This window comes from Arcicella aurantiaca (assembly GCF_003148625.1).
Classification (GTDB): domain Bacteria; phylum Bacteroidota; class Bacteroidia; order Cytophagales; family Spirosomataceae; genus Arcicella; species Arcicella aurantiaca.
Genome location: NZ_QGGO01000001.1, coordinates 1 through 230,686, shown reverse-complemented (window position 1 = coordinate 230,686; position 230,686 = coordinate 1). Strand labels below are relative to the sequence as shown.

188 protein-coding genes, 3 tRNA genes and 1 pseudogene are annotated in these 230,686 nt (G+C 34.9%); 85 read left to right on the top strand and 107 right to left on the bottom strand.

Annotated elements, in window-relative coordinates; translation table 11 throughout:
• Nucleotides 1–490 precede the first annotated feature (490 nt).
• The 5 genes from LV89_RS00955 to LV89_RS00935 all read left to right on the top strand — a co-directional run bounded on the left by LV89_RS00955 (nt 491) and on the right by LV89_RS00935 (nt 4,752).
• A complete protein-coding gene (locus tag LV89_RS00955) occupies nt 491–1,666 on the top strand; it encodes a DUF3667 domain-containing protein (RefSeq protein WP_109740979.1) in 1,176 nt (391 codons plus the stop codon).
• 18 nt (nt 1,667–1,684) lie between these two features.
• On the top strand, nt 1,685–1,867 hold the full coding sequence (locus LV89_RS00950) for a hypothetical protein (protein WP_109740978.1): 183 nt from the start codon (nt 1,685–1,687) through the stop codon (nt 1,865–1,867).
• Nucleotides 1,868–1,893: 26 nt separating this feature from the next.
• Nucleotides 1,894–2,559: a uracil-DNA glycosylase gene (gene ung, locus LV89_RS00945; RefSeq protein WP_109740977.1), complete on the top strand. Its 666-nt coding sequence runs from the start codon at nt 1,894–1,896 to the stop codon at nt 2,557–2,559.
• Nucleotides 2,560–2,574: 15 nt separating this feature from the next.
• Nucleotides 2,575–3,228 carry a GDSL-type esterase/lipase family protein gene (locus LV89_RS00940; RefSeq protein WP_109740976.1) on the top strand — a complete coding sequence of 218 codons (654 nt, stop codon included), beginning with the start codon at nt 2,575–2,577 and terminating at the stop codon, nt 3,226–3,228.
• A gap of 75 nt (nt 3,229–3,303) precedes the next feature.
• Nucleotides 3,304–4,752: a TlpA family protein disulfide reductase gene (locus LV89_RS00935; protein ID WP_109740975.1), complete on the top strand. Its 1,449-nt coding sequence runs from the start codon at nt 3,304–3,306 to the stop codon at nt 4,750–4,752.
• A 77-nt stretch (nt 4,753–4,829) separates the two neighbouring features.
• On the opposite strand, the gene LV89_RS25775 is transcribed toward LV89_RS00935, so the two are convergent.
• From LV89_RS25775 to LV89_RS00855, 17 genes are all read right to left on the bottom strand, one after another.
• Nucleotides 4,830–4,964, bottom strand: a complete 135-nt coding sequence (locus LV89_RS25775; protein ID WP_262509842.1) for a hypothetical protein — start codon at nt 4,962–4,964, stop codon at nt 4,830–4,832.
• A gap of 98 nt (nt 4,965–5,062) precedes the next feature.
• Complete coding sequence (locus tag LV89_RS00930) at nt 5,063–5,368, bottom strand: DUF4286 family protein (protein ID WP_109740974.1); 306 nt, start codon at nt 5,366–5,368, stop codon at nt 5,063–5,065.
• A 79-nt stretch (nt 5,369–5,447) separates the two neighbouring features.
• Nucleotides 5,448–7,601, bottom strand: coding sequence for a WG repeat-containing protein (locus LV89_RS00925; RefSeq protein ID WP_109740973.1), 2,154 nt, complete (start codon nt 7,599–7,601; stop codon nt 5,448–5,450).
• Nucleotides 7,602–7,844: 243 nt separating this feature from the next.
• On the bottom strand, nt 7,845–8,567 hold the full coding sequence (gldF, locus tag LV89_RS00920; protein WP_109740972.1) for a gliding motility-associated ABC transporter permease subunit GldF: 723 nt from the start codon (nt 8,565–8,567) through the stop codon (nt 7,845–7,847).
• 36 nt (nt 8,568–8,603) lie between these two features.
• Nucleotides 8,604–9,119, bottom strand: coding sequence for a DUF4199 domain-containing protein (locus tag LV89_RS00915; protein ID WP_109740971.1), 516 nt, complete (start codon nt 9,117–9,119; stop codon nt 8,604–8,606).
• Nucleotides 9,120–9,143: 24 nt separating this feature from the next.
• Complete coding sequence (locus LV89_RS00910; protein ID WP_109740970.1) at nt 9,144–9,683, bottom strand: DUF4199 domain-containing protein; 540 nt, start codon at nt 9,681–9,683, stop codon at nt 9,144–9,146.
• A gap of 30 nt (nt 9,684–9,713) precedes the next feature.
• Complete coding sequence (locus LV89_RS00905) at nt 9,714–10,982, bottom strand: dihydroorotase (RefSeq protein ID WP_109740969.1); 1,269 nt, start codon at nt 10,980–10,982, stop codon at nt 9,714–9,716.
• Between the two features lie 160 nt (nt 10,983–11,142).
• Complete coding sequence (gcvH, locus tag LV89_RS00900) at nt 11,143–11,523, bottom strand: glycine cleavage system protein GcvH (RefSeq protein ID WP_109740968.1); 381 nt, start codon at nt 11,521–11,523, stop codon at nt 11,143–11,145.
• A 301-nt stretch (nt 11,524–11,824) separates the two neighbouring features.
• Entirely contained in the window at nt 11,825–19,180 is a 7,356-nt protein-coding gene (sov, locus tag LV89_RS00895; protein ID WP_158279484.1) for a T9SS outer membrane translocon Sov/SprA, read from the bottom strand.
• A 192-nt stretch (nt 19,181–19,372) separates the two neighbouring features.
• Nucleotides 19,373–19,966, bottom strand: a complete 594-nt coding sequence (gene ruvA / locus LV89_RS00890) for a Holliday junction branch migration protein RuvA (protein WP_109740966.1) — start codon at nt 19,964–19,966, stop codon at nt 19,373–19,375.
• A gap of 118 nt (nt 19,967–20,084) precedes the next feature.
• Complete coding sequence (locus LV89_RS00885) at nt 20,085–21,641, bottom strand: acyl-CoA carboxylase subunit beta (protein ID WP_109740965.1); 1,557 nt, start codon at nt 21,639–21,641, stop codon at nt 20,085–20,087.
• Nucleotides 21,642–21,766: 125 nt separating this feature from the next.
• Nucleotides 21,767–23,155, bottom strand: coding sequence for an FAD-binding oxidoreductase (locus tag LV89_RS00880; RefSeq protein ID WP_109740964.1), 1,389 nt, complete (start codon nt 23,153–23,155; stop codon nt 21,767–21,769).
• Nucleotides 23,156–23,283: 128 nt separating this feature from the next.
• A complete protein-coding gene (locus tag LV89_RS00875) occupies nt 23,284–23,628 on the bottom strand; it encodes a hypothetical protein (RefSeq protein ID WP_109740963.1) in 345 nt (114 codons plus the stop codon).
• Nucleotides 23,618–23,821 carry a hypothetical protein gene (locus LV89_RS00870; protein ID WP_109740962.1) on the bottom strand — a complete coding sequence of 68 codons (204 nt, stop codon included), beginning with the start codon at nt 23,819–23,821 and terminating at the stop codon, nt 23,618–23,620. The genes LV89_RS00875 and LV89_RS00870 overlap by 11 nt, the downstream gene beginning before the upstream one ends.
• Nucleotides 23,822–23,861: 40 nt before the next feature.
• Nucleotides 23,862–24,647, bottom strand: coding sequence for a diadenylate cyclase CdaA (gene cdaA / locus LV89_RS00865; protein ID WP_229201453.1), 786 nt, complete (start codon nt 24,645–24,647; stop codon nt 23,862–23,864).
• A gap of 168 nt (nt 24,648–24,815) precedes the next feature.
• The gene (locus LV89_RS00860) at nt 24,816–25,487 is read right to left on the bottom strand and encodes a peptidoglycan DD-metalloendopeptidase family protein (RefSeq protein ID WP_109740960.1); all 672 of its coding nucleotides are present in this window, start codon (nt 25,485–25,487) and stop codon (nt 24,816–24,818) included.
• A gap of 152 nt (nt 25,488–25,639) precedes the next feature.
• Entirely contained in the window at nt 25,640–26,662 is a 1,023-nt protein-coding gene (locus LV89_RS00855) for an SPASM domain-containing protein (RefSeq protein WP_109740959.1), read from the bottom strand.
• A gap of 325 nt (nt 26,663–26,987) precedes the next feature.
• Between LV89_RS00855 and LV89_RS00850 the strand changes: the two genes are divergently transcribed.
• Nucleotides 26,988–28,367, top strand: a complete 1,380-nt coding sequence (locus LV89_RS00850; RefSeq protein ID WP_109740958.1) for a Gfo/Idh/MocA family protein — start codon at nt 26,988–26,990, stop codon at nt 28,365–28,367.
• Nucleotides 28,368–28,455: 88 nt separating this feature from the next.
• On the opposite strand, the gene LV89_RS00845 is transcribed toward LV89_RS00850, so the two are convergent.
• The 4 genes from LV89_RS00845 to bla all read right to left on the bottom strand — a co-directional run bounded on the left by LV89_RS00845 (nt 28,456) and on the right by bla (nt 33,852).
• Complete coding sequence (locus tag LV89_RS00845) at nt 28,456–29,715, bottom strand: YeiH family protein (protein WP_109740957.1); 1,260 nt, start codon at nt 29,713–29,715, stop codon at nt 28,456–28,458.
• Nucleotides 29,716–29,938: 223 nt separating this feature from the next.
• The gene (locus LV89_RS00840; protein WP_109740956.1) at nt 29,939–30,490 is read right to left on the bottom strand and encodes an RBBP9/YdeN family alpha/beta hydrolase; all 552 of its coding nucleotides are present in this window, start codon (nt 30,488–30,490) and stop codon (nt 29,939–29,941) included.
• Between the two features lie 264 nt (nt 30,491–30,754).
• On the bottom strand, nt 30,755–32,602 hold the full coding sequence (locus tag LV89_RS00835; RefSeq protein WP_229201452.1) for a DEAD/DEAH box helicase: 1,848 nt from the start codon (nt 32,600–32,602) through the stop codon (nt 30,755–30,757).
• A gap of 353 nt (nt 32,603–32,955) precedes the next feature.
• The gene (gene bla / locus LV89_RS00830; protein WP_109740954.1) at nt 32,956–33,852 is read right to left on the bottom strand and encodes a class A beta-lactamase, subclass A2; all 897 of its coding nucleotides are present in this window, start codon (nt 33,850–33,852) and stop codon (nt 32,956–32,958) included.
• 213 nt (nt 33,853–34,065) lie between these two features.
• On the opposite strand from bla, the gene LV89_RS00825 reads away from it, so the two are divergent.
• Together LV89_RS00825 and LV89_RS00820 are read left to right on the top strand one after the other, a co-directional pair.
• Nucleotides 34,066–35,286: a hypothetical protein gene (locus tag LV89_RS00825; protein ID WP_109740953.1), complete on the top strand. Its 1,221-nt coding sequence runs from the start codon at nt 34,066–34,068 to the stop codon at nt 35,284–35,286.
• A 193-nt stretch (nt 35,287–35,479) separates the two neighbouring features.
• Nucleotides 35,480–36,670: an MFS transporter gene (locus tag LV89_RS00820; RefSeq protein WP_109740952.1), complete on the top strand. Its 1,191-nt coding sequence runs from the start codon at nt 35,480–35,482 to the stop codon at nt 36,668–36,670.
• Here the strand turns inward: LV89_RS00820 and LV89_RS00815 are convergent.
• From LV89_RS00815 to rpoN, 3 genes are all read right to left on the bottom strand, one after another.
• Nucleotides 36,651–37,430, bottom strand: coding sequence for an enoyl-CoA hydratase/isomerase family protein (locus LV89_RS00815; RefSeq protein WP_109740951.1), 780 nt, complete (start codon nt 37,428–37,430; stop codon nt 36,651–36,653). The genes LV89_RS00820 and LV89_RS00815 overlap by 20 nt on opposite strands.
• Nucleotides 37,431–37,459: 29 nt before the next feature.
• Complete coding sequence (locus LV89_RS00810; protein ID WP_229201451.1) at nt 37,460–38,065, bottom strand: hypothetical protein; 606 nt, start codon at nt 38,063–38,065, stop codon at nt 37,460–37,462.
• A 290-nt stretch (nt 38,066–38,355) separates the two neighbouring features.
• A complete protein-coding gene (gene rpoN, locus LV89_RS00805; protein WP_109740950.1) occupies nt 38,356–39,819 on the bottom strand; it encodes an RNA polymerase factor sigma-54 in 1,464 nt (487 codons plus the stop codon).
• Nucleotides 39,820–40,213: 394 nt separating this feature from the next.
• Here rpoN and LV89_RS00800 point away from each other — a divergent pair, with 394 nt between their 5' ends.
• The 3 genes from LV89_RS00800 (at nt 40,214) to LV89_RS00790 (ending at nt 42,979) form a co-directional block, all read left to right on the top strand.
• Entirely contained in the window at nt 40,214–40,864 is a 651-nt protein-coding gene (locus LV89_RS00800) for a hypothetical protein (protein WP_109740949.1), read from the top strand.
• Nucleotides 40,865–40,920: 56 nt separating this feature from the next.
• Complete coding sequence (gene asnS / locus LV89_RS00795) at nt 40,921–42,351, top strand: asparagine--tRNA ligase (protein WP_109740948.1); 1,431 nt, start codon at nt 40,921–40,923, stop codon at nt 42,349–42,351.
• Between the two features lie 169 nt (nt 42,352–42,520).
• The gene (locus LV89_RS00790; RefSeq protein WP_109740947.1) at nt 42,521–42,979 is read left to right on the top strand and encodes a nuclear transport factor 2 family protein; all 459 of its coding nucleotides are present in this window, start codon (nt 42,521–42,523) and stop codon (nt 42,977–42,979) included.
• On the opposite strand, the gene LV89_RS00785 is transcribed toward LV89_RS00790, so the two are convergent.
• Complete coding sequence (locus LV89_RS00785; protein ID WP_109740946.1) at nt 42,980–44,791, bottom strand: DUF5689 domain-containing protein; 1,812 nt, start codon at nt 44,789–44,791, stop codon at nt 42,980–42,982. It abuts the gene before it with no gap.
• A gap of 38 nt (nt 44,792–44,829) precedes the next feature.
• Nucleotides 44,830–45,510 carry a transposase gene (locus LV89_RS00780; RefSeq protein WP_109740945.1) on the bottom strand — a complete coding sequence of 227 codons (681 nt, stop codon included), beginning with the start codon at nt 45,508–45,510 and terminating at the stop codon, nt 44,830–44,832.
• 315 nt (nt 45,511–45,825) lie between these two features.
• Between LV89_RS00780 and LV89_RS00775 the strand changes: the two genes are divergently transcribed.
• The 7 genes from LV89_RS00775 (at nt 45,826) to murA (ending at nt 51,758) form a co-directional block, all read left to right on the top strand.
• Nucleotides 45,826–46,437, top strand: a complete 612-nt coding sequence (locus LV89_RS00775; protein ID WP_109740944.1) for a hypothetical protein — start codon at nt 45,826–45,828, stop codon at nt 46,435–46,437.
• 48 nt (nt 46,438–46,485) lie between these two features.
• Nucleotides 46,486–46,782 (top strand): winged helix-turn-helix domain-containing protein, encoded by a 297-nt coding sequence (locus tag LV89_RS00770; protein ID WP_109740943.1) that lies wholly within the window; start codon nt 46,486–46,488, stop codon nt 46,780–46,782.
• A 101-nt stretch (nt 46,783–46,883) separates the two neighbouring features.
• Entirely contained in the window at nt 46,884–48,284 is a 1,401-nt protein-coding gene (gene creD / locus LV89_RS00765) for a cell envelope integrity protein CreD (protein ID WP_109740942.1), read from the top strand.
• Between the two features lie 65 nt (nt 48,285–48,349).
• Nucleotides 48,350–49,009: a DUF1361 domain-containing protein gene (locus tag LV89_RS00760; RefSeq protein ID WP_109740941.1), complete on the top strand. Its 660-nt coding sequence runs from the start codon at nt 48,350–48,352 to the stop codon at nt 49,007–49,009.
• Nucleotides 49,010–49,137: 128 nt separating this feature from the next.
• Entirely contained in the window at nt 49,138–49,515 is a 378-nt protein-coding gene (locus tag LV89_RS00755) for a diacylglycerol kinase family protein (protein WP_109741112.1), read from the top strand.
• Between the two features lie 86 nt (nt 49,516–49,601).
• Entirely contained in the window at nt 49,602–50,369 is a 768-nt protein-coding gene (locus LV89_RS00750) for a DUF4290 domain-containing protein (RefSeq protein WP_109740940.1), read from the top strand.
• Between the two features lie 81 nt (nt 50,370–50,450).
• The gene (gene murA, locus LV89_RS00745) at nt 50,451–51,758 is read left to right on the top strand and encodes a UDP-N-acetylglucosamine 1-carboxyvinyltransferase (protein WP_109740939.1); all 1,308 of its coding nucleotides are present in this window, start codon (nt 50,451–50,453) and stop codon (nt 51,756–51,758) included.
• A gap of 56 nt (nt 51,759–51,814) precedes the next feature.
• Here the strand turns inward: murA and LV89_RS00740 are convergent, their stop codons facing one another.
• Nucleotides 51,815–52,612, bottom strand: coding sequence for a tetratricopeptide repeat protein (locus tag LV89_RS00740; protein ID WP_109740938.1), 798 nt, complete (start codon nt 52,610–52,612; stop codon nt 51,815–51,817).
• Nucleotides 52,609–53,130, bottom strand: a complete 522-nt coding sequence (locus tag LV89_RS00735) for a hypothetical protein (protein WP_109740937.1) — start codon at nt 53,128–53,130, stop codon at nt 52,609–52,611. Before LV89_RS00735 ends, LV89_RS00740 begins: the two co-directional genes overlap by 4 nt.
• A 200-nt stretch (nt 53,131–53,330) precedes the next feature.
• Here LV89_RS00735 and LV89_RS00730 point away from each other — a divergent pair, with 200 nt between their 5' ends.
• Complete coding sequence (locus tag LV89_RS00730; protein ID WP_109740936.1) at nt 53,331–54,128, top strand: sterol desaturase family protein; 798 nt, start codon at nt 53,331–53,333, stop codon at nt 54,126–54,128.
• Nucleotides 54,129–54,186: 58 nt separating this feature from the next.
• Here the strand turns inward: LV89_RS00730 and lolA1 are convergent, their stop codons facing one another.
• Nucleotides 54,187–54,819, bottom strand: coding sequence for an outer membrane lipoprotein periplasmic chaperone LolA1 (gene lolA1 / locus LV89_RS00725; RefSeq protein ID WP_109740935.1), 633 nt, complete (start codon nt 54,817–54,819; stop codon nt 54,187–54,189).
• Between the two features lie 325 nt (nt 54,820–55,144).
• On the opposite strand from lolA1, the gene LV89_RS00720 reads away from it, so the two are divergent.
• From LV89_RS00720 to LV89_RS00705, 4 genes are all read left to right on the top strand, one after another.
• Nucleotides 55,145–57,592 carry a hypothetical protein gene (locus LV89_RS00720; protein WP_109740934.1) on the top strand — a complete coding sequence of 816 codons (2,448 nt, stop codon included), beginning with the start codon at nt 55,145–55,147 and terminating at the stop codon, nt 57,590–57,592.
• A 205-nt stretch (nt 57,593–57,797) separates the two neighbouring features.
• A complete protein-coding gene (locus LV89_RS00715; RefSeq protein ID WP_109740933.1) occupies nt 57,798–58,202 on the top strand; it encodes a GxxExxY protein in 405 nt (134 codons plus the stop codon).
• 359 nt (nt 58,203–58,561) lie between these two features.
• On the top strand, nt 58,562–59,110 hold the full coding sequence (locus LV89_RS00710) for a hypothetical protein (RefSeq protein ID WP_109740932.1): 549 nt from the start codon (nt 58,562–58,564) through the stop codon (nt 59,108–59,110).
• A 20-nt stretch (nt 59,111–59,130) separates the two neighbouring features.
• A complete protein-coding gene (locus LV89_RS00705; RefSeq protein ID WP_211321123.1) occupies nt 59,131–59,562 on the top strand; it encodes a hypothetical protein in 432 nt (143 codons plus the stop codon).
• Nucleotides 59,563–59,762: 200 nt separating this feature from the next.
• Here the strand turns inward: LV89_RS00705 and LV89_RS00700 are convergent, their stop codons facing one another.
• Nucleotides 59,763–60,548: a DUF3050 domain-containing protein gene (locus tag LV89_RS00700; protein WP_109740931.1), complete on the bottom strand. Its 786-nt coding sequence runs from the start codon at nt 60,546–60,548 to the stop codon at nt 59,763–59,765.
• 223 nt (nt 60,549–60,771) lie between these two features.
• On the opposite strand from LV89_RS00700, the gene LV89_RS00695 reads away from it, so the two are divergent.
• Nucleotides 60,772–62,052: a metal-dependent hydrolase family protein gene (locus tag LV89_RS00695; protein ID WP_109740930.1), complete on the top strand. Its 1,281-nt coding sequence runs from the start codon at nt 60,772–60,774 to the stop codon at nt 62,050–62,052.
• A gap of 251 nt (nt 62,053–62,303) precedes the next feature.
• Entirely contained in the window at nt 62,304–63,182 is an 879-nt protein-coding gene (locus tag LV89_RS00690; RefSeq protein ID WP_109741110.1) for a YicC/YloC family endoribonuclease, read from the top strand.
• Between the two features lie 71 nt (nt 63,183–63,253).
• Here the strand turns inward: LV89_RS00690 and LV89_RS00685 are convergent, their stop codons facing one another.
• The 4 genes from LV89_RS00685 to LV89_RS00670 form a co-directional block, all read right to left on the bottom strand.
• A complete protein-coding gene (locus LV89_RS00685; RefSeq protein ID WP_109740929.1) occupies nt 63,254–66,448 on the bottom strand; it encodes a T9SS type A sorting domain-containing protein in 3,195 nt (1,064 codons plus the stop codon).
• Nucleotides 66,449–66,539: 91 nt separating this feature from the next.
• Nucleotides 66,540–70,661 carry a DEAD/DEAH box helicase gene (locus LV89_RS00680; RefSeq protein WP_109740928.1) on the bottom strand — a complete coding sequence of 1,374 codons (4,122 nt, stop codon included), beginning with the start codon at nt 70,659–70,661 and terminating at the stop codon, nt 66,540–66,542.
• Nucleotides 70,662–70,823: 162 nt separating this feature from the next.
• Complete coding sequence (locus LV89_RS00675; protein WP_109740927.1) at nt 70,824–73,307, bottom strand: endonuclease MutS2; 2,484 nt, start codon at nt 73,305–73,307, stop codon at nt 70,824–70,826.
• Between the two features lie 108 nt (nt 73,308–73,415).
• Entirely contained in the window at nt 73,416–73,754 is a 339-nt protein-coding gene (locus tag LV89_RS00670) for a DUF952 domain-containing protein (RefSeq protein WP_109740926.1), read from the bottom strand.
• Nucleotides 73,755–73,774: 20 nt separating this feature from the next.
• Here LV89_RS00670 and LV89_RS00665 point away from each other — a divergent pair, with 20 nt between their 5' ends.
• Nucleotides 73,775–74,902 carry an NAD(P)/FAD-dependent oxidoreductase gene (locus LV89_RS00665; RefSeq protein ID WP_310588752.1) on the top strand — a complete coding sequence of 376 codons (1,128 nt, stop codon included), beginning with the start codon at nt 73,775–73,777 and terminating at the stop codon, nt 74,900–74,902.
• 63 nt (nt 74,903–74,965) lie between these two features.
• On the opposite strand, the gene LV89_RS00660 is transcribed toward LV89_RS00665, so the two are convergent.
• Nucleotides 74,966–75,424: an Lrp/AsnC family transcriptional regulator gene (locus LV89_RS00660; protein WP_109740925.1), complete on the bottom strand. Its 459-nt coding sequence runs from the start codon at nt 75,422–75,424 to the stop codon at nt 74,966–74,968.
• A 278-nt stretch (nt 75,425–75,702) separates the two neighbouring features.
• Between LV89_RS00660 and ald the strand changes: the two genes are divergently transcribed.
• Entirely contained in the window at nt 75,703–76,815 is a 1,113-nt protein-coding gene (gene ald, locus LV89_RS00655) for an alanine dehydrogenase (RefSeq protein WP_109740924.1), read from the top strand.
• Between the two features lie 137 nt (nt 76,816–76,952).
• Here the strand turns inward: ald and LV89_RS00650 are convergent, their stop codons facing one another.
• From LV89_RS00650 to LV89_RS00635, 4 genes are all read right to left on the bottom strand, one after another.
• Entirely contained in the window at nt 76,953–78,074 is a 1,122-nt protein-coding gene (locus LV89_RS00650) for a BamA/TamA family outer membrane protein (protein WP_109740923.1), read from the bottom strand.
• An 82-nt stretch (nt 78,075–78,156) separates the two neighbouring features.
• Entirely contained in the window at nt 78,157–79,485 is a 1,329-nt protein-coding gene (locus LV89_RS00645; protein ID WP_109740922.1) for a TolC family protein, read from the bottom strand.
• A 51-nt stretch (nt 79,486–79,536) separates the two neighbouring features.
• Nucleotides 79,537–81,120, bottom strand: coding sequence for a DHA2 family efflux MFS transporter permease subunit (locus tag LV89_RS00640; RefSeq protein WP_109740921.1), 1,584 nt, complete (start codon nt 81,118–81,120; stop codon nt 79,537–79,539).
• 46 nt (nt 81,121–81,166) lie between these two features.
• The gene (locus tag LV89_RS00635; RefSeq protein ID WP_109740920.1) at nt 81,167–82,204 is read right to left on the bottom strand and encodes an HlyD family secretion protein; all 1,038 of its coding nucleotides are present in this window, start codon (nt 82,202–82,204) and stop codon (nt 81,167–81,169) included.
• Nucleotides 82,205–82,400: 196 nt separating this feature from the next.
• On the opposite strand from LV89_RS00635, the gene LV89_RS00630 reads away from it, so the two are divergent.
• Entirely contained in the window at nt 82,401–82,934 is a 534-nt protein-coding gene (locus LV89_RS00630; protein ID WP_109740919.1) for a MarR family winged helix-turn-helix transcriptional regulator, read from the top strand.
• On the opposite strand, the gene coaD is transcribed toward LV89_RS00630, so the two are convergent.
• From coaD to ahcY, 4 genes are all read right to left on the bottom strand, one after another.
• Nucleotides 82,924–83,379, bottom strand: coding sequence for a pantetheine-phosphate adenylyltransferase (gene coaD, locus LV89_RS00625; protein WP_109740918.1), 456 nt, complete (start codon nt 83,377–83,379; stop codon nt 82,924–82,926). The genes LV89_RS00630 and coaD overlap by 11 nt on opposite strands.
• Entirely contained in the window at nt 83,376–84,173 is a 798-nt protein-coding gene (locus tag LV89_RS00620) for a DUF3822 family protein (RefSeq protein ID WP_158279483.1), read from the bottom strand. The genes coaD and LV89_RS00620 overlap by 4 nt, the downstream gene beginning before the upstream one ends.
• A gap of 93 nt (nt 84,174–84,266) precedes the next feature.
• Nucleotides 84,267–84,887 (bottom strand): hypothetical protein, encoded by a 621-nt coding sequence (locus LV89_RS00615; protein WP_109740916.1) that lies wholly within the window; start codon nt 84,885–84,887, stop codon nt 84,267–84,269.
• A gap of 107 nt (nt 84,888–84,994) precedes the next feature.
• A complete protein-coding gene (gene ahcY, locus LV89_RS00610) occupies nt 84,995–86,311 on the bottom strand; it encodes an adenosylhomocysteinase (protein ID WP_109740915.1) in 1,317 nt (438 codons plus the stop codon).
• Between the two features lie 345 nt (nt 86,312–86,656).
• Between ahcY and LV89_RS00605 the strand changes: the two genes are divergently transcribed.
• Nucleotides 86,657–87,052 (top strand): hypothetical protein, encoded by a 396-nt coding sequence (locus LV89_RS00605; RefSeq protein WP_109740914.1) that lies wholly within the window; start codon nt 86,657–86,659, stop codon nt 87,050–87,052.
• Between the two features lie 55 nt (nt 87,053–87,107).
• On the opposite strand, the gene LV89_RS00600 is transcribed toward LV89_RS00605, so the two are convergent.
• Nucleotides 87,108–88,094, bottom strand: a complete 987-nt coding sequence (locus LV89_RS00600) for a DUF8428 domain-containing protein (protein ID WP_109740913.1) — start codon at nt 88,092–88,094, stop codon at nt 87,108–87,110.
• A 334-nt stretch (nt 88,095–88,428) separates the two neighbouring features.
• Nucleotides 88,429–89,742, bottom strand: a complete 1,314-nt coding sequence (locus tag LV89_RS00595) for a UDP-N-acetylmuramoyl-tripeptide--D-alanyl-D-alanine ligase (RefSeq protein ID WP_310588751.1) — start codon at nt 89,740–89,742, stop codon at nt 88,429–88,431.
• A 171-nt stretch (nt 89,743–89,913) separates the two neighbouring features.
• On the opposite strand from LV89_RS00595, the gene LV89_RS00590 reads away from it, so the two are divergent.
• On the top strand, nt 89,914–92,139 hold the full coding sequence (locus LV89_RS00590) for an FG-GAP repeat domain-containing protein (RefSeq protein ID WP_109740911.1): 2,226 nt from the start codon (nt 89,914–89,916) through the stop codon (nt 92,137–92,139).
• Nucleotides 92,140–92,536: 397 nt separating this feature from the next.
• Complete coding sequence (locus tag LV89_RS00585; RefSeq protein WP_109741108.1) at nt 92,537–95,044, top strand: FtsK/SpoIIIE family DNA translocase; 2,508 nt, start codon at nt 92,537–92,539, stop codon at nt 95,042–95,044.
• 133 nt (nt 95,045–95,177) lie between these two features.
• Here the strand turns inward: LV89_RS00585 and LV89_RS00580 are convergent, their stop codons facing one another.
• Entirely contained in the window at nt 95,178–95,609 is a 432-nt protein-coding gene (locus LV89_RS00580) for an FKBP-type peptidyl-prolyl cis-trans isomerase (RefSeq protein ID WP_109740910.1), read from the bottom strand.
• A 133-nt stretch (nt 95,610–95,742) separates the two neighbouring features.
• Between LV89_RS00580 and LV89_RS00575 the strand changes: the two genes are divergently transcribed.
• The 3 genes from LV89_RS00575 to LV89_RS00565 are packed head-to-tail and all read left to right on the top strand — an operon-like array spanning nt 95,743 to nt 97,208.
• Nucleotides 95,743–95,985: a CBU_0592 family membrane protein gene (locus LV89_RS00575; protein ID WP_109740909.1), complete on the top strand. Its 243-nt coding sequence runs from the start codon at nt 95,743–95,745 to the stop codon at nt 95,983–95,985.
• Complete coding sequence (locus LV89_RS00570; protein WP_109740908.1) at nt 95,982–96,641, top strand: cyclase family protein; 660 nt, start codon at nt 95,982–95,984, stop codon at nt 96,639–96,641. Before LV89_RS00575 ends, LV89_RS00570 begins: the two co-directional genes overlap by 4 nt.
• Nucleotides 96,642–96,644: 3 nt before the next feature.
• On the top strand, nt 96,645–97,208 hold the full coding sequence (locus LV89_RS00565) for a DNA-3-methyladenine glycosylase (RefSeq protein WP_109740907.1): 564 nt from the start codon (nt 96,645–96,647) through the stop codon (nt 97,206–97,208).
• A 2-nt stretch (nt 97,209–97,210) separates the two neighbouring features.
• Here LV89_RS00565 and LV89_RS00560 read toward each other — a convergent pair whose 3' ends face one another.
• The 6 genes from LV89_RS00560 to LV89_RS00535 form a co-directional block, all read right to left on the bottom strand.
• Nucleotides 97,211–97,627: a hypothetical protein gene (locus LV89_RS00560; RefSeq protein WP_109740906.1), complete on the bottom strand. Its 417-nt coding sequence runs from the start codon at nt 97,625–97,627 to the stop codon at nt 97,211–97,213.
• Nucleotides 97,624–98,028 carry a hypothetical protein gene (locus tag LV89_RS00555; protein WP_109740905.1) on the bottom strand — a complete coding sequence of 135 codons (405 nt, stop codon included), beginning with the start codon at nt 98,026–98,028 and terminating at the stop codon, nt 97,624–97,626. Before LV89_RS00555 ends, LV89_RS00560 begins: the two co-directional genes overlap by 4 nt.
• 63 nt (nt 98,029–98,091) lie before the next feature.
• Complete coding sequence (locus LV89_RS00550; protein WP_109740904.1) at nt 98,092–98,985, bottom strand: DMT family transporter; 894 nt, start codon at nt 98,983–98,985, stop codon at nt 98,092–98,094.
• Nucleotides 98,986–99,155: 170 nt separating this feature from the next.
• Nucleotides 99,156–100,220 carry a ferrochelatase gene (gene hemH, locus LV89_RS00545; protein WP_109740903.1) on the bottom strand — a complete coding sequence of 355 codons (1,065 nt, stop codon included), beginning with the start codon at nt 100,218–100,220 and terminating at the stop codon, nt 99,156–99,158.
• A 176-nt stretch (nt 100,221–100,396) separates the two neighbouring features.
• Entirely contained in the window at nt 100,397–101,536 is a 1,140-nt protein-coding gene (locus LV89_RS00540) for a DUF4249 domain-containing protein (RefSeq protein ID WP_158279482.1), read from the bottom strand.
• Nucleotides 101,537–101,660: 124 nt separating this feature from the next.
• Nucleotides 101,661–104,063: a TonB-dependent receptor gene (locus LV89_RS00535; RefSeq protein WP_158279481.1), complete on the bottom strand. Its 2,403-nt coding sequence runs from the start codon at nt 104,061–104,063 to the stop codon at nt 101,661–101,663.
• A gap of 527 nt (nt 104,064–104,590) precedes the next feature.
• Here LV89_RS00535 and LV89_RS00530 point away from each other — a divergent pair.
• A complete protein-coding gene (locus LV89_RS00530; protein WP_109740900.1) occupies nt 104,591–105,463 on the top strand; it encodes an Rpn family recombination-promoting nuclease/putative transposase in 873 nt (290 codons plus the stop codon).
• A gap of 191 nt (nt 105,464–105,654) precedes the next feature.
• Here LV89_RS00530 and purL read toward each other — a convergent pair whose 3' ends face one another.
• Complete coding sequence (gene purL, locus LV89_RS00525; RefSeq protein ID WP_109740899.1) at nt 105,655–109,353, bottom strand: phosphoribosylformylglycinamidine synthase; 3,699 nt, start codon at nt 109,351–109,353, stop codon at nt 105,655–105,657.
• A 443-nt stretch (nt 109,354–109,796) separates the two neighbouring features.
• On the opposite strand from purL, the gene LV89_RS00520 reads away from it, so the two are divergent.
• Nucleotides 109,797–110,633 carry an endonuclease/exonuclease/phosphatase family protein gene (locus LV89_RS00520; RefSeq protein ID WP_109740898.1) on the top strand — a complete coding sequence of 279 codons (837 nt, stop codon included), beginning with the start codon at nt 109,797–109,799 and terminating at the stop codon, nt 110,631–110,633.
• A 139-nt stretch (nt 110,634–110,772) separates the two neighbouring features.
• Nucleotides 110,773–111,345 carry a YdeI/OmpD-associated family protein gene (locus LV89_RS00515; RefSeq protein WP_109740897.1) on the top strand — a complete coding sequence of 191 codons (573 nt, stop codon included), beginning with the start codon at nt 110,773–110,775 and terminating at the stop codon, nt 111,343–111,345.
• Between the two features lie 126 nt (nt 111,346–111,471).
• On the opposite strand, the gene LV89_RS00510 is transcribed toward LV89_RS00515, so the two are convergent.
• From LV89_RS00510 to LV89_RS00490, 5 genes are all read right to left on the bottom strand, one after another.
• Nucleotides 111,472–111,969 (bottom strand): DinB family protein, encoded by a 498-nt coding sequence (locus LV89_RS00510; protein WP_109740896.1) that lies wholly within the window; start codon nt 111,967–111,969, stop codon nt 111,472–111,474.
• Nucleotides 111,970–112,066: 97 nt separating this feature from the next.
• Entirely contained in the window at nt 112,067–112,756 is a 690-nt protein-coding gene (locus tag LV89_RS00505) for a helix-turn-helix transcriptional regulator (RefSeq protein WP_109740895.1), read from the bottom strand.
• A 375-nt stretch (nt 112,757–113,131) separates the two neighbouring features.
• Entirely contained in the window at nt 113,132–115,369 is a 2,238-nt protein-coding gene (katG, locus tag LV89_RS00500) for a catalase/peroxidase HPI (protein ID WP_109740894.1), read from the bottom strand.
• Between the two features lie 471 nt (nt 115,370–115,840).
• Entirely contained in the window at nt 115,841–116,470 is a 630-nt protein-coding gene (locus LV89_RS00495; protein ID WP_109740893.1) for a 3-keto-disaccharide hydrolase, read from the bottom strand.
• Between the two features lie 162 nt (nt 116,471–116,632).
• The gene (locus LV89_RS00490; RefSeq protein ID WP_109740892.1) at nt 116,633–118,603 is read right to left on the bottom strand and encodes a M1 family metallopeptidase; all 1,971 of its coding nucleotides are present in this window, start codon (nt 118,601–118,603) and stop codon (nt 116,633–116,635) included.
• 105 nt (nt 118,604–118,708) lie between these two features.
• Here LV89_RS00490 and LV89_RS00485 point away from each other — a divergent pair, with 105 nt between their 5' ends.
• On the top strand, nt 118,709–119,716 hold the full coding sequence (locus tag LV89_RS00485) for a hypothetical protein (protein ID WP_109740891.1): 1,008 nt from the start codon (nt 118,709–118,711) through the stop codon (nt 119,714–119,716).
• 99 nt (nt 119,717–119,815) lie between these two features.
• On the opposite strand, the gene LV89_RS00480 is transcribed toward LV89_RS00485, so the two are convergent.
• From LV89_RS00480 to pdxA, 4 genes are all read right to left on the bottom strand, one after another.
• Nucleotides 119,816–120,877 (bottom strand): metallophosphoesterase, encoded by a 1,062-nt coding sequence (locus tag LV89_RS00480; RefSeq protein ID WP_109740890.1) that lies wholly within the window; start codon nt 120,875–120,877, stop codon nt 119,816–119,818.
• Between the two features lie 16 nt (nt 120,878–120,893).
• Nucleotides 120,894–121,868: an NAD(P)-dependent oxidoreductase gene (locus LV89_RS00475; protein ID WP_109740889.1), complete on the bottom strand. Its 975-nt coding sequence runs from the start codon at nt 121,866–121,868 to the stop codon at nt 120,894–120,896.
• 134 nt (nt 121,869–122,002) lie between these two features.
• On the bottom strand, nt 122,003–122,884 hold the full coding sequence (locus tag LV89_RS00470; RefSeq protein ID WP_109741107.1) for a TIM barrel protein: 882 nt from the start codon (nt 122,882–122,884) through the stop codon (nt 122,003–122,005).
• Nucleotides 122,885–122,926: 42 nt separating this feature from the next.
• Nucleotides 122,927–123,952, bottom strand: coding sequence for a 4-hydroxythreonine-4-phosphate dehydrogenase PdxA (gene pdxA, locus LV89_RS00465; RefSeq protein WP_229201450.1), 1,026 nt, complete (start codon nt 123,950–123,952; stop codon nt 122,927–122,929).
• A 484-nt stretch (nt 123,953–124,436) separates the two neighbouring features.
• On the opposite strand from pdxA, the gene LV89_RS00460 reads away from it, so the two are divergent.
• The 7 genes and pseudogenes from LV89_RS00460 to LV89_RS00430 all read left to right on the top strand — a co-directional run bounded on the left by LV89_RS00460 (nt 124,437) and on the right by LV89_RS00430 (nt 130,943).
• Nucleotides 124,437–128,303: a pyruvate carboxylase gene (locus tag LV89_RS00460; protein ID WP_109740887.1), complete on the top strand. Its 3,867-nt coding sequence runs from the start codon at nt 124,437–124,439 to the stop codon at nt 128,301–128,303.
• Nucleotides 128,304–128,324: 21 nt separating this feature from the next.
• Nucleotides 128,325–128,771 carry a DUF6934 family protein gene (locus LV89_RS00455; RefSeq protein ID WP_109740886.1) on the top strand — a complete coding sequence of 149 codons (447 nt, stop codon included), beginning with the start codon at nt 128,325–128,327 and terminating at the stop codon, nt 128,769–128,771.
• Nucleotides 128,758–128,886, top strand: a complete 129-nt coding sequence (locus LV89_RS25770; RefSeq protein WP_262509841.1) for a hypothetical protein — start codon at nt 128,758–128,760, stop codon at nt 128,884–128,886. Before LV89_RS00455 ends, LV89_RS25770 begins: the two co-directional genes overlap by 14 nt.
• 29 nt (nt 128,887–128,915) lie before the next feature.
• A pseudogene (locus LV89_RS00450) lies at nt 128,916–129,140 on the top strand (gamma-glutamylcyclotransferase); the annotation flags it as partial.
• 124 nt (nt 129,141–129,264) lie between these two features.
• Nucleotides 129,265–129,828 (top strand): hypothetical protein, encoded by a 564-nt coding sequence (locus LV89_RS00445; RefSeq protein ID WP_109740884.1) that lies wholly within the window; start codon nt 129,265–129,267, stop codon nt 129,826–129,828.
• Nucleotides 129,829–130,311: 483 nt separating this feature from the next.
• Nucleotides 130,312–130,575, top strand: a complete 264-nt coding sequence (locus LV89_RS00435) for a type II toxin-antitoxin system HigB family toxin (RefSeq protein WP_109740882.1) — start codon at nt 130,312–130,314, stop codon at nt 130,573–130,575.
• Between the two features lie 5 nt (nt 130,576–130,580).
• Nucleotides 130,581–130,943, top strand: coding sequence for a helix-turn-helix domain-containing protein (locus tag LV89_RS00430; RefSeq protein WP_109740881.1), 363 nt, complete (start codon nt 130,581–130,583; stop codon nt 130,941–130,943).
• A 177-nt stretch (nt 130,944–131,120) separates the two neighbouring features.
• Here the strand turns inward: LV89_RS00430 and LV89_RS00425 are convergent, their stop codons facing one another.
• Together LV89_RS00425 and LV89_RS00420 are read right to left on the bottom strand one after the other, a co-directional pair.
• On the bottom strand, nt 131,121–131,561 hold the full coding sequence (locus LV89_RS00425) for an NUDIX domain-containing protein (protein ID WP_109740880.1): 441 nt from the start codon (nt 131,559–131,561) through the stop codon (nt 131,121–131,123).
• Between the two features lie 124 nt (nt 131,562–131,685).
• Complete coding sequence (locus tag LV89_RS00420) at nt 131,686–133,437, bottom strand: ABC transporter ATP-binding protein (protein WP_109741106.1); 1,752 nt, start codon at nt 133,435–133,437, stop codon at nt 131,686–131,688.
• A gap of 479 nt (nt 133,438–133,916) precedes the next feature.
• Here LV89_RS00420 and atpA point away from each other — a divergent pair, with 479 nt between their 5' ends.
• From atpA to LV89_RS00370, 10 genes are all read left to right on the top strand, one after another.
• Entirely contained in the window at nt 133,917–135,494 is a 1,578-nt protein-coding gene (gene atpA, locus LV89_RS00415; RefSeq protein WP_109740879.1) for a F0F1 ATP synthase subunit alpha, read from the top strand.
• A gap of 174 nt (nt 135,495–135,668) precedes the next feature.
• Nucleotides 135,669–136,553, top strand: coding sequence for an ATP synthase F1 subunit gamma (atpG, locus tag LV89_RS00410; protein ID WP_109740878.1), 885 nt, complete (start codon nt 135,669–135,671; stop codon nt 136,551–136,553).
• 147 nt (nt 136,554–136,700) lie between these two features.
• Nucleotides 136,701–137,003 carry a hypothetical protein gene (locus LV89_RS00405; protein ID WP_109740877.1) on the top strand — a complete coding sequence of 101 codons (303 nt, stop codon included), beginning with the start codon at nt 136,701–136,703 and terminating at the stop codon, nt 137,001–137,003.
• Nucleotides 137,004–137,066: 63 nt separating this feature from the next.
• A complete protein-coding gene (locus tag LV89_RS00400) occupies nt 137,067–138,308 on the top strand; it encodes a C1 family peptidase (RefSeq protein WP_109740876.1) in 1,242 nt (413 codons plus the stop codon).
• 189 nt (nt 138,309–138,497) lie between these two features.
• Nucleotides 138,498–139,334: a DUF2911 domain-containing protein gene (locus LV89_RS00395; RefSeq protein ID WP_109740875.1), complete on the top strand. Its 837-nt coding sequence runs from the start codon at nt 138,498–138,500 to the stop codon at nt 139,332–139,334.
• A gap of 692 nt (nt 139,335–140,026) precedes the next feature.
• Nucleotides 140,027–141,955, top strand: coding sequence for an AAA family ATPase (locus LV89_RS00390; RefSeq protein ID WP_109740874.1), 1,929 nt, complete (start codon nt 140,027–140,029; stop codon nt 141,953–141,955).
• 170 nt (nt 141,956–142,125) lie between these two features.
• Complete coding sequence (gene hflX / locus LV89_RS00385) at nt 142,126–143,376, top strand: GTPase HflX (protein WP_109740873.1); 1,251 nt, start codon at nt 142,126–142,128, stop codon at nt 143,374–143,376.
• 138 nt (nt 143,377–143,514) lie between these two features.
• A tRNA-Arg gene (locus LV89_RS00380) sits at nt 143,515–143,586 on the top strand.
• Nucleotides 143,587–143,695: 109 nt separating this feature from the next.
• Complete coding sequence (locus tag LV89_RS00375) at nt 143,696–144,697, top strand: glycosyltransferase family 2 protein (RefSeq protein ID WP_158279479.1); 1,002 nt, start codon at nt 143,696–143,698, stop codon at nt 144,695–144,697.
• 11 nt (nt 144,698–144,708) lie between these two features.
• Nucleotides 144,709–145,683, top strand: coding sequence for a hypothetical protein (locus tag LV89_RS00370; RefSeq protein ID WP_146199040.1), 975 nt, complete (start codon nt 144,709–144,711; stop codon nt 145,681–145,683).
• 68 nt (nt 145,684–145,751) lie between these two features.
• Here the strand turns inward: LV89_RS00370 and LV89_RS00365 are convergent, their stop codons facing one another.
• The 6 genes from LV89_RS00365 to LV89_RS00340 form a co-directional block, all read right to left on the bottom strand.
• A complete protein-coding gene (locus tag LV89_RS00365; protein WP_109740870.1) occupies nt 145,752–146,777 on the bottom strand; it encodes a quinone-dependent dihydroorotate dehydrogenase in 1,026 nt (341 codons plus the stop codon).
• Between the two features lie 149 nt (nt 146,778–146,926).
• Nucleotides 146,927–147,661 carry a LolA-like protein gene (locus LV89_RS00360; protein ID WP_109740869.1) on the bottom strand — a complete coding sequence of 245 codons (735 nt, stop codon included), beginning with the start codon at nt 147,659–147,661 and terminating at the stop codon, nt 146,927–146,929.
• A gap of 145 nt (nt 147,662–147,806) precedes the next feature.
• On the bottom strand, nt 147,807–148,394 hold the full coding sequence (locus LV89_RS00355) for a hypothetical protein (protein WP_109740868.1): 588 nt from the start codon (nt 148,392–148,394) through the stop codon (nt 147,807–147,809).
• Nucleotides 148,395–148,495: 101 nt separating this feature from the next.
• Nucleotides 148,496–149,725, bottom strand: a complete 1,230-nt coding sequence (locus tag LV89_RS00350; RefSeq protein ID WP_109740867.1) for a TCR/Tet family MFS transporter — start codon at nt 149,723–149,725, stop codon at nt 148,496–148,498.
• Nucleotides 149,726–149,792: 67 nt separating this feature from the next.
• On the bottom strand, nt 149,793–150,710 hold the full coding sequence (locus tag LV89_RS00345; RefSeq protein WP_109740866.1) for a sugar phosphate isomerase/epimerase family protein: 918 nt from the start codon (nt 150,708–150,710) through the stop codon (nt 149,793–149,795).
• Nucleotides 150,711–150,774: 64 nt separating this feature from the next.
• The gene (locus LV89_RS00340; protein ID WP_109740865.1) at nt 150,775–152,463 is read right to left on the bottom strand and encodes a M1 family metallopeptidase; all 1,689 of its coding nucleotides are present in this window, start codon (nt 152,461–152,463) and stop codon (nt 150,775–150,777) included.
• 280 nt (nt 152,464–152,743) lie between these two features.
• Here LV89_RS00340 and LV89_RS00335 point away from each other — a divergent pair, with 280 nt between their 5' ends.
• Together LV89_RS00335 and LV89_RS00330 are read left to right on the top strand one after the other, a co-directional pair.
• Entirely contained in the window at nt 152,744–154,096 is a 1,353-nt protein-coding gene (locus LV89_RS00335) for an MATE family efflux transporter (RefSeq protein WP_109740864.1), read from the top strand.
• Nucleotides 154,097–154,137: 41 nt separating this feature from the next.
• Nucleotides 154,138–154,692: a Uma2 family endonuclease gene (locus LV89_RS00330; protein ID WP_109740863.1), complete on the top strand. Its 555-nt coding sequence runs from the start codon at nt 154,138–154,140 to the stop codon at nt 154,690–154,692.
• A 5-nt stretch (nt 154,693–154,697) separates the two neighbouring features.
• Here LV89_RS00330 and LV89_RS00325 read toward each other — a convergent pair whose 3' ends face one another.
• Entirely contained in the window at nt 154,698–155,339 is a 642-nt protein-coding gene (locus tag LV89_RS00325; RefSeq protein WP_109740862.1) for an RluA family pseudouridine synthase, read from the bottom strand.
• Nucleotides 155,340–155,400: 61 nt separating this feature from the next.
• Nucleotides 155,401–158,235 carry a leucine--tRNA ligase gene (leuS, locus tag LV89_RS00320; RefSeq protein WP_109740861.1) on the bottom strand — a complete coding sequence of 945 codons (2,835 nt, stop codon included), beginning with the start codon at nt 158,233–158,235 and terminating at the stop codon, nt 155,401–155,403.
• Nucleotides 158,236–158,482: 247 nt separating this feature from the next.
• Here leuS and LV89_RS00315 point away from each other — a divergent pair, with 247 nt between their 5' ends.
• Nucleotides 158,483–161,557, top strand: a complete 3,075-nt coding sequence (locus tag LV89_RS00315) for a sensor histidine kinase (RefSeq protein WP_109740860.1) — start codon at nt 158,483–158,485, stop codon at nt 161,555–161,557.
• Between the two features lie 40 nt (nt 161,558–161,597).
• A complete protein-coding gene (locus tag LV89_RS00310; protein WP_109740859.1) occupies nt 161,598–162,350 on the top strand; it encodes a LytR/AlgR family response regulator transcription factor in 753 nt (250 codons plus the stop codon).
• 354 nt (nt 162,351–162,704) lie between these two features.
• Here LV89_RS00310 and LV89_RS00305 read toward each other — a convergent pair whose 3' ends face one another.
• The 5 genes from LV89_RS00305 to alaS form a co-directional block, all read right to left on the bottom strand.
• A complete protein-coding gene (locus LV89_RS00305; RefSeq protein WP_146199039.1) occupies nt 162,705–163,592 on the bottom strand; it encodes a PDDEXK family nuclease in 888 nt (295 codons plus the stop codon).
• Nucleotide 163,593: 1 nt separating this feature from the next.
• Nucleotides 163,594–164,595: an aminodeoxychorismate synthase component I gene (locus LV89_RS00300; RefSeq protein ID WP_109740857.1), complete on the bottom strand. Its 1,002-nt coding sequence runs from the start codon at nt 164,593–164,595 to the stop codon at nt 163,594–163,596.
• Nucleotides 164,596–164,669: 74 nt separating this feature from the next.
• On the bottom strand, nt 164,670–164,864 hold the full coding sequence (locus LV89_RS00295; protein WP_109740856.1) for a DUF2283 domain-containing protein: 195 nt from the start codon (nt 164,862–164,864) through the stop codon (nt 164,670–164,672).
• The gene (locus tag LV89_RS00290) at nt 164,861–165,115 is read right to left on the bottom strand and encodes a DUF4258 domain-containing protein (RefSeq protein ID WP_109740855.1); all 255 of its coding nucleotides are present in this window, start codon (nt 165,113–165,115) and stop codon (nt 164,861–164,863) included. Before LV89_RS00290 ends, LV89_RS00295 begins: the two co-directional genes overlap by 4 nt.
• Before the next feature lie 33 nt (nt 165,116–165,148).
• A complete protein-coding gene (alaS, locus tag LV89_RS00285) occupies nt 165,149–167,803 on the bottom strand; it encodes an alanine--tRNA ligase (protein ID WP_109740854.1) in 2,655 nt (884 codons plus the stop codon).
• A 286-nt stretch (nt 167,804–168,089) separates the two neighbouring features.
• Here alaS and LV89_RS00280 point away from each other — a divergent pair, with 286 nt between their 5' ends.
• Nucleotides 168,090–168,455, top strand: coding sequence for a MerR family transcriptional regulator (locus tag LV89_RS00280; RefSeq protein ID WP_109740853.1), 366 nt, complete (start codon nt 168,090–168,092; stop codon nt 168,453–168,455).
• 93 nt (nt 168,456–168,548) lie between these two features.
• Complete coding sequence (gene dprA / locus LV89_RS00275; protein WP_109740852.1) at nt 168,549–169,667, top strand: DNA-processing protein DprA; 1,119 nt, start codon at nt 168,549–168,551, stop codon at nt 169,665–169,667.
• Between the two features lie 163 nt (nt 169,668–169,830).
• On the opposite strand, the gene pyrE is transcribed toward dprA, so the two are convergent.
• Entirely contained in the window at nt 169,831–170,472 is a 642-nt protein-coding gene (gene pyrE, locus LV89_RS00270) for an orotate phosphoribosyltransferase (RefSeq protein ID WP_109740851.1), read from the bottom strand.
• Between the two features lie 128 nt (nt 170,473–170,600).
• Between pyrE and LV89_RS00265 the strand changes: the two genes are divergently transcribed.
• From LV89_RS00265 to miaA, 5 genes are all read left to right on the top strand, one after another.
• Complete coding sequence (locus tag LV89_RS00265; RefSeq protein WP_109741105.1) at nt 170,601–171,275, top strand: NUDIX hydrolase; 675 nt, start codon at nt 170,601–170,603, stop codon at nt 171,273–171,275.
• 185 nt (nt 171,276–171,460) lie between these two features.
• Nucleotides 171,461–172,645, top strand: a complete 1,185-nt coding sequence (locus tag LV89_RS00260) for a trans-sulfuration enzyme family protein (RefSeq protein ID WP_109740850.1) — start codon at nt 171,461–171,463, stop codon at nt 172,643–172,645.
• A gap of 236 nt (nt 172,646–172,881) precedes the next feature.
• A complete protein-coding gene (locus tag LV89_RS00255; protein WP_109740849.1) occupies nt 172,882–174,402 on the top strand; it encodes a PD-(D/E)XK nuclease domain-containing ATP-binding protein in 1,521 nt (506 codons plus the stop codon).
• Nucleotides 174,403–174,411: 9 nt separating this feature from the next.
• Nucleotides 174,412–175,503: a complex I subunit 1/NuoH family protein gene (locus tag LV89_RS00250; protein WP_109740848.1), complete on the top strand. Its 1,092-nt coding sequence runs from the start codon at nt 174,412–174,414 to the stop codon at nt 175,501–175,503.
• A complete protein-coding gene (gene miaA, locus LV89_RS00245) occupies nt 175,503–176,414 on the top strand; it encodes a tRNA (adenosine(37)-N6)-dimethylallyltransferase MiaA (protein WP_109740847.1) in 912 nt (303 codons plus the stop codon). Before LV89_RS00250 ends, miaA begins: the two co-directional genes overlap by 1 nt.
• 75 nt (nt 176,415–176,489) lie before the next feature.
• Here the strand turns inward: miaA and LV89_RS00240 are convergent, their stop codons facing one another.
• The 3 genes from LV89_RS00240 to LV89_RS00230 form a co-directional block, all read right to left on the bottom strand.
• Nucleotides 176,490–178,100 (bottom strand): flavin monoamine oxidase family protein, encoded by a 1,611-nt coding sequence (locus tag LV89_RS00240; RefSeq protein WP_109740846.1) that lies wholly within the window; start codon nt 178,098–178,100, stop codon nt 176,490–176,492.
• Between the two features lie 79 nt (nt 178,101–178,179).
• On the bottom strand, nt 178,180–180,138 hold the full coding sequence (locus LV89_RS00235; protein WP_109740845.1) for a thiamine pyrophosphate-binding protein: 1,959 nt from the start codon (nt 180,136–180,138) through the stop codon (nt 178,180–178,182).
• A 662-nt stretch (nt 180,139–180,800) separates the two neighbouring features.
• The gene (locus tag LV89_RS00230; protein WP_109740844.1) at nt 180,801–181,400 is read right to left on the bottom strand and encodes a beta/alpha barrel domain-containing protein; all 600 of its coding nucleotides are present in this window, start codon (nt 181,398–181,400) and stop codon (nt 180,801–180,803) included.
• A gap of 171 nt (nt 181,401–181,571) precedes the next feature.
• Here LV89_RS00230 and mnmA point away from each other — a divergent pair, with 171 nt between their 5' ends.
• The 5 genes from mnmA (at nt 181,572) to LV89_RS00205 (ending at nt 186,814) form a co-directional block, all read left to right on the top strand.
• Entirely contained in the window at nt 181,572–182,714 is a 1,143-nt protein-coding gene (gene mnmA, locus LV89_RS00225) for a tRNA 2-thiouridine(34) synthase MnmA (protein WP_109740843.1), read from the top strand.
• A gap of 33 nt (nt 182,715–182,747) precedes the next feature.
• The gene (locus LV89_RS00220; RefSeq protein WP_158279478.1) at nt 182,748–183,344 is read left to right on the top strand and encodes an aminotransferase class IV; all 597 of its coding nucleotides are present in this window, start codon (nt 182,748–182,750) and stop codon (nt 183,342–183,344) included.
• Between the two features lie 68 nt (nt 183,345–183,412).
• On the top strand, nt 183,413–184,723 hold the full coding sequence (locus tag LV89_RS00215) for an AAA family ATPase (protein ID WP_109740841.1): 1,311 nt from the start codon (nt 183,413–183,415) through the stop codon (nt 184,721–184,723).
• An 8-nt stretch (nt 184,724–184,731) separates the two neighbouring features.
• Nucleotides 184,732–185,367, top strand: a complete 636-nt coding sequence (locus LV89_RS00210) for a retron system putative HNH endonuclease (protein ID WP_109740840.1) — start codon at nt 184,732–184,734, stop codon at nt 185,365–185,367.
• 10 nt (nt 185,368–185,377) lie between these two features.
• Entirely contained in the window at nt 185,378–186,814 is a 1,437-nt protein-coding gene (locus LV89_RS00205; RefSeq protein ID WP_109740839.1) for an ATP-dependent DNA helicase, read from the top strand.
• Between the two features lie 86 nt (nt 186,815–186,900).
• Here the strand turns inward: LV89_RS00205 and LV89_RS00200 are convergent, their stop codons facing one another.
• Nucleotides 186,901–187,356: a hypothetical protein gene (locus tag LV89_RS00200; RefSeq protein ID WP_146199038.1), complete on the bottom strand. Its 456-nt coding sequence runs from the start codon at nt 187,354–187,356 to the stop codon at nt 186,901–186,903.
• A 134-nt stretch (nt 187,357–187,490) separates the two neighbouring features.
• Between LV89_RS00200 and LV89_RS00195 the strand changes: the two genes are divergently transcribed.
• Entirely contained in the window at nt 187,491–190,655 is a 3,165-nt protein-coding gene (locus tag LV89_RS00195) for a DUF4450 domain-containing protein (RefSeq protein ID WP_109740837.1), read from the top strand.
• 41 nt (nt 190,656–190,696) lie between these two features.
• Here the strand turns inward: LV89_RS00195 and LV89_RS00190 are convergent.
• The 11 genes from LV89_RS00190 to LV89_RS00140 form a co-directional block, all read right to left on the bottom strand.
• A tRNA-Arg gene (locus tag LV89_RS00190) sits at nt 190,697–190,770 on the bottom strand.
• 133 nt (nt 190,771–190,903) lie between these two features.
• Nucleotides 190,904–191,353: a hypothetical protein gene (locus LV89_RS00185; RefSeq protein WP_109740836.1), complete on the bottom strand. Its 450-nt coding sequence runs from the start codon at nt 191,351–191,353 to the stop codon at nt 190,904–190,906.
• Between the two features lie 513 nt (nt 191,354–191,866).
• A complete protein-coding gene (locus tag LV89_RS00180; protein ID WP_109740835.1) occupies nt 191,867–193,486 on the bottom strand; it encodes an ABC-F family ATP-binding cassette domain-containing protein in 1,620 nt (539 codons plus the stop codon).
• Nucleotides 193,487–193,650: 164 nt separating this feature from the next.
• Nucleotides 193,651–194,055: an HNH endonuclease gene (locus tag LV89_RS00175; protein ID WP_109740834.1), complete on the bottom strand. Its 405-nt coding sequence runs from the start codon at nt 194,053–194,055 to the stop codon at nt 193,651–193,653.
• Nucleotides 194,052–194,285, bottom strand: coding sequence for a hypothetical protein (locus tag LV89_RS00170; protein ID WP_109740833.1), 234 nt, complete (start codon nt 194,283–194,285; stop codon nt 194,052–194,054). Before LV89_RS00170 ends, LV89_RS00175 begins: the two co-directional genes overlap by 4 nt.
• Nucleotides 194,286–194,369: 84 nt before the next feature.
• Nucleotides 194,370–195,698: a C69 family dipeptidase gene (locus LV89_RS00165; RefSeq protein ID WP_109740832.1), complete on the bottom strand. Its 1,329-nt coding sequence runs from the start codon at nt 195,696–195,698 to the stop codon at nt 194,370–194,372.
• A 117-nt stretch (nt 195,699–195,815) separates the two neighbouring features.
• On the bottom strand, nt 195,816–196,790 hold the full coding sequence (locus LV89_RS00160) for an oxygenase MpaB family protein (RefSeq protein WP_109740831.1): 975 nt from the start codon (nt 196,788–196,790) through the stop codon (nt 195,816–195,818).
• Nucleotides 196,791–196,975: 185 nt separating this feature from the next.
• The gene (locus LV89_RS00155) at nt 196,976–197,548 is read right to left on the bottom strand and encodes an HIRAN domain-containing protein (RefSeq protein WP_109740830.1); all 573 of its coding nucleotides are present in this window, start codon (nt 197,546–197,548) and stop codon (nt 196,976–196,978) included.
• 58 nt (nt 197,549–197,606) lie between these two features.
• Nucleotides 197,607–198,641 carry a HipA domain-containing protein gene (locus LV89_RS00150; RefSeq protein WP_109740829.1) on the bottom strand — a complete coding sequence of 345 codons (1,035 nt, stop codon included), beginning with the start codon at nt 198,639–198,641 and terminating at the stop codon, nt 197,607–197,609.
• 32 nt (nt 198,642–198,673) lie between these two features.
• Nucleotides 198,674–202,261 (bottom strand): DUF559 domain-containing protein, encoded by a 3,588-nt coding sequence (locus LV89_RS00145; protein WP_109740828.1) that lies wholly within the window; start codon nt 202,259–202,261, stop codon nt 198,674–198,676.
• A 245-nt stretch (nt 202,262–202,506) separates the two neighbouring features.
• Nucleotides 202,507–203,262, bottom strand: coding sequence for a DeoR/GlpR family DNA-binding transcription regulator (locus LV89_RS00140; RefSeq protein WP_109740827.1), 756 nt, complete (start codon nt 203,260–203,262; stop codon nt 202,507–202,509).
• A 54-nt stretch (nt 203,263–203,316) separates the two neighbouring features.
• Here LV89_RS00140 and nudK point away from each other — a divergent pair, with 54 nt between their 5' ends.
• Entirely contained in the window at nt 203,317–203,892 is a 576-nt protein-coding gene (gene nudK / locus LV89_RS00135; RefSeq protein ID WP_109740826.1) for a GDP-mannose pyrophosphatase NudK, read from the top strand.
• 73 nt (nt 203,893–203,965) lie between these two features.
• On the opposite strand, the gene LV89_RS00130 is transcribed toward nudK, so the two are convergent.
• The 4 genes from LV89_RS00130 to lpxK form a co-directional block, all read right to left on the bottom strand.
• Complete coding sequence (locus LV89_RS00130; protein WP_229201449.1) at nt 203,966–204,583, bottom strand: MiaE family protein; 618 nt, start codon at nt 204,581–204,583, stop codon at nt 203,966–203,968.
• Nucleotides 204,580–204,786 carry a hypothetical protein gene (locus LV89_RS24840; RefSeq protein ID WP_146199037.1) on the bottom strand — a complete coding sequence of 69 codons (207 nt, stop codon included), beginning with the start codon at nt 204,784–204,786 and terminating at the stop codon, nt 204,580–204,582. Before LV89_RS24840 ends, LV89_RS00130 begins: the two co-directional genes overlap by 4 nt.
• A gap of 83 nt (nt 204,787–204,869) precedes the next feature.
• A complete protein-coding gene (locus LV89_RS00120) occupies nt 204,870–206,885 on the bottom strand; it encodes a putative porin (RefSeq protein ID WP_158279477.1) in 2,016 nt (671 codons plus the stop codon).
• Between the two features lie 138 nt (nt 206,886–207,023).
• Nucleotides 207,024–208,067 (bottom strand): tetraacyldisaccharide 4'-kinase, encoded by a 1,044-nt coding sequence (lpxK, locus tag LV89_RS00115; RefSeq protein ID WP_109740823.1) that lies wholly within the window; start codon nt 208,065–208,067, stop codon nt 207,024–207,026.
• Between the two features lie 276 nt (nt 208,068–208,343).
• Between lpxK and LV89_RS00110 the strand changes: the two genes are divergently transcribed.
• From LV89_RS00110 to LV89_RS00100, 3 genes are all read left to right on the top strand, one after another.
• On the top strand, nt 208,344–209,438 hold the full coding sequence (locus tag LV89_RS00110) for an o-succinylbenzoate synthase (protein WP_109740822.1): 1,095 nt from the start codon (nt 208,344–208,346) through the stop codon (nt 209,436–209,438).
• Nucleotides 209,439–209,641: 203 nt separating this feature from the next.
• Nucleotides 209,642–210,043: a hypothetical protein gene (locus LV89_RS00105; protein WP_109740821.1), complete on the top strand. Its 402-nt coding sequence runs from the start codon at nt 209,642–209,644 to the stop codon at nt 210,041–210,043.
• A 161-nt stretch (nt 210,044–210,204) separates the two neighbouring features.
• Nucleotides 210,205–210,993 (top strand): L,D-transpeptidase family protein, encoded by a 789-nt coding sequence (locus tag LV89_RS00100; RefSeq protein WP_109740820.1) that lies wholly within the window; start codon nt 210,205–210,207, stop codon nt 210,991–210,993.
• Between the two features lie 130 nt (nt 210,994–211,123).
• Here LV89_RS00100 and LV89_RS00095 read toward each other — a convergent pair whose 3' ends face one another.
• The 3 genes from LV89_RS00095 to LV89_RS00085 all read right to left on the bottom strand — a co-directional run bounded on the left by LV89_RS00095 (nt 211,124) and on the right by LV89_RS00085 (nt 215,022).
• Nucleotides 211,124–212,743: a phosphatase PAP2 family protein gene (locus LV89_RS00095; RefSeq protein WP_109740819.1), complete on the bottom strand. Its 1,620-nt coding sequence runs from the start codon at nt 212,741–212,743 to the stop codon at nt 211,124–211,126.
• Between the two features lie 125 nt (nt 212,744–212,868).
• On the bottom strand, nt 212,869–213,858 hold the full coding sequence (locus LV89_RS00090; protein WP_109740818.1) for a transporter family protein: 990 nt from the start codon (nt 213,856–213,858) through the stop codon (nt 212,869–212,871).
• A gap of 54 nt (nt 213,859–213,912) precedes the next feature.
• The gene (locus tag LV89_RS00085; RefSeq protein WP_109740817.1) at nt 213,913–215,022 is read right to left on the bottom strand and encodes a hypothetical protein; all 1,110 of its coding nucleotides are present in this window, start codon (nt 215,020–215,022) and stop codon (nt 213,913–213,915) included.
• Nucleotides 215,023–215,244: 222 nt separating this feature from the next.
• Between LV89_RS00085 and LV89_RS00080 the strand changes: the two genes are divergently transcribed.
• Nucleotides 215,245–215,697, top strand: coding sequence for a helix-turn-helix domain-containing protein (locus LV89_RS00080; protein ID WP_109740816.1), 453 nt, complete (start codon nt 215,245–215,247; stop codon nt 215,695–215,697).
• A 91-nt stretch (nt 215,698–215,788) separates the two neighbouring features.
• Here the strand turns inward: LV89_RS00080 and LV89_RS00075 are convergent, their stop codons facing one another.
• A complete protein-coding gene (locus LV89_RS00075; protein WP_109740815.1) occupies nt 215,789–216,193 on the bottom strand; it encodes a hypothetical protein in 405 nt (134 codons plus the stop codon).
• 77 nt (nt 216,194–216,270) lie between these two features.
• Between LV89_RS00075 and LV89_RS00070 the strand changes: the two genes are divergently transcribed.
• Entirely contained in the window at nt 216,271–217,257 is a 987-nt protein-coding gene (locus tag LV89_RS00070) for a sulfite exporter TauE/SafE family protein (protein WP_109740814.1), read from the top strand.
• A gap of 5 nt (nt 217,258–217,262) precedes the next feature.
• On the opposite strand, the gene LV89_RS00065 is transcribed toward LV89_RS00070, so the two are convergent.
• The 4 genes from LV89_RS00065 to msrB all read right to left on the bottom strand — a co-directional run bounded on the left by LV89_RS00065 (nt 217,263) and on the right by msrB (nt 222,361).
• Nucleotides 217,263–218,036 (bottom strand): DUF2490 domain-containing protein, encoded by a 774-nt coding sequence (locus LV89_RS00065; RefSeq protein WP_109740813.1) that lies wholly within the window; start codon nt 218,034–218,036, stop codon nt 217,263–217,265.
• 146 nt (nt 218,037–218,182) lie between these two features.
• Complete coding sequence (hemF, locus tag LV89_RS00060) at nt 218,183–219,076, bottom strand: oxygen-dependent coproporphyrinogen oxidase (protein WP_109740812.1); 894 nt, start codon at nt 219,074–219,076, stop codon at nt 218,183–218,185.
• Between the two features lie 12 nt (nt 219,077–219,088).
• Nucleotides 219,089–221,695 carry a penicillin-binding protein 1A gene (locus LV89_RS00055; RefSeq protein WP_229201448.1) on the bottom strand — a complete coding sequence of 869 codons (2,607 nt, stop codon included), beginning with the start codon at nt 221,693–221,695 and terminating at the stop codon, nt 219,089–219,091.
• Between the two features lie 192 nt (nt 221,696–221,887).
• Complete coding sequence (gene msrB / locus LV89_RS00050; protein WP_109740810.1) at nt 221,888–222,361, bottom strand: peptide-methionine (R)-S-oxide reductase MsrB; 474 nt, start codon at nt 222,359–222,361, stop codon at nt 221,888–221,890.
• Between the two features lie 239 nt (nt 222,362–222,600).
• On the opposite strand from msrB, the gene LV89_RS00045 reads away from it, so the two are divergent.
• Nucleotides 222,601–222,688, top strand: a tRNA-Ser gene (locus LV89_RS00045).
• Nucleotides 222,689–222,725: 37 nt separating this feature from the next.
• Here LV89_RS00045 and LV89_RS00040 read toward each other — a convergent pair.
• The gene (locus LV89_RS00040) at nt 222,726–223,568 is read right to left on the bottom strand and encodes a helix-turn-helix domain-containing protein (protein ID WP_146199036.1); all 843 of its coding nucleotides are present in this window, start codon (nt 223,566–223,568) and stop codon (nt 222,726–222,728) included.
• 142 nt (nt 223,569–223,710) lie between these two features.
• Between LV89_RS00040 and galK the strand changes: the two genes are divergently transcribed.
• From galK to LV89_RS00015, 5 genes are all read left to right on the top strand, one after another.
• Nucleotides 223,711–224,871: a galactokinase gene (galK, locus tag LV89_RS00035; protein WP_109740808.1), complete on the top strand. Its 1,161-nt coding sequence runs from the start codon at nt 223,711–223,713 to the stop codon at nt 224,869–224,871.
• Between the two features lie 41 nt (nt 224,872–224,912).
• Nucleotides 224,913–225,956 carry a UDP-glucose--hexose-1-phosphate uridylyltransferase gene (locus LV89_RS00030; RefSeq protein WP_109740807.1) on the top strand — a complete coding sequence of 348 codons (1,044 nt, stop codon included), beginning with the start codon at nt 224,913–224,915 and terminating at the stop codon, nt 225,954–225,956.
• Nucleotides 225,957–226,094: 138 nt separating this feature from the next.
• A complete protein-coding gene (locus tag LV89_RS00025; RefSeq protein ID WP_109740806.1) occupies nt 226,095–226,325 on the top strand; it encodes a 4a-hydroxytetrahydrobiopterin dehydratase in 231 nt (76 codons plus the stop codon).
• Between the two features lie 22 nt (nt 226,326–226,347).
• Nucleotides 226,348–227,022 (top strand): 16S rRNA (cytidine(1402)-2'-O)-methyltransferase, encoded by a 675-nt coding sequence (rsmI, locus tag LV89_RS00020; RefSeq protein ID WP_109740805.1) that lies wholly within the window; start codon nt 226,348–226,350, stop codon nt 227,020–227,022.
• Between the two features lie 208 nt (nt 227,023–227,230).
• Nucleotides 227,231–228,511, top strand: coding sequence for a lipoprotein N-acyltransferase Lnb domain-containing protein (locus LV89_RS00015; protein WP_109740804.1), 1,281 nt, complete (start codon nt 227,231–227,233; stop codon nt 228,509–228,511).
• A gap of 367 nt (nt 228,512–228,878) precedes the next feature.
• On the opposite strand, the gene fumC is transcribed toward LV89_RS00015, so the two are convergent.
• Nucleotides 228,879–230,276 carry a class II fumarate hydratase gene (gene fumC / locus LV89_RS00010; RefSeq protein WP_109740803.1) on the bottom strand — a complete coding sequence of 466 codons (1,398 nt, stop codon included), beginning with the start codon at nt 230,274–230,276 and terminating at the stop codon, nt 228,879–228,881.
• 169 nt (nt 230,277–230,445) lie between these two features.
• On the opposite strand from fumC, the gene LV89_RS00005 reads away from it, so the two are divergent.
• Nucleotides 230,446–230,686, top strand: a 241-nt coding sequence (locus LV89_RS00005; protein ID WP_374755123.1) for a hypothetical protein, incomplete at its 3' end; no start/stop codon positions are given.

The window sequence follows — 230,686 nt, the reverse complement described above, 5'->3', positions numbered from 1 at the left end:
TTCGCAAATGATGATACTATTTTACAGTTTTGTTTGTTTTTTAAAAAATTGGCACGCATATTGTAAAAGAATTATATATCAGAAAAACATACCGCCAAATGTAATGATGATGTGCCAACTTTAGCCACTTATATTATCCGCTAATTGTCTCATTTTAGAGTAAATTTTCTTAATCAGAATTACTCATCATTTCTCTCTCGGCAAGTATTTTTCAACTTTATTTTTCTGGTATTTCGCAAGATTATTAATAGTTTTTTCATAGATTTTTTTATGGGTTAGGGTTACCAAAAAAGTCGTTAGTACTGCTGACGACTTTTTTAAAACAAAAAATTCATCTATGAAAAAATTAAAGAGCATAAATTAAATTTTTTATGGGTTAGGGTTATTAGAAAAGTTGTTGGCAATGCCAACAACTTTTTTTGATTTAGGGAGTTTCTCATAAAACTGCTTAAATTTGTCTAAAACTCAATCTTAATACCGCTATTTAATAATGCGAAAAAGAAAAATACGCCGTAAAACCCATTTATGTCCAAATTGTGAAACCGTTCTTGAACGTGACGAAAATTATTGTCACGTATGCGGACAGGAAAATCACAATTTGAATGTACCCATGAAAGATTTAATCATGGAATTTATTGGTAGTATTACCTTTTTTGAAACAAAATTTATTGAGACAGCACAAGTCATTTTTACGCATCCAGGAAAATTGACTTTAGATTTTAATTCTGGCAAAAGGGTAAAATATATGCACCCTGTTAGAATGTACTTTTGGGTGAGTGCTATTTTCTTTTTTGTATTGGGTTTTGATTTTTCAAAAAAAGAGAATTTTACTACTAACAATATTTCAAAATCTGATTCACTTAACCGTCAAAAACAGATTGACAATGGAAACAATATTACCAAAACTATTGCCAAATCATTTAAAAAAAATATTTTTGGAGCAATAGAAAACGACAGTAATAAAGTTCATCAAAACACTTTAAAGGAAGATAAAAAAGGCTCATATCAAGATTATTTATCCCAAAAAAACAATAAAGATTATTATTATTTGGGAATGTTTGAACACTTGAAAATTGCTAAAGATTCTATTCCATTTTATTATCAGTTAAATGATGACCAATTGGATTCTGTTTTAATTACAAAAAATATATCCACTTTTATTTCCAATAAACTGACTATAAAAAATAGCATTGACAAGGAGTATCATTTTTATATTCAAGAAAAATATGGCGTTCCATTTGTAGTTGACAGAAAGGGAATTCTTTTTGGAAGTGTATTACCAACGATTATGTTTATTTTATTGCCTTTTGCAGCGTTCATTCTGTGGTTTTTTGAACGACACAGCAAGTGGCGATTTTATTTTCAACATCTTGTTTTTACACTAAACACCCATTCTGCTATTTTCTTACTTTGGGCAATTGTAAATTTTCTAACCAAGATTTATGATGAAATATTCTCGAAAAACACTATTGAAAACACCAATGTTTATCTTTTAGTAACTTCGCTTTTAGTGACATTTATTTATTTTTTAATTTCCATCAAAAAAGTCTATCAACAAAGTTGGGGCAAAACAATATTTAAGTGCTTTCTATTAGTATTCACTTACGGTTTTTCATTTATGCTCATTGTGATAATGGGTATCACTTCGGGGCTAATAAAAGTTTAAAATTTATCTAAACAAATCATGGTTTTTGAACAATATCTTGAACAAAAAAATATAGATTCTGAAAAGTTTTTATGGGAAAATCCCGAAAATTTCCAAGAACTAAAAATCATATTCAATCAAGTTAGTCCTGAAAGTTTTACGGCTCAGAAAAAATTCTTGATTAATAAACTTCGTCGTAAATATCAATTAAAGATTTATTAGGACAATATCGCCCTCTCCCATCCAAAATGAATGTAAAAATTGCAGAATCATGGAAGGCTCGTCTTGCTGATGAGTTTGAAAAACCGTATTTCACCAATTTGGTAGAATTTGTCAAAAACGAATATGCCACCAACACAATTTATCCTCCCGGAAAATTGATTTTCAATGCCTTCGATAAATGTTCATTTGATGATACGAAGGTTGTTATCTTGGGGCAAGACCCTTATCACGGAGTCAATCAAGCCAATGGATTATCGTTTTCGGTAAATGATGGCGTGACTTCTCCCCCATCTCTTAAAAATATATTTAAAGAAATCAGGGACGATTTGGGTATTCCAGTTCCCAACTCTGGAAATTTAGAGCGTTGGGCAAATCAAGGCGTTTTATTACTTAATTCTACATTGACAGTTCGAGCAAGTGAAGCAGGCTCACATCAAAAACAAGGTTGGGAAGCCTTCACAGATGCAGTCATAAAATGTATTTCTGAACAAAAACAAGACGTAGTTTTTCTTCTTTGGGGAAAATACGCTCAGGACAAAGGAGCAGTCATTGATGGAACAAAACACTTAATTTTAAAGGCAAAACATCCATCGCCGATGGCAGCAAACTATGGTGGCTGGTTTGGAACAAAGCATTTTTCTCAAACAAATGACTACTTAATCAACAAAGGTTTAAAGCCAATTGAGTGGTAAATCCAAAATCAATTCATGAAAAAAATCATTTTTACCTGTTTTTATTTATTGCTCAGCTATGTATCAATTGCACAAAATTTCATTGCTGAAATCAAAGCTTTTGAAAAAGAAGATTCTATTTCAATGCCAAAGCCTAATGAAATTCTTTTGGTGGGAAGTTCATCTTTTAGAATTTGGAAAGGCTTTAAAGAAGATTTAGCGGGTTTTCCTGTTACAAATCGAGGTTTTGGAGGTTCGCAAATGAGTGATGTAAATGGATATTTTGAAAGAATTGTCACCAAATATCAACCGAATCTTATCTTGGTTTATGAAGGCGACAACGACTTAAATGCTGGCAAAAGCCCTGAAACAGTTTTAGCTGATTATCAATCATTTGGCGATAAAATAAAAGCTCAATTACCTAATACAAAGGTAATTTTCATGTCTGTTCGTCCGAGTTTGGCTCGTTTAAAATTAAAAAACGAACAAGCTATTTTTAATAAATCACTCAAAAAATATTGTAAGCATAATAAGCGTTTTTATTACATGAATATTCAAAAGGAATTTTACCTACCTAATGGAGATTTAATGACTGATATTTTTCTTGAAGATAAATTGCATTTAAACCCAAAGGGCTATCAAATTTGGACAAATGCCATTCGCAAAGTTTTAAAGAAATATTATAAGTAACCCTCTCTTGTATTTGCATGATTTTTGAGTGAGTTGAGGCATAATTACAATCAATACAACCGACGACAAGATACGATGAAACGACTCATATTTGTATTATCATTTTTTTTCAGTTTCCAATCATTTTCTCAAAATGTAAGTATATCAGGAAGTGCCGAAAATGCACAAGGGGATACGCTAAAACTGGTTTATGACCCATTACTTTTGGGGATAAAACCGCAAACGCAAGAACATATTTTTACGTCAGGAAAGGATTTTAAATTTAGTATTGACATAGAAAGCAAAAGCGTTATTGAGCTTCGTTTTAAACAACAACAGATAATTTTGTTTTTGGGAAAAGGCGATAATATAAGCCTTAATTTTGATGCTAAAGATTTACATAAATCAATCACATTTAAAGGAAATAGAGAAGTTGAAAATACATTTTTAGAGAAATTTTATCAGAAATTCAAAACAGATTTTAGCTCTCAAATTATGTTTGCAAAAATTGCAGATAAACCCATTGACGTATTAGAAATGGGGCTTTTTGATGCAAAAAAAGCACAATCTGATTTTTACAAAACGTATCCAGAACAAGCTACTTTTTCAGAAGAATTTAAGAAATATCTTGAAAATCAAATCCGTTGGAATTATTGGTATTATATTTTGGCTTATCCAGTGGTTAGAGGTAATGCCAATACTGGGCAAACACAGGTTATCTCGCTTCCTTCGCCCGTTTTAGAAGGTTTAGACGATAAAAAGATTCAAGATGAAACGGCTCTTATTTCATCGGCTTATCGTAATTTCTTGATTTATTACGTAACGTATTATAATTCAAAAGAACATAGCTTCAATAAATATACCGATATGAACAAAGCGATGGAAGATAAACATCGTTTTGCACGAGAACATTTACCTGTTAAAGCTTATCAATTTTATTTAGCTTATCTTCTTGAAAATCAATGTTTAGCTTGTTTGCCTTCGACAGTTAGAAATACATTTGCTGCTTTAAATATTACACCCAATTCTGAACAATATACCAATTTGGTAAAAGAAAAATGTGGAGAATTAATGGCTAAAAAAGACGAAGAAGTTGCCAAGAAAAAAGATGATGGTAAAAAGTGGTTCAAGGCACTCACAACCTCGGGCGATACACTTTCTTTAGCAGATTTGAAGGGAAAAGTGGTTTATTTAGACTTTTGGGCTTCATGGTGTGGTCCTTGCCGTAAAGAGTTTCCTTTTTCGAAATTATTACACGATAAATTAACGGAAAAACAGAAAAAACAACTTGTATTTCTTTATATTTCAATTGACGAAGTTGAAGAAAACTGGCGAAAAGCCATGATTGACATGAAATTAGACAATGGCACTAATATTCATTCTGTGGGAGGATGGGACTCAAATGCAGCTAAATTTTTCCGTTTACAGTCAATTCCAAGATATATGTTGATGAATAAAAAGGGGGAAATCATTGACCCAAATGCCAAAAGACCAAGTGACCCTGAAGTTTTGAAAGATATTATAAAACTTTTGGAAGAGAAGTAAGCACAGTGAGGATTTAAGAACGGCTCGATTGCTATATGTTTAATTATCAATCATTTATGAATATTCAAAGTAGTATTTTATTTTGTCTCATTACTTAATTCTATTTTGGTATTCTTTAAAAAGCCGTAGGCTTGCCCCATGTTGTAGCCCCGAAATTCATTTCGGGGTGAAAATGCCAAAACCAACCATTGCGTTCCGTAGGAACGGTTCATATAAACTTTTCCCCGAAATAAATTTCGGGGCTACAAAATTTCCCGAGCCTACGGCTCTTTTAGAGCAAGTTTTAAAGTGTTAAAACCTTTTTACTTTCTTAATCAAGTTCTTCTAAAAGGCTCACAAAATGAACGTAACTTCCACGATATTTCTTGTCAACTTCGTCGTGCAAATCGTCTAAATAATCATTTTCAAAAACTTCAAATCCTTCGATACTATCAAATTTATATTGTACTGAAAACGTTGAACCTCCATTTTCAATTTCCGTTAAAAGTCGCATAATTTTACTACTCTTTGGAAATCCTGTTTGCATAACCTTTGGAATATGGATACTTTTCATCCAAGTTAAAAATTCTTCTTCTAATTTTTTATCTATATTGTATGTGATATTATGTATAAGCATTGTTTGAAAGTTAAAAAATAAAAAAATCCACTACTTACAAAGGTAGTGGATTTCGTTGAAACCTATTTTATGTTATGGCTTACTGATTAGCCATTTTTCTTATTTCATCAAATTTTGTACAGTTCGTAACGCAATCTCCATTACTATTTAATACAAATTTATTTCCTGAAGAATCCAACAATTCAAACTGTTTTGTTGCAGGGAGAATGTTTACTTCTGAGAAATAACAAGGAGCAATTTTGGCATTAAAACGGTTGATAACGCCCAATTTGCCTTGACCTCTTGAAACAATTGATAATCCATTATTAAATGGACGAACTTCGTCATAGTCAAATGCTACTTGTACTTTTCCTTTTTTATCGATAAATCCGTATTTATTATTCTCATATTTAACGCCATAAAGTCCTTCAGTTGTTACCATGATGTCTTTATAAGTTGGCTTTGCAATTACCTTTCCAGTGGTGTCAATCAAGCCCCATTTTCCATCTTTCATAACAGGGAAAAGTAAATTGGCATCATATCTTTTGATAGACAAATAACTTTGAGTTGTAATTCTTCTTAAACTATTACGTTCCACTAAGTTATATTCAACAGCCATATCATCCCCATTTTTAAGCGGATTCATTGTTTTAATAGCAATAAAACTTGCATTAAAAAGGGTATCAGTCGTTGCGTATTTTATCCCAATTGGGGCAGCTTCGTTAGTTTTACCAATAACCAAATTACCATTTTTGTCATACACTACATCAACACGGCAATTACCTGCGGGCAAGCTACAATTTTTAACATTTTCTTTCGCTACTACTAATCCAAATTTATTAAAGTTTGCCACTTCATCAAAAGCAATTGGAATAATTTCAGAGCCATCATACTTGATATATCCACATTTAGTAGCACCGTTCAAATTCGTTTTACAAGCCGAAACTAATCCATATTGATTAAAATTACCTAAGTTACTATAAACAGGTTCAATAACAACTTTTAAATCTAAATTGATGAATCCAACGTATTTGCCATCTTTAATTTGAGCTAATCCATATTTATTAAATTCAGTGATAGCTGAATACGTTTTACTGGTTCTCAAATCTTTGAAGTCGATTAATCTAATTCCTGCTTCGTCACGAGCAATTCCTAAAGCACTATTAGAAGAAATAGTTGGGTCAATTGAGATATTTACAATGGTTTCAAATGAAGGTTTAATTTTGATATTACCTTCTGTATCCATTAAACCCATCTTTTTATTCTGTTCAATAATCATCCATTTTCCTTGTTCGGTTGTAGCGTTTATATCGTCGTAGATAGCATCTATTTTGGTAGAACCATCAATTTTAATTAACCCGAAGTTCTTCCCAACTTTTACTCTGAACAACTCATTATTGAAAGGCACGATTTCATCAAAATAATCAGAAAGTGGCTTTTTACTTACGTCATAAGAATTATCAATCAAAGCATATTTACCATTCTTAAATTTGGCAATATTTACGCCCATTCTTAAAGCTTTGGCTTCAACAATATTTTCAAGGCTTTCACTTTCGTTTCCGTAAACGTCAACAAAATACCAGTCAAACTTCTTCACTAAAGCTTTTCCATCGTTAAATGGTTCAGCTTTTTCATATTGGCATGGAATTGTTTCATCACCACAGTAGTTCAAGAATCCAAAAACTTGGTCTTTTTTGATACGTGCAAAACCTTGATGATAATTTTCAACCAAACCATATCTCGAATTTCCTTTGAATGATTCGAGCGGAAAGCCAATAATATCTTCGCCATCCAAATCTTTCATTTTAATAAATCTGCCGTCATTTTTATTGCTAAAACATTGTGCAGATATAACGCTTGAATGTCGTTTTTTTATCTCACTCTTTTGGTCAATTTGAAAAATATCACGAATATTATCCGTTTCAATTGAACGGACATCTCCTTTATATTTTTTATCTAAACGTGCCAAATATGTAGCAAAAATTTCACTATTTAAGTTTCGGTCGGCACCATTGCCTGCATCTGCTAATAGGGTATTTTTACTACCACGGTCAAGACCTTCAAGGTCTTTTTTTAAATTTACAATGGCATATTGACGTGCTGCACCTGCTGATTCAACTTGCTCAGTTGCGTGCATATCGCCAATAAAAACACCCGATGAATCTCTCTTTGCAGAAGCTAAAAATGTACCTTGTTGAGCGGTTAGGCAATGAGACGTAATAATTGTGATGAGAAGACAGTATATTTTTTTCATTTGAGTTAGTGAATAATTTCTAAAATTACGGGTCAGGTTTCGGTTAAAAAACAATCACTAAATTAACTTTTTTATTAGTTAATGTCAAATGTTAACCAAGTTTTAACCCAATTTTCATACTATATAAGTTCAAAACAACAAGAATACGTTTCAAATATTTGATAATCAATTATTTATAAATAATCTAATCCAAAATTGTTTATAAATATATTTTAAAGGCAGTTTATGTTAAAAGAGAAAATACTACTTCAAGGTAGAAATTCTAAATTTCGTTCCCCACAAGGTTAGGAAAATCACTGAGAAAAAATAGATAAGGTTACGAGAATCAATTAAGCCTTTTCCTAAAGCGTTGTATTGATAATCAAGCCCAAATTGGTTGAATAAATATCCAAAACTACCCATAAAAGGAAGCTGTGCAAATTGTCCAATTCCATAGTATAAAACTAAACAAACAACAAAAGACAAGACAAAAGCTGTTACTTGATTGTCGGTTAAAGAAGACATTAAAACGCCTATTGCTGCAAAAACACATCCCAAGAGGAACAATCCCAAATACGAGCTAAAAACAGCAGCAGAGTCAATATTACCAACGGGATTTCCCAATTGATAGACTGAATAATAATAAAGTAAAGTAGGTAATAATGACAGAAAAATCAGGAAGCAACTTGTAAAATACTTTCCTAAAACAATTTCCCATTTAGAAAGAGGTTTCGTAAAAAGCAACTCAATTGTTCCTGATTTTACTTCTTCAGAAAAAGCCCTCATGGTAATTGCTGGTATTAAAAACAGAAAAATAAAAGGAGAAATTTGGAAGAATAAACTCATATCGGCATAGCCAAAGTCGAGGATATTATCTTTAAAAAACCACGTAAAAAGCCCCGTAGCAGTTAAAAACACACCTATAACGATATAGCCAATAAGAGAATTGAGAAATGAATTGAGTTCCTTTTTAAAAATTTGTAACATTTTGGTTAAGTATCTATTTGAAGTCAAAGACTATGTTTATTCAAAAACTGATTTATCTTTTTTAAGTATAGCAGCAATAATAAGTGACAATATAAAACCAATAAATAACAGTCCGATGACGCCAAAAACAAAAAGCACACCCGGACTCATAAACATTTTTGAATATTCCATTGCTTGTTCAATTTGGTCGTCGGGCATTCCTTGTTTTTCCATATTCTCCACCGCTTTCTTCATCATTTGCTCCGTAATAGTTGGGTCAATGAATTTCATGTAAGCAAATGAATAAAAACCACTAATGATACCAACTATTGCACATTTTAGTGTTCCTAAACCAAGCCCTTGCCCATAAGACATATAACCATGGTTTTCTTTTTTAAAGTCATTCATGGCTAAATAAATACCAACTGCTATTATAACATAAACGACATAACCTAAGGCTTGATTGCCTATTTGTCCAGAAACCATAATAGCTGTACTGTACAAAATGCTTATAACACCAATAATAACGCCCCATTTTAAGGCTGTACGAGTTGTAGTAGTTTGATTTTCCATAGTTTATAGTATTTAATAATGAATTTAATTTACGTAGCCTCTTCTAAAATAAAGCGAAATCATGATTGAAATAAGTACGCCCAAAGGAAACTTTCCTTTCAGCCCTATTATTTCATCGACGGCAATATTTTTAGGAGATAAAATTTTAAAAGCATCAATCAATTCTTTAAAAGAAGTTTCTCCCATTTCTTTAATATATCCTTCTTTCACAGTTGCAATTTGAAGCGTTTGAATACTTTCTGAAATATAGGCAGAAAGAATAGAACTTCCACTACCACTCAACCAAAAATACAGGCTCATTGCACTTACCAAAGCTCCCATTAAATTAGTAAGATTGGCTACCACAAGTCCTTCCCAAAAATGAAGTGTATGGTCAGGATTAAATTTACGATAACTTTTTACCGATAAAATCATGCAAACCATGCTTAAAAGTAAGGTAGGAGCTTTTTTCCCATCTAAAGGAACAGCTCCATTGGTGTACAAAACATAACAGTATATCATGGTTAGCAAACCTGCCATAAAACCATAAACAACTACATTTTTCAATAATGACTTATTAAACATATTTTTTGTGATTAGGAATCAACCGCAACTTTAGGCAATCACTCTGATTACTTTTCCTTTTAATGTTTTCCCGATAAATGGAGAATTTCTTGATTTTGAAACGATATTTTTTTCGGTACAAACCCAAGTTTGGTTTGGTGAAAATATGGTTAAATTAGCTTTCTCACCTTCTTTAATATTTGGATTTTTTAGTCTCAAAATATTTCGTGGATTATCGGTAATTTTTTCAATAATTTCTTCTAATGACAGAACTTTATTGAAGGTATTGATAGATGAGAATACGGTTTCTAAGCCAATTACACCAAATTCAGCCATATCAAACTCTAACTTTTTAGATTCTTCATCCTGTGGATTATGGTCAGAAACAATTACGTCGATTGTCCCGTCAGCCAAACCTTCCCAAAGAGCCTCAAGGTCTTCTTGCGTTCTGAAAGGCGGATTTACTTTGAGATTGGTATCAAAATCAACTAAATCATTTTCAGTAAAACAAAGTTGATGAGCCGCCACATCACATGAAATAGGCAAGCCCATTTCTTTCCCCATTCTGATAAAATTGATTGTTTGGGCTGAAGATATGCAAGAAAAATGTAGGACACTATTTTCTCCTAATCCTTGACTAAAAGGGGTTTGCATGACATATTCTAAAATTTTCAAGTCACGCATCACCATGATTTCCTCCGCCATTTGAGGCATTCCTTTCATGCCTAAAAACGTACTTACAGTTCCATCGTGCATTTGTCCAAAATGCGTTAAATGGGTATCTTCTGGATGGTTAATCAATAAACCTCCAAATTGTGTTAGATACTGCAAGCTTTTTAAGAAAATATCAGGGTTTTGAATCGGGTGTTCTCCATCAGTAAAGGCTACTGCACCTGCTTGATGAAGGTCAATCATTTCTGTAAAATCTTTTCCTTCACATTTTAGGGTAACTGCTGCCATTGGATGAAACTTCACTTTCTCGCCAGAACGCTTTAAGTAATTGACACTTTCACGAGTTTGTACAACTGGCTGAGTGTTAGGCAATAGAGCTATTTCAGAGAAACCACCTGCTAAAGCGGTTTGCTCCATCGACTCTAACGATTCTTTGTATTCATGCCCTGGTTCTTTGGCGTGTACACGCATATCAAACCAACCAACAGAAACACAAATATCTTCTCCTTCGATAACATCATCTACTTCAATATCAACAAAATCTGCGATTTGGCTAATATTGCCATTTTCAATAAAAATATCTTTAGTCTGACCGTTAAATTCAGAAGATTTACAAATAATTTTAGCGGAACGAATAAGGGTTTTCATCTTTCGTAGGTATGAATGATGAGGTATAAATGATGAGGTTTTAATACAATAAATACGCTCATAACAATACACTCAGTTCATAATCTTATTTTCTATTATTACTACGTTTATCAAAAAAAAGCCCTGACTGTCAGGGCTTTATAAAAATATCTAAATAATATTAATGTCCAGTATGGGCTTTATAAGTATCAACATCCATTAAAGACTCAACGTCTGCAATGTTAGCAACTTTTACTTTCACCATCCAACCTTCACCAAAAGGGTCTGAATTTACTAATTCAGGTTGGTCAGCCAAAACAGCATTTACTTCTAAAATTTCACCCGCAATTGGTAAAAACAAATCAGAAACTGTTTTTACGGCTTCAACCGAACCAAAAATTTCGTCTTGGGCTAAAGTCTGTCCTACTGTTTCGATTTCTACGTAAACGATGTCACCTAATTCGCTTTGAGCAAAATCTGTGATACCCACCGTAGCGATATCTCCTTCTAATTTAACCCATTCATGTTCTTTTGTGTAACGAAGCTCTGCTGGAAAATTCATTGTCTTTATTATAATTTAATGTTTCAGTATATGAAGCGAAAAGCGATTTTTGAAAAGTTGGTAAGTCAAGAGTAAAAACATTCAACTTTCCATCAACAAGTCTCAAATCGTTTCAGCATAATAATCTGTTGCTGATTTCGGGTGCAATTTAAGACAATTTTTTCAAAAGATATTAGCTTTCGGCGTTCAGACTTCTGCTTTTTGTGATTTTCTTAATTTCCGTCCTAAATTTTCCTTGCCAAAAACAAAAAAAGTCGCTCTTTTTAAGGAACGACTCTTCTTAATTTTATGAAAAGAAATCTTATTCAGACAAACTAAATCTTACTTGAATACCCGCTTGGTCTGTCGAACGATAATATAAATTTGATACAAACGGATTATTAAAGTTTTTGTCGTAATAAGCCGTTACGCTCAATTTTTTATTCACATTATAACTTGCTTGAGGGCGGAATTGAAATTGGGTAAACCCTTGCGTTACCACGGGAACATCATCTAATTTACGTTGAATCGTTCTGGTATCACGAATGGTTAATCTTGCTTCAAATTTCAAATCATTTTGTAATCTTACTCGTTTCCCCCCTACTTTAAATGGTACTAACATATTAGCTTTTGTGAAGCCCATTCCAACCATTAAATCTTTATTACTCAATTCATTTACGTAATTACTTGCCAAGTTTAATCCAATATTTCTATCTTGACTATAACTAATTTGTAATGAAATTTTACTTTTTGTTGTGGCATTAATACCAATCAGTGGTGAGAATTTCTCTTGGAAAGTAATCACACTCATAGCATAAACAGGAGATAAATATTCATCACCTTCTTGATTTATGTAAGTTTTATCATCCAAACGAACAATTTGCCCTTTACTCAAATAAGCAGTATTGTACATCATATTATCTAAAGTCAGAAGCGAAACATCTCTATAACCTAAATTCGAGATAAAATTCCCAACGCTATATGTTGAAGAATACGAATGCTGAATTGAAATATTAGAGAATCTTCTTTTAAACCAATCAATATTTGTCAAGCCATTGTAATCTACACGCCAATTTGGAAGTGGAATATTTACAAATGGAGAGAAACTAACTTTATCGGGAGATATTCCACTATATGCCGCAAAGAATGCAGGAATTAAAACATCTTGCGAGTTTTTATTATAAACTCCTTCTAAACCTTCGGCTGCGTTTTTGGCATTTAATCTTGCCAAAATAATTTCTCGATAACTTCTGAAACGATTAAAAATCACAGAATTATCATCTGGTGAATTACTGTCAAATGCTGTCAAAAACGATAAAAATGACATACTATAATTACCAGAACGTACAGGATTATAATTTTTGAACCCTGTTCCTAAACTATCCATTCGGTAGTTTTCTTGGTAATTATCGGTTCTGCTCCATTTCCCTTCCAATTGAATTTTAAAATCTCTAAAAGGTTCAATCGCAGTACGATACGTTAAATTCTGAGTACGCATTTGAATAAATGGAACATTTTGCGTTCTACTTTGGGTCAACCAACCATTTTCTGAAGCTCTAAAACGAATATTTGGGTCTTGACTACCTGTGATAAATGCAAAACCTGGAGCAGAATTTACATTATTCATTCCTAAAATACCCGGTGCTGGCAAAAAACCGGGAAGTGAGGTTGATTCATCAATAGTATAGTTAACTTGAATACCTCTAATTGCCATTAATAAACGAGTTACACTGCGTAAGAAATCGGGTTGTGGTTTGATAATATCTTCATCATCCCCCGGATTTCGTGCAATATTCTTTCTTGAAACACGTGGCTGATTTGCTAAACGCAAGGCTCTTACACGGTTGTAAAGTGCTACCAAATCTATCTTTCCGTTTATTCCTCTGCTTCTGGTATTTTTAATGACATTCCCAAACAAATAACCGTCATCATCTTTAATTTCGTAAGAATTGGCGAAGAAAGTATAACCAAAACGATGGCTATAATCTGCTGTCATCCAATCCGTTAATGGAGATTTATTTAATGGCAAACGCCAAACACCATTTACTTGTTGGTCAAAACCTTTGGTACGTCCAAAACGGCGTAAATTACGCATCACCGAATCTTGTTTTACAGTCGTATTTAACTCTCCATAAGGCTCATCAATAATAGCATTGACATTGGCAGTATAACCTACAACCACACTTTTAGTAAGATTCCAATTCAGATTATAGGCACGATTAAACAACCAATATTTTTCAAAAAGTGGCGGTACCCCTTCGGTCGTTAATTTGGGTGTACCAACTCCTAAATTCTGAGTTGTTGAAGCATTCCGAAGTTGCGTTTTCACAAAACTTCTATCCATATCTGCTCTGAAAGTTACAGAATTAGGTAACAAAGTAAGGTTAAATTCTTTCACCCAACGCATCAAAGGATGGTTTGACTTTATCTTCTTAAATGGCTCAAGTGGTTGCGGATTTCCCGTAAAAGAATACGTTAAACCACCTTTATACTGAGTCTGGCGATATTCGTCAATTAGCGTATTACGTCTGGTCAATTCAGAAAAAGCATACGTTAAAGTCAAATTCTCAACATCCCAAGGGTGAGATTTCGTATTTTGACCAGTTTTTACTTTTCTAACATTCGTTAAGTTAATGCCTTTTCTTTCAGTATTATCTTGTACACTTTGTTTGTAGGCTTCACGCTCATTTGGGTCTTTGATATTTTCCAAAGAACTTTCTAAAGGAATATCAGGGTCAAGTGGATTGAACTGTGGAGCAATATTCTTTTTGTCATAAGTAACATAAAGCGGTATTTTAATTCCCCATTTTTCAGGTAATAATTTATCTACATTGACATTGGCAGCCACTCCATATTCCAACGTGGTTTCTCTGGCACGGTCAGAAATCTTAGACTGAACACCACCAAAACCATAATTTTTGAATGAACCGTTGACAGTTACACTGGCAAAATCAGCTAATTTTAAACCTAATTTCCCAATGGCTGCTTGTCCAGAAGTTTGGTCAAAACCAGAAGCTCTTAATTCGTTTACCCAAATACAAAATGTTCTATCTTGACCATCTGAAGAAACGGGGTTTCTTACCCCAATCATCGTTGTCAAAACGGTACTTAAATCTGGACGACCAACAACAGTAATGGTGTATGTTCTTCCATTATAAGTTATTGTTCTACTAAAACCTTCCGTAATTTTAGAATTAGCACTGTCTCTTGATAATTTGACACTCTTTAACAATGCAAAAGAAATATCTATTTCATTAGCAGTTTTCCATACACTTTCAGGCGTTTGTGTAGCACCATATTCGGTTCTTTCTAAGCCCTGCGTTTCTATTTCGTAATAGTTATCCGTTAAGTCAGACCCAAAACGCACAAATGCTTTTACTTGTTTGTCAATACCTGCTGGACCATTCAAACTGATAAACATTTTCAAATTTTTATAATTGATAAAATCTGAAAGTGTATTTTTAAAGGCAGCTCTTGAATCTCCATCACGTAGATTTTCAACGCAAAGACTCATTGATTGTTCATTGAGTTGTGCATTGTTAATGGTTGTAATATCTCTGTCACGCTCAAAACCCGGAGGCACAACATAAGCAACTGATTGAAGGTCTTTTGAACCACCTTGAACGATTCCATTTTCTTCAATATTTACAGCCGTAACTCTAAATTTAGCATCGTAAGGTTCTGGCACATCTTGTAAACCACGTGGTGTAAGGTCGCCTGTAAACTTACGATACTGAAAACCTGCTAATTGAAATGCAGCAAAACGACAAACTACTGGAGCTTCCCAACCTGTTAAATAAGTACGGATAAAACGCATACTCTTCAAACCGTTGATACCACCCACAGCACGAGTTGGAGATTTTAAAGGAATTCTAAATAAAAACCATTCAACGCCATTCTCTACAATTTTATCAACAATATAGTTTTGTCCTATCTCTAATTTCCCCGGTTTAACATCAATTTCATATTCGTAGTAGGCTTCATTATCATTAATGGTATTATCTTGGTTCAAATCCTCACGGTCTGGTTGCTGATTACTTGCCTCGGTAAAACCAGAATTAGTATTGGCAGTTGAAGAATTTGTTGAGGGAGAGTTATTCTCTAAACCCATGTAATTCTTATAACGTTGTACAATACTTGAAGTATTATTATATCTTTCGTTCAAGTAATGCGTAAAGTCATCACCTGCGGGGTCATTTTTAAAATTAGCTAAAGCATCAGCATTTACGACTGTCCCAACTTTATCAAGATATTCTTTAAAAATACTTCCTTCGTTAAAAATCTCGTTATTCTCCGATGAATTATTAGGCATACCGTCTAAACCCACATCTTGTGCCGTTCTATTTTCGGTATTTCCTGTTGTGAAAGCATTGGTTACAAATTGTTGTGTTGGGGCAATTCCCCAAATCGTTTTCTCCACATTCTGTCCAGAACCCGCTTCTATCTTACGTCCTGCTGGAATACCATTTTCAAAATTTGAAAATCCATCAGGTACAAAATCTTCCGATACATCTCCAAGGTTAAAAATCAGTTTTCCACCAGTTAAACTTCTTCTTTGACTATTAATTCTGTCTTGCTCAATGTTTCCAGTGGCACGTACTACCCCTGCTTCACCTGTAAGCAATGGGTTCATCATCCAGAACTCTAAAGTTTCAATATTAGCGTTATCAAAATCGGTATCTGAAGTGATAGCACGGGTAATTGCTCCAAAATTTAGCGTTGGATTCTTTAACGTTCCATCTGTATTTAAGTTAGTATTAAAGTTATAAATCCCTCTTTCGTTAGGGAAATACGCAAGGTCTAACACACCAATAGGAATACCTGTAATATTGTTAGGTTGTGCTTTATTTGGGAACAAACTCGTTACAGAAACGGCACGTTCATAGGCATAACGAGCAGATTCTTCATAATTGACACCCGAAACATTGAGGTCAGTTCCGCCTTGTCCGTATAAACTAAAATCGGCAACATAAGTAGATATTTTAGCTCTTCTAAAGTGTTTTTCAAAACTATTTGGGCTACCCTGTGGGAAACTCTGCGGAGTGGCTCCGGGTTTCCAAGCAGTTGCCTGATTGTTTAAGCTAAAAATATTTCTTGCCGCTTCAAAATCATCAATAAAAGCATTTCCTTGAACATCATTATTGACCGCAGGAATTAATTGAGCATATTCTCCTTGAAAATCAAATGCTGAAGTTTCCTTTGTAGAAATCAAAGGAAGGGCATCTATCATTCTGGTTAAGAAATTAGATTTTTGTTGAATGGCTGCATCAAAACCAAAAATGGTGTTATTCACAGGTTCATTGCCCATTTGTACACGACGCAAATACCCCGGAGGGCTTTCGCTCATGTGCTGAATTGTACCACCTAAATGTACATTTTGTCCGACGGTATAGTCAACATGAGCTCCTAAAAGTGTACGAATTTGGTTATTGAATAAATCAGGTTTTTCATAACAAACTTTTATTTCACGACTTGAATTTGAAATACCTGCATTTAGAATACGAACTCTACCCGACTGAGGTTCAACGATATAGTCTGTTCCAGCAGCAAGTGGAACACCACCAGCAGTTACTTGAACCGACTTTGCATCTACTCCAAAAGGTAAAGAGACATCTCCACCAACTCCCGACTGAAAACTTCCTTTCAAAAAGAATTTATCTTTCCCTGTCAACTGTACTGCATCGGCTTTGGTTTGCGAATATAATTTGTCAAAAACATATTTATCAACCAATGTAATTTCGTCAGCATTAAACAGAGCTTTTAGCGACTTTCCAAAAGGTTCAAGCACAGGGAAAATAATATTTCCATTTTTACTATCAACCGTAACGCCTTCCACAAAGTCAAAATTTCCATCAACTTGTGGGTCGTTATTTTGGTTTAATTTATCAAGCCCCATTACACGTAATAAAGGCGTATCTTTCAATTTTAAATTATTATCCTTGTCAACAATCTTTTCTCCTTCTTGCAAATTTGGATTATCAACACCCGTTTGGTCATCTTTATAAATTACTCTAAATTGAAAACCTTGACGAGTTAATTGTTGAGAATTAAGAGAATAAACGTTTTTCATCATCAAATTCCACATCGGATGGTCGAGATTATTCCGAATAGTTGATGATTTTAACATTTTCAAAAACAACACTTGGTTATCTGCTAAACCTTGATAATCTTCGGTCAATTCTCCAACTTGATGCCGTTGCCCATTCAAGGTATATTCATAAGCAACTGCTAAAACTTCATCATTACGCAATGGCGTAATCAACGAAATATACCCTAACTCTGGATGAAAACGGAATTCTCTTTCTGTCAATTTTTTAGCTCCACGCAAAAGGTCATAATCTGTTCCTTTGCGTAATCCAAAATTACTTTCTAATCTAAATGAAGTTTCATTTACTTTACGAAGCGTTACTGAATCTGCACGAAGCTTTTGGAATAAATTATTGTTTAAGTTATCAACTGGGCTTGTAGCATTTTTGCCTCCCGATACTGTTACTTGCGTTCTATTGAATGGATTTCCTTCTCCTAAATCTGAAAAACCAACTAAATTTCTTAACGATTCGGTAGTTTGAGTACGGTTTGTCACATAAACTTCTAAACGTGTAATGGTTACACCCGAAGTTATCATGGGTAAGTTTCTCAAAGAACGCTCATAATTATCTCTAAAATATTGAGATAAGAAAAAGTGTTTATTTTCATCATAATTACTTCCTTTTATCTCAAAGCCCTTTCCTTGCGAACCTCCACGTAAGGTAATACAATCTTGTTTTGAACGTTGTTGAGCTATTACCGCAGTTACGTCTAAATTCCCAAAACGCATAAGCGTTTTTACCCCAAACAAGTTTTGAACTCCCGGAATTAATTGGCTATTGAGTTGCCAAGAGGTATTTCCAACTTCTACATTTTGTAAAATATCTTCTTCATTAGTTCTCCAATTTAACTTTAACTGATTCTGAAAATTAAAACTTGCTTTGGTGTCAAAATTGGTATTAAGATTTAATTTATCTCCAATTTTTCCTTGAAAGTTAATTTGTGCTTGTTCGTTAAAATTCAGGTTTCCGATGTATCGTTGAGCAACTGGCAGAGCAGGATTATCAATAAATTGCCCTATATAACCAATGTCTAAGAGGATATTTCCATTGGGTTTAAAATCAATTTGCGTTCCTCCAAAAATACGGTCGATGGCAGGTGGAAGTTCAATTTTTGGCAATAAACCCCGTCCTTTTGTATCGTCTTTACCATCTTGTGAAGCTGCATATTTTCGCCAATAATCACGCATAAAACGATTCTCTTGAAGATTGTTATAATCTTGAATCGACATTCGTTCGGCGGGACGAAAATTATCATTGCCTGTCAAATCTTTCGCTTTTTCATAAACCGATATTTTCCCTACTGAGTCTAATTTGAACTCAGTGTTAATATTTTTCGGGTCTTTAAGAATGAAAGGAGACGATGGCGTTTTTTCTGTAAAGCGATTGGAATAGCGGTCTTTCAGTTTGAGTCTTGGACGGCGACCCGTTTTTTTGATGGTATCAGCTTTTAGCGAGCGGAAAAGTCGTTCAGTATTTAATTGTATATTGTACCTAATGACGGCATCACGCAAAGGTGACACCCAAGCAAGCGATGCAAAAACTGAAAAAACGAGAAATCCAGAAAGTATGTAAAACTTTTTATGTTGCACAGTTATAGCTTAGTATTTATTCAAACATTTTACAAATCAAGCAAAGTGGTAAGGAATTGATGTGTTTAATGTTTTAGATTGCTTAATGGTCTAAGAAAGAGGTCAGAAACCTGACAAAGTAATTAAGTTTCAAACGTCTAAAACCCTGCCAATATTATAAAACCCTTAGAATTTTGTTCTGAAAAATACAAATTAGCGTAAAGCCAATTTAATCAATTGCTCTACTGTAATATCGTCGCCCTCTTTTTTGAGGATAGCTTCAATACTTTTTTCAGCAACATTTTTCGGAATACCAAGCGTAACTAAGGCTGCTAAAGCTTCGTTTTTGACTTTTGACGACGATAAACCAAATATTGTCGGAGCAGAAGTTCCTAACATATTTTCTTTACGAAGTTTGTCTTTTAGTTCAATAATGGCTCTTTGGGCAGTTTTTGCTCCAATTCCTTTGATACTTTGAATGGTTTTGACGTCTTCATTCATCAAAGCATGACGAATTTCGCCAGAGGATAAAGACGAAAGCATCACCAAAGCGGTGCTTGGGCCTATGCCAGAAACGCTGATTAAATCTAAGAAAAGTGTTTTTTCGTCAGGCTCTTTAAATCCAAAAAGGGTATGTGCATCTTCACGAATACTAAGAAAGGTATAAAGTCGGCAACGTTCTGTGCCGTCTTGCAAAGCAGAATAAGTTTGTAAAGAGATTTTCATTTCGTAACCTACGCCGTTTACGTCAATGATGACATAAGCAGGGTCTTTGTAGGTTAATTTTCCGTCAATGTAGGCAATCATTATTTCTTTTTGTTGAGTGATTTGTGATTGAGTGATTACATGATTTATGAATGAACAAGTAAAAAATTACATCGCACAATTCACACAATCACAAATCACTAACTTACAAAAATAATGATTATAATGGAATATTACCGTGTTTTTTTCGTGGCAAATTAGCAACCTTCGTCTCCAACATCTTAAATGCTCTCATTAATTTCTGACGAGTTTCAGAAGGTTTTATCACTTCGTCGATATATCCACGATGAGCCGCACGATATGGATTGGCAAATTTATCAGTGTATTCATCTACTTTTTCTTGTAGTTTTTCTTCTGGATTTTCAGCTTCAGCAATTTCACGTTTGAAGATAATTTCAGCCGCTCCTTTCGCTCCCATTACCGCAATTTCAGCCGAAGTCCAAGCGTAATTCATATCAGCACCGATATGTTTCGAGTTCATTACGTCATACGCTCCACCGTAGGCTTTACGAGTAATTACGGTAATTCTTGGAACGGTTGCTTCACAGAAAGCATATAATAATTTTGCTCCGTGCGTAATGATTCCGCCCCATTCTTGATTTGTTCCTGGCATAAAACCTGGTACATCTTCCAATACCAATAATGGCACATTGAAGCAGTCGCAGAAACGAACAAAACGTGCCGCTTTTTGGCTTGCGTGAATATCTAAAACACCCGCCATTACCGCAGGCTGATTAGCGACAATACCGATACTTCTACCGCCTAAACGAGCAAAACCAACCACGATATTTTCCGCATAATTTTTATGCACTTCAAAGAAAGAATCTGCATCTGTAATGATGTCAATTACTTCTTTCATGTCATAAGGTTGATTTGGATTTTCGGGAATAATTGAATCCAAACTTGCTCTTATTTCATCACTTGGTTCATAAGGAAGGAATGGTGGTTGGTCTTCGCAATTTTGAGGAATGTATGATAATAATTTCTTGATGTCGTTGATACAAGTAACTTCATTGGCACATGAAAAATGCGTTACTCCCGACTTTGTAGAATGCGTAGAAGCACCGCCTAATTCTTCAGACGTAACAACTTCATGCGTTACGGTTTTTACGACATTTGGTCCTGTCACGAACATATACGAAGTATTTTCAACCATCATGATAAAGTCCGTAATGGCAGGCGAATACACCGCACCACCCGCACAAGGTCCCATGATAGCCGAAATTTGAGGAATTACTCCAGAAGCCAACGTATTTTTATAGAAAATATCCGCATAACCTGCCAACGACATTACACCTTCTTGGATTCTTGCACCGCCAGAGTCATTTAAGCCAATTAATGGAGCTCCATTTTTCATGGCTAAGTCCATGATTTTACAGATTTTCTCAGCATGAGTTTCAGATAATGCACCACCAAAAACCGTAAAATCTTGAGCAAATACATATACGATACGTCCGTTTACTGTTCCGTAACCTGTCACAACGCCATCACCCAAATAGTATTCTTTATCAAGACCAAAATCTTTACAACGGTGCATTACAAATTTTCCAATCTCTTCAAAACTTCCTTCATCCAACAATAGCGTAACACGCTCACGTGCAGTCAATTTACCTTTTTTGTGTTGAGCCTCAATTCTTTTCTCACCTCCGCCCAACAAAGCCTCAGCATTTTTCTTATCTAAAATATCAAATTTGTCTTGATTGGTCTTTACGTTCATGGTTTTGTTTTATTGATATTGCGAATTTTATTCTATAACAAATCAAAGATATAATTGAACGATTAGAAAACGTGCAAAAATGATATAGATAATAAAGAATCGTCTGCTAAATAATTATGAGTGGTCTAAACCACCTTATTAGGATTCAAAATTCCTTTGGGGTCTAAGGTATTTTTAAGCATTCGCATTAAAGCCATTTCCTCCTCACTCCGACTCAAATGTAGCCATGCTTTTTTCTCTAAACCAATTCCATGTTCGGCTGTAATTGAACCACCTATGGGTTGTAGAGGCATAAAAACAATTTCTTCTACTTTATGGCGTGTTATTTCATCGTCATCTCCACAACTCACAAAAAGATGTAAATTCCCATCTCCCATGTGTCCGAAGGCATAAAATGCTACATCATTCCATTCATTTTTGAGATTCGTTTTAATAGTTTCAATATAGTTTTCCATTTCGGTAATGGGTAAACTAACATCAAATAAAAACACTGGTTTATGTACAGAAAAAACAAACTCAACTTTCTCTCGAATACCCCAAAACCAATCTAATTCTTGTTGAGACTGAGCTAAAACTGCATCATCAATTAAGCCATTTTCTAAACTTTGTTCAAGTAAATTTTGAAACAAAGTAGTATCTGTTTCTGGCGATTGCCCTAAAGTTTCAATTAACACATAATAAGCATAATTTTGAGGCAGTGGAGGTGAAAAAGTAGAGGGCGACGAAGTCATTAATTGATAATAATCTTGCCAAATAATTTCATAAGAAGAAAGCGTATTCGCTAAGTTTTTCTTGGCTTGATGTAAGAAATCAATAGCATTTTCAAAACTATTGAGACCAACTAACGCTGTATTTCTACTTTTAGGAGCATCTTCTAATTTCAAAATTGCTTTCGTCACAATTCCTAATGTACCTTCTGAACCGATAAAAAGATGCTTGAGGTCGTAGCCTGCATTATTTTTCATCATTTTATTCATGGATGAAATAATTGTTCCATCTGCCAAAACAACTTCTAAACCCAACACTAACTGACGCATTACTCCATATCGCAAGGCTTGTAAACCACCTGCATTACTCGAAATATTTCCGCCAATCATGCAACTGCCTTTTGCCCCTAAATCTAAAGGAAATAAAAGTCCTGCATCAGCAACCGCTTTTTGTAAATCTTGTAAAATAACTCCTGCTTGCACCGTCACAGTTTTATTCCGAAGGTCTATTTCTTCAATCACATTCATTCGTTCTAAAGTAATGGCAATGTCGTCAATACTGGTTTTCACTCCTCCTACCACGTTTGTCAAGCCACCATGAGGCACAACCGTCTGATTATTGGCAAAACATATTTTCATGATTTCAGAAACCTCAGTCGGACTTTTAGGTCTTGCTAATGCTTTACATTGGAGATTTTCTCCAGCTCGCCACACACTCGCAGGACGAACGAAGGCTTCTTCATGTGTAAGAATAGAATCTTTACCAAGAGTATCAATGAGTGTTTGTACGATATTGGAATTTATCATAGTGGTTGGAATTTGTGGTAAGTATTTTACAAAGCTAAAAGGTTTACGCAATAAAAAACGCCGGTAAGCTTATTTCCTACCGACGTTTTAGAATTATAAATTATCTTATTTTGAACAAAATGACGCTACTAATCTTTAAAACCTAATGACTTGAGAAGTTTAACCAATAGCTGTTTCTTAATATTTCCTTCTTCTGATTTATCATAAATCTTGATAACATAAACTTTTATGACATCTTCTTCTTTAGTAACAAGATAATTGATAACTCTAAATCCGCCACTTTTACCTTTCGATTTACTTTCACTGGCAACTCTAACTTTATAAAGTCCCGCACCAAGTGAAACTCCTTGAAAAGGATTTTCAATAAGAGATTCTTCAAACTCAAAAAGCTCATATCCAAGTCTTGGAAATTTCTTGAGAAATTTTTTAACATCTTTTTCAAACTCTTCGGTATAAATTACCTTAGTTTCCATTTAGAATTTCTTTAAGAGTTTTGCCTTTTTTTTCCCCTGCTTCAATTGCTTTAACTTCTTTCAAACCTCTTTCAAGGCTATTCATAAAAATATTTGTTTTCTCATTTTCTTCTGCCAAAAGATGAACAAACTCTTTTTTCGATTTAGTCGGCAATGTCTTAAAAACCTCAAATAGTGCTGATGCTGTTGTCATATTTTCTTGTATTTAATTGAGACAAATATATTGTATTAATTTACACCTTCAACAAATAATCCGTCAATTTTGCCTCCAAATCATTTACAGACATATTTCTAAAAATACCTCCGTGATTGATGAATGAAATTTCGCCCTTTTCTTCCGAAACTACAATAATGGCGGCATCTGTTTGTTCGCTCATGCCAAATGCGGCACGGTGACGAAAACCTAATGCGGGTGAAATTGTACCACTTTCAGAGACTGGTAACATACAACGTGCTGCCGCCAAACGACCATCTTTGATAATAATTGCTCCGTCGTGAAGTGGTGTATTTTTATGAAAGATATTCAAAATCAAACGTTTAGAAATCTCTGCATCAATGATGTCTCCTGATTCGATAAATTTCTTCAAATCGTCTTCTCTTTCAATCACAATTAAAGCTCCTGTGTGTGAGGTTGCCATAACCTTTGTCGCTTCTAAAATTGATTGAATGGAAGTTATACTTTCTTTGGCAACTTTGGGAGTATAGAATTTCTTGAGAATAGTGTTTTCACGAATAGATGTTGAACGCCCTAACATCATCAAAAAACGTCTAATTTCTTGCTGAAATATAATTAATAATGCCAAAACTCCGACGTTCATAAATTGCCCTAAAATGGCTGATAATAATTCCATTCCTAAGGCTTTTGCCACTAAATAAACTGCATAAATAAATATGTAGCCAAAAAATACTTTGTTAGCTATACTTCCTTGAATGAGTTTATAAACTTGGTAGAGTAGAAATGCTACCAGTAAAATATCTAAAATGTCAATCCAATCAATTGTTAAAAATCCTATTTGCATAATTATCAGTTATCAGTTATCAGTTATCAGTTATCAGTTATCAGTTATCAGTTATCAGTTATCAGTTATCAGTTAAAAATAGGGTCATTCTGAAATTTAAGTTCCAAGAAATTAACTATTATTCATTCTCTTTTCTGTACTCTCGCCTCTATTATCTAATTTTTTACTCTATCCTCTAATCATTAGTAAAAGATTGGCATCTAAACATATTTCAGCAAATTCATTTTGTTTAGAAGGTTCGCACACTCCTGCGAAATCTCCTTTTTTGCTTAACATATCTGTCATTACTTGAAAATGAAGATGCGGAGGCCAATTTCCATTGATGGGGAAATTACCAAATTCCGCTATTTTTTCACCTGCTTCAATGGTTTTTCCTTCGTAAAGTCCTTCTAAACACTCTAAATTCAAATGCCCGTAAAGCGTATAAAAAGTTTCTCCTTCCAAAATATGTTCCAAAATAATGGTTGGTCCATAATCGCCAAAGTTGTCATTATTTGCAAAACTATGTACTTTCCCTTTCAGCGGTGCATATATTGGCGTACCTGCTTCTGCCCAAATATCTACGCCCAAATGAATAGAACGAGGTTCTTCAGTTTGCTGGAAATGTTCACTTCTACGATAAATATAACGATTTTCGAGGTAACCACCAATTGCACAAACGGCATTGACTTCCTTTATTTTACGAAAAACATATTCGTTGAATATTTCAGTATTAGTTAAATCAATTTCGTGAAGGTCTGTATTATTTTCAGTCAAATCTATATGATAGACGTTTTCCTCTGTCAAATCAAAAGGAACTACGGGATGAAATTGATGTCTTTTTAGTATTTCGGTTTTCATAATTGTAGTTCGGACAGCCCTGTCCGTAGTGAGAAAATATTTTAAAGTTTACTATAATTGTAGTTCGGACAGCCCTGTCCGTAGTGAGAAAATATTTTAAAGTTTACCCTAAAATGTTTTTTACATTTATACGGACAAGGCTGTCCGAGTTACTAAGCCCAAACTTGTGTTCCCTCTGTACAGTTTTTACACATTTCAATTTCTGAGCGAGAACGAATGAGCGTTTTTCTAAAATTTTGGTAGTTTTTCCCAAACCACAAATCAGTGAAAGTCTGGATTTTCATATCTCCCATTCGGTAATGAGCATCTTTGTCGAAACAACAAGGAACAACCAAGCCGTCCCAAGTAATTACGCACGAATGCCACATTTTCCAACAATGATTGATAAACTTATTCTTGATTTTATACGTTCCGTCCGACTGCTTTTTATAACGTGTATATTTTTCAATCGTAGGAATTAAATCTGAGCCTTGCTCATAATCATAAATTTGAGCCGTTTTCAAACCAACTTCATCCACTCCTAAATCTTTGGCTAATTGTTGAACTTCTGCAATTTGATGTTCATTGGGTTTTACCACTAAAAACTGAAAAACAACGTGTGGCGTACTTGATTTTAATGCTTTTTTCCACTTCAAAATATTACGAGTTCCTTCAATTACCTTTTCTAATTTTCCGCCAATTCGGTATTGTTCATAAGTTTCTTGGGTTGTACCATCAATTGAAATAATTAATCTATCCAAACCAGATTCTACGGTTTTTTTGGCATAAGTGTCAGTCAAATAATGAGCATTGGTAGAAGTTGCAGTATAAATATTTTTCTTTGAAGCATAACCTACTAAATCCAAAAACTGTGGGTGTAAATACGGTTCGCCTTGAAAATAAAAAATCAAATACAGTAACGTATCAGAAAGTTCGTCGATAGTTCTTTTAAATAAATCACCTTCCAACATTCCCGTTGGTCGGGTAAAAGAACGTAAACCACTCGGGCATTCGGGACAACGTAAATTACAAGAAGTTGTGGGTTCAAAAGAAATACTAAACGGTAAACCCCACTGAGAAGAACTACCCCAAATTTTAGAAACATAAAAACTGGACACAACTTTCAAACCGTTCCAAATGCGTTTTATGGTCAGTTTGGAAGCAAAATTAAGTCCGTCAGTAAAGTTTTTATTCATCTATTTTTCTGTAAAAAATTTAATTGCAAGATACCCTTAAAGGCTCGAAAAGGCAAATCATAGATTTTAAGATTTTGTAATTCCTCAACCTGAATTCCTATAATAACCTAACATTCAATATATTAAACAACATTGCGATTTTCAAATCTTCCCTTTTTTGTAACAAACGTTAATCATAATAAATTTCCTTTTAATAAGGATAAAGCATTATACTTTTTTCAAGATAAAATAATAAATTTCATAAACGAGACAAAAAACATATTTTAAAACAACAGTGCAATTATTCATTTTTCACGATGCTAAAACGTTACTCAAAACACAAACTATGAAAAATAATAGAAGAGACTTCATCAAAAAAATTAGTAGCACCTCCGCTTTATTAGTCGGAGGAATGGCATTAACTGATGCTTATGGAAAAACAATTACATTAAAATCTGATGTAAAAATTACCACCAACGACAAGATAAGAATTGCCCTAATCGGCTCTGGAATTATTGGTCATTCAGATACCGACACAGCCCTAAAAGTGCCTGGTATTGAACTTGTGGCGGTTTGTGATTTGTATTCGGGACGCTTAGAAAGAGCCAAAGAAAAATGGGGTGCAGCTATTTTTACCACACGTGATTATCGTGAAATTTTGAATCGTAAAGATATTGATGCGGTATTGGTTTGCACCTCCGACCATTGGCACGACCGCATTTCTATTGATGCCATGAATGCTGGCAAACACGTTTATTGTGAAAAACCAATGGTACATCACATCGACGAAGGGCAAGCTGTTATTGACACTCAAAAGAAAACGGGGAAAGTTTTTCAAGTGGGTTCACAGGTAGCAAGTTCGGTTTTAACGGCTGAAGCCAAGAAAATCTATCAATCAGGAATTATTGGAGACTTGGCTTATGTAGAAGCTACCAACGACCGCAGTACCGCCAATGGAGCATGGCAATATACCATTCCAACGGATGCCAACACCCAAACGGTTGATTGGGATAAATACGTAGGAGACGCTCCTAAAATGCCTTTTGATGCTAAAAGATTCTTCCGTTGGAGAAATTATAAAGATTACGGAACGGGCGTTGCGGGTGATTTATTTGTGCATTTATTGACCAATTTACATACCATTACAGGCTCAATTGGTCCCAATAAAATATTTGCTTTGGGCGAATTAAATTATTGGAAAGATGGGCGTGATGCCTATGATTTGGTTACTTCTTTAATGCAATATCCAGAAAGAAAAGAACATCCAGCATTTCAGTTTTTTACACGTGTCAACTTAGCAGATGGTGGAAGTAGTGGTTCACCAGCCAAAATAGTTGGAACGGAAGGCGTTATTGAAATTGGTTGGGGAACATTAAAAGTTAAAAGCTTTAAACGCCCAAAAGCACCTGAATTTGGAGGTTATGATTCGGTAAATACTTTCGCTCAAGCTCAACAAGAAGAATCGACAAAAGCATTTAATGCACTTTATTCAGAAGACGATAAAAAATGGAATTATGGTAAAGAAATAAACTTCAAAGTTCCGCAAGGATATGATGAACGTTTAGACCATTTCACGAATTTCTTTGAGTCTGTTCGTACAGGAAAAGCCGTTGCAGAAGATGCGACTTTCGGTTTGAGAGCTGCCGCACCTGCTTTGGCGTGTAATATGAGTGCAGCAAGCGGACAACCAATTCTTTGGGATGCGGAGAAAATGAAGGTTTTATAAATTTTCAACGCTGTAAAGGTTTGTATAAAAGCAAAGATACTATAAGTTTAACATCCCGAAAGTTTTAAAACTTTCGGGATGTTCTAAGTTAATCAAACAACAAATACGCAATGGCAAGCGTAATAAACACATTGAAAGTCTGAGCAATTAAAAATACATAAAGTGGCTTTTTCCCTTCTGCATTAAATAAATCCGAGAACTTAGTTTCAAGTCCAATACTGGTAAAAGCCAAAGCAAACCAAAGTCCTTGCAATGATTTCAAACCTCCTTTTACTTCATTGATGGTTTCAGAAGAAACAAAAAATGAAAACAAAAGAGAAGCCGCAATAAAACCAATCACAAACTTCGGGAAGCGTTCCCAAATAATGCCCAGCGTTGGCTTTGCTTCTTTTACGGTTTCAGATTGATTGTTGGTGTACGTCCAATAAATTGAAATGGCAAAAGCGGCTAAACCTAAAAGCACGTTCTGAGAAAATTTTACAATGGTACTAATTTTCAAAGCCGTCTCTCCTACCAAAGTTCCCGAAGCAATTACAGCTCCTGTGGTATCAATTGTTCCGCCCAACCAAGCACCCGTTACTTCTTCTGATAGATTTAGAGCTTTGGCAATAAAAGGCATGAAAATAATCATCGGAATTGCGGTAATTAATACCAATGAAATCACGTAAGAAAGCTTTTTAGAATTACCTTTTATCGCTCCAGAAGTTGCAATCGCAGCCGAAACGCCACAAATAGATACTGCACTCGAAAGCATAATTGCCATTTCTTCATCGACGCCCAATTTTTTAGCAACCCAAAAAGAAAAATACCATACCGAAACAACAACCAATAAAGCCTGAATTAATCCCAAAGAACCCGCTTTGAGAATATCTCCAAAAATTACGCTTGTTCCTAAAATAACTAAACCAATTTTCACTAATAATTCGGTTGATAATGAGCTTTTTAACCATTCTGGAACTGTTAAAAAATTACTAATAATTAAACCTATTGAAAGGCTAAAAATTACCGCTTCAAGATTCCAGTTTTTCAAAAACGCATTTCCTGCCAATACAAGAGCAAATGTTGTGAGAATATAAACAATTGGAAAACCTTTAATTGTGGCTAAAACATCTTTCCCCAAAGTTTTTGCGGCTAAAATGGCAATAGCATAAACAATTATAAATAAGGATGTTATAGTCGTTAAATTGCTTAAAGTCAATACTTTTTCAAATAGCTCGGAGGAATCTTTCCAACCAAAAGTGGGATTAGGAATTTTTAAGCCAAGAAGGGCTAAAATAATAATTAGGAAACCATAAACCACAACTGTCCAGTCTTCAGTTAGGGTAAATGTTGATTTTTGATTCGACATAGTGATTAATTTAGGGGATTTATATTTGTTGATTTTCAAATTTTAGAGGGAGTAAATTACTAAAACCTACAAAGTTTTCATAAGGGTTCTATATGTTTTGGTTTTATAAATTCATTTGTGCCTTTGCAGAACTAATTTATAAAAATATCCTTCACCCAAGCGGATAAAGGATATATAATTCAAACAAAACCATATTACTAAAAAATTCAAAAAAACTAAATACTCAAATTGTAATGAAATTGGAAAGATAGTTTTGCCCTTCTTCCCAAATTCCAATATTAGAATTTGCATTGATATGTCCCTTTTTACCAATATTGATAAACTGACTTCCCCAAGCATTCGCAAATTCGGCAGAACGGTCAATTGTTGCATATTGGTCGGTTGTACTGGCAATAACGATGCTCTCAAAAGGTAATTTTTCCTTCGGAATTGGGCTAAATCCATCTAAAAAACTTAATCTTCTTGATGATTCTGCGTCGGCGGGTGCTACTAAAAATGCTCCTTTTATTTTTTCAGAAAAGTAGTTATTTGCCCAATGCACAACCGTCAGACAACCCAAACTATGAGCTACTAAATAAGTTGGCTTGGTAAGTTTATTTACTTCTTCAGAAAGTTTTTTTATCCAAACATCACAAACGGGCAAATCCCAATTATTTTGTTCTACCCTTTTGAAGTTATTGGAATATTGTTTTTCCCAAAGAGTTTGCCAGTGATTAATTCCAGAACTTCCTAATCCTGGAACGACAAGAAAATCTGCTTGCTCTATTCTATTCATAATTTGACAAAGTGTTTTACATAATCTACAAATTTGATAGACTATAAGTTCAAAATAAAAGCGAAACTGATTCGCTTTTATTTTGAATATGATAATCATTACAAATATTATACTTAATCTATAAACTTACAATAGTAATAAGGGATTTATATTTCAGATTAAGAAATTTCTTTAAATTATATTATAAATAATGAGGAATTTTATAAAACAAAAAAGGTCAGCATGAAAATCATACTGACCTTTTTCAAGAATTATCTATTAATATTAGTTTGCTGGTTTAGCAATCTCAACATTTACACGTTTTCCTTTAATAGAAGCACCTTCCATTCTATTCAAAACAGTTGTTGCGTATTCCTTTGGAACATCAACAAATGAGTATTTATCGAAGATATTAATTTGTCCTAAAGTATTTCCTGGAATTCCAGATTCACCTGCAAAAGCACCTACGATATTAGCAGGAGAAATTTTCTCATCAAAACCAATATTTACAAACATTCTTACCATGTTAGCATCTTGACGATATGGTTTTCCAGCTTTATCTGTACGTGGGCCACGGTCTTCAAATGAACGTTGACGGTCGCCAGTACGAGGAGAACGAGAATCATTACGGTCAAAACGTCCGCCATCTCTACGGTCACCACCACGAGAATCGTTACGGTCGAAACGTCCACCATCTCTACCACCACGAGAATCACGATTACCAAAACGGTCACCACCACGAGAATCACGATTACCGAAACGGTCATTACCACGGTCATTTCTACGGTTACGGTCGTTTTCGCCTTCTAAGTTTTCGTCAGCAAATTCGTTTTTCGCAACACCCATATTCATTTTCACTAAAGCAGCCACTACTTGTTCTGTTGAGAAACCTGCGTGTTGTAAAGCTCCGAAAACATCCCCGAAAAGGTCTAAATCACCATCTTGAATAGCGTTTTGTACTCTTTCAATAAACATTCCTTTTTTAACACCTACAACATCAGAGAATGAAGGAATTACGCCTTTGTCAATTTTAACTTTAGTATAATTCATGATGTCTCTCAAACGGTTACGTTCAGCACCAACTACCAAAGTATAAGCTTTACCAGATTTTCCTGCACGACCTGTACGACCGATACGGTGTACATAATATTCTTCGTCTAATGGAATATCATAGTTAAATACTGCATCAACATCATTAACGTCGATACCACGAGCAGCCACGTCAGTTGCCACTAAGATAGTAACTAAACCTGAACGGAATTTAGACATTACGTTAGTACGTTGAGCTTGGCGTAAATCACCGTGCAAACCTTCAGCAGCATATCCACGTAATACTAATTCTTCTACTACTTCATCAACTTTTTTCTTCTGATTACAGAATACCAAAGCTAATTTCACACCGTAGAAATCCATCAAACGTGTCATTACTTCCATTTTCGCCTTGCCTTTTACATCAAAGTATAATTGTTCGATGTTGGCATTTGTGATTTCGTTTTTAACTACTTTCACTAATTTAGGTTCATTTTGGTAACGAGTTGTCAATGCCATAATTGGCTTAGACATCGTTGCAGAGAAAAATACCGTTTGGCGGTCTTCGTTAGTTTCTTGCAAGATACTTTCGATGTCATCACGGAAGCCCATATCGAGCATTTCGTCAGCTTCGTCAAGCACTGCCATTTGTACATTTTCTAATTTCAATGCACGTCTTTCAATCAAGTCAATTACACGTCCTGGAGTACCCACAACGATATTTGCACCTGCTTTCAAAGACTTTATTTGACGTTCGATTGAATCTCCACCATAAACAGTAGTAACCCAAACGCCTTTTTTGTACTTAGATAATTTCTTGATTTCTTCAGTTACTTGTACTGCCAATTCACGGGTTGGGCAAAGTACCAAGCCTTGTACGTATTTCTCAAAAGGAACAACTTTATCAACCATTGGAATACCAAATGCAGCAGTTTTTCCTGTACCTGTTTGGGCTTGTCCGATAACGTCACGACCTTCTAATAAATAAGGGATAGCTTCTGACTGGATTGGTGAAGCTGTTTCAAAGCCCATATCCAATACGGCTTTTTTAATATCTTCCGACACGGGAAGTTCGTCAAATCTTAATCTTACGATTTCACTCATGATTTTTTCTCGCCACATCTAACGACATGAAGAATGATTAAGGCATCGGCATGATGCTTCATTCGTTGTTGCGACTAATTTTTTAAATTGATTTGTAATAATTGCTTTAATGATGCCCGAACATCCGTTAAAGCTCTGGGAGACCGACTTGAGGAGTTATGAGTTATGAGTTGAAAATCAACCATTAACTTTAAACAAAACCACTCTTAGAAGAAGTGCTTCGTGCCAACGAAGCGAACACAGAGACGTGCGGATGTTGTTTTGTACTAATTTTCCACAAAGGTACGTCAATCTTTTGTATTCGCAAATTTATTTGGATTATTTTTAGAAAATCAATTCAGAAGACTATTTGTTTAAGGTCTTTTTAAATCATAATAATCCCAAACCACCTTCGTAATATCCGCCATGATGCGGTCGTTGGTGAGTTCTGTTTCGGTAGAGTTTGAGACAAATAATGCAATAGCCAATGCTTTGCCATTGGGCAAAATCACAATTCCAATATCATTGGTCGCTCCTGTCAAACCTTCTTCATTTTTGCCAGAAAAACCTGTTTTATGAGCTACGGTTGCATCTTTGGGTAATAATCCTCTGATTTTATTGGGTCCAGTCGTAGTTTCTACCATTACTTTCCACAAAAAATCTTGGCTATTCTTTGACATGATTCCTTGCTGATAGAATTTTTGTAACAATTTTGTAGCCGCCGCCGGTGTACTCCAATTGGTATATTGGACTTGCCAATCTTTCTGCATTTCTTCTTCAGTAGCAACAATATTTACATCCTTGACTCCAATTTTGTGAATATACTCATTGGCTTTTATTGCTCCGCCCATTAACCTAAAAAGTCTATCGCAACCATTATTATCACTTTGAGAAACGGTGTAAGCAATTATCTCACTCAAAGGAATCGAGATATTTCCTTCTGGATATTTATCTCTTAATGGACTCCAAGTATCAGGTCGTAAATCTGCTTTTGAAACGAAAATTGGCTGATTTAAAGAAAACTTCTTTTTATCTACCTGATTAAGAATCGCTAATGCAAGATGAAATTTATAGACACTTTGCATCGGAAAATGATGGGTTTTATTAAATGTCAACGTATCACCATTTGATAAATTCAAGACACTCACTCCTATTTTAGCATTTTTGGATTTGATTATTGTGGCAATTTTTTCTCTTAAAATTGTATGCTGAGAAAATGAAATCGCTTTGCATTGAAATAGAATAAGCCAAAATAATAAGTTTTTTTTCATGAGATTTTAGCGTTTGTTAGAATGAATATTTAAGAGATAAAATTATGAGAATATTACCGTATTATACTTTGCTTTTTCAAGACAAAATTGCAAAAAAACAAGAATTTTACAATTTCAATTCAAAAAGGGATAGGCTTTTAAGAAAATTATTCAAACTTTAATCAATAATTCATCAACACCATACGTTTTGACTAAAACTCTTTGTATTATTCCATGAAAAAAATATTTGCCATTTTCTTATTCTCATTTAGCTCATCACTTACATCGTATAGTCAAGTATATTCTGATTCCCTTATTATTAATATACAGGGAACGCTCGGAAAAATTCAAAGTGAAAATGAGAATCTAAAAAGTCGTCTTGAAATTCAAAGTCATTCACTAACTGATATATCTAAGAATCAATCACTTACAGACAGAACTAAGTGGGAGAAAATTAAAACTAACTTAGTGAAAAGTTCAGAAGTATATAAAATTCTGAGTGATGATATTATTGATTTAAAATCACAAGTTATTAATCAAGACTATCAAGGTTATATCAAAAAATTGAGTTCAGTAGAAAAAGGTCCATTAGGATTTTCTTTTGAAGACGTCATTTTAAAAACGGCTCAAAACAAAGCCATTTTTAGTAAAAAACAGAAAAATGAACGCTTTATGGGCGTTCTCAAAAGCCTGAAAGATAGTCCAATCGTTGGGTTGATTCCTTATGCTTCTCAAGCAGTAAACCTTTCAACCGCCGCTGTAAACGTTGCGTATGCGGCAGGTATGCAAGACAAAAAGGTGAATTTTGACAAAATCAAGGATTTTGAGAAGGAGCTTCAACGTTATACAGGCTTTTATAATATGCTTGATAAAGCCAATTTATTGAACACAAATTCGAGTGGGCAAACCGTTACGATGTTAGAAGCCTTGCAATTGGATTTATTAGAAAAATTCAAAAAAGATGCTCAAAAAGTTGGTTATAATCCAAGAGATATGCGTGGAGACGAAGCTCTTGACGATTATTTCAATTATATGATTGGTGAATTTTCTACTGATTTTATGAAGAAAAGAATCAATGAAATTGAAAGTAAATACACGACTAAAGATGGTAAAACCAATTTGGGTGAAATGCTACAAATGGAGTTGGATGTTCGTCATGTAAATAATAATTTAGATTATGTTCAAAGCCTTTGTAACCGTTTTATTGGTATCCATGACCAATATTTTGACTTTGAGAATCGTTATTTCGACCAAGTAAAACAAGCCATTAACGTAGCAAAAGCCAATAATATCATTGAAGGCGTTGGCGAAAAACCAGCACAAATGGTTTACGAAGATTTGATGAAAGATTTAGGAGCGAAAAAGAAGAAAAAAGACGCTGCCATTAAATCAAGTATTAATATTAAAGAGTTGAAAGACAAAATTGACTCTGTTGATATTTATAAAATTCTGTAAAATGATGCCAACACATCGAAAAAAGAGACCTAACAAGTCTCTTTTTTTATTGACTTTCAAACAAGACTATCACCAAAACGATACGGATTATTAAGTTTTTGATATTTATTATTGATTTAGTAGTAAAGCATTGAATAGAACGTCTGCAAAGTTGAGGATTGGGTAATTTTGTACAAAAATTTTATCTTTGCAAATGGAAAAACAGTCTTCTATATATAACACTCAATTTTGGTTACTTTGTATCAGTAACTTCCTTTTCTCTGCCAGTTTTCAAATGATGATTCCCGAATTGCCTGATTACTTAAAAGGCATGGGGGGAAAAGAATACATCGGATATATCATTGCATTGTTTACTTTAACGGCTGGTGCAGCTCGTCCTTTTTCTGGCAAATTAACCGATACCGTCGGGCGTGTACCCATTATGGCAATCGGTTCAATCGTTTGTTTTTTATGTAGTGGTATTTATCCATTTGTACATACCGTTTTTGGCTTTTTATTGCTTAGATTTTTTCATGGTTTTTCTACTGGAACAAAACCAACAGCAACCTCCGCTTATGTGGCTGATATAATTCCAGAAGATAGACGTGGTGAAGCACAAGGAATGTTGGGTATTTTTACCGCAACGGGAATGTCCCTCGGGCCAACCATTGGTAGTTATTTAGTAGGTTGGACTTCGATAAGTTTTATGTTTTTTACGTCTTCGGCTTTTGCTCTTTTTTCAATATTGATTTTATTGAACATGAAAGAAACGCTTCCTAAAGAACAAAAACAGCCTTTTTCACTTAAATTATTAAAAATTGGCTGGGCAGATGTTTTTGAACCAAGAGTGTTTCCTGCCTTTTTAGTAATGCTTACCGTTTCTTATTCTTCGGGTGTAGTTCTTACGCTTATCCCTGACCAAACTAAATTAGTCGGTTTAACAAACAAAGGTATTTTTTTCACCATTTATACCATTTCTTCCTTAGTGGTTAGATTATTTTTTGCGAAGAGTTCAGACAAATACGGACGCATTCCAATTCTAATGATTTCATCTGCTATCATGATTGTATCCATGCTCATGTGTGCATTTGCAGATTCGGTTTGGTTATTCGTATTAGCATCAATTTTATTTGGTTTTTCGTGGGGATTCAACACACCAACATTAATGGCTTGGACAGTCGATTTATCACATGAAGATTATCGTGGAAGAGCTATTGCAACGACCTATATCGCATTAGAAGCTGGTATCGGAATTGGAGCTTTGGTTTCGGGATATTTATACAAAGGAGTAATAGAAAATATGGCTATTTCCTATTACTTCGCAGGCTTTCTGTCCTTTGTATCTTTGGTATATTTATGGGTAATTTCGAAGGAATCTGTAAAACTTAGCTCCCTTGGAAATTAGTCGGTCGCTTTTGTAAAAATGCCGTAACACCTTCTGTAAAGTCATTGGTTTTTCCTGCAACATCTTGGTTTTGAGCCTCCAATTCCAGCATTTGGTCTAATGTTGAATGATAGGATTGGTTCAAAACCTTTTTGATTAATCCAATGGCTTGGGTTGCTCCTTTGGCATACATTTGAGCCGTTTGAGTAACTGTAATATCTAATTCAGAAGCAGTAACTACATTGTTTACTAAACCCAATTCCAAACATTCCTTTGCTCCTACTATTCGTCCTGTTGAGGCTAATTCAAAGGCTTTTTGCGAACCAATTAATCTTGGTAAAAAATATGAAGAACCTGCATCAATAATCAATCCGATACTGACAAAAATTTGTGACATTTTAGCATTTTCAGAAGCAATAATTACATCGCAAGCTAAAGCCAAAGAACACCCCGCTCCTGCTGCAATTCCATTCAAACGACAGATGACAGGTTTGGCTAAATTTCTAATTGATAAAATCATCGGATTATAGTTTTTCCGCAATGATTCGCCCAAACTGGTAGCACCGCCTAAACCATTTTTTAGGTCAGCCCCCGAAGAAAAAGCCTTATCCCCCGAACCTGTCAGCACAACTACTCGCACCTGTGAATCCTCTCCCGCTTGGGTAAATGCCTGTGTAATTTCTTGAATTAAAGCTGGACTAAGAGCGTTGTAAACTTCTGGACGGTTGAGTGTAATAGTACAAACACCGTCATTAATTTCATAAAGTAAATGATTAAACATATCTCGATTGTTGATGGAAAATGAAAATTTTAAAGAAAGTCAATTAAAAACACCACTGATAAACTTACGGAAAGACCTAATATAGAACCCGCCATTATTTGAGCAGGCGTATGAGCATTGAGATGTAAGCGTGCTGATAACAAAAAACCAACCACTATAATAACTGCCAAAATTGGATAAAAGAGGTCGTTATTTCCATATTTTATCGCAATACCTAATAAAGCTCCTAACATTCCATTCGCTCCAACAGCATGAGCTGATATTTTCCAATATAAACTAATAACCGCCACCGCTCCGATTGAAAAAGCAATGCCTGTAATAATCAGAGCAACTTCTGGAAATTGATGGAGTTTTAAGGTAAAAAAAGTTGCCACAAATGTATAAATCGCAACCGTTACCAAATACGGAATTCTTCTATCTGCGAGCGTTTCCATACGTAAATCTCCTACAAAACCAAAACGATGTAAAGCGTAAATACTGAAAACGGGAAGCACAAAGGTTTGTAAGAAAATCAAAAGAAGAAGTCCCATTTTCAAACTCATCATGCCCACTTTAGCAGAGCCATTAAATTCCTCTAAATTCTGAATTGATTCGGGAGCGATATAAAAAAGAATGGCAAATATGATAGTAGGCATCAATAAAGGATGCAACAATGCGGAAAGTATTTGGGCAAATCGGGTATTCAAATCAGTTAACAGTAAACAATTATCAGTAAACAATTATCAGTAAACAATCGGATATTAAAAGACAAATAGATATTACTAAGTGCAAAGTACACAAAAAAACCAGTATATATCCTAAAATAAATACTGGTTTTTTGATAATGTTTACTGATAACTGTTCAGTGTTATCTGCCTTTACATATCCTAAAATAAATACTGGTTTTTTGATAATGTTTACTGATAACTGCTTACTGTTCTCTGTCCTAAAGTTGTTTTCTTAATCGTGCCACAGGAATATTTAATTGTTCACGATATTTAGCAACGGTTCTACGAGCAATATTATAACCTTTTTCGTTGAGATATTTCTCTAATTTATCGTCTGACAATGGACTTTTCTTGGGTTCATTATCGATTAATTCTTTCAAGATATTTTTCACTTCACGGCTTGAAACATCTTCACCCGAATCTGTGGCAATACCTTCTGAGAAAAAATATTTTAGAGGATATAAACCAAATTCTGTTTGTACCGATTTACTACTTGCCACCCTCGAAACCGTTGAAATATCCATTTCTATTTGATTGGCAATGTCTTTCAAAATCATTGGTTTCAATTTCGTTTCATCACCCGTCAAGAAAAACTCTTTTTGATAATCTAAAATAGCTTTCATCGTTCTCAACAAGGTATTTTGACGTTGTTTGATAGCATCAATAAACCATTTAGCAGAATCCAATTTTTGCTTGATAAAGGTAACAGTTTCCTTAATTACCCGATTATTCTTGTCAGATTTATCATAAGTATCCAACATTTCATGGAAAGAATGGCTTACTCTTAATTCTGGAGCATTTTTTGAATTCAAGGAAAGTTCTAATTTTCCGTTGTTATTCATCAATAAATAATCAGGCAAAAGGTACTGTATTATTGTTCCATCTTCTTCGGCTGCTCCGGGTTTTGGATTTAATTTTGTAATCGCTTTTACGGCTTGTTTCATGCAAGAATCATCAATGCCTAAACGCTTCTGGATTTTGTCGTAATGCTTCTTAGAAAATTCGTCGAAATTGTCTTCAATAATTTTAATGGCATATTGAATAATTACATCGTCTAAATCTTTTCTATCTAATTGCAATAACAAACATTCTTGTAAATCACGAGCGGCAATTCCGGGTGGGTCAAAATGTTGAATTTGTTTCAAGACAATTTCAACATCTTCTACCGTTGTATAAACGCCCTGTGTGAAAGCTAAATCATTCACAACTGCCTGCAATGGGCGGCGAATATAACCATCTGTTTCGATTGAGCCAATCAACTGTTTTCCAATTGTTTCTTGTTGTTCTTCTAAACGGAGAAAACCCAATTGAGAAATAAGATGGTCGGTCAAAGATGAAATCATTGCGATAGGCATTTCTTTGTCATCATCATCACCACTGCCATCGCCTTGCATTTTATAACCACTATAATCATCATGAAGATAAGACTCAATGTCTAAATCACGGTCGTTATAGTCACCAAACTCTTCATCGGCATAATCATCAAAATCGTCATCGTACTCATCACGTTCTTTGATGTCATTGTCCATTTCCATACCTTCCTCAAGAGCAGGATTTATTTCGAGTTCTTCTTCAATGCGAGCCGCAAGTTCAAAGGTTGGTATCTGCAACAACTTGATAAATTGTATCTGTTGTGGAGATAGTCTTTGCTGGATGGATTGACTTAAGGAAAGTTTTTGCATAATTCTAAGGCAGTAAGGTACTGATGAACAATTTAGGTTGGTATTGTATTTGTGCAAGACACATCTGAATACCGTTCTAACAAATATCTTGCCAAATTTATGGAATTAAAAATCACAATGTCAAGACTTTTTTAAAAATTAATGAAATTATTTTATAACCAACTAACAAACAGCAACTTACAATTAAATAAAAATAAATTAACAATTGTTAAATATTTTCAATTTCAATAAAATTAGTTCAAAATAAGAACAAAATCACCTATTTTGAGAATACAAGAAATGACTTCATTTTAATGGGAAACAAGTCAAAATTTTTGACGTAAAAAAGAGGAAAAAGTTACAGATATTCGGTATTTGAGAGAATTGTTGGTAATTTTGAGAAAAAGAAAAACACATGGAAAATCAGAAGAAACAAGAAAAATGGTCGGAACCTCTTTTGATTAAAACTTTTGGTTTAAAGAAGTTTTATGAAACTTATCCATTATTAGATGAATGGTTGGATGCGAAAGAAGAATTCAGTAAGATAGAAATTGATTTTATGAATAACCTTCGCCGTAAATTGATGATAAATGTGAATACTTGGAATGAGGAAGAATTAAAAATGAATTTTATAGCTTTGTTACTCAATGTTTTAGTGGATTACGAAAGCGATAAATATAATACTTATTTCGAAAAGGAAATTTCAGTAAATTATGATGGTCATTTCCTAAAAACCAGAACTGATTTTATGATTGCTAAAGGAATTTTGAACATGGTTGAAAATCCTTATTTTTGCTTTCACGAGTATAAAGCCACCAAAAAAAATCCAGAAGACCCCATCACTCAGGTTCTACTTGGAATGTTAATTGCCCAAAAGACCAATCACGATAACAAACCACTTTATGGCGTTTACAATATCGGAAGAGAATGGTATTTTATGGTTTTAGAAAATCAAAATTATGCTGTGAGCAAATCATTTGACTCTACTCAATCAATTGATTTACAGGAAATTGTAGCTATTTTAAGAAAATTCAAAGTAATACTGGAAGAAAAATTAATTATCTAAATGTGTAAGTTCGTAGAAAACAAACATCGAACATCGGAAAACAAATATCGAATTTAATGCAAATCAAACAAATTTTAGCGGAGGCTGCCGTTGGTAGCGAAATAACAGTAAAAGGCTGGGTAAGAACGAAACGGGTACAACCGAATGTAATTTTTATTAATATCAATGATGGCTCTGTAATTCATAATATTCAAGCAGTTGCAGAACCAGGAATTATCAACGAAGATACGCTCAAACTTATCACTACGGGGTCATGTATTGCCGTAACGGGTACTTTGATTGAATCGAAAGGTTCGGGACAACGTGTGGAAATTGAGGTAAAATCGGTAAGCGTTTATGGAACGGCTGACCCTGATAAATACCCGCTTCAACCTAAAAAACACAGTTTGGAGTTCTTGCGTGAAATTGCACACTTACGTCCACGTACCAATACATTTTCAGCGATTCTTCGTATTCGTCATACTTTGGCTTATGCCATTCATAAGTATTTTAACGACAATGGTTTCTTCTATTTGCATACGCCAATCATTACGGGGTCGGATGCAGAAGGTGCTGGAGAAATGTTTAGAGTGTCAACCCTTGACCCTAAAAACCCACCATTGAACGAAGACGGAACGATTAATTATAAAGAAGATTTCTTCGGAAAAGAAACTAATTTAACGGTTTCTGGACAATTGGAAGGTGAATTAGGAGCAATGGCTTTGTCTAAAATTTATACTTTTGGACCAACTTTCCGTGCTGAAAATTCAAATACGGCTCGCCACTTGGCTGAATTCTGGATGATTGAACCAGAAGTTGCTTTCTATGAATTGGAAGACAATATGGCTTTGGCGGAAGACTTTACAAAATATGTAATTCGTTATGCTTTAGAAAACTGTGCTGACGATTTAGCATTTTTAGAAAATCGTTTGAAAGACGAAGAAAAATCTAAAAAAGCTGACGAACGTTCGGAGTTAGATTTGATTCAAAAATTGAAGTTTGTTGTTGATAATGAATACGTTAAATTGACTTATACCGAAGCGATTCAAATTTTATTATCATCAAAACGTCATAAAGAAGGTAAATTCCAATATCCTGTTGAGTGGGGAATTGACTTACAGTCGGAACATGAGCGTTATTTGGTTGAAAAGCACTTTAAAAAACCAGTTATCTTAACGAACTATCCAAAAGATATTAAGGCGTTTTACATGAAATTGGACGATGACGGAAAGACAGTTCGTGCCATGGACGTACTTTTCCCTGGAATTGGCGAAATCATCGGTGGTTCTCAGCGTGAAGACAGCTACGAGAAATTATTACAACGTTCAAAAGATGTGGGTATCCACGAAGAAACCATTTGGTGGTATTTAGAAACTCGTCAATTTGGTTCAGCTCCACACTCAGGTTTCGGTATCGGTTTCGAGCGTTTGGTAATGTTCGTTACAGGAATGGGTAACATCCGTGACGTGATTCCTTTCCCAAGAACACCAAAATCGGCTGAGTTCTGATATTAGATTAGACCACAGATTCTACTGATTAGACAGATTCTCACAGATTTTATTTTATTGTAAAATCTGTGAGAATCTGTCTAATCAGTAAACTTTTTCCTTAATTTTAATCTGTGAAAATCCATTCAATCAGTACAATCTGTGGGCTAATCATTAAGCATAAATCAATATGAAAAAGTCGTTTCTTATTTTCGCATTATTATTTATTTCAGTATTTGCAAAAGCTCAATCTGAAGATGAAAAAGCGGTAAAAGCAGTTGTTGTTCAACTATTTGACGGAATGCAAAAACATGATTCTACCATGATTAGAGCCTGTTTTCATTCTTCGGTAAGAATGCAGTCAATTGGAACAAATCGCAAAACGGGTGCTTTGGAATTAACCACAGAAAACTCAATTGATGGGTTTGTAAAACAAATTGGCAGTTTACCCGCCAATGTAAAAATTGAAGAAAGAGTTTTAAGCTATGAAATCAGAGTAGATGCTCAAATGGCAACCGCTTGGACGCCTTACGAATTGTACGTAAACGAAAAACGCCAACATTGTGGTGTTGACGCTTTTCAATTTTATAAAACCGATAAAGGTTGGAAAATCATTGCTCTTGCGGATACTCGTAGAAAATGTGAATAGTTATTCTTTGACAATTTTCAAAACCCCATGCTTCTCCCCTGCTTGTATTCTCAAAAAATACATTCCCAAAGGTAAAATTGACAACTTTTCATTGATGGACTGATTCATTTCTGAAAAGTTTCCAGAACTTTCTATTAAATTATTTCCCGAAAAATTCATTAGAGAATAATCAAAAGTATTGCCCTCTACTTCAATAGTTATACTACCTTTCGTTGGATTTGGATAAACATTCATCGCCAACTCTTCAAATTTTGGTTCAAAACCCAAAACTCTATCTCTTTCAAAATTAAAGGTTGCATATACAGGCAAATGGTCTGACGTTGTTGCTGAATAATTGGCAATATACATAAATCCTAACTCTGTCGAGACTGAATTTGCCACGTAATTATTCACTAATTCGTCAGAAACGGTGATATGGTCTGTCACATTATTCTGCGACAAATAACTCCTTACACCATTATCTGTCAGCGACTTAGTAACTATTTGGTAATTCTTTGTATCGTCAATAAATTTCTTGTAAGATGATTCTTTTGTAGAAGTAATTTCCGAGACGGTTTCATCGACATCATCATTATAATCTCCAATCAAAATCACGTTGGCAGTCGGAAATTGAGCGTCTAAAGTATCTTTCAGTACGCCAATATCGTATTTTCTCTGAGCATATTGCAACTCCTTTTCGGCAGTTGTTGCAGTAGTGCCAATTGTATTTGTTCTTGCATGAATACCAACAAAGTTCAATCGTTTTTTCACGCCATTAATATTAACATCAGCCACAAACAAATACGGTAAGCGTCCAGAAGACCAAAAATTGCTTGGTTTATTATCTGGATAATTAGGCAGAGGAGTCGCTTTTGTCAATAACGAACGAGCCGAAACAGAATCAACTACGCCTTTTTTATAGACAAAACAAACTCGTTGTGCATCGTCTGCCACACCTCCCGCCGAAACCGCTGAAGAACAAAAACCTTTATAATTGGTATATTTTGAAATAAAATCTTTAAAAAACTTCACATTCGAAACCTCCTCCAAAACAAAAATATCAGCTTTAAGAGAATCTAAAACTTGTTGAAAATTTTTCTGTTGGAGCAATTCTCCCGTTGGTCCATTGGCGGTATTTCCTAACCAATTGGTATTCCAAGTAGCTAATTTAAAGGATTTTTCAGCCGTTAAACCCGTTTGAGGCTTTTTGTAAACTTCGGTATTTGGCAAATCATCAGTAAAACGTGGTTGCAATTGATACGTCGTATTATTCAAACCTACAATACCTGTGATGGTTACGGCACTTTGCGGTTTTGTTCTTCCGATAAGATTAGTTGTTGCATTAATTTTCACTTCAAGCGTATTTGTCCCATTTTTAGTTGCATAATTTGCATTGGGCAACAAGACAAACTTCTTATCGTCAAAATCAAGGTCTTTAATCGTCACCAATTGTCCTTCATAATTTTTGGCATCGGTAATAGAAATAACTTTTGGCGTAACAGCCTTTGCGGGTACATTAATTTTTGTATAATCAACGATACTTGAGGTACTTCCAATTTGAATTTGAGAACTAAAAGAGGCAATTAATCCCGCAACTTTCACCGAATCTCCGATTGAAACGCCATTGGCAAAGGCAGTATTAAAAACAGGAATTCCTCCAGTAGCATCTTGAATATAAGCCATTGAGCCAAATTGATTGGTAGCCGTAACTCGTCCAATAACATAAGCAGCTTTTCCAACTGCAACTTTTCGAGCTTGAGCAATAGTAATATAAGTTTGCCCTTGCCCCATAAATGGTAGGCAAAATAAAAGTAGGATTAAATATTTCTTCATGGCGGATTGAAGTAACACAGACTTTAGTCTGTAAATAATCAAGGTAAATTTAATTGATAAACATCTTTCACGTAAGTAAAGGAAAAATCCTGCCAAAAATTTACCAAGTTAGCTTTGACAGGATTATTTGCTATATAGCTGATGATATTATCCCGTTCCTTTTCATTTCTAACATAGTGGTCATACGACTCTACTTGCCAAAATCTCCCTTTTCTCTTAATAATTTTATTCGCTTCATAAGCTGAACTTCCTTTTATCAACTTTAATAGCTCTGACAAAGGTTTATAATTATTAGAGGTAATTTCTGTACTTGCTGGCAAATCCTCAATTTGCACATACAAATCTATCAATAAATGTACATGATTAGACATAATGCAAACTGCCAACAAATCATAATATTTTCCATCGTAAAAGGTTATTTTATCCATCACTATTTGGGCAACTTCTCTATTCTTTAAGTAGTTTTCACCATGAATAGCATTATCCAAAATAGCATCAAATCTCGAGAAATGTCGTTTGTGTTCTTTAATAATTTCCTCATAAAAATTTAGAGGTCTATTATCTCTTAGATAAGCAATTTTGATAAGTTTTTCCTGTTGTAAAGCAACAATAATCTGTACCGGAATTGCATCATGAAGATTAAAAGTAATAAAGAAAGTTGAACCAATTGGTTGGATATGGGGCAGATTTCTTCGGTAGACAGTTTTGATTAATTTCATTTGGTAGAATTTGTAACACAGACTTTAGTCTGTAAAATGTAACACAGACTTTAGTCTGTAAAATGTAACACAGACTTTAGTCTGTAAAATGTAACACAGACTTTAGTCTGTAAAATATAACACAGACTTTAGTCTGTAAAATGTAACACAGACTTTAGTCTGTAACAGTAAATATATGAAATATTTTCAATCAACAATTTTATACTTACAGACTGAAGTCTGTGTTACATTAATTTTCCAAATAAATAATCTATAAAAGTTTGGAAAATAAAAACTCACACATTTACTTTGCACCACAAAGTAATTTGAATCAAAATGAAACAACATCTCCAAGACCTTACAGAAATTCGTTCGATGATGGAACGTTCTTCTCGATTTATTTCATTGAGTGGATTATCAGGCGTTTTTGCAGGAACATTTGCTTTAATAGGTGCCTATATTGCCTATAATCGTATTTTGGAAGATAACGAAGGCGAGTATTTGAATCTATTAGACAATACTCCTTTGCTCCGTTTCATTGTAGTTGACGGCATCGTGGTTTTGACGTTTTCGCTTATTTTTGCATTTTATTTAACTGCTCGACAAGCCAAAAAGAAAGGATTAAAGCTTTGGGATAATACTTCGAGAAGATTATTGGTAAATATGGGCGTTCCGTTAATTGCAGGCGGTTTTTTCTGCTTGATTTTATTACAACAAGCTCCGCATTTGATTGACTCTGCAACTTTAGTTTTTTATGGTTTAGCCTTAATAAACGCCTCAAAATACACTTACGACGATGTTAAATATGTAGGTTACATAGAAGTTGTTTTGGGCTTAGCTTGCGGACTTTTGAACGAATGGCGAATCGGATTACTCTTCTGGGCTTTGGGTTTTGGAGTTTTACACATTGTTTACGGAATTGTGATGTACAAGAAATATGAGCGGTGATTTACGAAAAAACTATTTAGATAAATCACTCAATTTTTAAAATTTGTTATGAAAAACTTAATCGCTGATATAAATAAAGCTTTCGAAAATCGTGTACGGTTGGGCATTATGTCTATCCTCATGGTGAACGATTGGGTAGATTTTGGCGAATTAAAAGAAATGCTTGACCTTACAGACGGTAATTTATCATCTCATATTTCAGCATTAGAAAAAGAAAAATACATACAAATCCGTAAGGCATTTATTGGCAAACGACCGAATACGTCTTTTCAAGCAACAACAGAAGGAAAACAAGCCTTTCAAGAGCATTTGAATGCTTTAGAAGCTTTGATAAAAGGAATGTAAAATCAAGTCTTTTAAAGACTTTTTTTAGAAACATTAACTTTGAAATACAAAGTAGTTTGTAAAATAAAAATTGTAAATAAAAATCCAACCCCAACATAATCATGGAATCAACAGAAAAAACATCGCTTTTTGAACGCTTTAATAATTGGGTAAAAAGTTCGGTTATGCTCAAACTTATTACCATTTTCATTCTGATTTTGATATTAATAATTCCTTCTGCCATGTTGGAAAGTTTGATTCATGAACGACAAGCTACTCGTGACAATGCGGTGGAAGAAATAACCTCAAAATGGGGAAGTAATCAGACTATTGGCGGGGCAGTTATTACCATTCCTTATACCATAATCCAAGAAGATGATAAAGGTAAAAAGTCAACAGTGATAGAATACGCCCACTTTTTACCCGAAAATCTTAATATTACAGGCAAACTGATTCCAGAAAAACGGTATCGAGGTATTTACGTCGTGATGCTTTATAATGCACAACTGCATATCGAAGGATTTTTCAAAAAACCGAACGTTGAATTATTGAAAATTCCGAAAGAAAGATTTCTATTTTCAGAAGCGTTTATCTCTTTTGGATTAACGGATATGAAGGGAATCAAAGAGGCAATTAATTTGAAAATCAATGGAGTACCAAAAGAAATGAACTCTGGAATTGAGTCGAAAGATTTGTTTGCCTCTGGCGTAAGTTGCCCCATCAATTTAGATTCCGAAACCATCAATTTTGATGCCCATATCAACTTAAATGGAAGCAAGGAAATTGACTTTTTACCATTCGGAAAAACAACAAAAGTGACCATAGAATCGTCTTGGGGAACGCCAAGTTTTGTGGGAGCATCATTGCCAGACGACCGTCAAGTTACAGAAAAAGGGTTTAAAGCTGTTTGGAATGAATTACATCTCAACCGAAACTATCCGCAACAAGGACTTGGAAATTTTATTGGTACTAATTATCAAGAAAATATTTCAGCATCCAATCAAGAAGCAATCCCTACAAAAGTTGCGGCAGAATTGCCAAGTTCTTTTGGTGTAAAATTACTTTTACCTGTCGATGAGTATCAAAAAACAATTCGTTCTACTAAATACAATTTGATGTTTATTGTTATCACTTTTATAGCGTTTTTCTTCGTAGAAATTCTCAATAAAAGACGTTTGCACCCCATTCAATACTTGTTAGTAGGTTTTGCAATTAGCTTATTTTACGTATTACTTCTTGCCATTTCAGAACATTTATCGTTCAATATAGCATACTTAATAGGCTGTGTTGTTATACTCACACTCATAATTTTTTATACGCAAAGCATCTTCAAAAATACTCGTATCACTCTGATATTCAACGGAATACTTGCGTTGCTTTATGGCTTTTTCTATTCATTATTACAGTTGGAAGATTATTCTTTATTGCTCGGAAGTATCGGACTATTAATTATTTTGGCAATCGTCATGTACTTGACCCGAAATATAGACTGGTATCGTGCTTATAACAATAGAGAAGAATAGTTCGAACACAGGGCAGTCTTGTCGTTTCATTGAAAAGGCAAGCTGTCCATTTTTCAAAAAAACTTATGAAAATTTTCAATATTCCTATCAATCGTTTTAGATTGATTTTTACACTCGGATTAATGTCCGCTTCTGCCGTTGGTTTATTCATTTTAAAAACCATTTTGACGCATAATCTTGCACTTTGGGGCATCAACTGGAATTTATTTTTAGCTTGGATTCCCATTTTCATAGTCATTTGGCTTGAAAACAAAGTAAAAATTAACGCCCTTCAAAAATGGGAAGTGCTTTCGGTGAGTTTGCTTTGGTTGTTGTTTTTCCCAAATTCACCGTATATTATTACCGATTTGGTGCATTTGCGGTCGCTTTCGGGCAATACTTATTGGCACTATCAAATCATGATTTTTACGTATGCTTTCGTGAGTTTGGCTTGTGGTTTATTATCGCTTTATTGGATTCAGAAGGTTTGGACGCACGTCTTTTCACTCAATTGGAGTAATTTATTTACTTTAGGAACGATTGCTTTATCAGGCTTTGGGATATTTTTAGGGCGAGTAGAACGCTTTAATTCTTGGGATTTCTTTTTTCATCCCTTCACTTTAATGAAATACATTTTTCATTCTATCAAAAATCCAACGGCAATTTTAATGACTTTTGAGTTTTCAATTTTTATCGGTTTAGCGTATTGGATGTTTTATAGTTTGATTCATTTGAAGGAAGAATAAAGTTTTGCCACGAAGGCACAAAGACGCTAAGAAATTGATATATTTTGAGAGCATTCACAGCGAAGACATTTTCAACTTTGTGTCTTTGTGACTTCGTGGCTAAATTTGCTCTTAATAAAACTGAAATTATGATAAACATTCAAAAATTCTTAAAAAGTGTTCCGTTTGCTTGGGAAGGAATTATTACACTCTTCAAATCTGAAAATAATGCTAAAATTCACCTTTTAGCAGTTGTTGTAGTCGTAATTTCTGGTTTTCTGATTGGTTTTTCTGAGGCTGAATGGTTAGCAATCATTTTGACAATGAGTGGTGTTTTAGCTTTAGAAGCAGTGAATACAGCCATTGAAGCATTAGTAGATTTGGCTTCTCCAGCATTTCATCCTTTGGCAAAAAAAGCAAAAGACGTAGCTGCTGGAGCCGTTCTATTATTCGTTTTTGGAGCTTTAGTAGTAGCAGGCATCATTTTGTGGAATCATTTTAGTTACATTATCTCATCTATTCTCTAAAATCTATTCTCAATTACCTCTCATTTTTGTATCTTCGTGAAAAATCATCGACTTTTACAACATTTGTTGAATAGATATACATTCTCATGAAGGAATACGGAACCAACGTCCAGAAATTAGTGAACCATATTCTTACGGTTCAAGATAAAAATACACGAACAAAATACGCTTATTTATTGGTTGAACTGATGCGTCAGGTTCATCCAAATATGCGTGATAGCCAAGACTATTCTAATAAATTGTGGGATGATTTATTTATCATGTCAAATTTTAAATTAGATGTAGAAAGTCCATTTCCTCCTCCTGCTCCAGATGCTGTTGGAAAGCTCCCGAAAACTGTTCCGTACAACACTAATTTCTTGAAATATCGTTATTATGGACGCAATGTGGAGTTGTTAATTTCACGTGCTATTGCCGAACAAGACGACAACGAAAAGCGTATTTTGGTAGCTCATATTGCTCGTTTGATGAAAACTTTTTATCAAAATTGGAATAGAGAAGTTGTTGACGACGAAGTAATTTGGGGACATATTCTTGAACTTTCGGAAGGGAAATTATCGCAAATTGTTCAGGCAATCTCTGGAAATTCTTCGTTAGGAAATCTAAGAAACAACAATAATCGTTCAAACTCTACCAACGAAAGACGACCAGACAATAATAACCGTAATAATAACAATAATAATAATCGTCAGAATTTCGGAAGTAGAAACGATAACAACGGCGGTAGAAACGACAACCGAAATAATAACAACGGTAGAAACGACAACCGAAATAATAATAACAACGGCAGAAACGACAACCGAAATAATAATAACAACGGTAGAAACGATAATAATAATCGCAATCGTAGATAGATTCGAAAGCGTGTATAAATTGAATAATTTAAAAAATTCATCTCTGACATTTTTAGATAACTGATAAAGATAAACAACTAAATGGCATCATTTAAAGTAACTGGCGGTCGCCAAATGAAAGGGGAAATTATTCCTCAAGGAGCAAAAAACGAAGCACTTCAAATCTTATGTGCGGTAGTTTTAACCAAAGAACCCGTAACTATTCACAACATTCCAAACATTCGTGACGTAAATCAATTGATTGACCTTTTGGGTGATATGGGCGTGCGTTGTACACGTATGGGAGAATCTTCTGTAAAATTTGATGCCTCAGAAGTAAACTTAGACTACTTAAATTCAGAGACTTACAAGAAAAAAGCAGCTGCTTTACGTGGCTCAGTAATGTTACTTGGACCAACGTTGGCACGCTTCAAAAAAGGTAGAATTCCTTCACCGGGTGGAGACAAAATCGGTCGTCGTCGTTTAGATACGCACTTTTTAGGATTCATGAAATTGGGGGCAAAATTCAACTATTCGCAAGAAGACGGTGGAATTTACGAAGTTGATGCGTCTCATTTGCAAGGAACGTATATGTTGTTGGACGAAGCGTCTGTAACAGGAACTGCCAACATCGTGATGGCGGCAGTTTTAGCAGAAGGAACAACCACTATTTACAATGCTGCTTGCGAGCCTTATTTGCAACAACTTTGTAAAATGTTGAACCGCATGGGTGCAAAAATCTCAGGCGTAGGTTCAAATTTATTGACGATTGAAGGTGTTTCTGAACTTTTTGGAACGGAACACACGATGTTACCAGATATGATTGAAATTGGTTCATTCATCGGAATGGCAGCCATGACTCAGTCTGAAATTACCATCAAAAATTGCTCTATCCCAGATTTAGGAATTATTCCACAAACTTTCCAAAAATTAGGTATTAAATTGGAAATTAGAGGAGACGATATTTTTGTACCCGCACAAGACCGTTACGAACTCGAAACTTTCATTGACGGTTCAATGCTAACGGTTTCTGACCATCCTTGGCCTGGATTTACACCTGACTTATTGAGTATCGTTTTAGTAACGGCAATTCAAGCAAAAGGAACGGTATTGATTCACCAAAAAATGTTTGAAAGTCGTTTATTCTTCGTGGATAAATTGATTGAAATGGGAGCTCAAATTATTCTTTGCGACCCACACCGTGCAACCGTTGTTGGATTAAATCGTGAACAACAATTAAGAGGAATCCGAATGACATCACCAGATATTCGTGCGGGGGTTTCTTTATTAATTGCAGCAATGTCAGCAAAAGGAACATCAATTATTGAAAACATCGAGCAAATTGATAGAGGTTATCAAAATATTGATACTCGTTTGAATGCCATCGGTGCGGAGATTGTGAGATTGTAATTTCGTTCATATAAGTTATAAAAAAAGCCTGCAAAATTTAATTTTGCAGGCTTTTTTTATAACCTTTCAATCTCTTCAATATAAACTTTATTAAAATGATGAGTATAAGGGTCAAATAGGATTTTACTGTCTTTATATAATTTGACTGCTAAATCTTTATATTTATTTGCTTCAATTTGATTATTTAAAATTTTATAAATTTTGGCTTTATAATATTCATTTTCAGCCAATGGGTTTATTTTAGCTTGCTTTTCAAAACAAATTAAAGCATTTTGAAAATCTTTGATTTCAAAATAAGTAACCCCTACTTGATAATAATCGTACAGACCAACTTCATAATTAGGTGTATTAATTTGTTGTTTAAAAATCTCAATAGCTTTTTGTTTTTGCCCAATAGCACTATAACAAATTCCTTTGGCAATATTCAAATGATAATCTCCATTTTGACCGAATCCAATGTCATAATTAGCTAAACTATCCAACCTTTCAATATCCTTGATTGCTCCTTCGTAATCTCTGAAAAATTGGTATCGACACCAACCTCTATATCCTAAATTGGTTCGCCATTCTAATTCTACGGCTTTATCAATCAATTTTTTCCAAGTTATGAAATCACCACTTTTCAAATAAGCGGTTGATTTTTCACGATAGGCGTAAGCAAAATTTGGGCAGATTTTAAGTGCTTCATCAAATTTTTCATGGAATTTTCTATGAAATTGATATTCATGAATTTGTTCAGATAATAAACACGCTTTGTACTGTGCCGTATCTCCTGCATACAGATATACGTTGCAATTGGGCTGTGCGTAAGTATGAAAAGAGATGAGAAATAAGAAGTAAAATAAAATTTTCATGGTAAGATTTCGGTTATCTGTCCGTCTTTAATTTTGAAGATTAGGTATTGATAAAAATCGTAAGCTAACATTTCAGTTTTAGAGTGAAATGCTTTAGCTTTCCAACCTTTCAATCCTTTTGTAATGGTTAATAATTGTTCGGTAATAGACTTATCAAAAGTTTTTTCTTGATATTTTTCATCCATTCCAATTAATCTGAATCTATCCGTCTCACCTTTACAATTAACCATGAAGCGAATTCTGATTAAGCCTGTTTGCTTTGAGGCATTTTGTGATTTATACTTCTCTTTGAAACTTTGTTCGATAGCTTTTTTCTCGCCTTCATACAACACACCTTTGCTATCATTAAAATATTGATAACCATAGCCTTGACCACATAATTTAAAGTCTTTTTTATCTAAGGTTGAATCAAAATCAATATCTCCTGTTGAATTAGGATACTTTAACATTGTCGTTTTATTGTCTTGACAAAATGACGGAAGCGATAAGAAAATAAGTGGAATTAATAATTTTTTCATACGTGCAAAATGATGTTTAAAAAGTAAATTACTCTCTTAGTAACGTATAATAATCGCTCAAATTGCTATTTAATGATATTTCAAGAATTTCGTTAACTTTATCTGTCCTCAAATAGTTACCATAGAAATGCTACTTTGTTGTGTCTGGTAGTAACAAATCGAAGAAAATTTATCCCTAAAATTTTGCCCCTAAAACGATAATGATTGAATCTCTTTTTTCTTTAGACTTTACCAAACCTTTGGTTTTTATTTCTTTATGTGCTTTAATATTCGTCATTGTTACGTCTCGATACTTTCTTTTGAGTGGATTTTTTCACGTTTATTTCTACATCTGGAAACATAAAGAATGGGAAAAACGCAAGATTAATAAAAAGGCTTATCCTCCCAAACAATTCCAAACGGAAGTGTATTGGTCAACTTTAACGGCAGCAATTTTCTCGGTCATTGGAGCATTAGCCGCCATTGCTTGGCAAAAGGGTTTTACCGTTATCTATCTGAATATCAAGGATTATCCAATTTGGTGGATTCCTGTCAGCATTTTGCTTTCCATGTTTATTCACGAGACGTATTATTATTGGTTGCACCGTTTGATGCACCATCCGAAAATTTACAAATACGTGCATCAAGTACACCATGATAGCAAAATCACCTCCGCTTGGACTGCCTTTTCATTTCATCCGATTGAGGGTTTATTGGAAGCTCTCATCATGCCCGTAATCGTGATGATTGTACCAATGCACCTATACGCAGTCCTGACGCACTTAACGATTATGACGCTCACGGCAGCTATCAACCACCTTGATATTGAGATTTATCCGAGAAACTTATTTGGGAATTTATTGGGCAAACACGTCATTGGAGCAACACATCATAGCCATCATCATAAATTTTATCGTTACAATTTTGGGCTATACTTTACTTTTTGGGACAAATGGGGAAAGACTGAAAGTCCTAATTTTGAGAGAGATTTTAATTTAAGAGCTGAAAAGAAGGAATGAAAAAAGGGAGAAACGGGTTATAACCCATTTCTCCCTTTCTCTTTTAACACTTTCTCCTCTATCGAAGGTCATTTACTTCAACTCCGGGATATTTACTTTTATCGAAAGCGAAATATTTGTCATCTACGGCTACATTTGGCGTAAATTTATTCACTTTGAAAGTCTGACGTTTTCCGTTTTTGTCAGTAATTACCCAGCTTTTCACAGATTTATCTTTCTTATTCAATTTGATTTTAACTTTTGAAACTTGCGTTCCTTTTTTCTCAGGCGAAAGTTCAATTACTTCATAAGATTCTCCGCCCTCTGTTACTTCTTGAACGAACACATAACGAAATCCTTTTTTATCGAAAGTATAAACTTTAGCAGGATTCAAATCATTTTCAGAAGGTTCATAATCAGAAATATTTACTTCATTAGTTTCTTTAATATAAGTCGAAACCTCTTTTCCATTATTAAAAATTTCTTGTCCGCCTGTTTTTAAACGATATTTTGAGCCTTTTACTGTAATATTTCCTTGTAAAACTTGCGATGAACCATCAACTCCATAGGTAAAACTTGCCCCAAAAGACTTCATGGTTTTGTACTTTTTCTGCATGGCATCAATGATTGCTCCAGCTTTAGAATCTTGAGAATATGCACTAAACACACTGATTGACAGGCAAAAAGCAAAGAAAAGAATGTATTTTTTCATTTTTTATATAATATGTATTTTGTACTTTTTTGATTAGACAAAGTTACTAAGAAATGGTTTGATTAATCGTTATAAAAACATTAAAATAATCAAAAGGTTCAAATTGGCACGAAACATGAATATTAAGACTGAGTAAATATATATCTTTGCAAAATAGGTGTTAGATATTAGGCTTTAGGTTTCAGGATTGGAGTAAATAACTTACAACAATGCAATCTAACTTATTTCAACACCACTTATTGTTTCATTGGTTAAGGTTTCATTTTAGTCAAAAGCGTTTTACTAAATCCTAAAACCTAAAACCCAAAAACTGAAAAAACTCCTTATGAAATTTTCATTTAAGAAATTCCTTCCACATTTATACGCCGTTATTGTCTTTGTAGTATTGGCAGGAATTTACGCATTACCAGCACTTCAAGGTAAACAACTTTCACAACACGACATTACGATGGCTCAGGCGGGTGCGCATGAGGCAGCAGAATTTACCAAACAAACAGGTGAATACGCTTGGTGGACAAACTCTATGTTTGGCGGTATGCCTTCATTTATGATTCAAGGAGCGTACCCAAATAGTGTTGGGTCTATGATTGGGGGAAATATCATGGGAGTTTTACCTACACCAATCAACATGATTTTCTTGATGATGTTGGGTATGTACATTTTGTTAGTAACCCTTGGAGCAAATACTTGGCAAGCCATTTTAGGAGCTATCGCCTACGCATTTTGCTCTTGGAACATGGTTATTATTCCTGCGGGACACACTTCTAAAGTATTAGCTTTGGCTTATGCTCCAATGGTGGCGGCAGGTGCAGTTTTATGTTTTAGAGGAAAATATATACTCGGAGCTGCTCTAACAGCTTTGTTCATGAGTCTTGAAATATATGCCAATCACGTTCAAATAACGTATTATTTCGGGTTATTCTTAGGAGGTTATATATTAGTAAAAATCATAGAAAAAATAAAAGCAGGCGAATTTAAGCCTTTAGTATTTGCTCTTTTAGCTTTTGGTGGTGGAGCATTAATTGGTTTAGGAAACCATACAATGCGTTTGTGGAATAACGCCGTTTATTCTGCCGAAACCATTCGTGGAAAATCTGAACTAACAAGCAATAATCAGTCGAAAGGTGGTTTAGACCGTGATTATGCCTACAATTGGAGTTACGGAATTGGAGAATCAGGAACACTTTTAATTCCTAATTTTTACGGTGGTTCATCAGGTGGAACTTTAGGTGGAAAGAAATCTGAAACCTTAAAAGTAATGGTTGAAGCAGGTATTCCAGAAGAAAGTGCTATGGGATTTGCAGAACATGGTCCTGCTTATTGGGGCGACCAACCAAGTACAGGTGGTCCAGCGTATGCGGGAGCAATTATCATTTTCTTGTTTGCTTTAGGTGCTTTTTTAGTAAAGGGCGGAACAAAATGGTGGCTTGTGGCTTCTGCAATCATTTTCACGATGCTTTCTTGGGGTAAAAACTTCCCGACGTTGAATTATTTGATGTTCGATTATTTCCCGATGTTCAACAAATTTAGAGCAGTTACGATGATTTTGTCATTGGCTGACTTAGCAATGGTAACTTTAGGAATTTTAGCATTAAAACAAATTTCAGAGCAAAAAACAACATTCAACGACCTCAAAAAACCGTTGATTTACTCGTTAGGTTTAACGGCAGGTTTTTCATTAATATTTGCCTTATTGCCGTCGTTATTTTTCAGTTTTAAAGGAGCAAACGATGCTGCTATGCAAATTACAGGCGATAAAGGAATCGATGGAAATATCATTAGAGCTATTGCTTCTGACCGTGAATCTTTATTACGTTCTGATGCTTTTCGTTCTTTAGTTTTGATTCTTTTAGCCGCTGGTTTGATTTGGGCTTGGGTTTCAAACAAAATCAAAGATGTAGTTTTTTATCCAATTTTAATTGTTTTGGTAGTTTTCGATTTATTTGGTGTTGATAAAAGGTATTTTAACAATGACAACTTTGTTTCAAAATCAGAAGCCGAAGAAACATTTGCTCCTACGCCTATCGACGAACAGATTTTGAAAGACAAATCTATTTATCGTGTCTTGGACGGAGCTTCTCCACAAGGATTTTCAAATGATGCAACTGCTTCATATTATCACAAATCTTTAGGTGGTTATCATGGTGCAAAACTTCGTCGTTATCAAGAAATTATTGAAAATCAGTTCTCAAAAAATAATATGGCGGTTTTCAATATGTTAAATACCAAATATTTCACAATGCCAGCCCAACAACAAGGCGGACAACCAATGGTTCAACAAAATCCTGATGCTTGTGGAAATGCTTGGTTTGTGAAAGAATTTAAAATTGTACCAAATGCTGATGCTGAAATGAAGGCTTTGGATAAATTTAACCCGAAGCAAACTGCCATAGTTGACAAACGTTATGAAGACCAATTAGCAGGTTTGAAAATTGCGTTTGACAGCACGGCAAACTCTATAAAATTGACTGATTATAAACTCAATGTAATGACGTATGAAAGTAATGCAAAATCAGACCAATTAGCGGTTTTCTCTGAGATTTTCTATCGTGGAAACCTTGATTGGAAGGCTTATGTAGATGGTGTTTACAAACCTCATTTCCGTGCTGATTATATTTTGAGAGGCATGGTTGTACCCGCAGGAAAGCATAAAATTGAGTTCAAATTTGAGCCTGAAAGTGTAGCAAAAGGTGGTAAAGTAGATTTAATTGCTTCAATTTTAATGGTTGGCCTTTTAGGATTAGCCGTATTTTTTGAGGTGAAGAAGAAGTAATTCTGAACTATGATTTATTGGATTAATAGATTTTAGGATTGCTCTAAATTTCTGAAATATCATTTATCGGATTGATAGATTTTAGGATTGGATAAAATTTATAAACTATGATTTTTAAGATTTAATTATTTTAGAATTAGATAAAATTCTTGAAATAATTAAATCCTAAAAATCATAGTTCAAACAAAATAATCTACAAAAAAACATGAAACACGAAAATTTAACTCACAAAATTATTGGTTGTGCCATGAAGGTACATTCTACACTTGGAAGTGGATTTCAAGAGGTTATTTATCAAAGAGCATTGTCAATTGAAATGGAAAGACAAGGCTTAGGATTTGCCAGAGAATTGGAAATGACTATTTTTTATGAAGGAGTTGACATTGGTACAAGAAGAGTCGATTTCTTCGTTGAAAATAATATTATGGTTGAGTTAAAAGCAATTTCACTTTTAGATGATTTACACCTTGCACAAGCTATTAATTACTTGGAAGCGTACAATTTGCCCATCGGTTTATTAATTAATTTTGGGAGTAAAAGTCTAACTTTTAAGAGAATTTATAATACAAAACATCCTGATAATGCAGATTATAAAAGTAGCTTAAAATGAATAAAATCATCTGAACCATGATTTATTAGATGAATGTATTTTAACATCATCTGAACCATGATTTATTAGATGAATGAATTTTAGGAGGAAAACAAAATCGTAAAATCATCTGAACCATGACTTATTAGATGTAGGAGGAAAACAAAAATCATAAAATCAATAAATCATATAAATCTTAGTGCAGATGAAATTAGTGTGAACCATGATTTATTAGATGAATGTATTTTAGGAGAAAAACAAAATCGTAAAATCATCTGAACCATGATTTATTGGATGAATGTATTTTAGGAGGAAAACCAAAATCGTAAAATCAATAAATCATATAAATCTTAGTGCAGACTATAATTATCCTTAAAAAAATGCCCATATACAATACAAAAAAACTCGACAGCATTATAAAACACTATAAAGCAAATAGTCGTAAAAGAGAAGATAAACATATTGAGTTTTGTGTCGGGCAAAATAGTTTGACTGATGCCATTGATATTGCTGCAAAAGCTATTGATGAAAACAATAAAATTCATTTTCATCAAAGAAGAGTGGGACGTACAGAACTCGACACCTTTGCAAAAAGCTTAGTATCTTTTGAAAGTGACATCGAGAAAGCGTTAACTTTTGATGATATTTTCGAGATTACAAAAAGGGCTAAAACAGAAGGTATCAATGAATTAGCTTTGTTTGATACGGCTTTAAGAATTGGCAATTTTCTCAAAATTCTTCCCCAAAAAGTGTATTTAACCAGCAGTACACGCACAGGAGCAGAAAACTTACTCGGTCATTTATTTGATAAGACATCATTGACAATAGAAGATTTTCCTGCACCGTTCAATCGTCCAGATTTATCCACTACCGAAATTGAGGACATCCTTCATATTTATAAAGACGAATTAGAATATTGTGTCAAATAATTATCAAAAACACGCTTAAAATGTATCAGAAACTCTTCTCAATTTGTATTCTATTGGCTTCATTTTCAACTTTATCATTCGGACAAACAGAACCAAATCCTTCTGAAACTTTACCGCCAATGGTTGGTGGAGATACCGATGTTCATGGCTGTAAACCCTCCGCAGGCTATACTTTTTCAGTGTTAAAAAATGATTGTATCAGAACTTTTGAACAACCTATTCAACTGAATGAGGTAAAATCTAAAAACTCTTACACTTCATTTGCGGCAGTTATTTTTAGCGATGATAAAAAACAAGTGGAGATATTTATGCCAAGTGTGACGGGAAGTGTGGTATTATCGAAAAAATTAAAAACAAAATTCCCAACTTGGCAAAAAGGGAATATTATTTTGACAAAAAGAAGTAAATATTACTTAAAACAAGCAAATAGGGTAATTTTTGTAGGTAAATAAATAAAAATACCTTTCCAAAGTTTCGGAAAGGTATTTTTATTCGGAACTATAAATGGTTAGTCTCAAGACAAACGATAGACCACAGATTGAACGGATTGTACTGATTTTCGCTGATTTTTCTTTATTTTATTTGTAAAATCAGTTCAATCTGTGGTCTAAATTTGTCTGCGACAAATAGTTGATAGTTCCGTTTTTATTTTCTAAGCTAAAACTTTTTGACTGATAATGGCATCATAAACGCCGTCCCAGAGTTCAATTCTTTTTTGTAAAGACTGAATGGTAGCTTCTTCTGCTTCTTGCCAAAATGCTTCATTATCGCCACATAAATTAGCTGTCATTTCTAAAGCAAGATGACTGTGATGGTCGCCATCAACTTCGATGTGTCTTTCTAAATAATACTTGAAATTTGAAATACTTTCTGGCAAACTTTCATGAATATCATTGATGATAGCATGAAACATATTAGGGATTAAGTCTTCACGTCCAAAAGTAAAAATAGCCGCTTGTAAATAGTCTTTATTGCTACCGATAATCTCAAAGGTGAAATCAACAAATTTTTGAGCTGACTCTGGCGTTTCTGAAAGTAAAAATGCTTTCTTTAAATCTCCATTTTCTTGCAAAACGTTTACAAATTTTTCAATTTGTGATGTATCCGCTCCGCATTGGTGCATAGCATCTAAATACAATTCAAAGTGGCTTTTTCTATTACCAAAACTATCCACGTCCGACTCCTCTCCTACTACAATTTCATTAATTAAATAACGGGTATCAGCAGAACCTTTTGGAAACCAAGGTACACTTGTACAAGTAAGATTATTTTGAAGCGATTTTAATAACGACATAAAATCCCAAACGGCAAAAATGTGATGCTGCATAAAAATTTTCAAATCGTCAAGTTCATTTATGACTGAATAAACTTTATGATTGATAATTTGTTGACGGTAAGGCTCAATCGCTTTTTTAATTTTCTCTGAATTTTCGTTCATGATTTATGGTTTTAGGCTAAAGTAGTCAATCTACTTTCGATAATGTACGTAAAATTAATACCATCAGTTCTAAAAATAATAAATCTTCTGTTAGATGTTTCTGTTACGGATATTTAGGTGAGTAAAAAGAACAAATACTTAAAATTAAAATCTAACAAGAAAGGGCAATACTTTAGCTGAGTTTTTTTACTTTTATCTAAACAAATCATATCAAAATCAACAAATGAAAAAACAACTACTAATTTTAGCTGGACTGTGCTTTTCGGTAACAGTGGCGAATGCTCAAAAAACACTCATTCATTGCGGAACATTAATTGATGCCGTGAAAAATGAAGGCGAGTCAAAAATGACGATTGTAGTCGAAGGTAAAAAAATTACGGCTATTCAAAAAGGATTTACCACACCAACTGGAACGGATAAAGTGATTGATTTAAGTACCAAAACCGTGATGCCGGGATTGACCGATATGCACGTGCATTTGGAGCAAGAAACCAGCAAAGGTGGCGAAATAAAACGTTATCAATTAAATGCTGCCGACATTGCTTTTGATGCTACAAAATACGCCAAAAATACCCTAATGGCAGGTTTTACAAGTGTTAGAGATTTGGGTGGTTCGGGCGTAAATGTAGCTTTGAGAAATGCTATCAATAAAGGAACAGTCATTGGACCAAGAATATTTACTTCGGGAAAAACCATTGCTACAACGGGCGGACATGGCGACCCTTCAAACGGACTTTCGGAAAAATATACACTCGACCCACAATATTTAACTGCCGTAGTAGAGGGCGTTGACCAATGTCGCCAAGCAGTTCGTCAGCATTATAAAGATGGCGTTGATTGTATTAAAATTACGGCAACTGGTGGCGTTTTAAGTATTGCCAAAAGTGGTAAAGCTCCCCAATTTACCGAAGATGAAGTTAGAGCAATTGTTGAAACTGCCAAAGATTATGGTTTCCACGTAGCCGCTCACGCACACGGAACAGAAGGTATCAAACGTGCGGTAAGAGGCGGAGTTACAACGATTGAACACGGAACGTTTTTGGACGATGAAGGCATTGAATTAATGAAAAAATACGGTACATATCTCGTTCCAACTATTTTGGCAGGCAAAACCGTTGCTGATTCTGCAAAAGTTCCGGGATATTATCATCCATTGGTTGTACCAAAAGCCTTAGAAACAGGTCCACTTATTCAAGCTACTTTTGGAAAAGCATACAAAGCAGGTGTAAAAATTGCTTTTGGGACGGATTCTGGCGTGTCTATTCATGGATATAATGCTTACGAATTTCAATACATGGTAGAAGCAGGAATGCCAGCTATTGAAGCCATTAAAGCCGCAACAATTGTTCCTGCCGAAATTATGGGAACTCAAAAAGACTCAGGAACTATCGAAGCAGGTAAAATTGCTGATATTATCGCCACAGATGGTAATCCATTACAAGACATTAAAGTCATGAGAAAGGTATCTTTCGTGATGAAAGACGGTGTGGTTTATAAGCAATAATTTGCGAAACGATAAACGGTATCAAATTCTTTCTATTACCGAACACATTTAGGAAAAATTATTCTCTAATTAAATTTCAAGAGCTATCATTTGAATTTACAAGTTCAATTTTATAGCTCTTTTTTATGTATCTTGCATCAAAATCAATCCATGATGAGATTGATTTTTCATTCCAAATTTTCACGTTAGGTTATTAGGCAAATATGTATTTTATAACAAACGCTAATCTCCCAACTCAAAACAATTTTCAAATGTTAAAATCAATGACAGGCTTTGGTAAAGCTGTTTCGGAATCGAGCAGTTTAACTGTAACCGCCGAAGTAAAATCTCTAAACTCAAAATTTACTGATATTTATTGTAGAATCCCTAAAAGCTTGTCTTTCAGAGAAATAGAAATCAGAAATTTATTAACGCAAGCTCTTGAACGTGGTAAAATTGAGTTTAACCTTACCACAAACTATACAGACGTTGCAAGCTCTGGCACAAGTATAAACCGTCCGTTAGTAAATGCTTATATGAAAGATTTGATAGAATCTTCTGAAGATTTTTCGGCAGATGACCGTGTTGAACTTTTCAAAATTGCTATGACTTTACCCAATGCTTTCAATACAGAAGTAGCATCGGAAGAGCAAGCAGAAGCAGAATGGCAACAAATTTTGAAAGCCGTAAATCAGGCAATTGGCGAATGTACAAAATTTCGTTTACGTGAAGGTGCTATTGTTTCTGCAAAATTTGTAGAATATATCGACCGTATCGGTGAACTTTTAAACGAAGTTGAAATTCAAGATAAAAATCGTATTCCTGCGGTACGTGAGCGTTTGAGAAAATCAGTAAGTGAATTGATGGGCGATGAAGAATTTGACAAAAATCGCTTTGAACAAGAATTAATTTACTACATTGAAAAATACGATATTTCGGAAGAAAAAGTACGTTTAAGAACGCATTTAAACTATTTTAAAGAAGTCCTTAAAGATGGAAATGGAAAGAAATTAAACTTCCTTTCTCAAGAAATCGGTCGTGAAATTAACACAATCGGTTCAAAAGCAAATGACGTAATTCTCCAAAGAATTGTCGTAAATATGAAAGACGAATTAGAGAAAATCAAAGAACAAACATCTAACGTGTTGTAAATTGTAGTAGCGAATAGCATTCGTCAACCATTCACAAACAATGGCGAATGCTATTCACCACTACAATTTATTTACTCAATTTTAACCAATCGCTTAAACAAACGATTACCGTTTTCTAAATTAATTGATAACAATAAAACGCCGTTTTTAAGGTCTGAAGCATCAATTTCAAGATTATTTATGCCATTGATTACATTGTAATTAATACTCTTCAATAAACGTCCTTCGGAATCTACCAATTTTAAAGTGGCAACTTGATTTTTAAGCGAATACAACGATAATTTAAAAATATCCTTACTTGGATTAGGATAAACGACCTCTAAATAATCTTGAAAACCTCTCTCCTCACAATTCTCTCCAATCGGGCAAACTTGATTTGGATTACAAATTAAATAGCGTTGTTCTGATGAATATAATTTTGTTATTGTTCCGCCGAAACGTACATACAATTGCTTATTAAGCCCATTTTTGAAGGAGTCTAAGGTGTTTTTAGGAATCGGAAAGCAAAAAGATTTATATAGTAATTTATCACTTTGGTAGGTACTTGCTAAATCTGTACGATACCCCAAATTAGCGATTGTCGTACCAATTTTTTGTTTATCCAAATAAACATCGACCATTAGATTATCATCAAAATTTTGAGAATCAAATGCCCAACCTTTTACGCTACAACATGAAGCAGATTCAACCCAACCTCTAAAAGTAGAAGGTGCTAATTGACCTGCTATTTCATTGGGGTCATTGAAAGGTTTATCAGTATCAATTGTTCCATTACAACCAACGCAAGCCTGTCCTTTTCCTTTTTGAACGATATAAAAAACTTTCCTGATACCCTGACCCGTCAATATTACTTTCCCTCTTCGAGTAGCCGTATCTGGATTTTGTTCAATTCTTAATCCAAATGAACTACTAACTTCGCCTTCGGGGTCGGCAGTTATCCATTTTGCATCTTTAGTAAGGGTAATTTTGACATTTGAATTAACTACAACTCTGTATTCTGCTCCAACAGAAGTTATCGTAACAATTGAGTCGGGTGAAACAGTCAAATAAGGCTGACCAACACCTTTTTGAGCAATGGTTATAGTTTTCACTAAATTCCCTGCGGTCAATGTAACTTTTCCTCTACGAGTTCCTGTATCACCATTTACAGTAACTTTCAAGGTAAAATTCCCATTAAAACTACCTGTATCAGCACTGGTTATCAACCAATTAGCACTTTTTGATATTTGCCATTTCGTATTGGAAGAAACTGCAATTTTATATTCTGTTGCTTTCGCCAAAACATTTGTCAGGGAATCAGGCGAAACAATCAAACGATATTTTGCACCACACGTACCCGAACCTGTACCTTCACAAGCTAATACTTTTAAATCTCCACTGTCTTCCAAAAGTGTATTGGTATTGGCAAAACGGGCATAAATTCTTTTGGCTTGTCCAGATTTATACCAAGCTGTATCGGGCAAAGCAAAACTAAAACCTCTAAAATTAGCTTTTGAACTATTGAACGTGGTTACTAAATCTGCACGGTTTCCGATATTTGCTTGCGTAGTTCCAATTTTTACACTATCAACATAAATATCAATCGCTTGAATTTCGTCTAAGTTTTTAGTGTTGATAGCCCAACCTGTAATTTTATCACAAGCTACACTTTCTATCATGCCTTTGAGATTTTCATTTGCTCTTGGTTTAACACCAACTCTTTGGCAATCAGTAGCATAAACTTCTTTAAAATTTGGAATAGAACCACAAAAAGATAAATCTGAAGGACTTAATTTTAAGATTTTCCCTGTAACAAAACTTTCATCTAAAATAATTCTTACAGGTTTATCGCCGTTTGCTTTTCTTAGATTTACCCAATCTTTGTACGAACGACAATCTTTATCTGGAGCAGCTTTATTCATCAAACAACCGCCGTCTTCCAGCAATTCGTAAACTGAAGTTATGGTTGTCCCACAGGTTTCGATTTTCTCAACTTGCTGATTTCCTTTAATAAATTTGTCAGTCATTCGTCGTAATAAATCTTGATGTGCTTGATTATTTAGTACATCAAAAGCGAATGCTCCTACTAATTTTGCTCCATGCGTAAAAGCCTCTATAAAATGGGCTTCTTGAAGGTCTGTTCGGTCTTTAAACGATTCTACCTCCATCATAATCCATTTATCTTTGAAGTTGGTACGAGCCACATCCATGATAAAACGATGGTCTTGATAAGGACTACTGTTCATTTTTACACCGTCTGTACCTTCGCCAATATCTTTAAAGGCAAATGTGCCACGTTGAACCGTTGGCTGGTCATTCAGAGAACCAAAATCATTGACTACTTTTAAATTAGCATTAAAATTCTTAATCGTTTTTGTAAAAGCAGCACAATAATCTTTTAGCATTTTGTGTCGATAAACGTACCAATCATTACCAGCTATTCCCAATAAAAAAACAGTCCAATTATAATCTCCAACGGGTTTTGGAGGTTCTACCGAATTGAAACCTGTATAAGCATTTCCGTAACTTCCCCACGAAGATTTCAGCTTTGAAAAATCATTATTATATTTCACCTTCAACCATTCTCTAAAACCCGTTATCATAGATTGGGAATAATCAAAAAGGGAATTTACAACACCGTTTAATCCTTTGGTTGTCACAAATGGATAGCCAAATTCTTGCTCTGGTGTAATAACTGCCGAGCAGTAAATAACGTCTCCTGCGTCAATTACGGCTTTATAATGTTGTAAAACCTGCAAGGTAAAATCTTGCATTTCTTGAACGGTTTTGGAAGAAGATAAACTGGTAGTCATCATTTGTCCACAGTCATCAATTTGGTCGCAACCTGTATATCCAAATGATTGTTGGTGTACTCTTGAAGCTCCTTTTTGGTCAATGCCCAACATTCTTTCAGAAGCGTCAAAACCTGTACACGTACCAACGTTATTATCAAGCGGTTCGCCAACGGTTTTGTTATTGCACCAAGTAGCAAAGACAATTCTAAAACAAATTTTCATTCCTCGACTCCGAGCAGTGGCAATTTGGTCGTCATATTGTTGCCAAGGATTGATTTGACTCACTTTTTTCCCTACAATTACATCTTTTCTGATACTCACAATAAAGGCATTCATTCCCAAATCTGCCGCTTTATGAATATCAACGATTTGTGGATTACGATGGTCGAGGTTAACTAAAGAAAATGCTAAATACCGAGGGTTATCTTGGGCATAAAGCATCTTGCTAAAAGTGAATAAAAAGAGTAAAAAAGTAAGTTTTTTGTTAGACATTTTATATGTTGTGAAATCAATAAAGTACCACAGGCTTTAGCCTGTAAATAATTATTCATACTTACAGACTAAAGTCTGTGGTACAAAAATCTTATATTCCTCTAATCAAATCCATTAATTGGTCTGCTGAGAGTTTACCACTGCCTTCTGAACCTTCTAAAAGTCCGTCTGCTAAATCTCGTTTTGTTTCGTGGAGTTTCAAAATTTTTGCTTCTACGGTATCTTCTGTTACCAAACGATAAACGGTTACTGGGCGTTGTTGCCCCATTCTGTGAGCCCTGTCGGTAGCTTGGTCTTCTACTGCTGGGTTCCACCAAGGGTCAAGGTGAATGACATAATCTGCGGCGGTGAGGTTCAATCCTGTTCCTCCCGCTTTCAAACTTATCAAAAATACATCGCCTTTTCCTCGCTGAAATTCATCTATTCGTTCTTGTCTTTTTGTGGCTGGCGTGCTACCATCGAGATATTGATATGAAATATTTTTGGAAATTAAATATTCTTCTACAATTGCCAAATGTTTTACAAACTGACTGAAAACTAAGGCTTTGTGTTTATTTTCGAGTAATTCTTCGATGACTTCTCCAAATAATTCAAGTTTTGAACTACTCAACGGAATATCTGGATTAACCAATTTGGGGTTACAACAAGCCAATCTTAAACGGGTCAATTCTGCTAAAATCTTAAATCTTTTATCTTGAATCTCCCCTGCATCTGAGGCAATTCTTTCAAGAGCATCTAAACGTAATGATTCATAGAAAGAGCGTTCTTCGGGAGACATTTCTACATTTAAAACGATTTCAGTTTTGGCAGGAAGTTCATCTAAAACCTGATTTTTACGTCTTCTCAGAATAAACGGTTGAATGATTTTTTGCAAGGCTCTACGTCTTTCCAAACTCTGATTTCGTTCAATGGGAATAGCAAAATGGTCATTAAAACGTTCATGAGAACCCAAAAGTCCGGGATTTATAAAATTGAAAAGATTCCATAATTCTCCTAAATGGTTTTCTACGGGTGTTCCAGTGGTAATAATTTTGAAATCTCCGTCCAATGCCATTACCGTTTTTGAACGCTTAGTTGTTCGGTTTTTAATGGCTTGGGCTTCGTCCAAAAGAATGGTGGCAAATTTAGTTTGCTTGAAAAGTTCTTCTTCTGTTTGAAGCAATCCATAACTCACCACTACAAGGTCAAATCCTTTGGCATTTTCTAATAATTCTTTGCGTTCGAGGCTTGTTCCTCCAAAAATCAAAAGGTTTAAAGTTGGAGCAAAACGACGAGCTTCTTTCTCCCAATTCCGACAAACACTCAAAGGAGCAACCACTAAAGCAGGTCCTTTTTCGGCACGTTGCAACAATAAAGCAAGGGCTTGAATGGTTTTTCCAAGTCCCATATCATCAGCAAGGCACGCCCCAACGCCCCAATTTGACAATTGCGAAAGCCATTGATAGCCTTCTTCTTGGTATGAACGTAATTCTGCTTGAAAGGTACTCGGAATTTCTGCTTTTATCGACCGTACATCTTTTAAACGTTTAAGATTCTCTTTCCATGCTTTATCCGCCTTAAAATTCTTTACTTCATCCGATAAATCTTCAAAAACACTCGATGCCAAAATATTGCCTCGCAGTTTATCGTCCAAAACAGCACGCATCATTTGCAAGTGTTTCCTGAGCTTTTCGGTGATGCTAACAAACTGACCATCAGACATTTCTATGAAATTACTTTGTCCGTTCAGTTTTTGTAAAATATCACGTAAAGAAAGTACCAAACCGTCATCAACCTTCGTTTCTCCCGAAACTTCAAACCAATTATTTTTACTGGTAATGTTGATATTGAGCGTTTCGGCGGTGATATTTCCTACCAATTTGAGTTTTTGACCTTTTGGCCACTCAATCACTAATTTATTTTGTTGTTTTGGCTTTTCTAATTCAATCATCACCTGCAAACAATCATCGGGCGTATCCAAAAGCCATTCATGATTTTCGTTTTCAGTCGCCACCAAATACGGACACATTTCTTCAACTTCTTTAAGATTTTTCTTTTCCTTTTTCAAGTCTCTTTTCGTCTGCGTTCGGACGTCATTGATAATGCCCATTAAATTTTCTGAGCCTTTGCCCGCTTTCATATACGGAGGAGTTGACGAAAAAGGCTTTACAAAAAGTTCAAGATGAAAACCTTCATTGATTGGCGTGATGAGAGCATATATTTTTGAGTCAGCTTCAATGCTTGGCAAATCTGTCAGTTGCTCGTCGAGGTCATTTTGAATAGCCATTTTCTTTGCCAATGGACTCAGAGCTTTGAGTAAACTCTCTTTGCCAGCAGCAGGAATATTCAAGGATTTTCCAGAAAAACTTTGCTTAATTTTAAGGTGTAAAGGCGTAATTGTTAGGATTTTATAACGAGTAGCGGTTTCTCTAATTAACATTAAACCAGCTTGATTGAAAGTCTCATCAAAGGTTACTTTCAGTCCATTTTTATCTTGTTTTACTTGCAATGAAAGTTCGCCTTTGACTAAACTTACAGGCAAATTTGGCGGAGCCATCAAAAATAAAAGTGGATGGTCAACCAAAATGGGTAATGCTTTTTCAAAGTCAAAATAAAAATTTGTCGTTGAACCATAATAACCCCAACCACCACTTTGTGTTTCTTCAATAAGTCCAATTTGAACGGCTTTTTCATCTTGAGAAGTCAAGTATTTTAACTCTCCTGATTTCAACCTTTTCAAAGCAATATTTCGTCCTGCTGTCCAACCCGTTTTATTCATTTTTTGCTCAATTGGTTGAACGATTTGAGCATTAAAATCAATAAACCAAGCCAATCTTTGCGTTCCTTCGGCAACTTTTGTTAATAAATTTGCCCCTTCAATCTCTTCGCCCAAAGCTGCTAAAATACTCAAACTACGTTCCCAATCTTCTACCACAGGAATAATTCCTCCCATTGGAATATTACCAATTTCTTCATTGAGTTTTTCTAATCTATCAGCTTGTTTTACGGTAAAAGAAGATTCTTTTTTTCGAGAAATATTGAATAAAATTTCTCTTTCGATAAGTTTCAAATCTTTTTCTTCGGCATTGCGGAGAGAGTTAAAAACAAGGTTTTCCGCAAAAGAGGCTTTGGGAATATTGGAAGAAAAAACCAGCAACCAAAACGTTTGAAAAACAGAAAATGTGTTGATATTTTCTGTTTGTAGAAGGCTTTGGGCACGGTTATCATTATTGGTTGCAAATGCGTATAATGAACCCAAAATCTGAACATAATTCTGAATATCGAAGTTTTTATAGGCATATTTTTCATAGTCTTGATAAAAATTCAAAAAGCTACTTTCTTTGGTTTTATAAAGTGCCAAACCGTAGCCCAACAACGACCATTCAATAAAATATCCCTTCTTTTTCTTGGTTTCTTTTCGCCATGCTTTTAAAGATTCTTCGTAAATTTTAATAGCGGATGGATAATCGCCATTCATGGTTTCAATCAACCCCCAGAGGCTCAAAAGTCGAAAATTAAGTTCTTTTTGAGCTTTAATGACTGATAATGATTCTTTTAAATTTCCTTGTAAAAACAACTCTGTACACTGAAAATCAACATATCTGGCATTTTTGGGAAGTCCATTATTAAGCCAATGCTCTAAAAAAATCTTTACAGAATCTCCTCGAATGATAGCATCATTAGCGAGCATTATTAATACCTGATAAATAACTTCTTTGGGGAAAATACGAAGATTTTCTAAGCTCAAACCAAATTTAAAAACGACTGCCAATACATGCTTATAACTTGTATTTATTTCTTCTGGGTCTAATTTTTCTAATAAATAAGCAAAATTCTGCCCGTAAATGGCTAATCTAAAATCTCTCGCTCTTCGATATTCAGACCGACTATAATCCCATAATTGGATTGGATAAGACGACTTTATTTTGCTGCAAGCCGTTCCAAACCAATCTTCTTCCGATGCTTTTTTAACCAAAAATTCTTTAAACGAAACATCTACGAAAAACAAATAATTGACAACAGGTTGTTTAATTAAAATACCATTGTCAATATATTTCTGCCTTAGTTTTGTACAAAGCGACCCATTAAAGGTCTTTCCTTCGTTGGTAAGGTTCATTTTTGCTAAAAAACTGTCAAATTCTCCCGCATTGAGTTTTTCATCCAACATTGAATAATACTGTAAAATAAGTTGCTCGCTTGAGTTTAATTTGGCTAATAATTCTTGATATTCCATTGGTTAAAGAGTTATTGAGAATTGGTTACTGGATATTGGAAATTGGGAATTAGTTACTGGATATTGGTTATTGGGAATTGGTTATTAGTTGATTCCTCAGAAAATAAACTAATAACCAATTTCCAGTAACTAATTCCCAATAACTGATTACCTCTTTCTTAATTATTTCATACTCACAAGCGTAACGCCTGCTCCGCCTCTATCTGCGTGTTCGTCTTGGGTTTTGGCAACTTGTTTATAACCACGTAAATGGTTACGAATCAAGGTTCTAAGAATACCGTCTCCTTTACCATGAACGATTCGTAATTCATCATAACCAACCATAATGGCGTCATTCATAAACCTGTCAACTTCCACCAATGCTTCCTCTCCACGTTTGCCTCTGATGTCTAAATTAAACGAAAAATTCATCATTTTATCGTTCATGTCTAAACCTACAACTTTGGTTTTTGAACCTGTTTTTTGTTTAAATTCTTTCCGAGAAATTTTCTCTAAACGGTTCAATTTTACGGTCGTTTTCAAATCTCCAATGGCAACTTCGGCATCTTTTCCACGCAAACCTAAAACTTCCCCTAAAGCTTCTTGTCCTTTAATTCTTACCAAAGAACCAACGGTTATTTCTCCTTGAATTACCTCTACAACATCTTTTTCTGTTTGCTCTTTTTCTTCTTTTGGCTTGACTTGGACAACTACTTTTTCCATTTTCAAACCATCTTGAAAATCTTGTAAATCTTGTCTAATTTCCTTCGTCGAAAGTTTTTCTGCACCTTGCTCACGAATTTCCTTGATGGTTGCTTCTATTTTCTGATTAGCATTTTTAACCAATTCTTTCGCTTGCAATTTTGCGGTGTTCAAAATCGTCTTTTTCTCATTATCCAAATACGTTTTTAATGAACCGTATTGCTCTAACAATTGGTCAAGTTTGCGTTGTTTGGTAGCATTTTCTACATTTTTATCAGCAAAAACTTTCTTCTCAATTTCTAATTCTTTAATCAATTTCTCAAAACTAACTTGCTGATTACCAATTCGTTGCTTTGATTTATCAATTATCGCTTTGGGCAAACCAATTTTATAGGCGATTTCAATCGCAAACGAACTTCCCGGTTTTCCAATCTCTAATTCATACAATGGTTCAAGATGCTCGGCATCATAACGCATCGCCCCATTGATAAGTCCTTTAGTTTTATCGGCAAAGGTTTTCAGATTGGTATAGTGCGTATTGATTGCTCCGTAAGCTCCTGATTTATTGAGGTCTTCCAAAATACTTTCAGCAATTGCACCTCCTAAAGTTGGTTCTGTTCCTGTTCCAAATTCATCAATTAAGAATAAGGTTTTACGGTCAGAATTAAGCAAAAAATACTTCATATTCGTTAAGTGAGACGAATAGGTACTGAGGTCATTTTCCAAACTTTGTTCGTCACCAATATCAATAAAAACATTTCGGAACATTCCGATGGTAGAATGCTCTGCCATTGGCACTAACAAACCGCATTGATACATAAATTGGAGTAAACCAAGTGTTTTCAGAGTGACAGATTTTCCACCTGCGTTAGGACCAGAAACTAATAAAATTCTATTTTCAGCATTGAGGGTTATCGTTAAAGGCTTTACCGATTTTCCTTGTTTTTTGAACGATAAATATAAAAGCGGATGAACAGCATTTTTCCAATCAACTATCTGACTATTAATACTTAACGGAGCAATTCCATTTACTTCAATTGCTAATCTTGCTTTTGCACGAATAAAATCTACAATTCCTAAAAAGGTATAGGCTTTGCGTAAAACAGGGACTTGCGGACGCATTTTGGTGGTTAATTCCATCAAAATTCTAATAATTTCCCGCTTTTCTGCCGACTCTAATTCTCGGATTTCGTTATTAGCTTCTAAAACTTCCGTTGGTTCAAGAAAAACCGTTTTTCCTGTGTCAGATTCATCATGTACAAAGCCTTTAATTTTACGTTTATGTTCGGCAGCGATGGGAATTACCATTCTACCTCCACGTAAAGTCAGTGAAAAGTCGTCTGAAATCCAGCCATTTGAGCGTGCATTTCTCAAAATACTGTCTAATTTTTTCCGCAAATCAACTTCTTGTACTTGTATTCTTCTACGAATTGCCTGTAATTCAGCACTGGCATTATCTTTCAATTTGCCTCTATCGTCAATAATTTTATCAAAAGCATCCAATAAAGAACGTATTTCTAATTTTGGATTTTGAATCAGAACAGTCGTTTTTTCTTCGTCCTTTTTCTCTCTTTCGGCAAAAGCACTTCCAACCAATTCCCGCAGAGTTGGATAACTTTCGGGTTCTTTATTGTCAAAAAAGCGTAAACATTCTTGAATAGTACGAAGCGAAAGTTTCACGTTAAAAAACTCTTCTTCCGTTAAAAAAGCCCCTTCAATTGAGGCTTTGGATAATTGATAATTGACGTCTAAAAAATTCTGAGAAGGAAAAGCCTGTGGTTCAAATTGAAGAATACTCTTCATTTCATCTACCTGACGAATCATCTTTTGAATTTGGTCGTAATTATCAGAGAAGCGTACTTTTTCAACAAAGGAACGCCCCAATGTACTGACACACAATTCATTGAGTCGCTCACGGATTTTATCAAAACCTAATTTTTGTTCTATATTTTGTGGGTAAAGCATCTATATTTTTTTATGTATCACGATTCTTCTGAATCGTTTTTGTATTTCTAAAACATTAAAATGAGGTATAAAGTTTGATTGTAAGAACTTTCACAATGATAAACTCACTCAAAATTTAACCTTCAAAATACCATCCGCATCCGCCAATAATTCCTGTATTTCAATTACTGCATCTTTATTCAAACGTCCGTACAAATGTGGGAATTGAATACCAATGCCAAATAAATCTTCAAAAATCAATTCTGAAGTTAGTTTTTGGATATCAACATGAAGTAATAAAATGCGTTCGACACCTTTAAAATAATTGTTTAAAGTGCCATTAACTTGTTCAGCAGTTGATAAATGAATAAATTTTTCTTCGTGAAGTGTTTCTGATTCGTAATAATCCTTTTCGGCAAAAGTTTCCCACCATTCGGGTATTACTAAATGATAAATTGTTGTTTCCATGACCTAAATTTACGATATTATTGTCAGATTTTGAAAATGAGCAAATTATGTATGACATTATCATTACAGGCGGAGGTTTAGCAGGATTAATAAGCAGTATTCTTTTATCGAAAGCTGGCAAAAAAGTTTTGGTAATTGAGAAGAAAAAATATCCATTTCATCGGGTCTGTGGAGAATATATTTCTAATGAAACTCGACCGTTTTTAACATCTATCGGATTAAATTTCAACAACTTAGACATTAAAGAAATTTCTAAGTTCTTATTCACCTCTCCCGCAGGAAGAAAATTAGAAACAGATTTAGATTTAGGAGGTTTTGGCATTAGCCGTTATCAAATTGACTTTGAATTATACGAATTAGCCAAATCCGTTGGCGTTGAGTTCTTATTGGAAAATACCGTAGAAAGTATTGATTTTCAAAACGATAGCTTTATCGTAAAAACAACTTTTGAAACTTTCAATAGCCGTTTTGTCATTGGAGCATTTGGTAAACGAACCAAATTAGATGCCACTTTACAAAGAGATTTCTTCACAAAAAGAAGCCCTTATATTGGTGTAAAATATCATATCAAAACCGATTTTCCGAAAGATTTAATTGCTCTCCACAATTTTAAAGATGGTTATTGTGGTATTTCTGCCATTGAAGGGGACAAATATTGTTTGTGTTATTTGACAACTCGTGAGAATCTTCGCAAGCATGGAACAATCTTAGAAATGGAAAGAAATATTCTCTGGAAAAACCCACATTTGAAGAAAATTTTTACAGAATCTGAATTCTTATACGAAAAGCCAGAAGTTATCAATGAAATTTCATTTGTCCCCAAAACAACTATTGAAAACCATATTTTAATGGTTGGCGATTCAGCAGGATTAATTACGCCACTTTGCGGAAATGGTATGGCAATTGCCATTCACGGAGCTAAGTTGTTGTCTGAAAGCATTTTAGATAATTTTAATGATAGAAATTTGGTTGAAACCAATTATCAAAAACAATGGCAAAAGCATTTTTCACAACGACTTTGGGTCGGCAGAAAAGTTCAGCAATTATTTGGTAATGAAGTAATTTCAGAAATTGCTTGGGGAATTTTGAAAGTTGTTCGCCCTGCACTTGGAGCAATTATTAAGGCTACGCACGGAAAAGTTTTTTAATTGACAATGGATAATGAACAATTGATAATTCATAATTGTCCATTGTCAATTATGAGTTATCAATTACAAAGGCAATACCGTTGTGTTTTTAACTTCCGACATCACAAACGAGCTACTGATATGGGCAACACTCTGTAAATCAGATAGTTTCTTTTGATAAAATTCATTATAAGCCTCCATATCTTTGGCGATAACCTTAATCATATAGTCAAAACTTCCCGAAATAACGCTACATTCTATCACCTCAGGAAACTGCTTGATTGCTTCTTCAAATTCCTCAAAGTGGTTTTTCTGTTGTTTATCCAAACTTATACTACAATAAACAGTCAGCGGGTTTCCAATCATTTTCTTATTCAAGATTGTAACATATTTCTGAATTACTCCTTCATTTTCCAATCTTTTAATTCTATCATGTGTGGGAGTCATCGATAGATTAATTTTTTGAGAAATCTCTTTCAAGGTAAATTGTGCATTTTCTTGAAGGAGTTGTAAAATACGAATATCGGTCTTGTCAATCGTCATAAGAAAAATTTACTTTAAGTAATTGTTAAAAAACAAATTTAAAGAAATATTTTCTTTAAACTAATCATAAAAATCATCAATTTTCTTATTATTTCACTTTTTACAAAAGTATTTCCTGTATGATTAATTTTGTACATCACTTCATTTACAGACAAGGATTTAGAGTTTAGGAGCTAATTGTTTATTTGAAAAATTTGCTTGATTACACATTATATTTGGTTGAATACAGTTACTCCAAAAGTCTCCTAAACTCTTCAATCCGTTAAAATCCCAATATTATGATAATCGGTGTTCCAAAGGAAATCAAAAACAATGAGAATCGTGTAGCTGTGACACCAGCAGGTGTAGCCGAATTTAAAAAGAATGGACACACTGTTTATATCCAGTCACAAGCAGGTGCAGGTAGTGGATTTTCAGATGAAGAATATATCAAAGCAGGAGCATCTATTTTACCAACCATTGAAGAAGTTTATGCTATTGCAGAGATGATTTGCAAAGTAAAAGAACCAATTGCTTCTGAATATCCTCTTATCAAAGAAAATCAATTATTGTTTACTTATTTCCACTTTGCTTCTTCAGAAGAATTGACGCACGCCATGATTGAGCGTAAATCAATTTGTTTGGCGTATGAAACCGTTGAGAAAACAGATAGAAGTTTACCATTGTTAGTACCAATGTCGGAAGTAGCAGGACGTATGGCGATTCAAGAAGGTGCCAAATATTTGGAAAAACCAATGGGCGGACGTGGAATTTTGTTAGGTGGTGTTGCAGGTGTTAAGCCAGCCAATGTATTAGTTTTAGGAGGTGGAATTGTAGGAACGCAATCAGCTAAAATGGCTGCTGGATTAGGAGCAAACGTAACAATTATGGACGTAAGTTTACCTCGTTTACGTTATCTGGAAGACGTTATGCCTGCCAATGTTGACACCGTAATGTCTAACGAATATAATATCCGTGAGGCTATTAAATTATCAGATTTGATTATCGGAGCTGTTCTTATCCCCGGAGCAAAAGCACCACATTTGATTACTCGTGAAATGTTGAAAGAAATGCGTGCAGGTACTGTTTTAGTCGATGTTGCCGTTGACCAAGGTGGCTGTATTGAAACTTGTAAGCCGACAACACACGAAAATCCAACTTTTGAAATTGACGGAATCGTACATTATTGCGTTGCTAATATGCCTGGTGCAGTGCCTTATACATCAACATTAGCGTTAACCAACGCAACCTTACCTTATGCCATTCAATTAGCCAATAAAGGTTGGGAAAAGGCTTGCCGTGAAAATGAAGAGTTAGCAAAAGGATTAAACGTGGTAAGTGGAGAAGTCGTTTATAAAGGTGTTTCTGACGCTTGGGGCTTGCCTTTAAGCGATGTTAAGAAATGGTTATAATTCACTTAACTACTTGCTTTTTAGGATTTTATACTTTATATTTGATTATGTTTATTGAAAAATAAATCAAAATATTAAATAGTGGTTAGGTATTAAGCAAAAACCCGTCATCGTTGGTGGCGGGTTTTCTTGTTTTATCAGAATGCCTCTGCAATAAAAAAATAGATATTTTGCTGACCGTTTCCAAAACCATAATCCATTCTAAGATTTACGTTTTCTTTTCGATTAATCTTAAATCGTAAACCTCCTCCATAACTTGGTTTTATATTGACTGCGTCAAACTTGCTCATCGCATCATGCACGCAACCGCCACCCGCAAAACCTACAACTCCCCACCTTTTTAACACTTGTAAACGGTATTCTGCCTGAGCGGCTAATAGATTTTTATCTCGGTAACTTCCTTGATAATAACCTCTCATAATCATGTCTCCCCCCATTTGGGCTAATTCATTGAAAGGGACATCGCCGACCGATAAAAAGCCATAACCTTGAAATGCCAAAACGTCTTCTCGCTTCTTGAATGGCTTAAAATAATAACGAGCATCAAATTGCCAACGATTGAAAGCATGAGTACTTGCAGTGGCTTTACTATGAATTGAGTAAACCAATTGGGCAAATGCACCTTTTGAAGGCGTAAGAATATTATCTCGATTATCAAAAAGATATGAAATATTAATTCCTGATACTGCTGAACCATACATTCCTACTGGTTTTTGAGTTTCTAAAAGCCCATTTTCTCTTACGTTGACATTAAACATATTCATATAACGCCAGCCCAGACCCGCAAAACTATTTTGCCCAACTTTTCGATAAACCAAATTATCAAACCGTAAATAATCAAAGGAAACTACTTCATTTTTATTGAGTTCTATGGTATTGCCAATACCATAATAATTTATTGGGAAACGGCTATAACCTAAATATCCTGTGATATAATATTTTTCTTGATTTGTAAAAATTTGATATTGACTTCTAAATAAAAACTGTCCATTTAAAGAATATTGAATGGAAGCCGCCACATTGGAAACCCTTGTAAGACTATCATTTTCAGTTCCGAAATTATAAAAATGCTTAATTCCCGCTCCGATTACTAAATTGGTTTCGGGCATATAAAAGGCAAAAGGGGAAATAATGTATTTGGGAGAAGTGAAAAATTTATAAATCTTAGAGTTCGAAAATCGTGTAGAATCCTCAATATCAGATGCTTGAGTCTGAACTGAGCTTATCATTAAAAAAGTAATAAGTAATAGTTTTTTCATATTGGTATTTCATAAATGGCAAAAGCCGTAAGCATGAATATGTACTTACGGCTTTTGCAAACAGGTTATTGGTTGTTTTAATCTACCAAAATTTCACGCCTGAAAGACGATTCATTTCTAATTTTGCCAAAGCCATTTGATATTGGTATTGCAATTGTGCAAATTGTGCATCTTTTAAAGCCGTTTGTGCCGCTTCAATCTCTACATTGGTTAATACACCATTTTGATAACGAATATTGGCTAATTTGAGTGCATATTGTGCTTGAAAAACATTTCTTTCTGACAACTCCAATTTACTTTTTGCTGAATTATAGTCGTTTTGAGCAGCTTCTAAATCACGTCTTAACGTTTGGTTTGTTGCATCAACTGAATATTTCAACATTTCACGGTTTATTTTGGCAACTTCAGTTTGATACGCACCTCTATGTCCTGAATAAACAGGTATCGTCAATTTTACCCCTACGGTAGTGTTAAATTTAAAATCATCAGTAATAGCTGGCATTTCGCCATTTATTCTTGGTAAATAGCCGTTTCTTATACCAACTTGGGCATTGGCAGCCAAACTTGGTAAAGTTGCCATTTGTGCCAATTTAACATCACGTTCAGCAATTAGGTCTTTATCTTTCAACGCTTTAAGGTCATAATTATTTGTTTGGGCTTGTGTTAATGCACCTTCCACAGAAAGGTCAGCAATCCCCAAATTAAAATCAGAACCAGCAGGAATTAAACCGTGAGCATCTTTTCCAATTAAGGAAGAAAGATAAATAATTTGGCGTTCCAATTGGCTTTGCAAATCTGTCAAACGAGATTCTGCATTTTTATAACGAACCTGAATAGCAACTTGGTCATAATCTAAAGCATCACCTTGTTTCAAACGATTACCGATTATTTTCCCGTTTTCATCAACCAATTTCAATTGTTCTTTTTGTACTTCGATAGCCTTTTGGGTATAAATAATTCCGTAGTACAAATTAGCAACTTGATAAGCATAAATATTCTTCAAACCTTCCACATTTGTTTTAGATAACTCAGTTTCAAGTTTTGATTTCTCAATGTTCACAAATTGTTTTCCCCAGTCATAAATCACGTAATTACCGCCAATATTGGCATTGTAATTCATGTTTGGTTGAAATTGTATAGAAGTTCCTGCAAAATTGGCTTTGGCAACGGGGTCAATTCTGGTAACGCCAAATTCAGACTGAATTTGTGGTTTTAAGGCTGATTCTTGGATTTTAGTTTTGTAATCACCCATCGTCACCAATTGTTGTTGCTCTTTGATTTTTGGAGCATATTCAATGGCAGAACGAACCAACTGATTTAAGGTTTCATTGGTTTTTTCTTGGGCAAAAATCGTAGTATTTGACATTCCTAAAAGAACGGCAACAACTATATATTTTAATGTTCTTTTCATGATTTTGATTTATATTGAGCGAAAAGCAATTATCGCTTTTTTGCTTAAATTCTAATGACTTTCAGCGGTTGCTTTTGCCATTTCAGCAGCCTCTTCGGCAGATTTTTTGGGTGTTCTGAGGAAATACAAAAATGGCAAAATACAGATAAAAAATATGCCAATAAGTCTGAATGTATCTAAATATGCCAAATAATACGCTTGTCGTGAAACCGCTAAATCTAACTGTTTGTAAGCCATTGAAGTAGCGTTGAAAATATCGCCTGTTTTAGCAATCATATTATTTGCCATTCCCGTAACACGTTCTGTAAAAAGTGGATTATCGGGTGACATATTCGCCATTAAATCCGAACGATGTTGAGCGGCTCTATTCGTGGCGAAATTATTTGCTAAAGCAATTCCAAAAGCTCCTCCCAACTGACGAATCATATTTGACAAAGCAATTCCTGCTGGATATTCTTTTGGTTTTAAACCCGCAACTGCCTGATTGATAAGGGGTAATTGCAAAAGCGAAATACCAATTGTTCTACAAATTTGCATCGGGAAGAAATCCCAACGCCCCATGTCTGGCGTAGCCGTTCCGCTATAAAAGCCAAAGAAAATAAATACACAAATGCCTGCAAACATATATGGCAAAGGTGGAGCTCCCGAACTCATACGTTTGCCGATAATTGGGAATAAAAATACCGCTGCCAAAGTCGGAGCAATTAGAGATGCACCTGCTTCATAAGGCGTAAATCCATTTACTCTTTGCACTAATACAGGATAAACGAATGATGACGTAAATAAGCCAAGCCCTGCCACCAAAGTAAACATGGTAGAAATGGCAAATATTCGGTATTTGAAAACGCCTAAATTTACTGCTGGGTGGTCGGTAGTAAGTTCTCGCCACACAAAACCAACTAAGCCAACAATTGCCATCAAACTAATAGTAACAATCATACGAGATTCAAACCAGTCTTCAGACTCTCCTTTTTCAAGAACAAATTGTAATGAACCAATTCCAACCGTTAACAAACCAATACCGAGATAGTCAATTTTTATTTCATCTTTCCGTTCTCCCTCTCCTTCCTTTCTTTCAATAAAAAGCACCGTTAATAAAGTTGCCAATAAACAGATTGGAATATTTACATAAAATATTTGCGACCAATCGTATTTATCAAGAATATAACCTCCTAAAACGGGTCCTAAGGTTGGTCCAAGTACAATTCCCATTCCAAATAATCCAGAGGCAATTCCTCTATCTTTCGGTTCAAAGGCATCAAATAAAATCGACTGAGAGGTTGATAATAAAGCTCCTCCTCCAATTCCTTGAATAAAACGCCAAAAAACTAATTCCCATAAACCGTGCGATGCTCCACAAAAATAAGAAGCCACACCAAATATGACCATTGAGGTCAAATAATAGGTTTTTCGACCAAAATATTCTCCCAAAAAACCTGTCATTGGGATAATAATAACGTTTGCAATGGCATAAGATGTAATCACCCAAGCGATGTCCTCAATCGTTGCACCTAACGAACCAGCCATTTGGTTCAAAGCGACGTTCACGATGGTGGTATCGAGCAATTCCATAATTGCTGCCGTAACCGTCGTGAGGACGATAACATATTTTGCAAGACCTGTTTTAGCAGCCATTTTAAGATATAAATTTTATGTTGATGATAGGTAATTCAAAAAAACCTTATTTTAATGGTACTGAAACCTCTAATGAAAGTCCTGCACGAAGTATGTCTTTATTTTTTTCAAAATCTTCAATTTCAATTTTCACAGGTACACGTTGCGTAACTTTCACAAAGTTTCCAGAAGCATTGTCAGGAGGTAATAATGAAGTTTTTGCACCTGTTGACTCTGCAATTGAAATGATTTTTCCTTTTAAAACTCTGTTCGGATAAGCATCTAATTTAATTTCGGTTTCCGCACCGATTTTTAAATTACTCACTTGCGTTTCTTTAAAATTGGCAACCACCCAGAAATTAGCATCTTGAACAACGGTCATTAAAGGTTGCCCAGCCTGAATAAATTGTCCTGCTTCAACGTTTTTCTTACCAATTCGTCCAGACGTTGGTGCATATACTTTTGAATAAGTAAGTTTTAATTTTTGTTGTTCAATTTTAACTTTCTTCACACCCAAAACCGCTTCTGCTTTGTGTAGAGCAGCTTGTAAAACTGGCATTTTAGATTTTGCCGTTAAAATATCTTCTTTTCCAGCATCGTATTGAGCCGTTAAAATCTCAAAATTTGCTTTACTGTCATCTGCTTGTTTGCGAGTAATGGCATTTTCTGCCACTAAATTGGCATCACGGTCGGCATCTTTTTTAGCTTTTTCTTTACGTAAAAAATTAGCTCTTAAATTTGCCTCCGCTGATTTCACCGTTACATTAAGATTACCAATATTAGCTTTTGCATTTTCTACGTCAGTTTGAGCTTGCACATAATCAGCATTTAATTCATCTAAAATTAACTGAGCTTCGTCTGTATCAATTTCTGCTAAAACTTGGTCTTTTTTTACAAGGTCATAATCTTTCACATTTATCGCTTTTACATAACCTGCCATTCTTGGTAAAACTGGTACGAAATACGTTTCAATTTGGGCATTATCAGTATCCTCGTGAGAAATAGCATATTTGTATTTTGAGTATCCATAATATGCCCCAATACCTAATATAGCGAAAATGATGATACGAGGAATATACTTTTTAATTGAGTTTTGACTTTCCATTTTATCTATTTATTTGGAGTTTGTTTGATTGATTTAGAAAGTAGTTTTGGAGAGAAACCATTTAGTAAACCTTATTGACGATACAAAGGTAAACTAAGTTTACTAAATTAGTCAAGTATATTGACAATTATTTTTATTATTTGTAATTTTGTCTTGAAAATATCATCTTTACTCTTGGAAATAATCCAAATCCAGTATGACAAATCATAAATTAGAGCAGTTAAATATATTCAAGGAGAATAAACATCGTCAATTAGGACGATTACTGACTAAATCACATCGTTTTTTTAGAGAATTAGCAGGGGAATTTTTGCGTTCGAAAGGTTATGTAAATTTCCGTGTCGGACACATGGTTGCCTTAATACATATTGATTTACAAGGGTCAAGCATTAATACACTTGCCAATTTGGCAGGAGTTACTAAGCAAGCCATGAGCAAATTGGTAAAAGAATTACAAGACGAAGGTTATATTACAACAGAAAAAGACCCCAATGATGCCCGTACAGTGCTTGTAAAATTGAGCGATAAAGGAGTGGATTGTATTTTGGATTGGAAAGAATGTTCGATAGTTATTGAGAATCGAATCAATGAGATTATCGGAACGGAAAAATTAGAGCAATTAAGAGAGATTCTTTCCTTATTATCAGATAATTACGAAAAGAATCCCTGCATAGGGTCTGACTCCAGCTATTTAAACTTAAACTTAGTTGAAGGGAAGTTTAAGTATTAATATTATATGGTAAAAACTCATCGACATTTGTTCCGTATCGGTGCAAATCACGAATGATTGTTGAACTAATAGGAGCTAAATGAGGGGAAGTAATCAAGAAAACGGTTTCTAAATTTTCTACCAAATATCTGTTTACCTGAGCAATTGAGTTTTCATATTCAAAATCAGTCGTGTTGCGAAGTCCTCTTATCAAAAAATTAGCTCCCATATCTTTTGCGACATTGGCAGTTAAGTCATTATAAGAAACAACACTAACAGGCTGATTTTCAAAGGTAAGTTCAATCCATGCAATCATTTTTTCGATTGGGAAATACCTTGCTTTATTGGCGTTATGCCCAATTCCGATGATAATTTCATCAAAAATTGTTAATGCACGCACAACAATATCTTCGTGTCCCTTCGTGAAAGGGTCAAAAGAACCTGGGAAAAAGCCAACTTTTTTCATATACCTATTTTAACATTTGGTAAATACTGATTCAGTAAATTAAAATCTTCCGATTGTTCTTTAATGTTTCCGTAAAGTCGAAAGAAGATTTCATCTGGTTCTATCTCTAATTCATTCATGGCAAAAAGAACGTAATAGACCAAATCTTGTGGAGTTTTGTAAAGAAAACGATTACAATATTTCAAGGTGCCATTTACCGTAATCACCAATGTAAAATGTTGATTCCCAAAATGTACAAAAGCAGTTTGAGCTTTACTTGAAAAAACAGCAAAATCAATAAGTTTGCTCGTTTTGTGTTTGTATGAAATATCCACTAATGGATAAACTTCTGAAAACCAATTGTATAACTCACGGTCTGTACTATACACGTTAATAATTCCCAAATCTTCGTGCGTGTAGGCATTTACTTCCTCCTCATCCGTAATTAGTAAACCTTTAGCCAATTGAAGGTATCTAATGGTATATTCCTTTCTGAACAAATCTGTTGGAACTAATGTAAATGCTTGATTATCAATAATTATCTCAACAGATTTCCATTTCAATGATTTCAAAAAATCATGCGTTTCATAAATAGCCTGTAAAAAATGGGAAATTGATATATCAGATTCTGTTGCTGAGAATTGATAGTTTTCAATAGCAATTACCTCCTCATTGTTAGTTAAATCAACAACTTCACAATAAAAAGATGATTCTGAAACCTCACAAGAAAGCCTGTATTGATTGAGTTTTTCAATATCAAATCTTGGATTTTCGCTTTTAAAAATTGGTTCTATATGTAAATTATTTGTAGGCAAGGTCGTTTTTATATGTTTGGGGTGCAAATTACGAATAATTATCGCTGAAAAGCAAAAACTCCCACATTAGTAGGAGTTCAAGAAAAATGGGTTTTATAAAGAAATGCCTTTTTTCAACATCAAATCAGTCAAACAAAGATTAAGGTTTGGCATCACTTCTATTGTTTTATCCCAATTATCAATTGTCCAAGATTTATTGTTTTCTGCCACCATCACTTTCTTAGAGTTTGTATAATACCAAATTACTTTTTCAACCCCAAAATCAAGAAGTTTTTGCGTTTTCTTATGAAAATAATCGCTATCTGTAATATAGTCCATGTTAGCTTGTGTATCTATTTCAATCATTATTTTGGGCGGGATAGTCGTATATTTATTGTTCATACCAACACCTTCAAATTGACTTATGTGGTAGATACCAAAATCTCCACATAAATTATCATTATGGTCAATATGAATTCCAAATTCATTGGTAAAAATTTCAAACTCATCCGATATAAGTTTAGAAAAATATTGAATCAAAATCGCAATAATTCTACTTTGTAATAAGCTACTTCCCATTATTTCTTCAAATGTCTTTTGGTTTGTTAGAACTTCTTTAAATCCTTCATAATAAATAGGTTTTCCATCCATCACTTCGTAGATAAGATATGATGGAATATCTTTCACTTTAACGGGAAGTCGTTTTTTTCGTATTTGTGAGCGAGTAGCTACCATTTGTGTATAATTTAAGCTTAAAAATAGGTATTTGTTTCTGTAAACACAAAAAACTCCCTGCCAGATAAATCCGACAGGGAGTTTTTAATGCTCAAAAGACCAAAATCCTAATAACGATACAAATCAGATTTGTAAGGGCCATCTACTGATACTCCGATGTATTCAGCTTGGTCAGTTTCTAATCTGTCTAACTGTACACCAATATGAGCCAAGTGCAAGTAGGCAACTTTCTCATCTAAATGCTTAGGAAGGATATATAATTTTTTCTCGTATTTGTCTGTGTTTACCCACAATTCTAACTGAGCCAAAGTTTGGTTACAGAAAGAGTTAGACATTACAAAAGATGGGTGTCCCATAGCACAACCTAAGTTTACTAAACGACCTTCTGCCAAAATGATAATTTCTTTTCCGTCGATATTATACAAATCTACTTGTGGTTTGATTTGCTCTTTTGTTGAACCATAAGCTCCGTTCAACCAAGCCATGTCGATTTCGTTATCAAAGTGACCAATGTTACAAACAACAGCCTTATCTTTCATCAATCTGAAATGACGCTCACGGATGATATTTAAGTTACCAGTAGCCGTTACAAAAATATTTGCACGAGTAGCGGCTTCGTTCATTGGCACAACTTCAAAACCGTCCATTGCTGCTTGTAAAGCACAAATTGGGTCAATTTCAGTTACTAAAACACGGCAACCTGCACCACGTAAAGATTCAGCAGAACCTTTTCCTACGTCACCATAACCTGCTACAACTGCCACTTTACCAGCTAACATTAAGTCAGTAGCACGACGGATTGAGTCAACTAATGATTCTTTACAACCGTATTTATTATCAAATTTAGATTTCGTTACTGAGTCATTAACGTTGATAGCAGGAAGATATAATGTTCCTTTTTTCATACGCTCATACAAACGGTGAACACCCGTAGTAGTTTCTTCAGAAAGCCCTTTGATACCGTCGATTAACTCAGGATATTCATCAAATACCATGTTTGTTAAATCACCACCATCATCCAAAATCATGTTTAATGGAGTACGTTCTTCACCAAAGAATAAAGTTTGTTCAATACACCAGTTGAATTCTTCTTCATTCATACCTTTCCAAGCATAAACAGGAATACCCGCAGCAGCGATAGCAGCCGCAGCGTGGTCTTGTGTAGAGAAAATATTACATGATGACCAAGTTACGTCAGCACCTAAAGCAGTTAAAGTTTCAATTAAAACAGCCGTTTGGATTGTCATGTGAAGACACCCTGCGATTCTTGCACCTTTCAATGGTTGTGCTGCACCGTATTCAGCACGAAGAGCCATCAAACCTGGCATTTCAGCTTCTGCTAAACGAATTTCTTTACGACCCCACTCAGCAAGAGCGATGTCTTTTACTTTGTACGGAACGTACTGTTGCGTTTCAGTTGACATTTTTATAATAATTTTTGTACAATGCTATTTCTTAGAATAATACAAAATTAATGCCTTTATCTTTGATTTAAAAAATGATTGAGAATAAGTTTTTAGTTTTTCCATCAAAATCATTAAAATTAGATATTTTATCGTAAAAATTAATTTCCAAAGATTATTTATCTACCTTTTAGATTTATTAAAGAGTATATAAGGAACACCGTTCTCATGTCCTTTGATAATAAATTTCTCTTCATTACAAAAACCCTCCTTTGATAATGATAGCGAGCCACATACTAAATATTAAAAGGACTTTTAAGGATTTAGTTATAAATTGTTCTACGAAAAATTTAACTCGAAAACGTCATGAAATTAATCGTCATAAATTTTGCTCTATTATTGAGTGCTATTCATATAAACGCTCAAAAGCCAAAGTTCAAACCTCTTCACGACCCAAAAAATCATGCGGGTTGTTATGTAGAATCTGGCAATAAAATTATTGGGAATTTATCAGAAGAAGATTCTTTGGGAAGAAATATTGCCTTGTTCAATGTATCAGGGAAAGATGAAAATTTTCTTGTAACCCAAGGCACTCAAAAATATCCTGTGACTTATCAAAATGGCAGTACCAAAATTTTTATCAAGCAAACTACAACCAGAAAAGAGCCTAATACTTGTCTGGAATATCAGCTTTATAAAGTGAAATTGGTACAGAAAAAGAAAGCCTACTTTTATACTTTTAAAGGTTTTTGTGGGTGCTAAAAAAGAATCGCCAACTTTTGAAAAGTTGGCGATTCTTACTAAACTAAAATTAATCTTATTTTACCTCAAATCCACCCGTTCCAATTTTGAAACCTTCTGCGTATAATTCTACGGTATATTTTCCTTCACGGTATGGTGTTCCGCCACGACTGTAAACCATTTCGATATAAAGATTTTCGTTATCATAATTCAAATCTCCACGAGTGGTATAAGCTAATTCTTGACCATTGAAAGTAAAGTTTCCTGAACCTGTTGACGAATCAAAGATGGTTGAACCATCTGGGTCAAGTACACGAATGAAAACCGTTTTACGTTCTTGTTCAGTTACATCGTTTTTAGCTAACTGAAAAGCAATTTTAATTTTAGCTAACTTTTTAGCTTTATAACGTTTCTCTTCCGACTCTTTTCCTTTTTCGTTGATTCCAATAACCTTTACGTATTCAGCTTTTAAGGCTGCTGCTTTGGTTACTTTTTCCGCTAAAATTTTATTTTTAGAAGTAACTTCTTCTTTCTCAGCTTTCTCTTTCTCTACACTCTGAGCTAAACCTTGTTTCTCGGTTTTAAGGGTTGAGTTTTCAGAATTAAGATTCTGATTTTCAGAAGCTAAGACGCCATTTTCTTCACGAAGTTTTACTAATTCTTGTTCTTTGGTAGCTAATAAAGATTCGTAATTTTTGATTTTATCTTCATATTTAGCTTTCACACTTGATATTTCAGCCGAAGAACGTTTTGATAAATCTTTTTTGTCTTGTTCTAACTCTGCTTTTGCTTTTTGAAGTTCGGTAACGTCGCCACCCAATTTTTGAACTTCAGCAATTTGGGCATCTAATTGGACTGTAATTGAATCTAATTTTGTGCGAGTTTGTGCTAACTCCATCACTTTTGTACTGATAACTTCTTGCTGATTATTAACAGTTTCTTTCGACTGAAAAAGCATATAACCTAAACCTCCAGAAAGTAAGGTCATCACAACTAAACCTGCTTTGAGAGCATTGTTATTTCCAGATTTTTGCGGGGAATTCTGAGATGAGTAATTATCCATGAGTTTGATGGGTGGTAATGATTTATATTAGGGAAAATTTTACGCTCATTAACGTAATACTTTCCAAAAGTAATATTAACTATTAGCAATCTTTATCACTGATTGAGTAAATGGTATAGAAAATGAGTAAACGGCTATTTATGTAACACAGACTTTAGTCTGTAAGTATTCTTTCTATATACAGACTTCAGTCTGTAAGTATTCTTTCTACATACAGACTGAAGTCTGTAAGTATTCTTTCTATATACAGACTTTAGTCTGTAAGTATTCTTTGTATATACAGACTTCAGTCTGTAAGTATTCTTTCTACATACAGACTGAAGTCTGTGTTACATTACAAAAACTGCAAAACGCTTTCTAAACCCATTCCACGAGAGCCTTTTACAAGTACGTGTGTATTGGTTTGCGGATAATCCTTCAACCATGTGTGTAAACCAAATTTATCTGGGAAATACAGCACTTTCATCATTGGCAATTGATTCACTGCATTTTCCATTAATGAACCTACCAAAAGGATATTATCGAAATTACATTCTGCCAAAAGTGTTCCGAGTGCTTTGTGTTCTGCTTCGGCTTCGTCGCCCAACTCAAACATATCACCCAAAATCACCATTTTCTTCTCAGCTTTCAAGTTGTTAAAATTCTTAATAGCTGCCGACATTGACGACGGATTGGCATTATATGCGTCCATCAAAACCATATTTGTTCCTTTTTCAACAAACTGAGAACGGTTATTATTTGGTACATAATCAGCCGCAGCCTGACAAGCCGTTTTGGTATCAATACCAAAATATTCGCCAATTCTTATGGCAGCGGCAATATTTTGGAAATTGTAAGCTCCTGTAAGATGCGACTCAAAATATCCACCTTCTCTTTCGGTAAAAGTTACCAATGGAATTTCCTCCTGCATCGTTACTACCGTCGGGAATCTTCTGTTTGTATCAGTAGTATAAGTAATGATTTCGTTAAAACCTTGTCGTTGCTGAGCCATTTCATAAGTCGGCACTGAAGCAACATTAATAAAAACCGTCTGATGATTTTGTGCCAACCAATCGAATAATTCGCCTTTCCCTTTTGCTACACCTTCTACCCCACCAAAACCTTCCAAATGTGCTTTTCCGATATTGGTAATAAAACCATGCGTTGGCTCACAGATTTCTACCAATTCCTTAATATCGCCTTGCTTGTTCGCTCCCATTTCAATAATGGCAATTTCTACCGAATCATCAATTGCCAAAACGGTAAGCGGAACTCCGATGTGATTATTGAGATTTCCAACAGTACAATAAGTGTTATATTTTGTAGCTAAAACACTATTAATCAACTCTTTGGTAGTCGTTTTTCCATTAGAACCCGTAAGTCCAACAAAGGGAATATTAAACTGTTTTCTATGAAAATTAGCTAAATCCTGCAAAGCTTTTAATCCATCTTCTACCAAAAGAAACCGCTCGTCAGTTACTACCGCTGGGTCGTCAACTACTGCATATCTCGCTCCTTTTTCGAGAGCCTGTTGTGCAAAAGCATTGGCATTAAAATTTGGACCTTTCAAAGCAAAAAACATTGAATCTGAGCCAATTTTGCGGGTATCGGTTGAAACACCAGAACATTCTCTGTATTTTTGGTATAAATCAATAAGCGAAATCATCATTTTTTTCGTTTTAAATATAATCGGTCGTAAAGATACGGGTTTGGATAATTTGAAAATTGGATAAGTTGAAAATTTGGCTAAAACATTGTCACTCCGTTTCGGCAATTGGTTGTCGAGATTTTGAAAAAAATAAACAAACCCAGCAAACCCTTTCCTATAAACAAACAGAATATGTCATATAAATTTTTACCTTTTTTATTCATTTTGACTCAAACTTTTGCTCAAGAGTTTACCTTCAAATATGATAATTCTTTGAAAATTGTTCAAAATGGAAAAACCTTGCCAAATTCCTTTGCTGGCGGTTTCAATGCTCCACAATTTTCTACTTGTAAATTAGACAAAGACGGCATAGACGACCTTGTTGTATTTGATAGAACGGCTCAAAAACTTTATACTTTTTTGGCAAAACAAGACAATACAGGCAAATATTTTTGGCAATATGAACCTAAATATGAAAGTGCTTTTCCTAAAATTTCCAACTGGATTTTATTACGAGATTATAACCGAGATGGCAAAAAAGATATTTTCACATATACACCCGGAGGAATAAAAGCCTACAAAAACACCACAACCGACAATTTGAGCTTTCAACTCTCAGCAGACCCAATTTTCAGCACAGGATATTCTGGGAAATTAAATCTTTATTTGAGTTCTACCGATATGCCTTCTATTACAGATATTGACAATGATGGCGACGATGATATTGTTGCTTTTGATGTATCTGGAAATTTTACGATGTTTCACAGAAATTTCAGTGTTGAAAATTATAAAAATGCTGAAAATTTAGAATTCAAAAGAGTAGGAGATTGTTGGGGAGGTTTTTACAAAGAACACTTTGATGATATTGTTTTCAATCAACCTTGTGGCGATAATCCTGTGCCTTTAGATAACCCTTTTCAAACGGATAAAAACGCAAAAATTTTACACTCAGGCAATTCTTTACTGTTGTTAGATTTGAATGGTGACGGTTTAAAAGACATTTTGTTCGGACACGTTACTAAAAACAATGTGGCTTCTTTAAATAATACAGGTACGCTTGCAAGAGCAAGATTTAGCGGAGCAAATTACAAATTTCCCAATGCCAAACCTGTGGATTTCGCCGTATTTCCCGCTATGTATTATGAAGATTTGGACTTTGACGGAGTTAGAGATTTAATAACGTCTCCCAATGGTTCGGACAATGCTTTACAAACCGTTGATTACCAAAATTCAGTTTGGTTTTATAAGAATATTGGCAAAGACGATAAGCCCGATTTCAACTTTGTACAGACCAATATGTTACAAAATAGCATGGTGGATTTAGGAGAAAACTCCGCCCCCGTTTTTGCAGATATTGATGGCGATGGCGACCAAGATTTATTGGTTGGCAATTCAGGAAATCGTGGTGATACAGGATACAGAGCCAGTATTTCTTTGTTTGAAAATAAAGGAAATAATACTTTTGAATTGACAAATAATGACTATTTGGGTATTTCCAAAAATCAACAATTATTTGAAATTAAACCTTTTATAGCCGACTTAAATGCTGACGGCGTTGATGATTTAGGTTTTATTGCCAACTCGTTTGTGGGAGTTTCTATGCGGTATTTTCCAAACCGAGCTGCAAAAGGAAAAGCTTTTGATGTAAGATTGGCAGAAGCCGTAACAATTCCGTCTGTCGAATACCTTGCTAATGGGGATTTCCCCTTGTTTTTTGATTTGAATAAAGACGGACTCAAAGACCTTTTGTTAGGCAAAGGAAGCGGTCGTTTGGAATATTATAAAAATACGGGAACAGCAAAAAATCCAGTTTATACGCTTAACAATGACCAATTGGGCGGAATTATAGACGATTATACCATCGGGAATATTTCATTAGCTACGGCAGATTTGAACGGTGATGGCAAAGAAGAATTAATCACAGGAAATAGAAGCGGATTTATTAAAGTCTATAAAAATATTACCGAGCAGAACCAAACAAAATTTGTAGCTGATAGCACCTCTATTTTTGACGAATTCAATAATAAAAATGCTCAATTACCATTAGGCGGAATGTTAAATGTAGCCGTTACAGACCTTAATAATGACCTAATTCCAGACTTGATGATTGGTACAAATACAGGTGGTTTGAAATGGTTAAAAAATACTTCTAAATTCTTGATTACCTCCACCGAGGAACCGAAGAATTTTATCGTTTACCCAAACCCAACTAATAGATATTTATATGTCAAAAATCCAATCATAGCTGATTACGAGCTTTTTGATATTACAGGAAGAAAGATTTTATCGCAAAAAAATCAGACGATTAATCAAGATTTGGTATTAGATTTATCATCTCAAACAGAAGGAATTTATATCTTAAAAATCTCTAAAGATGGGAAAATTGAGCAAACGGAAAAGGTGGTTTTGAGGAAATGATTTTTGTGATGCACGACCTTCCCGAAAGTTCAAAACTTTCGGGAAGGTTAACAAGACCATTCCATGTCCAGCAAGTTTCACTTCGGTTACAACTTGGGGTAAGTGAAAATTTTAACCTCGCCAACGTTAAATAAGCGTCAATATCTCGCTGCAATCAGTACCTAAATGGTTTGGCGACTGTGTCGCACGTTTTCCAATACAACCCCATTCATCCTTTCAGAGCTACACAATTCCTCCACAAAATCTCCAAATAACAGTTTTTTCAAAAAAATCTCGCAAAACACCCTCAAATTTACGAACTTTGGGTTAATTGAATGATTGAGAAATGATTTCAATTTTGGAAGTTTTAAATCTGAAATTAAAATCTAAAAATCTGCAATCAACAAACATCCTTACTATGGCAAAGAATATCTCCAAAATCGCAGACCGTCCTAAAGAACGAAAACCAAATAAACAATTATCATTTGATTTTAACTTTAAGAATTTAACCCAAAATGAACAATTCAAATTCATTGTGGGGGTTTTGTTTATGCTCGTAGCAGCATTTATGTTAATCTCTTTTTTCTCTCATCTTTTTACAGGAAATACTGACCAAAGTGAAATTGACGCCGCTTTGGCTAATGCCCCAAAACCCAAAAAGACAGCTAATCCATTTGGCTTGTACGGAGCAAAATTATCTCATTTACTGATATTTGAATTGTTTGGTTGGTCAGCATTTTTGTTGATTCCAATTTTATTTGTTTCAGGGTTCAAAATGAGTTTCAAAAGAGAACTGATTGCCTTAGAAAACCTTACTTGGCAAGCTTTATTTTATATGTTTTGGTTTAGTTGTTTCTTCGGGTTCTTTGTTTTTATGCTCGACGCACAAGCAACCCTAAGTAACGTTTGCGGAGGAATTGGCTATTTTATCAATCAAAGTTTATACGGTGTTATTGGCTGGGCGTCTATTTTGGTTATTATGTTCGTGCTGATTGTTTTCTGCGTTTATTATTATGGAATAGACTCGGTTAGCAAACTTTCAGATAAATTAAGTTCTTCGACAGTCTTGCAAGAAGCAGATGATGAAGACGAAGAGCAAGAAGAAACCGTTGAAAAAGACATTGCCAGTGCCAAAAATATTCAAAGAGTTCGTCAAGATTTCCAAGCATCTCCAAGTGTTGAGGAAGAATTAGAAGATTTAACCATCGACCATGTTGACAATCACGATGAAGAGAATATTCGCCCATACCTTCCGCCAGTAGTTACAACACCAACTACTAAAAGTCCAAAAGGTGAAATTTCATTAACGATTGAAAACGCTGAGGATATTCCTGAATCAATTACGGAAGATGAAGAAGAAACGCCAATCGTATTAGACGAAAAAGATGCTGTTAATGAGGAGTTATTGAAAAAGTTTGGTTTGTATGACCCAATGCTCGATTTACCGCATTACAAATTCCCGACTTTAGATTTAATGAAGGAATATGACACTGGAAAAGCTAATGTTTCGCAAGAAGAATTGAAAGCAAATTCTGATAAAATTGTAGAGACTTTGGGTAACTACGGAATAGGTATTGCCTCCATTAAAGCCACGATTGGACCAACAGTTACGCTTTATGAAATTATTCCAGATGCAGGAGTTAGAATTTCAAAAATCAAGAATTTAGAAGATGATATTGCTCTTTCTTTAGCAGCTTTGGGTATTCGTATTATCGCTCCAATTCCGGGAAAAGGGACAATCGGTATTGAAGTACCGAACAAAAACCGAGAAATGGTGCCTGTAAAAATGGTAATCGGTTCAGAGAAATTCCAGAAATCAACGGCTGATTTACCAATTGTTTTGGGTAAGACAATTAGCAACGAAATCTTTGTTACCGACCTTGCCAAAATGCCTCACTTATTGATGGCGGGGGCAACAGGACAAGGAAAGTCAGTTGGTTTAAACATGATTTTGACTTCGTTATTGTACAAAAAACATCCATCACAATTAAAGTTTGTATTGGTTGACCCTAAAAAAGTAGAATTAACACTTTTCAATAAAATAGAACGTCACTTCTTGGCAATGTTACCAAATTCTGCCGAAGCCATTATTACCGATACTAAAAAAGTTGTGCATACGCTCAATTCATTATGTATCGAAATGGATAATCGTTATAATTTATTGAAAGATGCAGGTTGTAGAAATTTGAAGGAATACAATGTTAAGTTTATCAATAGAAGATTAAATCCAGAAAAAGGTCATTATTTTATGCCATACATTGTCTTAGTAATTGACGAGTTAGCAGACTTAATGATGACCGCTGGCAAAGAAGTTGAACAACCAATTGCTCGTTTGGCTCAGTTGGCTCGTGCCATTGGTATTCACTTAGTAATTGCAACGCAACGTCCTTCGGTAAACGTAATTACGGGTACAATCAAAGCAAACTTCCCTGCTCGTTTGTCGTTTAAAGTAACGTCAAAAATTGACTCTCGAACTATTTTAGATACAGGTGGAGCTGAACAATTAGTAGGTATGGGAGATATGTTACTTTCTACGGGTTCTGATATTATTCGTTTGCAATGTGCTTTTGTGGATACGCCAGAAGTGGACGACGTTTGTGATTTTATCGGAAATCAACAAGGTTATGATTCTGCCTATATGTTGCCAGAATTTGAAGGAGATAATGAAGGTGGAAATGATAAAGCTGAATTTGATGCCAGCAACCGTGACCCATTCTTTGATGATGCAGCTCGTTTGATTGTAACGCATCAACAAGGCTCTACTTCATTGATTCAGAGACGTTTAAAATTAGGATATAACCGTGCAGGACGATTAATTGACCAATTGGAAGCAGCAGGAATTGTAGGTGTTTTTGAAGGCTCAAAAGCTCGTGAAGTATTGGTAAAAGATATAGATGCTTTGGAGCGACTGCTGAAAGAACTTTAAGAAGGAAATGGAGTTATGAATTGTGAATTATGAATTGTGAGTTGTGGGTTATCCTTTTCATAATTCATAACTCCATAATTCATTACTAATTACTCACAATTCATAATTCACAATTCACAACTCCTCTCCCCACTTACCCAATAGAAACTAATTCTAAATCGAAAATTAAATCTTTACCTGCTAAAGGGTGATTAGCATCTAAAGTGATAGTTGTGTCAGTAACCTCAACAACCGTAACTGGCATTACTTGACCAGAACCATCTTGGTGCATATTTAATTGCATACCAACTTCGTAAGGAATATCGGCAGGGATTTCAGCTTTGTTAAAAACTGCCAAATAATTTTGGTCAACTTCTCCGTAAGCCTCCGCAGCAGGAATATGAATCGTTTTTTTCTCGCCCACACTCATACCTGTAACACCTTCATCAAAACCTTTGATAACCATTCCAGAACCAACTTCAAATTCTAAAGGCTCACGTCCTGCCGAGCTATCGAAAAGTGTTCCGTCTGTCAATTTGCCTGTGTAGTGGACGTTAATTTTATCGCCCGATTTTACTTGTGCCATCGTCTATGTTTGTTAAAAATTTGGGCAAAGGTCGGGAATGACCGCTAAATATGCTAATTTGGGAAATGGTTTTCCTGCATAATATGGTTATGTAGAAAATTGAACTTCAAATAACAAACTATAATTTTTAAAAATGAACGAAATTATTATCGAAATTTTAGGCTGGATAGCCTCAATTCTCATCGTCGGAGCATTTGCTTTAAATTCTCTTAATAAAATTTCTTCCAATTCTACGGCATATCAATTGGCAAACTTAATCGGAGGTATTTTCTTTATCATTAATACCATTCATCACAAGGCTTATCCCTCGGCAATGGTCAATGTTGTTTGGGTTTTTATTGCAGTTTTTGCTTTACTAAAAAATAAAAAATCATGAAATTTATAGATTTAAGCCATACCATAGAAGAAGGAGTTGTTACCTACAAAGGACTTCCCGCACCTGTAATTTGTGATTTTTGGACACGTGAAGAATCTAAACAATGGTATGAAGAAGGTACGTCTTTTCAGATGGGAAAAATTGAAATGGTTTCTAATACAGGAACTTACCTCGATACGCCTTTTCACCGTTACGAAGACGGAAAAGATTTATCCGAAATACTGATTGAACAAACTGCTATGTTAGAGGCGGTGTTGATTAAAATTCCTTATCGTCAAACTTTACGGATTGACAAATCATATTTTGAAGGACTTGATTTGAAAAATAAAGCCGTTTTAGTAAATACCAATTGGGATGAAAATTGGAAAACCGATGCGTATTATTCCAATAACCCATTTCTGACTGCCGATGCTGCTGAATATTTGGTGTCACAAGGGGTAAAATTAGTTGGCATTGATTCTCATAATATTGATGATGTAGAAGGAAAATCTCGTCCTGTTCATACAATTTTACTGAAAAACGAAATTTTGATTGTTGAGCATCTTTGCAATCTCAAAGAAATTCCAGCAAATACTCCTTTTAAGTTTTCGGCAACTCCGCCAAAAGTAAAAGGCATGGGAACATTTCCAGTTAGAGCTTATGCTGTTTTAGATTAAAATATGGATTTACTCAATTTAGATACGCTTTCGGTTGCCAAGCAATTATTGGGATACACGCTCATACACGAAAACGAAGAAGGGATAACTTCGGGAATTATTGTAGAAACAGAAGCTTATTTGCAAGACGACCCAGCCTGCCATGCGTATCGTAAAAAAAGTGAACGCAATGCTCCCATGTTTGGTGAAGCAGGAACAATTTATGTTTATCAAATTTATGGAATGCACTTTTGCGTCAATATTTCTACTAACCAAAAAGACATTGGAGAAGCCGTTTTAATTCGTGCTTTAGAGCCTGTGGACGGAATAGAATTGATGAAAGAAAGACGCAAAACTGATGTGGTCAAAAACCTATGTTCGGGACCGGGAAAATTAGTGCAAGCAATGGCAATTCATAAAGGTATGAACAATTGGAGTATTTTGGGGAATGACTTAAAAATCATTCCCCCTAAAATTGAAATACCTGAAAATGAAATCATTACCACTACCAGAATCGGCATTACGCAAGGTGCTGACTTGCCTTATCGGTTTTATTTGAAAGGGAATAAATATATCAGCAAGCGGTAAAATTACCCAACCAATGTTATCAATTCCGTCTTGGTTAGCTTCCAGATATTGGTCTGATTGGAAATAATAAAGCTATTGCGTTTTCCTAAACCATTTATAAAAGCCTTATATGTTTTGAAGGGACAAATAACCATACCAATCAATACAAGACTTATCGGATAAATCCATGTTGCCGCATACCCTTTTCTACCTCCACTGGCTAACTCCCAAGCACTAACTTCACACTCACCTGTCCAGTTGGTTTTATATCCTGTTATCAAGTGATTCAAATCGTGTAACATTAAGGCTTTTCCGTCTAAATTGGGGTATTTAAAAGAAAATCCTACAATGCTAACCTCATTGAATTTATCTTTTACGCCTCCATCAATAGGCAAATTATTAACTTCCCAAAAATGTTTTAATTCGTCAAGTATTTTCATAGGTATTCAAGTTTGTTTATCAATTTAAAAATATCGAATTGGTGTTTTTTTACAAAAAATGCTGACCGAATTAACTTATCAAAAAATATGCTTTTACCTTTTATTTCAATTTTATAGCTTACTGAGGTACAGTTTTGGTTAATTTCCAAAATTTCCCAAGTACCAAATCCAATAAAAGGAGCATTTCGGTATTCAAACTTTATAGAATTATCCTTTAGTTCTATTAGGACAAGCTCAATACTAAAAAATGGCACAGGGGAAAAAGCAATTATATCACCTTCCGTGTTTATAGTTGGCTTATATTCTTTCCACCATTTAGCATATTTATGGATATCCAAAACGGTATTTTTTACTGTAAAAAATGATTTTGAGATAGCTCTTTCTACGATTATAGAATACATTTCACCTTTATGAGTATTGATTTAGAAGTAAATAGAAGTAGAATTCGGACAAGGCTGTCCGTGTTACACAAGTCCTTGATACGAAATCAATCCGATAGCGATAACTGCTAAAGCCAAGCCAATTTTATTGAGATTTGACAGTTTTTCTTGGAAGAAAATCAAGGCTATAAAAGCAGAAATTAGAATTACGCTGATATTGTAAATCGGCAAAACAAATGCTCCATTATTCTGAAAAGCATCTAAGGCTTTCAATAAAAAATAGAAAGATAAAAAATTAGGAATACCTAACGGAAATGCGGCCCAAAGACTTTTTAATTCCAGTTTTTCTTTCCCTTGTATCACTCTCAAAGTCAAGACAATACCTCCAAAAACGATTGAACCTATCAAAATAGTTAAGGTAAACGGAATGGTATTTCCAGAAGCAGTTACATATTTAGCATTCAAGAAATTGAAAGTGGTATTGGTAATTCCGTACATGGTAAATACGGCAATCGGCAACAACCAATCTGATGTTTTTACGGAACGGTTTTCTGTATTTTCTTCTTTTTTTAAGGTACTCAAAACAACTGCAACGATGGCTAAGACTAAACCCAAATAGTTTAATCCATCAAAATTCTGACTTGTTTTTAATACAACCAAACTAAAAATCACAGGAATAACCAAGGAAATATTATTTGCCAATGACGTAGCCGTAATGCCCATTCTTTGTGTTGAAACTCCTGATAATAAAAAAGTTACCACAAAACCAACTCCCAATAACATGGCGAAAAGTGTTGATGGCTGTGCAAAATCAACTGAAAAATGTTGGGTACTTGGTAAGAAAATTAAACCTGTCAAAAAGCAAACAGGATAATTGAGAATAATTGCTTGAAAAGTATTAACTCCAAAACGTGGATGAACACGAAAATTGATGAGCAATAAAACGGAGAAAAATACACTGAGAGCTAAGTAAATCATAAGCGGTAATTGGAAATCTGTTATTGGTCGATTGATTTCTTTCTATAAATAATTTGAATACACAAAAATGGCACGAACTTTTGAATTCGTGCCATTTTTATGCTTTTTATTTTATACATCTCAAATAATAAAACAAACCGCCGACAGGGCGAAAAGCCACTGTCGGGGTATTAAGATTTTCTTACTAAATCTTCTAATAAATCTACCCAAAGTGGTGAATTGTTAAGGCTTTCTACCAATTGCCAATGTTCACCGCCATGTTCTTCAAAAATCTCTTTGTACTCCTCTCCTACTTCAATGGTCGTTTCTAAACAATCAGAAACAAAAGCTGGTGAGAATGCCAAAACACTCTTTGTACCTGCTTTTGCCAAATCTTTTATTACGTCATCAGTATATGGTTTTATCCAAGGGTCACTGCCCAAACGAGACTGAAACGACGTTGTGTATGTGCCTTCTTTCAAACCTAACTCCTTCACCATCAAGCGTGTTGTAGCAAAACATTGAGCTCTGTAACAATATTGATTCATTGAATGAAGGGTATCACAACAAGAGCCAAATTTACACGTATTTCCAGTACAATCACCTTTGGTCATTTGTCTTTCTGGCAATCCATGATAACTAAAAAGGAAATGTTCAAAGTTGGTTTCTGCCATATATTTTCGGGCGGTATCGGCAAAATGTTGTATAAATTTAGGATGGTCAAAAAAGGTATTCGTGAATTTTATTTCAGGAATAATTTGCCAACCTGACATTATTTTCATGGTTTTTTCAAACACCGAACCTGTACTTGCAGAAGCATATTGAGGGAAGAACGGCACAACAATAATTTTCTGAAAACCTGATTTTCTGAATTGCTCTAAGCCTTCATCCATACTTGGCGATTGATAACGCATCGCTAATTTTACGACGTAATCATCCCCTAATCTATCTTGAAGCATTTTCTCAACATCTTCTCCGTAAAATTTAAGCGGTGAACCTCTGTCTTCCCATAATTCTTTATAAATTTTAGCCGATTTAGGAGAACGAAATGGAGCAATAATCAAATTTACTAAAGGCCATCTACCAATAGCAGGAATATCAATCACTCGTCCATCCATCAAGAATTCACGAAGATATTTACGAACATCGGGGGTATTAGGAGAGTCAGGAGTACCCAAATTGACAATTAATACACCTGTTTTAAATTTATTTTCTTGTTGAGACTCTGACAATGTTTGTGGTTCAATGGTTTGCATAATGTTTTTATAAGACTTACGGTTATTATGTCTATTCAGACTCAAAATTAACCATAAAATACGTCACTTTGTTTATTAGACTTCCTACGAAAATGTTTTAAGTCGTAAAACAACATCTTTTCAACTACAAATAGAGAAAATTTTTCAAGCATAAAACACTTTCGCAGGAAGTCTATTTATTCTTTCCAGCCTGCGGGTTTAAATGGCGTTCTATACAAACCGTCGTAACATTGTACCAGTTCTTTACAGTTAGCTAAACCAATTGGGCAAGTATAAATATCTCCTTCAAGTTTTTTGGTAGTTGGCAATTCTCCTTGTGTATTAGACAAAGAACGGTCGATATAAAAGATTTTTCTACGCACTGCAAACACATCAAAAACGCCTAAAATTTTCTCTTCTGGATTGGTCGTTGATTTGATATTATAACTAAATCGTGTTTCGGCAGGTACGTCAAATAATGTTCCGTTGCTTTGAGTTTGCGTTTTAAGTCCTTGATAATAATTATAAGAATTGGCAGTAATTGACCTTTGTTCTAACTGTAAATAATAAGGCGAAATACCATCAAAAGGAAGTCTTGCCACTAATTTTCCTGTTACTCTTTGTCCATTCAAATAAGCATCTGAAAGAATATTAATGTCTGTCGAAAAAGTAATATCCCAACAATCTCCATCACATTTATAGTTCAAGGTTTTATCAGTTGGCACACGTGGCATAACACAAGTATTTTTGAAGAAATCATAACTTCCACCTACACAAGTTTCACAAATATCAGCACGTTGATAATGTTTCCAATACCATTGATAATTATCGCCTAAAGTATTGGGGTCTTGAAAATCTAAATAAATATTAAATCCTGCTCTTCGAGGGTCGCCTTTGGCATAATTATCCAAAATTTCAAAACGAGTAATGACGTTTTCAATTTCTGGAGCGGCCTTCATTGTTTCAGCCACTGATTTATATTTTTTCCCTTCGGCAGTTTCAATATTTAGCGTATAACTTCCGCCCACACGTCCTGCAAAAGTGGTTGATGAAACGTATGTTCCTTTAGATGAACTTGATTCGGTGAGGTCTTCTCGCACACCTTTTTCATCTAAAAAATACACTTTAGCTTTGCTTATTGGGGTAAAATATGCTCCTGTCAATCTCTCGGAAGACATATACAAACGTACTTTTTGAGGTCCCGCTTGGTCAGTTAATGATGCTTCAACTGATAAAAAACTCAGAGATGATACCTGCGTAAAATCTGTAATTGGCGTAATACATGAGCCAGCTAAGACCAATAAAAGTATAAAATATATAGGAAATTTATTTTTCATGAGAATAATTTCTGTGTATGGCAAATTGGTCATTAGTAATTAATCAGAGACTAACGCTATCATAATTTATTGATAATCAAGCTCATGACAACACTAATCTCTAAAACCAATCCCTACTAAGCTTCTATAAAAATTTAAAATTGTATGTTAATGAAATCAATGGAGCTCCAAAAACGCTCAGTTCGTAAGGCTGTATGCCTGCTGGTACAGATTTGAAAAATACAGAATAAGCATTTTTACGTCCGTAAATATTATAAACCGTAAAAGTCCACGAACCTTCCCAACGTCTTTCTTTCAAACTTGGATTGGTTATCGTCCAAGAAAAATCCAGACGGTGATAATCCGAAACTCGGTCATTATTACGAGTTTCATAAACTGGATATTTCTTATTATCAATCTGAAATAATCCAGAAGGAGATGAAAACGGACGCCCTGTATTATACGCAAACGTAAAGGCAAAACTATGGTGTTTTGTTGGCTGAATATTTATCATTGCGTTTACGGTATGCGGTTTATCATAGTTGGACGGATACCAATTTCCGTGAGCAATTTGTTGTAATTCGGGGAAATCTCCACGTACTTGTTGTAATGAACGTGCGTAGGTATAGCTAATCCAGCCACTCATTTCGCCACGTTTTTTGGTAAGCATCAATTCTAAGCCATAAGCTTTGGCTTGCCCAGAAACGACTTGGGTTTCAATGGCATTATTCAACTGCAAATTTGCCCCAGAAATATAATCCAACACATTATTGGTTTCACGGTAATATCCTTCGGCAGATAACTCATAGACATTTTCCTTAATATTTTTAAAATATCCTAAAGAAATAAAATCACTACGTTGAGGCTTTATGTAAGTGTCGGAGGTTTTCCAACGAGCAGTTGGCAAAGGAGTTGTATTATTAGAAAGCAATTGGATAAATTGTTGCATTCTGTTATAACCTAATTTAATGGTCGAATTTTCCCCAATAGAATATTTCATGGCAATTCTTGGCTCAATACCTCCATAACTTTTTTCAACCGAACCACTCCCAATTTCTTCCGTACCTATTTGAGTATTTGTCGTTCGGGGTTGTCCATCAATATATTTTCTAATTGAATATGGACCTAAATTCATGAAAAGAGCATATCTAAGCCCTGCTTGAATCGTAAATTTTTTGCTTACTTTGTATTCATCATCTATAAAAGCCGCCAATTCCATAGACTGTTCGTCGGGTAAAATTACCGTAGCCACTCTTGATTTCACATCTTTATTTAACATTCCCGGTGCAATATCGTAGCGAACTCCAGACAATCCAAAATTGATTTTATGATTATCGTTGGGGTTAAAATCAAAGTTGATTTTCAAGTTTTTGTAATTGATATTATTATTCAAATCAATTCTATTTACACTATCTGGCGAATAAGTACGTGTTTTATAATTACTCACAACTCCCAGAACGTCCATGCTTAAACGTGTGTTAAAATAATGACTCCAACGTCCAGAAAAATTAAGATGTCCGTAAGTAAATTGGGTTTGTTTGGCAATAACATTTTCTAAACTAAACAAAGAATCTACCTGATAATAATCGTGACTAATATAAGTAGAAAGCGAAATGGTGTTATTCTTATTAGGACGATAAAAAACTTTTGTAGCTAAATCATAGAAATTCGCACGGGTATTTTTGATATTATCTGTACCCAATAGTTTAAACCAAAAGTCATTATAAGATAGACGCCCTGCTGCCAAAATAGATAATTTATCTTTGATAATTGGCACTTCAACCATTGCACGGTTTGACACTAAACCAATTCCCCCCGACATCTTGAATTTTTCAAGATTGGGTTCGGTCATTTTAATATCTAAAATTGAAGCGGAACGTCCTCCAAAACGGGCTGGGACTCCTCCTTTGTACAATTCCAATTCACGAATAGCATCAGAGGCAAAAACCGAAAATAAGCCAAAAAGGTGAGTTGGATTGAAAATTGGAGCTTCGTCGATATAGATTAAATTTTGGTCAATAGCACCTCCACGAACGTTAATTCCATTAGAGCCTTCACCCACAGACGATACTCCAGGAAGTGTTTGGAGCGAACGAATTACATCAACTTCACCCATCATGGCAGGCAATTTTTTAATTCCCTTAATACTCAAAAGCGTAACACCCAAAGAAGGCGTTTGAATATCTTTCCGAGTAGCCTGACTTGACACAATGACTTCTTCCAAAGTTTTGGTTACGTCTTCTAAAGTTACGTCCAATTTTTTGTCAGCATTTAGGAACAATTTTATTCTAAAAGGCTTATAACCAACATGACTAACTTTGATAACATATTCGCCATTAGGCAAAAATAATTGGTAATAGCCAGCGGTGTCGGTAGTAATTCCTGTCTTTTTAAAATCTAATGAAATTGTTGCTCCAACAATAGGTTCTCCAGTTTTAGAGTCTGTTACTTTACCATCTAACATTGGCAATTTGATTTCTCTATTTTGGGCAGAAACATCAGTCAAAGCAATGAAAATCAAGCAATAAGTTAAAAGGTTAGTAAGCAAGACGAATCGTAAATTTTTAAGCATCCGTTTTTTATTTGTTGTGAAAATTAGTTGTGTTTTTGAAAAGTTCTTATCACAACAAATTACGATATTTTCCTCAAATTTTGTATCATGACATGACGCTTTTACCGATATGTGTCGATAGAATGACCAAATTAATAGAGCAATGGAAACAGCAACAGCGTCAAAATAAATCCTGCCCGACTTACTTCAACGCTGTTTTAATTAGTGTTAGTGAATATAGTTTTACTTCTGAAAAAATATTCTGAGAGAGTTATCTGTTTTTTAGCATCATATATTATCGCTTATTGTTTGTATTGATTTTCGATGGCAAACTTAATACGCAATGAAATATAATTCAAATTGATATTTACTATTAATAAATAGAGTAAGACTATACAGATATTCTTTATCGTCTCATAGATGTCACCAAACCAGCCATCGTGCATAAGAAACGTAACAACTATGAACAAAAAAGAAATACTAAAATAAAAATCGTAAATTTACAGCATTGACAATTAAAGAAAATGGGCAAAAAATTAATTCGATTTGACTGGGCAATTAAAAGACTTTTGAGAAATAAAGCCAATTTTGGCGTTTTAGAGGGTTTTTTAAGTGAATTACTATTTGAAGATATTCGTATTGAAAAAATATTGGAGAGTGAGAGTAATCAAGACACCGAAGACGACAAGTTTAATCGGGTGGATATTCTTACACAAAACTCTAAAAATGAGTTAATTGTTGTTGAGATTCAAAACACTTACGAGATTGATTTTTTTCACAGAATGGCTTACGGAGCTTCAAAGGCCTTGACAGAAAACTTGTCATTGGGGCAAGCTTACTCTGAAATTAAAAAGGTAATTTCTATCAATATTGTCTATTTTGACCTTGGTCAAGGACAAGATTATGTTTATAAGGGTAGCACAAATTTTTTCGGACTTCATCAAAATGATACATTAACGCTTTCCGACAAACAAAAAACAGCATTTTCAAAAGATAAAGTTTCGGATATATTCCCTGAGTTTTATATTATCAAAGTAAATAAGTTTAACGACATCGCAAAAGACAATTTAGACGAATGGATTTACTTCTTGAAAAACAGTGAAGTGAAAGATGAGTTTAAAGCAAAAGGACTTAAAGAGGCTGGTGAGGTTTTGGACTATATGCGACTTCCAGAAGACGACCAGTTTAGTTATAATCGTTATTTGGATTATTTGCATTATAAAGCGAGTGAGATTCTTTCTCTAAAATCAGAAGCAGAAGACATTGTCCGACAAAACAGGAATGTAGAGATAGCTAAAAATGCAATTATTAAAGGGGCAGACAACCAATTTATTGCAGATATTACTGGACTTTCGTTAAGACAAATTGAAGAAATACGAATCGAAATAGGAAAATAATATTCGCAAATCCGAAATAGATTAATCATATTATCAACTCACAAAAAACGGCACAAAAGAAAAATCTTTTGTGCCGTTTTGCTTATAAGCAATGGGACAAAATAGAACACTACCCTGAGACTCCATAAATCGCTGATAATCAGACTTATGGCAATCGTAAATCGTAAATCTTGAATCGTCCTTGTACTTAATTACGCCTGAGCGTCAATCCATTTTTTAGCATTCACGAATGCTTCTAACCACGGTGAAACTTCGTCTTTTTGTCCTCTTCCTGGGTAATTTGCCCAGTTCCAAGGGAAAGTTGAACGCTCGATGTGAGGCATCATTACTAAGTGTCTTCCCGTTGAATCACACATCATAGCCGTGTTATAATCTGAACCATTTGGATTGGCAGGATAACTTTCATAACCATATTTTGCAACGATATTATATTGGTCTTCTGAAGCTGGCAAATTGAATTTTCCTTCTCCGTGCGACACCCAAACGCCCAAAGTTGCTCCTTCCAAAGTAGAAAGCATCACCGAATTATTTGGCTGAATTTTCACCGAAGTAAAAATACTTTCGTGTTTATGCGAAACGTTGTGCTGCATTTTTCCGTGAACTTCATGGTCTGGATTAATCAATTCCAATTCCATCAACAACTGACAACCATTACAAATACCCACCGAAAGCGTGTCTTCACGTTTGAAAAAGTTTTTCAAAGCAGTATTGGCTTTTTCGTTGTACAAGAACGCTCCTGCCCAACCTTTGGCAGAACCTAAAACGTCTGAATTTGAAAAACCTCCAACGGCACCGATAAACTGAATATCTTCCAAAGTTTCACGACCAGAAATTAAATCGGTCATGTGAACGTCTTTTACATCAAAACCTGCCAAGAACATGGCATTTGCCATTTCACGCTCTGAGTTTGAACCTTTTTCACGAATAATAGCCGCTTTTGGTCTTGGTTTTGAAGCATCAATCACTGGTTTCTTTCCGTCAAATTGAGCAGGGAAAGTATAAGTCAATGGTTGATTTTTGTAGTTGGTATAACGCTCCAAAGAAGTTCCATTTTTCGATTGTCTTGAATCTAAAAGGAATGAAGTTTTATACCAAGTATCTCTTAATTCCGATACATTGAACGTAAATGAATCAGCATTATTTTTAACCGTAACCGAATCCCCTTCAACTACTTGTCCGATGTTGAAAATGGCAATATTATTTTGAGTAAAAACGGCTTCTACTTCCGCATCCGCTTGGAAAACCAAACTGATATTTTCGTTGAATAAAGCTTTTACAGAATCATTTTCACCCAAAGCAGTCAAATCATATTCTGCTCCAAGATTTACATCGGCAAAGCACATTTCTAATAAAGTAGTGACTAAACCTCCACTACCAACGTCGTGTCCTGCTTTGATTTTTCCTGCTTTAATTAAATCTTGGAATACATTAAAGGCATTTTTGAAGTATTCAGCATTCGTTATTGTTGGTACTTCGCTACCTACTTTATTCAAAATTTGAGCAAAAGAACTTCCGCCTAATTTGAAAGAATCTTGCGATAAATTTAAGAAGTAAATATTTCCACCATTTCTTTTCAAAACAGGTTCAACTACTTGCGTAATATCAGAACAATTTCCACCTGCTGAAATAATCACCGTTCCTGGGGCAATTACTTCATCATTTGGATATTTTTGCTTCATCGAAAGCGAATCTTTTCCCGTTGGAATATTGATTCCTAATTCAATAGCAAAGTCTGAACAACCTTTCACGGCTTCGTATAAACGTGCATCTTCGCCTGCATTTTTACAAGCCCACATCCAGTTAGCTGATAATGAAACCGATTTTAAACCGTCTTTCAAAGGAGCAAAAACGATGTTTGATAATGCTTCTCCAATAGCCGTTCTTGAACCTGCAACTGGGTCAACTAACGATGCCACAGGCGAATGTCCAACGGTGGTAGCAATTCCTTCTTTTCCTTTAAAATCCAAAGCCATCACCCCAACATTATTCAAAGGCAATTGCAAAGGTCCTGCACATTGTTGTTTGGCAACTCGTCCGCCTACGCAACGGTCAACTTTGTTAGTCAACCAATCTTTACAAGCAACTGCCTCTAATTGAAGCACTTGATTTAAGTAAGCAGGAATATTTTCAGCCGAATAATCAACATCAGCATAATTTCTTACCATAGTTTTATCCTCCATAATCACCTTTGGAGAACTTCCGAACATATCTTCAATGGCAAAATCCATTGGTTTTGCTCCTGTAGTTTTAGATTCAAACGTAAAACGGTGACTTCCTGTAATATCACCCACTGCGTACATAGGTGAGCGTTCACGGTCTGCAATGCGTTGGAGTGTTTCCAAATCAGCTTCGCCAATCACCAAACCCATACGTTCTTGCGACTCATTTCCGATAATTTCCTTCGCCGAAAGTGTTGGGTCGCCGACAGGTAATTTATCTAAATCAATCAAACCACCTGTTTCTTCCACCAATTCAGAAAGACAGTTTAAGTGTCCACCCGCACCGTGGTCGTGAATAGAAACAATTGGATTATGGTCACTTTCCACCAAACCACGAATGGCATTGGCAGCACGTTTTTGCATTTCTGGATTAGAACGTTGAATGGCATTTAATTCAATTCCAGAACCAAAAGCACCTGTATCAGCCGAAGAAACGGCCGCTCCTCCCATACCAATTCGGTAATTTTCACCACCTAAAATCACTACTTTATCACCCACGCTTGGCTTTTGCTTGATGGCTTGGCTTTCTTTTCCGTAGCCAATTCCGCCTGCCAACATAATTACTTTATCAAAACCTAATTTGCGAGCTTCTTCTTCATGTTCAAACGTAAGAACAGAACCCGTAATTAAAGGCTGACCGAATTTATTTCCAAAATCAGAAGCTCCATTTGAGGCTTTAATCAAAATATCCATTGGCGTTTGATACAACCAATCACGCTCATTCATGCCTTTTTCCCAAGGACGATTTTCTTCTAAACGTGAATAAGAAGTCATATAAACGGCAGTTCCTGCCAATGGTAAAGAACCTTGTCCACCCGCTAAACGGTCACGAATTTCACCACCCGAACCCGTTGCTGCCCCATTGAAAGGCTCAACCGTAGTAGGGAAATTATGCGTTTCTGCTTTGACAGAAATGACAGAATCGAATTCTTTTTCAGCGTAAAAATCGGGCTTATCAGCACTTAGAGGGGCAAATTGGGTAACTTTTGGACCTTTGATAAAGGCAACATTATCTTTATATGCCGAAACAATATCGTTCGGGTTTTCTTGCGAAGTCTTCTTGATTAATTTGAAAAGCGAAGTTTCTTTTTCTTCTCCGTCGATAACAAAAGTACCGTTAAAAATTTTGTGGCGACAGTGTTCTGAGTTTACTTGCGAGAATCCGAAAACTTCTGAATCTGTTAATTTTCTACCTAATTTTACGGATAAATTATTCAAATAATCAACCTCCTCATTACTTAGTGACAACCCTTCTTGTTTGTTATAAGCCGCAATGTCTTCAATTTCTAAAATTGGCTCAGGCTGAACATTAACGGTATAAATTGATTGGTGGAGTTGCGTATATTTTTGAGAAAGCATCGGGTCGAAATCTGTAAAATCGTCTGAGACTTCTGTAAATTCTTCAATTCTGATAATACCCGAAATACCCATATTTTGCGTGATTTCGACGGCATTTGTACTCCAAGGCGTAATCATAGCAGCACGTGGCCCCACAAAAACAGCATTCAGCGATGATTCATTATTATTGGTGATGGTATATTTATTGTCAAGCGAACTATTAAATAACCACAACAATTTAGAGATGTCTTCTTGAGAGAATTGGTCTTTCGTTTGAACCGCAAAAACGGTGTTGGAGTTAGCACTCCGAGGACTTCCGAAGAAATGAATCATTTTATAAGCAATTTTGATTAAACATTGAAGAGTACAAATTTAGGGCTTAAAAATGAAGTATGCGAGAAATAAACAGGTTTATGTTATTTAAACAGAAGAAAACAACTTTTCAGCTTTTAAATATCCATCATTCTAACAGATTGCTTCGCTACGCTCGCAATGACAATCCCCCACTGATACAAGTGCTAAGCGTAACCTCAAAATTTATTCAGTATGTAAAGAATAAACTGTTTAACAAGTTGCTTTAACTTCCCGAAAGTTATAAACCCACAATGGATATTGTTTCGGGAAGTTTCCATCAGTCACTCGCCAAGAGGCAAGCGATTATTAGAGCATCAGAAAGTTTCTATATTATCCCTCTCCAAAATTCACACAAATTTCATCTCAATCAGGTTAGACTTACAATTTTTAATTGATAGTTTTGTTGAAAAAATCGACAATCTATGAAAAGAACATTTTATCTATCAATCCTTTTATTAAGTACCGTTTTCGGTAGTTTTGCTCAGCAAAAAACAAATGTTATGACTTTCAATATCCGAATGGAGACCGTTCAGGATGGGGAAAATCAATGGTCAAAACGCAAAGAAAATCTTGCAAGTATGCTTGAGTTTTACGAAGCGGATATTTGCGGAATGCAGGAGGTTTTGGTAGGACAAATTAGAGATTTAACCAAATTGCTTCCAACTTATACATACATAGGCGTTGGACGTGACGATGCCAAGGAAGGCGGAGAATTTTCACCCATTTTCTATAAAAAAGAGAAATATACGGTTTTGGAAAGTAATACATTTTGGCTGAGTCAAACGCCAGAAAAGCCAAGTAAAAGTTGGGATGCTGCTTTAAATCGTATAGTCACTTACGCAAAATTGAAGGATAATAAAACGAAAAAAGTATTTTACGTTTTTAATACCCATTTCGACCATATTGGACAAGTCGCTCGTCGTGAAAGTGCTAAAATGTTAGTGGCAAAAATTAAAGCAATTGCTCCAAAAACACCTGTCATTTTAACGGGAGATTTCAACAGTACACCAACAGAAGAGCCAACTGTTATTATCAATGAAGGATTAATTGATGCTCAAAAAGTATCAAAACAACCACATTTTGGACCAGCGAGTACCTTTAACGGTTTTGAGTCTAAAGAAATAGCAGGGAAATTAATTGACTATATTTTCTTGAATACTGATAATATTAAAGTGCTTAAACACGCAACGTTGAGTAATACTTGGGGAGGTCGTTTTGCATCAGACCATCATGCGGTTTTGGCACAACTTGAGTTTTAGTTTATTATGATTTGTTATATTTCAAGGTAAATGAGAGTAGTATATGGTCAGGAATCCAATTTTCTTTTCTTTTTCTCCTCTGACATAGGGTTGTCAGTCCAAAGTTTTAGCTTTGACAAAATGTTTTAAAGACAATCTTATGCAAAAACCAGAAATCGAGTCTTTCTATCCCACAAGTCAAGAAGCTTGGCGGTCATGGCTTATTGAAAATCATATTTCAAAACAATCAGTTTGGGTTATTTTTTATAAAAAGAAATCCCAAATACCATCACTTTCTTGGAGTCAGGCTGTTGATGAAGCTCTTTGTTTTGGGTGGATTGACAGCACTGCCAAAACAATCGACTCCGAGAAGTTTATACAATTTTTCAGCAAACGAAAACCCAAAAGCGTTTGGTCGAAGGTTAATAAAACAAAAGTCGAACAATTAATTGGAAATGGATTGATGACAAAAGCAGGTTTCGATAGTATAGAAATAGCAAAACAAAATGGTTCATGGACAATTTTAGATGAAGTCGAAGAACTCATTATTCCTAACGATTTAGAAGAAGCTTTTCAAGCAAATTTGGGTACAAAAGATTATTATTTCAGTTTGAGCAAATCAGCACGAAAAGGCATTTTATACAAACTCGTACTTGCCAAACGTTCCGAAACTCGTCATAAAAGAATCTGCGAAATCATAGAAATATGTTTGGAAAGCATAGCGATTCGATAAAACAAAAAGAGGTCAATTTAGACCTCTTTTTCATGTAAATACTTAAAACAGATTTAGAAGTTAAACAGCATTATATGCTACAAAAAGCGTGAAAATAGTTTTCTTTCACGCTGTTCATTTAATTTCTTAGAAAGAAGTCTCATCTGCACTTGGGCCATAACTTCCCGGAATTGGTACATCTAACAATCGTAAGCAAACGCCTAATTGAGCTCTATGATGAATAATCTGGCATAAAGCATGATGAATAGTTTCTCCTTTGGTAGAAACCATAAAAATTTGGTCGCCAGAACGTAAAGTCCATGTTTCAGAAATTTTCTCTTCATTTTGTGGCACTAACTCAGAACGCCCGTCCATTAAAGAGACTTCAAATAACTCTAATAACTCTTTTGTATTGTTGATGACAGTTGGATTGTAGGGAGCAGAAGCAAAATCTAATTCCTCAGTCGTTAAAGCCATAGTTACCCAAGTTGGTAATTCCGCAATATGTGTAGCTAAAGAGCGAATTGTCATACTCTTTGGGTGGGGTTGCCAATCGAGTTTATCATCAGGAATGATAGACAACATTTTACGGGTTACAAGCGACTCTTGCTCTAATTCTTTGAGGTACATTTCAATCATTGACATAATTTTCCTTTGTTTTTTAGTTAACGATACAAAGAAAATATCTCCTACTGACAACCCTATGTCAGTACATTTTTGACAAATAAAGTTTTTTTTTCATTTAATATTTTACAGGAAGCTGTGGCATATATTCGCTTACTTCTATATGGTCAGTTTTCTTAAAAGTTTGATAGGTGTCTTGAATTTGGGACATTCTTGATACATTAAAATCACGGTATTCATTGCGTTTATGACACCATGCAATAAGATGCCAGCCAAAAGCATAGAAAATCAACCCGATAGGTTCTGCTTGGCGTGTGCTATGTTCTTCCTTATTATTTTTATAGGAAAACGAAATGATATTCTTGGACGCAATGGTTCGTTGCAAAATCGACAAATGCTCGTAATCCTGATTCAATCTCTCAGGAACTTGGTACTTAATATTATTGGTCAATAAATCAATCTTCTCTTTTTGTTTATGCGGTAACGTTGCCTTTATTTTATTCAAAGCATTAGAATAATGTTTCTGAATTGACTTATCTGTAAAACCATACACCAATGACTCTGTCAGTAAAAGGGCATTTGCCTCCTCAGTAGAAAGAGAAATTGGTGGCAAAAAATAACCTTGCACAATAAAATAGCCTTTGTTGGGTTCAAAACTTAATGGGATACCAGATTCGCTCAAAGCTTTTAAATCACGATAGACAGTTCTGACACTTATTTTAAATTTCTCAGCAATTGTTTCTGCCAAAACATATTTTCTTGATTGTAAAAAGGTCAATATGGCAAAAAGCCTATCAATGCGATTCATCGTAATTTGTCTTAATATAAATGGTCATTAGTTTTAGAACGTCGGCGACGATGAGTAAGTATCAATCTAAATATTTCTAATTCTATTGTTAACCATTTCAAATATACGTTGCTTTCATAAATTTTACAATTACTCATTATCGAAGCCAACGCAGTCAGCGTTCAAAATGCTCAAGAACTTTTGGGAAAGTCTAACGCAAGCGTTTTAAACGCTGACTGCGTTAAGCGAAAACTTTTTTTAATGCTGATTGCTTAATTGCGGTAAAAAAAAAATAGGCAATCCGTTTCCAGATTACCTATTCTCAAAGTAATTAATATGAATTGGACACAACTACCAGTTTCCTAATAACCAATCTCCAATAACTACTCACCAATATTACACTAAATCAAAACGGTCAAGATTCATTACTTTCGTCCATGCGGCAACAAAATCTTTCACAAATTTATCTTTAGAATCTTCGCAACCATAAACTTCAGCAATACCACGTAATTCTGAATTTGAACCAAAAATTAAATCCACACGTGAAGCCGTCCATTTAACTTCGCCTGTTGCACGGTCACGACCTTCAAATCCTTGCTGAGATTCTGATACCGACTTCCAAGTTGTACCTAAATCAAGCAAATTCAAGAAGAAATCGTTTGTTAATGTTTCAGGATTGTTCGTGAAAACACCTAATTGAGATTTATCAAAATTGGCATTTAACACACGTAAACCGCCTACTAACACAGTCATTTCTGGAGCAGTAAGTGTCAATAATTGGGCTTTATCAAGTAATAATTCTTCTGATGAAGTTGTAAAACGTGCTTTTTGGAAGTTTCTGAAACCGTCAGCCGAAGGTTCTAAAGCAGCAAAAGATTCAACATCCGTTTCCGCTTGTGAAGCATCTGTACGTCCTGCCGTAAATGGTACAGTTACGGCAATTCCTGCATTTTTAGCGGCTTGCTCAATACCAACACCACCTGCCAAAACAATTAAATCAGCCATTGATACAGTTTTACCTGCACTATCAAATGTAGCTTTAATGCCTTCAAGCGTATCTAAAACTTTAGATAATTGTGAAGGATTATTGACTGCCCAATATTTTTGCGGAGCAAGACGAATTCGTCCGCCATTTGCACCACCACGTTTGTCAGAACCACGGAAAGTTGATGCCGAAGCCCAAGCCGTCGATACTAATTCAGATACTGATAAACCTGAAGCAGCAATATGACCTTTCAAAGTAGCAATATCTTGCTCATTAATCAATTCATAAGTACGTGCAGGAATTGGGTCTTGCCAAATCAAGATTTCTGAAGGAACTTCTTTGCCTAAATATCTCGAAATTGGTCCCATATCACGGTGTGTCAATTTGTACCAAGCACGAGCAAAAGCATCTGCAAATTGGTCTGGATTTTCAAAGAATCTTCTTGAAATTTTCTCATAAGCAGGGTCAATTCTCAAAGCAAGGTCAGTCGTTAACATTGTCGGAGCGTGCGTTAAAGCTGGGTCGTGAGCATCAGGAACTGTACCTGCTCCTGCTCCTGCTTTGGGCTTCCATTGATGAGCTCCCGCTGGACTTTTACTTAATTCCCACTCAAAACCAAATAAGTTTTCAAAGAAATTATTACTCCATTTTGTAGGCGTAGTTGTCCATGCACCTTCCAAACCACTCGTAATTGTATGAACGCCACTACCGCTTCCATAAGTATTTTTCCAACCAAGACTTTGCTCTTCGATACCTGCTGCGGCTGGTTCTTTGCCAACATATTGGCTTGGGTCAGCAGCACCGTGCGTTTTTCCGAAAGTGTGTCCACCTGCAATTAAAGCAACGGTTTCTTCGTCATTCATTGCCATACGAGCAAACGTTTCACGAATATCACGTGCAGCCGCATACGGGTCTGGATTTCCGTTTGGTCCTTCAGGATTCACGTAAATAAGTCCCATTTGAACCGCTGCTAAAGGATTTTCAAGGTCACGCTCGCCTGTATAACGGGCGTCTCCGCCTAACCATTCTTTTTCAGAACCCCAATATACATCCTCCTCTGGCTCCCAAACGTCTTCACGTCCACCACCAAAACCGAAAGTTTTAAAGCCCATTGATTCTAAAGCACAGTTTCCTGCCAAAACCATAAGGTCAGCCCAAGAAAGTTTTTTGCCATATTTCTTTTTTACAGGCCAAAGTAATAAACGTGCTTTATCAAGATTGGCATTATCTGGCCAACTGTTTAAAGGGGCAAAACGTTGCGTTCCTGCTCCTGCTCCACCTCTACCATCTTGAATACGGTACGTTCCTGCACTGTGCCATGCCATACGAATAAAGAATGGACCATAATGACCATAATCGGCAGGCCACCAATCTTGCGAAGTAGTCATCAAATCAAAAATATCTGCCTTTACTGCATCTAAATCGAGCGACTTAAATTCTTCTGCATAGTTAAACGACTCACCCATCGGATTTGACAACGAAGAGTGCTGACGTAAAATATTCAATTTCAACTGATTAGGCCACCAATCACGGTTTCTTGTGCCTGCACCAGCACTTTTTAAAATTGACGTTGTATTTCCGTGAGGAAAAGGACATTTCCCTCCACTATTCATATCATGTAATTTACTCGAATCTGTGTTATTTTCCATTTTTGAGAGATTTTTGATGTTTAACGTGACAAAAGTAAAATATAAATTTCAATAATTTTCATCTATATATTCTATGTAAATATAAATTTAATTTATAGAGAATATCTATCAAGATTATACTAACAATTTACAGAAATGAGCCTAATTTTAAAAGCGATTTTGTCAGATAAAATGACGATAAAAATTAGAAATTATAATTTTACGGAAGTATGTATTTAATGTCGCAAAACCTCACCCCCGCCCCCTCTCCGATGGAGAGGGGAGAAAAATGGGGTCAAATGCTCCCCTCTCTATCGGAGAGGGGCTGGGGGTGAGGTTTTTTCGACTCAAATTTAACTTGCGACATTAAGTATATACTTCCGTAATTTTATTACAAGAGAAAACTTCCAATCTATCAAACAAATTCGTTGGCAAGTCCATAAATAAAAAGGAGCAAATGAATGTCATTTGCTCCTTTTTATTAACTTATTTTTATTTCAAAACCTTCACCTTAATATCCTTAAAATAAGCAATACTTTTAGGGTCATGTCCTTGTAATGCGAATGTTCCAGAACTCAAATGCTTTTGTCCTCGGTCGGCAGGAAGTGTATCAGGTTCGGTATAATCAACCGCTACTTTATCATTGATTTTGATAACGATGTGTTTGTCCTTTACAATAATGTGATATTCGTACCACTCATTATCTTTTGCAAAATTTTCTTTTACATCGCTAAAGCTATACAAACTACCTGTTTTACGCCAGTCTCCATGCGTTTGGTTTACTTGCACTTCATAACCTTTGTCTGGCCAGCCACTTGCTTGATACGCTGTATGAATAAAAATACCCGAATTTGAACCCGGCAAAGTTTTCGCTTTTAGTTTAAGTTCAAAATTCTTGAAATCATGATTGGCAACTGCACCTTCATAAAATAAGTGAGTTCTTTCTCCAGCCACCTTTATCGTTCCATCTTCAATTGAAAAAGTTGTGGGATGTTCTTCGTTTACGTGCCAACCTGCAAAAGTTTTTCCATCAAAAAGTGACACCCAACCTTTCTCTTTTTTCTGAGAAAAGGAAACATTAATGGTTAATAAAAAGCTAAGAAATAATACGATTCTTTTCATTTTGAAATGATATTTTATGTTAAGAGATACCCATGAGGAATATTCTCAAATGGATTTTATGAATAAAATTTACTAAAAAACAATACAATTCTGTCCCATCTTACCACGATTGAAACATTCTGACAAACAAAAGTCAAATATTGAATTAGAAGAAACAAAATTTCATTTCACCATCAACAACTTTCTGCTCTCATTTTGCCCATCAACATTCAAATTAATGATGTATGTTCCTGCGGGAAAATCATTAATTTTGATATTTTGAGAGTAATTTCCTTGCGTTAATTTTTCTTCTACACTCTTGAAAATCTCTTTTCCAGAAAAATCAACCATCGAAATTCTAACAGTAGCATTTTTAGGTAATTGATAACTCACATTTATTTCATCTGAACTCGGATTGGGAAATACATTCAAGCCAAAAGTATCACCAAAAACAGGTTCATTTGCCAATATATTTACCGTTTCAATATCTTTTAAAATCCAATTATTGGCATCAAACGTAACATTAACAGGTTTATCTTTTACCAAAATTTCAAAAGATTGTGAAGCTTTATCATTGAAAACAGTTACCGTTGTATCACCCAAACCAAAGGCTATTTTCATCTGTATTGGCATTGTGAAGAAAGTTAGATTGGTGCCAGTTGTTTGCGAAATATTCAAATTGACTTTATATGAGCCATTAATTTGGGACTGCGACGACCACTGCATTTTATATTTTGGATAACTTTCTCCATAAATCCATTGCTTGAAAAAATAGTCTAATTTTTGTCCGTAAACTTGTTCGGCAATGGCTTGGAAATCTTCGGTTGTAGCATTTGAATAAGCATTTTTGGAACTTATATACGTTTGTAGAATTTTATAAAACACATCATCGCCCACAATTCCACGCAACATGTGCAGTACCGTAGCCCCTTTCCGATAGGTACGTGACGAACTAAAAATCTCATTAATATTATTGACATCTTGCACGAAAATTGTCCCTTTAGCGGTTTTGGCACTGTTCATAAAGCTTTTGATATAATTATCATAAGCCACTTTTCCGCCAATAGCTTCTGTATAAATACATTCTCCGTAAGAGGCAAAGCCTTCGTTCAACCAAATATTTTCCCAATTTTTACAGGTAATTTTATCTCCAAACCATTGATGAGTAAGTTCATGTGCAATTAAAGTTTCTCCAAAACTCGAAATTGAAGTACACGTTTGATGTTCCATTCCTCCGCCCCATCCAAACTGAGCGTGACCATATTTTTCTTTTATGAATGGATAAAGTCCGAATTTTTGAGAGAATAAATCCAACATAAAAACGGTTTTATCAAGTGCTAATTTGTTAGTCGCAGTTAAAGATTCGGGATAAATAAAATGAGTAACAGGCATTTCATTTACGCCATCGTACTTAAATGAATTTTTATATTCGGAATAATTACTAAGGGCAATCGAAATGAGATATTGAGCAATTGGATAACGGTTTTTCCATTGATAAGTCTTTGTACCATTCTGATTTTCAACAACTTTCTGTAAAACTCCATTCGACACAGATACATAATATTTATCCGCTGTAATCCAAACGTCGGAAGAATCCGCTTTATCATCAACGGCATTTTTACAAGGAAACCAATCAGACGAACCATAAGGCTCTGACAATGACCATATCGCTAAATCTTTTTGACTGTTGTGTGTTCCGAAAACAAAGCTATTAAATCCACTCGAACCCGGAGTTCCATGATAATAAATTACTAAGCTAACAAGTTGATTTTCAGCATATTTTTTATCTAAATTGATTAAAATCTGATTGGATTGGTGCAAATAAGGCATTTTGCTATTACCAATTTTTACGGAGTCAGTCGTGAGGGCATTTTGTAAGTCAATGGTCACTTGACTAAGTTCAGCGATTTTACTTTTGGCATTAATAGTTACTTCACCTTTGACGCTTTGAGTGGTGTAAGCAATACTCAAATCAAGTTTATAATAGCTTACATCAATATTATTATCCGCCGCTTGATTACCCTGCAATTTGGCATTTTGCAAGCGTTTTTGCATCGCCTCAATTTTACCAATGGCACACTCGCTATCAGAAATTTGGGCGAAAATGGTAAAATGCGTTAAAATAAATAAGCTTAAAAATAGTAAGTTTTTCATGGGTAAATTTATCGTTGATGAAATAACGGAAATAAAATATTCGTATTATTGAGTATCGAATGAATTATGCTACAAAACTCCAATTATTTAAACTTTCTTACAACTATGAAAAAGATTATATCAATAATTGTTTTCTTCCTCATACAGAATTGTGCTTTTGCCCAATCAGAAAAAGTGAAAGTCGATATTGCTCTCACTGTAAATGAGATGCGAAAAATGAAAAACTTACAAATATCACCTATAAGCAATTGGGACAGAAAACCTTTTGCTTCGTGGGGTCATTTTTGCAACCTTAGAGATAATGCCACCAATAAACAATTACTAAAATTATTAAATGATACCAGTGCCGTTGTAAAGGGTTATTCATTTTTGATTTTATGTCAAAGAAAAAATAGAAATATCTATAAAATAGTAGAACAACATCTAACCGATAATCAAGAAATTTCTTGGCTAAATACGGACTATGGGAGAATCCAGAGAATTGGTGATTTCTTTATTAATGAAGCTATCTACCGAAAACTAATTTCTGAAAAACAAAAGGAGAAACTTCAACAAAAAATTCTCAGTAATACAGATATTTTACTCTACTATAATAATATTGTTTTTAATGAAGTTGAAAAAAATGAGCAAAACTATTTAAAAATTAGAAGATTTGCCACAGAAAAAAACAGTTACAGTGCCGTCGTTGCACTATCGAAATATCAAAAACAAGAAGATAAAATTTTGATAGAAAAGTTATTGGCTAATGAAGAATCTGAAGACTTTGGTTTTAGATGCGTTATCTATTTCCCAGATTCAACTTTCATTCCATATTTAAACGCATTGTATGAGAAAGTAATTGATAAAAATAGAAAAGCGGGATTTGGACCTCACAAATTGAGAATTGCTTATAAAGCTGTTGCCAGTTACAAAAATCAATTTTCAGTTAACTATTTCAATAATATCTTACAAAATTGCCCCTCTGAGCGATACGCTCAACAATGTAAATTCATTTGGTTCGGTATCAGAATATTTCCATGTCCAATTTTTAAAGAATTAGATTCAAAAGTAGAAGATATAGCTAAAAAAGAAACTCTCCCTTTGGAGAATGAACACGCTTTAAAAGTGGATTAATATTTAATCTGCCTAACGCTGACAGGAGTCAAAATCCTGTCAGCGTTGAAACTGGAATTATCTTGGGTTTTAGCCGTTTTCTAACACATCAAATTAATTTCAAAAACCCCCCTTTTGTTCATTAAGCAAAGTGCCATCACCTCCCCAAACTTTTAAATTTACTTTGCCACTTGTTTCAAAAATCAATTCCATAAATCCCGATTTGCTGGCATTGAAAAGACAATCTTTTTGAGTAATTTTTCTTTTCAAAGGCGTTAATTTACTCCCCGAACCACTAATTAAAAACAAAGAATTTGGGCGTTTAATTACCTGTAAATTATGTTCATGACCCGCTACCGCAATCACATTTTTATGTTGTTCCAACATTTGATACATTTTATCAGCCAATTTCATATAACGTGGTTGATTCATCTCTGAATTTAAAGCACGATTAACTCCCAACAATCCAAAAGTTTGGAAAGGAGTATAATTTACCAAAGCATAATACCAACTTTTATCTTTATGATAACCGTGTTCGCCATAATCAACAAGCGGATGATGGGATAGAAAAATGGACTTTTTGCCTTGTTTTTCTACGGTAGTTAGAATAGAATCAAGACGGTAAAAATAGGCAATTTCCATTTTTTTAAATTTCTCTTCTTTACCAACTTTATGATAAAAAGAACGATGAAGCCACCAGTCAGTATCAGTAAAAATGAGAACAATGTTATTGCCTAAATCACGTGTTACGGGGCCGGGTAATCCCTTTTCAGGCAAAAAATGTTTCGTATTTGGCTGATTAAGAGAGTCTTTGGCAAATTTATTAATGTAATTTGCCTGACGAATTACATTTTTGTAGCCTTTCCAACGACCTTTTGCCCAATCATGATTCCCAGGAATAAAATACCAATCACCTTTAAAATTTCTGAGTGTATGTAATTGCGTTAACAATTTTAATTCTGCGTCTTTTGTACCGTCTAAGCCACGTGGATAAATGTTATCACCCAAGAAAATAACTCCCCCGTTTTGGTTTTCAGTCAAGTGCTTTTGTAAGGTTTTATGAACATCATTTTGTACCGTACTATTGCCAGCATCACCAATAAGAAAAAGTGAATAGGGTTTATTTTGAGCTTGTAAATCGTTCAAAATAAAGTTTAATACAATCAAAAGCAGTTTTTTCATTTTTGTAACACAGACTTCAGTCTGTTCTTTTAGCAAACAGACTAAAGTCTGCGTTACTAACCTGTTCTCTAATTTTACTCACCAAAACTTCATTGATTTTGCGATAACTCTCTACCGTCCAACCTGCTACGTGAGGTGAAAGGATAACGTTTTTCTTCTCAAATAATTGAGTATAAACCTGATTTTGCTCTTCTGAAAGCGTAGCTAATTTCTCATTTTCCAACACGTCCAAACAAGCTCCTCTCAATTTCCCTGATTCTAAGCCTTTCAAAATCGCCTTCACAGAAGCTACTTCTCCACGTGACGTATTTATCAAAAAGACATTTTTCTTAAATTTTTGAATAAACGCATCATTCACCATCATTTTGGTTTGAGGTGTAAGTGGTACATGAATAGAAACTAAATCTGCCTTTTCAAAAATTTCTTCCATCGAAGATTTTTTGGCTAAAAGTCCGTATTCTGTCCAATCTTTATCCAAAATATCATACGCTAAAACGGTTACTCCAAAACCCATTAATCGTTGTGCAACAGCCACACCCATATTTCCAAAACCGATTATCCCGACAGTCATACCTTTTAGCTCAATTCCACGATTTTGTTCTCTTTGCCAAATTCTTTGACGCACTTCTGTATCTGCCCAATTAAGTTTATTGAACAAACCCAAAATCATGCCTAAAGTATGTTCTGCCACAGCGTCAGAGTTCCCTTCATTGGCTGCGAAAACCTTAATATTTCTTCGATCAACTTCCTGTAAATCAATCAAATCTAATCCTGCACCTGCACGAGCGATGAATTCTAATTTTTCGCAATGACTTAAAAACTCAAAGTCAACTTTGGTTTTACTTCTGATGATTAATCCTTCGTAATCTTTGATAATTTCTAAAATCTCAGGACGTTTTATGTTAGGTTGATAGTTTATCTCAAAATTCATTTCTGCCAATAATGGAAAAATGTTTTCGTGTAAATCATCGACAATTAGTATTTTTTTCATTCAATTTTCAGTAGTACAGGTTTCCAACCTGTCATGCAACAAATTCTATGAAACAGGTTGGAAACCTGTTGTACTATAAAAAAACCTGTCAAATTACTGACAGGTTCATTTTACGCACAAAAATATTAAAGAAATTAGAATTTCAACTTTTTCAAGTTCTTCAAACTGATTTCAATTCCTTCTAATGGAGTACGTTTGTAGGCTTCTAATTCAACGATAAAGTATTTTGCACCTGATAATTTTGCGTTGAAAATCTCTTGGAAATTAATATCACCTTCTCCAACTTCAACACTTACATTTTTTACAGGGTCGTGGTCTTTTACGTGGAAGTGTGTAAAACGACCTTGATAATTTTTGAACCAAGCGGCTGGGTTTTCTTTGGCATATTTCACCCAATACAAATCCATTTCAAAAGTTACTAAATCTTTTTCTGTATTATCTAAAAGCGTTTTGTATAAACTTACGCCATCATATTTTTCAAATTCAAAATCGTGGTTATGATACCCAAATTTCATACCCATAGCTTTACAATGTTCCCCTGCTTTGTTAAACATTTCAGCCATATATTTTCCTTTCGGGCGGTCTGGGTCAAGCATATAGGGAGCAATTACATATTTTTGACCTACTTTTTTCGCATCGTCAGCCATCTTTTTGAAAGCATCTGATAATTGTCCATTTACATAGTCTTGACTTGTAACCATTCCATGAGCAGAAGGCATCGTCAAACCATTTCCTGCTAAAACTTTAGCAAATTCGTCAGCAGGCAAACCAAAGAATTTTCCATCAGCATAACCAAAACCTTCCACTTGCTTATAACCCATCTTTGCTACTTTCGCAAGCGTTCCTTTAGCATCTTTGCCCATATCATCTTTTACAGACCATAATTGTACGCCAATATTACGAGTGTGTGGTTTCTTTCCACCTGCAAATAAATCATTGCTTAATAAAGAAAAACCTGCCGCTGCTAAAGCACCAGTTTTAAGAAAGTCTCTACGAGATTGTTGTTCAATTGACATTGTTTTAATTGGTTATAAATGATATTGAGATAATACGATTGTTTAGTTGGCTACTTCCAAACTCATTTCTTTTCTATTTTTCACGACATCAATAGCGGTAAAAATAGCTTGTAACATAGATGATTCTGAGGCAATATTTTTTCCTGCAATGTCATAAGCCGTTCCATGGTCGGGCGAAGTACGTACTGCCGAAAGTCCTGCGGTATAGTTTACACCTGTTTCAAACGAAATATACTTGAAAGGAATTAAGCCTTGGTCGTGATACATCGCTAAAACGGCATCAAAATTTTTAAATTGTGCTGCTCCAAAAAAACCGTCAGACGGGAAAGGTCCAAAAACCAAATTGCCCTTCTTTTTAAACTGCTCTAAAACGGGCGAAATTGTTTCTTTCTCTTCATTGCCCAATAATCCATCTTCTCCCGCATGAGGATTCAGTCCTAAAACAGCAATTTTAGGCTTTTGAATACCAAAATCATTCTTCAAAGATGCAAACATTAGCGAAAGTTTCTGACTGATTTTGTCCTGATTGATTGCTCCACGCACACGCCCAAGCGGAATATGCCCCGTCACAACGCCAACTCTTAAAACATCAGATACCAAAAACATTAAAGATTCTTTGGCTTCAAAAGCTTCTGTAAAAAACTCTGTATGTCCGGGAAATTTAAAGGTTTCTGACTGAATATTATTTTTGTTGATTGGAGCAGTAACGATAGCTTCTATCGCACCTGCTTTTAAGTCTTCTGTTGCTCTTTGTAAGCACGCCAATGCTGCCGCACCAGCTTCCTGAGTTACTTTTCCAGGGGTAACGTCTGTTGCTTTATCTTCAAAACAGGTAATGACATTAGTTAATTTATGATTGATTTGTTGAATTGATTGAATACTATTTAAAGTCCAATCTTTCAACTCTAAAGATTTTCTATAAAAACCCAATACTCTTTGCGAACCATAAATAACTGGCGTACAAATTTGTAAAATACGTTTGTTGGTAAGTGCTTTTAAAATTACTTCTGGACCGACTCCGTTAAAATCGCCAAGTGTAATACCTATAATTGGTTTTTGATGTTCCACGTTTTTAATATTTGATATTTTGTGCCACAGGAATCTTTCCTATGAATGAATCTACACAAGAATAATTCTCGTGTAACTATTACTCATGCAATTTCATAAATTCTACTCAAACAAAAAAGATTTGAGTACAAGCCAAAGCCTTTTTGTTTTTCCATGCCCAGAATTTATTCATTTATTGAGTATTATCAAACACCTTTTCTGCTTTAATTTTATAACCACATTAAAAGTTTTTATCCTCTAAATTTGTGCAGAACAAATAAGCCTAAACATATTTATTGTTTAATTTAGGTTTAGGTAAAATCATATTTGTTGAAAAAATAGTACCGAACCCTAACAAAATTGCATCTTTCTAATATAACCAAATTTTATTATTGAATTTATAAAAAATACCCAATTATTTTTTGAATTTTGTAAAGTATAAGGTGTTTTATTCTGTTAGGTTTTAACTTTAATCCTTTATTTAAGATTAGTAATAAATACAAAAATGGCTCAATCATACGTTCAAAAAATTAATAGTATTCTTATCGCCAATCGTGGTGAAATTGCTATTCGTATCATGCGTGCTGCCTCAGAATTGGGGATACGCACAGTAGCGGTTTATACTTTTGAAGACCGTTATTCTCTTCACCGTTACAAAGCTGACGAAGCTTACCAAATCGGTAAGGATGATGAGCCATTAAAACCTTATTTAGATGTAGAGGGTATCATCAAACTTTGTAAAGAAAAGAAAATTGATGCGGTTCATCCGGGATATGGTTTTTTATCTGAGAATGTAAACTTGGCTCGTCGTTGTCGTGAAGAAGGTATCAAATTTATTGGACCATCTCCAGAAGCAATGGACGCATTGGGTGATAAAGTTGCTGCCAAAATTGCCGCTCGAAAAGCCAACGTTCCTATGATTGAAGACTCAAAAGAGGAATTAATCAATGGAGAAATTGCTCTTTCAGAAGCTAAGAAAATCGGTTTCCCTGTCATGGTGAAAGCCGCCGCAGGTGGTGGTGGACGTGGTATGCGTGTAGTGCGTGAAGAAGAAGAGTTTTCAAAAGCATTCAACGAAGCCAAAAACGAAGCTAAAAATGCTTTTGGAGACGATACCATTTTTATTGAGAAATTTATCGACCAACCCAAACACATTGAAGTTCAATTATTGGGTGACCAACATGGCAATTTAGTTCACCTTTACGAGCGTGATTGTTCGGTACAAAGACGTTTCCAAAAAGTAGTAGAAGTTGCTCCTTCTTTTGGTTTAAAAGAAGAAACTCGTCAAAAATTATATGCTTATGCCTTAGCAATTGGTAAAGCAGTTGATTATTACTGTGCGGGTACAGTTGAATTTTTGGTAGATAAAGATGAAAATATTTATTTCATCGAAGTAAACCCAAGAATCCAAGTTGAACATACTATCACTGAGGAGGTTACAGGTGTTGATATTGTAAGAACTCAGATTTTGATTGCGATGAATTATAAACTTTCGGACAACGGAATTTATATTTTAAAGCAAGAAGATATTCCATTGAATGGTTACGCAATTCAGTGTCGTATTACCACAGAAGACCCTGCCAATGGTTTCAAACCAGATTTTGGTACAATCATCGCTTATCGTAATGCCGCAGGTTTTGGTATTCGTTTAGATGAAGGTTCTTCGTATCCGGGTGTTAAAATTTCTCCATATTTCGATTCAATGTTGGTGAAAGTTTCTGCTCGTGGGCGTACTTTGAAAGGAGCTTCTCAACGTTTGGCTCGTGCCTTGACAGAATTCCGTATTCGTGGCGTAAAAACAAACATTCCTTTCCTAAGAAATGTGATTGCTCACCCAGTTTTCCAACAAGGAAAATGTGTGGTTCAATTCATTGATTCGCATCCAGAATTATTTAATTTCAAAACTTCAAGAGACCGTTCTACTAAAATCCTTCATTATTTAGGAGATGTTGTTGTCAATGGAAATCCTGATGTTAAAGTTAAAAATGACCGTACTTTCAGAACACCAATTGTTCCAGCTTATGATACTTTCGGAGAACATCCAAAAGGTAACAAACAGCTTTTGGACTCAATGGGAGCTGAAAAATTCAGTCAGTATATCAAAGAGCAAAAACAAATTTTATATACCGATACTACATTCAGAGATGGTCACCAATCTTTACTCGCCACTCGTGTGCGTACCAAAGATATGATGGCAGTTGCCGAAAGTTATTCTAAAAACTTCCCTCAATTATTTTCAATGGAAGTTTGGGGTGGTGCCACGTTCGACGTAGCGATGCGTTTCTTGAACGAATCACCTTGGAAACGTCTGCAAGAATTCCGTGAAGCCATGCCAAATATGCTTTTGCAAATGCTTTTCAGAGGTTCAAATGCCGTTGGTTATTCGGCATATCCTGATAATTTAATTGAGAAATTTGTAGAAAAATCTGCCGAAACAGGTATTGATGTTTTCAGAATTTTCGACTCATTAAACTGGGTTGAAGCCATGAAAGTTTCCATCAGAGCCGTTCGTGAGCGTACAAATGCCATTGCAGAAGCGTCAATTTGTTATACAGGAGATGTTTTCAAGAATGAAAAATATTCTTTGCAATATTACTTAGATATGGCTCGTACTTTGGAAGACGAAGGAGCTAACATTCTGTGTATCAAAGATATGGCTGGACTTTTACGTCCGTTTCAAGCACAACTTTTAGTAACAGAATTACGCAAAGCCTTGTCAATTCCTGTGCATTTACACACACACGATACCTCTTCGATTCAAGCAGCTACGTATTTGAAGGCTATTGAAGCAGGTGTTGATATTGTGGACTGTTCATTGGGTGCCATGTCTGGTTTGACGGCTCAGCCGAACTTCAACTCAGTGGTTGCCATGATGCAAGGACACGAACGTGAATGTGAAATGGATTTACCTTTATTGAACCAATATTCAAACTATTGGGAAGATATTCGTCAAATGTATTATCCATTTGAATCGGAATTGAAAGCAGGTACGGCTGAGGTTTACGACAATGAAATTCCGGGTGGACAATATACCAACTTACGTGGACAAGCGATTGCTTTGGGCGTAGGTGATAAATTTGAATTAATGAAGCATAACTACCACGAAGCCAACAAGTTATTTGGTGACATCGTGAAAGTTACGCCATCTTCAAAAGTGGTAGGTGATATGGCAATTTTTATGACTGCCAATTCATTAACGGCTGAAGATGTTTATGCACGTGGAGCAACGCTTTCATTCCCAGAATCTGTAAAAGATTTCTTCAAAGGAGGTCTTGGACAACCTTATGGTGGTTTCCCGAAACAATTACAAGAAATTATATTGAAAGGTGAAACGCCAATGACGACTCGCCCGAATGATTCAATTTTACCGATTGAGTTTGAAAAAGATTTCGCTGATTTCCAAGCTAAATTCCCAGAAAACGAGCAAGGAGAATTGGATTATCTTTCATACAAAATGTACCCGAAAGTATATGAAGACTACTATAAAAACCAACAAGTTTATGGTGAAGTAGCCTTGATACCAACGCCTGCATTCTTATATGGTTTGAAGCCAGACGAAGAGATTTTGATTAATATTGACGAAGGTAAAACTATCATTGTCAAATACTTAAACCAATCTGAACCAGACGAAGCAGGTTTAAGAAATGTAACATTTGAATTGAACGGACAGGCTCGTAGAATTAAAGTGTTAGACAAAACCATCAAAGTGGTTCGTCAGAAACATGACAAAGCAACCGCTAAAGGTGATATTGGAGCTCCATTGCAAGGACGTTTGAGCAGAATTTTGGTAAAATCGGGTGATGAAGTAAAGAAAAATGCTCCATTGTACATCATTGAAGCCATGAAAATGGAATCAATTGTATCGTCTCCATTTGAAGGAATTGTAGGAAGAATTGCCTTGAATGAAGGAACAGTAGTAGAGCAAGAAGATTTAGTATTGACGGTAGAAGAAGCTAAATTACCAGAGCCAAACACAGAAGAATACCTTTTCGTTTACGGAACACTTCGCAAAGAAGCAGGCAACGAATTACACAAATTCATTGAGAAAAACGCTGAATTTGTAGGTATGGCAACTGCTCAAGGTAAATTATTCATGATTGAAGAAGAAGGCTATCCTGCATTCGTTTCAACTGATAATCAAGCAGATAAAGCGATTGGAGAGTTGTATAAACTAACAAGTCCAATCAAATTATTAGCGATTTTAGACGAATACGAAGAATTCTTTGCCGAAGACAACGTAAACAGTGTTTTCATCAGAAATACCATTAACGTTAACTTAGACGGACAATCAGTAGAATCTTACGCTTATGAATTTAATCGCTCTACGGAAGGATTGAAGGAGATTGTTGGGGGGGATTTTATGAATTTATAGCATTTTGAATTAGATAAAATTATGAATGAACATCCTTATGAGTTTTCACTTGTAAAAAAAGAATTTCGCTATGAGTTCCTTAGTGTTAGTCCACTAAAAGAAGTCCAAAAAGTGGTTCTATTGACACAAACGCAATATTCAAGCATTTACAACCTTGCGTTATTGGACACTTTGGAAAATGGCACATTGAGTGATATTTCAGTTACTGACAACGATGATTTGAAAACAGTTCTTGCGACTGTCATCAAAATTATTAATTCGTTCTTGAATGAAAATCCAAAATCTTTCATTATTTTTAAGGGTAGCGACAAGAGAAGACATAGACTTTACAGAATAATTATCAGTAGAGAATTAGCGGAAATAGAAAAGTCTTTCAAAGTTTTAGCTATCAAGAATAACGAAATAATTTCTTTTTCTTCCGAAAATGAAATGGACTTTTACTTAATTGGAAAAGATGAAAACAACTAAAAAAGTAACGCAATACCCAACATCGGGTGAACAAATTGTAAGAAAGAAATTAGATGAAGCTAATGATGTTTTAAGAAAAACAGATTTGTCTAAATTGGGGTTGAAAAGTAATTAGTTTTCGTAAGCACTGATAATCAATCAGATAAGGCTATTGGCGAATTGTATAAATTAACCAGTCCAATCAAATTATTAGCGATTTTAGACGAATACGAAGAATTCTTCGCTGACGACAACGTAAACAGTGTTTTCATCAGAAATACCATTAACGTTAACTTAGACGGACAATCAGTAGAATCTTATGCTTATGAATTTAATCGTTCTACGGAAGGATTGAAGGAAATTGTTGGGGGGGATTTTATGAATAAGTAATTTCAGTTAACAGTTATCAGTAAACAAGGGTGAGGGTTTTAAAATTCTCACCCTTGTTTTTTGTGGTTTGGGGATAATTTGGGAAATTGTGGGGAAAGTATAATTATAATCAGAGAAATAGAAAATGGAAGAACAAGAATTAAATTATAACATTGTTTTATCTTCAAAATCTGATTGGCGGAGATATTTCGGCGAATATAAATCCTTTGTAGATTTCTCATTTAGAGAAATTAAAGGTGGAGAAGTAACAATATTGTCTCTTCCATTAGCTTTTTGCATAAGACATACATTAGAGATAGGTTACAAAATGAATTTAATTGAACTTGAAAAAATCTCAGATAGAAATGCGAATATTAAGTATCAAGGAGGAGAAGCACATAATATTGCGGTTTTACATAAGGAGTTTGAGGTTCAAATAGAACTAATTTTTAAAAAATATTCTTTCGACAAAAAGGTAATAAAACAGTTCAACAAATTGAATAATGATTTATCAAGTCTTAAAAAGATACTTCATAAACTTGATGAGTTTTCTTATGCTTTTAGATACCCAGTAAAAAATGATGGTTCAACACCAAATTTTCTTACATCAAATGAAAATATTAATTTTAAAGATGTAAAAGAAATGTATGATAAAAGTATTATACTTTTGTTATATTCCACTGATGTAATAGCGGATATAATACATTAGTATTAGTTATACTTTCAAATAATAGTTGTTTACTTTAAAATCAAATATATAAAATGGTTAAAATATTAATTAGCTTATTGATAACATTAAGTTGTTTCAAAGGGTACTCACAAAGCAATTTTGAAAACACATATAAAAAAGTAAAGTCTTTTTACATAACTAATGCAGTTGGTCAAAAACATTCGACATTTTTTGTAAACAAGGCAGATAACATAATTGAAATTGCTGATTATCAGATTCCGATTTTTGAAGTAAAGTGTGAATATGAGCGGTCAGAACGAGGATACCATTGGGTTGAATTCAACTGTTTTACAGGAAATTGCATTTACAGAAACAAAAGTGATAAACCTCTTAGTGGATTTGGCATAAAATTTAAGAGTAAGGAAGATTGCTATACCTTTATTAACTTAATTTCTGATTTAAAGGACATCATGTAATTTGATGCCATTGTTGTTGGAATAATGAAAAGATATTTAAAAGCCTTTGCCTCCTTCCTTGGTCGGTGTCCACACCGTACCATTGTGCGACAGCAAGCGGACGGATAGCTATGATACTCCACAGGAAGTAATTTCGGATTTTAAAGGTGCAGACTATGTTGGCAATGAAAGAATTGTTTTTAACATTGCCAAAAACAAATATAGACTTATTGTCTCCTTCAACTACGAATTTAAAGCGTGTTGGATAAAATTTGTTGGCACTCACAAAGAGTATGACAAAATAGATGCTAAAACAGTAGAAAATTATTAAATCTTATGGAAAATTTTGAAGTAAAGCCAATAAAAAACGAAACTGAATATAAAGAATCGTTTAAAAAATTGAATGAGGTTTGGGCTGCAAAACCCAATACTAAGGAAGGAGACACATTAGAATTACTATTGTTAGTAATCGAAAAATACGAAACAGAACATTATCCTATGCCACAGCTTGACCCAATTGAGGCTATCAAGTACAAAATGGAGGAGAATAATCTCACACAGAAAGACTTAATCAAATATTTTGGCACAAAATCAAGGGTTTCAGAAGTGTTAAACAGAAAAAAACCTTTGACTTTAAAAATGATAAAAACTCTTCATCAAAACTTTGGGATTCCAGCATCAACTTTGCTTGCAAATTAACAGGTTTAGATGAATAAATGCTTCCTTGAACGGTGTCCTCGCTGACCCTGATTTGCAATCAGGGTCGTTTGGTTAAGCGTCTTTGACGCATTTATAGTGCGTTAAAAACGCAAGACCATTACCACAACGATTACAAATCAGTGTGAGCTGGGGCTTTACCTATGAGCTTTATCATTCCTAAAAAAGTGAAGCGATTTCCAACAAAACCCTTGCAAATCGTCCCTCCTCTTTTTGTAAAACCTCCTCAAAACTCAACCATTTTACTTCTTTAATAATTTGTTGTTCCATCTCTGGGTCAAAGCCAATTTGAATATCGCCAGATACGATTTTGACTTCATAAAATAACTCAATGGCATGAAGCGGAGGTTTTACAAACTCATTGATTTTCAGAAAATTACCAACAGAAATAATGGTATTTGTTTCTTCTAAAAATTCCCGTTTTAAACATTCCTCAATCGTTTCTCCAAATTGTAAACCACCACCTGGAGGCGACCAAAACTCTCCGCTTTCATTCATTCCAGAATGATTAATTAAAAGTATTTTGCCGTCTTGTACACATATTCCACAAACACGTACTCGAAGGTGGTTTCCGTATTGATTAATAATTTCTTGATTCATTTGTGATTTAGTGAGTTCTAAATTGTGAGTTAGTGAATTGTGATTGAGTGATTTAAACAACTAACTAATAAATAATTTACAACCGCAGCGGCGGACCGCTCACCAATCACTCAATCACAAATGGTTACACAAATTGCATACTATGCAAATCTGCGTACCAACCTTCTTTCTCTAAAAGTTCTTCGTGTGTACCTGATTCTTTGATTTCGCCTTTGTCCAAAACCAAAATTTTGCTGGCATTTTGAATTGTAGAAAGACGGTGAGCAATCACAATAGCAGTACGCCCTTTCATCAATTTGGCAATGGCATTTTGAATCATTTCTTCGGTTTCTGTATCTACCGACGACGTTGCTTCGTCCAACACAATCACCTTCGGGTTATGCACCAATGCACGCACAAAAGAAATTAATTGACGTTGCCCAACCGATAACGTTGCTCCACGTTCCATCACATTATAGTCATAACCATCGGGTAATCTTTCTATAAAATCATGAGCTCCTACCAATTTTGCGGCTTCGATTACTTTATCTCTCGTAATTCGCTTATCGCCCAAAGTAATGTTATATTCAATGGTATCCGAAAACAAAAATACATCTTGTAAAACGACCCCAATTTGTTTGCGAAGGCTATCCAATTCATATTCTTGCAAATCAATATTATCAATAAAAATCTTGCCTTTATTGATGTCATAAAAACGGCTTAAAAGATTCACCGTTGAAGATTTCCCTGCACCCGTTGCTCCTACCAAAGCAATTGTTTCGCCTTCTTTTACATGAAAAGAAATATCTTTTAGTACATACTCTTCATCATTATACGCAAACCAAACATTTTCAAAACGAACATCACCTTTTAAATTATCAGCCTTTGTTTTTCCATCATTTACCGCATAATCATCTGAATCTAAAAGCTTTAAAATTCTTTCCGTAGAAACAATTCCCATTTGCAAAGTATTAAAACGGTCAGCAAGAAAACGAATGGGTCTAAAAAACAAATTCATAAACATAATAAATGCCGTGAGCGTACCCAAGGTCATATCATGAGCCAAAATTTGTTTTGAACCAAACCAGACAATCAAACCCGTACCCGCCGCCAAAATAACATCTGCCACAGGATAATAAACTGAATACGCCCAAATAGATTTTATATTAGCATCACGATGTACCTCATTGATTTTCAAAAACTTATCGTATTCTAATTTTTCCGCATTGAAAATCTGAACGATATTCATACCCGTAATATGTTCCTGCACGAAAGAATTAAGATTAGCTACGGCAAGACGAACTTCATTGAAAGATTTTTTGATATATTCCTTAAAAATATACGTGGACGTTACCATAAAAGGCACGGTACAAAGACAAATGAGGGTCAATCTCCAATCGGTGTAAAGCATCACTCCCGTAATCAAAACCAATTGTAAAATATCGCCCGCAATAGCTGCCAAACCTTCCGAGAATACATCATTTAGCGTTTCAATATCAGAAACAGTACGAGTAACCAAGCGTCCGATAGGCGTATCATCAAAGAATTTTAAACGAAGACGAAGGATTTTAGCGTATAATTTCACCCGAATATCACGAATAACCGTTTGCCCAAGCCAACCTGCGATAAAAGCACTCACAAATTGGAGCAACCCTTGTAAAAGCAAAACGCCAATCATCACCAAAAGCATAAGAGCAAGCTTTGGATAATTGCCTGAAGAGATGTAATTATCTATCGTGTAGCGAATTAACAAAGGATTGAGCGGTACAACACACGCCGAAACCATAATAAGTGTCACCAATGACCAAAATCTTAAACGATAGGGTTTAAGAAAACCATAAATTCTACTGAGTATTTGAACGTCAAATATTTGACCGCTTTTTTCTTCTTTTTTCAATTTGAGCAATAATTGGTTTGTCTTCTCAAAATTAACATAAGAAAATTAGAAATGGTTTGGGATAACGTAATAACATTGTCCAAAATAATGATTGATGATTACCCTAAAGGCTAAAAATATAAAATTAACATTGTTTAAATCGAAAGTAATTATGGGTTTTGAGATGATAGTTGAGATAAAATCACCAACAAGCGACTCAAAAAAATTAAGTCCTCTATAATATAGTTTTATTCATTCCATTATGATTTATTGTTTCCATAAATCAGTTCTATCTCCAAAATTTCAGATTCTTCAGCCGTTTCTATTTTAACAATCCCAAAAAAGTATAATATTTCAGCACGAAAATTTCTTTAAATCATGGAATTGTTAAATTTCTTCCATAATTTTGCACCCGAAAATAAAGTCGATTAACCTTTTTCTTATTACGAAAAGGCATCAACTTTATTAAAACTGAAAAAAATCACAAAACAGAAATTATAATGGCATCAGTCAGACCAGATGAAGTGTCAGCCATTTTGAGAGAACAACTCTCAGGAGCGAAATCAGAGGCTGAACTCCAAGAAGTAGGTACCGTATTGCAAATCGGTGATGGTGTAGCCCGTATCTACGGACTCACTAAAGTACAAGCGGGTGAATTACTCGTTTTTGATAACGGCCTAAGAGCCTTAGCATTGAACCTCGAAGAAGATAACGTAGGGGCTGTATTGTTAGGAGATGCAAAAGGAGTTAAAGAAGGCGATACCGTAAAACGTACTGACGAAATTGCATCAATCAAAGTTGGTGACGGTATCTGCGGTCGTGTAGTTAACACGCTTGGTGAGCCAATCGATGGAAACGGACCTATCGCAGGAGACTTGTACGATATGCCAATGGAACGTAAAGCTCCAGGGGTAATCTTCCGTCAACCTGTAACAGAACCATTACAAACAGGTATCAAAGCGATTGACGCAATGATTCCAGTAGGTCGTGGACAACGTGAGTTGGTTATTGGTGACCGTCAAACTGGTAAAACTACCGTTTGTATTGACACAATCATCAATCAAAAAGAATTTTATGACGCAGGCAAACCAGTTTACTGTATTTATGTAGCCTGTGGTCAGAAAGCTTCAACAATCAAGCAAATCGAGCAAACGCTTCGTAAAGCTGGTGCAATGGATTATACTGTAATCGTTGCGGCATCTTCTTCAGACCCTGCTCCAATGCAATTCTTTGCTCCGTTTACGGGTGCGGCTATCGGTGAATTCTTCCGTGATACAGGTCGTTCAGCATTGATTATTTATGACGATTTATCGAAACAAGCGGTTTCTTACCGTGAGGTTTCTCTTCTTCTTCGTCGTCCTCCAGGACGTGAAGCATATCCAGGAGACGTTTTCTATCTTCACAGTCGTTTATTAGAACGTGCTGCTAAGATTAACACGTCTGACGAGATTGCAAGAAACATGAATGACCTTCCAGAATCTATCAAGCATTTGGTAAAAGGTGGTGGTTCATTAACAGCTCTTCCAATCATCGAAACACAAGCGGGTGACGTTTCTGCTTATATCCCGACTAACGTAATCTCAATTACTGACGGTCAGATATTCTTGGAATCAAACCTTTTCAACGCAGGTATTCGTCCAGCAATTAACGTAGGTATCTCGGTATCACGTGTGGGTGGTAACGCTCAGATTAAATCAATGAAAAAAGTAGCAGGTACTTTAAAACTTGACCAAGCTCAATTCCGTGAATTGGAAGCGTTTGCTAAGTTTGGTTCAGACCTTGATGCTTCTACTAAATTGACAATCGAACGTGGTAAGCGTAACCTTGAAATGTTGAAACAACAAAATGGTCAACCTCAACGTGTTGAAGACCAAGTTGCGATGATTTTCCTTTCAACAAAAGGTCTTTTAGATAACGTAGCAGTAAGTAAAGTACGTGAATTTGAAAAAGACTTCGTTAACGTAATGAACGCAACACAAAAATCAACAATGGATGCCTTGAAAGCAGGTAAATTTGATGATTCTTTGACTGACGTTTTAACGAAAGTTGCTAAAGAAGTTTCTCCTAAATACGCTTAATTTTAGGTATGAGTTATGAGGTATAAATTATGCGGTGCTATCACCAATAATTTGTACCTTATAATTTATCAATCGAATTATGAAGTCAAAAGTATGAAAATATGAAATTGAGCAAATACCAGCAAAGGTAAATACCTCATACCTCATGCTTCATACCTCATAACTAAAACAAACATGGCCTCATTAAAAGAAGTCCGTAACCGAATAGTATCGGTAAACTCAACTCAGCAAATTACCAAAGCCATGAAAATGGTTTCGGCAGCAAAGCTTCGTCGTGCTACAGATGCAATCACTCAGATGCGTCCATACTCACAGAAGTTAACTGAAATGATTGCCACAGTGTCGGCAAGTGCAGAGGGAGCTAAAGACAATCCATATACAAACATACGTGAAGTAAGTAAAGTATTAATCATTACTGTTACTTCTGACCGTGGTTTATGTGGAGCATTCAATGCCAATGTAGGGAAAGCGGTTGTTAATCTTATTAACGAAAAATACGCTTCTCAACAAGCCGCAGGAAATGTAGAAATTATGGCTATTGGTAAGAAAGGAGGAGAATATCTTTCTCGCCGTGGTTATAATGTAAATACAAAATATGCTGATATTTTTACTCGATTAAGTTTTGCTTCAGTTCGTGAAGCCGCAGAAGAAGCCATGAACGGTTTTGAAAACGGTAAATACGATACTGTTGAAGTTGTTTACAATGAATTTAAAAACGTTGCTACGCAAGTTTTAAGAGCAGAACAATTATTACCAATCATTGAGAAAAAAGAAGAAAAAGTAAAAACATCAAGTGTAGATTACATTTTCGAACCTTCTGAAGAAGAAATTATCAATGAATTATTACCGAAAGCATTAAAGTTACAAGTTTATAAAGCTGTTTTAGAATCTAATGCCTCAGAACACGGAGCAAGAATGACAGCAATGGACAAAGCAACCGACAATGCTGGCGAATTATTAAAAGAATTGAAATTACAATACAACCGTTCACGTCAGGCAGCCATTACCAACGAAATCCTCGAAATCGTGGGTGGTGCAGAAGCATTGGCAGCAGCATAGTATTAATAAATATTCTTCAAACGGCTTTTCAAGAAATTGGAAAGCCGTTTTTGTTTGTCCCAAACTTATCAACGATTTTTTAAAATGATTTGATAATTTCTAAAAATTGCTTTATTTCAACAAAAAATTAATCACTAACTCACAAATATGAAAACTGCCGTAATTATCATCAATATTATTTTTTTGCTTATTCTAATTCCTTCGGCAATGTCAGCCATTATGTCACCAATGATGTTTGATGCTCCGGGGTCTGACAAATCCACAAAAACATGGATTCTTTTTAGTTGCATGGTCGTTTTACCAATTCTAATTATCATAGCCCAAATCATTTCTTGGATTGCATTCTTTAAGCAAAACTATAAATTAGCCATGTTAATAAATGGAATACCAACCATAGATATTCTTCTTATTGGAGTTCTTTTCTTTATCATGAGCAGTTTTACAGAATAATTTTGAACCCATAAGTTAATTTTGCACAACCACTTAGTAACGATTTAGCACACAAAACTAACCATGAAAGCACCCAAAATTGGCGGGTATCGTTTACCCGGCAAAGCTCCTGCAAATGCCAATAAATACAACGCAGATAAAGTAGAAAAGCTCCCTTCAAAAGTAGATTTACGAAAATTTATGACGGCTGTCGAAGAACAAGTAGGTAATAGTTGTGTTGCCAATGCTCTTGCTGGTGCGTATGAATATCTGACCAAGAGAGAGTTAGAAGATGATACCGACGTTAGCCGACTATTCGTATATTATAATGCTCGTTACTTAGACGATATGCACCAAGAAGATGCGGGGTCGTATATGGAGACCGCCATTAAAGGCTTAAAAGAATATGGTGCGTGTTCAGAAAGTAACTGGCCAAATGAAGATGATTTAATATTGGAAGAACCAAATTCTGACGCTTATTCAGAAGCAGAAAGTTTCAAAATTATAGATTCTAAGCATTTAGAAACAGATTTAACGGTCTGGAAAAGTGCCTTGGCAGAAGGTTACCCCATTGCATTTGCACTCAATACCTTTGATTCTTTTGATGATGCCTGTAATAATAAAGGGCGTGTTCCAATGCCTAAAAAATCGGATAAAACTCGTGAAACTCACGGTTGGCACGCCATGTTGGCAGTTGGCTATTCTGACCCCGACAAAGTATTTATTGTAAGGAACTCTTGGGGTGAAGAATGGGGAGATAAAGGCTATTGTTATATTCCTTACGATTATGTAATTCATGATGAATATAATGGTCATGATTCTTGGATTATTAAGGCAATTGATGAATCAAATTATGGTGAAGAAGTTTGGGACAAAGATGAAAGTTCTTCATTTACCGATGAAGACTCAACCGTTATTGAAGATTTTTATTTACTAACTGAAGACCCAGACGGTTTTATTGAGGATTTAGAAGCTCTTTTAGAAGAATACACAGAATCGGAAGAAGGTTATTATTTTGATTATGAGGTATCAGAAGAAGATGAAGACGGCAATTGTGAAATCTCCATGAATGATTTTTATCTTGATACTGAAGATGAAGACAGTTTTTTAGAAGCTCTTGAAGAACTTTGCATTGAATATGCCGTTGACGATGAAGAATACGATTATCAAGTAGCGGGATATGAGGACGAAGAAGAAGATGAGGAAGAAGAAGATGAGGAAGAAGAAGAAGAAGAGGAAGACGAAGAAGAAGAGGAAGACGACGAAGAAGAAGAGGAAGACGACGAAGAAGAAGAGGAAGAAAGTTCTTCCAAAAAGAGAAAATAAAGTTATTTATCTTCTTGATTATAATTTAACAGATTGGAAATTACTTGTACTTCTATAAAAAATACCTTTGGCATAAAGCTGGAGGTATTTTTTGTTGTAGGAAACTATTAATATTTTTACAGCGTTTTCAAACTAAATCAAGCAGAATTTAAACTCTTATTCTGCCGAAATTCAAACAAAACATATTATATGAAAAAATTATTTTACGCAATTGTTGCGGCTGCATTAGTAAATTTTGGTGTAAATGCACAAGGAATCAAAACGCCAGCACCAAGTCCAACCCAAACCATCAAGCAAGATTTTGCTTTATCTTCAATTGAAGTAGTTTATTCTCGTCCAAATATAAAAGGACGTACAGTTTTTGGGGACTTAGCTCCTTTCGGAAAATTATGGAGAACAGGTGCAAACGCTGCTACCAGAGTAACATTTGGTGAAGATGTAAAAGTAGGTGGCGTTGCGGTTAAAGCAGGAACTTACGTGCTTTACAGTATTCCAAACAAAGACGAATGGGAAGTTATCCTTAACAAAGGACTTAATAACTGGGGAATTGACGGATACAAAGCTGATGAGGACGTTGCAAGATTTAAAGTAAAGCCAATGGCATTGCCAATGTCTATCGAAACATTTACCATTCAGATTGCGAATGTAATGCCTGCAAGTGCGGATATTCAAGTAATGTGGGAAAAAACAGCGATTTCAATTCCTGTAACGGCTGATATTGATACTAAAATTGCTAAGTCAATTGAGACTGCTATGACCGTTGATAATCGTCCATATTTTCAAGCAGCAAGTTATTATTTTGAAACAGGAAAAGACCTTTCAAAAGCATTAATCTGGGCTGATAAAGCTATAGAATTGAACCCAAAAGCGTTCTGGATTATTCACTTAAAAGCTAAAATTCAAGCTAAATTAGGCGATAAAACCGCTGCCATTGCAACGGCAAAACAATCAATCGAATCGGCAAAAGAAGCTAAAAACGATGATTATGTAGCCTTAAATGAAAAATTAATTACTTCATTGAAGTAATTTTTATCTGAACTAAGATTGATTTGATTAAATAATCCGGAAGTATGTACTTAATGTCGCAAAACCTCACCCCCGACCCCTCTCCGATGGAGAGGGGAGAAAAATGGGGTCGAATGCTCCCCTCTCCATCGGAGAGGGGTTGGGGGTGAGGTTTTTTCAACTCAAATTTAACTTGCGACATTAAGTATATACTTCCGAAATAATTTTAAGATTTAATCTAATCAATCTCAGTCCAGATATAAAAATCCTAAAATCAAATAATCTAATCAATCTTAGTTCAAACATAAAAATCAAATAATCTCATCAGCCTTAGTTCTACAGGTATTCTACAAAATTTGTATTTCTCAAAAAATACCCACATCTTTGCACCACAAAATTTAAAAGGCATCGCAAAAGCCACAGCAATCATGAAGTTAACACATATTTTCTGCTAAAAAGCTCCTCTCGGTTTCTGCAAAATCCAAATCTTGGATAAGCCCCGATGGGCAAATCAAATTATTATCAATTTCTTATATATTTTATTGGCGTATTTCGTAAACATAAAATCATTATATGTATTTTTGAATTAATACATTTATGTTTTTGCGTATCTGTGTCTGTAAAATTTTATCTCATGACTGTTTATCAATCTGTTAGAACATTTTATCGTTCTATCGGATTTTCAATTGATAAGCACTCACATTAAAAAAGAAATGTCAATTCAACCTAAAGTAAATATAAATCTCGAAGAGATAAACACAAAAAAACAACGACTTGAAACTATCAAAGCCGAGTTGAAGCGTGAATTTATTGGTATCGACTACATCATTGAAGAATTAGTGGACTATATTCAAATTTGGTATTTGATGCCTGATATTCTCACTCGCCCCATCATTGTCAATTTATGGGGTATGACAGGCGTAGGGAAAACCGATTTAATCAGAAAATTAGTTTCAAAATTAGAATATCAAGACCGTTTTGTAGAAGTTGAACTTTCAAATGGTGAAAGCACTTGGAATAGCAATGTTTCCTCTATTTTAGAAACTAATGGTGTAAATGACGCTAAACCAGCCATTGTTTTATTTGATGAAATTCAGCGTTTTTATACGATAGATTCAGAAGGAAAACCACTTTTAAATACTCGTTTTCAAGATTTTTGGGAATTATTGTCTGACGGAAAATTAGCAAAACGAGACGCTAAAGAATCCATTGACGACTATCTCCAACGTTATTTGTATGCTGCCATGCAACGTCAAAAACGAAAACAAAAATTAAAAGATGCTCCTCCAATGCCTCCAGATGCGATGAATCCGATGGGTGGAAATTATGATGAAGAAGAAGCAACCGTTGGCGTTTGGGAAGCTCAAAGTTTGAAAAAGATTTTTGATTTAAAAGAGAGCGTATCCGAAATTGCGGAAATGCGAGAAGAAGATGTGTTGATGATGATGCAACAAACTCGTGAAAAAAAGAAAGTTTACGAACCCATCAATCATGCTAAAACACTGATTATTATTTCTGGAAATTTGGACGAAGCCTATTCAATGGCAAATGAAACAGGCGAAACAGATATTGAAGCAGATATTTTTAGAGCTTATACCGAAAAAATCACGATTGTTGATATTAAAAATGCTCTTTCTCGGAAATTTAAACCAGAACAAGTAGCCAGATTTGGAAATATCCACTTGATTTACAAGTCTTTACGAAAAGGAGATTTTGAAAATTTGATTAAAGAAGAAATTCATAAAATTGTCAAAAAGAACAAAGAACACTTTGGTGTTGACATTGAGATTTCAGAAAATCTTAATCAGTTAATTTACCAAAATGGTGTTTTTCCTGTACAAGGAGTTCGTCCCGTTTTTTCAAGTATTACTGATATTGTTGAGGCAAATTTATCAAAATTATTGTTTGAAGCATTCATGGGAAATCTCATGCACATTGCCATGGATTATGATTTTGATAGAAAGAAAATAATTGCACAATTAGCGGGCAAAAAGACCGTAGAATTGGATTACGTTGGCAAGATAGACCAAATTCGTCAAGATAATTCACCTGATATGGTGGCGAATATTGCCGTTCATGAGTCTGGTCATGCTATTGCTTATGGAATTTTGTTAGGACTTGCTCCTCTTCAATTGAAATCACGAGTTGCATCACGATATGCACAAGGTTTTGCCTTTCCACATCTAATTCATTTATCTAAAGAAAATATCATCAATAAAATCAAGATATTTTTAGCTGGAGGAATTGCCGAAGAAATGATTTTTGGGGAAGAAAAAGCGACAATTTCTCGTTCATTCGACCGTGAAGAAGCCACGTCCATGATTATGGAGTACATTCGTAAATATGGTTTCGATAAAAATTATCAAGCCTATTATGCACATTCTGGTCCTTACAGCATGGATTTGAGCGTAACTGATTGGGCAATTGAAAGAATGATTCGAGATTTGACGATTGAAACCAAAGAATTATTAGAAAAAAATCAAGAATTTTTAGTTTTCTTATCAAAAGAATTAGCTCAGAAAGGAAGTTTGAAACCTTTGGAAGTCGTAAAAATCGCAGAACAATTTGGACATACATTTGAAGTAAAAGAAGAGAATTATTTACATTTAGCTAATTATGAGGGGATTTTGAATCAGTCTTAAAAGTTTAAATACATTAGAAATCATGAATATATAATTTCAACATCAAACCTTAATTTTTCGGATAAATAAAGGTTATTTTACAAGAAACATATTTTACGCTGAAGTTTATTTTCAGTAATCATTTACGCAAAATCAAGGCTAAATGTTATAAAACAAATAGCTATAATTATATGCACAGTACAGAAGAACAAAAAGAAACAGCGGTGTTGGTGGCTGTACAAACACAGAAACAATCCGCAGAACAAACCAAAGAATATTTAGACGAATTAGCTTTTCTTGCCGATACTTCACAAATTGACACGCTTTATACTTTTACTCAAAAATTAGAAAAGCCAGAAAATAGAACGTATGTTGGAAAGGGGAAATTACAGGATATTATCGCTTTTGTAATCGACCAAGATGTAGATATGGTCATTTTTGATGATGACTTATCTCCTATTCAAATCAGAAATATTGAAACTGAGTTTGCTAAATTTCAAAAAGAAGTAAAAATTCTCGACCGTAGTTTGTTGATTCTCAACATTTTTGCCATGAGAGCTCAAACTGTACAAGCACGTACACAGGTAGAATTGGCTCAACAACAATATGTATTACCACGATTGACCCGAATGTGGTCGCACCTTTCTAAACAACGTGGTGGTGTAGGTATGCGTGGACCGGGTGAAAAAGAATTGGAAACTGACCGTCGTATTGCAAATGACCGTATTTCATTCCTGAAAGAAAAACTAAAACAGATTGATAAACAGGCATTTACACAACGTAAAAATCGTGATAAAATGGTGCGTGTTTCCTTAGTAGGTTATACCAACGTTGGAAAATCTACCTTAATGCGAAGATTAGCAAAAGCAGATGTTTTTGCCGAAAATAAGCTCTTCGCAACGGTTGATGCCACAGTTAGAAAAGTTACTTTTGAGACAATTCCGTTCTTACTTTCTGATACCGTAGGGTTTATTCGTAAATTACCAACAATGTTGATTGAGTCTTTCAAATCAACTTTAGATGAAGTTAGAGAAGCTGATATTTTGCTTCATGTGGTTGATATTTCTCATCCAAATTATCAAGAACACATTGATGTGGTAAACTCAACCTTAGCTGATATTGGTGCAGCAGACAAACCTACTATTCTGGTTTTCAACAAAATAGATTTATATTCTACCGAAGAAGTTGAAATTCACGATTGGCAAATTGGCTCTGGTGACGAACCTGTAAATCAGCAAATTAGGATTCAGAAAGTTACGGAGTTTTTGAAAAATTCATTTATGAATTTGCCTCAGCCAACTACCGTTTTCATTTCGGCAGAACAAAAAGAGAATATCGACGAATTAAGAGATGCGATTTTGAAATTAGTGAAAGACAGACACATTCAGATTTTTCCAAATTGGCTGAATGAAGAAGAATATTCAGTTATAAGTGAACAATAATATCAGTGAACATTAAACAGTTATCAGTAAACATTAAAACAAGGATTTTTCATTTGATATTAATCAAGTTTTCAAGAAATTTGTATTCTAAAATTACTGGTAAATCGTTACTGTTAACTGTTTACTGATAACTGAAAAGGCACCATAGTTCAACGGATAGAATAGGCGTTTCCTAAACGTTCGATGTGGGTTCGATTCCCGCTGGAGCCACAAATTCAATGAGTGAATGAGTGAGTGAATGAGTGAGAGATAATTTTCAAATAGAAATAGCCTCAAACTCTTTTCTCTATTCTCTTCTCTCTATACTTTATAAAAAATTTTGCAAACCATATCTATTGCCCTCTGTACATACAACGGTTCTCGATTTTTGCGAGAACAACTCCAAAGTTTAGCCAACCAAACTTTATTGCCTTCAGAAATTATCATTACTGATGATTGCTCGACAGATAATACTGCTGAGATTGTCAAGGAATTTGAAAATGTACTCAATATCAAATTTTTCAAAAATGATACTTCTTTAAAAGTAACTAAGAATTTCGAGCGAGCAATTTCTCTTTGCACGGGCGATATTATCTTGATGTGCGACCAAGACGATTTGTGGCATTCTGATAAATTGGCAAAGATTCATGCGTATTTTCAAGAAAACCCTAACAAATTAGCCGTTTTTTGTGATGCCGAATTGGTTGATGAAAAAGGCGAAAGTCTCAATAATAACTTTTGGTCGGTTGTGCGTTTCCATGAGTTGCAAAGACAACAATGGAAAGCTGGGCAAGAAGTTGAAATATTATTAGCGGGCAATCGTTCAGCAGGTTGTATGATGGCTTTTAGGAAAGAATTAACTTCAGTTATTGTTCCTTTTCCAACGCATATTTCTGAGATGATTCATGATAATTGGATAACAATTATTGCTGCCATGTTGAATAAAATTGGCATTATCGAGGAACGTTTAATCTCGTATCGTCAGCATAGTTTCCAGCAAATTGGAACTCGCCCCAAAGAAAGTGGCAAAGCAATTAGCTTAAAAGATAGATTTTCAAGACCAAGAGCAGAAAAACTTGCCCCATTCTTAACAAAAAGCGACTATTTTTGTACTCTGAAAAACGCTTTGTTGGAAAGAATTGGAGAATCAAATCCAAATTTTGAAAAAATAGACCGAATCATTCATTTTTATGAAACTCGTGGAACGCTATCTCCCTTTCATTTAGCAAGACTTTTTCCGATTTTAAAATTACTAATTGCAGGAGATTATCATCTTTACAAAGACCAAGAAGCCTCTTGGAAAGCTCCATATATAGCAGCCGTTGGCGATTTGTTGGAGTAAAAAAATATATAATGAAATTAATTTACACAGTCTGTACAGCTAATTATCTGTATCAAGCCCTCACGATGGGCGAATCTTTAAAAAATACTAATCCAGACTATGAACTCATTATTGGTTTAGTTGATAAAGTTCCCGTTACGGATTTCGATATTCCATACAAAATAATTCCAATCTCAGAAGTTCAAGAGGTTAATTTGGCAGGTTTCAAAGGTGAATATACCGTGATGGAAGTGGCTACTGCTTGCAAACCTATTTTTGGTTTGTATCTCTTTGAAAAATATCAGAATTTAGAAAAATTAATTTATTTCGATACCGATTTGTGGATAACTGATAGCGTAAAAAAGATTGAAGATAGTCTTGATAATTACGACATCATTATTACGCCCCACATCACACAACCCATTGATTTACAGGAACAATGGAATGAAAAACAATTCCTCAATGCTGGACTTTACAATACGGGATTTGTAGGAATGAAGCGTTCAGAAAACACTTTCAAATTCTTGAATTGGTGGAAAACTCACTTGAAAGATTATGGCTATTATGATTTCTGTAATGGCATGGGAATCGACCAATTATGTGTAAATTTTGCTCCGATTTTTTACGAAAAAGTCTTGGTAGAATACAGTCCTGCGTATAATCTTGCTTATTGGAATATCCACGAAAGAACGGTTGAATTTGTAGATGGGAAGTACATCATTAATGGAAAAGAGCCTTTATTATTTTTCCATTTTAGTGGATATAGTCCTGAGAAACCTGACTTGCTTTCAAGACACATAAAGACCTCAAAAACAAGCAATTACCCTGCTTTAAAGAGCTTATTCAAAACTTATAATTCAGCCTTATTGAAGAATCACTATCAATTTTTCAAGAATATAATTCCTGCTTACGGAAAGTATAATCCACCGAAAAAAGAGAAAAATATTATATTCAGATTGATTGAAAAATCAGCTTGGAAGGCAATTAATTTTATTGATAATTATTAAGGAAAAGGTTTTAGAAAATAGGTTTTAGGTGTCAGAGATTAGACGAAACTGACACCTAAAAGCAATTGTTAAGCACCTACCAACTTTTTGTTAATATCACTTGCTAACGAAGGTCCTGCGTAAATAAATCCTGTATAAATCTGAACTAACGACGCTCCTGCTTTTAGTTTTTCGATTGCATCTTCTGGAGAATGAATCCCTCCTACGCCAATAATTGGGAACGATTTATTTGATTTTTCTGACAAATATTTAATCACTTCCGTTGAACGTTTGGTAACGGGTTTTCCACTTAATCCGCCCATTTCTTGTACTAAATTTTGGTCAGATTTCAAGCCTTCTCTTGAAATTGTGGTATTGGTTGCAATCACTCCTGCAATTTTGGTTTCTTGTACTATTTCAACAATATCATCTAATTGAGATTCTGTTAAATCTGGAGCAATTTTCAATAAAATTGGCTTTTGCTTCGCCTTCTTTACATTCTCATTTTGAAGGGTTTGCAAAAGATTCTTCAATGGTTCTTTTTCCTGTAAAGCTCTTAAATTGGGCGTATTTGGCGAACTTACATTGACTACAAAATAATCGACATAATCAAACAATTCGTGAAAACAGATTAAATAATCATTGACAGCGTCTTCGTTTGGCGTTACTTTATTTTTACCAATATTACCTCCTACTAAAATATTACTATTCCGTGCTTTCAATTTTTCAACTGCTACTTTTACGCCATCATTATTAAAGCCCATTCGGTTGATAATTGCCTCATCTGGTTTTAATCTAAATAGACGTGGTTTATCATTTCCCGGTTGACCTTTTGGCGTTAATGTTCCGATTTCGATAAAGCCAAAACCTAAATTTGAAAACTCATCAATCATCAAGGCATTTTTATCAAAACCTGCTGCTAAACCAACTGGATTTTTGAATTTCAAGCCAAAAACTTCACGTTCCAAACTTGGATGCTCGTAATGATAAACCGCTCTAAATATTTGAGGAACAAAAGGAATTTTGAACAAAAATTTAATCAAATCAAAAGTAAGATAGTGTGCTTTTTCAGCATCAAGCTTAAACAGAAGGGGTTGGAGAATGTATTTGTACATTTTTTTAGAGAATAGAGTTATGGCAATAAACCAAACTCTGTTATGAATGATTGAGGTGCAAATTTACGAAAACCAACAATGAAAAACCCTGCAAACAGTAAAATGCTTGCAGGGTTTTTATTATTTCGAATAAAGAATATCTATTTCAACTATTTTTTACCCGGTTTTTTAAAAATTGATTCATCAATAGTCGGATTCAATTTGATTGATTCTGTTTCAATTGTCATTGTTCCACCCATTGGGCTTGGCGTTTCCATTGTGAAAGGAAAAGTCAAACCTTCAATTTGCTTAAAGTTAGAGAAATTAACTTCTGCATCAATATCTTGTCCTTGTACATTTCTTTTTCCCGCAGATTTCAACGTATAATACGTTGATGCTGAAAGGAATAAATTAGTTACTTCGCCATTTTTTTCAGTCATTTTCAAATGATACACATCAGCTCCATCTAATTTTTCTTTTCCAACTAATTCAATGGTCGCTCCTTTTTCTTTGAAACTAAGCAACGAACCACCCAAATTCGTTTGTTTAAGCGTTTCTTTGATTAATGCACCGGGCATATCTTCAGGTTCGCCAGTTCCACCCATCATAGCTGGGCGTTGCATCCAACCTGTTTCTCCATCAACTGCCGTGATAATATCTTGTCCCATCACAGAAACTTCAGTTCTCAAACTTTTTCCAGCAACAATCGTTGTTTTACTTTCAATATCCATCCCTTGTACCGAGAATTTATTATTCATCTGCATACTTTTTACGGTCTTCCATTTATCTGCACCACCCATTGCTTCAATGTGTTTTGCAATAATTTCATCAACATTTTGAGCAAAAGAAGCAGCAGAAGTTGCCAAAACAATAAACGCTGAAGCAACAAATTTTGTAATTTTCATTTTCTAATTTTAGTTTAAGTTCTGTTTAAAAGATTATCTTTTAATTATGACGAAATGTAGGAAGGAAAATATTCACCACAAAATATTATTGTGCTAATCAGTCCAAAAGACTGATAAATGGTGGTAAAATAAGTGACTATTTTGGTCAAGAAGGGCGTTTTGCCTTGAAAATTTTATTGGGAATTACGTATTTAGAAAAATCAATTTTAGCGTTGTTAAAGTCAATCATACAAGATTTGATGATAGTTCGTACATTTTCATCATGCTGATTGGTGATATTCATCAATCCTGTATAAGTTCTAAAAGCATTTGATTGAAATATTTTCACAGGTTTGGTATCCGTTTCTATATAAAATTCCACGCTCAATTTAGCCGTTCCTTCTTCTTTTAAAAAATGACGTTCTTCCCTGATTTTCAACTCTTTAATTTTCATTAACACTGGAACAAGCCCTCCACGATAGGTATTAGAAGGTTTTAGAAAAGCTATCATCACTTTCTGAATACTATCTCCTAAAATAATGGTTTTCTGTTTGTTGAATATTCCTTTTCGAGTAACAAAATATTTGGGCTGATTGAAATCGCAGATAATTTTTTGAATATAAAACTTCCGATTGGGCATCGAAAACTGCTCTTTTCGTAAAGTCAAAACTTCATATTTGATATTCTGAGCAAAGAGTAAATGAAAGGTAATAATTCCAAGAAATAGGCTAATGGATATTTTTCGCTGAAACATAGTGGCGGTATGTTATGATAATTTAATAAAAAAACTCCTCAAAAATTAAGCCATTTCTGAGGAGTTTTGATATTTTGAGCGAAAAGCAATGTTAAGCAATTTTATGCTATGACTTCTGCTTCTTTATTTTTTGGGAAAGATTTTAAAGCTATTCCTAAAGCTAAAAACGTTACGACACCTGCCATAAAAAATGCTGCTCCCGGAAAGAATATCGGAGCATCTTCGGCAGAGAAATACGAAAATAAATTTGAAGCAAACAAAGGTCCAATTATCGTAGTAATACTTTGCATACTTGTGATTCCACCTTGTAATTCGCCTTGTTCGTTAGGGGCAACTTGCTTGGTAATCATACTTTGAAGTGCTGGGCCTGCAATACCTCCTAAACCAAAAGGAACCATAAAAATGTACATCATCCAACCTTTTGTGGCAAATGCAAAAAGCATAAAACCAATGCCATAAAACAACAAACCAATAATGATGGAGTTTTTATCGCCTAATTTAGGATTGATTACTCTATTGAGTCCGCCTTGAACAATGGCAACCATTAAACCTACAAATGCCAAAGAATAACCCACTTCTTTAAGTGTCCAGTTAAATTCTTTCATCGTAAAATACGACCATGTACTTGGGTGTGCTTGACCTGCAATTTGTAAGCAAAACAATGCTCCAATTAAACCCAAAAGGGCAGGATAACGACCAATATTTTTCAGTGAACCCACAGGATTTGCTCTTTTCCAATCAAATTCACGACGGTTTTCTTTTTTCAATGATTCAGGTAAAACAAAATATCCGTAAAGGGCATTGATGAGTGTTAAACCTGCCGCAAACATAAAAGGAACACGAGTACCAATATCGCCTAAAATTCCACCAATTGGAGGTCCAATAATAAAACCAAGTCCAAACGCAGCACCTACCATTCCAAAGTTTTTTGAACGATTTTCATCTGTTGAAATATCTGCAATATACGCCGTAGCTGTTGTAAAGCTTGCTCCTGTGATTCCTGCGATAATTCTTGCTACAAAAAGCCAAGTAAATGTTGGGGCAAAAATCAAAATTAGATAGTCAAAGAAAAAACCAAACAAAGAAGCTAAAATAACGGGGCGTCTTCCATATTTATCACTTAATCCACCAATAATTGGCGAAAAAACAAATTGCATAATAGCATAAGAAGACATTAACAAACCTGAATATTTGGATGCTTCGCTAAGCCCTTTTCCAGTAAGTTCTAAGATGATTTTTGGAATAACAGGTACAATAATTCCGATACCAAGAACATCAATAACAATAGTAATGAAAATGAAAATAATGGCAGGAGTACGCTTTGTTGACATGAGAAATTAGGGATAAATTATCTTGCAAGTTACTCATTTTTTATGAAATTCACCCTAATTCATTAGCTTAGACCGCAAACTTAAACCCGATTTTATCTCTTAAAAATGCCTTGCTAATTTCTCCACTTTCTTTGGGTGTACGTGTTTTTACAGGAACTCCGTCCAATTCTACAATTGCCCATTTTTTGAAATTTATCTTTTGTAAATTATCAAAAACACCTTTCAAATCTACGTTACCTTGTCCCAATTCCACAAATTTATAGGCTTTAGGGTCTTCTGGTTTTTCTGGCAATGGGCATTGTACATCTTTAATATGTAAAGCCTCAATAATATCTTTATAGTCTAAAACCGCTTTGGCAGGTTTCCCTCCTCCTTGATGATAATGAGCAACATCCAATAATAATTTCAAATATTTCGGATTCATATCTTGCACAATAATATCTACTTCTTCGGGCGTTTCTCCAAACTGATTCATGTGGTTATGATAGGTTGTTTGAATCCCCAAATCTGCGGTTTGCTTACCAATTTCGTTCATCACAAAAGTCAATCTTTTTAATTGCTCGGTTGTAGGAGGAACGCCATTTTTACGCAAAGAATTGGTTACTTGAATGGTAGTTCCGCCCAAAGCTTTTACAAAACTTGCGTGTGCCACGTGATAGTCTATGGTACTTTGTTCTTTGGCTGGGTCAATTTCCACATTTCCACTCGAAAACATCGGTAAAGCTAAACCATTTGCTATAATTTGGTCTTTCAACTCGCTTACTTTAGTCTTGTATGTATCATACGAGTTTGCCCGTAATTGAACACCTTTAAAACCTAAAGAAGCAATATCTTTCATCGCATCGAGGTCTTTTCCTCCCCATGTTATACCAGAATAGGCTAATTGTAATTTGGGAACTTTAGCAAAGCTATCTAAAGAAATTAAAGAAGCAGAAGCTAATAAGCCTGCTTGGTACAAAAAGTTACGACGTGAGATTTCAGACATTTTTCAGAGTGTTTTGAGATTAATTCTTTTTTACTGAAAGGCAAACTGCATCTAAAATTACTTGTTACAATTTTTCAGTTTTGATATAAAACAATTCCGTAGCAATTTTCAACTCTTGTCCTTCTACTTTTTCAAAAACTCTGGTTTGCCATTCTGTATTTGGTGAAATTACTTCATATTTCTGAAGACCAAATCCTGCTTTAATGGGCATCATAGGCGTTGCTTCTTTCCAACGATAACGCAATTCAATGGTATTATCACTTTTAGAATTAATCTGATATTGCAAAACAGGAATTTGCTTAGTTTTCAAGTACATATTGAAAATTGGCGTTAAATCTTTCCCTGTTTTTTCATTGAAATACTGAATTACCTGCTCAGTTGTAACATTTGAAATTTTAAATTTTGTGGCTAAACCTTTCAACGTTTCAAACCAAATTTTGTCATCATTTACAACATTCCGAAGGGTGTGCAACATCCACGTTCCTTTGTAATAAATATCAGAATCGGGTTGCGGATAATTTACACCCAAAGCTCCAATCATTGGCTCTGCATTACGGATACCCGATTTTTGTTTTTCGAGATACCTGATTGATTTCTCATAATTCTGCATACATTCTACATAAAGGGCTTCCATGTAGGTCGTAAAAGACTCATGAATCCACATTTCGGCATGGTCATTACAACTCAAAGAATTACCAAAATACTCATGTCCCGACTCATGAATAATGATAAAATCAAAGCCGTATTCATTGTTTCGGTAATTATTGCCATAAGCCACTGCACTTTGGTGTTCCATTCCCCAATATGGCGTTTCCACTAAGGCATAACCATCTTTCCAAAAAGGATATTTGCCAAATAATTTTTCATAGCAAGCCAACATTGGTTTTACTTGTTTGAAATGTGTTTTAGCTTTTTCTAAATTAGGTTTTAAAACGTAATAATCTAAGTCTAATTTTTCTCCGTCTTGAGCGGTGTAAACGTCTTTAAAATTCGCATAATCAGCGATATTCAACGAAATATTATAATTGTTGATTGGATAACTCACAAACCATTCATATTCTGTAAATGGTTGAAAAGAAACACCGTTTAGAGATTTATTATCGCTGGCTGGAGCATCATTTTTCAAATCTTTTGTGCTACGTAAATTCCCGTTCGATACACACATCAAACCTTTTGGAACAGCACAAGTAATTTTAACAGAATCTGGTTCGTCCGACAAATGGTCTTTATTCGGAAACCATAAACTTGCTCCTGTTCCTTCGCAAGATACCACAATCCAATCTTTGCCATTTGGGTCTTTTTTCCAAGTGAAACCGCCATCCCAAGGTGGATTTCTCGCAATTTGTGGTCGTCCACGATATTCTATTTTAATTGAATATTTCTTATTTTTCTTCTGAACATCAGCAAAATTGATAAAAGTCGCATTTCCTTCTCTGGTAAACTTCAAAGGTTTGTCATTTTGTATAATATTGACAATCTGCATATTGGCAAATAAATCAACCTGCATTTTTTTAAAATCCGTCGTGGATTTGTAATAAATGGTATTTGAGCCTTCAATGGATTGCGACGTGGGAATTACTTTCAATTTGAGGTCATAAAACGTGACGTCATAGCAAGAACGCACCGCTGAAAGCGTTCCTCTGAGCGAATCCTGACGGGAGAATTGGGCAAAAATTGACGAAAATGAGCTTAAAACAAAAAGGAGTATTAGTAGATTTTGTTTTTTAGTTTGATGAAAAAGAGTTTGATTCATGAATAGTAGGATAATTATATTTTTACAAAAAAACGGAAAGTTTAGATAATTCGTGAGCGTTATTAGAAAAATATTAAATTTTGAAAATTTCGACTATATCTTTTTTCAAAATAAGTTTCTTAAAAATGGTATGACTAATTTTGTAAATCAATCTTAAAAACACTGTTTAATAAGTTACTATGAACCTCCCGAAAATTTAAAACTTTCGGAAAGTTTCCCAAACAAAGGTTTTGAGATACAAATTATTCAGAACACTAATTAAACATCAACAAATAATATTTTGAAAAAGCTTTTCCAAACCTACAAATCCGACATCATTTCCACTTACCAATTAGCTCTTCCAATCATTGCGGGACAATTAGGCATTATGCTCATGGGTTTTGCTGATACCGTACAGGTGGGTCGAATGAATAGAGGGTCAGTACAAGCACTTGCCGCCTCTGCCGATGCCAACGGAATTCTCATTAACATTGCCATTATTGGGTATATCTGCCTGCAAATTGTTTCGCCGTTGGTGTCAAAAGCACAAGCCGAAAATAACTATACCGAATGTAATCGTTTATTGAAAGCCAATATTTTGGTAGCTCTTTTAATGAGCGTTTTTTGTTGTGTTGTAGTGGTTTTGATTGGACTGAATATAGACATTCTGAAACAACCTGCTGAAATAAAAATCCAAACTCAAGAATATCTTTGGATAATTACGATTTCTACAATTCCTGCTTTTATTTTCTCTGCCATTAAAAGTTTTACAGACGGTTTAGGATTCGCCAAATTATCCATGAATATTACTTTTTCAGCCTTGATTTTAAACCTAATCTTAAATCATTGTTTTATTAATGGCACATGGATTTTTCCAGAATGGGGATTGAATGGTGCAGGAGTTGCTACTTTAATTTCAAGAACTTACATGATGTCAGCTTTGGCATTTTTTACTTTTAAAACTGATATTTTCAAGGCATACTTTCAAGAAAAAGTATCGTTTAAAGGTTTGGATAGAATTGTGAGAAGTATTTTAAAAATTGGTGTTCCAAGCGGTTTGCAAGGCTTTTCTGAAATCGCAGCATTTTACGGAGCCGTTGTAATGATGGGTTGGATTAGTATTGAACACAAAGCAGCCCACTTAGTAGCTATTGGTTACGTTTCAATGACTTACATGGCGGCAACGGGAATTGCAGCGGCAGGCGGAATCAGGGTTGGAGCAAGTTTAGGCGAAAAAAGCAGAATTGGAATTTTCAGAGCAGGGACGACCGCTTTGGTTTTGAGTTTAGTTTTTATGGGATTTTGTGCCATTGTTTTATTGATTTTCAACGTAGAGTTTGCCAGTTACGTAAAAGACGAGCGAGTTATTATTTTAGCCGCAGAATTGATTATTTGGGGTGGTTTCTTCCAACTTTTTGATGGCGTTCAAGCCGTGAGTTTGGGAATTTTAAGAGGAATTCAAGATGTAAATGTACCCACATTAATCACTGTTTTTGCGTATTGGGGTGTAGGTTTACCCATGAGCTATATTTTAGGCTTTAATTACGATTTAAAACACGTAGGCATTTGGATTGGCTTGACTTTAGCATTATTCGCCTCTGCAAGCCTTCTGAGCTGGCGTTTTTACAATAAAGTGAAACGGATAAGTTTGTAATTATTCTATTTTTTTTTGATATTTGATAAAATACAAATGCCATGATAGCAGTCGAAGAATTATTTTATACCGTAGAAGAATACTTTGCTCAAGAAGAAAAATCTGAGGAAAGACATGAATATGTTAATGGAGAAATTATACCTATGCCAGGAGAAACTACAACCGCAAACGAGATTGCCAGCAATCTTTTAGTTTTCTTCAAATTATTTTTGAAGAAAAAACCATTCAAAGTCTATGAACATGATATAAAATTGATGGTGAAGGATAGAAAAATTTATCGTTATCCAGACCTTGTGGTTATTCATGAATCAGGGAATCATCAAAAATTTGTAACTGACCCTGTATTAATTGTTGAAGTTCTCTCTGCGGGAACAGAAGATATTGATAAAGAAAAAAAACGGGTTGAATATTTATCAATGCCTACTTTACAATATTATTTAATGGTACATCAAGACGAAGCCATTGTTGAAATGTATAGCAGAAATGAAAAAGGGAAATGGAATTTTGATTTTTATGTAAATATTGGGGAAACCATAGAACTTCCTTTTTTTGCAACACAGATTTCACTCGAAACAATATATGAAGGAATTATGTAGTTAATTTAAAACCCATATTTTTTCCACAACTCAGGCATTTCAATTTCAAAATTGGTTGCCTGTTTTGTTTTTGGGTGATTGAACGATAATGAAAATGATTGCAAAAAGATACTTCCGTCGGGAGAGCTTCTTTTATAGCCATATTTCAAATCTCCCAAAATCGGACAACTGATAGCTGATAACTGCGAGCGAATTTGATGAAAACGTCCTGTAAACAACTCAATTTCAAGCAAATGATACCGTTCTGACGATTTTACGATTTGGTATTTCAACTCTGCTTTCTGACTATTTTTCACTTCTTTATCAAAAGCTTTTGACATATTTTTTTTAGCATCTTTCAAAAGCCAATGGGTCAATTTTCCTTCTTTATCTTTCGGCTGATTTGCTACGACAGCACGGTATTTTTTAGTAACGTTTCTGGTTTGAAAATCTTTACTTAATTGTGATGCAGATGCTTCTGTTTTTGCCAAAACAATAATTCCACTCACACGTTGGTCAAGGCGATGAATGACAAATAAATCAGAACGATTTTCGGAAAGGATTTCTAACAGTGAAAGTGTACCGCTTTTATCAGACTGTGAAGGAATACCTGCGGGTTTATTGACGACCAATATTTCGTGGTCTTCGTGGAGAACGGGAATTATCATATTTTTAGTTGTACTAAGGCTAACTTCCCGAAAGTTTAAAACTTTCGGGAAGTTCCTCAAATTACATAACAACGTTCACAATACGCTTTGGAACAACAATTACTTTTTTAGGAGCTTTTCCGTCTAACCATTTCAGCACAACTTCGTTAGCTAAAACGCCCGCTTCAATATCAGCAGGAACAGCATCCGTAGGGAAAGAAATATTAGCTCTTACCTTTCCATTGATAGAAATTGGATATTCAAAATTTGCTTCTACCAAATAACTTGGATTAAATTTCGGGAATGAAGCGTAAGAAATTGTTCCTGCTTCGTTGCCCAATAATGTCCATAATTCTTCGGCAATGTGTGGCGTATATGGCGACATCAAAATGACTAATTCTTGCAAAATTGCCTTTTTAGAACATTTCAACGAACCTAAATCATTTACGCAAATCATCAACGTTGATACAACCGTGTTGAATGAATAACGCTCTAAATCCTCCTCCACTTTCTTTATAGCGGTATGTAAAACTTTCAATTCGGCAGGTGTTGGAGCTTCATCTTTCACTTTAAAGTTCGACTGGTCGTCATAGAATAAACGCCAAACTTTTTTGATAAATCTAAATGAACCGTCAATTCCGTTTGTATTCCAAGGTTTTGCTTGTTCCAAAGGTCCTAAGAACATTTCATACAAACGCAAAGTGTCTGCTCCCACTTTATCCACTAAAATATCTGGATTGACAACGTTGTATTTCGATTTCGACATTTTCTCAACCTCCACACCACAAACGTATTTTCCATCTTCTAAGATAAACTCAGCATTAGCAAAATCTTCTCTCCAATTTTTGAAAGCATTTACATCCAAAATATCATTATTGACAATATTTACGTCCACGTGAATGTCCGTCGTTTCGTATTGGTCTTTCAAATTATAAGAAACAAAAACAGGATTTTTACCCGCTCCAACTGACGATTTTACACGATACACAAAATTAGAACGCCCCTGAATCATGCCTTGATTAATCAATTTCTTAGCAAATTCTTCTTCTGGCACTAATCCTAAATCTTTCAAAAATTTATTCCAAAAACGGCTATACAATAAGTGTCCCGTAGCGTGTTCAGAACCTCCAATGTACAAATCAACCGCTTTCCAATAGTTGATAGCATCTTGTGAAGCAAATTCAGCTTCATTTTGAGCATCCATATAACGATACCAATACCAAGATGAACCCGCCCAACCTGGCATGGTAGAAAGTTCGTAAGGATACCTCACCCCCTGCCCCTCTCCATTATGAGAGGGGTGATAAGCCCAACCTTCAGCACGTCCCAAAGGTGGTTCACCCGTTTCAGTTGGTAAATATTTATCAATTACAGGTAAATCTAATGGCAATTCTGATTCTTCAATCAAGTACGGCAAGCCATCTTTAAAATAAACTGGAACTGGTTCACCCCAATAACGTTGGCGACTGAAAACGGCATTTCTCAAACGGTATTGAATTTTACCTTTTCCGATGCCTTTTTCTTCCAAATAAGTCGTTAATGTTTTGGTCGCTTCTTTGTATTCCATTCCGTTGATAATACCAGAATTGATATATTTCCCTTCTTTGGTATTATCCGCTTCTTTTTCTATGTCTTTTTGAGCATCAAGAATTGGAACAATTGGCAATTTGAAATGCGTAGCAAAGTTCCAGTCACGTTGGTCGCCCGAAGGAACACCCATAACTGCACCCGTTCCATAACCTGCCAAAACGTAATCAGCCAAGAAAATTGGCACTTTTTCGTCATTGAAAGGATTAACTACATAACTTCCCGTAAACACTCCCGAAACCTTTTTCACTTCCGACATACGGTCTAACTCACTTCTTGAAGCTACCCATTTCACGTATTCATCAACGGCTTCTTTTTGTTCTGGCGTAGTCAAAAACGGCACGTATTCATGCTCAGGAGCAATTACCATAAATGAAACACCGTAAATGGTATCAACTCTTGTGGTAAAAACCTCGATATTTTGAGGGGTTAGGGGTTGGGGGTTAGGGGTTAAAACCTCAAATCTTACGCTCGCTCCCGTACTTCTACCAATCCAATTACGTTGTTGTTCTTTCAAAGCATCCGACCAATCCACTTCATTCAATCCATCAATCAAACGGTCAGCGTAGGCAGTAATTCTCATTGCCCATTGCTTCATTTTCTTCTGTTCAACAGGAAATCCTCCACGTTCAGAAACACCGTCTTTTACTTCATCATTAGCCAAAACAGTTCCCAAACCTGGACACCAGTTTACGACCGATTCGTCAGGGTAAGTCAAACGATATTTCAATAACATTGATTGTTGGTCAAATTCGCTCATTGCATTCCATTCCTCCGAAGTAAAAACAGGCGTATCTTCATCACAAACCGCATTAACAGATTTATTTCCTGACGTTGCGAACTTTTCAACCAAATCAGTAATTTTCAAAGCCTTATTTGCATCTTTATCGTAATAATGATTAAATAACTGCATGAAAATCCACTGTGTCCATTTATAATATTTTGAGTCCGAAGTACGCACTTCTCTGCTCCAATCGTAGCTAAAACCGATTTGTTTTAACTGACGGATGTAAGTAGTAATATTTTCTTCGGTAGTAATGGCAGGATGTTGCCCCGTTTGGATAGCGTACTGTTCGGCAGGCAAACCAAAAGAGTCAAAACCCATTGGATGCAAAACATTAAAACCCTTCAAACGCTTGTAGCGAGCAATAATGTCAGAGGCTATATACCCAAGTGGATGCCCAACGTGCAAACCAGCCCCAGATGGATACGGGAACATATCCAAGACATAATATTTCGGTTTTGAGGTATCAATTTCAGTTTTGAAAGTTTGATTTTCTTCCCAAAACTGTCTCCATTTTTGTTCTACTTCTTTGTGATTGTATTCCATTTGTTTCAATTATCAGTGAACAGTTATCAGTAAACAATTACCAGTTGTCAACAACCAGTAAATAAATTTGAGAAAGAAGTTTTCTGCTATTCATTTAAGTCTGATAATTGTTTACTGATAACTGATATTGCAAAATTAGAACATTATTTACTAAAACTCATAGTTCCACACTCATAACTCGTCACTTAAAAGAGAAAAACTCATATCTCGACACTCATAACTGGTTTTTAACAAGTATTTTTGACACATGAAAAAATTACTAACCATCTATTTTCTATACATACTTACAAGTTTAAATATACTTGCCCAAACGCCTCATTTCAGAAACTACACCGTTGATGATGGTCTTCCGAGTTCGCACGTTTATCGGGCATTTCAAGACAGTAAAGGATTTATGTGGTTTTGCACAGATAAAGGAATTGCTCGATTTGACGGTTATAAATTTGAGAAATTTACTACCAAGAATGGGCTTCCCAACAACGATATTTGGCACTGTGCCGAAGACTCTCAGCATCGAATTTGGTTTTTGTCCTACGCCAATGCTTTTTTCTATTTTGATTTAAAGGACAATAAATTTCACGTAATTGAAAATCCATTTAAGGAGTTGCATGATACACATATATGGTGCTATGTTGGAGAATCAAAAAATACAATAAAAATTATATTAGGACAAAGAGATATTTTATTACTTGATGTCGAGAAAAAGAAGGTTTCAACTACTACAATAGATTACGCCGAATCATATCCTCTTGTTAAAAACAATAGTTTTTTCTCAAAAAAATATAATAACAGAATTGAAGTGTGGCATTTAAGGGCTTTTTCAGAAGGCTTACAGCATAATATTTTAAAGAAACAACATATTATTCAAACTAATACTAATATCAAACCTGAATTTTGGGATAAAGCTATTTCAATTATTTTTGATGATGACAAAACCATTTATGCTAATAACGACAGTATTTGTTTACTAAAAAATAAAAAACATATAACACGGCTCCTCAAAGACTTATCATCTTCTCCTTCTCCGCAACTATCATTAATTTTAAATGTGGGGAACATCAACAGAAAATTAGTGCTTACAGAAGATGATGCTTTTGTGATAGATGAAAATCTAAACCGTATTAAGAACTTGGATTTTATTAAGAATTTCAATGTAAATACTATTTATTTTGACAGCGAAAATAATTTATGGCTATGCACCAAAAATAGAGGGTTACTCATGTTATCTTCACAAGCTTTAAAATCAGAGATTTTTCAAGAAATTTCAAATAAAATTTCAATTACTGCACTAACGAAAGACATATATGATAGAATTTGGATTGGCGATAATCAAGGACACATATATATTCTCACAAAAGATAACAAACTACATCTGCAAAAATTCAAAGAAAATAAAAACAGCCCAATCAAAAAAATTGTCCTTTCAAAAAACAAGGCTATTATTTTATGGAATGATGCCAGTATGATGCTCTTCCCATTATCAGAAGCTAATACAAAAATCTTAACACCTCAGATGTTGAAGTTAGAGTTTAATAAACCTACAATTCATCAAAACAATTCAAATATTCTCATCGGTTTAAATGTAAAAAGTATTATTTTTCTTACGGAAAACCTTTTCTTAATCGCAAACTCCCTACACATAAGCCTCCTTAAAGACTATTTCAATACTTTTTTTATTGATTATTTAAAACTCCCAATTCTTCCCAATAGCCGTGGAGTTAAAACTAATGTTATGTACTTCAACAAAGAAAAACATATCATTTTTACAGGTACAAATAAAGGATTACAGAAACTCTATCTGAATCAACAGGAAACTAAATTTATTTCATTCAACAAAGTATTACCCATTTTATCGAAACCTATCTCATGTTTTGATACAGATAATGAAAATGCCCTTTGGGTAGGTACTGACGGCTATGGCGTGTATAGATTTTATAAAGATAAACCCTACGAAATTCCAGAACTGTCAGGTATGATTATTAACCACTTGAATTTTGAAAAAGAAAGTAATCGACTTTTCGTTTCTACTAATGAAGGGATTTTTGTATTAAATCTGACCAAAAAAGGAGATGATATTATCTATACAATCAAGAAAATTTCTTTGGCACAAGGTTTACCAACACTTGAGGTAAATTGCTCATTGGTGAGAAATAAAGAATTGTTTGTCGGTACAAGTAAAGGCTTGGCAACTCTTCCTCTAAATGCTGAGACAGATATTTCAACAACCAGAACTATCACGGCATTAATTATCAAAAATATAAAAATTAACCGTCAGGACACCACCATAAATTCTCAATATAGCTTAAATTATCGCCAAAATAATATCGATATAGAATTTGTAGCTCTATCATTTAAAAGTGATAAAAATATTACTTATCACTATAAAATGTTAAGTTCTAACGATAATTCTGATACATCTTGGCACGCTGTTCTGGATTTGCACAAAGAGTTTTCGCTACTTTCTCCAGGCAAATATGAATTTCATTTAAAAGCGTTTGATATTGACGGTAATCCTTCTCAATCTTTAAAACCAATCATTTTTATTATTAATCCTCCTTTTTGGGAAACTCTTTGGTTTAAGGCATTAATTGTATTGTTCATCTTGGTATTAATCATTTTATATATTGTTATCAGAACAAAAAACATTAAGAAGAAAGAAGAAGAAAAAACTGAAATCAATAAAAAATTTGCAGAATTAGAATTACAGGCTCTCCAAGCACAAATGAATCCGCACTTTGTATTTAATGCTCTAAGTGCTATTCAGAACTTTATTTTGAATAATAATACAGAAGAAGCAACTAATTTTTTAAGTAAATTTTCAAGATTAATGAGGTTATTTTTAGAGTCATCTCGAAATAAATATATCGCTTTGAGTGAAGAGAAAATTCTGTTGGAATATTATATCCAATTAGAAGAACTAAGATTTAAAGGAAAATTTACTTCTAAAATTGAAATTGATTCAAGCGTTAGTTTAGATACAGAAATTCCTTCTATGCTTCTACAACCTTTTGTTGAAAATGCCATTAATCACGGTTTGGTCTATAAAGAAAATAATGATGGTTTCTTGCATATTCATTTTAAACAAGAAGGAGAGAAACTACTTTGCACTATCGAAGACAATGGTATTGGACGCAAAAAAGCCGCCGAAATTAAGAACAAATCACTTAAACCATACAAATCAAGAAGTACCGAAATTACGGAGGAACGCCTACGTTCGCTTGAATTGATTGAAAATACAAAAATTGAAGTTTTTATTTTAGATAAGCAAGACACAAATCAGACAGCGATGGGTACGAAAGTCATGATTGTCATGTATCTTTGAATGATAAACTTATGACCAAACCAAAGACTTATTGATTGAAATGTTTTCAGCTATAATTATTGATGATGAATCTCATGCACGAGAATCATTATCTACCATGTTGTCCTTAAATTGCCCTGACATACAGATTCTTGGAACAGCTTCATCTGCGTCTGAGGGTTTTCAGATGATTACAAAGCATAATCCTGATTTGATTTTTTTAGATATTGAAATGCCAAATGGAACAGGATTTGACTTATTAACTCGTTTTGTAAAGCCTACTTTTAAGGTAGTTTTTGTTACGGGCTTCGACCAATATGCCCTTAATGCTATTAAGTTTTCTGCATTAGATTATTTGTTGAAACCCATCAATGCCAATGAATTAAAAGAAGCCGTAGAGAAAGCCAAATTGCAAATGACAACTCAAAATGGCATAGGCGATTTAAAAAATCTACTCTCTACTTTACAAAATCCCAGAAGTAGAAAAAACAAATTAGCGATTCCTACTCAACAAGGCTTAGAAATGATTGAAATTCAAGAGATTATACATTGTGAAGCAGCAAACGGCTATACAATTATTCACTTGCAAGAAGGCAAACCATTGATGTCTTCAAGAGATTTAAAAACCTATCAAGAATTACTGGAAGATTATGATTTTTATCGAATTCACGATTCGCACTTAATTGCTCATTTTCACGTTCAAAAAGTATTAAATGAAGACGGTGGCGTAGCAGTTATGAGTAATGACTCCAAACTTCCAATAGCTCGTAGAAGAAAAAGTGATTTTATGGATTGGTTAAAGACCAATAATTGAATTACCATATATAGGTTCATAAATACCAGTTACAACCCATATCATACCAGATATGGGTTTTGCTTTTTAAAGCCCAAAATACCGCCTTACATTTGAGAATAAGTTAAAATAGTTCTACATATTATTAATAAAAGAGCATTAAATTTTATGGTTTGGTCAAAATTTAATATTCTTTCTTACCTCTACTCCTATACAAATAGTTCATACACTTAGCCTATAAAATGTTCTATATCAATCAAATAAATTATCTATACCAACTCCCGATTGCAAATTAATGGTCTAACCGTACTATTTAAAAAATTTAAAAGACAAAACTCCGAAAGTCTTCTTCTGATTCAGTAGAAGATTTTTTTATTACCCTTGTTTTAAAATTTTTACAAATTTTATACTTCCTGCATTCATTAATAAATAATTATCTTCACGGCTTAATCTACGTTGTTTTGAAATTTCATCAATTACAAAAGTTTGAGGTGACAAAAAACCAATTTTCGTAAAACCTAATGTCAAATAACTCCTTCCATCCGACCAATCTCGGTCTGCATAAGACATAATATCGTCTGGCGAGTGTTCTGCAATAAAAGCTCTTAATAATTTATCCATTCCACCCACAACGACAAAGCCTTTCAAAGAAGCAAACCTTATTAATTCAAATGACCTAAAACCTTCTCGTTCGCCTTCTTTTAGGGTTCGTCCTCCACTAAATGTTGCAACCGCTATTAATTCATTATCCGTATTTTCTCGACCTAAAAACTTTTCGGTATATTGAGCTTTCAGAAATAATCCGTACTTAAATTTTGCTTTAACTGAGCCTTGTAAATGATTATCATTCAAGAATTTATCAGCAGTTGGCTTATCAATTCTTTCAATTACACAATGTCTTGCATTGAGTCTTGAAAATTTACCAATCATTGCCAAAATTCTTGATTGAACTAAGTCTTTTTTATCAATCCACACGTCTTCCCAAAGGTGAATGATGCGTTGATTTTGAAGATTGACTTTTTCAGAAAGGTCTTGAAAATAAGAAGTCCCGACCGAACTTGAAGAGAATTTATGAAGGTCAATTAGATGCAAATACAGTTGAAAATCAGGAAGAAATAAAATTTCAAAAATAGATAACTCTTGATTAATTTCAAATGTTATCTGATTGTTTTTTAAGAACTTATGTACTTCCGTTTTCCACATATAGGTAGCACGGACAGCCTTGTCCGCAGTAAAATTAAAACTATGGACAAGACTGTCCACATTACACAGGTAAATATACTTTGTCTATCATCTCTTGGTATTCAGATTTTACATCTGAAAATACCGTTATTCCTCCTCCACTTTTAAAAATCAAACTACCATCTTCTTGTTTTTCAATGAAGCGAATCATGACAGAACTGTCTAAATTTTCACCGTCAAAAATGCCAAAAACGCCCGTATAATAACCTCTATCATAGTTTTCAGCTTCTTTGATAATAGCTAACGTTTGTGGTTTGGGAGCTCCACAAATTGAACCAGCGGGTAATAATTTAAACAAAATTGACCCAATTTTTTCATGATAGTTTTCTGGTAATTTGCCACAAATTTCAGAGCTAACTTGTAATAAATCTCCGTCGTGCGTATGAATTCGACTAAGGTATCTAAATTTTTCTACCCAAACTTTTTCAGCCACCATACTAATATCATTTCTGATTAAATCGACAATGGTTGTGTGTTCGGCAAACTCCTTTTTATCATTCAAAATTACCGTTTCAGCATCTGGAATATCTGCCGAAATTGTACCTTTCATTGGGTGCGAAGAGATGATTCCGTTCTCTATTTTGACAAATATTTCGGGAGAAAATAACACAAATTTGTCCTTGAAATATAACTGATATTTCGCCCGACTTCTTTGGAAAATTTCCTGCAAAGACAAATTTATTTTGATGAGTGTAGGTTTAGTTAAATTTGTCAAAAAGCTATCCCCACGCAACATGGCATTTTTTACTATGTCAAAAGATTGCTTGTATTCTTGGAAACTGATGGGATATTTTTCTAAATAAAGTAGTTTTTCGTAAGGATTTTCACCGAAGGAAAAATTTGTTTTCTCATTAATTTTATAGAAAATATTTTCCTGCTCAATTTCCTCCAAAGTCAACACTAAAGGTTCTTTCATTTCATAATCAATCACGAAAAGAAATGGAATACGTTTGCTACCCAAATCATTCATTTTTTGGGTAGCAAACGTAATTTCTGAAGAAGGTATTGGAAGGTTTTTGAACATCTAAAAATTCAACAAATAAAAATCCCTAAAAAGTTTCGTTTTTAGGGATTTTGAAGATTACTATAATTTAAAATCTACGCATATTCATATTCCACTTTTGAAGGCTCTATGGTTGTTTTTGAAGCATTAAGCACTTCAATACCAACCAATTGACCAGTAGCAGAATAATCTAAAATGATACCATCTTTATCTTCATCTGACTCGTCGATGGCTACATCGCTCAATCGAATATATAAAATGTCTGTTTCTTTATCGTATTTGACTTTCATTGGTATTTTGACAATTTAGACGTTCTGTAAACTGTTTTAACTAAGTTAGGTATTTTATCAGAATTTACAAAAACTCGCACTAAATACTGTTTCTGTCCATCAAATAAAACAAGCTTTTGATAAATTAATTGCCCTTCTTCTTCAGAATCTATTCTGTCAGGATTTTCCAAAACTTCAAACACGATTTCTTCTGGAACACCTCTATTTTTTATTTGCTCAATAGCGTGTAACGATAAATCAAATTTGCTCATTGCATATATTATTTTGTAGTAACTCGAATTCCTTTACGCCACAAACGTCTTGCCCTTTTCAACCGCTTTTGCCAATCCGGAAACGTCTGAACCACCCGCAGTTGCAAAGAATGGCTGACCGCCTCCTCCGCCTTTTACTTCTTTCGCCATTTCACGGATTATTTGTCCTGCGTTTAGTTTTTTGCTTTCTACTAAATTGTCTGCAATCATAACGGCTAATTGTGGTTTTCCGCCAATTTCAGCCCCTAAAACACAGTACAAATCACCAATTTTCGCTTTTAATTCGTAAGCTAATTGCTTCAAAGCATCCGCAGATGGTACTTCTACCACTTCCGCAATCATATTAATATCTCCTACCGAAATAATCTTTGCAAACAATCTTTCTTTTGTTTCTTGGAGTTTTTCGTTTTCTAAAACCTCAATCTTTTTCGACAAAGCATTACGTTCTTCTTGCAAAGCTTTCACGGCTTTTACAATATCATTTTGCCCCTTAAACAATTCCTTTATTTCACTGATAACTGCTAACTGCTCATTGATAACTGATAATGCTTTTTCGCCCGTATATGCCTCCACACGACGCACACCCGCAGAAACTGAACTTTCAGCAGCAAATTTGAACATTCCAATTTCCCCCGTTGCAGGCACGTGCGTACCTCCACAAAGTTCAACCGAAAACGTTGGGTCGAATGTAATAACTCTTACAAAATCACCATATTTTTCACCAAATGTAGCCGTTGCTCCTGCCTCAATTGCTTCTTGAATTGGCACATTACGTTTTTCGTCTAACTTGATATTTTCACGAATTTTCTCATTGACAATTGTCTCAATTTGAGCTAATTCTTCATCGGTTACTTTCGAGAAATGGGCAAAGTCGAAACGGGTAATATCTTCGTTTTGATAAGAGCCTTTTTGTGAAACATGAGAACCCAAAACCTGACGCATCGCCGACAACATTAAGTGTGTAGCCGTGTGATTTTGTGTAATTCTGTGTCTGCGAGTGGTGTCAATCTGAGCGGTTACTGTGTTTCCTGCATCAATATTTGAAAGAAATTCACCTGCCTTTTTATCCGTAGAAATATGGATAAATAAATCATTTTCCTTTTTGGTATCAGCTATTTTGATGCTTACTGTTCCTTGTTCACTGTTCACTGATAACTGTCCACTGTCTCCCACTTGACCACCCATTTCTGCGTAGAAAGGTGTTTTGTCTAAAACAATGTGGTACTCCTCCCCTGTTTTAGTTTTTACCTTGCGATATTTAATAATTTTTGCTTCAGTTGCAAAATCATCATAACCCACAAATTCAAAATCAAAATCTTCATCCGAAACAATTACCCAGTCGGTTGCTTCTTTTGATGAATCTTTACGAGAACGGTCTTTCTGAGCTTGCAAAGCAGTTTTGAAGCCTTCTTCATCAATTGAAAGTCCTTTTTCACGAGCAATCAAAGCCGTTAAATCCACTGGAAAACCAAAAGTATCCGATAACTCAAATACGATATTTCCGTTGATTACACCACCTTTATTTGTCTGAGAAGCAATTTCGTCTAAACGTTTCAAACCGTTTTCCAAAGTTCTCAAGAAAGAATTTTCTTCTTCCAAAATTACTTTTTGAACAAAATCTTGTTGAGCTTTCAATTCTGGAAAAACACCATCAAATTGGTCAGCTAACAAAGGAATAATTGTATTCATAAACGGCTCACGGAATCCTAAATAAGTATATCCGTAACGAACCGCACGACGCAAAATACGTCTGATTACGTAACCAGCCTTATTATTTGACGGTAATTGTCCGTCAGCAATGGCAAAAGCAATCGCACGAATATGGTCAGAAATTACTCTTAGTGCAATGTCAGCCCACTTCTCGTCTCCGTAAGTTTTACCAGCTTTATCGCCAATAAATTTGATGGTATTTGAGAAAACGTCCGTATCATAATTCGACTGTTTGCCTTGAATCGCCATGCACAGACGCTCAAAGCCCATACCTGTATCCACGTGTTTGGCAGGAAGTGGTACAAGCGAACCATCCGCCATACGCTCAAACTGCATAAATACGTTGTTCCAAATTTCAACCACTTGTGGGTGGTCAGCATTTACTAAACTCTTACCCGAAACTGCCGCAACTTCGTCAGCATTTCTTAAATCTATATGAATTTCTGAGCAAGGACCACACGGACCTGTATCGCCCATTTCCCAGAAATTATCTTTTTTATTTCCTAAAATGATACGGTCTTCGCCAACCATTGCTGACCAAATATCCCATGCTTCTTGGTCGAAAGGCACGCCATCTTTTTCATTTCCTTCAAAAACTGAAACGTAAATTCTATCTTTTGGCAATTTGTAAACTTCGGTCAAAAGCTCCCAAGACCATTGTAAAGCCTCTTTTTTGAAATAATCACCAAACGACCAGTTTCCCAACATTTCAAACATGGTGTGGTGATAGGTATCAAATCCTACGTCCTCCAAATCGTTGTGTTTTCCTGACACTCTCAAACATTTTTGAGTATCGGTAATCCTTTTTGAAGGAGGCGTGCCATTACCCAAGAAAAAATCTTTGAACTGAGCCATACCCGAGTTATTAAACATCAAAGTAGGGTCATTCTTAGCTACCAATGGAGCAGAAGGAACAATTAAGTGACCTTTTGAAGCGAAAAAATCTAAAAATTGCTGACGTATTTGTCTGGAAGTCATGTTTAGTTACTGGTTATTAGTTATTGGTTATTAGTTAAAGACAGGATGAAAGTCTTTTGTATAAATCTATTAACTCATAACAATTAACAGATAACTAATAACCAATGGATATTTCCGAAAGAATAATTTGTTGCTTAACTTGAAAAATATTCAAATTTTAATTAAAAAGTCTGCAAATTTACATAAAATTGTCTTTGATACCTGACAGGTTTACGAAAACTAAATACAGATTTCTCAAATTAATCCGCTTTGTTTTCAAAACACAACCTAACCGTGTTTTTAATTTATGGAACTTACCAAACGTTACTATTCAATTTCTGAAGTTGCCCAGATGTTTGAGATGAATATCTCAAAACTTCGTTTTTGGGAAGAACAATTCCCGACGCTCCAACCCAAACGTGACCGTGCGGGCGATAGAAAATATACCCAAGATGATATAAAACACCTCAAAGAAATTGTAGAATTAGTTGACGGTCAGGGATATACCATTGAAGGTGCAAAAAAAGCATTGGAAGGGAAAAAGAAAAAAAAGAATACAAATCAAGCGGTCATTGATAAATTAATTGAAGTAAAATCATTCATGACTTTTTTAAGAGATTCATTAGAAAAAAGCGAAAATGGAGAACTAAATGATGAGGATGAAATAGATTAAAATATCTGAGATTAGGATAATTCTACCCTAAAACACATCTGATAAAATCAGAAAATAAAAATCTACTTTTAATAAACGTCACCCTACAAATAAATGTCCACTACACAAGAAAAACTCTACCAAATTGCCCTTACGCTCATTCCAAAAATTGGGGATGTGCTTGTCCGTCAGCTCATTAGCTATTGTGGTTCAGCGGAACAAGTGTTTAAAACGCCCGTTCCAAAACTTCTAAAAATTCCGAATATTGGGAAAACGCTTGCTCAAAATCTTCAAGATAAATCGGTGATAGAAAACGCTTGGAAAATTATTCAAGAAGCTGATAAACAAGGCGTTGAACTTCTTTTTTATACCGACAAAACATATCCAACTCGACTCAAAACTTTATATGATTCGCCTGTTTTGCTTTACTACAAAGGCAAAGCAAATTTGAATAATACAAAAACGGTTGCCATTGTTGGCACACGACAATCAACAGAGTACGGCAAAATCGTAACTGAACAAATTGTTTCTGATTTAAGCACTTTCAATCCCTTAATTGTTAGCGGATTAGCCTATGGAATTGACATCGTTGCTCATAAATCTTGCCTAAAAAATAATGTTCCAACCATTGGCGTGATGGCGAGCGGAATTGATTTGATTTATCCCTATCAACACAAAAATACGTCGATTCAAATACAAGAAATTGGCGGATTATTGACAGAACAGACTTTTGGAACGCAACCCGACCAACGTTTTTTTCCACAAAGAAATAGAATTATTGCAGGAATGGCAGACGTGACGATTGTGGTAGAAGCAGCCGTCAAAGGTGGTGCATTAATTACGGCAGAATATGCTAATAATTACCACAGAGACGTTTTTGCTGTTCCGGGGCAGATTGGAAAATCGTTTTCAGAAGGATGTAATAAATTGATAAAAGAGAATAAAGCACAGATTTTTACGAGTATAAAAGACATTGTAGAAGCGTTAAATTGGGATTTGGCAGGGCATGAAAAAGGTAAAAATAAAGAATCTGAAATTGATTTTTCAAATTTTACCGAAGAAGAAAGTCAGGTAATGGCATTGCTCCACAAAAATCAAGAAATGCACATTGATGATTTAGCTTGGCAGTCTCAAATTTCGATGGCTAAACTTTCGTCATTACTATTAAATCTTGAATTTCAAGGATTTGTAAAGTCTTTGGTGGGGAAGAAATATAAGGTCAGTTATCAGTAAGCAGTAAGCAGTAAGCAGTAAGCAGTTTTTATGAAGAATGAAATTTGGAACTCATTACTTTTTCATTGATAATTAATTATACACTGGCTATTTATTTACAAATTACTTACTGATAACTGTTTACTGATAACTGATAACTGATAACTGATAACTGTTCACTGAATTAAACTCCCCATTCAGCAGGATTTTGTCTCCATTCTTGAAGGGTAATTAATTGGCTTTCTGTTACATATTTTTTAGTAACTGCTTCACCAATAAGTGTTTCATAATCACTTAGTGTATAAAAATTTAAGCCTTTATCTGCAAAATTCTTTCTGGCAATTTCAAAACCATAAGTAAAAATGGCAACCATTCCTAAGACATTTGCACCTGCTTCACGCAAGGCTTCTACGGCTTTTAGCGAACTTCCTCCTGTTGAAACTAAATCTTCAATCAAAACAACTTTTTGACCGGGTTTAATGCTTGCTCCTTCAATCTGATTACCCATTCCGTGTTTTTTAGGTTCAGGACGCACATAACAGAAAGGTAATTCTAACCAATCGGCAACTAAAGCACCTTGTGCAATACCAGCAGTAGCCACACCTGCAATAATATCAACATCACCAAAATAGGCTTGTACCGCCGAAGCAAGACCATTTTTGATGGCTGTACGCACTTTTGGATATGACAACGTGATACGGTTATCACAGTAAATAGGAGAATTCCATCCAGATGCCCATTTAAAAGGTTGGTCAGGATTAAGTCTTACGGCTTTAACTTCAAGCAACATTGAAGCGACATTTTCAGCGAGAGTACGTTGTGTCATTGGTGGTTTTGTTAATTTCTATCATACAAAATTAGAAACTCTCAGTAATGTTTCACTACAAAAGTTTAATTTTGTTATTAGTTAGTAAACTCATAACTAACATTCCAAACAGCGAACAACCAAACCAAATGATAATTTTTATCAACGAATTTATTATCAAAATCATCGGACATAAGAAGGCTCAAACCTTATCTACGACAGAATTTGACCACTTGATTGATGCTCAATTAGAGTCTATTAGACCTCAAAATTTGGAAGGACACGTTATGATTATCAATGTGCTTCCACCCACAATCAATCGCCTTTTCTCTATCATAAAAACCGAAAAACTTTCTCATTTACAATCTATTACATTAATTTCTGAGAATAAAGAAGCGACAGAGTTGCTTATCAAGTCGCAATACAAAGTTTTGAAAGCAGCAGGCGGAGTAGTGACAAATAATTTTGGTCAAATCTTAATGATGTATCGCTTAAAAAAATGGGATTTACCCAAAGGAAAACTCGACAAAGGCGAAAGTTCAAAGGTTGCAGCCATTAGAGAAGTTGAAGAAGAATGTAACGTAAAAGCAAAATTAGGAGAAAAAATATGTACCACATTTCATACATATACTTACAAAAATGAAGATATTTTAAAACAAACCAAATGGTATGCAATGGAATTATTGAATGATTCTAAAATGAAACCACAAGTTGAAGAAGATATTGAAAAGTTAGAATGGATGAATAAAAGTCAAGTAAAAGCGGCTTTAATCAATTCATATTCTTCTATCAGATATGTTTTGAAAAAATATTACGATAAATAAAACCTCTGAAAATAGACACTAATATGAATTAACAGCATTAAATAGTCTATTCATTTTATAGTTTTAACGTAACTTTGCAAAAAATATCATTGATACGAGACACTTATCGTTTCAAATCGTTAATAACATACAAGGTAGGTGATGAATTTTATCAAATACTTTCGTATTAAATTACATTTAATCAGATGAAAAAACAGACAAAAGCTATCAGAATTCAAGCAGAACGTTCTCAAAATCGTGAACATTCTGTACCATTATATCTTACCTCAAGTTTTACTTTTGAAGACGCCGAACAAGGGCGTGCCATTTTTGCCGAAGAACAAGCAGGAAATATTTACTCACGCTACATGAATCCAAACGTGGACGAATTTGTAGATAAAATGTGTATGCTTGAAAATACCGAAGACGGAATTGCTTTTGCTACGGGTATGGCTGCCAATTTTGCAGCGATGGGCGGTTTGCTTCAATCAGGCGACCACGTGGTGGCTTCAAAAGCACTTTTTGGTTCATGTATCCAGATTTTGACAAAAATTCTTCCAAAATGGGGTATCACTTGCACTTTCGTTGATGGTATTGATTTGGCACAATGGGAAGCGGCAATTCAAGAAAATACGAAATTTTTATTCTGTGAAAGTCCTTCAAATCCAGGATTAGAATTAATTGATATTGAAGCCATTTGTCAGTTGAAAGCCAAGCATAATTTGATTTTGGCAATTGACAACTGCTTTGCCACGCCAATTATTCAAACACCTGCCGATTGGGGTGCGGATTTAGTAATTCACTCAGCCACAAAATATATCGACGGACAAGGTCGTGTGCTTGGTGGTGTTATTTGCGGTCGTGAAGATTTGATTAAAGAAATTCGCTTCTTTGCACGTCATACTGGTCCATCAATGTCGCCATTCAATGCTTGGGTTTTATCTAAAAGCTTAGAAACATTGCACTTACGCATGGAAAAACATTCAGATAATGCCGCAAAATTAGCCGCAGCTTTAGAGAAAAATCCAGCCTTAAATGCCGTAAAATATCCATTCTTAGCATCGCATCCACAATACGAATTAGCGAAAAAGCAAATGAAAATGGGTGGTGCTATTCTAACGATTGACGTAAAAGGTGGTTTTGAAGCAGTAAACGAAATGTCAAAACATTTAACCATTGCTTCGGTTTCTCCAAACTTAGGAGATACCAGAACAATTATTACGCACCCAGCTTCAACAACGCACTCAAAACTTTCTGTCGACCAAAAAGCCGAAGTAGGCATCACGGACGGATTAGTAAGAATAGCCGTTGGTTTGGAAGCCGTAGAAGATTTAATTGCAGACTTTGAACAGGCTTTGGAGAAGGCAATGGTGGGGAGTTTGGTAGGGTAGTTTTGCAAAATGTATCATGCTAATTTATGAATTATAGCCAATGAGGGGTGATACAATTAAATCTATGATTTTGATGTCTGAACTTAATGACGTTTTGATAAAGCAGGCGAAAGGGTCGGGTCTTTATAATGTTTCATCGAATTCTCAATCAGTTTGCTATTTCGTAACTCATTGATTATCAAGACAATTTAATTGTATCACCACTCAATTAATATATTTAAAGTATTTCAACCAAAATGCCCAAAAAATACCCCATAGGCATACAAAGTTTTGATAAATTACGAGAAGAAAACTTCTTGTATATTGATAAAACACCGTTTTTACACGACTTAGTAAATTCGGCGGGCTATTATTTCCTATCTCGTCCCCGCAGATTTGGGAAGTCCTTGTTTGTCAATACAATAGAGGCATTATTTCAAGGTAAAAAAGAGTTATTTAAGGGGCTTTTTATTGAAGATAAATGGAATTGGGAACAAACAAATCCCGTCATAAAAATATCTTTCAGCAATATTGACCACAAAGAAATTGGACTTTCAAAAGCAATCAAAATTGAACTAAGAAGCCTTGCCAAGAAAAATGGATTTGAATTAGAATCGGAAAGTAATGGTCTGATGTTCAGAGAATTAATAGAAACCATTGCCCAAAAAAATGGGAAAGTCGTTGTATTGATAGACGAATACGATAAACCCATTATTGATTATTTAGGAGAAGACACAGACAAAGCCCTTGAAAATCAGAGTATTCTGAAAGGTTTTTATTCCATTCTGAAAGATGCTGATGATTATTTGCGGATGGTTTTTATTACGGGAGTTTCTAAGTTTTCGAGAGTCAGTATTTTTTCTGATTTGAATAATCTTCGAGATTTGACAACCAATAAAGAATTTGCAGGGATTTGCGGGATTACACAGAAGGAGTTAGAGAATAATTTTACGGAAGAATTAAGACTTTATGATAACGAGAAAATTAAATTGTGGTATAATGGTTATACTTGGGATTTGAACACTAAGGTTTACAATCCATTTTCTTTACTTAATTTTTTTGTAGAACAGGGCGAATTTAAAAATTATTGGTTTGTTACAGGTACGCCAACTTTCTTAATTAATCTTAGTAAGAAAAGACATTTTTTTGATTTTGAGGGGATTACTCTGTATTTGGAGGAGTTAGGTGCGTATGGAATCGAAAAAATAGATTTAGTTCCATTAATGTTTCAAACTGGATATTTGACTCTCAAAAAACAAAATGAAGATGATTCGTATGAATTAGATTATCCGAATCTTGAAGTAAGAAGGTCTTTTCTGAGCGTTTTAGCCAATGCTTACATTCAAGATGATGCAAATTCGGGAGCTATTTTAGCGAATAAATTAAAACATAGTTTAGAGAATGGTGATTTAGAAAAAGTCCAACAAATCCTAAACACCCTATTCAAATCCATTCCATATACACTTTGGCAAAAGGAGAATGAACATTTCTATCACGCCATTATTCACTTGATTTTTAAGCTATTAGGCATTTATGCGGATTCAGAAGTCCAGACTTCGGATGGAAGAATGGATGCACTTGTGAGATTAGAAAAGTATGTTTACTGTTTTGAGTTTAAACTTGACGAATCGGCAGAAATGGCTTTGGCTCAAATTGAAAAGAAAGAATATTTGACTCCATATTTGCATCAAAACAAAACGTGTATCGGCATTGGAGTTAATTTTTCTAAGGAAGAAAAGAAAGTAAAAGAATTTATTTGGAAGAAATTTTCCGCATAAACCTAACAAATGTACATAGCCTTACTAATATGCCTCGGTCTAATTCTCGCTAATATTGTTATTGGCGTGTATGGCGAGCGAAAAATATCTGCTTTTATGCAAGACCGTCTTGGCCCAATGGAAGTTGGGAAATACGGTTTGCTACAAATTTTTGCGGACTTACTAAAATTGCTTCAAAAAGAAGACATTGTGCCTACTTTAGCTAATAAAAGGCTATTTCTGATTGCACCTGCTCTTATTTTTATCGCCATTTTTGCGGGTTTTGCTGTGATGCCTTTGGGACCAAGTGAGTTTTTACAGGGTTCAAAAGCGGATATTGGTGTATTTTATTTACTATCTATCATTTCAATTGATATTATTGGGGTTTTAATGGCAGGTTGGGCTTCCAACAACAAATATTCTCTCTTCGGAGCGATGCGTTCAGTAGCTCAAATTGTGTCTTACGAAATCCCTTTGGCACTTTCAGTCATGTGCGTTGTGATGATTTCTCAGACCTTAAATTTGCAAGAAATTAGCTTTCAACAAGGAGTTTATACCCAAGAAACAACCTATCTATTCGGCTTAAAATTCTTGAATATTGACATTACTAATGTGGGCGGAATCCTCTCTTGGAACATCGTCAGAATTCCTTTCCTTTTCCCGATTTACGTTATTTTCTTCATCGCTTCGTTAGCAGAATGTAATAGAGCTCCATTCGATTTACCCGAAGCGGAATCTGAATTAGTCGGTGGTTTTCATACCGAATATTCTGGAATTCGTTGGGCTTTAGTTTTCCTTTCTGAATACGGCATGATGCTTTTAGTCAGTCTATTAGGAGCAATTTTATTTTTAGGAAGTTGGAATACTCCCCTACCCAATATCGGATTTTTGAAGTTGGCAGACTGGACATCGGGCGAGCCTGATTCTTGGATTGGTGTAATTTGGGGAATGCTTTGGTTATTGCTAAAAGCATATTTAGCCATTTTCGTACAAATGTGGATTCGTTGGACTTACCCACGTTTGAGAGTTGACCAATTGATGTACTTAACTTGGAAAGTGCTTACTCCTTTTGCCATTTTAGGTATATTTTTATCAGCAATTTGGAGACTTTTGATGGTGTAATGGACAAACAACTCATTGTTATTCTTGGACCAACTGCCAGCGGAAAAACGCATTTAGCCGTTCAACTCGCCCATAAACTCAATGGCGAAATTATCAGTGCAGATTCTCGTCAGGTTTATCGTGGAATGAATATTGGAACGGGAAAAGATTTAGACGAATATACCATTGATAATCAAGCAATTCCGCATCATCTAATTGACATCATCGACGCTGGCAAGCAGTATCATATTCACCAATTTCAGCAAGATTTTTTAAAGGCTTACCATGATATTATTGCAAGAGAAAAAATACCAATTCTTTGTGGAGGTTCTGGAATGTATTTAGAAGCAGTTTTGAAAGGCTATGAATTTACATCCATTCCAATTGATGAAAATTACAGAGAAACCTTAATCTCAAAATCATACGAAGAATTATTGAGTAATGCAGACAGCCTTGTCCGCAGAAATGGATTTAAGCCTGATTTATCCACCAAGAAACGACTCATCAGAGCTTTCGAAATTAGTCAGTTTTTAAGTCAAAATCCAGATTTTAAAATTCCCAAACCTACCATTCCAAACTCAATCATTTTTGGATTAAATCCCGATACAGAAATCCGTAGAGAAAGAATTACAAAACGCCTTCATCAGCGTTTAGCCAATGGTATGATTGAGGAAGTTAGAACGTTAATTGAGCATGGAATTTCTCCCGACAAACTCATTTTTTATGGCTTGGAATATAAGTTTATTACCCAATATTTAACAGATGAAATGACCTATGAAATTATGGTAGAACGCCTCAATGTAGCCATTCATCAATTTGCCAAACGACAAATGACGTATTTTAGAAAAATGGAACGTGATGGTTTAGAAATCAATTGGTTATCATCTCAAAATCCGTTGGAAGAATTAATTGAAAAAATAAAAATCTCCTAAGAATTTCAAAAAATCTTAGGAGATTTTTTACATCTAAATTGACCAGTTACCAATTTCCAGTAACCAGTTATCAAACTACAAAAGATGCTTCAGCATAATATCTGCCGTTTGCAAAGCTCCTTCTACCCAACCTTGAGCATCTGAATAAGCCTCCCCACAAATAAATAGCGGACAATCATCAATTGGGTGAACTATTTTATCTCTCACTTCCCAACTTTTCACACCAATATTCCAACTATTCCAACCTCCTCCAAACGGGTCTTCGCCCCAATCACGGAAGGCTGCACTGCGTACACATGGTGTAAAATCAAGGTCATGAATTTGTCTTAATTGACGGCTCATTTCCTCAATCATTCTGCGTGGAGCTTTGTATTGGTGCCAATTTTGATTCAATCCATCACTTTCATTTGCTTCTGCTTTTAATTCTACGCCTTCTTCTCCCACAAATGGGTCTTCAATTTGAGTATGTGCCAATCCTCTGCTCCATGTTTTTTTCCGCTGAGGACGCAATCCATCCCAAAAACCAATATTTGAGCCATCGTCATAACTTGCTAATAGCATCGAGTTTCCGCTTGTCGCAGGCGAACCATCACTATTTGGCCAATAATAGGTTTGTCGAACAGGTAAATCTGTCACCGTTCTTCCCGATTGCAAAGGAATATATTTTCCCGATGCGTCGGTATAACCCGCCACTCGCCACCAAGGACTTGAATAAGTGGTAAAAACTTTAAATAATGGACGTGGCGTAACACTACCAATAAGCGATTGAATTTCTTGTAATTTCGGACAAGTCGGTGCTAATAAATCAAGCGAACGACGTGGCATTGCCAAAATCAATTGTCCAGCCGTTAAAGATTCTCCATCAATTTGCAAGTCAAAATTGCTTCCATTCCAATCAAAAGACTCTAATTTGGCATTCAGACGAATTTCTCCACCAATACTTTCAAAGAAATTAGCCACCGTAATGGGTACTTGTTGAAAGCCTTTTTTGAAACCTTTATATTGCGGTGTAATACCAAAATCGGATAAATACCAAGGAATTGCATCGGCGGCATTCCAATTGACTAAAGTAGAATTATATCCCCCCGAATCCATGCTAAATTGATACGCTTCACCGCTAATGACACGATAAAGCAAATTCCAAAAACCTAATTTATGCAAAGGAATTCCTTCAAAGGTAGCCGTTTGAGTCATGCGTAAACGGTCGTCTTCCGTTAAAGAGGGGTCAGTAATTCCCGGAACAATTTGCTCAATGGCATTCACCACGATTGTTCCCGAAGAATTTCCTCTTTCCAAAAACGATAAATGATAAGGTACTTTATCAGGATTTGTCGTAAAATCAGACAAACGTAAATGCTCACCTCTCAAATAAGCAATGTTTTGCGGTTGGTCAACAGGGAAATCGTACAATTCAATTTGATTATCTTTTGGCAATTTTGCATTCAATTCAGCAATTAAATTGACAATCAATTTTTGATTATTTTCCAAAATTCGCATTCCACCCAATTCTGCCACCATATTCGGAATTTCAGGTGGTTTTACCGAAAGTAAACGTCCGCCAATGTGGTCGCTTCCTTCAAAAACCACAATTTTCTTATCAGGATACTTCGTTTTGAGCTTCCAAGCACTATACACGCCCGAAACTCCACCGCCAACAATAGCGATGTCAATGTGTTCAGTTGTCATAAATTTTTCTTGCAGTTTTCTGCTGTTAAATAGTTATAAGTTTGATGTTTGTTATTCGAGATTTCAAATACAATTCCTATCAGAAAAGAGAAGGCAGATTAAAATTCGCTTTTTCATCTGCTGAACCACGCCCAGCTTTCAACATTGGCGTATCGCTTTCGACAGAATCTGCATGAAAAACATTCAATTCTGGTTGTAATAAATAGCGTTTATCAACCGAAATCATACTTCCATCAGGAGTCGTTACTGGCGTTGTTGGTGTATTTGAAGCAATTCTCATATCCAAAATATAGGACGTTTTATGATTCAAAACGTGGTCAATTCCTCTTGCTACGGCTTCATGAACGTTGGCTGGTGTTTGTACCACTTCTCCGTGTTCACCTCCAAATGCTTTGGCAAGATTTACAAAATCCATCTTTGGGCGTTCTAAACGCAAATAGCTCGGGTCTATCGTTTTAGGTTTCCAACCATAACCAGCCTCTGACCCATACGCTGCCACCACTTGTTGCAAACCTAATTGAAGCGTATGATATTCATGATTATTGGTAATGATATATAAAATCGGGAGTTTTTCGTGAGCAGCCGTCCACCAAGTTTGAGGATAAAATAAAGACGAACCATCTCCCACAGCATTAATAACTAATTTAGTACCAATGCCTTGCGTTGTTTTTTCTTCCAATTTTATCCCTAAAGATGCGGGCATCGACCAACCCAAAGAACCGCCTGCCACACAGTAATAACTGATTGGTTTTGCTCCTTCGGTACTAAAAGGAAGATAATATTGGAAAGGTGCTCCATCAGAAACCGCTTCGTGAACATACACGAAATTGTCAACCATTTCTCGTTTTTTAATTTCATCTTTCAGTGCTTTTGCAATCACAACTGCCCAAATATCAGATTGTTGCATCGCTTCTTCCAAATAAGATTCCCATTGATGAACACGTAATTGGGCTAACTTTTCAAGTTTATTATTTCGAGAGATAGCCCCCTCTGGACGCTGAGGTTTGATGTAATTATTCAGAATAGGTAAAGTAGCTTTTACGTCCCCTAAAATGGCTGATTCTCCATAGAAATTTTTGGCAATATCCCACGTATTGTTCGTCAAATAAACCTGAGTGACTTCTTTTGGAATCAATGGTCCATCTGAATATTTGAAAACCGCCAATTGAGCCTGAGCCCCAAAACCAACTAAAAATGCTACATCATGTCTTTTAAAAACCGACTGCACTCCCGCCTGACTTCCCGGTAATTCGCCTTGCCAATGGTAATCGTTATTTGGGAAATTGGCAACACTACTAAAAGTTTGTTGAACCACTGGAGCTCCAATTAATTCTGCTAATTCTTGAATTTCTGTCCAAGCATCAGCATAACCAACGGCATCGCCTGCCACAATTAATGGATTTTTGGCATTGGCTAAAATATCAGCCGCTTGTTTTATTGAAGCATCATCGCCCGTAAAATGAGGAGAAATACGTGTAATTCCTTCCATTTTTTGGTCGTCTTCAATAGCAACCATCATAAATTCCCAAGGAATAGAAATGAAAACAGGACCATTTGGTGGAGCCATCGCTTCTTTAAAAGCACGTTGTAAAACTAAAGGAACTTCTTCGGGCGTGCGAACTTCATGAGCCCATTTGGTATATTGACGAGCTAAATCAACCAAATTTGAAGCTAAAAGGGGTTCTTGGGTTACTAATTCATTTTGTTGTTGGCAACAAAGAATTATCAAAGGTGTGTTTGAACGATAAGCATTAAATAAATTGCCAATACTATGGGCAATTCCGGGGGTGACATGAACTACTAAAATTCCGGGTTTTCCTGTCATTCTTGCCGAACCCATTGCTGCCCCAATCGCAATATTTTCGTGCAGACATTCAATGTACTTTACTTCGTTTTCTGGATACGAAGTTCCATCAATAATCGGAATCTCATTTGTTCCGGGAACACCAAAAATGTAATGAATACCCAATTCTTTTAACGCATCGAACAAATAATCCCTTGTCCAACGAGTTGGATTTTCAATAGTAGCCTTTTTCATTAGTTATCAGTTTAAATTATACGGTTTGTTACTTGTGTGCTATAATTAGAAATTTAAGGCCACCCATCCCCTCACTCTTTCGTCCATTAAAATCTGCAATGAAAACTACTTTATCGACTTAATCATAAATTTCATGCTAAACTATGGAACAAAATCAACAAAAAAACAGGTAGAAATACCTGTTTTGCAATGAATCCAAGAAAATGATGATTAGCAATTTTTGACATCGACAGACACTATGATGTCTTTTGAAGGATTTTATTTCTCATTAAAAATAAAAGAGAAAGGTTATTGAGTAAATGGTAAACAATTTTAGAAAAACATTCTTTAAATTGACTTCATAAATCAAAATTTATCATGTAGTAACATATTCATTATCAATATGATACCAAATAATAAGATTTTAGATTATAAAGCAGATATTTATTTGGAAGTAATTGATTTTCAACTATTTTTGGATTAATATTTGTTCTAAACCAAGCATATATGTTACTTTTTTAATATTTACACGTTAAAAATTAAAAATTATGAAAAACAATCCTTACTAAAAAAATGACTGCCATGATTTTCGTCCTCTTCGCAATGCTTTTGCTGGGTATGGGAGTATATCTCAGCTTTAAAGTAACCATCAATAAAGATAAACGACTACCTACAAAAAACGCTTAGTCGTCTGACTCTAAGGCTTCTAAAGTATTCATTAATTCATCGAAATCACCAAATCCCGGTCTGATTTCATTTCCACCCGTTAGAGCAAGTCCAGACAATTGGGTTTGTTCCAGTAAATCGTTTGCGTTAGATTCTTTCACGCCAAATCCTAAAATAATTGGATATTGAAACGACCACGCATCAATTTGACTCAATACATCATTATCAATTACGCCAAAATCATCAGAATTTTCTAATAAAAAGTATTCAACATTCCCTTTTAACGTTTGGAAAAGTGCTGGCAAATTAGCCGTTGCAAAATCAACTTTCATAATAATCGGCTTGCCAATTCTTTGAAGTTCAGCCACAAGGGTCTCGTCACTAATTTGGATTAAATCAGGTTGGTATTGTTCGTTAAGTTCTATTATTTTCTTAACATCTTGCGAATCCGTTTCGCCGACTATCTGTACACCTGCCAGCCAGCCCCGCATTTCTTTAAACTTCTCAAAGTCTAATTCATCCATCGAAAAACCTAACATTTCTACGCCCATTCCTGCACAATAACGAGCGTCAGAAAGATTATTAAGGTTGGAAACTTTTACTGTTGTTTTTAGCATAATATGTAATTTGATTCTTCTGAATCGAAATTTGTTCCTAAATTTTCAACAAAACTATCATTAGCAAGCCTTAGAACCAAAGTATTTGTTGGTTTGTTGTAACTTTGCATTTCGATTCAAAAGAATCTTTTATAATTAACGAAGGGCTTTGAACCCTTGCAGACAAACAAAATGAGTAAACACGGAAGAATTTTAGTAGCCATGAGTGGCGGTATTGACAGTTCGGTGGCAGCGGTAATGCTACATGAAGAAGGCTACGAAGTCGTTGGAATGACGATGAAAACTTGGGATTATGCCTCCTCTGGCGGTACAAAAAAAGAAACAGGTTGTTGTTCTTTAGATTCCATCAATGATGCCCGTAATGTGGCAGTTCAATTGGGTTTTCCCCACTATATTTTAGACATCAGAAATGAATTTGGTGATGCTGTAATCGACTATTTTACAGGCGAATACATAGAAGGACGCACGCCAAATCCATGTGTAATGTGTAATACGCACATCAAATGGGACGCACTTTTGAGACGTGCCGATAAATTAGACTGTGAATTTATAGCGACGGGACATTACGCCAACATCAGAGAAGAAAACGGCAGACATATTATTTCTAAAGGATTTGACGCTTGGAAAGACCAAAGTTATGTTCTTTGGGGCGTTTCGCAAGAGAGTTTAGCTCGTACAAAATTGCCTTTGGGACATTTGACCAAGGCAAGAATCCGTGAAATGGCTACTGAACGTGGCTTTATGGATTTAGTCAATAAAGCAGAAAGTTACGAAATCTGTTTTGTACCGGATAACGATTATAGAGGTTTTATCAAACGTCGTGTTGATGGTTTAGAGGAAAGAGTAAAAGGCGGAAATTTCTTGGATACTGACGGTAAAATATTAGGCAAACACGAAGGTTATCCATTTTATACCATCGGACAACGGAAAGGTTTAGGAATCGCTTTGGGTTATCCTGCTTTTGTGACTGAAATCAGAAAAGAAACCAACGAAGTAGTTTTGGGTCGTGATAAAGATTTGGAAAGAGACGGAATGATGGTCGGACAGTTGAATTTATCAAAATATGCGTCCATCGAAAATCCAATTGAAACCGTTACCAAAGTTCGTTATAAAGATGCAGGAGCAGACGCTACTATTTGGCAAGAAGGCGATAAAATGAAAGTGCATTTTAAGGATTCAGTTTCTGGAATTGCTCCGGGACAAGCAGCAGTTTTTTACGAAGGAAACGACGTAATTGGCGGCGGATGGATTCTAAAATCGTTCAAACAAAATGCCGATACAGGCATTTATGCAGCAGTTACATTGAGTGAATGATTAAGTGATTTTTGCAATATGATTATAAAATCCATGCAACTATTAGAAACCATACAAATAAAAAACGGAACGCTTCAACATATCGAATACCATAATAATCGCTTGAATGCTTCACGAGCTGATTTATTTGATTGTCAAGATATTTTGAAGTTAGAAAATATCATGAAAATACCTTCTGAGTGTTCAGAAGGTATTTTTCGTTGTCGTGTGATTTATTCAAAAGAAATTGAAGAAATTACGTTTGTACCTTACGTTTACAAAGAAATTAGAACCTTAAAATTGGTTGATATTGGCGATTGGGATTATTCCTATAAATACGCCGACCGTAGTTTTTTAACGAAATTACTCACTGAAAACCAAAAAGTTGACGAAGTAATCATGACTAAAAATGGTTTCATTACTGACTGTACAATCGCAAATTTAGCATTTTACGATGGTAAAAATTGGGTCACGCCTTCAACGCCATTATTAAAAGGAACGAAAAGACAACAATTGCTTGATAGACAAGAAATTACAGAAAAAGAAATTAAGATTAAAGACTTAGAAAACTATCAAGGAGTTTGTCTGATAAATACCTTTCGGGAGTTGAGTAGCACAGGTTTCCAACCTGTATCTACGATTATTCAGTAAATTGACAGGTTGGAAACCTGTCCTACGGAAAAAATGATTATTTTTGAGAAAACAAGTAAAGAATTAATATGGAAAATTTCAGAATAGAAAGCCTTGAAATTAATAAAATAGGAGCTTTTGAGCATATAAAAATGGACTTTCCTAAAAAGACTGACCCAGATAAAGCTGAAATTCATATTTTGACTGGGGAAAATGGGACTGGGAAGAGTACGGTTTTAGAGTCTTTGGCACAGTCATTCGGAACAGGGGCAAATATAAATTTTCTTCCTAAAAAATTGTGGGATGATACAGGTATAGCAGATGTTCACTTTTCCGAAAACTTAAACTCAATTCTTGATTTTGACGTTTTAAAACAAAATAACACATTAGGTATAAATAAATTAGGGCAAATAAAATTTCAAGAAAAGATATTTAATTACAGTGAAAGACTAAATAATCCAGATGATTATACTTTTAATTTTGTAACTATTGCTTACAGTGGACACAGAAGTTTTAGTGATGTAAAAGTATCAGGAATTGACGAGAATTTAGAAAACTCTATGGTAAATGCTCTAAGTTTTCAAAAATCAATAAACCCTAAAACGATACTTCAATGGTTAGCCAATACAAAAAGTAAAGAATACATAGCAAAAGGCAAAGGGGACGAAAATAAATCATTACTTTTTGCTCAAAAGATATTAGATATAGAAAAGATTATTTCTGAAATAATTTGTGCTAAAAATGAAGAAAATGTAAGAATTGAATTAGAAGAGGATAAATTTCAAATTCAACTGAAGATAAGAAATCATTTTTTATCATTTGACCAATTACCCGATGGAATTAAAAGTGTATTTGGTTGGGTTGCAGATTTAGTTATTAGATTGCACAGATTGAAATGGGAAAACGATACACCCATTTTTGAAAGAAACTTCATCCTCTTCCTCGACGAAATTGAAGTCCATCTTCATCCAGCTTGGCAACGTAAAATTTTACCCGTTGTGCAAAAACTCTTTAAAAATGCACAAATTTTCATTTCCACGCATTCGCCTTTTGTGGTGGGGTCGGTCGATGGGGCTTGGGTGCATAAATTGAAGAAAGGTGATGATGGTTTTGCTGTATTGGATGGTGAGCCTGTTTTGTCGGAAGATGCAGAAAGTTATGATACTATTTTGGAAGAAATTTTTGGAATTAAAGAACGTTTTGGAGATGAAATTGAAATAAAACTTAAAGAGTTTAGTGATATTACCAAAGAAATTTTAAAAGGTAATGAACATAGATTAGTTAGATGGAATGAAATAATTCTATTTTTTGAAAATCAAGAACGTCCAGATGAAATCATGTCATACATAACCCCTCAAATACGTCAAATTAACAGAATTCGTAATCAAGTTGTAGCCTAATTTCTCAAATGTATAAAATTCCAAACATCAAACGTACTGAATCTGAACCACAAATACTGAAAGATAAAGGAAAAGAGTGGACAGATGATTTTATTGCTAAAAGAAAAGTAAACCCAAAATACAAACACAGTTGGATTAAAAATAGAGTAAATTATCACGATAAAATATCTCAGTCACTTGGCAAAATAACAGATTTCCACTGTTCATACTGCGACGAGTATCCATTGGATGAAAGAGCTAAAATTGATAATCAAATTGACCATTTTAAGCCAATTAGTAAAACTGAATTTATTCATTTAGCTTACGAATGGACAAATTTGTATTTATCTTGTGGCGGATGTAACAAATCGAAATTAGCCCAATACAGTGACCTAATTTTACGACCTGATGCCGATAATTATATCGCATCAGATTATTTTTTCTTTGACCCAATTACTGGCATAATAGAAATTAATGAGACAAAGGGAAAAGAATATGTAGAACGTGCAATTACCACAATAGACGTTTTTAATTTGAATCATCCAAGTATTGTGAAAAAACGGAAAAAAGCAATCAAGAATTTTTTAAGTGAAAAGTCTAATTCAGGAACTCAACTAAATATAAATGATTACGATTATAGAAATTTTATAGAACAACTCCTATAAATCCCAATAAATGTCCACCGAAAACCCAACTCCTTCCTTCCTCCTCCGTCAAAAATTTCCTTTTGAACCAACTACTGGGCAAGTCGAATTATTCCAAAAAATGGATAATTTCATGACCAATCAAGATGATTTTGGTCCACTTTGTTTTCTGTTGAAAGGTTACGCAGGTACGGGTAAAACTACCGTTATTAGTACTATCATTAAGGTTTTACCAAAATTTGGATTAAAGTCAGTACTTCTTGCTCCTACGGGTCGAGCAGCGAAGGTGATGAGTAATTATTCCAAGAAAAAATCTTTGACGATTCATAAGAAAATTTATCGTCAAGTTGCCAATGCTTTTACGGGAAATTTGGAATTTCAACGTCAAAATAATTACGCCACTAATACGGTTTTTATTATTGATGAGGCTTCCATGATTTCTGACGATGCAGAATTTGGCACAGCAGGTTTATTGACTGATTTGATGGAATTTATTTTCACTAATCCCGAAACTGATTATAACGGTAACAAGGTGATTTTTGTGGGTGATACCGCACAATTACCTCCTGTGGGCAAATTAAATTCTCCTGCTTTAGAAAAATCGTACATGGAAGGGCAATTTCATATTGGCGTTTTAGAGCAGGAATTAACCGATGTAATGCGTCAGGATGCCGACTCTGGCATCTTATTTAATGCTACCAAATTACGAGATTTATTAAGAGAAAATGCTCCTAAAATCAGCTTTACGACCAAAGGTTTTAGAGATTTTTATAAAATGACGGGCGAAAAATTGGAAGATGGATTAAATTATGCCTACCGAAAATTTGACCGTGAAAATACCATTATTCTCACCCGTTCCAACAAAACTGCGGTTCAGTATAATCGCTATATCCGACAAAGAATTTTCTCTCAAGAAGATGAATTGGCAGCAGGAGATTTATTGATGATTGTACGAAATAATTATCATTGGTTAAGCGAAGATTCTCCCGCAGGATTTTTGGCAAATGGCGATTTTGTGGAAGTTATGAAAATCAGAGGAATTGAGGAGATGCACGGATTCAGATTTGCAACTTTGACCTTGCGACTTTTGGATTATGAAGACCATCCACACATTGAAGCAAAAGTGATGTTGGATACGCTTTATACCAACACACCTGCGATGTCGAAAGATGAAAACAAAGCCCTTTATGAGTCCGTTTCGGCAGATTATGCCCATATTCTTACTAAAAAAGAACGCAATGAGGAAATCCGTAAAGATAAATATTTGAATGCTTTACAAGTAAAATTTGCTTATGCTCTTACTTGTCATAAGTCGCAAGGTGGGCAATGGAATGCTGTTTTTATTGAACAAGGTTATTTAACCGATGAACTTATCAATGAAGATTTTATTCGTTGGCTTTACACTGCCATTACCAGAGCAACCCATGAAGTGTTTTTGTTGAATTTCCACAATGATTTTTTTGACTGAGATGATAGCACACGGATTTAATGGATTAGACACGGATAGAATTATTAAATCCGTGTCTAATCCATTAAATCTGTGTGCTATCAACCCTACTCAAAGTTGCGTAATTTCTTCTTCGATAATTCGTAACTCACAATAGCAGGAATGTAAAAAGTTATATCTGCCAATAGTTTCGCCAACACCACTCCTACCGACAAATTATCCATCCAAATTGGTAAATAATACATCAAGACAGGACGAATAAACAGACTATCAAATAATTCAGCAATCCCGAATTCTACCAATAAGGCCCTGATGTTTTTATAGAAAGTTGTAAGGGAATATGGTTTATCAATACTTCGTAATTGCTTTTGTGCGAGCAAAATATCACCTATTAAAATTGTTCCAAAATAGCCAATATTCCCTATCCAAGTGCCAATTAATGCCGTTGTAATTTTACTATTGGTTAGTTTAAAAGCAAGCCAAGATGATAAAACGGTAAGCATTAAAGAAATTACTTCAGCCCAGCCATATCGCTTTATCCACTCTTTAATCTTAATTTTCATGCTTAATTTCATTCAATTTTGACCATAAAGGTATTCCATTTTCTGGGAAAGATTGGTCAAGACTTTGAGTAAAAATTGAACCCTTACAATCTTAATGTCTTGATTATCAATTTTATTCTCTAAAACTCTTTGTAATGCGTAACATAATCGCTCTTTTATTTTTATTTTTTGGTTGTGTCCAAACCATTTTCGGACAAACAACGCCCATCATCAAACATTTACATTATAGTCCAACTCACGGCAAAGGTTTTCGTTGTGAAAATCCCAAGCAGAAATTTAATCGTGCTTTATACGGCTCAAATACTGCTTTTCGAGTAGAAACAGGGGATTTTCCAGAATTTGCCATGTACTTACCAGGCATGGGCGGAAACTGTAAGATTGGTTTAATTAATGAAGGTAAAAGCAAATGGATTTCAGAAGCAAAAAACATCGAAACTATCTATGAAGATGGGGCAATGTTTTATCAAATTAAAGATGATTTATTGGGTTCTGCCATTTTAAAACTAAAAGTTACCGCAACTTATAGCACCGAAGGAATGCTAATTGATTACCAAGCAATTGGGAATATTCCGAAGAATTTAAAGATAATTTTTCTTTACGGAGGAATTACAGGCAAAAAATTCAATCGTGACGGGGACATTGGTGCAGACCCAGAAAGTGTCTTTTATTTAACACCCGAAAAATGCCTAAATAATCAATTTCAGTTGAATAAAAATCAATTTAAAGTTCAGTATAACCCCAAAGATTCTACACAAATAATGGCAGGGATTTTCCCTAAAAATTATGAATTAGCCATCGCCAACGCAGTCAATGTAAATTTACCTCAAAATATAATTTCTACTAAAGAACACACCGCAACGCCTTGTTTGATAGCTTCGGGTACATTAAAAAATACGAGCCAGTTTTGTTATATTCAGAAAGGAAATCTTGCTTTTGAGTATGAAAAAATTTCAACATTTGCTCAAGAAAACGATGTTTTACGTCAGCAAATCCTCAATACAATTCAGATAAATACGCCCGATTCTTTACTCAATCCACTCGGACAAGCTTTAAGTTTAGCGGCAGATGCCATTTGGGAAAATCCAACGTATATGCACGGAGCAATTGCTTGGCGAATGCGTTTGCCTGCTTGGCGAGGACCTTATATTGCTGACGTTTTGGGGCAACATGACCGTGCCAAAACTCATTTTTCGGCTTATGCAAAATCGCAAGTTGGAAGTAATGTTCCATTAACAGATTTTTTGCCAGATACAGCGATGAATATGGCTCGACAAGTTGAAAAAATTGGGAAAGCAATTTTTACCGATGGTTACATTTGTCGAAATCCAAATGGTGACATAAAAGCACATCACTATGATATGAATTTGGTGTATATCGACCAACTTCTTAATCATTTTAATTGGACAGGCGACACCACTTATTTACGAGAAATATTCCCCGTTATTGAAAAACATTTAGCATGGGAAAAACACAATTTTGACCCAGACAATGACGGTCTATTTGATGCTTATTGCTGCATTTGGGCGAGCGATGCACTTCAATACAGCGGTGGAGGCGTTACGCATTCAACCGCTTACAATTACCGTGCATTTCGTTCAGCGGCACAATTAGCCAAAATTTTGGGTAAAAACGATAAGCCTTTTCAAGATGAAGCCAATAAGATTTATAAAGTTTTACAAGAAAAATTATGGCTAAATGAAACAGGTTGTTTTGCAGAATACAAAGACGCTTTGGGCTTACAACAAACTCATCCATCGGCAGCAGTTTGGACAGTTTACCATGCCATAGATTCAGAAGCGGCATCGTCTGAACAACAATTTAGCATGACGAAGTATATTGATAAAAATATTCCAAAAATTCCATTTTCTATTCCAGAACTCAAACAAGACTTTTATCTCCTCAGCACCACCAATTGGCAACCTTACACATGGAGTATCAACAATGTGGCATTGGGCGAAAATTTGCATACGGCTTTAGCTTGTTGGCAAGGCGGAAACCCAACTTTAGCATACAATATTTGGCGAAATAACATCATTGAAAGCTTTTACACCTCCGCTTCTCCGGGAGGATTTGAGCAACTATCAAGCTTAGACGCCATGCGAGGCGAATTATACCGTGATTTTGCCGATGGTATAGGAATGGCAGGCAGAAGCCTAATTGAGGGCTTATTTGGCATAAAACCGCATTTATTAGCAGGGAAATTAACCATTGAACAAGGTTTTCCTAAAACATGGGATTTTGCAAGTTTGAAAACTAAAGATATTTCATTTGATTTTAAACGAAATAAACAAAAATCAATATACAATATCAAAACAGGATTTAACCAAGCCATTGAATTATCCATGTTTATTCCTTGCGAATATTCAACCGTAAAATCAGTCAATGTAAACGGAAAGAAAGTTGAAAGCCATTTATTGAAAAAAGGAGATTTAACTTTTCTTTCTTTCACGACTACAAAAGGAAAAGATTTTAAAATTGAAATTATTTATGGAGAAGAAAAAATAAGAGAAGAAAGCAAAAATATCGTTGAAAAAGTATCAGAAAGTAAAATCGAAAGAAAACTCTATTCTAACATTTTCCACACAATTGATTTAAGTAAAACGTTCAACGAGAAAGTAACCAATATTTTCAAAAACGAATATCTGAGTCCACGCCCACAATCCGCAACATTACAACTTCCAACACAAGGAATTGGCAATTGGTGCTATCCATTAACCGACGCCATAATTGATGATTCTGGCTTACGCAAAAATGCCCAAGAAGAAAACGAACAAATATTCTTTGACAAGATACCGTTCCGTACACCCTCAGACGCTCAAAAGAACAATATTGCCTTTGTCAGCAAATGGGATAATTTTCCAGATACGTTATCCATAAAAACGGAAAGCCTCACAGGACAAAGATTGCATTTATTAATGGCAGGAACGACCAATCCTATGCAAAGCCAAATGAATAATGGGAAAGTGGTAATAACTTTTGAAAACGACAGTAAACAAGAATTTCATTTGAATAACCCAAACAATTGGTGGCCAATAGAACAGGATTTTTTTTACGATGGAAAAGCGTTTAAATATTCTCAGACCGAGCGTCCGACCAGACTATTGTTAAAAACAGGAAAGTTTACCAAAGAGGATATTAAATACAACAGCATTAAAGGATTCAGCAATAAAGCCATTGATGGCGGAGCTGCAAATGTTTATGAAATAAATATTCCTAAAACTCCAATTAAAGCAATTCAAATGATTGCTTTAAACAACGATGTAATTATTGGATTGATGGCGGTGACAGTTGAAGAATAGAAACAAAAAAGCCTCTTTACATTACGTAGAGAGGCTTTTAGTGATCTCGTAGGGATTCGAACCCCAAACCTTCTCATCCGTAGTGAGATGCTCTATCCAGTTGAGCTACGAAACCATTTCCCGTTGTTTGGGACTGCAAAATTAGGAGATTAATTTTAAAATACAAAGCAGAAACAAGAAAAAAATGCAAAAAAAATCAGTCAATTTTACAACTGACTGATTTTAAGAAATTTACATTTAAAAATATTTTACTGTGGAATCATTTTTAAATTAGCATCTCCCGTTATTCCTTGATAAGTTACCTTTCCTTTGACTTCAAAATTGGTATCAGTCAACTGAATTATTAAAGCTTCTCCGTCTAAACCTGTAATGCCAGAACCAGAAATTATAATTTTAGTTTCATCTGTTGACAAACTCCATTTTGCAGATATTGGAAGCGTTTTTCCATTATTATCAAATCCTGACACACTACCATCAGATTTAAAGGATAACGAAACTTTTGCAAATCCTAAGTTTAGAACATCTGTTCCGCCTTTTGTATAGACTGGTGTACCTAACGCTATTACTTCATTGATTATCCATACTTTCGCTGTAATTAACTCAGTTTTTGTTTTTGCTGGAGTCGTTGTTTCGTCTTTTTTACAAGATGATACGAATCCTAAAATGACCATTGCCAAAATTATTGATAGGTTTTTCATTGTTTGGGTTTGTTAAAATATGTGATGTGTTTATAACTGTTTATGATTAAATGTTAGTATTTAATCCATATAAAAATAATAAAATTATTGTTTTGAAGGAAGACATGATGAATTTATGAAAAAAATTATATTTTTTTATCGCTTTTTTCTTTCTCAAAAACAAAAGAAAATTTGGAATTAGTACATGAAATTTAATATAAAACCTTAAAAAAAAGCGTATTAACAAATATTAACAGATTTAAAAAAATTCACATTTGGTAAGTTTTGTGACTTTAGAAAAGCTTTAACGTTATAAGTATGTAATTAGAATAATACAATTACAAACCCGATGAAGATAGTGGCGGCTATTGGAGTCGGGACTAAACACCAACCACTAATAACATTCAATTATTGCCTAACCACAAAGTTATTACAATACCCTAACTCTCAAAAAAGAGCCTAAGACATCAAATAAAACATACCTAACTGTTAATAAATGTAAAAACCCTGAGAAAATTCTCAGGGTTTTGTTTTTTATCCGTAAATTTCATTTTTCTGAGCTTTTACACGCTCGTCAGTAATGTAATCATCAAAAGTCATTAATTTATCTAAATAACCTTTTGGTCCAAGTTCTAAAATACGTGTTGCCACGGTTTGCGTTAATTGGTGGTCATGACAAGTAAATAAAATTGTTCCTGCAAAATCAACCATTCCGTTGTTCAATGCCGTAATTGACTCTAAGTCTAAGTGGTTGGTTGGTTCGTCGAAAATGGCTACGTTTGAACCCGACAACATCATTCTTGAGAACATACAACGTTGTTTTTCACCCCCAGAAATTACAGTACATTTTTTCAAGGCTTCGTCTCCTGAGAACAACATTCTACCCAAGAATCCACGAATAAATGATTCGTCTTTTTCAGTTGAATATTGGCGTAACCAATCTACCAAGTTTAATGAACCATCTTCAAAATACTTAGCATTATCATTTGGCAAATATGCCTGAGTGGTAGTCACTCCCCATTTGAAAGTTCCTGCATCGGCAGTTCTTTCGCCCATCAAAATATCAAATAAAGCACTAACAGCCAATGAGTCACGAGAAAGAACGGCTAATTTATCTCCTTTCGTTAAAGTGAATGACACATCTTTAAACAAATATTCTCCTTCTGGATTTTTAGCTGACAAACCTTCTACTGAAAGTAATTGGTCACCTGCTTCACGTTCAGGTTTGAAGTTGATAAATGGATAACGACGTGATGAAGGTTTAATGTCTTCAACTTGTAATTTATCCAACATTTTCTGACGAGAAGTTGCTTGTTTTGACTTCGCAACGTTAGCAGAGAATCGGCGAATAAATTCCTCCAATTCTTTACGTTTTTCATCAGTTTTCTTGTTTTGGTCAGCACGCTGACGAGCCGCTAATTGTGATGATTCGTACCAGAAAGTGTAAGTACCCCCGTATAATTGAATTTTTCCAAAATCTAAATCGGCAATGTGCGTACAAACGTTATCTAAGAAGTGACGGTCGTGAGAAACAACAATTACGGTATTTTTAAAATTTGTCAAGAAATTCTCTAACCAAAGAATAGACTCAATATCTAAGTTGTTGGTAGGTTCATCTAATAACAAAATATCTGGAGAACCAAATAAAGCTTGTGCCAAAAGCACTTTTACTTTTTCAGAACCCGAAACATCTTTTAACAAGGTATAATGCAAATCTTCTTTAATTCCCAAGCCACTTAACAATTGCCCAGCTTCAGATTCAGCTTCCCAACCATTCATTTCAGCAAATTCTGCTTCGAGGTCAGCAGCACGGTTTCCGTCTTCTTCTGTAAAATCTTCTTTTAAATAAATAGCATCTTTCTCAACCATAATATCATAAAGGCGTTTATTCCCCATGATAACCGCTTGTAATACAGGAACTTCCTCATATTCAAAATGGTTTTGCTTTAACATTGACATACGCTCACCGGGGTTCATCGATACAGAACCTGTTTGCGAGTCGATTTCACCCGAAAGAATTTTCAAGAAAGTTGACTTTCCTGCACCATTTGCACCAATCAAACCGTAGCAGTTTCCTTCTACAAACTTGATATTTACATCTTCAAAAAGTACCCGTTTTCCGAAACGGAGTGAAACATTTGATACGTTTAACATTTATCTTGTATTTGCTTAATTCTTAATAAAGTACAAAATTACGATATTGTATGGAGATTGGGAAATTTTAATGCCAAGTTATTGGTATTTCACGGGAAAGATTACTGTGTTACAAACCAGTACCTCAATAAAAAATCCCATAAGAAGCTCTTACAGGATAATCGTTAGTAAAGTCCAAGTTTTATTAATTCGATTCTAAAAATAACTCTATCTACATCATTGAATTTAAAAATTTGCTCGGTAACTTTTGCAATATCTGTCTTGCTCAAAATTAATCCATTAATAATTTCAAAATTATCTTTCCATAATTCTATACGAGGATTAAAGAACCTAACAAGCTCATCATCAATAGTATAACTACCAATATCCGTTCCTTTAAAGTGATTACAATCGGGGCAACAATAAGCCAAATTATCTACTTCCGAACTTCCTCCGTGCTTTAAACTACGAATATGGTCAATATGAAAATTATAGAATGAAACTTTATCGGGCAATAGACAATATTCACATCTAAAATTTGCTCGCAGTGCAATTTGTTGCTTTAATTTGGCAGAAATTCCTTTTCTCATGCCGACACAAGACTCAATGCACGTGCTTTGGCAAGTCCAATAATCCGATTCAGCATAAGATAATGCTCTAACTCGTTTAATTCATCTTTTGAAAGTCTTTTTTCTGTTTGTTTATCTAATAAAAAGTCAAGTCTATTTTGATTAGCTTTTGAAGGTTTAAAAGCTATTACTTTTTCGGGATTCATTGATGCCATGAAACTGGCAACTTCATCATAAACTGTTTGAACCATGATTTCATTTGTTTTGTACAAATATAAAAATATTTTGAATCCATAGGTAGTTAAAGATAAGATTTCACGGGAAAGATTCTCGTGTTACAAACCCACTTTCTTATTCAAATTTCGCCAGAAAAAGTAGTAAAACGGATTCCAAGATGCTGGTCGCCAAGCGATTTTTGATGCTTTATTGTTCCAATCTATTAAAGCTTTAAATGAGGTTTGAAAACTATTTTTCGAGAAATTCTGCAAAGTTTCTTCTGTTGGATTTCCTTTAAAAAATTGTTGTTCTTCTTCTATCAAACGTTGTTGAATTTGCTCTTTTTCTTGTTTCACAATCCCAACTAAAGCTTGGTAATTAAGATTTCCTAAACGGTATAACCTTTCTGAAATCCACCAAAGGGTTTTACGGTCAAATTTTACATCAGGTACTTGATAAACATCATTCAATACTCCATTTTCTCCAAAGAAAAATGGCTTATAAATTGACAAACTCGAATTTGAAGACCCTGTTAACCAAACAGTTACAGGCTTATCTTTTCTAATTTCTACAATCATTGAACCTACCGTCGAGTTAGGGTTCAGTTTGCCCGTTGCGTGCATACACACGTCTTTTGTTGTGGCTTTATAAGGAGCAAATTTATCGTCAGATAAATAATGTGAAGACAATATTTCGATGGCTGACTGAATATTAAACCCTTGTTTTTCAGCACCTTTCATGGTTACATTCTGTCGAGTTTTACAAGAACTCACCCAAGTCATGAGGGGGTCTGAATATACTTTTGCAAAACTAAATTTCCCTGATTTGTAAAATCCTTTTTCTTGAGCAAAAGTGATAGCTTTCTCAGAAATTGAATCATAATCATCCGTAATGGTTAAACCATTTGAAATGCTTGCATAAGTATTTACTTTTTTAGTTACCCATTGATTTCCAGCCGTTTCTAAAACAAAAGCATTTTCAGCATCGGCAATAATAAAGGAATTATCATAGTAAAAATCACGATTTTGATAACCTCCACAAGCATCTTGACCGTATTTTTGGAGTAATTCAATGATACATTTTAAAGCTTCATCAGCCGTTTTTGAACGTTCAAGAGCCAACCTCAACAAATCCATTCCTGTCAATCCTTGATTGGTTTTTTGATGTTTAACTTTGGTAAAAATGGCTTCATTTCCAATGGTTACACCGTATTCATTTACGCCCATTTCGGCACCCCACATCCAAAAAGGTTTTGACAAAATAACCTCAAAAGTTTCTTCAACTTGCGGAATATCAATATAAGTACAACGCAATGTTTCTTCGATGTGCTTCATTCTTGGATAACGCACAATTGCCTGAGCCTCATTGGGTTCACGGTCGGAGTTTTTACCAAAAATTACGCTATTTGATTTAGTTACAGGAGGTAAGGCAATAAAAGTATCACACATAATTTATCAGTTTCGATGCTAAAAATTCGATATTTATCCAATCTCAGCATAATGATTTTACAGGTTTATAGCGTAAAATTATACGAAAATTGATATAGTCGAGTCTGTGAGACGATATTATTGCTTAAATAGAATGGAAGTTGGAATAAAAGGGATTAGTTTTTTCTCGAAAGTTACAGCAGGAATTCCTAAAATATCTGCCACTTTATCGCCCATCAAAAACCGCATTTGAGCCGCAGGAAAAGATTTTAATAAAGGATTCTCTACAAATTTCTCCATCGTATTCAATAATGCTTTTGTCAATAATTTTCCTTCTTCGGAAGGTCTAAATTGGCGTTTGGCAATTATTTTATCCAACACAAACGCTTCTCTTAAATTATTAGGAATCAATACTTTATCAACTCCCATGATTACTGAAATAACATTCCAAAGATGTAAATAGGCTTCCGAATCTGATTCAGAAGGTTCATCTCCCGACTTTCTCATTCCACGAATCACAATATATGAAAATGCTCCGTTTGTTCCTGCCATATCTTCTTGGTTTACGGGTTTTCCCCAAGCTAAATTCCAAGTGCCGTGATATTCAGTAAGAAAACGAATTGCAGCGTGCATCAATCTCACTTTCAATATTTCATGAAAGGCTTCTCCGTTATTCCAGTTTTTTTCTTGGGTAATAATCTGAATAAATTCGCCAGTTTCTTCCAAACGTTTTAGGGTATCGGTTTGAATACGTTGCGACATTGCCAAAACCTTTGCACCGTCTGCTCCTGCGTAACAATACGGAAGTGACAAACACACCAATAATACCCCGATTTGTTGCTGATTTTTCTGAAAGAAATCGATACCTTGTTTCATCAGTTTTTTATCCGCAAAATCTGGCAGAAAGCTATTTTGATTAATAAACTGATTAACAATTTCAAACTTAGACGCTGACTCTGAACTATTTAACCAAACAAACATTTCTCTCACACTCGTAATTCCATGTGTTTCGTGCAGACGAAAAATTACGTCATCTGCTAATAAATCTCCCGTTTGACGGAGTTTATCCATTAACTCATTTGGGAATTGACGGGTGGGTTTTATGGGTTTCATGTCTTTAAGTTATAATAGTTAAAGCCTAGGAATGGTCAAATAGTTTTTACTTGACTCGGATTTTCACACTAAATGTTACTTTTTATTTTAACACTATTATATGTACGTTAATAACTCATCATATATCCAACAAAAAAGGAATCACCTAATATTAGGCGACTCCTTTTGACAAGAATTTATTTCAATCAAAGCTCAACTAATATAAATACATTCTTGATGCGTCCATTTTGGTCTAATGCTTTTACAGTTAAGGATACGGGGTATTTTAAATCTTGAAAAAAACGACTGTGAATTTGTTTTATATAACCCACTTTTGTCCTGTCTTTATAAACGGCTACTGCTTTTTTATCAATTGGATTATCCTTTTCAATTTTATAAGTAAGTTTATCTCCAATTTTAAAAAAATCTTTTGGTAATTCAATATGACTTAATCCAGCAAGGTCTGTAACAAACTTCATTCCCTTTTGTGGATGATATTCCCCTAAGAATTCGAGATTATCGGTTGGTGAACTACCTTGTGTTAGTGCTAAAATTTCAAAATTATCAACAGCTTTTTCAGCTTCCCAAAAAGATAAAAAATGTTGCCTATCAGGTCTGTCTTTTCCAATGACTCTGTGATTAATCAACTGAGTAACATCTTTATTTGTAACCTTTTCCAAATCATGAAAACCTGCTAAATAGTCTAATCCATCAGCTTTTGCTTTTTCTAATGCTTTGGGGAAAGATTGAAATATTACTCCCGATGCATTACGTTTCATTTTAGCAACGATGTGTCTGCGACTACCCGCTTGTTTTCTCCAAGATATGTAAATGACCCTAATCAAGTATATTTTTAAGTTTTTGAAATCTGAAAATCAATAATTCTGTTATAAAATGTTTGCGATGCAAAGTTAGCCTTGATTTCTGAATTTCTAAAGGTATTTGTTCGTCTATTTGAGTAACAATGGATTTGATAGAATCGTGCAAATTATCTATTTTTAATTGGTTGAAAATAGATTTAAGCGATTGATTATCCGTATCGTGAATCTGTCTAACTATTTCAAAAAGACCAATTCTGTCTTTATTCCACCTAATTTCACTTTTACCTTTTTCTGTATAACTTTCAATTCTTTTTTTATCCTTTATAAAATCTTGAATCTTGATTTCTTCAATTTCTCTTCCCAAACAGCAACCACTATCATAGATAGAAGAAGATATGTGGGTTGTGCTTATTGAAAGTTTCAGTTTTGAATCATTATTTTGAAAATAATTGCTATATTTTTTTCTGTTTAATAAAAAATGGAAAATTAACTTGAATAGCGTTGGATTGCTATTGGGATTAAGTTTTGGTAAATCTATTTTTGCTGAGAAATTTCTAATAAAAGCCCAATTTTCGGTATGTCTATCAGTGTTACCAATTAGAGCATCAAAAATTATTAATTCATGGAAATGAGTCAATAAATGGTTAAAATCATCTTTTTTGCAAAGTTCTTCAATATCTTGATAACTAAAAAATGGTTTATCAGACATTATAAATGTTTCTATATGGTCATTAAGAATTTCAACTCCATGATAAAGTACCTGTCCTTCGTCAGGATTAACCATTCTTTTGGATAGACAGCCTAAATTGCCTTTGTAGTAGCCTATATTATAATCCAAAACATTCAATCCGAGCATTTGACCAAATTTACTGGAAATAATTTCTGACCAAAATTCAAGTTCGTAGCGTGTATGAGATTCTTTAAAAAAATAAACTTCTGAGGTTTCTGGCTGTTCAAAAATCGTAATGGAACTTGACCCTTTTTGTGGACGTTCCCATTCTTTTGGAATCCAATCAGATAAATCAGTAAAGGTGGTTTTTAATATCATCATTAAATATATTCACATTTTAATTTACTTACAAATCACCTCCCACAAATCCGTCGATAATCACAATAAACGCAATTTTCTACGTCTTTTCGCTTTTCAAATGGTTTTTCGGGGTCTAACAAATCACTAACGAAATTTTGTAGATACTTCTCAGATTCAAAAATAAAATCTTGGATTGTTTCACCTTCTTGAAACTCAATACTTTGCTGTAAAAGTCCTGCTTCAATATTTCGGAAAGAGTAAATTCCTGAGCTTACTTCATTTTCAACTTCATTCAATTTTATACCATTAATTGTTAACCCATTTTTTGAAGTCATCTGCTTCAAAACCATGTATTTGTACAACCACAATTGTCGAAATTTATCCTTTTCTTTGTCTATCAAAAGGTTTTCAGCCAAATCTTCTATATTGATTTTCAAATCTTTAGCTTCAACTTTTCCCGTTTTATAGTCGATTACACGAATCTTATTGCCACCTGCTCTGTCCATTCGGTCGATACGACCTGCAATTTTTACAGGCAAAGTTTTATTATTCACCTGAGCTACAAATTGCACTTTCAAAGTCTTTTCAACATCTAATAATTCTAACGGAAATAATTCATTATCAAGCTGATAACGCAAGAACTTCTTTACAATCGTTTCTCCAACTTGATACAAAATATAGTTCATTCCTTCTTCTGCTCTTAACCCTTGATTGGTTTCTTTAAAAGCCTGTTTTAGATAAGATTGAATATTTTTCAAGACCGTTTCTAAATCCTCTTTTTCTACGACTCCACCATTGGCAACAAATTCAGAATCAATGTTTTCAAAGGTTTTATGAATCCAATTTCCGAAGGTATCCACTCCTATTTTTTCCTCCACGGTTTCTTCCTCAGCAATGCCCGCAATCTTGCTAAAATAATATTTCAGTGAACAATCTAAATACTGATTCATGTGCGAAGGATAAATGCCTTTTTCGGTAATTTCCTTTTCAATGAATGCTAAAATATCATCTGTTTTCTGAATTTCTAATTTGGTTTCTTCTTCCCGTTCTTCATCGCCCGCAATAAATTTGACCGTTGGGTATGAGAGCGTTATATTTTTATTGAATTTGGCTAATTCATGCTCAATTTGTAAAAGGAAACGACTTTTTTCGCCTGCTCCATACGTATCAGAAGGTAAAACATGAACCAAAACAATTTCTTTGGCACGTTGTAAAAGCCTAAAAAAGTGATACGCCATTACCGAATCCGCATGATTATGGGTTGGTAAATTGAACTGCGGGTCGCTCAAAGCATCAAATGGAATCAAAGTGTTTTGTCGCTTTCCTTGCGGTAAAGTTCCTTCGTTTACCGAAAGAATTATTACCTTTTCAAAATCCAACGTTCGGGTTTCCAACATCCCCATTATCTGCAAACTTTCATCGGTTTCTGACTCAAACGGAATTTTAGTTTGCTTGATAAACTCAAACAAAAAAGTCTTGAAACTCCGCATGGTTACGGTGTCTTTTCGAGCCTCTAAAATACCTTCCATTCTCTGCAAAATCAGATAAAACTGATACAGATATTCCGTTTCAACGGCATCTTGTGATTCCTTGTAAACATCTCTCAGTAAGTCAATTAGAGCATAAAAACACTTAATAGCATTTTGAGGATTGTTATTCCAATGTTTAAAAATCACTTCAAAAAGCGAGTCATTTTCAGCAATTTCTAAAAGTTCTTTTGAGCTAAGAAAAACTCGATTTCGTTCAGTGATTTCTCGGAGTGTTTTGCGGATTGGGTTTAGGGCCTCAGTATTTACCTCACCCGAAGCGTCGGTCGCCCCAACCCCTCTCCTGCTGAGAGGGGAGTTTTCGTCCGACACTTCGATACCTGATTGTTTGGTTATGTTATTCAAATAGTATAAAATCGTTTTAAGAACCTCATCTACATTTTCTAAAACTTCTTCATTCTTAAATCTTAACACTCTAAAACCCTCTGCATTAAGCTCTTGAGTTCGATATTCATCGTATTTAGGATTATCATCAACTTCGTGAATTCCTCCGTCGAGTTCGATGATTAGGTTTTGTTTTAAAAATACAAAATCAACTATAAATGAATTTATAGAATGCTGTCTTCTTACTCTGAAATCACCCAATTGTTTATTTCTGAGTTTTTCCCAAAGTATTTCTTCTGATTCGGTAGGGTTTTTACGATTATCTCTGGCAAATTGTTTTAAATATTTCCACTCCTCATATCCAGATTTTTGGTAGAATTTATGTTCTAAAACCTCACCCGAAGCGTCGGTCGCCCCAACCCCTCTCCGATGGAGAGGGGAGTTTTCGTCCGCAAATTGGTTAGGTCGAATGCCCCCCTCTCCATCGGAGAGGGGCTGGGGCGACCGACGCTTCGGGTGAGGTTTATCACTATACTTCATCAACTCCCAACGCCTCAAAAACGGATGATTTAAAACTTTAACAACCTGCCGATGAGAGAATTTTGGGATTCTTACCGTTCCACCATCTTCAGTTTTGAATTCTACTAAATTACGTTGTAACTCAAAAAGTGAATCAATCAAGGTGAAAAGCATGGAATTTTTCAACGATAAACCCATTGTAATATTAAAATCCTTCACCGATTCATCCAATGAATTCATGACAGGGACAAGCAAGTTTTCATCTCCCAAAACAATAGCCGTCTGAGCATTTTCCTCTTTCACCTTTTCTCCTTCCTCTTTCTCAGCGTTCCAACTTCGATAAATATGCCCTGCCACTTTTGCTTGAATACTGGCATTAGAAACGCCAATTACTTGGATATTTTTCGTTCCTTTTACTAACTCATCCGTTTCCCAAAGCCATTCTTTGTTATAAAGTGGCGGAATCCCATTTTTATCATCTCCTTCTTTATAATAACGCAACCAAGCACCCGCTTTTTGGTCTTTATTTTTCAGGATGTAAGTATCTGTATCCCAAAGTGTTTCGGCAAAATCTCTACGTTTTAACAAAGTTCTAATAATGCGTTCTTCGGCATCACTGAGGGCGTTAAATCCAACAAAATAATATTTAAGGTGCTTGTCTTTTTCAAGAATATATTTATCAACGTTTTCGGCTAAATCACGATAAGCCATGCCTCGGTAAACCAAACCTTGTTCAGATAAACGGTTTCGCAAGTTTTGATAAACACTAAAAATATTCTCGAATAATTTAAAATATCGGTCGGTTCGGTCGGTTTTTAGATTCTTATCTTTCTGAGATTCACCCAATTGCATTTGCCAACGTTCTAAAGCCTTCGCTTCCGACATATAGCTAAACAATGCTTTGGCATCCACTAAATATTGGTCAATTTTATCAAAATCATTCAGGAGCGTACTTGCCCAAGTCATGAATTTTTCAAACGCCACATTTGGGTCAATTTCCTTAAAAACATCGTACAATTCAAATAACAAAGCCACTTGGTCAATCTGCCGAAGCCCCGTCATTTGCATTACAAAATCATCTACCGATAAAACATCAGGAGCTAAAAACGGAACATCAGAAAGTTGTGCGAGTGCTTGCTTGAAATATAAAACTCCACGACGAGATGGAATAACAATACAAACTTTAGAAAGCTGATTATGAGAATGTTGTGAATAAATATATTGTGCCGAACGGTCGAGGAAAGTTTGCATTATTTTTTTAATTTATATAGTAAGCGAAAACACCAATACAATAGTCTAAACAAATAATAACAGTCGCTCGCCTCTGGCGAGTTACTATTATTAATAGGCTTCCAGCCCTATCTATCTACGATTTAAACATTGTATTCAAAATGGCTGGAAGCCTGATAATAGTCGTCACTCGCCAGAGGCGAGCGACTAAGGAGACCTTCCCGAAAGTTTCAAACTTTCGGGAAGGTGAATTTCATAGATAACCCTTAACTTTTCAAAGCATTAATACCTGCCTTTTTATATTCTGCCAATAATTCCTGCGAAACCGAAGAATCGGTAATGAGATTTTGGACAAAGTTAATCGGAGCAAAAGGTAAATATCGGTCTTTTTCTAACTTCCCCGAATCACAAAGGAAGAAAACTTCACGAGCATTTTGAGCCAAAGCCATCGTTATTTCTGCCTCTTTTTCGCTCGAAGCACTCAATCCATTTTTCAGTGAAATACCATCAATGCCCACAAAAGCTTTATCAGCTCGGTATCTTTGAAAATGTTCTATGGCGATTTTTCCGTGTGCCGCTTGTCGTTCAAAATCAATTTCTCCTCCCGCAAAATTCAAACTCACTTCCGAACCAACCAACTCGTTAATTATTGGTAATGAATTAGTTACCACTTTTATTTTCATATTCCGAATAAAAGGACACATTCTAAAAACGGTGCTACCACAGTCTAAAAACACCACGTCTCCTGCTTGAATTTGGCTAACGGCTATTTTGCAAATTTCATCTTTTTGCTCTGCATTTATTGCCGATTTTTGAGCAAAACTCACAGGCATTTGCGAAAGACTCACTTTCATAGCTCCGCCGTGTGTACGCACCAATAAACCTTGTTCAGCCAAAATTGCTAAATCTCGACGAACTGTTATTTCGGAGGTTTCGAGCAGAATTGCTAATTCTTTCACATCAAGAATGGCATCTTGCTCTAATTTTTCAAGTATTTTTTGCTTTCTGATTTGGAAATTCATGTGCTTATTTTAATTTTGTTCAAAAATAATCACATTTAATCATTTTCAATCAAAATGAATTCAAAAATTAAAAATATAAAGACGGAAGTCCTTTCTGATAATTGGTACGTCCTCCGCAAAGTTACATTTGATTTCTTACAGAAAAATGGACAATGGCAAACCCAAAGTCGTGAGGCTTATGATAGAGGCAACGGAGCAGTGATTTTGCTGTATAATCAGGAGAAAAAAACCGTGATTTTAACTCGCCAATTCAGAATGCCGACGTACTTAAACGGAAATCCAGACGGAATGTTGATTGAAGCTTGTGCGGGTTTATTAGACGCTGATAATCCAGAAGATTGCATCAAAAAAGAAACGCAAGAAGAAACAGGTTATCAAATTACAGATGTTCAGAAAATTTTTGAAGTCTATATGTCGCCCGGTTCGGTTACTGAAATTTTGTATTTTTTTGTGGCTTCCTACACCAAAGAACAAAAAATTAACGACGGTGGTGGCGTTGAAGAAGAGGAAGAAATTGATGTTTTGGAATTAGATTTTCAAAAAGCATTTGATATGATAAAAACGGGCGAAATTAAAGATGCTAAGACGATTATGCTTTTGCAATATGTACAGATTAATGGGTTGATTTGAATTTCGTAGGGGCGAATCGCATTCGCCCAATTCCAAAATTTACAAGGGCGAATGCAATTCGCCCCTATCACTTTTAATGCACTCTATCGCCTCTAACTTCTAAATTTCTAATTACTTCGGCTTCGGTTTCAAGCCATTCTTCCCAACGAGTTTTTACGTATTCGGCAGATAAATATTCTTTGGCAAGGTCAATAAAATTTACGTAATGACCTGCTTCTGAAATCATTAATTCGTGGTAAAAATCACGTAAAGATTCATCAGAAATTTCTTGTGATAAAATTCTAAAACGTTCACAACTTCTCGCTTCAATTAAGGCATTTAAGAAAAGTCTTTCGCCCAATTGTTGGTCACGTGTACCGCCATGACGCATTGAATTGTATAATAAATGAACGTATTCGTCTCTTCTTTGAGGACCTAACTCAATTCCACGAGTGTTCATTTCCTTCAAAACCATTCTGAAATGAGCCCATTCTTCAGACACTACGGGCATTAAAACTTCTCTTAGTTTCTCTTTTTCAGGGTACTGAATAATCAATGAAATACACGAGGAAGCCGCCTTCTGCTCACAATAAGCATGGTCAATCAAGATTTCAGCAATATTTTTTTCTGCCACATTTACCCAACGTGGGTCAGTCGGGAGTTTCAAGCCCAACATCGTTTTTGTAGCGTTATTTCTTTGTTCTGTATTCATATATAAGCGATTTGAGAATAGCGAAAATGAGCGATTCCGTTTTGAGCGATTTGAGAATAGCGAAAATGAGCGATTCTGTTTTGAGCGATTTGCGAATAGCGAAAATGAGCGATTCCGTTTTGAGCGATTTGAGAATAGCGAAAATGAGCGATTCCGTTTTGAGCGATTTGAGAATAGCGAAAATGAGCGATTCTTATTTTCACAAATTGATTAAAGTAAAATCGCTTATTACTCGCTATTCGCTCAATTTCGCTTTCTAAAATCGCTTATTTTCGCTTCAAATAAATCAATCAAAAAGTAACCAATGTACACCAAATGCCAATACTCTACCCATTCCTGCAAAACCCGGTGACGCATAATAGCCATTGCCCAAAAGTCCCTTATTTACGTGAGCAAATTTTACAAAAATTCTCACTCGGTTAATTCGCATATCGGCAAAAGCATCGGCTTGTAAATAGCCTTCAATAAGTTGTTTATCCTGCAAATGAAACTGCTGAATAGCAGGCATATAAGCGTCTGCATAATAACTTGACTTATAATGAAACTCTAAACCCGTTTGGATAAATAATTTCTTGCGATAAAGTAAATCAAAGGCTACACGAGAATTGGCAAATAATTTCGGAATTCTCATTAATTTATCTTCATCGCCAGTCGTTGTGTAATAAATTTGATTTGTGGTTGAAAAATGTCCTTTTCTAAAATCAAATCCTAAACCTACCCGATAAATTTCAATATCCTTTTTCGATTGCTGAACATAAGCCAAAGTATCAAAATAAGCGTAGCTGGCAATTTTAGTAATATCCGCACTTGGGCGTAAAACCAATTGCTTAAATTTCAAATTTGTGTAAGCATACACGTTTGTAGTTTTGACATTATCCAATTCTCCCGTCCATCTAAAACCATTATTATAGGTTCGTTGCTGAACCAATGTGGCTGGCGTTGAAATAAAACTTCCGCCAACATTTAGCCATTTCCCTTGAAATTCACCATTAATTCTGAGATTTTGTAGGTCGGTAGAAAATTCAACTTCGCCAAAAACTCTGGTACTATCTTTAAAATACTGATTGAGCCACAGTCCCAAAAAGTTTTCGTTTTTGTTAGAAATATTATAAGCAGGTTTTAGCGGATTTGTGTAATTATAAATACGTGTTCGTAAGTGCATACGATAATTAAAACCTTTGTAAAACCCTTTAATACCTGTTTTTACCTCAAAATTCGTGTATTTGCTTTCATTATAAAGTGAGTCTAAAACAACATGATTTGTCACGGAAGTATCAGCAGAATAACGATAAGCAGTTTCGGAATTTGCTTTAAAAGCATAAGGATAAAAACCTGTTTGCCATGCTGCACTAAAACCTTTATCACCAAAACGAACTCTACGAGTCTGATAATCAATGTTTTGGAAAATCTGAAAAGCTTTATAGCCTACATATTCATGATAAACATGAAGATTATAGGAATTATCACGAGTAGAAGCAACGGTCAATATTGGACGATTATCCGCCAAAGCCAACATTCCTTGATAATCACGACCCGTTTCCACCACTACTCCGCCTTGGTCGTTTGAATTATGGTCTGATAAATTGAGATATGCTAAAAGCGAATATTTTTTATTTTTTGTCTGATAATTAGAATGAACCATAAAATCCCAATGCCCAATAGACGAATTATCACCTGTTGAAGTTTGGTCAATTAAAGTTTTATTGGCAGTTATTCTTTGCACGTTCAGTCCAACGTTCCAGAGAGAGTCAATATTTCTGCTCAATTCAAACTGTAAGAGGTCTTGTTCGCCTCCACCCGGTACATAAATAATATTGGTAAAAGGCGATTTTGTGTTATAATATCTTACCTGATTGGGCTTAAAAGTATAAAGAGTGTAGGCATCATATCCCAAAAGTGTTCCGATTTGCTCAGGTGCTTTGTAAAAAACAGGACGAATAGCAGTTCCTAAATTCCCTAAATCTTGATAGAGGTTTTTATTTCTTTGAACGAAATTATAATTATGAATTCCATCAATAATTGTATCGATATTATAAAGTCGTTTGCGATTGTTCACAACGTCTTCTTCCAAAAAATATCTTGTTGAAGTGGGTCCATAGACTACTTTCGTAGAATCGTCGAGTCCGATTCTGCCGTTTGAATTTGCGGCTTTTTTAGCATCTTTATCCTTCTGATTTTCAGTAGGAAAACCGTTGGTAGGAAAGGCACTTCCACCTTCCTGAGTTGTCGAAGGGAATTGAGCTTTTAACAAACCCGAAAACAAAAGCCCAATTATGGTAAGTATATATATTCTTAATTTCACACTACAAATTTAGGTAAAAAGGGATTAGATAAAGCTGATTAAAGTATTTTATCCTAAGCGAAAAGCGATTTGCGAGAAAGCGAATAAATAAATCACTAAAAAACAATCGCTTAGATAATTTATATTTGCAAATCTCTATCACTTATAAATAGTTTTTTCAAATTGAGAAAATATCATTTCATCAAAATCTTTTTTCATAGAATCTTCTAAAAAACCAATCTCAATTGGCAAATAATATAATGCCGTATTCGCTAATAATGAATGATTCAGAAAGGGTTTAAATTTCACCATATCTTTTTCTGTCATTAAAATAGTCGTTGAATCATCTTGAATTTTAGCCAAAATTTCTTCCAAATCCTTCTCTGAAAAGTCATGATGGTCTTTATAAATCAAATGCTCAATTACCTCAAAATTAGCTTTTGCATATTCTTCAAAGGGTTTTGGATTAGCAATTCCAGAAAGTAATAAAACCTTTTGCAAATCTCCATTTTTAATTTCAGAACGGCAATTTTGAGGTTTTCCGTATAGAATTTTAGTAAAGAAGATGGGGATATTATTTTCCAAATAATTATTCAGTCTGAGTTTTAATTGAGAACGTTCATCAATTGATAAATCTGGACATTTGGTAACAATAACTGCATCGGCTCTTTTTGCTCCGTGTCTTCGCTCACGCAGACGACCCGCTGGAAAAGGATAATCTTTATCAATTGGGCGACTATAATCCACCAAAAGCAAATTCAAAGACGATTTTACAGGACGATGTTGAAAAGCATCATCTAAAATAACCACATCGGTTTTAGGATTTTCTGTAAATATTTTCTGCAAAGCTTCTACCCTATTCTCTCCAACATAGACATCGACATCGTTCTTAAACTTTTGATAAAACTGTAAAGGCTCGTCGCCAATTTTTTTTGCATTGGCACTTGTATCTGCATGGATAAATCCCTTAGTTTTGCGTCCGTATCCACGACTTAACGTTGCCACTTCATATTTATCTTTTAATAAGCGAATCAGGTATTCAACGTGTGGAGATTTTCCTGTTCCGCCAACGGTCAGGTTGCCAACATTAATAATGGGTTTATCAAAAAGAGTTGTTTTCCAGCATTCACTATCATATAAATAGTTTCTGCAATCTGTTACAAAACCATATAACCACGAAAAAGGAAGGAGAAAAAATTGCATTTGTTAGAGTAAAATCAGTTTCGTGAATAATTTATGAGAAAAACTGCCATTTAATAAAAAATAACAATTTGGTGGTGCAAAATTCTAAAAGAGTTCTGACTTTTTAGTATATTCACACCCCTTTTAAGATACTTTAACGATTAATTTTTCGGCTAAAGTCTCCTCCAACAATCTTAACACACATAAAGTCAGGTAATTAATGATTAAAAAATCAACTAACTTTTCAAAAAATGTTAGGTTGCAAACTTTTGCCAAAATCAATCTTTACAATATATAATGAGTCTTAGAGCGGTATTCACAAAACATACACTTGATTTCAAATTCGAGGCAGGTACGTCTCGGGGTGTGCTTACGCATAAAGATAGTTATTTTGTCAAGATTTTTGACTCTGACAATCCTTCGGCTTATGGTTTGGGCGAATGTTCCCCATTAAAAGGATTAAGTATTGATGACCGCCCTGACTTCGATTTACAACTATTAAGTATCTGTGAAAACTTCAATACGCTCGACCTTGAAGTTTATCCTTGGAATTTGAATATCATTCTCGACCAAGTTTTAGATAAATCCTTTCCTTCCATTGTTTTTGGTTTTGAAACTGCCATGCTCGACCTCATGAATGGGGGCAAAAGAGTGGTTTTCAATAATGGTTTTGCCAAAGCAGACCGTACCATTAATATCAATGGATTAGTTTGGATGGGCAATAAAGACTTCATGCTCAAGCAAATTGATGAAAAATTGGAGGCTGGTTACAATACCATTAAAATGAAGGTAGGAGCGATTGATTTTAATAAAGAATGTGATATTTTGGCTTATATCCGTGACCGCTACGATGAAAGTAAAATAACCCTCAGAGTAGATGCCAACGGAGCGTTTTCGGTACATGAAGTATTGGATAAACTGCAAAGATTAGCAAAATATAACCTTCATTCTATTGAACAGCCCATTCGTCAAGGAAATGAAGATGTAATGGCTGAACTTTGTCAGAATACCCCTATCCCAATTGCTTTAGATGAAGAACTTATCGGCATCAGAGAATACACCGATAAATATAAACTTCTCAAAAAAATAATGCCTCAATACATTATTCTAAAACCTACTCTTTTGGGTGGTTTTCAGCAATGTAGAGAATGGATTGAAAACGCCAATCGGCTAAAAATTGGTTGGTGGATGACCTCCGCTTTGGAGTCAAATATTGGTTTAAATGCCATCACTCAATTCACCGCAGAATTTAATAATCCTCTCCCACAAGGACTTGGCACAGGTCAGTTATACCACAATAATATTAACTCTCCGCTTGAAATTAATCACGGAAAAATCTTTCATAATCCTGATAAAATTTGGGATTTAGACATTTTAGAGTTTTTGGTATAAGATTTAGCTGGCTGGTTACGCTGATTTTCAAACGTGGCAGAGAGATTAGCCAACTTTAAAAAAGTTGACTAACCTAAGTACCATCAACGCATAAACTTCTCTCCAAAAATCCCCTTCACGATAAGTTTTTCAAGTAATAGTTTGAGTTTAATTCAGGAGTTTGCAATTTTGCAGAATCAAATTAATTGAAAAAATTAAAATCAATGAATATTCAAGCACTCGACCAAGAACTCCTTTCTTTATTTGAAAAAAGAGTAGAACTTAGCCAAATGGGCTACGACCATAAAGATTATGATGATGTAGAAGAAGCCCTTCACGATTTAGAAGACGATTTCAATGATAAATACGGTGATTATTTGGAGGGAATTCTTTCGGATATTCATAAGGAATATTGTCCAGAATCTGACGTTTTATTACCAACTGCATATTTGGCAAAATCATTTAAAATTGCGGCAGACGGTTCTATCGAAGTAGGTAAAAATGCGGGTGTAGAAATTGAATTAGAAGAAGACCCAGCTGCAAATGCTAAATTGTTGTTATTACCAACGCCCGTAAGAATTGTGTTGCAAGTTGGTAAAAACAAAAAAGTTGTCTGGAAAGCATAAGCGTAGGTACAGTGACGATTTAAGAACGGTTAGCCGTAGCGATTACGATTGACGATTACCATAAACTTGGTTATCAATAGTAGATGAAAGCTTAAAAACGTGCCTTATTTTTCCATTGCTTAATACAACGGTTTAGTAAATAATTCACCAATCTTTAGAGAATGAAATTATTAGTCATTTTAATCATTTTAATGCTATCCGTTCCAACAAATTTCAAGACTCAACAGCTCAAATACGAGCGAGTAAAAACCGCCTATGAAGAAAAATCAGAGGCGGTTTTTGCTTTATTGAGCGATAAATCACTTTCTCCTCAAAAACTTCAGCTTTATTTTCGGGCTTTTAAGAAAGAAGAAATTTTAGAAATTTGGGCTAAAAATTCAGAAGATAAATCTTTCCAATTATTAAAGACTTATCCAATAGCGGCTTCTTCTGGCAATTTAGGACCTAAAAGAAAACAAGGCGATATGCAAACGCCAGAAGGGTTCTATTATATCGAAAGATTCAATCCTATCAGTAATTTTTATTTATCATTGGGTATCAATTACCCAAATGCTTCTGATAAAATTTTAGGCGAAAAAGGTCATTTAGGGAATGATATTTTTATTCACGGAGCAAGTATGACAGTTGGTTGTTTGCCCATGACTGATGATAAAATCAAAGAGATTTATTTGTTGGCGGTAGAAGCTAAAAACGCAGGACAAACCGAAATTCCTGTGCATATTTTCCCTGCAAAATTGACTGATAAAAATCTGGTGGAATTACAAAAAATTGTCAAATCAAGTAATTTCGTTGATTATTGGACTGCTTTAAAAAATGGGCAAAATATTGATACAGAAAAGTTTATTGTATTTTGGAGAAAGCTAAAAGAAGGTTATGATATTTTTGAAGAAACCCATCAATTACCTAAAATATCGGTAAAAAACACAGGAGAATATACCGTAAAAAAATAAAAACTTCTGCCGATTATCCTCGGCAGAAGTCTATAACACTAACCATTTTTATTAAATTCTTAATTTAGTTATCTCATGAAATCATTCTTCTTATGAAGTAAAGACAAACTATTTTTTTTTCTACTCATTGTTATTGAGCACCATCGCTTTGTCCTCTCAATACAGCTTTATCACCTACTGCTTTCCCGATTTTCAAACCGCCATCACAATCCATTTTATAGTGAATACCACCGTATAAACGAGATTTAGAAGCCTCATCTGCCTGAGCTTGATAAGATGCTGCATTTTCAGGGAAAATGTAACTCAAAACCGTAGCAGCTGCCGCCGAGAATGTAGAGTGTCCTGATGTATAAGAAGGGAAATTAGGCAAGCCCGTCAAAGTTTTGATACCATTATCCATCTGCGAAGGGCGTGGATAATAATAATAACTCTTGGTGTACCAACAACTTACGGCAGCATCCATCATGGCGGTATTTAATAATGCAAAATTTCGAGCCGTTCTAACTTCCGACATTTTGGCGGCTACAATTGCCTTTTCCGCAATCTGATTCCAGTGTCCTGGAGGAGCATGAGTACCTGCACCATCTGCCCAATAATGCACAATGGCAATACGTTCACGGGTAGGGTTTTCTGTGTAATATTTTACCTCAGCTACTTGTGCTTTAAACTCTGCTGATTTTGTAGAAAGTGGAGGAATTGATGTACTTAATGTATTTAAAGCAGCTTTATCCATATTCCAAGTGGCTACGTTTCCGTACATTGCCAACATTGGAGGGCGTGGAGCATCTTCCATTGACTTCCAAGCTACTTCTCCTTTTTCAGTAATTCTATTCGCCAAACTGTCCCATTTAGCTTGTGTACCAACGGCATTTGCCATACCATCCGTTCTGAAACGAGCAAAAACTTTAGCATAAATTGCTTTTCCTAATTTCTCGCCTGCTTCAATATCTGAGCGAGTAGAAACCCCTGCCCATAATTTAAACCATTTTTGCTCTTCTTTTTTCTTGTATAAATAAAGCGTATCAGCCGAACGAGGAAATAATCTTTTCATAAACTCATAACTTACTGCTGCCATTACTGCATCTTCAGAAGGGAATGAGTTTAATTTTGGAGCTGCCACAATCACAGGAGTGATACTTGCATCTACAGCATTAGGGGCTTTTCGAGCATATTTTGCTTTCAGAGCCATCGTCATTACAAGGGCATCATACTGTGCAACAGACATATACGCATACGCACGAGCTGCATACGGAGGATTTGAAAATGGGAAGGTTGTTCCCACAGCATTATCGGCATTATCCGCCGCCGCCGTTGTGGCTGAACTTGGTAATGGATATGGGAATGTGGTACTTTTAGAAAAATCTGTATTTTCGGCAGGTGGTAAATTATTCTTTGCCACCAATTCACGCATGATTTGATTCCAACGCAAAACACCTCCACCATTCCAATAACGAATGGCTTCACGACGAGTATCATCAATTTTACCAACTTCGGTTTTTACTTCCTCAATCTCTTTCAGATAATTGGCAGACGTAACAGCATCTGGGGTTGTAATTACCGTAGCATAATCCGCTACTACTGTTCCTGTATATGTTTTCCAAGCACCAGCTGCTACATCAGTATTAGTTGGATTCAAGGCGGCTAATTCTGTTCCCTCTTTGTCCAAATACTTTTCACAAGATGATACTCCTGCTATTAAAAGAAATGCTGAAATAGTTAATTTTATATTTTTAGTAATGATAGTTTTCATTTTAATCTTATTAAATAATTTTATTTTTCTGAATCAGTATGAAAAGATTTTAGAACTTTAGGGTAAAAACTAACAGGAACGCCTGCTGTCCCTAATCCCTAATCCCCAACTCCTAATCCCTAAAACTACTTGTGTTCCTCTTTCTTCATTTCCATCCCACCGTGATTATCTCCTGGGCGGCAAATCAAACGATTTTGAGAATCACTCGTTTTATTTTTGCTAAAACCTACTATTTTGGACAATCCTATCGAAAAAGTAGTTGACTCTCCTACATTACGCCCCGATAAAATCTTTCCGCCCGTTATCATAATTTGCAAATCTTTCAAGGCTGGAACACGATATGATGCAATAAATCCAACTCTTGTATAATCAAACTTATTACAAAGTCCTGGCATATCATTTCTACGAATATCGATACTACCACCTGTAACTTGTTGGTCATAAGTACCTTCTAATTGCCAACGATAAGAATAATGTCCTAATTTTGCTCCAAAGTTTACCACGTCAGGCATTATCATTTCGTTTGTAAAATATCCCTTGTCTGAATAATACATCTCTCTATCCACTCTCACATTAGCACGTGATGTATAAACTCCATTCACGGTCAATGCTAAGTTTGCAGGCAAGGTATAATACAAAATTCCTCGTGCAAATACCGTTTTAGATTGATTTCCAATAGAAAAAGGCATAAAATCTGCTACATAATTATTCGTGGGAATAGACCCTCCAACTGAACCAATCACAGAAAGATTACCCGCTTGAACTAAGCGATATTTTACAGCTAAGGTTAAATCTTGAACCCCACTCATTCCGTGCAGAACACCCGCTGAAGGTTTGGTAGTGATGTAAGGCAAAGAAAACAACACATTGAGTTTGTCTGAAATACCATAATTTCCCATTAAAGCTACCGACTGAGTGGTAACTGTACCCATATTTTTGTTTTCACGATATAATGAACCTTCCCAGTAATTTTTCCAAGAATCATTCGTGTACGTGATACCTCCGCAAAGGCTACCTTTTGCCATAAAAATACCGTCATTCATCATTTGGGCATTAGCAAAAAGACTGGTAAAAATAAGCATAGCCAAAAGGCTAAATTTTGTAAAGTTTTTCATTTGATAATTTAATCTATTTATGCAAAAATACGATTTTATTTTAATCCCCTCCCCTTAAAAACGATGAGAAAGGGTTGCTGAAATTAGATAATCAGCAAAAGCGGCATCTCCCTGTCCACCGTATTTTAAATCAGAATATGAACGAGTACGGTTACGGGTTGTAGCAATTGGCACGTTTAAGGCAAAAGTATTATTCTTATTCATATAAGTAAGTCCCGGTTCGATAGAGATAATGTACCCTGGACGGCGGAAACCTTCACTCAATCCAAAAACATCCTCTGATGGTACACCTTCAACACGTCCACCCAAACTTACCGCAATGCCATATTTAGGCACTAAAGCATAAGCAACACCTGCACGAGCAGCAAACTGGTCAGCCACAGAATGTTTTACTGTAATTGAATTCTGTACATTATCCTGCAAAATATTATTATAAGTATTATTTACATTACGAGGATTGAACAAATAAAAGGCATTATAATACAAAGAAGCATTTGAGAATAACTTTTGATAACCCTGAATTTCAAGATTTACACCCCAGCCTCCATCACCTAATTGAATAGATTGGTCAACCGCTTTTGTTAAAAGATAGTCTTTTCCTTCTTTATCTAATTTATGAAAATCCCCTTGAACATTTGAATCTCCAGTTGGTGCTTTTACGCCAAGACCTACCGAAACATTCCCATTCATATTTTTTAGAGGGTCAAGCAACCAATAATTTACCCCAACACGCATATCACCTAAACCTGATGATTTTGTTCTAAAATAAGGATTTGGAGCAGCCGTTGTACCATTTCCGTAATGTTCATATTTAGAATCACGAAGATTATATGCTAATGGAATATTCAATGAAACACTCAAACGGTCTGTTACAGAATATGTTATGCCTATATCAACTCCTTGCGAGTAGTTTTTTACCTCTGTGTTATTTATTAAGCGTTGCTCTTGGTATTCAGTACCCACAAAATGGCGGTGCGAAGTAAACGAACGCACTCCCATTGATACCTGCCATTGACCTGGACGCATCATAGAAGTTGCATTAGCACCCGAACCAGCCGCACAACTCATGTGACGAACCGCCACACAACCTTGGGCTTCCACTTCAACTTTTGAAGTGAACAATAATCCTACAATTGCAAAGGATAGATAGTATTTTTTTTTCATTTGGGATTGTTAATAAAATTGATTAAATGATTTTTAAGTATAAATTTAGAGGTAAAGCTTTTTTCCGTTTTTTTAAAAAATCTATAATTTCGGTGTGCCAATGACAAAGAATAAAGGTTTTTCCATTATTCAGGAAAAAACATTAAATTGCGATAACAAAATAAACAATCATACTTTTCATTTCCAAAATATTGGAAATATTATTTAAAAAATTCCTGTTTAATGGAAAATAAATTTGGGAGTAACATAAAGGTTCTCAGAAAAAAGAATAAATTAACATTAGAAATATTAGGTAAGATTCTCGGAGTTAGTAAAAGTGCATTATCTGACTATGAGAATGGGCATACTGTTCCTTCATTGGATGTTTGTGAGACGATTGGCAATTATTTTGGCGTAAATTTGGACGAATTGCAAAATTCCGATTTTTCGGAAATGTCATTAGAAGAAATTCAGCAAAATGCCAAATTGAGAAGTGCCAGTAAGAAAGAAGAAGATAAAAATGATTTAAGCGACCCTTACAATCAGTTAGTTTTTCAAAATAAATTATTAAATCAACAGGTAGATGGACTTCAAATTCAACTGCAATTGGTTAAACAATTATTTGAAAGTAAAGTATCCGAAATTAAATCATTACAAGTACAAATAAAATTGCTTGAAGAAAAGTTAAATCATTAGGCTTCTACGAAAGTGTTTTAAGTCGTTAAACAACATTTTTTCGGAGAAAGTCTATAAAAAAAAGGGGCATCAATACTGATAGCCCCTTTTTTTATAATGTAGAAGATTCGTTAAGATTTTGCCCTTTCCTGCTTTCTTCGCTTAATTTTCTAATATTTTCAACAAAAGCCTTCGTCTCGGTCAAAGGTTCTTCATCACCCGTCATTTTTTTTACCATATTCAATAAATGCGTTTGAGTTTGTTGTATCACATCAAGCGTAACCTGATTTTGAGCAATTTGCTTTTGATTTCTCACAATATTCATTTGATTATTAACAATAATCTCTTGATTACGAATAATCGTAGTTTGATTTTGAATAACCATCTCATGATTATCAGCATTTTGTTGCTGATTTTGCATCATAATATCATAATTATCAACAATACGTCCTTGAATACTCTTCAAGAATTCTTGTTCATCAACCAATTTTTGTAATATTTCTTCAAAATTTTTCATTGCACAGAATATCTTTATGGTTTAATTGTCTATAAATTTGCACAAACCCCTATCGGAAAGTAAAAGTAAGAAAAATTATGCAGTCTAATAAAATTCATAAAACGAAAATTCCTTGGATATACCTATTCTTTTTGATAACAGTTCTAAGTTGTTGGCTTTGGTATATGATAGAACACGATAGTTTTGTTATTTACACTCGTCAATGGGCAACTGTTCTTACAATGATTTTTGGGTCATTTATAGCGGGAGCAAGTCCCGAAGGAAGTGCTGCGGTGGCATATCCAATTTTCACATTAATTCTTAAAATCCAACCTGCCATTGCTCGCAATTTTGCCTTTGCTATTCAAAGTATTGGTATGACTTCTGCAAGTTTGTTGATTATTGGAATGAAATTAAAGGTTGATTGGAATTATATCATCTTTGTAACCATTGGAGGAGTAGTAGGTTTGTTTTTAGGTACTTACTATGTTGTACCACTCATTTCTCCAGTTCAGGCAAAATTATTTTTTGTTTCTCTTTGGCTAAGTTTTGGCATTGCCTTATGGCTACAAAATAGAAAGGCACAACGAGAAGTTTTTGAAAGTATTCAAAACTTTCAAAATTCTGACAAAGCAAGACTTATCATTTTTGGACTTATTGGAGGGATTATTTCTTCTATTTTTGGAACAGGAATCAATATTTTTACTTTCTGTCTGATGACCATTTATTATCGAGTAAGTGAAAAAGTGGCAACACCTTCTTCTGTTATCATTATGACTATTGAGACTATCTTAGGACTTTTTATTCATACTCAACTTGTCAATGATTTCCAACCTGAAGCCTTTGAAATTTGGTTAGCTTGTGTGCCATTTGTAGCATTTTTTGCTCCTTTGGGTGCTTTTGTTATCAGCAAAATGCCAAGAAAAGGCATTGCCACTTTACTTTATATTATTCTTATTGTTCAGTTTTTTGGAGCAATGTGGGTTATTAAGCCTTCTTTAAATCAAGCTCTTATTTGTGGAGCAATTTTAATTATGGGGATTGGCTTATTTACCTATTTAGCTCGTGTAAGAAAAAGTTCTTAGAAAAATTATAAATACCACCACGACTGTAAATCTTCCCAATTAAGGTTTACATAAACATTTAATTGGGCTAAATTTAGATAACGAACATCGTATTGTTTATCTCGAATTAATGCTTGAAAACAATAGCCTAATTCAACCCTTGCTTTACCACTCATATTGTATCCGCAAGATAAATGAGCCCAGTCTTCTGAGAGATTACTCATTTCATAAACACCATTTTTTGCACTTACAGGCCCGTTTGTTGCACCTTTTAAATATAAAAATGCTTCATTGGAAGCTGATAAATAAAAACCTTTTTTTGTTTCCTTTGGATTATACAGCGGTAAAGTAAAATACGTTTGGTATCTTAAAATCGAGGCATCATCAACTATATTTGTTTTGAGATTTTTAGGCGTGCGATATTCATATCTTAATCTATGTGTAACGGCTAATTTCCCAAAATTGTGCAAATATCCTACTTGTCCAATATAACGGTTTTCGGTTTCTTTCAAACCAAAAATATTATGATTTCCGTAGCCGTAGCCTACACCAGCAGTCAAATGTTTGTTGAACTTCTGAATAAGCAATAATTGAGCAACAAAATGTAACTGACCAGACGGATATTCTTTATTGGCAATAGTTTCAGACAATGAACTTATCGATGAAACATTAAGATTATAGCCTAAACCTCCCGAAATATTTCCCGTTTGATAATAGTTTGGAGTAAACCCTTTGAGATTCAAATCTTGAGCTGTAAGTTGATGTGACAGACAGATAAATAAAATCAAAAAACGTTTCATATATAAAGTATTTAGCGATTGAGTAAAATAAAAGCTCTTTCTTTACTTAATTGCGGTAATCTTCAAAAAGTAAAAACGGAGACAATAGTCAAAAGACTATTATCTCCGTTTACAAATAATATGCCGTTCTTGATAAGTATTCTGATTTACACCCAATCAATTCCTTTTTTAAGAAGACCTAATGTTTTTTCTTCTTCCGAATCTGGCTCAGGTTTATAATCATAAACCCAATTAGCAACTGGGGGCATCGACATTAATATTGACTCTGTTCTGCCATTGGTTTCCAGTCCAAATTTAGTGCCTCTATCATGTACCAAATTAAACTCGACATACCTTCCTCTACGTAACATCTGAAATGTTTTCTCTTTTTCAGCGAAAGGCAAATCTTTATTTTTCTTCATGAAATGCGTATAAATTGGAGCAAAAGATTCTCCAATTTCTTTTACAAAAGCAAATAATTGTTCTTTACTTCTGGTTTCATCTATCTTTTGGTAATCAAAGAAAATTCCTCCAATTCCACGAGTTTCATTACGATGAGTATTGAAAAAATAATCATCTGCCCAAGTTTTAAATTTAGGATAATACGCTTCATGGTGTTTATCACAAGCTTTTTTCAAGTAAGAATGAAACCATTTTGCGTCTTCTTCTACAACATAATGAGGGGTCAAATCTATGCCTCCACCAAACCAAAACGTACCATTTGACATTTCAAAATATCGGACATTCATGTGAATAATTGGAACTCTCGGACTTACAGGATGAAGCACAATAGATACTCCCGTAGCAAAGAAATCGACCTTTTCGGTCAAGCCCATAGACGCCAGCATTTTTTCATGTAAATCTCCCCAAACTGCCGAAAACATTACTCCACCTTTTTCAATAATTTTTCCAGATTGGATAACACGGCTTCTTCCACCTCCGCCACCATCTCTTTGCCAATTATCTTCGTGAAATTTTCCTTTACCATCTGCTTTTTCTAATGAATGACAGATTTGGTCTTGAAGTTCTTGAAAGTAGCTTGATATTTGTTCTTTAGTCATGGTTGATGTTTTTTATTGTTTTGACGAGTCTGGCTTTGCTTCTGCCGACGGTCTTACAGGTGCTGTTATGGTATCTGAACCTACAAATGTACTATCATAATACAAAGTATCTGTTCGAGGAATGTACGCTGAGGTACAGCTAAAATCTTTTGTAATTCGCTTAGAATCAAGCTTTTCAAAAGGAACAGGATGATACATTTCTAAGCCTGCATCTTTAATAACTTTAGACATATACCGCCCAAAAAGTGGCAGTGCCGTTTTAGAACCTTCACCATAAGCTCCACTTCGGAAGTGAATAGAACGGTCGTCGCCACCTACCCAAGTACCTGTTACTAAATTGCTGGTTAGTCCCATATACCAACCATCTGAGTGGTTAGAAGTTGTCCCTGTTTTGCCTGCAAATCTTGATTTATATTTATCTTTTCCGTCAAATAAATCCTTGAACGACCATAAATTTTGTGATGTTCCTCCTTGTTCTTCCAAACCTCCTTCCAACATATAACGCATCAAAAGAGCAGATTCTTTCTTGATTGCTTGATGACGTTCTGGCTCAAATGTATGAATCGTATTTCCATTACGGTCTTCAATAGAGACAACCAACATTGGCTCTGTAAAAATACCTTCGTTCAAGAAACACCCATACGCACCTACCATTTCAAAAAGCGTTACATCGTTTGACCCTAAGCCAATTGACGCAACTGCTGATAATGGACTTTTAATGCCCATTTGATGAGCATAATAAACCACAGAATCAGGACCAACTTCATTAGTCAGCCAAGCAGCACAAGAGTTGATTGAACGAGCCATTGCTCTACGTAACGACATGGTGGAATAGCTAAAACGTCCATCAGCATTATGAGGTCTCCACATTTTCTTTTCCCCTTTTTCTTCAATTTCAATCTCAAAAGGTTTATCAGTAATTTGTGAACATGGCGACATATTTTTAGGTCCATCAATAGCAGTAGTATAAACAAAAGGCTTGAAGGTTGAACCCGGTTGACGACGACCTTGACTTACGTGGTCATATTTGAAATATTGAAAATCAAGACCACCAACCCATGCTTTAATATGTCCCGTAAAAGGGTCCATACTCATCATTCCCGACTGCAAAAAGCGTTTGTAATAAGCAATAGAGTCATAAGCACTCATGGTCATTTGCTCTTCGCCTGAACCATTGCGAGAAAAAACCCACATTTTGCGTTTGACATTCTTCATATAATGCCAAATAGAATCTTGATTATTCTTGTATTTTACTGCCAAGTATTTATAATAACTTGTTCTTTTAGCAACAGTATCAATAAAACCCGGAATTTCTACTCCTTTTTCATCTGCCCAAGGATTTTTACCTGACCAGTGATTATCAAATGTTTTTTGCAAAACCTTCATTCCTTCTTGAACAGCAGTTTCTGCATGAGTTTGCATTCGAGAGTCAATAGTTGTTCTGATTTTTAAACCATCACGATAAAGGTCTAATTCAACATCACTGGTATCAGCCCACTTTTCTAATGCTTTAGCTACCGCAGATTTAAAGTAATTACTTGTTCCATCATAAGGTGTCTCTTCATTGACTTTCAAAGTAATGGGTAATTTTATTAATGAATCATAAGCCAATTTTGGCAAATAATTATATTTCACCATTCTTGACAAAACAGTATTTCTACGTCCTAATGATTTATCATAATTTCTACGTGGATTATAAGTATTTGTTGCCTTTTGCATACCTACCAGAACGGCAGCTTCTTGCACATTCAAACTATCTGGAGATGTATTAAAATAGGTTTTTGCTGCTACTTTTATTCCGTAAGAATTACTACCAAAATCAACCGTATTCAAATACCACAAAATGATTTCTTCCTTAGTATAATAACGTTCTAACTTAATGGCAGTCAACCACTCTTTTGTCTTGATAACCAACGTTTTAAACCCTGGAACATACCCTAAAACTCCTTTTTTAGCTACTCCTTCTTTCTTACGAGTTTTAAAAAGATTTTTTGCCAATTGTTGTGTAATGGTACTTCCTCCGCCACGTTCGCTTGCACCAGTCATTACGCCAACTGCTACGCCAAACAATGCTCTATAATCAATGCCTGAATGTTGGTAAAAACGAGCGTCTTCAGTAGCAACCAGAGCATTTACTAAATAAGGAGATAAATCTTTGTAGTTCTTTACAGGAGTACGGTTTTCTAAAAAGAATTTCCCCATTAAAACACCATCAGAAGAGTAAATTTCAGAAGATTGAGACAATTTCGGATTTTGTAGTTCACCAACCGAAGGCATTTCTCCTGTCAGCCACAAAAAATTAGTTTCGATACAAAAAATATAGAAACAACCTGCAAATACAATCCATGCAAACCCTTTCCAAAGTCTTTTTACTTGTGCATAATAAAAAGATTCTCTGTCTATTCTTTGGTCAACAGCATCGGTTACTTTTTGTTTTGCATCCCAATAGGTTGCTTTTACGGCATCAAGTCTTTTATAAAAAGTAGCAACTTTCTCTTCTCCAAAGACTTTCACCAATAAAACATCCAATTTTAGCCAAAGCCAATTGAGGACATTTAATAGAAGAGTTTTGAGGTTATTATAAGAATTTTTAATGAGTTGTTTTATTTTATCCATCATACACTTAATTATCTATCGAAAATAAGCGACAATTTACGATAAAAGTTTGATGAGTTAAAGAAGTTAGATAGTTAAAAAGCGATAGAACTAAAAAGTTTAAACAGTAAATCTCTAATATCCTTAATATTGAAGGAATTAAACCTATATAAACTTTTTAGTCCTTTAAATTTTAATCTAATTTTAATTTAGGAGTTATTTCTTTACAAACAGTAAAGACAAAGAATTCATGCAATAACGTTTACCTGTTGGTTGAGGGCCATCATCAAACACATGACCTAAATGAGCTCCGCATCGGCTACATACTACTTCATCACGTACCATTCCATGTGAATTATCAATAGCAACCAACACACTTTGTTTACTTATTGGATTCCAAAACGAAGGCCAACCTGTCCCTGATTCAAATTTTGTATCAGAAGAAAACAAATCTAACTTACAACAAACACATTGATATTTTCCCTTTTGGTGATTATCCCAATATTCACCCGAGAACGCCCGTTCAGTTCCTTTTAACCGAGTAACTGTATATTGGTCGGGCGTTAATTGCTTCTTCCATTCCATTTCAGTTTTACTAATTTCAAATTTACGAGGTTTATCTTGTTGCGTATAACTACTGCAAGCCAAAATCAATAAGCCAAGCGACAATATCATTCCTAATGCTTTCATGATAATTTTTTATTTGTGATTTAATGTAAAGATTTTAAAAAAATTGTCTAAAAATGGAATTTTAGACCAAAAACGTCTCCTATTTCTATATACGAAAAAAAATATTAAAAAGTTTTTTCAAATTTATCTATCTGATAATCAGGGATTGGAGTGCCAGATGACAAAAAAGTGAAAAAATATTTTCCATTCAGACTTGTATGGAAAGAAAGAAACCACTAATTTTGCATCATCAAACACAAAGAGAGTTGGCAGAGTGGTCGATTGCGGCAGTCTTGAAAACTGTTGACTGTAACAGGTCCGGGGGTTCGAATCCCTCACTCTCTACCAGAAAGCCCTTCCAAATCGGATGGGCTTTTTTATTTTTCTATCTTCTCTTTCTAAATCTTCCCGGAGCTATACTCATTGTTTTTTCAAATATTCTGGCAAAGTGATAAGCATCATCAAAACCAATCATCGTTGCAATTTTCTTTACAGAAAAATTGGTATTTTTTAATAACTGACAAGCATGCTGAATTTTGAGGAAATTAAAATAACTCATTGGAGCTTGTTTTATTTCTGCTTTAAAAACGGCTGAAAAATGCGAAGCCGATAATCCTGATACTTCTACAAAATCATTTAGCATATAGGTTTTATCTAAATTTTCTTTCATCAATTTTATCACTTTTTCAATACCTGAACTTCGAAGTGTATTTTCTTTTTCAAGTAATTTAAACGATGTCAAAAAGTGACTTAAATAATTACAAGCATGAATGAGATGATGAATATCTTGGGTTTGTTCAGCGTGTAAAAATATTTCTTGAAACAATTTTATTCTATCCTCTGAAAATTTAACATCAACAGGAGCATATAAATTTTCGCCTTGCAAAAAAGTAACCATTGCACGGGCGTTAGTGCCAAAAAAATGTAGCCAATAAATTGTCCAAGGATTATCAGGATTAGGTGCATAACTATGTACGCAGTAGGCTGGTAAAATAAAAAATTGATTAGCAAGCACTTGGTAAGTTTGGTTCAAAACTCTAAATTGCCCCTCTCCCGCCGTACAGTAAATCAAAATATATTGTTGCGTATCTTTTTGTCGTTCCCTATCTTCTGAAAAAGCTCTGGGACGATAACCCATTTCTGTCAAATACAACGATTGACATACAGGATGCAAAGCCAATGTCTGTTGTTGGGCTTGCGGTAAGATTATAGAAAAACTTTCATCCATAATATTTTCTATCTTTTCAGAATTTTTACTATTTTTATTCAAATATTTTTTTCAAAAACTTTGCATTAAGTTCATTATTTAACCTTTTGAGCCAAATTTAAACTATAAAAGCAATCATAAAATTATATATTTTTCAAATACAATGAATGTAATTTCCGAAAAAATAAAGCAACTATTTTTTGATACCTTTTCTACAAATCCTACTATTGTTAGGTCGTCTGGGAGAGTCAATTTAATTGGTGAACACGTGGACTATAATGGAGGTTTTGTATTACCTGCTGCTATTGACAAGTCAACTTATTTAGCGATTGCTCCATCGAATGCTGAAACGGGCAAATGGATTTCAGTCGATTTTGAAAAAAGTATTGATATTAAATTTGGCGTATTTAAGCCTCTTCCTCAACATCGTTGGGCTGAATATATTTTGGGTGTTGTTGAACAATTTTATAAAAGAGGACTTCAAGTTATTCCCTTCAATTGTGTTGTAACGGGCGATATTCCGATTGGTTCTGGTTTATCTTCATCGGCAGCATTGGAAAGTGCTGTGGCTTTTGCCATTAATGATATGAATGGTTTTGGCATGAGCAAGAAGGAATTAACTAAATTAGCACAACAGGCCGAAAACGAATTTATGGGTGTGAAATGTGGCATTATGGATATGTTTGCCAGCATTCACGGAAAAGAAAATCATGTGCTTCGTCTCGACTGTGAAACGCTTGATTATGAATATTTTCCACTTAATCTCGGGGATTATAAAATTGTTCTTTTTGATACTGGTGTAAAACATAATTTGGTTGATTCTGAATATAATGTGCGTCGTTTGCAATGTGAAGAAGGCTTGGCTTTTTTCAGAAAACATTTTGACGAAACAATTCCCAACCTTAGTCAAGTGCCTTTGGCATGGTTACAGGCAAGTCGTAGCCAATTAAATCCTGTGGTGTATAATCGTTGCCAATATGTAATCGAAGAAAATCAACGAATGCTGTCAGCTTGTGAAGATTTGAAAGTTGGAAACCTAAGAGATTTCGGCATAAAACTCACGGCTACTCACGAAGGTCTCCGCAATTTATACGAAGTAAGTTGTAAAGAATTAGACTTTTTGGTTGATGCCGTTTGGCATGAATCTGCCGTGTTGGGTTCAAGAATGATGGGAGGAGGTTTTGGCGGTTGTACTATCAATCTTATCAAAGCTGATGTAATTGATGATTTATACGCTCGTCTTTCCATTCTCTATAAAGAAAAAACAGGCATCGACCTCAAAATGTACAGTGTCGTAACTGCCAATGGAACCGAAATTCTCTGATAACAAAACTAAACAATCTCTATATTTAACTTCTCAAAATTATGTTTTTCGATTTTAATGAACATTCTCATATAAGACAAAACCCTTTGACTGGCGATTGGGTGATGGTTTCGCCACACCGAACGAAACGTCCTTGGCAAGGAAAAACGGAAGATATTGTCAAAGATTCTCGCCCAGAACATGACCCAAATTGTTATCTATGTGCTGGCAATACTCGTGCAAATGGCGAAGTAAACCCCAATTATACAGACACTTACACTTTCCAAAATGACTTTGCTGCTTTGCAGTCGGATGTACCTAACGGAGAAATCAAAAAAGGAAATTTACTTAAAGCGGAAAGTGTAAAAGGCGAATGTAGAGTAATTTGTTTTTCTCCACGCCATGACTTGACTTTGGCAGAGATGACCACGCCAGAAATTCGCAAAGTTGTTGATACTTGGATTTCAGAATTTGAAGATTTCCGTCAACGTGAAGAAATTCAGTATGTTCAAATCTTTGAAAATAAAGGTGAAATAATGGGTTGTTCAAATCCGCATCCGCATGGGCAAATTTGGGCATCGAGCAATATTCCCGTAGAAATCAAGAAAGAAACCAAAAATCAGAGAGTTCATTTTAGAACTTATAAAAAGACACTTTTAGAAGAATATGTTCAATTAGAAACTTCTGAAAATGAGCGAATTGTAGTTGAAAATGATAACTTTATCGTGGTTGTTCCTTTTTGGGCAACTTGGCCTTTTGAGACGCTATTGGTTCCGAAAAGAGCCATGGCGTATATTTCAGAAATGACTGAGGTTGAAAAAGATGATTTAGCCGATATTGTCAGAAGGTTAACAACTCGATACGACAATCTTTTTAGCACCTCTTTTCCTTATTCAGCGGGTATTCATCAAGCTCCTACACAAGGCGATAATTTAGAAGGTTGGCATTGGCATATTCATTTTTATCCTCCGCTTTTACGTTCAGCAACGGTTAAAAAATTTATGGTTGGCTACGAACTATTGGCAAACCCTCAAAGAGACATTACGCCAGAACGTGCCGCTGAACAATTAAGAAATTTGAGCGAAACGCATTATAAGCATAATTGACTTTCTAATTGATAAAAATTTTCAGAATCCGTAGATGTTCTAAAATATAAGAATATCTGCGGATTTTGTTTTGATATAGATTCCTTCTTGTAAAATGGCTTAATTACGAGTAATTTTAGGTTTAATAAAGCTAAAACTATGTGGAAAGAAGAAGACAACAAATTAAAAAGAACGTTTAAGTTTAATGATTTTTCGGAAGCCTTTGCGTTTATGACCAGAGTCGCCATTTTAGCAGAAAAACACGACCATCATCCTTGGTGGTCAAATGTTTATAATACTGTAAACATCGAACTCAATACCCACGATGCAGGAAATATCGTAACAGATAAAGACCTAAAACTTGCCGCTGCTATTGATAAATTAGTATGATAGGTTAATTTGCTTAATAAAAATGAAACTATATTTAGTACCCACTCCCATTGGTAATCTTGACGATATTACACTCAGAGCCATTAAAGTCTTACAATCCGTTGATGCTATTTTGGCGGAAGACACCCGTAATTCAGGTGTTTTGCTCAAACATTTAGGCATCAACAAACCTTTGTATGCACATCATGCACATAACGAACATCATGGCACACAAGGAATTATCAAATTATTGAAAGAAGGAAAAGTTTTAGCTTTAGTGTCTGACGCAGGAACGCCTGCTATTTCTGACCCAGGTTTTTTATTAGTTAGAGAATGTTTAAAACAGGGCGTAGAAGTGGAATGTCTTCCTGGAGCAACTGCCTTTGTACCTGCTTTGGTCAATTCTGGATTACCCGCCGACCGTTTTACTTTTGAAGGATTCCTTCCTCATAAAAAAGGAAGACAAACTCGTCTGAAAAATTTAGTGGAAGAAGAAAGAACAATTATCTTTTATGAATCCCCGCACCGTTTGTTAAAAACTTTAGAGCAATTAGCAGAATATTTAGGAACAGACCGTCAGGCGTGTGTTTCGAGAGAGTTAACTAAAATATTTGAAGAAAATCGAAGAGGTACTTTAGCAGAAATCTTGACCCATTATCAGCTCAATCCCAATACCATTAAAGGAGAAATTGTCATCATCGTGGCTGGAAAAAACTAAAAAATGTTATTTTAGTAGTACAAATGAAGCTGTTTAAACTTTCCATTTCTGGCTGAAATTATTGTATTTTTGAACCTGTTAATTTGAAATTATCGAAGCATAGCAGAGCTATGGTAAGAAAGTTTCAAACTAATAGGCTTAAAAAGGCTTCATTTAAGTCGTAAGGGAAAGTTTAAACAGCTTCAATAACACAAAGTCGTAAAAATCTATGAAATACCTCAACTTTATACCAAAAATCCTTTCTTTGAGCATATTAATGCTTGTTTTAAACTTACAATCTGTCGCCCAAAAGCTATCGGAAAGCACAAAAATTAGCTTAATAACTATTGCTCCGGGTGATGAATTGAATGATGCTTTCGGACATACCCTTTTATGGATTTATGACCCCTCAAACGGCATTGATAAAGCTTATAATTTTGGAGGTTATAATTATGAGACAGAAGGGTTTTACGTAAAATTTGTTCGTGGACAATTGCCTTATCAAATGTCTTATGCACCGCTTTATGTTTATCAGGAATATTACCAAAAGCATAATCGGAATATGACAGAGCAAGTCATGAGTTTGGGCGTTAAGCAAAAACAATTGATTTATGATGATTTAGAACGAACCTATAATAATCCTTCCACCAGAAATTATATGTACAAATTTTTCTCGGATAACTGTTCTACTCGTATCCGAGATGCTTTGATGTTGGCTTGTACAGATAGCGTTCATTTGCATAATATTCCTGCCATGAATGATAGTTCGTACCGACAATGGATGAACAAATGTTTATTAAGAAAACATCATTATTGGGCAGCAGTAGGTATGAATGCCGCTTTGGGAGCTCCTGCCGATAAACGTATTTTGCAATTCGATGCGTGTTATCTTCCAGAAAATTTGATGAAAAGCATGGCGGCTGCCAGACGAATGTCAAAACATCATGTTTATTATTTTGTAAGGAATACGCAAAATTTATTTCCAACAACTCCTGTTGATGATGAACCATCGTTTTTTCTTACGCCACGTTTTTGGTTTAGCTTGATTTTATTACTGACTATTTATGTAACTTTTAATGATTGGAAAAAACGACGAAAGGGATATTTTTATGACAAAATTGTTTTTGGTATCATTGGAGTTTTTGGTTGGCTATTAATCTTTTTATGGTTTGGAACAGACCACGGAGTAACCAATTATAATAAAAATCTACTTTGGGCATTTCCTTTGCATATTCCGATAATTCTGATGCTTTCTGAGAAAAAAGACGCTCGTGACTATTGGTACGGTTACTACTTTATTGTAATGGGATTAATGATTGTGATGGGGCTTTTCTATGTAATTCAGTATTCATTAGATACCGTACCTTTGGTTTTGGTATTATTGATAAGAGCCTTTTATCATGCAGCCTTTGAACGTGAACACCGTATGACCAAAGCTAAATTCCGTAAAATTATCAAAGGACGGAAGTTAGAAGTTATCCATTACGAACATGAAAATGGTATTGAGTAAGATGTGGTGATTGGTGATTAGAAAACGGAGAATTGGTTAATTCCGAAACAACTGATACCAATTTTAAAGATTTGATGCGTACTTTACGGAAGTCGTCGTTTTGAACGACGACTTCCGTTGAGACTTAGATACGCAATACCTTTTTAAAATTAGTATGAATTGTCAAGCAACCATAGCTTTTGAAATACAAAAGGTCAAGGAAATGAATCCTTGACCTTTTATATTTTCTGATGATTTTCAAGTTATCTCTGAAATTATGCCTGATTTTGAAATTCACCCAACACTAATTCCCAATAACTAATCACCAATAACTAATCACCAGTAACTAATCACCAATAACTAATCACCAGTAACTAATCACCAATAACTAAATCTCCCCAACCATATCTTCAGGTTTTACCCAAGCGTCAAATTCTTCTGCTGTTAAGTATCCTAAAGCAATGGCAGTTTCTTTCAATGTTGAGCCATTTTTATGAGCCGTTTGAGCAATTTCTGCTGATTTATAATAACCAATTTTGGTGTTCAATGCCGTTACTAACATTAACGAGTTATTTACGTGCTTCTTGATATTGTCGTGTAAAGGTTGGATTCCTTCTGCACATTTATCGTTGAATGCCACACAAACGTCACCAATTAAACGTGCTGAATGTAAGAAGTTGAAAATCATTACTGGCTTAAATACGTTCAATTCAAAATGTCCCATTGAACCACCAATACCGATTGCAACATCATTACCCATTACCTGAGCCGCTACCATTGTCATGGCTTCGCATTGCGTAGGATTTACTTTTCCTGGCATAATTGAAGAACCTGGTTCGTTGTCAGGAATATAAATTTCACCAATACCCGAACGTGGACCTGATGAAAGCATACGAATATCATTACCGATTTTCATTAAGCTAACTGCAACAGTTTTCAAAGCTCCGTGAGCTTCTACGATAGCGTCGTGAGCAGCCAATGCTTCAAATTTATTTTCAGCCGTGATAAATGGCAAGCCTGTCAAATCAGCAATATGTTTCGCTACATTTTCGGAATATCCTTTTGGTGTATTGATACCTGTACCTACCGCAGTACCACCCAACGCTAACTCAGAAAGGTGAGCTAAAGTATTGTTGATAGCACGTAAACCGTGGTCAAGTTGAGAAACATATCCAGAAAATTCTTGACCTAACGTCAAAGGCGTAGCATCCATAAAGTGAGTACGACCAATTTTCACTACATTTTTAAATTCTTTAGCTTTTGCGTCTAAAGTATTTCTCAATTTTGTAATTCCCGGAATAGTTACTTCCAACAAAATTTTATAGGCAGCAATGTGCATTGCCGTTGGGAAAGTATCGTTTGAAGACTGAGACTTATTTACGTCATCGTTTGGATGAACATATTTTACATCATCTAATAAATTCCCGCCGTTGATTACGTGAGCTCTGTAAGCGACAACTTCATTACAATTCATGTTCGACTGTGTACCCGAACCTGTCTGCCAAACCACCAATGGAAATTGGTCATCTAACTTTCCGTCCAAGATTTCATCACAAACTTGTCCGATAAGATTTTTCTTATCTTCAGCTAAAACACCTGCTTCAAAGTTAGTAATGGCTGCTGCTTTTTTCAAATAAGCAAATGCACGGATAATCTCCTTTGGCATCTTGTTGATGTCTTGGGCGATTGGAAAATTCATGATTGAACGTTGGGTTTGAGCACCCCAGTAAACATTGGCAGGCACTTGCACCTTACCCATTGTGTCTTTTTCTATTCTGTATTCCATTATTCAGATTGAAAATTATAATTTAAATTGCAACACAAAGGTAAATACGAAACGGAATACGAATTATATTTAAGTAAATAAATGTTTACTTACTCTACCCGATGAAAAATTAGAATTAATAAAAAAAGGCTGAAATTTGTAGTTCTCAAGCAACAAAACCAGCCCTTTAATGAAAAATATCATCAGTAGCAAAATTAAAAATTTATTTTCAGAAATCCCATTAGCCAAGAATTTAGCCAGACAAACGTTTATTTCAGAGTTCACTCTCGGTATCATAAAAAGTAGAAATGTCCAATTCAAAGAAGTTGGATTACATTTTACAACTGACTCAAAAGTGGAGTCAAATGAAAGAAGAATACAAGCATTTTTTAAAGATTTTGAATTTGACTATCAACAAGTTGCTATCCTTT

What these genes read in the sequence shown, in the direction of transcription:
- LV89_RS00955 (WP_109740979.1), top strand. Translation starts at nt 491, where the DNA reads ATGCGAAAAAGAAAAATACGCCGTAAAACCCATTTATGTCCAAATTGT.
- LV89_RS00950 (WP_109740978.1), top strand. Translation starts at nt 1,685, where the DNA reads ATGGTTTTTGAACAATATCTTGAACAAAAAAATATAGATTCTGAAAAG.
- ung (WP_109740977.1), top strand. Translation starts at nt 1,894, where the DNA reads ATGAATGTAAAAATTGCAGAATCATGGAAGGCTCGTCTTGCTGATGAG.
- LV89_RS00940 (WP_109740976.1), top strand. Translation starts at nt 2,575, where the DNA reads ATGAAAAAAATCATTTTTACCTGTTTTTATTTATTGCTCAGCTATGTA.
- LV89_RS00935 (WP_109740975.1), top strand. Translation starts at nt 3,304, where the DNA reads ATGAAACGACTCATATTTGTATTATCATTTTTTTTCAGTTTCCAATCA.
- LV89_RS25775 (WP_262509842.1), bottom strand. Translation starts at nt 4,964, where the DNA reads ATGAACCGTTCCTACGGAACGCAATGGTTGGTTTTGGCATTTTCACCC.
- LV89_RS00930 (WP_109740974.1), bottom strand. Translation starts at nt 5,368, where the DNA reads ATGCTTATACATAATATCACATACAATATAGATAAAAAATTAGAAGAA.
- LV89_RS00925 (WP_109740973.1), bottom strand. Translation starts at nt 7,601, where the DNA reads ATGAAAAAAATATACTGTCTTCTCATCACAATTATTACGTCTCATTGC.
- gldF (WP_109740972.1), bottom strand. Translation starts at nt 8,567, where the DNA reads ATGTTACAAATTTTTAAAAAGGAACTCAATTCATTTCTCAATTCTCTT.
- LV89_RS00915 (WP_109740971.1), bottom strand. Translation starts at nt 9,119, where the DNA reads ATGGAAAATCAAACTACTACAACTCGTACAGCCTTAAAATGGGGCGTT.
- LV89_RS00910 (WP_109740970.1), bottom strand. Translation starts at nt 9,683, where the DNA reads ATGTTTAATAAGTCATTATTGAAAAATGTAGTTGTTTATGGTTTTATG.
- LV89_RS00905 (WP_109740969.1), bottom strand. Translation starts at nt 10,982, where the DNA reads ATGAAAACCCTTATTCGTTCCGCTAAAATTATTTGTAAATCTTCTGAA.
- gcvH (WP_109740968.1), bottom strand. Translation starts at nt 11,523, where the DNA reads ATGAATTTTCCAGCAGAGCTTCGTTACACAAAAGAACATGAATGGGTT.
- ruvA (WP_109740966.1), bottom strand. Translation starts at nt 19,966, where the DNA reads ATGATTGCCTACATTGACGGAAAATTAACCTACAAAGACCCTGCTTAT.
- LV89_RS00885 (WP_109740965.1), bottom strand. Translation starts at nt 21,641, where the DNA reads ATGAACGTAAAGACCAATCAAGACAAATTTGATATTTTAGATAAGAAA.
- LV89_RS00880 (WP_109740964.1), bottom strand. Translation starts at nt 23,155, where the DNA reads ATGATAAATTCCAATATCGTACAAACACTCATTGATACTCTTGGTAAA.
- LV89_RS00875 (WP_109740963.1), bottom strand. Translation starts at nt 23,628, where the DNA reads ATGGAAACTAAGGTAATTTATACCGAAGAGTTTGAAAAAGATGTTAAA.
- LV89_RS00870 (WP_109740962.1), bottom strand. Translation starts at nt 23,821, where the DNA reads ATGACAACAGCATCAGCACTATTTGAGGTTTTTAAGACATTGCCGACT.
- cdaA (WP_229201453.1), bottom strand. Translation starts at nt 24,647, where the DNA reads ATGCAAATAGGATTTTTAACAATTGATTGGATTGACATTTTAGATATT.
- LV89_RS00860 (WP_109740960.1), bottom strand. Translation starts at nt 25,487, where the DNA reads ATGAAAACCGAAATACTAAAAAGACATCAATTTCATCCCGTAGTTCCT.
- LV89_RS00855 (WP_109740959.1), bottom strand. Translation starts at nt 26,662, where the DNA reads ATGAATAAAAACTTTACTGACGGACTTAATTTTGCTTCCAAACTGACC.
- LV89_RS00850 (WP_109740958.1), top strand. Translation starts at nt 26,988, where the DNA reads ATGAAAAATAATAGAAGAGACTTCATCAAAAAAATTAGTAGCACCTCC.
- LV89_RS00845 (WP_109740957.1), bottom strand. Translation starts at nt 29,715, where the DNA reads ATGTCGAATCAAAAATCAACATTTACCCTAACTGAAGACTGGACAGTT.
- LV89_RS00840 (WP_109740956.1), bottom strand. Translation starts at nt 30,490, where the DNA reads ATGAATAGAATAGAGCAAGCAGATTTTCTTGTCGTTCCAGGATTAGGA.
- LV89_RS00835 (WP_229201452.1), bottom strand. Translation starts at nt 32,602, where the DNA reads ATGAGTGAAATCGTAAGATTAAGATTTGACGAACTTCCCGTGTCGGAA.
- bla (WP_109740954.1), bottom strand. Translation starts at nt 33,852, where the DNA reads ATGAAAAAAAACTTATTATTTTGGCTTATTCTATTTCAATGCAAAGCG.
- LV89_RS00825 (WP_109740953.1), top strand. Translation starts at nt 34,066, where the DNA reads ATGAAAAAAATATTTGCCATTTTCTTATTCTCATTTAGCTCATCACTT.
- LV89_RS00820 (WP_109740952.1), top strand. Translation starts at nt 35,480, where the DNA reads ATGGAAAAACAGTCTTCTATATATAACACTCAATTTTGGTTACTTTGT.
- LV89_RS00815 (WP_109740951.1), bottom strand. Translation starts at nt 37,430, where the DNA reads ATGTTTAATCATTTACTTTATGAAATTAATGACGGTGTTTGTACTATT.
- LV89_RS00810 (WP_229201451.1), bottom strand. Translation starts at nt 38,065, where the DNA reads ATGCCTACTATCATATTTGCCATTCTTTTTTATATCGCTCCCGAATCA.
- rpoN (WP_109740950.1), bottom strand. Translation starts at nt 39,819, where the DNA reads ATGCAAAAACTTTCCTTAAGTCAATCCATCCAGCAAAGACTATCTCCA.
- LV89_RS00800 (WP_109740949.1), top strand. Translation starts at nt 40,214, where the DNA reads ATGGAAAATCAGAAGAAACAAGAAAAATGGTCGGAACCTCTTTTGATT.
- asnS (WP_109740948.1), top strand. Translation starts at nt 40,921, where the DNA reads ATGCAAATCAAACAAATTTTAGCGGAGGCTGCCGTTGGTAGCGAAATA.
- LV89_RS00790 (WP_109740947.1), top strand. Translation starts at nt 42,521, where the DNA reads ATGAAAAAGTCGTTTCTTATTTTCGCATTATTATTTATTTCAGTATTT.
- LV89_RS00785 (WP_109740946.1), bottom strand. Translation starts at nt 44,791, where the DNA reads ATGAAGAAATATTTAATCCTACTTTTATTTTGCCTACCATTTATGGGG.
- LV89_RS00780 (WP_109740945.1), bottom strand. Translation starts at nt 45,510, where the DNA reads ATGAAATTAATCAAAACTGTCTACCGAAGAAATCTGCCCCATATCCAA.
- LV89_RS00775 (WP_109740944.1), top strand. Translation starts at nt 45,826, where the DNA reads ATGAAACAACATCTCCAAGACCTTACAGAAATTCGTTCGATGATGGAA.
- LV89_RS00770 (WP_109740943.1), top strand. Translation starts at nt 46,486, where the DNA reads ATGAAAAACTTAATCGCTGATATAAATAAAGCTTTCGAAAATCGTGTA.
- creD (WP_109740942.1), top strand. Translation starts at nt 46,884, where the DNA reads ATGGAATCAACAGAAAAAACATCGCTTTTTGAACGCTTTAATAATTGG.
- LV89_RS00760 (WP_109740941.1), top strand. Translation starts at nt 48,350, where the DNA reads ATGAAAATTTTCAATATTCCTATCAATCGTTTTAGATTGATTTTTACA.
- LV89_RS00755 (WP_109741112.1), top strand. Translation starts at nt 49,138, where the DNA reads ATGATAAACATTCAAAAATTCTTAAAAAGTGTTCCGTTTGCTTGGGAA.
- LV89_RS00750 (WP_109740940.1), top strand. Translation starts at nt 49,602, where the DNA reads ATGAAGGAATACGGAACCAACGTCCAGAAATTAGTGAACCATATTCTT.
- murA (WP_109740939.1), top strand. Translation starts at nt 50,451, where the DNA reads ATGGCATCATTTAAAGTAACTGGCGGTCGCCAAATGAAAGGGGAAATT.
- LV89_RS00740 (WP_109740938.1), bottom strand. Translation starts at nt 52,612, where the DNA reads ATGAAAATTTTATTTTACTTCTTATTTCTCATCTCTTTTCATACTTAC.
- LV89_RS00735 (WP_109740937.1), bottom strand. Translation starts at nt 53,130, where the DNA reads ATGAAAAAATTATTAATTCCACTTATTTTCTTATCGCTTCCGTCATTT.
- LV89_RS00730 (WP_109740936.1), top strand. Translation starts at nt 53,331, where the DNA reads ATGATTGAATCTCTTTTTTCTTTAGACTTTACCAAACCTTTGGTTTTT.
- lolA1 (WP_109740935.1), bottom strand. Translation starts at nt 54,819, where the DNA reads ATGAAAAAATACATTCTTTTCTTTGCTTTTTGCCTGTCAATCAGTGTG.
- LV89_RS00720 (WP_109740934.1), top strand. Translation starts at nt 55,145, where the DNA reads ATGAAATTTTCATTTAAGAAATTCCTTCCACATTTATACGCCGTTATT.
- LV89_RS00715 (WP_109740933.1), top strand. Translation starts at nt 57,798, where the DNA reads ATGAAACACGAAAATTTAACTCACAAAATTATTGGTTGTGCCATGAAG.
- LV89_RS00710 (WP_109740932.1), top strand. Translation starts at nt 58,562, where the DNA reads ATGCCCATATACAATACAAAAAAACTCGACAGCATTATAAAACACTAT.
- LV89_RS00705 (WP_211321123.1), top strand. Translation starts at nt 59,131, where the DNA reads ATGTATCAGAAACTCTTCTCAATTTGTATTCTATTGGCTTCATTTTCA.
- LV89_RS00700 (WP_109740931.1), bottom strand. Translation starts at nt 60,548, where the DNA reads ATGAACGAAAATTCAGAGAAAATTAAAAAAGCGATTGAGCCTTACCGT.
- LV89_RS00695 (WP_109740930.1), top strand. Translation starts at nt 60,772, where the DNA reads ATGAAAAAACAACTACTAATTTTAGCTGGACTGTGCTTTTCGGTAACA.
- LV89_RS00690 (WP_109741110.1), top strand. Translation starts at nt 62,304, where the DNA reads ATGTTAAAATCAATGACAGGCTTTGGTAAAGCTGTTTCGGAATCGAGC.
- LV89_RS00685 (WP_109740929.1), bottom strand. Translation starts at nt 66,448, where the DNA reads ATGTCTAACAAAAAACTTACTTTTTTACTCTTTTTATTCACTTTTAGC.
- LV89_RS00680 (WP_109740928.1), bottom strand. Translation starts at nt 70,661, where the DNA reads ATGGAATATCAAGAATTATTAGCCAAATTAAACTCAAGCGAGCAACTT.
- LV89_RS00675 (WP_109740927.1), bottom strand. Translation starts at nt 73,307, where the DNA reads ATGCTTTACCCACAAAATATAGAACAAAAATTAGGTTTTGATAAAATC.
- LV89_RS00670 (WP_109740926.1), bottom strand. Translation starts at nt 73,754, where the DNA reads ATGGAAACAACAATTTATCATTTAGTAATACCCGAATGGTGGGAAACT.
- LV89_RS00660 (WP_109740925.1), bottom strand. Translation starts at nt 75,424, where the DNA reads ATGACGATTGACAAGACCGATATTCGTATTTTACAACTCCTTCAAGAA.
- ald (WP_109740924.1), top strand. Translation starts at nt 75,703, where the DNA reads ATGATAATCGGTGTTCCAAAGGAAATCAAAAACAATGAGAATCGTGTA.
- LV89_RS00650 (WP_109740923.1), bottom strand. Translation starts at nt 78,074, where the DNA reads ATGAAAAAACTATTACTTATTACTTTTTTAATGATAAGCTCAGTTCAG.
- LV89_RS00645 (WP_109740922.1), bottom strand. Translation starts at nt 79,485, where the DNA reads ATGAAAAGAACATTAAAATATATAGTTGTTGCCGTTCTTTTAGGAATG.
- LV89_RS00640 (WP_109740921.1), bottom strand. Translation starts at nt 81,120, where the DNA reads ATGGCTGCTAAAACAGGTCTTGCAAAATATGTTATCGTCCTCACGACG.
- LV89_RS00635 (WP_109740920.1), bottom strand. Translation starts at nt 82,204, where the DNA reads ATGGAAAGTCAAAACTCAATTAAAAAGTATATTCCTCGTATCATCATT.
- LV89_RS00630 (WP_109740919.1), top strand. Translation starts at nt 82,401, where the DNA reads ATGACAAATCATAAATTAGAGCAGTTAAATATATTCAAGGAGAATAAA.
- coaD (WP_109740918.1), bottom strand. Translation starts at nt 83,379, where the DNA reads ATGAAAAAAGTTGGCTTTTTCCCAGGTTCTTTTGACCCTTTCACGAAG.
- LV89_RS00615 (WP_109740916.1), bottom strand. Translation starts at nt 84,887, where the DNA reads ATGGTAGCTACTCGCTCACAAATACGAAAAAAACGACTTCCCGTTAAA.
- ahcY (WP_109740915.1), bottom strand. Translation starts at nt 86,311, where the DNA reads ATGTCAACTGAAACGCAACAGTACGTTCCGTACAAAGTAAAAGACATC.
- LV89_RS00605 (WP_109740914.1), top strand. Translation starts at nt 86,657, where the DNA reads ATGAAATTAATCGTCATAAATTTTGCTCTATTATTGAGTGCTATTCAT.
- LV89_RS00600 (WP_109740913.1), bottom strand. Translation starts at nt 88,094, where the DNA reads ATGGATAATTACTCATCTCAGAATTCCCCGCAAAAATCTGGAAATAAC.
- LV89_RS00595 (WP_310588751.1), bottom strand. Translation starts at nt 89,742, where the DNA reads ATGATGATTTCGCTTATTGATTTATACCAAAAATACAGAGAATGTTCT.
- LV89_RS00590 (WP_109740911.1), top strand. Translation starts at nt 89,914, where the DNA reads ATGTCATATAAATTTTTACCTTTTTTATTCATTTTGACTCAAACTTTT.
- LV89_RS00585 (WP_109741108.1), top strand. Translation starts at nt 92,537, where the DNA reads ATGGCAAAGAATATCTCCAAAATCGCAGACCGTCCTAAAGAACGAAAA.
- LV89_RS00580 (WP_109740910.1), bottom strand. Translation starts at nt 95,609, where the DNA reads ATGGCACAAGTAAAATCGGGCGATAAAATTAACGTCCACTACACAGGC.
- LV89_RS00575 (WP_109740909.1), top strand. Translation starts at nt 95,743, where the DNA reads ATGAACGAAATTATTATCGAAATTTTAGGCTGGATAGCCTCAATTCTC.
- LV89_RS00570 (WP_109740908.1), top strand. Translation starts at nt 95,982, where the DNA reads ATGAAATTTATAGATTTAAGCCATACCATAGAAGAAGGAGTTGTTACC.
- LV89_RS00565 (WP_109740907.1), top strand. Translation starts at nt 96,645, where the DNA reads ATGGATTTACTCAATTTAGATACGCTTTCGGTTGCCAAGCAATTATTG.
- LV89_RS00560 (WP_109740906.1), bottom strand. Translation starts at nt 97,627, where the DNA reads ATGAAAATACTTGACGAATTAAAACATTTTTGGGAAGTTAATAATTTG.
- LV89_RS00555 (WP_109740905.1), bottom strand. Translation starts at nt 98,028, where the DNA reads ATGTATTCTATAATCGTAGAAAGAGCTATCTCAAAATCATTTTTTACA.
- LV89_RS00550 (WP_109740904.1), bottom strand. Translation starts at nt 98,985, where the DNA reads ATGATTTACTTAGCTCTCAGTGTATTTTTCTCCGTTTTATTGCTCATC.
- hemH (WP_109740903.1), bottom strand. Translation starts at nt 100,220, where the DNA reads ATGCAAACCATTGAACCACAAACATTGTCAGAGTCTCAACAAGAAAAT.
- LV89_RS00540 (WP_158279482.1), bottom strand. Translation starts at nt 101,536, where the DNA reads ATGAAAAATAAATTTCCTATATATTTTATACTTTTATTGGTCTTAGCT.
- LV89_RS00530 (WP_109740900.1), top strand. Translation starts at nt 104,591, where the DNA reads ATGGGCAAAAAATTAATTCGATTTGACTGGGCAATTAAAAGACTTTTG.
- purL (WP_109740899.1), bottom strand. Translation starts at nt 109,353, where the DNA reads ATGATTCATTTCTTCGGAAGTCCTCGGAGTGCTAACTCCAACACCGTT.
- LV89_RS00520 (WP_109740898.1), top strand. Translation starts at nt 109,797, where the DNA reads ATGAAAAGAACATTTTATCTATCAATCCTTTTATTAAGTACCGTTTTC.
- LV89_RS00515 (WP_109740897.1), top strand. Translation starts at nt 110,773, where the DNA reads ATGCAAAAACCAGAAATCGAGTCTTTCTATCCCACAAGTCAAGAAGCT.
- LV89_RS00510 (WP_109740896.1), bottom strand. Translation starts at nt 111,969, where the DNA reads ATGTCAATGATTGAAATGTACCTCAAAGAATTAGAGCAAGAGTCGCTT.
- LV89_RS00505 (WP_109740895.1), bottom strand. Translation starts at nt 112,756, where the DNA reads ATGAATCGCATTGATAGGCTTTTTGCCATATTGACCTTTTTACAATCA.
- katG (WP_109740894.1), bottom strand. Translation starts at nt 115,369, where the DNA reads ATGGAAAATAACACAGATTCGAGTAAATTACATGATATGAATAGTGGA.
- LV89_RS00495 (WP_109740893.1), bottom strand. Translation starts at nt 116,470, where the DNA reads ATGAAAAGAATCGTATTATTTCTTAGCTTTTTATTAACCATTAATGTT.
- LV89_RS00490 (WP_109740892.1), bottom strand. Translation starts at nt 118,603, where the DNA reads ATGAAAAACTTACTATTTTTAAGCTTATTTATTTTAACGCATTTTACC.
- LV89_RS00485 (WP_109740891.1), top strand. Translation starts at nt 118,709, where the DNA reads ATGAAAAAGATTATATCAATAATTGTTTTCTTCCTCATACAGAATTGT.
- LV89_RS00480 (WP_109740890.1), bottom strand. Translation starts at nt 120,877, where the DNA reads ATGAAAAAACTGCTTTTGATTGTATTAAACTTTATTTTGAACGATTTA.
- LV89_RS00475 (WP_109740889.1), bottom strand. Translation starts at nt 121,868, where the DNA reads ATGAAAAAAATACTAATTGTCGATGATTTACACGAAAACATTTTTCCA.
- LV89_RS00470 (WP_109741107.1), bottom strand. Translation starts at nt 122,884, where the DNA reads ATGTCAATTGAACAACAATCTCGTAGAGACTTTCTTAAAACTGGTGCT.
- LV89_RS00460 (WP_109740887.1), top strand. Translation starts at nt 124,437, where the DNA reads ATGGCTCAATCATACGTTCAAAAAATTAATAGTATTCTTATCGCCAAT.
- LV89_RS00455 (WP_109740886.1), top strand. Translation starts at nt 128,325, where the DNA reads ATGAATGAACATCCTTATGAGTTTTCACTTGTAAAAAAAGAATTTCGC.
- LV89_RS25770 (WP_262509841.1), top strand. Translation starts at nt 128,758, where the DNA reads ATGAAAACAACTAAAAAAGTAACGCAATACCCAACATCGGGTGAACAA.
- LV89_RS00445 (WP_109740884.1), top strand. Translation starts at nt 129,265, where the DNA reads ATGGAAGAACAAGAATTAAATTATAACATTGTTTTATCTTCAAAATCT.
- LV89_RS00430 (WP_109740881.1), top strand. Translation starts at nt 130,581, where the DNA reads ATGGAAAATTTTGAAGTAAAGCCAATAAAAAACGAAACTGAATATAAA.
- LV89_RS00425 (WP_109740880.1), bottom strand. Translation starts at nt 131,561, where the DNA reads ATGAATCAAGAAATTATTAATCAATACGGAAACCACCTTCGAGTACGT.
- atpA (WP_109740879.1), top strand. Translation starts at nt 133,917, where the DNA reads ATGGCATCAGTCAGACCAGATGAAGTGTCAGCCATTTTGAGAGAACAA.
- atpG (WP_109740878.1), top strand. Translation starts at nt 135,669, where the DNA reads ATGGCCTCATTAAAAGAAGTCCGTAACCGAATAGTATCGGTAAACTCA.
- LV89_RS00405 (WP_109740877.1), top strand. Translation starts at nt 136,701, where the DNA reads ATGAAAACTGCCGTAATTATCATCAATATTATTTTTTTGCTTATTCTA.
- LV89_RS00400 (WP_109740876.1), top strand. Translation starts at nt 137,067, where the DNA reads ATGAAAGCACCCAAAATTGGCGGGTATCGTTTACCCGGCAAAGCTCCT.
- LV89_RS00395 (WP_109740875.1), top strand. Translation starts at nt 138,498, where the DNA reads ATGAAAAAATTATTTTACGCAATTGTTGCGGCTGCATTAGTAAATTTT.
- LV89_RS00390 (WP_109740874.1), top strand. Translation starts at nt 140,027, where the DNA reads ATGTCAATTCAACCTAAAGTAAATATAAATCTCGAAGAGATAAACACA.
- hflX (WP_109740873.1), top strand. Translation starts at nt 142,126, where the DNA reads ATGCACAGTACAGAAGAACAAAAAGAAACAGCGGTGTTGGTGGCTGTA.
- LV89_RS00370 (WP_146199040.1), top strand. Translation starts at nt 144,709, where the DNA reads ATGAAATTAATTTACACAGTCTGTACAGCTAATTATCTGTATCAAGCC.
- LV89_RS00365 (WP_109740870.1), bottom strand. Translation starts at nt 146,777, where the DNA reads ATGTACAAATACATTCTCCAACCCCTTCTGTTTAAGCTTGATGCTGAA.
- LV89_RS00360 (WP_109740869.1), bottom strand. Translation starts at nt 147,661, where the DNA reads ATGAAAATTACAAAATTTGTTGCTTCAGCGTTTATTGTTTTGGCAACT.
- LV89_RS00355 (WP_109740868.1), bottom strand. Translation starts at nt 148,394, where the DNA reads ATGTTTCAGCGAAAAATATCCATTAGCCTATTTCTTGGAATTATTACC.
- LV89_RS00350 (WP_109740867.1), bottom strand. Translation starts at nt 149,725, where the DNA reads ATGTCAACAAAGCGTACTCCTGCCATTATTTTCATTTTCATTACTATT.
- LV89_RS00345 (WP_109740866.1), bottom strand. Translation starts at nt 150,710, where the DNA reads ATGTCTGAAATCTCACGTCGTAACTTTTTGTACCAAGCAGGCTTATTA.
- LV89_RS00340 (WP_109740865.1), bottom strand. Translation starts at nt 152,463, where the DNA reads ATGAATCAAACTCTTTTTCATCAAACTAAAAAACAAAATCTACTAATA.
- LV89_RS00330 (WP_109740863.1), top strand. Translation starts at nt 154,138, where the DNA reads ATGATAGCAGTCGAAGAATTATTTTATACCGTAGAAGAATACTTTGCT.
- LV89_RS00325 (WP_109740862.1), bottom strand. Translation starts at nt 155,339, where the DNA reads ATGATAATTCCCGTTCTCCACGAAGACCACGAAATATTGGTCGTCAAT.
- leuS (WP_109740861.1), bottom strand. Translation starts at nt 158,235, where the DNA reads ATGGAATACAATCACAAAGAAGTAGAACAAAAATGGAGACAGTTTTGG.
- LV89_RS00315 (WP_109740860.1), top strand. Translation starts at nt 158,483, where the DNA reads ATGAAAAAATTACTAACCATCTATTTTCTATACATACTTACAAGTTTA.
- LV89_RS00310 (WP_109740859.1), top strand. Translation starts at nt 161,598, where the DNA reads ATGTTTTCAGCTATAATTATTGATGATGAATCTCATGCACGAGAATCA.
- LV89_RS00300 (WP_109740857.1), bottom strand. Translation starts at nt 164,595, where the DNA reads ATGTTCAAAAACCTTCCAATACCTTCTTCAGAAATTACGTTTGCTACC.
- LV89_RS00295 (WP_109740856.1), bottom strand. Translation starts at nt 164,864, where the DNA reads ATGAAAGTCAAATACGATAAAGAAACAGACATTTTATATATTCGATTG.
- LV89_RS00290 (WP_109740855.1), bottom strand. Translation starts at nt 165,115, where the DNA reads ATGAGCAAATTTGATTTATCGTTACACGCTATTGAGCAAATAAAAAAT.
- alaS (WP_109740854.1), bottom strand. Translation starts at nt 167,803, where the DNA reads ATGACTTCCAGACAAATACGTCAGCAATTTTTAGATTTTTTCGCTTCA.
- LV89_RS00280 (WP_109740853.1), top strand. Translation starts at nt 168,090, where the DNA reads ATGGAACTTACCAAACGTTACTATTCAATTTCTGAAGTTGCCCAGATG.
- dprA (WP_109740852.1), top strand. Translation starts at nt 168,549, where the DNA reads ATGTCCACTACACAAGAAAAACTCTACCAAATTGCCCTTACGCTCATT.
- pyrE (WP_109740851.1), bottom strand. Translation starts at nt 170,472, where the DNA reads ATGACACAACGTACTCTCGCTGAAAATGTCGCTTCAATGTTGCTTGAA.
- LV89_RS00265 (WP_109741105.1), top strand. Translation starts at nt 170,601, where the DNA reads ATGATAATTTTTATCAACGAATTTATTATCAAAATCATCGGACATAAG.
- LV89_RS00260 (WP_109740850.1), top strand. Translation starts at nt 171,461, where the DNA reads ATGAAAAAACAGACAAAAGCTATCAGAATTCAAGCAGAACGTTCTCAA.
- LV89_RS00255 (WP_109740849.1), top strand. Translation starts at nt 172,882, where the DNA reads ATGCCCAAAAAATACCCCATAGGCATACAAAGTTTTGATAAATTACGA.
- LV89_RS00250 (WP_109740848.1), top strand. Translation starts at nt 174,412, where the DNA reads ATGTACATAGCCTTACTAATATGCCTCGGTCTAATTCTCGCTAATATT.
- miaA (WP_109740847.1), top strand. Translation starts at nt 175,503, where the DNA reads ATGGACAAACAACTCATTGTTATTCTTGGACCAACTGCCAGCGGAAAA.
- LV89_RS00240 (WP_109740846.1), bottom strand. Translation starts at nt 178,100, where the DNA reads ATGACAACTGAACACATTGACATCGCTATTGTTGGCGGTGGAGTTTCG.
- LV89_RS00235 (WP_109740845.1), bottom strand. Translation starts at nt 180,138, where the DNA reads ATGAAAAAGGCTACTATTGAAAATCCAACTCGTTGGACAAGGGATTAT.
- LV89_RS00230 (WP_109740844.1), bottom strand. Translation starts at nt 181,400, where the DNA reads ATGCTAAAAACAACAGTAAAAGTTTCCAACCTTAATAATCTTTCTGAC.
- mnmA (WP_109740843.1), top strand. Translation starts at nt 181,572, where the DNA reads ATGAGTAAACACGGAAGAATTTTAGTAGCCATGAGTGGCGGTATTGAC.
- LV89_RS00220 (WP_158279478.1), top strand. Translation starts at nt 182,748, where the DNA reads ATGCAACTATTAGAAACCATACAAATAAAAAACGGAACGCTTCAACAT.
- LV89_RS00215 (WP_109740841.1), top strand. Translation starts at nt 183,413, where the DNA reads ATGGAAAATTTCAGAATAGAAAGCCTTGAAATTAATAAAATAGGAGCT.
- LV89_RS00210 (WP_109740840.1), top strand. Translation starts at nt 184,732, where the DNA reads ATGTATAAAATTCCAAACATCAAACGTACTGAATCTGAACCACAAATA.
- LV89_RS00205 (WP_109740839.1), top strand. Translation starts at nt 185,378, where the DNA reads ATGTCCACCGAAAACCCAACTCCTTCCTTCCTCCTCCGTCAAAAATTT.
- LV89_RS00200 (WP_146199038.1), bottom strand. Translation starts at nt 187,356, where the DNA reads ATGAAAATTAAGATTAAAGAGTGGATAAAGCGATATGGCTGGGCTGAA.
- LV89_RS00195 (WP_109740837.1), top strand. Translation starts at nt 187,491, where the DNA reads ATGCGTAACATAATCGCTCTTTTATTTTTATTTTTTGGTTGTGTCCAA.
- LV89_RS00185 (WP_109740836.1), bottom strand. Translation starts at nt 191,353, where the DNA reads ATGAAAAACCTATCAATAATTTTGGCAATGGTCATTTTAGGATTCGTA.
- LV89_RS00180 (WP_109740835.1), bottom strand. Translation starts at nt 193,486, where the DNA reads ATGTTAAACGTATCAAATGTTTCACTCCGTTTCGGAAAACGGGTACTT.
- LV89_RS00175 (WP_109740834.1), bottom strand. Translation starts at nt 194,055, where the DNA reads ATGAGAAAAGGAATTTCTGCCAAATTAAAGCAACAAATTGCACTGCGA.
- LV89_RS00170 (WP_109740833.1), bottom strand. Translation starts at nt 194,285, where the DNA reads ATGGTTCAAACAGTTTATGATGAAGTTGCCAGTTTCATGGCATCAATG.
- LV89_RS00165 (WP_109740832.1), bottom strand. Translation starts at nt 195,698, where the DNA reads ATGTGTGATACTTTTATTGCCTTACCTCCTGTAACTAAATCAAATAGC.
- LV89_RS00160 (WP_109740831.1), bottom strand. Translation starts at nt 196,790, where the DNA reads ATGAAACCCATAAAACCCACCCGTCAATTCCCAAATGAGTTAATGGAT.
- LV89_RS00155 (WP_109740830.1), bottom strand. Translation starts at nt 197,548, where the DNA reads ATGAAACGTAATGCATCGGGAGTAATATTTCAATCTTTCCCCAAAGCA.
- LV89_RS00150 (WP_109740829.1), bottom strand. Translation starts at nt 198,641, where the DNA reads ATGATGATATTAAAAACCACCTTTACTGATTTATCTGATTGGATTCCA.
- LV89_RS00145 (WP_109740828.1), bottom strand. Translation starts at nt 202,261, where the DNA reads ATGCAAACTTTCCTCGACCGTTCGGCACAATATATTTATTCACAACAT.
- LV89_RS00140 (WP_109740827.1), bottom strand. Translation starts at nt 203,262, where the DNA reads ATGAATTTCCAAATCAGAAAGCAAAAAATACTTGAAAAATTAGAGCAA.
- nudK (WP_109740826.1), top strand. Translation starts at nt 203,317, where the DNA reads ATGAATTCAAAAATTAAAAATATAAAGACGGAAGTCCTTTCTGATAAT.
- LV89_RS00130 (WP_229201449.1), bottom strand. Translation starts at nt 204,583, where the DNA reads ATGAATACAGAACAAAGAAATAACGCTACAAAAACGATGTTGGGCTTG.
- lpxK (WP_109740823.1), bottom strand. Translation starts at nt 208,067, where the DNA reads ATGCAATTTTTTCTCCTTCCTTTTTCGTGGTTATATGGTTTTGTAACA.
- LV89_RS00110 (WP_109740822.1), top strand. Translation starts at nt 208,344, where the DNA reads ATGAGTCTTAGAGCGGTATTCACAAAACATACACTTGATTTCAAATTC.
- LV89_RS00105 (WP_109740821.1), top strand. Translation starts at nt 209,642, where the DNA reads ATGAATATTCAAGCACTCGACCAAGAACTCCTTTCTTTATTTGAAAAA.
- LV89_RS00100 (WP_109740820.1), top strand. Translation starts at nt 210,205, where the DNA reads ATGAAATTATTAGTCATTTTAATCATTTTAATGCTATCCGTTCCAACA.
- LV89_RS00095 (WP_109740819.1), bottom strand. Translation starts at nt 212,743, where the DNA reads ATGAAAACTATCATTACTAAAAATATAAAATTAACTATTTCAGCATTT.
- LV89_RS00090 (WP_109740818.1), bottom strand. Translation starts at nt 213,858, where the DNA reads ATGAAAAACTTTACAAAATTTAGCCTTTTGGCTATGCTTATTTTTACC.
- LV89_RS00085 (WP_109740817.1), bottom strand. Translation starts at nt 215,022, where the DNA reads ATGAAAAAAAAATACTATCTATCCTTTGCAATTGTAGGATTATTGTTC.
- LV89_RS00080 (WP_109740816.1), top strand. Translation starts at nt 215,245, where the DNA reads ATGGAAAATAAATTTGGGAGTAACATAAAGGTTCTCAGAAAAAAGAAT.
- LV89_RS00075 (WP_109740815.1), bottom strand. Translation starts at nt 216,193, where the DNA reads ATGAAAAATTTTGAAGAAATATTACAAAAATTGGTTGATGAACAAGAA.
- LV89_RS00070 (WP_109740814.1), top strand. Translation starts at nt 216,271, where the DNA reads ATGCAGTCTAATAAAATTCATAAAACGAAAATTCCTTGGATATACCTA.
- LV89_RS00065 (WP_109740813.1), bottom strand. Translation starts at nt 218,036, where the DNA reads ATGAAACGTTTTTTGATTTTATTTATCTGTCTGTCACATCAACTTACA.
- hemF (WP_109740812.1), bottom strand. Translation starts at nt 219,076, where the DNA reads ATGACTAAAGAACAAATATCAAGCTACTTTCAAGAACTTCAAGACCAA.
- LV89_RS00055 (WP_229201448.1), bottom strand. Translation starts at nt 221,695, where the DNA reads ATGATGGATAAAATAAAACAACTCATTAAAAATTCTTATAATAACCTC.
- msrB (WP_109740810.1), bottom strand. Translation starts at nt 222,361, where the DNA reads ATGAAAGCATTAGGAATGATATTGTCGCTTGGCTTATTGATTTTGGCT.
- LV89_RS00040 (WP_146199036.1), bottom strand. Translation starts at nt 223,568, where the DNA reads ATGGATGAAAGTTTTTCTATAATCTTACCGCAAGCCCAACAACAGACA.
- galK (WP_109740808.1), top strand. Translation starts at nt 223,711, where the DNA reads ATGAATGTAATTTCCGAAAAAATAAAGCAACTATTTTTTGATACCTTT.
- LV89_RS00030 (WP_109740807.1), top strand. Translation starts at nt 224,913, where the DNA reads ATGTTTTTCGATTTTAATGAACATTCTCATATAAGACAAAACCCTTTG.
- LV89_RS00025 (WP_109740806.1), top strand. Translation starts at nt 226,095, where the DNA reads ATGTGGAAAGAAGAAGACAACAAATTAAAAAGAACGTTTAAGTTTAAT.
- rsmI (WP_109740805.1), top strand. Translation starts at nt 226,348, where the DNA reads ATGAAACTATATTTAGTACCCACTCCCATTGGTAATCTTGACGATATT.
- LV89_RS00015 (WP_109740804.1), top strand. Translation starts at nt 227,231, where the DNA reads ATGAAATACCTCAACTTTATACCAAAAATCCTTTCTTTGAGCATATTA.
- fumC (WP_109740803.1), bottom strand. Translation starts at nt 230,276, where the DNA reads ATGGAATACAGAATAGAAAAAGACACAATGGGTAAGGTGCAAGTGCCT.